Genomic DNA, 227,915 nt, shown 5'->3' with positions numbered 1-227,915 from the left:
AATCGCTTCCATCTCACGCCGTTTCTGCAACGCGCCGTAGCGGCGGGCGACACTGCGCCGGCCATTGCCGCACTGCGGCGCAGCATGGCCCTGGAGTTTGGCGCCGTGGTGCTGATACTCGGGTTGGTGGCCTGGCTGGGGACACTGTCACCTGTTTAGGGCGCGGCGCTCTTCAGGCATTTGAGTGCCTTGAAGTCGCTGCGTACGCCGTCGATTTTTTGCGTGAGCTTGCGGCGTTGCTGCGCAGTGCTTTGCGCCATCAGATCGACCAGCAGGCTGCGTGCGGCGGCTTCGGTCTGGGCATAGGCGGCGCGGTATTCGGGCGTCCACAGGCTTTCGCGGTCCACCAGCAGTTGCTGCATCTTTTGCGGGAAGTCGGCGTTGTGGCGTTGTCGCACGGCGTCGATAAATTGCGCCTGCCAGTTCGCACGGTTGCCTATCCACTGCGTATTCTGCTCACCCAGGGCGATGGACCAGGCCATGACGCGGTTCTGCTGGCCGGCACTGAGCGGGCCCATCCAGGTATCCAGGCGTTTGGTCATGCGCTCGGCGCGTTGCTTGATTTGCTCGGCCAGCGGCGGCTTGAGGTATTCGTCCTGGCGTTTGCGCAGGTCCTTGGCCAACGCCTCGTTCATATCCTGGACTTGTTGATCATCCAGACCCTGGAGCAACTCGATGGCTGACGGCGTGATTTCGCGGGCGACGTCGGCGATGGCCTGTTTGGCCTCGAGGGTACGGCTTTGCAGCGCGGCGTCGTTGACCTGGTTGTCATCGACCATCCGTTGCAGGCGGTCGAGCCAGTCCAGGTAACCGGGCAATTGCGTGGTGCAATGCCAGGCCAGGTGTTCCTTGAGCGTGTCGTTGAACCAGCTCTTTTGCCCGGCGTTCATGTCCAGGTAGTCGTTGAGGGTCCAGGGGATGATCACATCCAGGTTGCGATAGGCCAGGCCTACGCGATTGCAGCCGGCGAGCGCCAGGCTCAGGGTAAGCAGTATCACCAGCAGTTTGAGCCGACGCAGCATGGGTAGGTCCTGGCGCAGAGTGGGTTAATGCATGTGAACCCACGCCGAGGGCGACAGTTCAGCCCATCAATAAAACGGCCGCACGGCCTTCAAGGTCAACAGGCCGTCGCATTGCGAATTGTGCCCTGAATAGGCTGAGCAATCGCCGCCGCTGAGGCTGGAGTCGCTGTAGATCAGGTTCAGGTCAACGCCCTTCCACGCGCGGGAGAACTGCACCGACCAGTCGCTGAAACTGCTGATGGTGCCGCCCTCCACCGAGGCCGGGGTGCCCAATTGATGGGTGGTGTACTTCATGCTCACGCCGATGCCGAAGGGCTGGGTGCCGCCCAGGTCGGCGAACAGGGTGCTGTCCTGGCGGTCCGGATCGTTGCTGAACGAGGCGCCGAAACGATTGCCCAGCAGGTTCAGGCCGCCGTAGAACTCCTGACTGTCGAGTGGGCTGAGCTTGGGATAGCTGTAGTGAATCAACCCCACTTCGTAGCCCAGTGTCTGGTCGAAGGGATGTTTGAAACCCATATAGGAGTCGACTTCGAGGGTATTGGCCGAAGAAAACCCCATGTTGGGTGAAAATTGACCGAAGTACAGCCCACTGTCGTGGCTCAGGTCCAGACCGCCATGGAACGAATCGCTGCCCGGTGAGGTGGGCTTGACCAGGCCCTGGGCCATGCTGCGGCTGGGCGTGGTGCCTAATTTGAGGTCGAAGTCGCCCAACTCGCGCTGGAAAATCTGCGCTTCGGCGAGGGGGCAAGCCACTAAGGCACAGACCAGGAAAATGCAGGGTTTAAGCATGCTTCACTCCATGAAAAGCGAGGAGCAGTAACGGGAAAATCGGGCAGATGCCCGTGCTAGACGTGTGCAAGGATACCGACGTATGCCAGGCGGTGAGGCCCGTTCGTCGATTAGCACGATATTGAATGGGTGGGCGAGGTATTGCGGACTCTAGTCCTAGCGCCTTGAGAACAAGACGCTTAGGGACCAGGCGTGTTGCGAGGCTTTACTTTTTACCCAGGCTGATCTGCTTGGATGGGCCGAAAGTCTGGCCGCTGACGCCCTTGGCAATTTGTTGGATTTCGCCACCGGACTTGAGGAAAGCCGCGATTTGGTTGTTGATCGATTCGCTGGTTTCAACGGCGGGAGCTGGCTTTGCTTTGCTGTTGGATGCTTTTACGCGCATGGCGGCCACTAACCTGTAGAAAATTAACTTGGCCAGGCATCGTACAGGAAATACTTGACAATTGCTTGGTAAATATCCCCCCAGGAATAAGCGTTGCGTCGAATCATCGGCAAACTTGCTGTTGGAAATTAGCCGCTAACTTACTGTTTTAACTCGAAACCACGCGGCGAATCGGCGCTGGCGGGGGTAACGAAATTCAGCCGATTGATCGGACGAGCGGGGCGGTGCCACTGGAAGGCCACGCCAGGCCGCGATTTTTCAGGTGCGCGCGCGTGGCGGGCGCAACTCGGGTAGAATGCCGCCCACGCAATGAGGGTATTGGAAATGGCTTTAGTCGGGCGCTACAACAGCTTGCAAGTGGTTAAACACACTCACTTTGGTTTGTACCTCGATGGTGCGCAAGATGGCGAAATCCTCTTGCCTAATCGGTATATCCCCAAAGATATTCCCAGTGAAGATGAAGACTGGCTTAACGTTTTCATTTATCTGGACAGCGATGACAAACTTATCGCGACCACCGAAAAACCCAAAGTTCAAGTTGGCGAATTCGCCAGTTTGAAAGTAGTGGAAGTCAACAGTATTGGTGTATTCCTCGATTGGGGTTTGCCAAAGGACCTGTTGCTGCCGTATTCGGAAGAAAAGCGTCAGCTGACCGCCGGTGAATATTGCGTCGTGCACGTCTACCTCGACAAGCACACCAAGCGTATTACCGCGACCGCACGTCTTGACCGCTACCTGGACAAAACCCCGGCCAACTACCAGGTCGGCCAGGAAGTCGACCTGCTGGTGGCCGAAGCCACTGACATGGGCTTCAAGGCGATCATCAACAACAAGCACTGGGGCCTGATCCACAAGAACGAAGTGTTCAAGTTCCTGCGCCCAGGCAAGGAAGAGAAAGGTTTTATCAAAGAGATCCGCGCCGATGGCAACATCAGCCTGAGCCTGCAGCCGGTTGGCCAGGAAGCGGCCTCCAGCCTGAACTCGAAGATCCTCGCCAAGTTGCGCGAAAACAACGGCACCCTGCCGGTCAGCGATAAGAGCGATCCGGTGCTGATCAGCAACTTGTTCGGCGTGAGCAAAGGCAACTTCAAGAAAGCCATTGGTGCGCTCTACAAACAGGGCCAGATTGTGATTCATGCCGATCGCATTGAACTAAGCTGAATGCGCTTTGCTCTTTTGTAGGCGCCAATCGGCGCCTACAGAGGCTGCGTCCATGTCCAAGAAAATACTGTTTGCCTACCTCGGCACTTTGCTCGCCTTTCTGATCCTGGACGGGCTCTGGCTCGGCGTCCTCATGGGCCCTACCTACAAATCCCTGCTGGGCCCGCTGATGCTCGATCAGCCACGGCTGTTGCCCGCTGTACTCTTCTATCTCTTATACGTTCTTGGTTGCGTGGTGTTCGTGGTCTTGCCCAGCGTCAGTTGGCAGCGTTCTGCGCGCCTGGGGGCGCTGCTTGGCCTGGTTGCCTACGGCACGTATGACCTGAGCAATTGGGCCACGCTGCGAGGCTGGTCCGCCGGGTTGGCGCTGATGGACATGGTCTGGGGAACCTTCCTGAGCGCCGCTTGCTGCACGGTTGGCTACTTGTGTGCACAACGGGTGCACCGATGATTGTGTACAGGATCCCTATGCACCGTTGCTGAGCGTAGCCCTTACGACTAAACCCCCGTCAGTGTCTTTGGTGTCCCGTGTTAGAGGGATTGTGTGCTATTGGCACGTATTCTGCTGACTGCCTCGTATACAAACCATGCCGCCTCCCGTATGCACCACCGCAACGGAAGCGCAGGCCGGTATTTCGAGGAGCCAGCGATGACCGAACAATTGCCCAAAGGCTACAGCCCGCGTCTGTACAACCAAGACCTGGGCCCACTGCCGCAAAAATGGACTTGGTACAACATCTTCGCCTTCTGGATGAGCGACGTGCACAGCGTCGGGGGTTATGTATTTGCCGCCAGCCTGTTCGCCTTGGGCCTGGCCAGTTGGCAGGTGCTGATCGCCTTGCTCGCCGGCATCTGCATCGTGCAGTTGGTCGCCAACCTGGTGGCCAAACCCAGCCAACAGGCGGCGGTGCCTTATCCGGTGATTTGCCGACTGGCGTTTGGTGTATTTGGCGCGAACATTCCTGCGGTGATTCGTGGTTTGATTGCGGTTGCCTGGTACGGCATTCAGACCTACCTTGCCTCCAGCGCCTTGATCATTGTGGTGCTGCGTTTTTTCCCACAGATGGCGGTGTATGCAGAGCCGCATTTCGCCGGTCTGTCTTACCTGGGCTGGTTTGGTTTCCTAAGCCTGTGGGTGCTGCAGGCTGCAGTGTTCTGGGCCGGCATGGAATCCATTCGGCGCTTTATCGACTGGGCCGGGCCGGTGGTGTATGCGGTGATGTTTGCCCTGGCCGGTTGGATTGTGTGGAAGGCCGGTTGGGCGAATATCAGTTTTACGCTGTCGGAAAAGGCCCTGTCGGGCTGGCAAGCGGTTGGTCAAGTGATCGTGGCCACCGCGTTGGTGGTGTCGTATTTTTCCGGGCCCACCCTGAATTTCGGCGATTTCAGCCGTTACTGCCGCAGCATGCAAGACGTGCGGCGCGGCAACTTCTGGGGCTTGCCGGTGAATTTCCTGGCGTTCTCCCTGGTCACCGTGGTGATCGTCTCGGGCACCTTGCCGGTGTTTGGTGAAATGCTTCATGACCCGATCGCCACCGTTTCGCGCATCGACAACAGCATGGCCGTGCTGCTGGGCGCCTTTGCCTTTGTGACGGCGACCATCGGCATCAACATTGTCGCCAACTTCGTTTCGCCGGCCTTCGATTTCGCCAACGTGGCGCCAAGCAAAATCAGCTGGCGCGCCGGCGGGATGATCGCCGCCGTGGCCTCGATCTTCATCACCCCGTGGAACCTGTTCAACAACCCGCTGATGATCCATTACACCCTGGACATCCTCGCGGCGTTCATCGGGCCGCTGTTCGGGATTTTGCTGGTGGATTTTTACCTGATCAAAAAACAGCAGATCGACGTGGATGCGCTGTTCGACGACAGCCCGAATGGGCGTTACTACTTTGACGGCGGCGTGAACTGGACGGCGATCAAGGCGCTGGTGCCCGCGACGCTGACGGGCGTCGCGATCACCTTCACGCCGGCGCTGCAAGGTTTGGCCAACTTCGCCTGGTTTACCGGGTGCTTGCTGGGTGGGTTGTTTTTCCTGGTGCTGTCACGGCGTGAACAGATTCGCGCGCCTGCACCGTTGGTTGCCAGCTGACCAACACGCCTCCCGCCAGTAACAGGCCTGCACCGGCGACCACCAACGCCGGTTGCAGGCCGCCGCTCAGGTGACTGCTCACCGAGGCCAGCAATGGCCCGCCCAATTGGCCGATGGCGAAGCTGGCGGTGAGCAACCCGGTGCTGCGCTGGTAGCCGTGTGGCGCGACATCGCGCAGACGGGCCATCACCAATTGCATGCACGCCAGAAATGGCCCGCCGCACAGCAACACGCCCAGTGCCAACCCCCAGCCATTGCCCAGCAAGCAGGCGAACACCCCGGCCGCTTGCAGCCATAACGTGGTCATCAGCCAGCGACGTGTAGTGGTCGGGTCCTTGCGGCGCAGGCTTGCGACTCCCACGCCAATCGCGGCGATCAGGCCAAAACATGGCCAGAACAGGTCGGCCTGCCAGGCACCGTTGAACTGCGCGCTGGCCATTTGTGACAGAAAGGTCGCCGGAATGATGTAGCCCAGCCCGAATAGCACATAAACCCAGCACAGGTGCGTGATGCTGCCGGCGTTGCCCGAAGCGCTGTGGTGCGGGGACGGGGCGCTGGCGCAGGGTTTGGGTAAAAACGGCAGGATCGCCAGCAACATCGCCAGCGCTACGGCGCCATACAGCAGCCACAACGTGGCGGAATTTTGCCCCAGCAGGTTTGAGCCCAGCGCCAGCAAACCGGTCAACAAAATCCCTAGTCCCGGCCCGGCAAATACCAGGGCACCCAGGTGCGGGCGTCCGGCAGCGATCGCCAACGGCTGGCTCAGGCTGGTGATCATCACCAATACCCAGGCACTCGCCACGCCGGTACCAAAGCGCAATAACAGGTGCGGCAAGAAGCCATGGGCCCAGTACGACACGAACGTGAGCAGCACACATAGCCACAGCCCCGCGTACAGCCGGCTCCTGACATGGTGATGGCTGCGGGCGAAAATCGAATCCACCGCGCCCACCAAATAGCCGAGGTAATTCGCGGCGGCGATCAGGCCGGCGTCGGTCAGGTCGATCTGCCCTTCACTCAGCATATGGGGCATTTGGGGGGTGAGGGCGAAGCGGCCAATGCCCATGGCCATCATCAGGGCAATACAACTGGCGAGTAAGCGAGTGAGGGGTGACATGGTCAGTGTCCTGCTGAGAAAACGAATGACCTTCAGCCTAAGGTGGATTGACTTTCTGTAAAATTGAATAATAGTGAGCAACTTGTTTAGTTTTGGAGAAAGGTATGGAGTTCAGTCAATTGCGCATTTTCCAGGCCGTGGCGCAAGAAGGCTCTATTACCCGGGCGGCCGAGCGCCTGCACCGTGTGCCGTCGAACCTGTCGACCCGACTTAAACAGATGGAAGAGCAGCTCGGTGTTGACCTGTTCATACGCGAACGCCAGCGTTTGCAGCTTTCTCCTGCGGGCAAAGTGTTACTGGACTACAGTGCTCGCCTGCTGGCGCTGCACGACGAAGCCCACGGTGCCGTGCAAGGAGGGCAGCCGGTCGGCGACTTCGTGTTGGGCAGCATGTACAGCACCGGCGCAGTGCATTTACCCGGGCTGCTGGCGCGTTATCACAAGGCTTACCCGATGGTGAATTTGCAGGTGCAGTCCGCGCCCAGCGGTGAGCTGCTGGAAGGGCTGATCACCGGGCGGCTGGATGCAGCCTTTGTGGACGGCCCAGTGACCATCGCCACCTTGGACGGCGTGCAATTGTGCGAGGAAAAACTGGTGCTGATCTGCGAAGCCGATCACCCACCCGTACAGGGTCCTCAGGATGTGATCGGGCGCTCGGTATTCACGTTCCGACGCAGCTGCGCCTATCGCACGCGTCTGGAAAACTGGTTCTCCAACGAACACGTGCCCATGGGGCGGGCCATTGAGATTGAGTCGTACCAAGGCATGCTCGCCTGTGTGATCGCCGGTTCAGGTGTGGCGTTGATGTCCCAGTCCATGCTCGACAGCCTGCCCGGCAAGGACAGCGTGTCCGTTCATCCGCTGACTGGGCATTTTGCCACTGCGACAACCTGGCTGATGTGGCGAAAGGGTATGCTCGGCGCTAACCTCAATGCATGGATCGACCTGCAGCAAGAAGGCACGGCCGCGTTGGCGAACGACACGCGCGCCATTGCTTGACCGGTCCGTCAGCATTTGGATGAATCCAGTAATAGTTCGTTGTGGTTTCGTACAAGCAATACGTAGGACTTAGGGCTACTATCTATGTAGGAAAAGGCGACAAAACTGCGCCGAACCGTACTACCCTCAAAGGGGGCAATCATGAAAGAGAAAATCCAGAACTGGCTCCATGACCTCGGCGTGGCCCTGGGCTTGATCGAGCCGCCGCTGCAGCCCGTGCCAATTCGTACGGATGACGAGCAGCGTCGTCCTCGGCGCAGGTAAGATCCGATTTTTTACGTTGTAGGTGCGCTCGTTGTGGCGAGGGAGCTTGCTCCCGCTGGGCTGCGAAGCGGCCCTTCGGGGCCATACACCGCAGCCGGTTCCGGAAACAGGCGCAGCAACGTCAGGTACACCACCGACGCCAACCCCAGGCTCACCGGCAAACTGATATCAATGCCGTCGGCCAAATTGCCCAGCGGCCCGACAAACTGCCCCGGCAGATTCACGAAACACAGGCCCACCAGCGCACTTGGGACCCACGCCCCCAGCCCACGCCAGTTCCAGCCATGGCTGAACCAGTAGCGCCCGCCGGTTTCACCGCGGGTGAACACTTGCAGGTCATCCGGGCAGTAGAAACCGCGACGTGCGATCAGGCCGATGATCATCATCACCATCCACGGCGTGGTGCAGGTGATGATCAGCACGGCGAAGGTCGACACGCTTTGCACCAGGTTGGCGGCGAAACGTCCGATAAAGATGAAGGCAATCGACATCACCCCAATCAGCAACGTGGCCTTGACCCGTGACAGCAGGCGCGGAAACACACTGGACATGTCCAACCCGGTGCCATACAACGCGGTGGTGCCGGTAGACATGCCGCCAATCACCGCGATCAGGCACACCGGCAGGAAAAACCACGTGGGTGCCACCGCCAGCAGACCGCCGACGTAGTTGTTGGCCGCGATGTAGTCCGGGGCCTTGATCGCCACGATGGTCGCGGTGGCGAGGCCGAACAGGAACGGAATCAACGTGGCGATCTGTGCCGCAATCACGGCAAGAAGGATGCGCGCTTTCGGCGTTTCACGCGCAATGTAGCGCGACCAGTCACCGAGGAACGCGCCGAAGGAAATCGGGTTGCTCATGGCCACCAGCGCCGCACCGATAAACGCCGCCCAGAACCCGGGCTGGCCCATGGCGACGCTGCCGGCGAAGTGGCTGTCGAAAGCCTTCGCGAACGCGAATATCCCCAACAGGAACAGCAGGCTCGCCGCCCACACCGCGATGCGGTTGACCCACAGCATGAAGCGAAACCCGTAGATGCACACGGTGAGCACCAGCACGGCGAACAGGCCATAGGCCAAGCCCAGGGTCAGGTCGGTTTCCGGCAGGCCAACCAGACGTTTCGCACCGCCGACCAGCGCATCGCCTGAACTCCACACCGACAGTGAGAAGAAGGCAATTGCCGTCAGCAGCGACAGGAACGAGCCGACAATCCGCCCATGCACACCAAAGTGCGCACCGGAAGACACCGCGTTATTGGTGCCAGTGATTGGCCCGAACAGACCCATGGGCGCCAGGATCAGCGCGCCCACCAGCACGCCCAGCACAATCGCCCAGGCACCGGCCTGGAACGACAGGCCGAACAGCACCGGGAACGCGCCCAGTACGGCGGTGGCAAAGGTATTGGCACCGCCGAAGATCAGACGAAACAGATCCGTGGGGCTGGCGGTACGTTCGTGGTCCGGGATCTGTTCGACCCCGTTGGTTTCTATTTTGCGAATACTGTTGTCGTTGTTTTTATTATTCATGATCAGCTCCGATCACATTGGCTAAGGGGGCGGCAGCCCTTCCGGCATAGCGGACAAATGTTCGTGACAGGCCAGCCACAGGCCTTGTTTTTGTTGTGCGCGCAGCCTTTGCCGTTTGAAGACAATGGTCTCGCGTTCCTGGCTAGAGAATTGCTCCCCGTTCATGCGCAGCTCGGTGGCCACGTCATGCACAAATATCGCCACGTCCTCACCTTGTAGGCTGACGAACGCATTGCTTGAAGTGCATGACAACACTTCAAAGCCCTCGTCCCGACGCCAGCCGTCCCACAACGCCTGGTAGGCCTCGCGACTGAGCAGCGGCCGGGGGAGGGTATAAAACACGAAGCTGGCATCGGCCGTGAACGCGCCGAAGTAGGCGTCGCGGTCATTGCGAGCGAAGGCCGCCACCAGCACGGCGGCGGCGTGCAGTACCTCGCGCGTGCTCATCAGCGATGCGCCACGCCGGGCAGTACGCAGAGCATCTCGTACAGCAGGTTGGCGCCGAGCAACGAGGTGTTGCCGGTGGTGTCGTAGGGCGGCGAAACTTCGACCAGGTCGCAACCAATCAGGTCGAGGCCCTGGCAGCCACGGATGATCTCGATCGCCTGGATGGTGGTCAGCCCGCCGATTTCCGGGGTGCCTGTACCGGGTGCCCAGGCCGGGTCGATACCGTCGATGTCGAAGCTCAGGTACACCGGGCCGCCGCCGACTTTTTCGCGTACTTCGGCCATCAGCGGTGCGAGGGAGCGATGCCAGCACTCTTCGGCCTGCACCACACGAAACCCCTGTTTGCGGCTCCAGTTGAAGTCTTCGGCGGTGTAGCCCTGGGCACGCAGGCCTATCTGCACCACGCGGTCGCAATCGAGCAGGCCTTCTTCCACGGCGCGGCGGAAGGTGGTGCCGTGGGCGATTTTCTCGCCGAACATATGGTCATTGACGTCGGCGTGGGCATCGATGTGCACCAGCCCGACCTTGCCGTGTTTTTTGTGGATCGCCCGCAGGATCGGCAGGGTGATGGTGTGGTCACCGCCGAGGGTCATGGGGATCACGTTGTGTTCGAGGATCTCGTCGTAGGCCTCTTCGATGATGCGCACGGCGTCGAGTAGGTTGAAGGTGTTGATCGCCACGTCGCCGACATCGGCCACCGACAGCGAGTCGAAGGGTGCGGCGCCGGTGGCCATGTTGTACGGACGGATCATCACCGATTCGGCGCGAATCTCGCGTGGCCCGAAACGGGTGCCGGCGCGCAGCGAAGTGCCGATGTCCAGCGGCACGCCTATAAAGGCGGCATCCAGGCCCTTGGCCGTTTGCAGGTGGGGAAGACGCATCATGGTGGCGATGCCGGCAAAGCGCGGCATTTCATTGCCGCCCAGTGGTTGATGGTAAGTCTTGTCCACGGGAGTGCCTCAGCGTTGTTGTGTTTGTCTTGGGCCGATTCTGCGAAAAGCTGAGGCGGGGAAGAATCGGCTGGGGCAAATACTTAGTTCAGATTTTTCTAAACTAACGCCTGGGGTAAACTCGCCACAAAATGTGTTCCTGGAGCCTTCATGGCCAACGCCTTGCCCGACCTGAAACTGCTGCGCATCTTCGTCAGCGTCGTGCGGCACCAGGGGTTCGCCAATGCCCAGCACGAACTCAACCTGTCGACGTCGGCCATCAGCACTTATATGAGCCAACTGGAATCGGCACTCGGGCTGGTGCTGTGCCATCGCGGCCGGGGCGGCTTCAGCCTGACCAGCAAGGGCGAGTTGTTCCATCAGGAAACCCTGCGCCTGCTCGCTGAGCTCGAAGGCTTCGAGCAGTACGCCGCCGCGTTGAAAGGCGAGTTGCGCGGCACCCTGAAGCTTGGCGTGCTCGACTCAACCGTCAGCGACAAGGCTCTGCCGTTCGCCGAAGTGATCGGCGCCTACAGCCTGGAACACCCGGCGGTGCACCTGAATTTATCGGTGATGAGCCCTTACGAATTGCAACTGGGCGTGCAGGACAACCGTCTGGACCTGGCCATCGGCGCTTTCTCCAACCGCATGAGCGGGCTGATCTACATGCCGCTGTACCGCGAGCAGCACTGGTTGTATTGCAGCACGCGGCATCCGCTATTCAATGAGCGGCGCATTCCCGAGCCAGTGATCACTCAGCAGCGCATGGTCGGGCGCGGCTACTGGAGCCAGGCGGAGCTGGCGCGCCACGGCTTCAAGCACAGCGCCGCCACGGTGGAAAGCATGGAGGCGCAACTGATCCTGGTCCTGTCCGGTGCCTACATCGGGTACCTGCCGGAGCACTACGCCCAGGCCTGGGCGGATAAAGGCGATTTGCGCGTGCTGCTGCCTGCGACCTTCGGTTACCAGGCGCCGTTCTCAATGATCATGCGCCGTGGCCGCAGCCGCGAGCCGCTGATCCAAACGTTTCGCGATCTACTCAAAGCACAGCTCAACCAGGCCTGAAAAACCATGTCCAGACCCCAGTGTTCCCGTTGCCTCAGGCCAATCAGCCACTGCTTGTGCGCGCTGATCCCCAGCCTCGACAGTCGCACCCGCGTATTGCTGTTGCAGCACCCGAGTGAGGTCGGCCACGCGCTCAATACTGCGCGGTTGGCGGCGTTGGGCTTGAGCAATGCGCAATTGGTGGTGGGGGAGGTGTTCGATGATTTGGCTACGTTGTTGAGTCCGCCCGGTTATCAGGCTCGGCTGTTGTTTCCCGCCGACGACGCCCAGCCGCTGCAAACCTATGCGCCTGATGAGCAACCGCTGTTGCTGGTGGTGCCCGACGGCACCTGGCGCAAGGCGCGCAAACTGCTGCATCTGAATCCGCTGCTGGCGGCGTTGCCTCGGGTGACCTTGGCCGAGGGCGGCGTGTCGCGTTATCGACTGCGCAAGGCGCCGGGGCCGGGAGCGCTGTCGACGGTAGAAGCCATCGTGCGGGCGTTGCAGGTGCTGGAGGCGCCGCTTTCGTTCGAGCCGTTGCTCAAACCTTTCGAAGCTTTGATTGAGGGGCAGATTGCGGCGATGGGGGAGGAGGTTTTCCAGAGAAATCATGGCGACGGGCATTTGGGGTAGGAGGATGCCTGCCCAGCCACTCCACTCCGCGCTTATTCCTTTAAGCCATAAGCACCACACTTTGCGTGATATGGCCCGCCGGCCTTTCCCGGTATGATGTGCGCCCCGCAGTCTGGATTGCGAATACGCCATGACCTTGCAGTACCCAACAATCGCCGATTGCGTCGGCAACACGCCCCTGGTCCGCTTGCAACGCATGGCGGGTGAAACCAGCAATACCCTGTTGCTCAAGCTCGAAGGCAACAACCCGGCCGGCTCGGTAAAAGACCGCCCGGCGCTGTCGATGATCACCCGTGCCGAGTTGCGCGGGCAGATCAAGCCCGGCGACACCCTCATCGAAGCCACCTCGGGCAATACCGGAATCGCCCTGGCCATGGCTGCGGCGATCAAGGGTTACAAGATGGTGCTGATCATGCCCGACAACGGCAGCGCCGAGCGCAAGGCGGCGATGACCGCTTATGGCGCCGAGCTGGTGCTGGTGACCCAGGAAGAGGGCATGGAAGGCGCCCGCGACCTCGCCGAGCGTATGGCCGCCGAAGGCCGTGGCCAAGTGCTGGACCAGTTCGCCAACGGCGATAACCCCGAGGCGCACTACACCAGCACCGGCCCGGAGATCTGGCGCCAGACCCAGGGCACCATCACGCATTTCGTCAGCTCCATGGGCACCACCGGCACCATCATGGGCAACTCGCGCTACCTCAAGGAGCAGAACCCGGCGATCCAGATCGTTGGCCTGCAGCCGATGGAAGGCGCGGCCATCCCGGGTATTCGCCGCTGGCCCGAAGAATATCTGCCGAAGATCTACAACGCTGCGCGGGTGGATCGCATCATCGACATGGCCCAGCGTGAGGCTGAAGACACCACTCGCCGTCTGGCTCGTGAAGAAGGTATTTTCTGCGGCGTGTCGTCCGGCGGTGCCGTGGCCGGTATGTTGCGCCTCTCCAAAGAAGTGGAAAACGCGGTGATCGTCGCGATCATCTGTGACCGAGGCGACCGTTACCTGTCGACCGGCATCTTCGACGAACCCAACTGATGGCCAAGCACGAGAGAGGCCTGCGCTTCCAACCGACGGGCGGCAGCCGCGCCCCGCAGGTTCCAGTGGGCAAGAAGCAACGCCTGACCATCGAGCGGCTGGCCAACGACGGCCGTGGCATCGTGTTCTTTGAAGGCCGCACCTGGTTCGTCAATGGCGCGCTGGCCGGCGAAGATGTCGAAGCGCGCGTGTTGGGGGCCCATGGCAAAGTGGTCGAGGCCCGCACGGAGCGGGTGTTCAAGCCCAGCGAACTGCGTCGTCCGGCGCCGTGCGCGCATGTTGGCCGCTGTGGCGGTTGCAGCGTGCAGCACTTGCCCCACCACGAACAACTCGCCCTGAAACAGCGCATGCTCGCCGAACAACTGTCCCGAGTGGCCGGTGTCGAGCCGCAAGAGTGGGCGCCACCTTTGAGTGGTCCGGAGTTTGGCTACCGACGCCGCGCCCGCGTGGCTGTGCGCTGGGATGCCAAGGCGAAAAAACTCGAGGTGGGTTTTCGCGCCGTGGCCAGCCAGGATATCGTCGCCATCGATGATTGCCCGGTGCTGGTACAGGCCTTGCAACCGATCATGCAGCGTTTGCCGAACATGCTGCGCCGCCTGAGCAAACCTCAGGCGCTGGGGCATGTGGAGCTGTTCAGCGGTTCGTCCATCGCCGTGTTGCTGCGGCATATGGCGCCGCTGTCCGAAGCGGACCTGCACGTCTTGAAAGAATTTTGCAGCTTTCATGAGGCTCAATTATGGCTGCATGGCGAAGGCCGGCCGGAACCCGTCGAGCCCGATCAGGCCCTCGGTTTTCGCTTGGACGCATGGGATCTGGATCTGGCTTACCGGCCAGGAGATTTCGTGCAGGTCAATGCCGGGGTCAACGAGGCGATGGTTGCCCAGGCTCTGGAATGGCTGGCACCGCAGCCTGATGAGCGGGTTCTGGACCTGTTCTGCGGCCTGGGCAACTTTGCCTTGCCGCTGGCCAAGCAGGCGCGGGAAGTGGTGGCGGTGGAGGGTGTGCAGACCATGGTGGACCGGGCGGCACACAATGCCCTCAGCAACAATTTGCATAATGCGCAGTTTTTTCAGGCCGATTTGTCCCAGCCTTTGACTGACGCGGAATGGGCCAAACAGGGCTTTTCTGCGGTACTCTTGGACCCACCCCGCGATGGTGCCCATGAGGTTGTGCGCAAGCTCGCCACTCTGGGGGCCAAGCGCCTGGTGTATGTGTCCTGCAACCCCGCCACGCTGGCGCGGGACACAGTTGAGTTGGTCAAGCAAGGCTACCGGCTAAAACGTGCCGGGATCCTCGACATGTTTCCGCAGACAGCGCATGTCGAGGCCATGGCGTTATTTGAAGCGGGCTAGGATGCCCGTTTAATCCGACTGGCCTGCGTTCTCCAAGGCCTGTGAACTGCCACGGAGCTCGCAGTAAAAGGTCGGCGATGATTCTGGCGCATCGAAGATGCGTCATAGGGAAGGTAAGCAAGATGGTACAGGTGAGAGCACACCAGCCGATCAACACTGACGGCAGTATCAATCTCGAGGCATGGTTGGATCATGCCGTCAGTGTCGATCCGGCACTGGACCGTGAAGCCTTGAAAGCAGCCTGCGAGTTCGCTCGTGAGTCTGAACAGCAAGACAATGCGGCCAAGAACCTGTGGGCCGAGGGCACTTCCAGCTTTCGCACCGGCCTTGAGATCGCCGAGATCCTCGCCGACCTCAAGCTGGACCAGGATTCGCTGATCGCCGCCGTGCTCTATCGCGGCGTGCGCGAAGGGCACATCCCGTTGGCCACCGTGGGCCAGCGTTTCGGCTCCGTGGTGGCCAAGCTGATCGACGGCGTGCTGCGCATGGCTGCCATCAGCGCCAGCCTCAGCCCGCGCCAGTCCCTGGTGTTGGGCACCCAGGGCCAGGTCGAGAACCTGCGCAAGATGCTGGTGGCGATGGTCGACGACGTACGCGTCGCGCTGATCAAGCTGGCCGAACGCACCTGCGCGATTCGTGCGGTGAAGACCGCCGACGACGAAAAGCGCAACCGCGTCGCCCGCGAAGTCTTCGACATCTACGCGCCGTTGGCGCACCGCCTGGGTATTGGCCATATCAAATGGGAGCTGGAGGATTTGTCCTTCCGCTACCTGGAGCCCGATCAATACAAGCAGATCGCCACGTTGCTGCATGAGCGGCGGCTCGACCGCGAACGCTTCATTACCGACGTGATGGGCCAACTGCGTGCCGAATTGCAGGCCACCGGCGTCGATGCCGACATCAGCGGCCGCGCCAAGCACATCTATTCCATCTGGCGCAAAATGCAGCGCAAGGGCCTGGCCTTCAGCCAGATCTACGACGTGCGTGCCGTGCGCGTGTTGGTGCCGGAAATGCGCGACTGCTACACCGCGCTGGGCATCGTGCACACCCTGTGGCGGCACATCCCCAAGGAGTTCGACGACTACATCGCCAACCCCAAGGAAAACGGCTATCGCTCGTTGCACACGGCGGTGATCGGCCCCGAGGGCAAGGTGCTCGAGGTGCAGATCCGCACCCACGCCATGCACGAAGAGGCAGAGCTGGGCGTATGCGCGCACTGGCGCTACAAGGGTACCGACGTCAAGGCCGGCTCCAATCAATACGAAGAAAAAATCTCCTGGCTGCGCCAAGTGCTCGAATGGCATGAAGAGCTGGGTGACATCGGCGGCCTGGCCGAACAGCTGCGGGTGGATATCGAGCCGGACCGGGTCTATATCTTCACCCCCGACGGCCACGCCATCGACCTGCCCAAGGGGGCCACGCCGCTGGACTTCGCCTACCGCGTACACACCGAAATCGGCCACAACTGCCGGGGCGCGAAGATCAACGGGCGCATCGTGCCGCTCAACTACAGCCTGCAGACCGGTGAGCAGGTCGAGATCATCACCAGCAAACACGGCACGCCAAGCCGCGACTGGCTGAACCCGAACCTGGGTTACATCACCACCTCGCGGGCGCGGGCCAAGATCGTGCACTGGTTCAAGCTGCAGGCGCGCGACCAGAACGTCGCCGCCGGCAAGACCTTGCTCGAACGCGAACTGGCGCGCCTGGGCCTGCCTCAGGTGGACTTCGACAAGCTGGCCGAAAAGGCCAACATGAAGATCGCCGAAGACATGTTCGCCGCCCTTGGCGCCGGCGACCTGCGCCTGGCGCAACTGGTCAACCTGGCCCAGCAACTGGTCGAGCCCGAACGCGGTAACGAACAGTTGGAACTGATCCCACGCAAAGCCACCGGCTACAAGCCCGGCAAGCGCGGCGATATCCAGATCCAGGGCGTGGGCAACCTGTTGACGCAAATCGCCGGTTGCTGCCAGCCGCTGCCGGGCGACGCCATCGTCGGTTACATCACACAGGGCCGTGGCGTGAGCATTCACCGCCAGGACTGTGCCTCGGTGCTGCAACTGGGCGGGCGCGAGCCGGAGCGGATTATCCAGGTCAGTTGGGGCCCGGTGCCGGTGCTCACCTACCCGGTAGACATCATCATCCGTGCCTACGACCGTTCCGGTTTGCTGCGTGACGTGTCGCAAGTGCTGCTCAATGAGCGGATCAACGTACTGGCGGTCAATACCCGCTCGAATAAAGAGGACAACACGGCGTTGATGTCCTTGACCATCGAGATCCCGGGGTTGGACGCGTTGGGGCGGTTGCTGGGGCGTATTTCCCAGTTGCCGAACATCATCGAGACCCGGCGCAACCGCACACCCTCATGAATAGCTGGATGAACACGGTTCCAACGTGTGGGAGGGGGTTTGCTCCCGATAGCGGTGGGTCAGTCGATATAGGTACTGACTGATCCACCCTCATCGGGAGCAAGCCCCCTCCCACAGATGATCGGCAGTGTTCGTACCTGATCGGAAAGAGACTGATGTATTCACTGGATGACCTGCTGCACTTGATGAATCGCCTGCGGGACCCGCAATACGGGTGCCCGTGGGACATCAAGCAAACCTACGCGAGCATCGTGCCGCACACCTTGGAAGAGGCTTACGAAGTCGCCGATGCCATCGAGCGCGGTGACTTCGACCATCTGCAAGGTGAACTGGGCGACCTGCTGTTCCAGGTGGTGTATTACAGCCAGCTGGCGCGGGAAGAAGGGCGTTTCGAATTTGCCGGGGTGATCGACGGCATCACTCGCAAGCTGATCCGTCGCCACCCGCACGTGTTCCCCACGGGCGACCTGTATGCGCCGCTGGATATCCCGCAATTGAGCGAAGAGCAGGTCAAGCTGCGCTGGGAGCAGATCAAGGCCGAGGAGCGTGCACAAAAGTCTGACGCGCCGGAGCAGCTCTCCCTGCTGGATGATGTGCCTGGCGCATTGCCGTCGTTATCCCGTGCCGCCAAATTGCAAAAACGCGCCAGCCAGGTCGGCTTCGACTGGCCATCCGCCTTGCCGGTGGTGGATAACGTGCGCGAAGAGCTGGATGAAGTGCTCGAAGCCATGGCCGATAACGACTCGGTGGCCATTGCCGATGAGGTCGGTGACCTGCTGTTTGCGGCGGTCAACCTGGCCCGGCACCTGAAGGTCGACCCGGAAACCGCGCTGCGTGGCGCCAATGCCAAGTTCGAACGACGTTTCCGATTTATCGAACAGGCATTGCGCGATACCCAGCGTCCCATAGAAGATTGCACCCTTGAAGAATTGGACGCCCTCTGGGGCGAAGCCAAACGTCAGGAAAAGAACGTGTCCAGCTGCGGTTGAGCAGTTGCCTAAGTGAGTAAGCACCATGAGCCTTTCCCTTCGCGACCAGTTGCTCAAAGCAGGTCTGGTCAACCAAAAGCAGGCCAAGCAGGTCGGCAAAGAGAAACAGAAGCAGCAGCGCCTGGTTCACAAAGGTCAGGCCGAGGTTGATGACACCCAGGCGCGCCTGGCCCAGGAAGCGCAGGCCGAGAAGGTCAAGCGCGATCAGGAGCTGAACCGCCAGCAGCAGGAAAAAGCCGAGGCCAAGGCGCGCACGGCGCAGGTCAAGCAACTGATCGAGACCTCGCGCCTGCCCAAGCTGACCACCGAGGACTACTACAACTTCGTGGATGACAAGAAGGTCAAGCGCCTGTCGGTCAATACGCTGATGCGCAACAAGCTGAGCAACGGCTCACTGGCGATCGTGCACCACGGTGGCGGTTACGAGGTGATCCCCCGTGAAGCGGCGCTGAAGATCCAGGAACGGGCACCGGAGCGTATTGTGCAGCTCAATATCCTGACCGAAAGCCAGGTGCCGGATGAGGATGACCCGTATGCGGCCTACCAGATCCCGGATGATCTGATGTGGTAAGGCGCTAACCCCGTAAACCACAAACCCCGCTCAACAGGCGGGGTTTGTGGTTTCTACGCGGCGTATGGCCGACCGCGGGCTACATCAAGCAATCACCAATCCACCGCATAGCTCAGGCTGAACGTGCGCCCTTGAGCATTCGGGTAAGGCGCGCGTGCGTTGGCCTGGGCGAACATGTTCTGGTAGTTGCGGTCGCTGAGGTTGTAGATCGCCCCTTCCAGGCGCCCGACCGGCAACCGCACTGAGCCCAGCAGGTCGACCAACGTATAGCCTTTTATATCGCGACCATTGTTGTCTTTGAACGCAGCGTCATAGTCCGCCAGTTGCATGCCTTGCAGGCGCAGGCTGTAGTCATCGTGGTCATAACCGACGAAGACGGTGGTCTTGGCCGGCGAGATACGCGTGGCGGGCAGGTCGATCCATTTGCCGTTTTGCTTGGTTTCACCTTTGGCGTAAGCGTAGGTGCCGCCAACCGACCATTGCTCGGTCACGTTGTAGGTGAGGCTGGTTTCGATGCCGCGCACGCGCTCTTTCTGGTTGACCAGGCGCAGCACACGATCGTTTGCGTCGTAGAACTGGGTGACATCCGAGGTGTTCTCATAGGCCGTTACGTTGGCCAGCCACTTGTCCCAATTGCCACGCCAGCCCAACTCGTAGCTATCGACCTTGAGCGCTTGTGCGTTGAGTTTCTGAATGTCATAGGTGCTGCTGACGTCGCGCAGGAAGCGCTGGATATCCGGCAGCGAAAAGCCCTGGCTGAAGTTGGCGAACACGTCCTGGTTTTCACTCAGGTGATACACCGCGCCGAGGTTGTAGAGCGTGTCATCGTATTTAAGGGTGCCGCCGGGCAGGGTTGCACGGTTGCCGGTCTGAACGATTTCCCCGTAGGCGATGCTGTCGGCAACGTCGCTTTCGATCCACTCGCGACGCACACCGCCACGCAGGGTCCAGTCACCGATGTCGTAGGACAGCTGACCAAAAATGGCTTTGGTGGTGGTCTCGATGTCCGGGCCCAGTTCGAAGGTAGTGCCGGTCTTGGTGTAGGTCAGGCCATTGACGCGGTATTGGTCGCCGCGCTGGCGTGAGGTTTCATGGTCATAGTCCGCGCCCCACACCAGGTTGCCGGTTGCCGGGCCGATGTCTGGCATCTGGCTGTCAATCGCCGCGCGCAGCCCATACACATCTTGCACACTGTTGTTGTCGGCCACGCCGGCGCGGCCGCGCGACAGGTCCGGGAAGAACAGCGCGTCGGCGCGCCGCCAGTAGCTTTCGATCTGTAAGCCCTGACCGTAGAAATCCTTATCGGTGTAGTTGAGATTGACCGCCTGGTTGTGGGTATAAGGCTGGTCATCCAGGTCCAGGCCTTTTACCGCGACGGCATTGCTGGTGATGCGTGGGTTCTTGGTGTAGCGGGTGTCTTGTTCGTCTTTGTAGTCTTGCAGTGACAGGCTGATCTTCTTGTCGTCATCCAACTCATAGCCGAAACGACCTTGCAGGTCGTAGGTGTCGGTGTCCATGTTGCTGCCCTGGGACGTGTCCTGGGGAATGCGCTTGCCGTTGCCGTCAAACTGGTCGTTGCGTTGTACGGTGTTGGCCGATAAGTACCAGTCCACGGGGCCTTGACGGCCCGTTGCGCTCTGAAAGGCCTCGTAGGCGAAGCCCTTGTGGCTGAGGTTGTTGCCGGAGGTCATGCCGAGCTTGCTGCTGAACGCCAGGTCTTCACCTTTGTTGCGCTTGGTGATGATGTTGATGATGCCGCCCGATGCGCCTGCGCCATAGACACTGCTGGCGCCGGATATCACTTCGATACGTTCAATGCTTTCCGGCGCCACGCTGTTGAGCTGACGGAAGTTATCGCGCGTTGCGTTCTGGGACACGCCGTCGATCAGGATCAGCGTACTGCGCCCGCGCAGTGTCTGGCCGAAGTTGCTCATACCGCCGCTGGAAGGCGAAATGCCCGGTACCAACTGGCCGAGGATGTCGGCGACCCGGCGCCCCGCGCCTGCCTGCTGGCGAATCTGATTTTCGTCGATGACCTGCACGGAGCCTGGGATCGCTGCAATGCTGGTTTCACTGCGTGTGGCGGAAACCACTGTGGCCTGTAGCTGCAGGTTGGTGGGGGCTGCCTGCGTTTGCTCGGATTGATCGGCCCAGGCCGGCGCGCTGATCGATCCGAGGAGGGGCAGCAAAACCGCCCATTGCGATTTGTTCATGACCTTGCCTTTCAGTTATTAGAAGTATTGACAGAAAAACGCGATGTTTCGGGCGTTCGGGTGAACGAACGGATTGCGCGGATACCCAGGGCGGCCAGGGCATACGTGAGTGCTACCAGCCAGAAGCTATGAGCCAGACCGACTAGGCCCATGCCGATACCGCCGATCAGGACGCCGCACAGCGCGCCGGCTTTGGCGGCGCTGTTGCCCAGGCCGAGCGCGAAACCTTGTTGGCTGGGCGCCACGGTATTGGCGATGAGGGTGTACGCGACCGGCAACAAAGCGCCTTGCCACACGCCCCATATCAACCGGCTGGCGAGGAACCCCAGCCATTCGCTTGCGATCGCCGTCAAGGCCAACGTCAGGGCGCAGGACCACGTGACCCATTCGATGATGCGTAGCGTCTGCGCCGGCTGATGACGGTCGAACAGGCGCCCCCACAACGGAGCGGACACTGCCAGGGTGAGCGCACTGGCGGCATAGCTGGCACCGATCAGCCACGCCGGGGCGTGTAATACGTCGGCGACGTATAGGGCATAAAACGGTTGCGGCATCATCTTGGCGGCTTGAATCAGCACGATGATTCCCAGCATTGCGCCCAGCCAGCCCTTGGGCAGCGCGCTGGCGGGCGTGGTACGCGCCGGCCGCACGTGCTGCGTATCGCCCGGCAAGAACAGGCTGATCACCGCGCACAACAAGCAGACCGCGGTAGCGCTGTAGCACAGCAGGGCGAAGCCCGAGATATCCATCAGCCAGCCGCCCAGCACTGGCCCGGCCAGCGAGCCCACGGCGGTGGCCGATTGCAGGCGCGCCAAAATGTGGCCGCGCCCGCCATCGCCGCAGCAGGCCAGCGCATAGGCTTGGGCCGCGGCAATGAAGCCGGCCAGTGCACCTTGTGCCACTCTGATGGCCACCAGTAGCCACGGGTCGGTGGTGAAGGCAGCCAACGCCTGGCACACCGCCAGCGCCAGCAATGCCCGGATGATCATCGGCTTATGGCCGGTACGATCACCCAGGCGCCCCCACATCGGCGTGAGCAGCATCGCCGCCATCATCGGCCCGGCATATACCAGGGACGACAGCAGGCCGGTGTAGTGGGCGTCGGCAACTCCCAGCAGCTTCTGGATTTGCAGCGGCCAGAACGGCCCGCTCATTTCCATGGCCCCCATGGACACCAACTGAATCACCACCAGCAGGCGTAGCGCAGTGTGGTTAGCCTGCACGGGCGAGGCTGCTCAGCGGGTTCGGCAGGCGACCCACAATGTCGGCATGGCTTTCAAGCAAGCGCATGCGCATAAACGACTTGGCCGGCCAGTCCTGCTCCAGCAGCGCTTTGCGTTCAGTCTCCCAGCGCTGCGGTTCGACTTGGCTGCGCAAATCATCAAAACACTGGCTGACCTGCGCCGACAGTTCATCCCATAGCAACGCCTGGGGAATATCGAAGTAGCGGGCGCTGAGCAACACCAGCTCTCCCAGATGGCACATGAAGACCGTGTGCAAGAGCTTGTCACGCACGAAGCTCGCGTCGTCGTACAGGGTCATCTTGGGATCGTGCAGTTCGATGTCAAGACCTTGGGCGTGCAAGGTCTTGCGGTCGATCCGGATATCACCGAAGTCACGCAACAACAGGCGGTTCGGTTGCCCATCCGCCGCCATGACCATAAAGGCATTTTGTTGATGGGCCTCGAAAGCCACACCGTAGCGCAGGTACATACCCAGCAGCGCCGGCACCGTGATCGCGGCGTAGTCCCGAAAGAAGGCGAGCATCGCATCCGCGTCGTCAATGCCTTTGCTCAGGCGTACCCATTGCCTCAGCAGGGGTTGCCCATGCTGGTCGATGGCAAACAGGCTGCCCACGGGCACGGCCATTTCGCCGGGCGCGAGCAGGCTCAGCGGGTTGTCGCGGTAGAGCACGGCCAAGTGGCGGGAGCTTTCGTCATTGGCGGGCTGAGGCTTGAAGTGCACGCCGATGCGCTCGGGAACGATGCTGAGCATTTTCTGAATCGCAGGCTCGCGCTTCAAAATGGTCTGCAACAGATGGCTGATGCGCGGGCCCATACGGGCCGAACGGGGTGAAACAGTGCGCTGCACACTGGTCAGTCGCAGTGAAACCGGCAGTTTGACCATCGGCGCGTCGCGCCGGCCCTCGGGCAGCACGGTCCGGAAGGACATGGTGGGGTGGGCGTTGAACGCGACGATGTCGGTCAGCACCAGCAGGCGGTCGCCAATTTCGTTGGCGAACAGTTGCGGCAATTCCTGGCGTGCCTGCCAAGGGTGGGCCGGCAATGGAAGATAGTCGCTGGCCTCAAGCCCCTGGGATGCCAACTGCGCGGTCAGTTGTTGGGCGGCCTGTGGGAAGTGGTGTTGCCACCACGGCCAATAATCCGCCGTACCGGCCAATGTCTCGACATGCGCGAACTGGCGGTGCAGCGCACACAGGAGCACGGGGAAACGAGCTTCGAATTCCGGCGAAAAGTCGATGACCTGGTGCGTGCTCAAACCCAGTTTGGTTTTGTAGTTGGGATGCCACGGATGGCCCAGCGTGCCCCACTGTTCAAGCACCGAGGTAGGGTTGCTGACGCTAGGGTCGTGCTTGAGATGGCTGAGCAGGTTGTGTTGATGCGCAGGGGCCATGGCGGCGTGCAGCTTGAGTGTCCACTGCTCATGGAAGGCGAGGCACAGGGTGTCGTTGACGAAGCTGTCGTCGATCTCTGTGTTGAGCCGGGCCAGTCCCTCTGAGGTGGCGGGCGATTCAAGGCAACCGTTGAGCAGCGTCAACAGCTGCGAAGGGAACTGAATTTTTTGTGCAGGCTGATCTGCGCGGCAGAGGGTGACGTGACCGCGCAGGTCCCAACTGCCCATGCGTCCGGGAACAAGGTGATCGAAACGCAGGTGGCTGTGGTCCGGGAGTGCCAGCGAGCATTGACCGCGCTCGTTGTAAGCAAGGGCGTCGCAGGCCAATAGGCCTTCACGAAACAGTGCCTGGACCAAGCGTTGAAAGCTGCGCTCGGCGGCGGGGGCCAGCGTGCAGACCAATGAGTCGAGGGAGATGCGATCGGTTTGAAACTGTGGGGTAGCAAGTGCCTGCGTCCAACGTTCCAGCAATGAAATCTCCGGCGTCCTGCAGTTTCCGTGCGTCACAATCGAATTCCTTATTCGCGGGGCTAGGTAAAACGCGCCGGGATGTTATCGAGAACCATTACCAATTGTCTATTTGTTGTTACATATATTTGTTGGAAACATTTCCCCTGGGCCGTGTTTTAGAGCGGTTGCAGCGCTCATGCGGGGGAGCAGGGGGCTTGGAAAAGCAAAAAACCCGTTCAAAGACGGGTTTTTTGGTTGCAGTGCCCAGGCTGCGTGGGGCCTGGGCATTGGCGCGATTTCAGCGTTTCAGGAGCTTTGCGGCTGACGTTGCATCTCAAGGGCTTCGAGCTCGTTTTTATAATTATGAGCGTCGCTCTCGTTATGGAACATGCCGACCAGCAGGTCTTGTTGGTGTACATCCCAGATGTGAATCCCATGGCCCAAGGCTTCGTGGGACATATGTTCGTCGTCGCGTTCAGTTACTTTTACAGTCATCTGCTTGCTCCAATCTCTGGTGGACCTGCGGCAAGTCGTCGCAGGCCTTTGTTATATGATTTGTTAGCTTGCTAAGTAAACGGCTTTGACGGTTTATGACAGAAGTTTCATGTTGTATGGCAGCTTGATAGGGCTGGGTGGGTCATGCCGCCGCTATCGGGAGCAAGCCCCTCCCACATTTAAAAGTGTTCGCAGTCCAAAACTGGGAGGGGCTCGCTCCCGATGGCGGTAGAAGCTTCAACACAAAATATCCAGGCGAAAAAAAGCCCCGCATTCAGCGAGGCTCCGGTTCAGCTCATCTGCGCAATCAGCTGCCTTTGACGGCCTTACCGTCAACGGTACCGTCCTGCAGCATGATGTTGTATTCCTTGCCGTCGGTTTCCACCTGACGCAATGCAACCAGAATGCCGCCCTGGTCCTTGGCAAACCACATCTGGGTGATGCGCTTGCTTTGCGTCGGGTCGCGCACGCGCTCGACCTTGATCGCATCAATGGAACCGACCTTGGTCTGGACCTTTTCCGGGCCGATCACACGGAAGTCGTAGGTGTCGACGTCGGTGCCTTCCACCACGTTGTAGCTCATGCTCTTTTTGCCGGCCGCCACATCGCGCTGCAGCGCCAGTTGGTAGGTCGACTTGTCGAGCATGCCGCTTTGCAGGGGCACGTTGACCGGGTCTTTGTTTTCAAAGCCGGTGACTTTCTTAGCGGTCTGGTCGAAGTCCAGGTTGATCTTCTTGGCCTTGCCCAGGCCGCCGCGCTCGAAGCTGTAGCTCTTGGGTTGCAGGGCGTCCTTGTCAAACTGGATGACGCTGGTTTCGGTCAGGCTGGCGATCATCATCGAGGCCTTGAAATTCAAGGTCCACGTACCGTCGCCATTCTTGGTCAGGCTGCGTTCAGCCGAACCACTCATGGGCAGCTGTTTCCAGTCGGCGGTGTAGCTGGCGGAGAAAGGGTGAAGGTCTGCCGCTTGCACGGCAGGCAAGGCAAACAGAGCGAAAGCGAAGAGCAAGGCGCGACGCATAAAATCTCCTAGGTTCGAATCAAGTGGCCGCTGGCCGCGAGTAGCTGACCGTCCAATAATGCACCCTGGTCACCAAGAATCAATCGCCCCTCGGCAAACCAGCGTACCGCCAGCGGGTAAATCCTGTGTTCCTGGGTATGGACCCGTTGCGCAAGCGTCTGCGCCGAGTCGTCAGACTCTACCGGAACCACTGCCTGTACGACCAGAGGCCCGCCATCGAGTTCCTCGGTGACAAAATGCACGCTGCAGCCATGTTCGCTGTCACCGGCATCGAGTGCGCGCTGGTGGGTGTGCATGCCTTTGTATTTGGGCAGCAGGGAAGGGTGGATATTGAGCAGGCGCCCTTCATAGTGCCGAACGAAATCAGCGCTGAGGATGCGCATGAAACCGGCCAGTACCACGAGTTTTGGATTGAAGGCGTCGATCAGTTCGATCAAGGCGGCATCGAAGGCCTCGCGGCCTTCGAAAGCCTTGTGATCCAGCGAGCGGGTTTCGATACCCGCGTCTCTGGCGCGTTGCAGGCCATAGGCGTCGCTGCGGTTGGAGATCACCGCAGCGATGCGCACCGGGCTGTCGCCGGTGCGCGTGCTGTCGATCAGGGCCTGCAAGTTACTGCCGGTGCCGGAAAGCAGCACCACGACATCACAGGTCTGAGACATTAATGAGCCTTGAGGTTCTTCAGTTCAACCTGAGCCGCGCCTTCGGCAGCGGTGGCGATCTGGCCGATGACCCAAGGCTGCTCGCCGGCTTCACGCAATACGTTCAACGCGGTTTCGACGTGCTCCTGGGCCACGCAGATCACCATGCCCACGCCGCAGTTCAGCACGCGGTGCATTTCGGTTTCGTTGACGTTGCCTTTTTCCTGCAGCCAGTCGAAGACCGCAGGACGCTGCCAGCTGGCTACGTCGACAATCGCCTGGGCGCCTTTTGGCAGCACGCGCGGGATGTTGTCCAGCAGGCCGCCTCCAGTGATGTGGGCCATGGCCTTGACCGCGCCGGTGTCCTTGATCAGCTTGAGCAGTGGCTTGACGTAGATGCGGGTCGGGGCCATCAGCAGGTCGGTCAGCGGCTTGCCGTCGAGCTGGATATTCTCGATGTCGGCACCGGACACTTCGATGATCTTGCGGATCAGCGAGTAACCGTTGGAGTGCGGACCGGACGATGGCAGGGCGAGCAGGGCGTCGCCGGCCGTCACTTTGGAGCCGTCGATGATTTCGGCTTTCTCTACCACGCCGACGCAGAAGCCAGCCAGGTCGTAGTCTTCGCCTTCGTACATGCCGGGCATTTCGGCGGTTTCGCCACCGACCAGCGAGCAACCCGACAGTTCGCAACCCGCGCCAATGCCGGTCACTACCTGGGTAGCGGTCTCGACGTTGAGCTTGCCGGTGGCGTAATAGTCAAGGAAGAACAACGGCTCGGCGCCGCACACCACCAGGTCGTTGACGCACATGGCCACCAGGTCGATGCCGATGCTGTCGTGCTTGTTCAGGTTCAGTGCCAGGCGCAGCTTGGTGCCCACGCCGTCGGTGCCGGACACCAATACAGGCTGTTTGTAGCCGGCCGGGATTTCGCAGAGGGCGCCAAAACCGCCCAGGCCGCCCATGACTTCGGGGCGCGCAGTGCGCTTGGCGACGCTCTTGATGCGTTCGACCAATGCTTCACCGGCGTCGATGTCTACACCGGCGTCCTTGTAGCTCAGGGAGGGTTGCTTGCTCATGATCCAGGCCTTTAGGGGGGATTTCTGGGTAACGACCGAGCGGGCAGGCGCTTTTGGTAAAAGGCCCAGCCGTTGACGGTCTGCGAAGGCGCGCGATTTTATCAGGCTTGAGGGGCAGCGGCCATCCTCGGGCCGACGGGCAGGGCTATATAGCTGAAAAAAGCGCGTTAAAAAAATGCTAATCGGCTCTGCTTCGGGCCGTATTAAGGTATAGCCTTGAACCCGCTATCGTTATGACGGCGCGAAAACTTACCGAGGCCCTGTGAATGTTTTGTCGGTCGCCATGGTCACAGCCATGGCAAACCGAGATCATGCGGTCTGTTCCAGCCGCTAAATTTGTCGTTCGGGAATCTTCCATGCGTCTGTGTAAATTCTTCTTTGTGGGCTGCTTGTCGTTGGTCAGCCTGGCGAGTCATGCCGAAACCCTCAATGGCCTGTATCAAGTACTTGAACCGGTTAGCAGCCAATCGCCGCAAGAGCGCGATCAGGCCACCCAGCGTGCGGTGCAGACGATGGTGATCCGCCTGACCGGCGACGCCAAAGCCGCCGAAGGCCCGGGCCTGGCGGCGATTCGCAAGGACCCGCAGCAAATCATCACCCAATATGGCTATGACGCCGGGCCGCCCGAGAGCCTGCAAGTGGACTTCGATCCGGTCAGCACCGACCGCGCCCTGCGTGACGCGGGCCTGTCGATCTGGGGCAGCAATCGGCCGTCGATCCTCGGCTGGTGGCTCAACGATTCCACCGAAGGCAGCAGCCTGGTAGGCGATGGCCAGAGCGTTGCCCAGGCCCTGCGCCGCGCGGCACAACATCGCGGTTTGCCGCTGCGCCTGCCCCTGGGGGATCTGGACGAGCAGGTCGTGGCCACCGCGCCGAACCTGGAAAGCGCCGATGCCACCCCCTTGCGCGCCGCTTCCGAACGTTACGGTGCCGACGCCTTGCTGGCGGTACATGCGCGCCAGGAAGGCAACCAATGGCAAGCCAAATGGCGCCTGTGGCTGGGTGACAAGAGCGAGCAGGGCACCGCCCAAGGTGCCGATACCGGCGCCGTGGCCGACGCGGTGATGCTGGCGATCAGCCAAAAGCTGGCGCCGCGTTTTGCGGTCAAGCCGGGCGTGAGCACCGAACAATTGCTGCAAGTGCAGGGCATGACCCTGGAACGCTATGCGGCGCTGGGGCATTTGCTTGAGCCGTTTGGTGGCCAGCCGCTGCGTGTGGAGGGCGATCGCATCGTGTATCGCGTCAATGGCAGCGCCGATCAGTTGCGCACCCAGTTGAGCCTGGCCAAGTTGCAGGAAATTCCCGCGGGCGAGCCTGCGCCGCAACCGTTAGCGCCAGGCGCGCAACCGCCCGCCGCACCTGAGCCTCAGGCGCAACTGCGGTTTCGTTGGTAAACAGTTCTTCCTTATATAGATAGAAGCATGGAGTGGTGTATGGCGGATACGCGTCGTTGGGTGTGGCTTGGCGGGATTGTCCTGCTGTGCGTTTTTGTGTTCTTGCTGCATTCGATCCTGACGCCGTTCCTGGTTGCGTTGTTGCTCGCCTATCTGTTCGATCCCGTGGTGGATCGCCTGGAGAAGGCCGGGCTGTCGCGGACCTTGGGGGTTGTCGCGGTGTTCGCGCTGTTTACCCTGATCATCACCGCGTTGGTATTGGTGCTGGTGCCGATGTTGGCCAAGCAATTGTTCCGCCTCTATGAACTGGCGCCACAGATGCTCGACTGGTTGCAACACACGGCGATGCCGTGGGCCCAGGCCAAGCTCGGGCTGTCGGACGGCTTCTGGAAGTTCGACAAGGTCAAGGCGGCGATCAGCGAACATATGGGCCAGACCACCGATATCGTGGGTGTGATCCTCAGCCAGGCCACCGCCTCCAGCCTGGCATTGATCGGCTGGCTGACCAACCTGGTGCTGATCCCGGTGGTAGCGTTCTATTTGCTGCGCGATTGGGATGTGATGATGGCCAAGATCCGCAGCCTGCTGCCGCGCAACCGCGAGGAGCGCATCGTCGCCCTGGCCGGTGAGTGTCATGAAGTGCTCGGGGCGTTCGTGCGCGGGCAGTTGCTGGTGATGCTGGCACTGGGAATCATCTACGCCGCCGGCTTGATGGCGATAGGCTTGGAGCTGGGCCTGTTGATCGGCCTGATCGCTGGCTTGGCCGCCATCGTGCCGTACATGGGGTTTGTGATTGGTATCGGTGCGGCGCTGGTGGCCGGGCTGTTCCAGTTTGGCGGTGACCTTTACCCGATGCTGGGCATTGTTGCGGTATTCATGGTCGGCCAGGCCCTGGAAGGCATGGTGCTCACCCCATTGCTGGTGGGCGATCGAATCGGCCTGCACCCCGTGGCGGTGATCTTTGCGATCCTGGCGGGCGGCGAGCTGTTTGGCTTTACGGGCATCCTCCTGGCGCTGCCGGTGGCGGCGGTGATTATGGTGCTGGTGCGCCATGTACATGATTTGTACAAGGATTCCGAGGTGTACACGGGCGTCGAAGACCCCGAGTTGTAATCGCGGCGTCACAAACCCGGCTTCGGCCGGGTTTGGCGTTTATGGCCCTGTGCCGTCAAACAAACCGCAAAAAACCGGCAAGTTAACGCAAACCTTTGATTTTGCTTGTGGTCTGCTGCATTGTGCGCCCGGCTTCACGGGTATAAACTTTGCAAACTTTACACAGAGGCCACTAACGGTTCGATGGGAGCCGTTCAGTCAGCATGAAACCGATTCAGCTGCCCTTAGGTGTGCGTCTGCGTGATGACGCCACCTTTATCAATTACTACCCAGGCGCCAATGCCGCTGCACTCGGCTATGTCGAGCGGCTCTGCGAAGCCGACGCCGGGTGGACTGAAAGCCTGATCTATCTGTGGGGCAAGCATGGCGTGGGGCGTACCCACCTGTTGCAGGCCGCCTGCCTGCGCTTCGAGCAAATGGGTGAGCCGGCGGTATACCTGCCGTTGGCTGAGCTGATGGATCGCGGCATCGGCATCTTCGACAACCTTGAACAGTACGAACTGGTGTGCCTGGATGACCTGCAGGTGATCGCCGGCAAGGCGGATTGGGAAGAGGCGCTGTTCCATTTATTCAATCGCTTGCGTGACAGCGGCCGGCGCTTGCTGATTGCCGCCGCCACGTCGCCTCGGGAATTGCCGGTCAAGTTGGCCGACCTCAAGTCACGCCTGACCCTGGCGCTGATCTTCCAGATGCGCCCCCTGTCCGACGAAGACAAGCTGCGCGCCCTGCAATTGCGTGCATCCCGTCGTGGCCTGCACCTCACCGACGAAGTGGGGCACTTTATCCTCACCCGCGGTACCCGCAGCATGAGCGCCTTGTTCGATTTGCTTGAGCAGCTCGATCAGGCCTCTTTGCAGGCGCAACGAAAATTGACGATCCCTTTTCTCAAAGAGACGTTGGGTTGGTAACACGTTGATTTGTCACGATTCGGCACTTTTCAGGCGCCAGAAAACCTACGTCTGAGCCCGGCGGGCTACGCATTTACGTCATTAATTGGAATCAGGGCTTAGATGTCACGGTCCAATCGCGAAGTCACATAGCGCACGATTGAATTTGCAAATCGATGTGATAGAGGGCATAGTCTCGGCTTCTTTACACATCAGCCACGGTCGTGCCCATGCTAAATCGCTTCGCACCCCTCGTGCCTCTCGCACTCGTTACCCTGTTGTTTGGTTGCGCCTCCCACCCTCAACAAGTGGCAGAGCAGCAGAAGCCTCAACAACAGTCCCAGGCAAAATTCGTCGCTGCGCAGTCTGCTTCCGTTTATGAAGAAGAGCTGGCAACCGAGAAAGAACTGGCCGATTTCTCCGGCAACAAGCCTTACCAGCTTCCAGTTCTGGCCGACAGTATCCTAGAACGCGGCATGTCCCTGATCGGTACCCGTTACCGTTTCGGAGGTACCTCCGAAGCCGGTTTCGATTGCAGCGGTTTTATCGGCTATCTGTTTCGCGAAGAAGCCGGCATGAACCTGCCACGCTCCACGCGCGAAATGATCAACGTGAAAGCACCGTTGGTCGCACGCAACAACCTCAAGCCCGGTGATCTGCTTTTCTTCAGTACGGCAGGCCGTGGTCGTGTCAGTCACGCCGGTATCTACTTGGGTGACAACCAGTTTATCCACTCCAGCAGCCGTCGCAGTGGCGGTGTGCGAGTCGACAGCCTGGGTGACAGCTACTGGAGCAAAACCTTCATCGAAGCCAAGCGCGCACTCGCCATGGCCCCGACTACGGTTACCGCCAGTAAGTAAACTTAAAGTGATACTTGAAGTTTGACGCGTAAGCGCTAGAATCCCTGGATATTGTTGTAACCCGTTCGCGCGAGCTTTGCTTGCGCGTTCTGGTTTTCAGCGTTCGGCAGCGAAAGCCGCATCCAGACCAGGATTGTTCTGCACATGTCGACCTCGGCCCGCCTGATTCTAATTGTTTGCGCCGCGCTTCTCAGCGCCTGCGCCAGCCGCACACCGCCGCCCGCGCCCATCGCGGTCAAGCCCAAGCCGGTGTTCAATTATTCCACCCAGAACTTTTCGCCTGCTGCCGAAGACGTGCTCTTTCGTGCGCTGGGCCTGGTCGGCACGCCTTATCGCTGGGGCGGTAACACGCCAGACTCCGGTTTTGATTGCAGCGGCCTGATCGGCTTTGTCTACCGCGACGCCGCCGGCATTTCCCTGCCACGCACCACGCGCGAGCTGATCGTGATGCGCGCCCAGGATGTGAGCGAGCAGAACCTGCAAACCGGCGACCTATTGTTCTTCGCCACCGGTGGTGGCTCGCAGGTCAGCCATGCTGGGATCTACGTGGGTGAAGGTCGCTTTGTCCATGCGCCGCAAACCGGTGGCACGGTGAAACTGGACACCCTGTCCAAAGCGTATTGGCAGAATGCTTACCTGAGTGCCAAGCGCGTATTGCCGGGCAATCTGGCGCGTAATCCTTAGAATCAATGCCACGTTGCACGCTTAAAGCTGCAAGACGGCGCAATGCCTGCTTGTAGCTTTAGGCTTGACGCTTGCAGCTAGCCCTCCAACCCACTAACCTTCGCCGCTTGTTCCAGGTGCTCTGTGACCCGTGGGTCGACAGAGTGAAACAGGGAAGCCGGTGAGTGAGCGCGCTTATACACAGCGCCGCCGCAATTCCGGCGCTGCCCCCGCAACGGTAAATGAGTCAAGACCCTGCATTGAGCCACTGTATCGCTCGCGATATGGGAAGGCGCAGCGTCGGCCTGTTCGCTTCAGAACGCCACTCATGAGCCCGGAGACCGGCCAGGATCATCCAACAGCATCACGGTGGGCGATGCTTGGCTGTCTGTTTTTTCTTTTCCCTGCCCGCCGTTTTTGTTCAGCCCCAACGGAGAGCTGCCATGACCGATACCCCCGACCGCGATGAACGCCACCTGGCACGCATGCTGCGCAAAAAAGCCGTGATCGACGAGCGCATCGCCAATTCACCCAATGAATGCGGCTTGCTATTGGTGCTCACCGGTAATGGCAAAGGCAAGAGCAGCTCGGCATTCGGCATGCTCGCCCGCGCCATGGGCCATGGCATGCAGTGCGGCGTGGTGCAGTTCATCAAGGGGCGTAACAGTACCGGCGAAGAATTGTTTTTCCGCCGTTTCCCCGAGCAAGTGCGCTTTCACGTGATGGGCGAAGGCTTCACTTGGGAAACCCAGGACCGGCAGCGCGATATTGCCGCCGCCGAAGCCGCCTGGGCCGTGTCGCGCCAATTACTGCAAGACCCGTCCATTGGCCTGGTGGTGCTGGATGAGCTCAATATTGCCCTCAAGCATGGCTACCTCGACCTCGATCATGTTCTGAGCGACCTGCAAGCCCGCCCACCGATGCAACACGTGGTCGTCACCGGCCGTGGCGCCAAGCCCGAGTTGATCGAAATGGGCGACACCGTCACTGAAATGGGCATGCTCAAGCATGCGTTCCAGGCCGGTATCAAGGCACAGAAGGGCGTCGAACTGTGAACCCGCCCCGTCATTGCCCGGCTGTATTGATCGCCGCTCCGGCGTCCGGCCAGGGCAAAACCACCGTCACCGCCGCGCTCGCCCGTTTGCATCGTAACCTGGGGCGCAACGTGCGCGTGTTCAAATGCGGCCCGGACTTTCTGGACCCGATGATCCATGAGCGCGCCAGCGGTGCGCCGGTTTATCAATTGGACATGTGGATGGTGGGCGAGCAGGAAAGTCGCCGCTTGTTGTGGGAAGCGGCGGGGGAGGCGGACCTGATCCTGATCGAGGGCGTGATGGGCCTGTTCGACGGCACGCCGTCCAGCGCCGACCTGGCGCGGCACTTCGGCGTGCCGGTGTTGGGCGTGATCGACGGCACCGCCATGGCCCAGACCTTTGGCGCGCTGGCATTGGGCCTGGCGCGCTATCAGCCGGACCTGCCGTTTGCCGGGGTACTGGCCAACCGCGTCGGCACGCTGCGCCATGCGCAGTTGCTCGAAGGCAGCCTCACCGAAGGCCTGCGCTGGTACGGCGCGTTGTCACGTGAGACCGGTATCGAGCTGCCCAGTCGTCACCTGGGGCTGGTGCAGGCCAGCGAATTGAATGATCTCGATATGCGCCTGGACGCCGCCGCCCAAGCCCTGGGCGGTAGTTGCGAAGTCGCGCTGCCGCCGCCGGTGGCCTTCGCCGCACCGCAGGTGATCGAGGCGGAGCCATTGCTCAAGGGCGTGCGCATCGCCGTCGCCCGTGACGAAGCCTTCGCGTTCACCTACGGCGCCAGCCTCGACCTGCTGCGAGCGATGGGGGCTCAGTTGAGCTTCTTTTCGCCGATCCATGATCACGCACTGCCCGACGCCGACAGCCTCTATCTGCCCGGTGGTTACCCGGAACTGCACCACCAGGCGCTGTCGGAAAATACCCCGATGCTCGCTGCCATCCGCGCCCACCACGCCGCCGGCAAGCCGTTGCTCGCCGAATGCGGCGGCATGCTCTACCTGCTGGACTCGCTCACCGACGTCGACGGCAACCGTGCCGAACTGCTCGGCCTTTTACCGGGCGATGCGGTGATGCAAAAGAAACTCGCGGCCCTGGCCCTGCAAAGCGTCGAACTGCCGGAAGGCGTGTTGCGTGGGCACACGTATCACCATTCCCTGACCAGCACCGAGTGCCAGCCGATTGCCCGTGGCCTGAGCCCTAACGGTGGGCGCGGTGCCGAGGCGGTTTACCGACAGGGGCGGATGACAGCCTCTTATGTGCACTTTTATTTCCCGTCGAACCCATCAGCGGTCGCCGCCTTGTTTGCACCCAATGTGGGAGGGGGCTTGCCCTCGATAGGGCCATGACCGACAACGCATTTGCCCCGGCCGACCGCGACGCCGTCTACCGCGCCATCGCCGAGCGCCGCGACATGCGCCACTTCAGCGGCGGTACGGTGGCTCCCGAATTGCTTCATCGCCTGCTCCAGGCCGCGCATCAGGCACCCAGTGTGGGTTTGATGCAGCCGTGGCGTTTTATCCGCATCAGCGACCGCCACCTGCGTGGGCAAATCCAGCAAGTGGTCGAAGAAGAGCGCGTGCGCACCGCCCAAGCCCTGGGCGAACGTTCCGATGAATTCATGAAGCTCAAGGTCGAAGGCATTCACGACTGCGCTGAAGTACTGGTGGCGGCGTTGATGGATGATCGCGAGCGGCACATTTTCGGCCGCCGTACCTTGCCGGAAATGGACATGGCTTCGCTGTCCTGTGCGATCCAGAATCTATGGCTGGCTGCCCGTGTCGAAGGGCTGGGCATGGGCTGGGTATCGTTGTTCGACCCCCAGGCCCTGGCCGATCTGCTGGGCCTGCCGCCCGGCGCCAAACCCCTGGCCGTGCTGTGCCTGGGGCCGGTGGCCGAATTCTATCCGGCACCGATGTTGCAGCTCGAAGGCTGGGCCGAACCGCGGCCGCTGAAAGACATGTTGTATGAGAATACGTGGGGAGCGAGTCAATGAGTGTGGCCTTGCTGTGTGTCGCCGGGGTGGCGTTGGATGCGCTGCTGGGTGAACCCAGGCGTCGGCATCCGCTGGTGGCGTTCGGCAATTTTGCCGGGCGCATCGAGCAACGCTTCAATAGCGGTGGCCGTGGCTGGCGCAGCCATGGCGTGACGGCATGGTTTATCGCCGTGGTGCCGTTGACGCTGCTGGCCACCGCGCTGTCGTGGGCGCCCTATATCGGGTGGGCGCTGGAGATTCTGGCGCTGTACTGTGCCCTCGGCATGCGCAGCCTGGGTGAACATGTACTGCCTGTCGCCCAGGCGTTGCGCAGCGATGACCTGGATGAAGCGCGCACGCGGGTGAGTTACCTGGTGAGCCGCCAGACCAGCGAGCTGGACAGCACCGAAGTAGCCCGTGCCGCCACCGAATCGGTGCTCGAAAACGGCAGTGATGCGGTGTTTGCCGCGTTGTTCTGGTTCGTGGTCGCTGGCGTACCGGGGGTGGTGCTCTACCGTTTGAGCAATACCCTCGACGCCATGTGGGGCTATCGCAATGAGCGCTTCGAACGCTTTGGCTGGGCGGCGGCGAAAATCGACGACGTACTGAACTACATTCCTGCGCGCCTGGTGGCCTTGACCTACGCGGTGCTGGGCAAAACCGCCCTGGCGCTCAAATGCTGGCGTACCCAGGGGCCGACATGGGACAGCCCCAACGCGGGGCCGGTGATGGCGTCCGGGGCCGGCGCACTGGGCGTCGAATTGGGCGGTGCGGCGATTTATCACGGCGAGCTGCACCAGCGCCCGCCATTGGGCGAAGGCCCGGCGGCGGATGCCGATTCAATCGAACGAGGCTGGCAACTGGTGCAGCGCGGCGTTTGGCTGTGGCTGCTGATCCTATGCGCGGGGGCGCAATTCTATGCTTGAACACGGTGGTCGGCTGCGCAAAGCGTCGGTTCAATACGGGATTGCCGAGGCCAACTGGCTGGATCTCTCCAGCGGCCTTGCGCCCTGGCCCTGGCCGATCCCCGAGATACCGCTACGCGCTTGGGCGCGCCTGCCGGAAACCGACGACGGCCTGGAGCAGGCCGCCGGCGAGTATTACGGCGCGGCGCACGTGTTGCCGGTGCCCGGTTCCCAGGCGGCGATCCAGTTGCTGCCACGCCTGCGCCGTGCGGGCAAGGTCGGCGTGTTATCGCCGTGCTACGCCGAACACGCCGAAGCTTGGCGCCGCGCGGGTTACGTGGTGCGTGAGGTGCAGGAGCAGGAAGTCGACTTTTTCCTCGATGGCCTCGATGTGCTGGTGGTGGTCAACCCCAACAACCCCACCGGTCTGAGCCTCAGCCCGCAGCGCCTGCTGGATTGGCACACGCGGCTGGCCCAGCGCGGCGGCTGGCTGGTGGTGGACGAAGCGTTTATGGACGTGACCCCGCAATTGAGCCTGGCGAGCCAGGCCCATCAGGTTGGCCTGATTGTACTGCGCTCGTTCGGCAAGTTTTTCGGCCTGGCGGGTGTACGGCTGGGCTTTGTGCTGGCCGAGCGCCGGCTGCTCAAGTTGCTCGCCGAGCAGGTCGGGCCGTGGGCGGTCAGTGGGCCGACGCGGGTGCTTGGCCAAGCGTGCCTGCGCGACACCGCCGGCCACGCGCACCAGCGCGCCCGGTGCCTGGAGGCCGGCCGGCGCTTGTTCGAGTTGCTGCAACGCCATGGCTTTGAACCGCAGGGCGGCTGCGCCTTGTTCCAATGGTTGATCACTCCGCATGCCGAACGCATGCACGAATTCATGGCCCAGCGCGGCATTCTGCTGCGCCTGTTTGTGCACGACAGCAGCCTGCGCTTCGGCCTGCCCGACACCGAGGTCGATTGGCTGCGCCTCGACGCGGCGCTGGCTGCCTATAAGGACGCTGCATGAGTACGCTGATGGTGCAAGGCACCACCTCCGATGCGGGTAAAAGCACCCTGGTGACTGCGCTGTGCCGTTGGCTGGTGCGCCAAGGCATTGCAGTGGCACCGTTCAAACCGCAGAACATGGCGCTCAACAGTGCGGTGACCGCCGAAGGCGGCGAAATAGGCCGCGCCCAGGCGGTGCAGGCCCAGGCGGCCAACCTGGCGCCGCATACCGATATGAACCCGGTGCTGCTCAAACCCAACAGCGACACCGGCTCCCAAGTGATCATCCATGGCCGTGCGGTCACCAGCATGAACGCGGTGGCCTATCACGACTACAAAGCCATCGCGATGCAAGCGGTGCTGGCTTCCCACTCGCGCTTGAGCCAGGCCTACCCGGTGGTGATGGTGGAAGGGGCGGGGTCGCCGGCAGAGATCAACCTGCGCGCCAACGACATCGCCAATATGGGCTTCGCCGAGGCGGTGGATTGCCCGGTGTTGTTGATCGCCGATATCAATCGGGGCGGGGTGTTCGCCCATTTGGTCGGCACGCTGGAGTTGCTCTCACCCAGCGAACAGGCGCGGGTCAAAGGCTTCATCATCAACCGTTTTCGCGGTGATATCGCGCTGCTGCAGCCTGGCCTCGATTGGCTGCAAGCGCGTACCGGCAAACCGGTAGTGGGCGTATTGCCGTACGTGATGGACCTGCACCTGGAAGCCGAAGACGGCATTGACCATCGCCAGATCGACAAGGCCGCGCAGGTACTCAAGGTGGTGGTCCCGGTGTTGCCGCGCATCAGCAACCATACGGATTTCGACCCGCTGCGCCTGCATCCCCAAGTGGATCTGCAGTTCGTCGGGCCGGGCCAACCTATACCCGCCGCCGACCTGATTATCCTGCCGGGCTCGAAAAGCGTGCGCAGCGATCTGGCGTATCTGCGCGCCAATGGCTGGCACACCGCCGTGGCGCGGCACCTGCGTTATGGCGGCAAGGTGCTCGGTATTTGCGGCGGCTTGCAGATGCTTGGCGAGCAGGTGCACGACCCGTTGGGCCTGGAAGGGCCGGCGGGTTCCAGCGATGGCCTGGGCCTGCTGGCGTTCAGCACCACGCTGGAGCACGAAAAACAGCTGCGCAACGTTCGCGGTCGCTTGTTGCTGGAAGATGCCGAGGTCAGCGGCTATGAGATCCATGCCGGCGTAACATCGGGCGAAGCCTTGTCGAGCGCTGCCGTGCACTTGGATGACGGCCGTACCGATGGCGCCCTGAGTGCCGACGGGCAGATCCTCGGCACCTACCTGCACGGGCTGTTCGAAACCCCGGCCGCGTGCAGCGCCTTGCTGCGCTGGGCGGGGTTGGCCAACGTGCAGGCGGTGGATTACCACGCCCTGCGCGAGCGCGACATCGAGCGGTTGGCGGACCTGGTGGAGCGCCACCTGGATACGGATTTGTTGCGCACCTTGTGTGGAGTCGCCTCATGCACCAACTGATCCTGGGCGGCGCCCGTTCCGGTAAAAGTCGCCTCGCCGAAAAACTCGCCAGCGACAGCGCGTTGCCTGTCATTTATATCGCTACCAGCCAACCGCTGGACGGCGAGATGAACACCCGCGTGGCCTTGCATCGCAAGCGTCGCCCCGAGCAGTGGGGCTTGATCGAAGAACCGATCGAGTTGGCGCGGGTGCTGCGCGAAAACGCCGCCCCCGGCCGCTGCCTGCTAGTGGATTGCCTGACGTTGTGGTTGACCAACCTGCTCATGCTCGAAGACCCGGAGCGCCTGGCGTTCGAGCGCGAGCAATTGTTGGAAAGCCTGGGCACGCTGGCGGGTGAAATCATTTTTGTCAGCAACGAGACCGGTCTGGGTGTCGTGCCGCTGGGCGAATTGACTCGCCGCTATGTGGATGAAGCCGGTTGGCTGCATCAAGCCTTGGCCGAACGGTGTCAGCGCGTGGTCCTGACCGTTGCCGGCCTGCCCCTGACTTTGAAAGGTACTGCGTTATGACTGACACTTGGTGGCTCAACCCGTGTAAGGCGATTGACGCCTCTGCGTACGAGCAGGCGCTGGCGCGCCAACAGCAATTGACCAAACCTGCCGGCTCCCTCGGCCAGTTGGAAGCGCTGGCCGTGCAATTGGCCGGCTTGCAGGGCCAGGTCAAACCGTCGATGGACCGGCTGTGGATCGCTATTTTTGCCGGTGACCACGGCGTGGTCGCCGAGGGCGTGTCGGCCTATCCCCAGGAAGTCACCGGGCAAATGCTGCATAACTTTGTCACCGGCGGTGCGGCCATCAGCGTGTTGGCGCGTCAGTTGGGCGCGCAGCTGGAAGTGGTGGACCTCGGCACGGTGAACCCTTCGCTGAACTTGCCCGGCGTGCATCACCTGAACATAGGCGTCGGCACCGCCAATTTCGTCAAGGGCCCGGCAATGACCGCTGCCCAGGGCAGATTGGCGCTGCAAGCGGGTCGCGATAGCGTGCTGCGTGCCCGTGAAAACGTTGCGCAATTGTTTATCGGCGGCGAAATGGGCATCGGCAACACCACCGCCGCCAGTGCGCTGGCGTGTGCGTTGCTCAAGTGCCAGGCCAGTGACCTGACCGGCCCTGGCACGGGCTTGAACGCCGACGGTGTCAGCCACAAGGTGGCCGTGATTGAACGCGCGTTGGCGCTGCACGCCGGGCAGCGCGATGATGCCCTGCACACCCTGTTCAATCTTGGCGGTTTTGAGATTGCCGCATTGGTGGGGGCCTACCTGGCGTGCGCCCAGGAAGGCATCGTCGTGCTGGTGGACGGGTTTATCTGCACCGTCGCTGCGCTGGTCGCCACGCGGTTGAACCCGGCGTGCCGCGACTGGTTGCTGTTCGGCCATCGCGGGGCGGAGCCCGGCCATCGGCACGTGTTGCACAGCCTTGATGCGCAACCGTTGCTCGACCTGGGCCTGCGCCTGGGTGAGGGCAGTGGCGCCGCGTTGGCCGTGCCGCTGCTGCGCCTGGCCTGTGCGTTGCACGGGCAAATGGCGACCTTTGCCGAAGCGGCCGTAGCGGACCGCCCGGCATGACCTTGCACCTGGACCTGCTGCGTCACGGCGAAACCGAACTGGGCGGCGGCCTGCGTGGCAGCCTGGACGACGCATTGACCGTCAGGGGCTGGGAGCAGATGCGCGCCGCAGTGGCGCAGCGAGGACCTTGGGACCGGGTGGTCAGTTCGCCATTGCAGCGCTGCGCGCGGTTCGCCGATGAATTGGGTGCGCGGTTCAACCTGCCGGTGAGCCTGGAGAACGATCTGCAAGAACTGCATTTCGGCGCTTGGGAAGGGCAGAGCGCGGCGGCGTTGATGAACACCGATGCCGAAGGCCTGGGGCTGTTCTGGGCCGATCCCTACAGCTTTACGCCGCCCGATGGCGAGCCGGTGGGCGAATTTTCTGAGCGGGTTCTGGGCGCTGTCTCACGCTTGTATCAGGCCTATGCCGGTAAGCGGGTGTTGTTGATCAGCCATGGCGGCGTGATGCGCTTGCTGCTGGCGCGTGCGCGGGGGTTGCCCCGTGAGCAACTGCTGAATGTGGAGGTCGGCCATGGCGGCTTGTTCAGTCTGCGGGTGGCCGCCGATGGTGGGTTGAAGGAAGGAATCTGACGATGCTGCCGTTCTGGATCGCTCTGCAATTTCTCAGCAGTTTGCCGATTCGCCTGCCGGGGATGCCGCAGCCCCTGGAATTGGGGCGTTCATTGCTGTTTTATCCGTTGGTCGGGTTGCTGTTCGGGTTGCTGCTGTGGAGTTTGAATGCGGCCCTGCTGGGCGCGCCGCTGTTGCTGCATGCCGCGCTGCTGTTGACCGCCTGGGTGTTGCTCAGCGGCGGCCTGCACCTGGATGGCCTGGCGGACAGCGCCGATGCCTGGCTGGGTGGCTTCGGCGACCGCGAACGCACCCTTACCATCATGAAAGACCCACGCAGCGGGCCGATTGCCGTGGTCACGCTGAGTTTGGTGCTGCTGCTCAAATTCACCGCGTTGGTGGCCTTGATCGAACAGCACAACGGTGCGGCATTGATCCTGGCGCCGCTGATCGGGCGGGCCTCGATGCTGGCGTTGTTCCTCACCACGCGCTATGTGCGGGCAGGCGGATTGGGTCAGGCACTGTCGGATCATTTACCCAGGACCGTCGGCCAGCAGGTGCTGGTTCTCAGCGGCCTGGCGTGCGTCCTCATCGGCGGTTTCAACGGCGGGGTGGCCGTGTTGCTCGCCACGCTGTGCTTTATGGGGCTGCGCCAATTGATGATCAAGCGTCTCGGCGGCACCACGGGCGACACCGCTGGGGCCTTGCTGGAGTTGCTTGAGGTCGCGGTAGTGGTCGGCCTGGCGCTGTAACACTTTCTTGCATTCCCTTAATCGCGGGTATATACACGTTCCATGCTTGCCTCCCAATGTTTATGCACCAACCTGCGACGTGCCGCCCGTGGCGTCAGCAGGCACTATGACGGCGCTCTCGACGGCTTCGGGATCAACGTCGCCCAGTATTCCTTGCTGTGTAATCTGCAGCGCCTCGATCAACCGAGCATTTCCAGCCTGGCCGAGGCCATGGGCCTGGATCGCAGCACCCTGGGGCGAAACCTGCGGGTGCTGGAATGCGAAGGCTTGGTGCAATTGGTCGAGGGCAATGACCTGCGCAACCGCCTGGTGTTGCTCACCGAAGCGGGTGCGCAGCGCCTGGCCGACGCCTTGCCGGCCTGGGAAGCGGCACAACAGAAATTGATCGATCGACTCGGCGCGCAAAAACGCGAAACCTTGTTGGCCTTGCTGGATGAACTCGCCTGAGCGCGGGTTTGTTCGAACACAAGCGGGTATATACCCGTGAGCGGAGAATAAGAAATGACCTCGATGTGGCGCACCAGCGGTTGGATCCTTGTGGGGAGTGCGCTGATCCTGGCGCTGTCTTTGGGCGTGCGGCATGGTTTCGGCCTGTTTCTGGCGCCGATGAGCAGCGAATTCGGCTGGGGCCGTGAGACCTTTGCCTTCGCCATCGCCTTGCAGAACCTGATCTGGGGTCTGGCGCAGCCATTTACCGGTGCGTTGGCCGACCGTTTCGGCGCCACCAAGGCCGTCTTTGTCGGTGGGGTGTTGTACGCCGCCGGCCTGGTGCTGATGGGCATGTCCGATTCGGCCTGGACGTTGTCGTTGAGTGCGGGCCTGCTCATCGGCATTGGCCTGTCCGGCACCTCGTTCTCGGTGATTCTGGGGGTGGTCGGCCGCGCGGTGGCGCCGGAAAAACGCAGCATGGCCATGGGCATTGCCAGCGCCGCCGGTTCTTTTGGCCAATTCGCCATGGTGCCGGGCACGTTGGGCTTGATCAGTTGGTTGGGGTGGTCGGCCGCGCTGCTGGCGCTGGGCTTGATGGTGGCGCTGATCCTGCCGCTGGTGACAATGCTCAAGGACCGGCCGCTGCCGGTGCTGGCCGGCCAGCAAACCCTGCGCGAGGCTTTGAAGGAAGCCTGCTCGCACTCCGGGTTCTGGCTGCTGGCCTTTGGCTTTTTCGTCTGCGGTTTCCAGGTGGTGTTTATCGGCGTGCATCTGCCGGCATACCTGGTGGACCAACACTTGCCGGCCACCGTCGGCACGACCGTATTGGCGCTGATCGGCCTGTTCAACATCTTCGGTACCTACACCGCCGGCTGGCTCGGTGGGCGCATGTCCAAACCACGCTTGTTGACGGGTTTGTACCTGTTGCGCGCGGTGGTGATCGTGTTGTTCCTGTGGGCGCCGGTCACCGAAATCAGCGCTTATCTGTTCGGCATGGCCATGGGCTTTCTGTGGCTGTCCACGGTGCCGCTGACCAACGGCACGGTCGCCACGCTGTTTGGTGTGCGAAACCTGTCCATGCTCGGTGGGATCGTGTTCCTGTTCCATCAACTGGGTTCATTCCTGGGCGGTTGGTTAGGCGGAGTGGTCTATGATCGAACCGGCAACTACGATTTGATCTGGCAAATGGCGATCCTGCTTAGCCTGCTCGCTGCGGCCCTGAATTGGCCGGTGCGTGAGCGGCCGGTCGCGCGATTGCAGGCACAGATGGAGGCAGCATGAATTCGATGGGGTACCTGTTCGGCGGGGTTGGCGCGATAGCGCTGCTGCTGGTGTTGGCATGGTGGGGCTGGCAGCGGGGTGGGCTGGCATTGATGCAACTGGGTATGTCGATCTGTTAAGTTCGATGTCCGGATTCTTTAAAGGACTTTTTGACATGCAGATGCGCTGGCTGGCTGTACCTGTGCTGATGGCGACCTTTGGCGGCGTGGCGTTGGCCGCCGAGTGCCCTTCCTTGCTTGAGGGCCAATTGCCCAAGCTGCGCGCCAAGGAGTCCATCGACCTGTGCCAGCGCTTTGCCGGCAAGCCACTGGTCATCGTCAACACCGCAAGCTTTTGTGGGTTCGCGCCGCAGTTCAAAGGCCTCGAAGCCTTGTATCAGCGCTACAAGGACCAAGGGCTGGAAGTGATCGGCGTGCCGTCCGATGACTTCAAGCAGGAAGCCAAGACGGGCGAGGAAACCGCCAAGGTCTGCTACGTGAATTATGGCGTGACCTTCACCATGACCGAGCCGCAGAAGGTCAAGGGGCCGGACGCGGTACACCTGTTCAAGGTGCTGGCGCAGCAGAGCAATGCGCCGAAGTGGAATTTCTACAAGTACGTGGTGGACCGTCAGGGCAAGGTGGTCGCCGATTTCTCCAGCCTGACCAAGCCGGACAGCCCGGAGCTGATCGAGGCGGTGGAGAAGGCCATCGCCTCCAAACCCTGAGCAACCCCGACTAAAAAGCCCCGCCTCCTTTGCAGGAGAGCGGGGCTTTTTTACACCACTGTGAATCAGAAGCGGTAGGTCATGCCCAGGCCGAAGCCGTTGGCGCTGTTTTCATACTTGGCGTTGTAGCTGGCCAGTTGGTTGGAGCGCGTGACCTTGACGTCTTCTTCCTTCAGGTAGGAGTAGGCGACGTCGATGGTCATGTTCGGCATGACCTCGTAGCCCAGGCCCAGGCTGAAGATGGTGCGGTCGCCGGTAGGAATGCGTGGCGAACGATCAGTGTTGTTGGTTGGCGACTGGTCGAATGTCAGGCCGGTACGCAGCACGACCTGTTTGGTCAACTGGTACGAAGTACCCACGGCGTAAGCCCAGGTATCGTGCCAGTTCTGATCTTCCTTGATGGTGCCGACCAGACTAGGCGCGAGCGCGCCGCCGCTGGCACCGCCAACGACACCTTCGTTCTTGACGGTGATGTCTTTCAGGCGGCTCCAGCGGGTCCAGGTGGCGCCTGCGTAGAGTTTCCAGGCGTCGGTCAGGTCTTGAGTCACCGAAAGGTCATAGGACTCAGGCGTGTCGATTTTCAGAGACGCGTCATAACGGTTGCTGCGCAAGAGGCCGGACGTTGCAGCGGGCGCGCTGACTTCGGTGTGACCGTCCAGCTTGTAGCTGACCTTGGAGTGATAGGTCAGGCCCACGCGAGTGGTGTCGGTGGCTTGCACCAGTACGCCGACGTTGAAGCCGAGCGCCGTGTCGTCGCCCTTGATCTTGATATTGGTGTCGGGTAACGCTTGGTTGAACGACAGATCCGATTCCAGCGTGCCGGAGATGCGGTTGATGGTCGGGCCAAAACCAACGGAAACGCGATCATTGAAGGCGTAGCTGACGGTCGGTTGAAAAGTCATGACTTTAACTTCGCTGTTGCTGCCGAAACTGCGGCCCTGGAAGTTTTTTTCGTAATCGGTCACCAGGCCGAACGGCGCATAGACGCCGAAGCCGACAGCCCACTGATCATTGAGTTTATTGGTGTAGAAACCGAAAGGAACCGCAGTGAAAGGCACCATGTCGCCTTTGTTGCTGCCACGCGAACGGCCGCTGGTATCGCTGATATTGGTGGAGGCGTCAATCGCCGCGACACCACCGGTAATCTGCTGGCCATTGAGGCGGGCCATACCGGCAGGGTTACCGTAGACAGTGCTTGCATCATCGGCAGAAGAAGAGCGACCTGCGAAACCCGTACCCATCCCGCTGACGCTCTGTTCGTTCAGTGCGAAACCGCTCGCGAACAGTTGGGAGGATGCCATGGCAACGGCGAGGCTAAGTGTGGTCTTGAGCATTACTTTTTTCATTATTAGAACTCCGGGGTGATCACCGCTGCGGAAAGTAACAATAAAATTAACATCGCGCTATAGGCTGTAATGTAGGAGATAGAGCGGTTTTGTAGGACAATCCGACCAAAATTCAGCGTTTTTGGCGAATCTTGCAAATTGCCCGGTCAGCAAACCACGTGATTCAAGGGTGAAACACAGGTTTTCCAGGTTTGGCTGAAATCACGCAGCCTTCCTTGCGGATGAAATATTTCTTTCCAGATACGCGCCATGGCTAAAACATCACCGGGTGGTGGCAGGGCGGGGCTGTGTTGTTCCACCAGGAGCCAGGCGATGGCCGTGGCGTAACGCAGGTTTACCGTGAGTTCCAACTGGGGGGCGCTGAGAAAGGCATGTTGACTGGCCAGCCCGCGCACCAGGCTGGCACGTTCTGGATCGAGCGCCAGGTAGGTGTCCCACAAGGCGCGATGCCGGGGTTCGGTGATGCTGTACAGGCCGTGGCCGCGCCGGTCGTGCAGTGCCGAGCCCAGTTCCGACTGGCTGGCCGCAATGCCCAGCAGCAGAGCCTCGGCCGTCGGGCTCTGCCGGCCGAGGTACGACAATGTCGGTCGGATCACATAACAACACAATTCACTGGCTGCGATACCCATACATACCTCAATCCGTGAAAGTGGTTGGCGAGGCCTGAGAGGGGGGGGCTTGGCAGCAGTGAATCGGATCTCAGGCTCGCCGGAAGCGGATCACGCCGCTTGAGTTGAAGTGTAGTGTCATATTCATGATGTAAAGGACTGTTTTTAAAACATCTTCGTTATTCAGTTATAACGTTTATATCTATTTGAACTTAGTGCAAAAGCTCAATACGTAAATATCAGGCAATAAAAAACCCTGTGTTTTAAACAGGGTTTTTTGGGTTTCAGCAACTCGGGTCGATCAGGCAACCAGTGCCTGACGGGTACGCTCGATCACGGCCTGCAGCGGTTCTGCGCTGGAGTATTGATCGGGGTACAGGCGTTCGCTGTGACGAGCGATACCGTGTTCGTTGACCAGGGTAAAACTGAAGCAGCCTTTGCGAGCGGCCATGATCAGGCAGTTCATCGGGGCAAAAGCATTGGTGAGGGTGCGAATGGCATCCTGAGTATGGATTTGAGTGGACATATTATTGGTGTTCCTACAAATGACACGGATAAGAACCGTGCAACGTTAAAACGTTCCAGTAACGTTGATCACCATTGATCAAACGAAGAACCCGACTGGAACAAAGCAGCCAGTTTAAAGCGCTGTTAATGGGCGCGCTTGGGCTGGCAGGTAGGTACTTAGGAGGGCAGGCATCACAACAGGGGCAAAGGTTCTGGGCCCGAGGTGAAGATCCTGATCAATTTGCAGGTTGGTTCGGTCAGAGTATGAAAACTTCGCGCCACCCTTTGCTTATTCAAAGGCAGTGTCGTCGCAAGTGATACCTGGAAACCATCGAGGTGGTCGATCCCGTGTTGTTCAGGGGAGTTATTCGACCAGAATTGACTTTCAGCTTGGTACTAACGCCGCGGATAGTAACGGATTGATACAGGGAAAGGAAGCGCACTGACCAAAAAACTTCAATCAGCCCCCCAACACGCCGCGATAGACCAGCACCGTGACGGCCGCGGCTAGTGAACAGCCCAGTGCGTAAGCGGCCAGGGTCAGGCGCAGGGATTGGCCGGTCTCGACCACCTTCATCACATCGCCCATGTCATTGATGCGGCCTTCACCCAGTTCGATACACAGGCTCACGGCTGTGAAAGCGGCCGACAGCAAGATTGCAATGGCAAACAAGGCCCCGTCCGGCGACGGCAGTGCGGCGTTGATCCCCAGGGAAGTGGCGCAAATCACCAGCAATAACCCGGCGAATATCAGAATTCCTTTCATCGCGCCTCCCACCGTTGCGCTGTCGGTCGGGCAGTGTGGCGAGCCTTTGAGGGTTTGAAAAGTGCCTGTTATGTCCTGCCGGTAACATTTTTGAGGCTGGCAGCTCCAAAAAAAGCCGGTGATATAACCATCGGGTGGGTACTTGTGCACATTAGTTGCGGCGTGTGTAGCCAGGCTGTCAAGGGTAAGGCAGGGTCGCCATTTGCCTGTAATGGAAATTTAAGTCAATGAAAAATCTGGCTTTTTTTAATTGGTGAAAAAATCGTCAGTTTGACTGCGAGGCCCGCTCCATGGGCGTTTGCGCGAGTTAGAGGGAGGTTGTCCACTGAGTTATCCACAGCTTCTGTGGATTGTCCCAAGCGCTTGCTCTAGGACGGGCGTGCACGGTTTTTTCAGCTTTACCTGTACGAAAAAAAGAGTAGAGTTGCGCGCCTTCCGTTCTGTCCCACAGTGCTTTATGAAGTTTCGCTCAGTATCACCTTCTGTTACCGACGCCCCGCAAGCTGTTACCGCACCCAGGCGCTTCTCCTTGAAAGTCGCCCTGTGGTTGCTCGACAGCCCGCGCCTGGGCCACAGCACCAACGTCAAGCACTTTGCCGGGCGCTTGCTCAAGCAGTCGGCCCGTGAAGGCGTAGTCGCCGCGCAAAGCCGCCTGGGCCAATTGATGTGCCGTGAGTGCGGCAACGCGCGCGACCGCCGCATTGGCCATGAGCTGCTGCGTTCAGCTGCGCGCGCCGGTGACCGCCGCGCCCAACGTGAACTGGGTCAGGTCGAAGACTGAGCTGTCCTCCCGCTCTATGCTTGGTTAACCTTGCTCTTTTTCGGTGATGGCAGAGATGGCTATGGCTTTTGACTGGACCAGTATTGCCTTGGGCCTGGCGGGTGCCGCAGTGCCTTTATTGGCGGTGTGCTGGCAGCTTCAACGGCGGCTGACTGCGCGCACCACCGGCTGGGAATTGCTGGAAGAACGCCTGGCCACGGCGCAATTGGCCCAGGAAGGCCTCGCTGCGCAGTTGGATGCCAGCCGCGATGAAATCAGCGACCTGAGCCACGCCAATGCCGCCAAGCAAGCCGACCTGGCCGCGCTGCGCCGCGAAGTCGAGTTGCTCCACATCGACCGCGACAACGCACGCGACGCCGCCCACGCCTGGAGCCTCGACCGCAGCGCCAAGGAAACCGAATTGCGGCGCCTCGATGCGTTGTCGGCCGCCCTGCGCGCCGAACTGCGCGAGCAACAGGAAAGCCAGCAACAGCGCCTCAATGACCTGCAAGGTTCGCGGGATGAACTGCGTGCACAGTTCGCCGAGCTGGCCGGCAAGATCTTCGATGAGCGTGAACAGCGCTTTGCGCAAACCAGCCAGGAACGCCTCGGGCAGTTGCTCGACCCGCTGAAGGAGCGCATTCAGTCCTTCGAAAAACGCGTGGAAGAGAGCTACCAGAACGAAGCGCGCGAGCGTTTTTCCCTGGCCAAGGAGCTTGAGCGCCTACAGCAATTGAACCTGCGTCTGTCGGATGAAGCCACCAACCTGACCCGCGCGCTCAAGGGCCAGAAAACCCAGGGCAACTGGGGTGAACTGATCCTAGAGCGGGTGCTGGAACATGCAGGTCTTGAGAAGGGTCGCGAGTACCAGACCCAGGTCAGCCTCAAGGGGCCGGATGGTGAGCGCTTCCAACCGGATGTGCTGATCATGTTGCCCGGCGACAAGCAGGTGGTGGTGGATTCCAAGGTCAGCCTGACGGCCTATCAACAATACGTCGCCGCCGATGATGAACTGATCGGCCAGGCGGCGTTGAAACAGCATGTGCTGTCATTGCGTAATCACGTCAAAGGTTTGGCCGGCAAGGACTACAAGCGCCTGGAAGGCTTGCACAGCCTGGATTTCGTGTTGTTGTTCGTGCCGATCGAAGCGGCGTTTTCCGCCGCGTTGCAGGCTGAGCCGAACCTGTTTCAGGAAGCCTTCGACCGCCACATCGTGATCGTCAGCCCCACCACCTTGCTGGCCACCTTGCGGGTGATCGACAGCCTGTGGAAGCAGGAACGCCAAAGCCAGAACGCCCGTGAAATCGCCGAGCGCGCCGGCTGGCTGTATGACAAGTTTGTGCTGTTTATCGAAGACCTGGATGAGGTGGGCAACCGTCTGCTGCAGTTGGACAAGGCTTACAGCGCTGCGAGAAACAAGCTGACGGATGGACGTGGAAATCTGGTCAGCCGCACCGAGCAATTAAAATTGCTCGGCGCCCGCGCGAGTAAAAGCCTGTCGGCGGATTTGCTGGAACGGGCCATGACCGACTCAGACGGCGTGGCGCACCTTCCCGAGTAAACGCAGTGCTAAATGTGGGGGCTTGCTCCCGATAGCGCAGTGCCAGTCGGTATTTATTGACTGGCATCCCGCTGGCGGAGCAAGCCGCTCCCACAGGTTGATCTGCTTGCCTACAGCGGTAAGTGCCGGCTGATCAACGCACGCAACGCCGCCGGCTTCACCGGTTTGGCCAGGTAGTCCAGCCCCGCTGCATGCACTTCGGCGACCATCTCGGGGCGGCCGTCGGCACTGATGACCACGCCGGGAATCGGCTCCGCCAATTGCGCGCGCAGCCAGCCCATCAATTCGGTGCCGGTCTCGCCGTGGTCCAGGTGGTAATCCACCAGCGCCAGTTGTGGCCGCACACCCTCTGCCAGCAACGCCGCGCACTGCGCCTGGTCGGTGGCGGTCCACACTTCGCAACCCCAGCGTGTCAGCAAACTGCGCATGCCGATCAGGATGCTCTCCTCGTTATCCACGCACAGTACTTGCGCGCCGCTCAGTGGCAGGCCATTTTCCTGCGGGGCCTTGACCGGTGCAGCGGTTTGGTTGCGCGCCAATGGCACGCGCACGCTGAACACGCTGCCTTGGCCCGGCCATGAGCGCACGCTGAGGCGATGGCCCAGCACGCGACATAGGCCATCGGCAATCGCCAGGCCCAGGCCCAGGCCTTTTTCAGCGCGAGTCTGATGGCTGTCCAGGCGCTTGAACTCTTCGAAGATCACCTTCTGTTTGTCCTGCGGAATACCGGGGCCACGATCCCAGACTTCCAGGCACAGTTCGCCCTTGCGTCGACGTACGCCAAGCAGCACCGGGCCGTCGGCATAGCGGAAGGCGTTGGTCAGGAAATTCTGCAAAATCCGCCGTAGCAGCTTGATGTCACTGTCGACGCGCAAACGGCTGCCGCGCAAGCGAAAGCGCAGGCCTTGTTCGTGGGCGAGTGCCTTGAATTCGGCACCCAGGGTATCGAACAGCTCGTTGAGGACAAAGGGCTGACGTTGCGGGTTGATCTTGCCGTTTTCCAGTCGTGAGATATCCAGCAAGTCACTGATCAGGTCTTCGGCGGAGCGCAGCGAACTGTCCAGGTGCTGCACCAGTTGCCGGGCTTCGCTGGACAGCCCGTCGTTCTGGTGGGAGAGGGCGGCGGAGAATAGGCGTGCGGCGTTCAACGGCTGCATCAAGTCATGGCTGACGGCCGCGAGGAAGCGTGTCTTCGACTGGCTGGCGGATTCGGCCACGCCTTTGGCATCGGTCAGCGCCACATTGAGCTGCGACAGTTCATGGGTACGCTCGGTCACCCGTTGTTCAAGGCCTTCGTTGGCCTCGGTGAGGGCCTGTTCGGCTTCGCGGAACGCGGTGATGTCGGTGAAACTCATGACAAAACCGCCGCCCGGCATTGGGTTGCCGATCAGCTCGATCACTCGCCCATTGGGGAACAAGCGCTCAGAGGTATGCGCGCGGCCCTGGCGCATCCAGTGCAGGCGTCGCGCCACATGCACTTCGGCCTCGCCGGGGCCACACAGGCCGCGCTCGGCGTTGTAGCGGATGATATCGGCAATCGGTCGGCCCACGCTGATCAAACCGTCCGGGTAATTGAACAGCTCCAGGTAGCGCCGGTTCCAGGCCACCAGCTTGAGGGACTGGTCCACCACGCTGATGCCCTGGGTGATGTTCTCGATGGCGCCTTGTAACAGCGCGCGGTTGAATTGCAGCACTTCAGACGCTTCGTCGGCAATGCGTACCACGTCCTCCAGCTGCATTTCCCGCCCTTCAATCGCAGCTTTTACTACGGCGCGTGTCGAAGAAGCGCCGAGTACACCGGCCAGCAGGCGCTCGGTGTGAGCAATCCAGTCGTTGTCGGCATTCTGGTTGGGGTTGAAGCCTTTGCCCTGGCGGTAAGCGAAGCGGATAAAGCTCTGTTGGGCGCGTTCTTCACCGACAAAGCGCGCCGCCAGGCTGAGCAGGTCGCTGATCTGTACCGACAACATCGAGCGGGCGCTGGCACGCTGGCTGATTTCCTGGCCGATGAAACGCCCGGCTTGCCAGTGTTCGGACACCCGCGTGCGCGACAACATCGACACCCACACAAATAAGGTGAAATTCCCCGCCAGGGAAAACACCGTGCCCAGTGTAAGAGAGGTCACCGACAAGCCGAGCGGGTGGGAATGCATCCACGTCAGGCCAGGGAAAAGGCTGAGTGACCAACCCAGGCTTTTCGCCGTTACCGGTAGGACCAACGTGTAGAACCACAGGAACGTACCTGCCGCCAACCCGGCAAACACGCCCCGTCGGTTAGCCTGCTTCCAGTACAGCGCGCCGAGCATGGCGGGGGCGAGCTGCGTCACGGCGGCAAACGCGATCTGGCCGATGGTGGCCAGGCTCGCGGTAGACCCCAGCAAGCGGTAGCTGACATACGCCAGCAACAGAATGATCACGATGCTGACCCGGCGTACCGAGAGCATCCAGTGGCGGAACACTTCGAATGGCCGCTCGGCGCTGGAGCGGCGCAACAGCCATGGCAGCAGCATGTCGTTGGAGACCATGGTCGATAAGGCGATGCTGGCCACAATCACCATGCCCGTGGCTGCCGAGGCGCCGCCGATAAAGGCCAGCACGGCGAGTGCCGGGTGAGCTTCGGCCATGGGCAGGCTGATCACGTAGGAGTCCGGCAATACCGACGTGGGTAACATCATTTTGCCGCCGAGGGCGATGGGTACCACAAACAGCGCGGCGAGGATCAGGTAGGCAGGGAAGACCCATTTGGCCAGGCGCAGATCCTGAGGGTCGATGTTCTCCACCACCGTCACGTGGAACTGGCGCGGCAGGCAAATGATCGCCATCATCGCCACGCCGGTCTGTACCACCATCGACGGCCAGTTGATGGTTTCTTTCCAGTACTCTTCCAGCCGTGGCGCAAGCATCGCCTGGCTGAACAGGTCGCCGAAACCGTCGTACAGGCCGTAGGTCACAAACGCGCCGACGGCAAGAAAAGCCAGCAGCTTGACCAGAGATTCAAATGCAATCGCCAACACCATGCCACGGTGGTGTTCGGTGGCGTCGAGGTTGCGCGTACCAAACACAATGGTGAACAACGCCAGCACCAGCGACACGATCAATGCCGTGTCCTGGGCGCGGGTGCCGGTGGTGTCGGCACCCGCGCCAATCAGCAGGTTCACCCCCAGCACGATGCCTTTGAGTTGCAGGGCGATATAAGGCAATACGCCGACGAGGCAGATCAGTGCGACCACGACCGCCAGGGCTTGGGATTTACCGTAGCGCGCGGCGATAAAGTCGGCGATTGAGGTGATGTTTTCCTGCTTGCTGATCAGGATCATCTTCTGCAGAACCCAGGGCGCTAACACCAGCAGCAGCACCGGCCCCAGGTATATCGGTAAGAACGCCCACAACTGTTCGGCGGCCTGGCCTACAGCGCCGAAGAAAGTCCAACTGGTGCAGTAAACCGCCAGCGACAGGCTGTACACCCAGGCGCGCACACGCGGCGGCAAGGGCGCGTGGCGACGGTCACCGTAGAAGGCGATGGCAAACATAATGGCCATATAGGCCAGGGCAACGGCGGCAATCAGCCCGCTGGACAGCGTCATGGTAACTCCGAGCACAAGAACGCCCGGGCATTCCAGGCCCGGTTGGACAGTCTCGCATGATGCTTGGGGTTAGTCAGTGTCGACCATGGTCTGAGCGCGACGTGATGTCGCGGCCTATCGAGGCGGCAGGGTTTTCTGGCGCAGGATGTAGACAGTCACCAGCACGGCACTGGTCAGCATGAACCCACGTGCCCACGGCAGCGGCACCAGGTAGCAGGAGAGGCCGATACTCAGCCACATCAGGCCGATGGCGTAGACCTTGCCCTTGAGCGGGATGCCGTTGCCCTCCAAATAGTCACGGATCCAGGGGCCCAGGCGTGGGTGTTCGACCAGCCACTGGTAGAAGCGCGGTGAGCTTCGAGCAAAGCAGGCGGCAGCGAGCAGGAGGAAGGGCGTCGTCGGCAGCACCGGGAGGAAAATGCCGATCACTCCCAGCGCAACGCTCAACCAGCCGATGGCCAGCAGTGCGTAACGCAGGAGCAGCGAGCGGTTGCCCATGGGTGTCACGGGCAAGCGACTCAGTGGTGACGAGGCTTGAGGATCGCCGGTTTTTCGTCAGGCGCGTTGCACAGCAGGTACAGCGCGGTCAGGGCTTCCGGGATCTGGACGATCATGTCGTCCATCAGGTTGGCATCGCTGGCGATGTCGGCGAATTCCGGCTGGTCGTCGAACAGGCCCGAACCGACCATGATCGGCAGGAGCATTTCGCTGACTTCTTCCTCGGCGGTTTCGAACCAGGCGGCTTCGCGCAGGAACACGCCTTCCATGAAACCGATGCACCAGCCGCGCAGGTCGGAGTCATCCGGGTCTTCACCCAGGTCCAGCTCGCATGGCAGCTCGAACTCCTCGTCGGAGGCCAGTTGACGACCGATGTGGGCCTTGAGGGCGAGCAGGGTGGCTTCGATTTCTTCGCGCTGGGCGTCGTTGGCGTAATGCGGCTCTTCGGCGAACAGTGCGTCGATCCATTCACGATCAGGCACTTCTTCGGCGCAGATCGACAGGGCGGTCAGGTAGCCGTGGGCGGCCACATAGTCCAGCGCCTCGTCATGCAGCTCATCGGCGTCGAGGAAGGCTTGCAGGCGGGTTAGTTGCTCAGCGAAGGACATTGAAGGACTACCTTGGGAATAAACGATGCTGAATTCTAGGCGTTCTTGCGCGCCCAAGCCAGTCGCCATGCAGATTTGCCAGGTTTTAGAGACGGGCTGCAATTCGTCAGTGGTGCCCTTCGGTGGATGACGCTCGGGTATACTGCCGCGTTTTGTGATGCCCTTACAGGTTAGGCGCCAGTCCGCGAAAACTTCGCTTACGGATTATTTCCCGTAAAGCCGTATTTTTTCGGCCAGCCTGTACAGAGGGTTTTCGGGACTATTTTTGGAGTTTTACATGCTCGAGCAGGCTCAACGCGTCCTCAAGGACATCTTCGGCTACGACAGTTTTCGTGGCCGCCAGGGTGCGATCATTGAGCGCGTGGCCAGTGGTGGAGACGCCCTGGTATTGATGCCTACCGGCGGCGGCAAATCCTTGTGCTTCCAGGTGCCGGCCTTGCTGCGCAATGGGTTGGCCGTGGTGGTGTCGCCGTTGATCGCGTTGATGGACGATCAGGTCGCTACCCTGGAAGAACTCGGCGTCGCGGCTGCGTCCTTGAACTCCACCCTCAGCGCCGAGCAGCAGCGCGATCTGGCTGCGCGCATCAAGCGTGGCGAAGTGAAAATGCTGTACCTGGCCCCTGAGCGCCTGGTGCAGCCGCGCATGCTGGCCTTTTTGCAAAGCCTGGAAATCGCCTTGTTCGCCATCGATGAAGCGCACTGCGTCTCGCAGTGGGGCCACGATTTCCGTCGCGAATACCTGCAACTGGGTCAGTTGGCCGAACTGTTCCCCGATGTGCCGCGTATCGCCCTGACCGCCACTGCCGACAAGCGCACCCGCGAAGAAATCGTCGAGCGCCTGCACCTGCAGAATGCCGAGCGTTTCCTGTCGAGCTTCGACCGTCCGAATATCTTCTACCGCATTGTGCCCAAGGAGCAGCCGCGCAAGCAGTTGCTGGCGTTCCTCTCCGAACGGCGCAGCGATGCGGGCATCGTTTATTGCCTGTCGCGCAAGAAGGTCGACGAAGTGGCCGCGTTCCTCTGCGAGCAGGGCTACCCGGCACTGCCGTACCACGCAGGGTTGCCGAATGAAACGCGCTCTGCGCACCAGAAGCGCTTCCTTAACGAGGAAGGCCTGATCATGGTGGCCACCATCGCGTTCGGCATGGGTATCGACAAATCCAACGTACGTTTCGTGGCTCATATGGACCTTCCCAAGTCCCTTGAGGCGTACTACCAGGAAACCGGTCGTGCCGGCCGTGATGGCCTGCCGGCGGATGCCTGGATGGTCTACGGCCTGCAAGACGTGGTGATGCTCAAGCAGATGTTGCAGAACTCCGAAGGCGACGAACGCCACAAGCGACTGGAGCAGCACAAGCTCGACGCCATGCTCTCCCTGTGTGAAGAGACCCGCTGCCGGCGCCAGACCTTGCTGGCGTACTTCGACGAAGACATGCCACAGCCGTGTGGCCACTGCGATAACTGCATGGACGGCGTGCAGACCTGGGACGCCACTGAGCCTGCGCGTCAGGCCTTGTCCACGATCTATCGCACCGGCCAGCGTTATGGCGTGGGGCATCTGGTGGATGTACTGCTGGGCAAGGACAACGAAAAGGTGCGCAGCTTCGGTCACGAAAAGCTGTCGGTCTATGGGGTCGGCAAGGCCCGCGCCGAAGGTGAGTGGCGTTCGCTGTTCCGGCAGATGGTCGCGCGCGGCCTGGTGGACATCGACATTGAGGGCTATGGCGGCCTGCGCCTGAACGACAGTTGCCGGCCGCTGCTCAAGGGCGAGGTGAGCCTGGAGCTGCGCCGCGACCTCAAGCCGCAGACCACGGCCAAGAGCAGCACCAGCCAGGCCAGCCAGTTGGTGCGCTTGGAGGAACGCGAACAGTGGGAAGCCCTGCGTACCCTTCGACGCAAACTGGCGCAGGAACACAGCGTGCCGCCTTACGTTATTTTCCCCGACTCCACCTTGCTGGAGATGCTGCGCGAGCAGCCGACCACGATGGCGCAAATGGGGCGGGTCAGTGGTGTGGGGGCGCGCAAGCTTGAGCGCTACGGCCAGGCGTTCCTCGAAGTGCTCGGCGGCCAGGCCGAAGCGCCGAAGGAAATCGCGGATATTCGCCACGAGCTGATCAGCCTGGCACGTGCCGGCATGACGCCGATCCAGATCGCCGGCCAGTTGCAATGCTCGGAAAAGAACGTCTACACCTTGCTGGCCGAAGCCATCGGCAAACAACAGCTGTCGCTGGAGCAGGCGCTTGATTTGCCGGAAGATTTGCTCGGCGAGATCCAGGACGCGTTTCTTGATGGCGAGGGCGAACTGCCACCGGTGGCCGAGATCGCGCCGCTGTTTTCAGGGCGCGTTCCAGACGGTGTGTTGTACTGCGTGCGGGCCGCTTTGCAGTCTGAATTCGAAATTTAGTGTGCCAATTACGACAATGTAACGAATCAGTACATAGCGACTCTTGCCTACGGGCATGGCGCATGCTTAGCTGACTAATAATTAGCCACAATTTGTTTTTAGTCTAAATCATGAGTTTTTTATGCCGTTAACCGATCAACACCGTTTTGGCATGCAGCTGGCGCAAATGTCCCGAGGTTGGCGCGCTGAGCTGGACCGCCGTTTGGCGGGGCTGGGTTTGTCCCAGGCGCGCTGGCTGGTGCTGTTGCACCTGGCCCGTTTCGAAGAAGCACCGACACAGCGTGAGCTGGCGCAAAGCGTCGGTGTAGAAGGGCCGACCCTGGCCCGTTTGCTCGACAGCCTCGAAGGCCAAGGCCTGGTGCAACGCCAGGCCGTGGTGGAAGACCGTCGCGCCAAACGCATCCTGCTGTGTGACACCGCCCGGCCGTTGATCGAGCAGATTGAAACCATTGCCACCGCTTTGCGCCACGAGCTCTTTGTGGGCGTGGACGAGGCGGATCTGCGCGTGTGCATGCGCGTGCATGGGCACATCCTGGCGAATCTGGAAAAGTCCTGACCTGAACGCTGATGTATGCCGGCCGGACTTGTTGTGGTGAGCGGGCCCGCTCACCTCATTAAGTCCCGCTCATCACCACCCCCCCCACACATTTGATTTGCGTAGGGCTCTAGAACGTCTGCCCGAGGTTCAGGTACACCGCCTTCTGATTATCATCATTGAAGCCATAGCTGAAATTCAGCGGCCCCAGCGGTGTATCAAACCCCAGGAAAATACTCGCGGCGTTGATATAACCGCTATCGAATTCATTGTCGTTGTTCCACGCCCGACCGCGTTCCAGCGACGCGCCGAGGTACAGCGGGAAATCCAGCGGCAGGTACGAACGCGGCGTCAGCCGGCGGTAGTACACCGCGCGCATCAGGCTGATGTTCTGCCCTGAAATCGCATCCTGGCGAAAGCCCGACAATTGCCGCGCACCGCCCAGCAGGAAGCTGGAAATCACCACGTCCGAATCATCCAGGGTGCGCCCGTAGCGACCGCCCAGCACCAACGTGTCCGGGCCGTGGCTCATGGCTTTGTCGAGCTTGAATTCCCACTGCCGGTAACGCTGGTCCGAGCCCAGGCCGGGCTCGAACTCACGGAAGGCCAGGCCAATGTCCTCGCCGGTGTGCGGGAAGTACACGTTGTCCAGGGAGTCGAAGGAATACTTCAACTCATAGAAACCCTCGTTGAAGCTCAAACTCGGTAGGTCGCGGTCGCCAATGCGCACATCGGCTTTGCCCCAGGCCTCGCCGACGCCGAAGCGGATCTCGCCGCTGTTGCCGATCTGGCGCCCCACGTTCAAACCGAAACCATAGCGTTCCAGGCGGTATTCGGAGATGGGGTCGTTGTCCAGGATCAACTCGACGTTCTGCGCCTGGGCGCTGAGATAGGGCGCGATAAAGTAGCGTGAACCGGCGTCCATCGGTTGGTAGAACTCGCTGTACAGTTCTTGCCGATCACCGATCTGCACGCGCGTCAGCCATTCGGCGCCGAGGCGGTTGATGCCATTGATGCGGTAGCTGGCGCCGAGGTTGAAGGCGCTGTCGCCGCGCATGTCGTCCGACAGGTTCAAGCCCAGGCGCAGGTAATCGGTGCCGCTGCGTTTGCCGCGTGCGCTGATGACCAGCGTATTGTCCTGGCCTTTTTTCACGACGCGGTATTGCACCTGATCGAAGTAGTCCAGGCCATACAGGGTGCCCATGTCGGTTTGCAAACGGCCGAGGTTCAGCGGTTCACCCAGCGGTTGACGGATGTAGTAGCGGATCACGTCGTCGCTGACTTTCGAGTCGTTCTCCAGCTTGATTGCAGTGATCACCGGGGTGCGTTCGCCCGGTGTACGCGCGGCCACCAGTGTGGGGTCGATGGGTTCGGCGGGGCGCAAGTGGGCCAGGCGCAAGTCCAGGGCGCGGGTGGCACGGTAGCCGGCGTCGATCATGTCTTTGGCGCGGCCGAAGTCGGTCACGCCATAGGCGGCCAGGGGCGGCTGGATCAGCACGTCCTTGGGGTTCAGCGCCTTGAGCTGCTCTTCGGAATTGCGCCGGGTCATCAGGGTAATGGACTGGTTGAGCACGTCCACCACCGTTGCCAGTTGTTTGCGCGAGCGCAGCGGGGTGCCGATATCGACGACGATGGCGATATCGACCCCCATCTCCCGTGCCACATCCAGGGGGATGTTGTCGGTCATGCCGCCATCCACCAGCAGGCGGCCGTCCAGCTCCACCGGGGCGAACACCGCCGGGATCGACATGCTGGCGCGGATTACCTGGGGCAGGTGGCCCTTGCTGAACACCACCTTTTCGCCGGTGGTGATATCGGTGGCCACGGCGCGGAAGGGGATCGGCAGCTTGTCGAAATTACGCGTGTTGCTGCTGTGGGCGAACATGCTTTCCAGCAGCAGCGCCAGGTTCTGGCCCTGGATCACTCCGAGCGGCAGGCCGAGGCTGCCGTCATCACGAAAGCTCAGCTTTTGCTTGACCAGGAAATCACGGTCGTCCTGCTTGCGCCGAAACGGCACGTCTTCGCGCGGCGGCGCATCGGACAAGGCCTGCTGCCAGTCGATACTCAGCGCGAGTTTTTCCAGCTCATCGATCTTGTAGCCCGAGGCGTACAGCCCGCCGATCACCGCGCCCATGCTGGTGCCGGCGATGGCGTCGATGTGGATACCTTGTTCCTCCAGCGCCTTGAGCACACCGATATGCGCCAGCCCACGGGCGGCGCCACCAGACAGCACCAGGCCGATTTTAGGGCGTGGGGCTTCGACGGCATCGGCAAACAGAGGGATGAGGCACAGAAACAGGTAGGGCAACAGGCGGCGCATCGTGAATCTCGAGGCTGGGCGATAAAGGCCGCTATTATAGCCGCCTGACCCTCATCCCTCGTTACGCCAGGAATTTCTGAATTATGTCCGCGAGCAAACCCGAGATCGTCATCACCTATTGCACCCAGTGTCAGTGGCTGTTGCGTGCGGCCTGGCTGGCCCAGGAGCTGTTGAGCACTTTCAGCGATGACCTGGCCAAGGTGTCGCTGGAGCCTGCCAGCGGTGGGGCGTTCCGCATCACCTGTGATGGCGTGCAGATCTGGGAGCGCAAGGCGGACGGTGGTTTCCCCGAAGCCAAGGTGCTCAAGCAGCGCGTGCGCGATCGGATCGACCCGCAGCGCGACCTGGGGCACAACGACCGTACGCAGTAAAAGTCACCGCCGCTGTTGGGCGGTGACCCGGTGGTGCGCCGTTATTTCTCGGCCATCTTGCTTTTGATCAAGCCTACCACCCAGGTGAGCACCAGGCCGCCGACGCCACCGCCGACAATATTGCTGCCGACCGCCGCCACATCCAGTGCTTCGCCACCGGAGGTGCCGGTCAGCGCCGAAACAACCTGGCCCAGGATCAGGCCGCCGACGCCACCGAGAGTGGTATTGAGCCCGGTGCCCAGGCTTTGTTTGGTCATGCCGGCGAGGTTACCGCCGACGGCGCCGCTGATCACCTGAACCAGCAAGCTGATGAGCATTTCCATGGTTAAAGCTCCTGCATCGCGTTGAGGGATGACCACCCACGTGCAGCAACTTCAGAAAACGCCGTGGCTGTCGTCGAGCGGTCTTTATCCGTTGAACGACTACAGACTGTTGCGGATGTTTAAAGTATAGATCAGGCCGTTGCAGCCGGTTGTTTAGCCTGGCTGGCGCTGCCCAGCAGCCCCGAAAGCACGATGGCGACGATGATCAGCACGCCGCCCAGCAGCATGCGCAGCGTCGGCGTTTCGGCGAACAACAGCCAGGCCGCCGTGATGCCGTAGACCGGTTCCATGGCAAACACCACCGAGGCGGTACGGGCCTTGATCACCGCGAGGCTGGCCACAAACAGGCTGTGGGCCAGGCCAGTGCAGAACACGCCGAGCAGGCCGATCCACAACCAGTCCAGCGCGCTTACTTGCATCAGGCCCGGCGCGGCCACGGGCAGCAGGCATACCGCGACCACCACGTTCTGGCACAACGCCGCCTGCACCGCCGGTATACGCCCGGAGCTGGCGCGATTGTTCAGCGAAAGCAGGGAGAACAGCAGCCCCGAGGCGATGCCCCACAGCAAGCCACCGGTGGCTTCGCTGGCCAGGTTGAAGTCCGGGGTGACCAGCACCAGCCCAACGCTCACCAGTACCACCAGCACGATTTCATTGGCGCGGATGCGTTCGCGGAAAATCAGCCCCTCAAGGATCACGGTAAACGCCGGGAACGCCGTGAACCCCAGCGTGGCGACGGCCACACCGGCCACCTTGACCGCGATGAAGAACGTCACCCAATGTGCCGCCAGCAACACGCCGCTGACCAACAGGCGGCGCCAATCGCGCCGCTCCAGGGTTTTCCACGCGGTGTTGCTGGCAAATCGGGCGAATACCGCCAGCGCCAGCACGGCAAACAGGGCGCGCCCAAATACGATGATCGACGGCGAGGCGGCCGCCAGCTTGCCGAAGACGCCGGTGAGGCCAAACATCAATGCGCCGATATGCAGGGCGCCGAGGGCTGAGCGGGGAGTCATTGCGATCCTTGAGCAGACGAGCTAACAGCCTCGCAGTCTAATGGGTTGGTCATGCCGATGTCTGTGGGTTGCAGCGCGTTTGGCCAAACCCGGGCGAACAGGCTCGTCGCTGTCATCAGACTGACGCACAGCTGTCATGGGCTATTAATCGCCAGGGCGCAAGCTCGCCAAAACAGCGTCGAGGGATGCCCATGACCAGTGCCGAGCTCACCCAGCCCAGCCGTAAACAGCGCGTACGTACCTTGTGGATTTCCGATGTGCACCTGGGCACCCGGGATTGCCAGGCCGAACACTTGTCGCAGTTCCTCAAGGGCTACCACGCCGACAAAGTGTACTTGGTGGGTGACATCATCGACGGCTGGAAAATGCGCGGGGGCATGTATTGGCCACAAGCGCACACCAACGTCATCCGCCGCCTGCTGACCATGGCCAAGCGCGGCACCGAGGTGATCTACGTCACCGGTAACCATGACGAGTTCCTGCGCCGCTATTCCAAGTTGATCCTGGGCAATATCCAATTGGTCGATGAGGCGGTGCACGTGACTGCCGATGGCCGTCATCTGTTGGTGATCCATGGCGATCAGTTCGATGTGATCACCCGTTATCACCGTTGGCTGGCGTTTCTCGGCGACTCGGCCTACGAGTTCACCCTCACCTTGAACCGCTGGCTGAACCATTGGCGCGCACGGTACGGCTATGGCTATTGGTCACTCTCGGCGTATTTGAAGCACAAGGTCAAAACCGCCGTGAGTTTTATCAGCGATTTCGAAGAAGCCATCGCCCACGAAGTGACCAAGCGCGAATTGCATGGCGTGGTGTGCGGGCATATCCACCATGCGGAGATCCGCAAAGTGGGCGAGGTGGACTACCTCAACTGTGGGGATTGGGTGGAGTCGTGCACGGCGCTGATCGAGCACTGGGATGGGCATATCGAGTTGTATCGGCTGGCGGATGCGCAGGCCAGAGAGGCACTGCTCAAGGCTGAGATGGTCGCAAGCTGAAGGCCAACCACAGTCCAAATGAGGGAGGTGGAAAACCCCTCCCTCATTTGAACCGGTTTGTTCAGTTGCAGACGTCGGCGATCGCTTCGGCCAATAGCGCCAACCGCGTTGCATCCGCCCCGGCCACGTTGGCCCGGCCCGAACTGACCATATACACACTGTGCTTCTCGCGCAGTTGCTTGACCTGCTCGGCGTTCAAACCGGTGTAGGAAAACATCCCGCGTTGCGCGCCAATATGCGCAAACCGCTCGGCCAGCCCATGGGGCGCGAGCGCCTCCACCAGCCCGGAACGCAACTGCGCGATCCGTGAACGCATGGCTTCGACCTCGTCGCTCCACTGCTTTTTCAACTGGGCATCACCGAGGATGGTCGCGACCACGGCCGCGCCATGATCCGGCGGCGTCGACCACAGGTTGCGCGCGATATTCGCCAGTTGGCTGCGTACATCCGTCAGCTTCTCGGCATCCGCGGCGCACACGATCAGCGCGCCGACCCGGTCGCGGTACAGGCCGAAGTTCTTCGAGCAAGAACTGGTGACCAGCACTTCCGGCAGTTCGGCGGCAAACAATCGCACGGCCCAGGCGTCTTGCTCCAGGCCATCGCCGAAACCCTGGTAGGCAAAGTCGATCAGCGGCAGCAACTGGCGCTCGCGCACGATCTGCAGCACTTGGCGCCAGTCATCCCGGGACAGGTCGAAACCGGTGGGGTTGTGGCAACAGGCATGCAGCAGCACCACATCACCCTCGGGTACGCGGGCCAATGTTGCCAGCATCGCGGCTACATCCAGGCGGTTGTCCGCGCCTACGTAGGGGTAGTGGCTGACCTTGAGGCCGGCCTTGGCGAAGATGGTTTCGTGGATCGGCCAGGTCGGGTTGCTCAGCCACACGCCCCGGCCGGGCAGGCTGTGGGCGATAAAGTCGGCGCTCAGGCGCAGGGCGCCGGTGCCGCCAGGCGTCTGGGTGGCGCCGGCACGGCGGTCGCGAATCAGCGCGCAATCGGCACCGAGCACCAGTTCGCTGATCAACGCGCCGAAGGCTGCATCGCCGTGGCCGCCGATGTAGGTCTTGGTGGTTTGCCGCTCCACCAGGCGCTGCTCCGCCAGCTTCACCGAAGGGGGAATCGGCGTCAGGCCCTGGTCGTCCTTGTACACGCCCACGCCCAGATCGAACTTGTTCGGGTTGGGATCCTGGGCGTACAGGTCCATCAGCCCCAGGATCGGGTCGCCGGGTACGCGGCCAATGGCATCGAAATGCATTACTTGCGGCCCTCGGCGGTCTTGGCCACTTCGTCGGTGCGCGCGGCCATGATGAAGTCGTTGCGGTGCAGGCCCTTGATCGAGTGGCTCCACCAGGTCACGGTGACTTTGCCCCACTCGGTGAGCAGGCCTGGGTGATGGCCTTCGGCTTCGGAGATTTCACCCATGGCGTTGGTAAAGGCCAGGGCAAACTTGAAGTTCTTGAACAGGAAGACTTTTTCCAGCTGCATCACACCGTCGCGTACTTCGATGTTCCAGTCGGGGATCTGCTTGATCAGTACCGGCAGTTCTTCATCGCTGACCTGTGGGGCATCGGCGCGGCAGGCTTCGCAGTGGGCTTGGTTCAAGGTGGTCATGTGCGGTGTCCTGAATTCGAATGATTGAAGATCAGTGAGCGTCACCCTAAAGCAACGCGGGGCCAGGGAAAAGGCTCACCTGGCCATAAAAATCGTGGTTCACGCGGCTTTGGGTTTGGGCGGGAACTTGGGGGCGTGCAGACCCAGCTGCATGCCGCGTTCGACCATGCCCATGATGTCTTCCTGGGCTACCTCGAACAGGCGCTTGAGCTCGGGCAGCACAAAATAGAGCGGTTGCAGGATGTCGATGCGATACGGCGTGCGCATCGCCTCCAGCGGGTCGAAGGCCTGGTGCTCGGGCTCGGAGGACAGGCTGTACACCGTCTCCTTGGGCGACGACAGGATCCCGCCGCCGTAGATGCGTCGACCCTGGGGAGTGTCCACCAGGCCGAACTCGATGGTCATCCAGTACAGGCGCGCCAGGTACACCCGCTGCTCCTTGGTGGCCGCCAGGCCGAGTTTGCCGTAGGTGTGGGTGAATTCAGCGAACCAGGGGTTGGTCAGCAGGGGGCAGTGGCCGAAGATCTCGTGGAAAATATCCGGCTCTTGCAGGTAGTCCAGTTCTTCACGGGTACGAATAAAGGTCGCCACCGGAAACTGCTTGCTGGCGAGCAATTCGAAAAAAGTCTGGAAGGGAATCAACGCCGGTACCCGTGCGACTTGCCAGCCGGTGGTTTCGGCCAGCACGGCGTTGATTTCGCCCAACTGGGGGATGCGGTCCAGCGGCAGGCCGAGCTTGTCGATGCCGTCCAGGTATTCCTGGCAGGCGCGACCCTCGATCACTTTCAACTGACGTGTGATCAGGGTGTTCCACACCGCGTGTTCTTCCGGCGGGTAGTGGATAAAACCTTGCGCATCGGGCTCGCGGGCCACGTAGTGCGTCTGCTTCATACGGTTCTCCTGCTAGGCATTCGTTCTTGTTATGTCCTGCGATGTACCTATTGATAACCCGTGAAGGGCAGGATTCCACCCGCCTGCGCGGTGTTCTTGTAGGAAAAGACGCGGCTTTTCGTAAAGTATTCGTTACGTTTCTGTAGCCCATCGCCGCGCCGGGCTGTGAAAAGCTCACAGGCTGTAACATAATCTTGACGACTATCTGCGCCCAGCGACAAAAAGACGCGGCGCCTACCCATTGTTCGGGCCTCTTCATGCGTATCAAAGTGCACTGCCAGAACCGCATCGGCATCCTGCGGGACATTCTCAACCTGCTGGTGGAGTACGGCGTCAACGTCGCCAAGGGCGAGGTCGGCGGGGAACATGGCAATGCCATCTATTTGTTTTGCCCGAACCTGGTGAACATGCAGTTCCAGGCACTGCGCCCGCAGTTCGAAGCGATTGCCGGGGTGTTTGGCGTGAAAAGGGTAGGGCTGATGCCCAGCGAGCGTCGACACATGGAACTCAACGCGTTGCTCGGCGCCCTGGAGTTCCCGGTGCTGTCCATCGATATGGGCGGCTCCATCGTCGCCGCCAACCGTGCGGCGGCGCAGTTGCTCGGTGTGCGGGTGGACGAGGTGCCGGGCATTCCGCTGTCGCGCTATGCCGAGGATTTCGACCTGCCGGAGTTGGTGCGTGCGAGCAAATCGCGGATCAACGGCCTGCGGGTCAAGGTCAAGGGCGACGTGTTCCTGGCGGATATCGCGCCGCTGCAATCGTCCGAGCACGATGACAGCGAAGCCATGGCCGGCGCCGTGCTGACCCTGCACCGCGCCGACCGTGTGGGGGAGCGCATCTACAACGTGCGCAAGCAGGAGCTGCGCGGCTTTGACAGCATTTTCCAAAGTTCCAGAGTCATGGCGGCGGTGGTGCGTGAAGCCCGGCGCATGGCACCGCTGGACGCGCCTCTATTAATAGAAGGCGAAACCGGCACCGGCAAAGAGCTGCTGGCGCGCGCCTGTCACCTGGCCAGCCCGCGTGGCCAATCGCCGCTGATGGCGTTGAACTGCGCCGGTTTGCCCGAATCGATGGCCGAGACCGAGCTGTTCGGCTATGGACCTGGCGCGTTTGAAGGCGCGCGGGCCGAGGGCAAGTTGGGGCTGTTGGAACTGACGGCGGGCGGTACGTTGTTTCTGGATGGCGTCGGGGAAATGAGCGCGCGCCTGCAGGTGAAATTGCTGCGCTTTCTGCAGGACGGCTGCTTCCGACGGGTCGGCAGCGATGAGGAGGTGTACCTGGATGTGCGGGTGATCTGCGCGACCCAGGTCGATTTGTCCGAACTGTGCGCCCGTGGCGAATTCCGCCAGGACCTCTATCACCGCCTCAACGTGCTGTCATTGCATATTCCGCCACTGCGCGAATGCCTCGATGGCCTGGCGCCGTTGGTCGAGCACTTTCTCGATCAGGCCAGTCGGCAGATCGGCTGCCCGCTGCCCAGGTTGGCGCCTGCCGCGATGGACAAGCTCAGCCACTACCACTGGCCGGGCAATGTGCGGCAGTTGGAAAACGTGCTGTTCCAGGCGGTGTCGTTGTGCGAGGGCGGGACGGTCAAGGCTGAGCATATTCGCCTGCCGGACTATGGCGTGCGTCAGCCGCTTGGCGATTTTTCCCTGGAGGGCGGCTTGGAGGCGATTGTCGGGCGCTTCGAGAAGGCGGTGCTGGAAAGTTTGTATGCCGAGCACCCCAGCAGTCGGCAATTGGGCAAGCGACTGGGCGTGTCGCATACCACCATCGCCAACAAACTGCGCGATTACGAGATTCTCAAGGCCGACAAATAACCCAAGGTGGGAGGGGGCTACACCCTCTCACATTGATCTGCGCCGTTGCCGTAAGCGGCAGTAGTCCGCCGTTTTTTCGACTATCCCTCCCTCCATATTTTTTAATGCCTTTGCGCAAGCCCCCGTGGTTGCTGGGCTTCGTCCTCTTTTGAAAAGTTGGTTCGCAAATTGCTTAAGCCTCCTCAGTACAGCGGTAGGCGGCAAGCCTGCGTCAGAAAGAGGAAAGAGTGTGGACAAGTACCTTTATGTGGCAATGACCGGCGCCAGCCAGAATGCACTGGCGCAGAAGGCCCATGCCAACAACTTGGCGAACATTTCCACCAACGGTTTTCAGCGTGACCTGGAACAGGCGCGTTCGATGCCGGTGTTCGGTGACAGCTTTCCGGCGCGGGCGTTTGCCATGACCGAACGCCCAGCCACCGATTTCAGCCCTGGCGCGATGATCGAAACCGGTCGTGACCTGGACGTGGCCGTCAATGGTGATGGCTGGATGGCCGTGCAAACCCCGGATGGCGGCGAAGCCTACGTGCGCAGCGCCAGCATGAACGTCGATGCATTGGGCGTGCTGCGTGCCGGTAACGGCATGCCGATCATGGGCAACGGTGGGCCGATTGCCGTACCGCCGCAGCAGAAGATTGAAGTGGGCGCCGACGGCACCATCAGCATTCGCGCCATGGGCGAAGGCCCGCGCGTGATGGCCGAGGTAGACCGCATCAAGCTGGTCCAGCCGGACCTCAAGAACATGAACAAGGGCCTCGATGGCACCATCCACACCAAGGATGGCCAGCCGGCCGTGGTCGATGCGAGCGTCAAGCTGACCTCGGGTTTCCTGCAGGCGAGCAACGTCAATGCTGTGGAAGAAATGACGGCGGTATTGGCGCTCTCCAAGCAATTCGAGCTGCACATCAAGATGATGAACAGCGCCAAGGAAGACGACCAGGCCATGACTCGCGTCATGCAGATGAGCTAAGTCATTCACTAATTTCGCAGCACGGCGCCAACAAACAGGCGCACAGAGGAGAACAGCATGCTTCCGGCTCTATGGGTTGCCAAAACAGGCCTGTCCGCCCAGGACACCAACCTGACCACCATTTCCAACAACCTGGCCAACGTGTCGACCACGGGTTTCAAACGTGACCGCGCCGAATTCCAGGACCTGCTCTATCAGATCAAGAAGCAGCCTGGCGCCCAGTCGACCCAGGACAGCGAACTGCCGTCGGGCCTGCAATTGGGTACAGGTGTGGCAATTGTCGGCACCCAGAAAAACTTCAGCGCCGGCAACCTGCAGCAGACCGGCCAGCCGCTGGACATGGCCATCAACGGCCGTGGTTTCTTCCAGATCCTGCAACCGGATGGCACCACGTCCTACACCCGTGACGGTACCTTCCACCTGGACTCCAATGGCCAGATCGTCACCGCCAACGGGTTCTCCCTGGAACCGGCCGTGATCGTGCCGGCCGATGCCAAGACCTTCACTGTCGGCAACGACGGCACCGTGTCGATCACCGTGGCCGGCAACCCGGCGTCGCAAGTGATCGGCAACCTGCAAACCGCCGACTTCATCAACCCGGCCGGCCTGCAGGCGATGGGCAACAACCTGTTCCTGGAAACCGCCTCCAGCGGCGCGCCGCAAATCGGCACCCCTGGCCTGAACGGTTTCGGTACCACGCTGCAAAGCACCCTGGAAACGTCCAACGTGAGCACCGTTGAAGAGATGGTCAACATGATCACCACTCAGCGCGCCTACGAGATGAACTCCAAGGTGATCTCCACCGCCGACCAGATGCTTTCGTTCGTAACGCAGAATCTGTAATCAAGTCTATGGGGCGCTCTTGAGGGCGCCTGCAACACCGTGAGGTAGGGTCATGAATCGCTATGTTTCCGTTCTGGCATTGAGTGGGATTGCCGTGCTCGCGGGCTGCGTCGCCCCGACGCCAAAACCCAATGACCCGTACTACGCGCCGGTGTTGCCGCGCACGCCGTTGCCGGCGGCGGCCAACAATGGCTCGATCTACCAGGCCGGTTTCGAACAGAACCTGTACAGCGACCGCAAGGCGTTCCGGGTCGGTGACATCATCACCATCACCCTCAACGAGCGCACCCAGGCGAGCAAGAACGCCAACTCCCAGGTGGGTAAAACCAGCAAGGCGGGCATTGGCCTGACCTCGTTGTTCGGCGCGGTGCCCAACGTCAATAACCCGTTGGGCGATGGCGACCTGAGCCTGAGCGCCGGCTACAGCGGCGACCGTGCCACCAACGGCAAGAGCGCGGCAGGGCAGGGCAACAGCCTGACCGGTTCGATCACCGTGACCGTGGCCGATGTATTGCCCAACGGCATCATCGCCGTGCGCGGTGAGAAGTGGATGACCCTCAACACCGGTGACGAGCTGGTACGCATCGCCGGCATGGTGCGCGCCGATGACATCTCCACCGACAACACCGTGCCGTCCACGCGGATTGCCGATGCACGCATTACCTATTCCGGCACCGGCGCGTTCGCTGATGCAAGCCAGCCGGGCTGGTTCGACCGTTTCTTCCTTAGCCCGCTGTTCCCTTTCTAGGTGGCCACTTTGAAACTCAAACAGCTGATGGCGGCCGCACTCCTGCTCTCGTTGAGCGCTGTCGCCCAGGCCGAGCGCCTGAAAGACATCGCCAGCATCTCCGGCGTGCGGTCCAACCAGTTGATCGGCTACGGCCTGGTGGTAGGGCTCAACGGTACGGGTGACCAGACCACTCAGACCCCGTTCACCCTGCAGACCTTCAACAACATGCTCTCGCAGTTCGGCATCAAGGTGCCGGCGGGCTCGGGCAACGTGCAACTCAAGAACGTCGCGGCAGTGTCCATCAGCGCCGAATTACCGGCGTTTTCAAAGCCGGGCCAGGCGGTGGACATTACCGTGTCGTCCATCGGTAACTCGAAAAGCCTGCGTGGTGGCACCTTGCTGATGACGCCGCTCAAAGGTATCGACGGCAACGTCTACGCCATCGCCCAGGGCAACCTGGTGGTGGGCGGGTTTGACGCCGAGGGCCGTGACGGTTCGAAGATCACCGTCAACGTGCCGTCGGCCGGTCGTATTCCCGGCGGCGCCACGGTGGAACGTACCGTGCCCAGCGGTTTCAACCAGGGCAATAGCCTGACCCTGAACCTCAACCGCTCCGACTTCACCACCGCCAAGCGCGTGGTCGACAAGATCAACGATATGCTCGGCCCTGGCGTGGCCCAGGCCATCGATGGCGGCTCGATCCGTGTAACCGCGCCGCTGGACCCAAGCCAGCGCGTGGATTACCTGTCGATCCTGGAAAACCTCGAAGTCGACCCGGGCCAGGCCGTGGCCAAAGTCATCATCAACTCGCGTACCGGCACCATCGTGATCGGCCAGAACGTCAAGGTGTCGCCGGCCGCGGTGACCCACGGCAGCCTGACCGTGACCATCACCGAAGACCCGATCGTCAGCCAGCCCGGGCCGCTGTCCAATGGCCAGACTGCCGTGGTGCCACGCTCGCGGGTCAATGCCCAGCAAGAAGCCAAGCCGATGTTCAAGTTCGGCCCCGGTACCACCCTGGATGAAATTGTCCGCGCGGTGAACCAGGTGGGCGCAGCCCCCGGCGACTTGATGGCGATCCTCGAAGCCTTGAAACAGGCCGGCGCCCTTCAAGCCGACCTGATCGTGATCTGAGGCCATGGTCATGGATATGCGCAAGAGCGGTCTTACCAGCACGGCGGACTCGGGGTCTTACTCCGACCTGAACCGGCTTAACCAGCTCAAGGTCGGTGACGACAAGAACAGCGAAGGCAACATGCGCAAGGTGGCGCAGGAGTTCGAGTCGCTGTTTCTCAACGAGATGCTCAAGTCGATGCGCTCGGCCACCGAGGTGTTGGGCAAGGACAACCCGATGAACACCCCGGCCGCCAAGCAGTATCAGGAGATGTACGACCAGCAATTGGCCGTGTCGATGTCCCGCGAAGGCGGCGGTATCGGCCTGGCCGACGTGCTGATGCGCCAGATGCAGAAGAACAAACCGGTGGACGCCCAGGCGGCCACCTTGCAGGGCCCGGCGGCTGCCGAGCCTGCGAAAAAAGCCGATGTGCCGACCGAAATTGCCGCCGGCACCCAGGCCACCGGGCCGCTGGGCCGCTCCAATGGTCAGCGCCCGCTGTGGGCTTACCGCGTAGCCGAGCCCCAGGCCGGTGCCGCTGCTGCCCACAGCAACGACATGGAGCTGATGAACCAGCGCCGTATCGCCTTGCCGAGCAAGCTGACCGATCGCCTGCTCGCCGGCATCGTGCCGACCACCCAGGCCGCCAGCGAGGCCAAGGCCGCGCCGCTGCGTAACAGCGCCTTGCAAGACAACGTGGTCAACAGCGCCGCGCGCAGCTTTGCCGTGCCCAGCGACCGCATGCAGATCTACAGCCGCGCCGTGGCCCAGCCGCCATTGGCGCCGGCGAAAAAGGCGTTCAGTTCACAGGATGAATTCGTCGCCACCATGTTGCCGATGGCCAAGGCGGCCGCTGCGCGCATCGGTGTCGATCCGAAGTACCTGGTGGCCCAGGCCGCCCTGGAGACCGGTTGGGGCAAATCGGTGATGCGCGCCGAGGACGGCAGCAGCAGCCACAACCTGTTCGGCATCAAGGCCGGCCAGAGCTGGCAGGGCGGCCAGGCACGTGCGATTACCAGCGAGTTTCGTGATGGGGCGATGGTCAAGGAAACGGCGCAGTTCCGCTCCTACGACTCCTACCAGGACAGCTTCCATGACCTGGTGACTTTGCTGCAAAGCAATGATCGCTATAAAGAAGTACTGAAGTCGGCCGACAACCCGGAACAGTTTGTGCGCGAGTTGCAAAAAGCCGGTTACGCCACCGACCCGGCCTACGCCAGCAAGATTTCGCAGATCGCAAAAACGATGAACAGTTACCAGAATTACGCTGCCGCTGGCGCGACCACTCATTTATAAGGTCTGAACCATGAGTTTGCTCAATATCGGGATGTCGGGTCTTAACGCCGCTCAAGGATCGTTGTCGGTCTTGAGTAACAACATCGCCAACGTTAATACGCCGGGCTATTCGCGCCAGCAGAGCAGTCAGACCGCCAATGCGTCGAACCAGTTCGGCGGTGTGTTTATCGGCAGCGGTACGACCCTGGCGGATGTGCGCCGGGTGTACAACGAGTACCTCGATGCCGCGTATCAGAACAGTACCTCGCTGAGTGCCGATGCCAATGCGTACCTGGGTCAGGTCAGCAGCGTGGACAAGCTGTTGTCGGATCGCACCACGGGCATGTCGTCGGTCCTCAGCACGTTTTTCGCAACGTTGCAGACGGCGTCTTCGAACCCCAATGATCTTTCGGCCCGGCAGTTGCTGGTTGCCAATGCCCAGACCCTGACCAATCGCTTCAACTCGCTGTCGACGCAACTGACCCAGCAAAAAGAAACCATCAATAGCCAGTTGAGCACGATGAGCGATCAGGTCAACCAACTGACGTCTTCGATCGCTTCGCTCAACAAGCAGATCAAACAGGCCCAGGGTTCGGCCAGCAGCCCACCGGCTAACCTGCTGGACTCGCGCAACGAGGCCGTGCGTGCGCTCAACGAGCTGATCGGCGTGACGGCGACGGAAAAGAACGGCCAGTTCAGCATTAACACCGGTACCGGGCAGTCGCTGGTGGAAGGCGGTATTTCCAACACTATTTCGGCGGTGCCGAGCAAAAGCGATAACAGCCAATACACCATTCAGTTGAATGTCAGCGGCACCACCCTGGACCTCGGTTCGGTCGTCACCGGCGGCAGCATTGGTGGCCTGTTGCGTTATCGCAGCGATGCGTTGATGCCCGCCATCAATGAGCTGGGCCGTCTGGCCGTGGCCACCGCGGACACCGTCAACAATCAGCTGGGCCAGGGCCTGGACCTGAACGGTGAATTCGGCACCTCGCTGTTCAAGGACATCAACAGTGCCACGGCCATCGCTTCACGCAGCCAGGGCGCGTCGGGTAACAGCGCGACGGCAAGCAACCTGAACGTGACGATCACCGACAGCAGTAAGCTCACGACATTCGACTACAAGGTCACCTTCAGCGACCAGGCCAACCCGAACATGGTGACGGTGCTGCGCTCCGACGGTAAGGCCATGGGCACCTTCGACATCACGGCCGCGAACCAGGTGCCGATGGACGGCTTCACTCTGGCGCTCGATGGTAAGGGCACCATGAGCTACCCGGACAGCTTCAAGGTCAGTCCAACCGCCACCGGGGCCAGCGCCATCGGAGTGGATATGGTCGATGCCAACAAGCTCGCGTTTGCCGGGCCGCTGATTGGCGAAAGTGGCAAGACCAACGCTGGCACGGGCACGTTTACCCAGCCGTCGTTGACCGTGCCGCTGGATATCCACGGGGGCGCTGCGACTGCGCAGTTGCGTACGGATATCAAAGCGCTGATGCCGGTAAAAATGGTCTTCGACAAGCCGGCGGCGGATGGCACGCAGTCGTACACGATCAGCAATGCCCAGGGCAAACCGCTGGGTACCGGCACCATCATTCCGGGGCAGGGCAACAAGATCACCGTGAATGTGCCCGAACTGGACGCCACTGGCGCCGTGATCCCGGGGTCCGGTTTCAAATTCGACACCACCATCAACGGTTCGCCGGCGGGTGGTGACAGCACGACCTTTTCGTTCAACAGTGGCGGCAAATCCGATGGCCGTAACGCTCAGCAGTTGCTCGATCTGCAGACCAAGGCCACGGTCGGCCTGGGCGACGGTAACGTGGGGGTGAGCCTGACCGGCGCCAACAGCCGCCTGGTTTCCCAGGTGGGTGCCAAGGCGAACCAGTCTGGCGTTGATGTTTCCGCGACAGGGGCGTTGCTGGCAGCCAACAAAGCCGCGCGTAACTCGGTGTCCGGGGTCAACCTGGATGACGAGGCGGGCGACATGATCAAGTTCCAGCAGTACTACACCGCATCGTCACAGATCATTAAGGCTGCGCAAGAAACCTTCACCACATTGATCAATAGCCTTTGAGGGAGCCTGGGAAGATGCGTATTTCTACACAGCAATATTTCGAAACCAGCTCCGCCAACTACCAGCAGAATTATTCCAGCGTGGTGAAGGCCCAGGATCAGGCCAGCAGCGGCGTGCGCGTGCAAACGGCGGCGGATGATCCGGTGGCGGCGGCGCGGTTGCTGATGCTGCAACAGCAGAAAGATATGCTGGCGCAGTTCAATGGCAATATCGACACGCTGAAAAATTCATTGAGTACCGAAGACAGCGTGCTGGAAAACATCAATATCGCTGTGCAGAAGGCCAGTGAGTTGGCCCTGAAGGCGGGTAACGTGGGTATCAGTGACGCCGACCGCAAGTCGATTGCAGCTGAGGTCGGTTCCCTTGAAGACCAGATCATGGGCCTGCTCAACACCAAGGACGCCAGCGGCAATTACCTGTTTTCCGGAAGCAAGACCGATACCCCGCCGTATTCGCGCAACAACGACGGCACCTACACGTATAAGGGCGACGACACTCCGCTGACCCTGAAAGTGGCAGAGAACTTGTCGATTTCGATGGGTGATACCGCCAAGAGCATGCTTGAGACGGCCGCCAACACCGGGCGTACGCAAGCCACGCGCGTGCTGCCGAACCCGCTTGTGGATGTGGATGACGGTAAAGTCACCGTGTCGGCGGGCCTGATCGCTTCAGGCACCACCAGCGTTAAATTTGCCGACGGCCAACCGTATAAGCTGACGTTTGTCAGCAGTACGCAGTACACCGTCCAGGACGCCGCCGGCCAGGACATCACCGCCGAGATCCCGGGCAATGGCACCTTCGATTCCACCAAGGAAGGGGCTTCCACCATCAACCTGCGTGGGGTCAAGTTCGATATCGGCTTGAACCTGGGCAAAGGCGTATTGCCGGGCGCGCCGTCGGACGCCGTGGTCGCGGGACGTGAGTTCAGCCTCTCGATCAAGCCAGACTCGTTCAGCGTATCCCGTACGCCGAGCAACCCGAGCACGGCGCAGTTGACGGGCGGCGCAGTGACCGATCCGGCGGCCTATTCGAGTACCTTTCCCAACTCCGGCATGGTGGTCAAGTTTGGCGCGGCGGGGGCTTACAGTGTCTATGCCCAGCCATACACTGCCGACAGCAAAGCGATTGCCAGCGATACACTCGCCGCCGGTGCCACCTCAATCACAGTGGCGGGCGTCACGCTGGGCGTGAGTGCCGACCCGCAAGACGGTGACCAGTTCCTGGTCGGTGCCACCAGCAACAAGAATGAAAATGTGCTCGATACCCTGGGGCGTCTGCGTAAAACCCTGGAGACACCGTCGGATGGCAACCCGGCAGCGCAAAAGGAACTCAAGGATGTGGTGGCCAGGTCCATCGGTAACCTGACCAATGCCTACAGTCAGGTCGACCAGATCCGCGGGGGCATCGGTGCGCGCCTCAATACCCTGGATATTCAGGTGCAGGAAAACACCAGCCTCAGCCTGGCCAACACCACCACCATGAATTCGTTGGGCAATGTCGACTTCGCCGAAGCCGCCATCAACCTCAGCCTGCAACAAACCATGCTGCAGGCGTCGCAGCTGGCGTTCGTGAAAATCTCGCAGTTGAGCCTGTTCAACAAGATGTGATCGGCGCTCTGTCATGCAATGGCCCAGCCTGGAAACAGGCTGGGCCATTGTCGTTTTCGCGGCTTAATTGTTTGAAGGTTTTGCATAAACCACACACAATTAGGTGACCTGTGAGTCATAAAGCGCATCTTCACTGTATCGTGTGAAAAGGATAAGTCGTCACAGGGTCCTTGCGGGGCGGCTTTCAGTGAGATTGTTACGGGGTTATCCCCTTTATTGTCAGCACTCCAGGCGTAGCCCGAGGGGTGTTCTCCAGCTATTTAGTATTGGGAAGCCACAATGATTGGCATAAAAAGCATCGCCAGTTACGTGCCGGTAGACGGGATCGATAACTACGCCCAGGGTGCCAAATTCGCCAAGGATGAAGAATTCATCATCGGCAAGATCGGTTCCGCGTTCCTGCCGCGCAAGGCAGCTGCGCAGGAAACCTCCGATCTGTGTGTCGAGGCGGTCAACGCTTTGTTTGCCAACAACCCGGATTTGAAGCGCGAATCGATTGACGCGCTGATCGTCGTCACCCAGAACGGTGATGAAGAGGGCTTGCCCCACACAGCGGCCATCGTCCAGGACAAACTGGGCCTGCCGACCCACGTTGCCGCGTTTGATATTTCCCTGGGCTGCTCCGGTTATGTCTACGGCATCTACGCGATGAAGGGCTTCATGGAAGCCGCCGGCCTGAAAAACGGCCTGCTGGTCACCGCCGACCCGTACTCCAAGATCGTCGACCCGGAAGACCGCAACACCACTATGCTGTTTGGCGATGCCGCCACCGCCACCTGGATGGGCGAAGACGCCTTCTGGCAGCTCGGCAAGGCCAAGTTCGGCACCGACGGTTCAGGCGCGCCGCACTTGAAGGTCAGCGACGGCGTGTTCTTCATGAACGGCCGCCAGGTCTTCAACTTCGCCTTGCTCAAGGTGCCGGCGCATCTGCACGAGCTGCTCAACGAGTCTGACCTCAAGGCCGATGAGATCGATGCGTTCTGTATTCACCAGGGCAGCGCGGCGATTGTCGACGCCGTGGCGCGCCGTTTCGAAGATGCACCGGTGGACAAGTTCATCAAGGACATGGTCGAGACCGGTAACACCGTGTCGTCGAGCATTCCGTTGCTGCTGGAAAAGCACGTGATGGATGCCACCTGGAAACGCGTGGCAGTCAGTGGTTTTGGTGTGGGGTTGTCGTGGGGGTCGGCGATTCTTTATCGTCCGTGAGGCTGCCGTAGACCGCGTTCACCGCAAAAGCAAACGCCGATGATCAAAAGATCATCGGCGTTTTTTATTTGGCGCCAAAAAAGCCCGTAAAAGTGGGTGTTTGCGGGGGTCTAAACCCTTGAATTACAAGGGGTGGCACCGCGCCAGTAAAAAAAATCAAAAAAACCCTCAAGCAACCGGCTACCACGACGATAACTATTACGTAGGTTCTCTAGGCCACACCCGGCGGTTGCCAGGGCCGGAAGCCGCAGCATCCAATCAACGAGGATTTCGTCATGGCATTATCAGTAAACACCAACATCACTTCCCTGGGTGTCCAGAAGAACCTGAACAAAGCTTCCGACGCTCTGAGCCAGTCGATGAACCGTCTGTCCTCCGGCCTGAAAATCAACAGCGCCAAAGACGACGCTGCCGGCATGCAGATCGCCAACCGTCTGAACAACCAGGTCAAAGGCCTGAACGTTGCAATCTCCAACGCCAACAACGGCGTGTCGATTGCCCAGACCGCTGAAGGCGCGATGCAAGAATCCACCAACACCCTGCAGCGTCTGCGTGAACTCGCCCTGCAAGCGGCGAACGGTGATAAAAGCGACGCTGACCGTGTTTCCCTGCAGCAAGAATTCACCGCTAAAGTGGGCGAGCTGAACCGTATCGCCAGCACCACCACCTTCGGTGGTCGTAACCTGCTGGACGGCTCGTTCAACAACGTAGCATTCCAGATCGGCGCCAACGCCAACGAGACTATCTCGTTCGGTATGACCGATATCAGCTCTACCGCTCTGAAAGGCAACTACAAAGAAGCTGCCGTAAACGGCGCTGCAATGACTGGCCTAGCTGCTACCGCTACTGGTTCGGTTGTTGGCGATAAGGCAACTGTTACAGGTTCCGCCGCTGCGACTGCACTTGCTGCTGGTGATGCAATTACCATTAACGGTACTTCAATCACTCTGGCCACTGGTGCAGTTGCTGCTGGTGCAGCTGCTGGTACCGCTGCTGTCGCCGCTATCAACGCACAAACAGCAACCACTGGCGTTACCGCAAGCACAACCGCTGCAGGCATTGTCTCTCTGTCTTCCAGCAGTGCAATCACCATTGGTGCCACCCCAGCTACCGGTCCTACCGCTCTGGGCATGACAGCTGGTACTACCGCTGCCGCTACCCCGACCACTCTGGCTGCTGCCGGTTCGGTTTCTGTAAATGGCAACAACGTGACTTGGGCTGCGAACGCTACCATCGCCAGCGTCGTAACAAGCCTGACAACCGCTGCCGGTACTGGTGGTACTGCATCGTTCACCAACGGTCGTTTCCAGGTGACCTCTGGTCAGGGCGCTGACATCAAGCTGGCCAACAACACCAGCGGTTCTCTGTCGCAGTTGGGTCTGTCCGCCGGTACTACTCAGGCCAAGTTGACCGCAGATACCTCGATCAGCCTCAACGGTGTTGAAGTCAAGTTCAAGAAAGGCGATACCGCTGACGCGATCGTTTCTTCGATCAACAGCGCCAGCACCGGTGTTCAAGCCAGCAAAAACGCTGACGGCACTCTGAACTTGTTCGCTGACAAAGACATTACCGTTAAAGACGGCAGCGCAGGTACTGGCCTGGCTGCACTGGGTCTGACCACTGTCGCTGCTGCCGGCACCAAGGCTGCTGTGACCATGGAAACCACCGTTTCCGACCTGAACATCCTGACTGCCGCTTCTTCGCAGCAGGCTATCCAGGCTCTGGACGACGCCATGCAGCAGATCGACAGCCAGCGTTCGCAGCTGGGTGCCGTACAAAACCGCTTCGCCAGCACCGTGGCCAACCTGCAGAGCATTTCGCAGAACTCCTCCGCTGCCAAAGGCCGCGTAGAAGACGCTGACTTTGCTTCTGAAGCTGCTGAACTGACCAAGCAACAAACCCTGCAACAGGCTTCCACTGCGATCCTGTCCCAGGCCAACCAACTGCCATCCTCTGTTCTGAAGCTGCTTCAGTAATAGGCGGTAGCGGTTAAATAACGGGAGGGTGCGTTTAACAACGTGCCCTTCCGTTTTTTCAGTTTGGAGGTGGTGACATGGACATGAGCATCAAGCTGAACACGCCTTACCTCTCTGGCACAGTCCAGCCCAGCGCCACACCCGTGGTCGCTCAGGCCAAGCCTGCAGCCAGCATTGAGCCAGTCCAAGGCGAAGAGCCACAGCGCGTTGCGCTGGAAAAAGCGGTAACCGATATACGTGAGTTTGTGCAGGCTTCACAGCGCAACCTGGATTTTTCCATCGATGACTCCACCGGCAAAGTGGTCGTCAAGGTGATCGCCACTGACAGTGGTGAAGTAATTCGACAGATTCCATCGGAAACTGCGCTGAAGTTGGCGCAGAACCTGAGCGATGCCAGCAGCCTGTTGTTTGACAGCAAGGCTTGAGTTGGCACGAAACATGTTTCTGATTGCGGTCAGGGCGCGCTCGCGCCAAAAAAACGGCCGCTGCAGAACAAGGAGAATGGCAAATGGCTAGTTCAACGATTTCCGGCCCAGGTTCGGGCTATGACACCCAGGCTATCGTCAAGGCATTGGTGGGGGCTGAACAGGCACCCAAGCAAGCTCAGATCACCAGCGAGCAGAAAAAGGCCACCGTGCAGCTGTCTGCGGTTGGTTCGGTCAAGACGGCGCTGGAAGCCTACCAGGCGGCGATCACCAAGTTGAACAATGCCTCGGCCTTCAACGGTCTGGCGGCGACTTCTTCGGAAGAGAAAAACGCTAAGGTCACCCTGACTGACGGTGCGTCCAGCGGCAAATACCGATTGGAAATTGCCAGCCTAGCCACGGCCTCGAAAGTCACTACAGCCGTCAATGCGGACGGCGCATCGGGCAAGGCCAACAGCACGGACGAAGACCAGACGCTGACCATCAACCAGTCGGGCAAGAGCTACGACGTGGTGATTCCGGGCGGCGCGACCTTGCAGCAGGTGCGCGAGTCCATCAATGCCCAGTTCTCGTCCCAGGGCATCAGCGCCAACGTGCTGAGTGACTCCAACGGCGCGCGCCTCGTGTTGACCTCGACCAATATGGGTGAAGGCACCGACATCACCCTGACAGGCGACTCGCAACTGGCTGTCGGTTATGACAAGGGTGCGGCGCCGACTAACGCCAAATACTCCATTGATGGCGTTGCCATGTCATCCACCAGCAACAAGATCACGAATGCCATCAGTGGCGTGACCCTGGATCTGTTGGACACATTCGACATCGCCAAGCCGACGACTATCACCGTGTCCAGTAACACCGACACGCTGAAAACCTCGGTACAGTCCTTCGTTACCGCGTACAACGCGCTGATGACGGCCGTCAACACCCAGACCAAAGTCACCGCGACCGGCGACGCCTCGACCACCACCGCAGGCGCGTTGACCGGCGATGCCTCGATGCGTCAATTGGTGAACAGCCTGCGTTCCGAACTGGTGAGCGGCTCCGGCGCGGGCACCATGACCAGCCTGGCGCAGATGGGGATCACCACTGACCAGAAAACCGGCCTGCTGAGCCTGGACGATACGGCGTGGAACAAGGCGGTGGTCAAGGGCGCTGGCGATATTGCCAAGCTGTTCACAGGCGACACTGGCTTGATCACGCGCATGAACAAGGCGACCAGCAGCTACGTGGGCACCACGGGCACCCTGGCGACCCGTGCCACTGATCTGAATAACAAGTTGACCGACTTGACCAAAGAGACGGACGACCTGACACGGCGTATGGATGCTTTGCAAAAATCCCTGACGGCCAAGTACACCGCCATGGACACCATGATCGCGCAGATCAACTCCAGCAGCTCCAGCATCATGACCACCCTCAACTCGCTGAATAATCCGAAGTCGAGCTGATGGGCGGTGCGCCGGCAGGCCCTGCTTCAGGGCCCTGGCGCGTGGTTCTGGATTAAAGTTTTAGCCGCCACGGTCGAAAAACTGGTTAAGCAAACCTATTCGATTGTCGCCAGTAACGAGGTAGCAACATGAACCCGATGAGAGCCCTTCGCCAGTACCAGAAGGTCAATTCCCATGCTCAGGTCTCCGAGGCCAGCCCGCATCGCCTGGTGCAGATGCTGATGGAAGGCGGTCTGGATCGTATGGCGCAGGCCAAGGGGGCGTTGAGTCGCGGTGATATTGCACAAAAAGGGCTGATGCTGGGCAAGGCAATTGAAATTATTTCCGGCCTGCGCGATGGGCTGGAGCCGGAGAAAGCTGAAGATCCGGCAGCCATACAGCGTCTGGATGCGCTGTATAACTACATGGGCAATCGTTTGGTAGAGGCTAATCAGGTCAATGATGCCGACATGATCGACGAAGTCGCCCGTCTGCTGATCACAGTCAAGACCGGCTGGGATGCCATCGCTCCACAATAAGGCGGATCGCCTTGAGGTACGCATCATGAGCCAAGCACTGCAACGCATCGACGAAACCCGCGAAGCCCTGATCGGCGCGCTGGCTGAGCGCAACTGGGAGGCCGTTGGCGAGTTGGACCTGGGATGCCGCGCAGCGATTGATGAGGTGCTCAGTGAGCCACCGGTGGACGAAGCTGCATTGCGCGAGAAGCTAGAGAGCCTGTTGGCGGTTTACCAGCAGTTGCTTGAGGTGACGACGGGCGAGCGCCAGGCGATTTTTGAAGAGATGTCGCAGATCAACCAAGCGAAGAATGCGTCAAAGGTCTACCATCTTTTCGGCTGAGCAGACGCAGTTAATCCAACCGGCGCGTCATAAATTTGACCGTGCCAGCTTTTTTGACTTAACTAGTGCTGTTTTCAGAGTTCAGACGTCTATAGAGTACGAAGTCCTACAGCCGTCTCGATTGCCCTTACACCGGGCAGGAAGTTTTACTAGGGAAGTTGCTATTGCATGTGGCGTGAAACCAAAATTCTGCTGATTGATGACGATAGCGTCCGTCGCCGCGACTTGGCGGTGATTTTAAATTTTCTTGGCGAAGAAAATTTGCCCTGCGGTAGCCATGATTGGCAGCAGGCTGCGAGCTCATTGTCATCGAGCCGTGAAGTCATTTGTGTACTGATCGGGACGGTAAATGCTCCTGGCGCTGTTTTGGGCTTGTTAAAGACACTGTCTACCTGGGATGAGTTCCTTCCGGTGTTGCTGATCGGCGATATTTCTTCTGTCGAGCTGCCGGAAGACCAGCGCCGCCGTGTGCTTTCCACCCTGGAAATGCCACCCAGCTACAGCAAATTGCTCGATTCCCTGCACCGTGCCCAGGTCTATCGCGAGATGTACGACCAGGCCCGCGAGCGCGGTCGCCACCGCGAACCCAACCTGTTCCGCAGCCTGGTCGGCACCAGCCGTGCCATCCAGCACGTGCGCCAGATGATGCAGCAAGTGGCCGATACCGACGCCAGCGTGCTGATCCTCGGCGAGTCGGGCACCGGCAAGGAAGTGGTCGCGCGCAACCTGCACTACCATTCCAAGCGTCGCGACGGGCCGTTTGTGCCGGTCAACTGCGGGGCGATCCCGGCAGAGTTGCTTGAAAGTGAGTTGTTCGGCCACGAGAAGGGCGCCTTTACCGGGGCGATCACCAGCCGTGCCGGGCGTTTCGAGCTGGCCAACGGCGGCACCCTGTTCCTTGACGAAATCGGCGACATGCCGCTGCCGATGCAGGTCAAGCTGCTGCGCGTGTTGCAGGAACGTACGTTCGAACGCGTGGGCAGCAACAAGACCCAGAGCGTCGACGTGCGCATCATTGCCGCGACCCACAAGAACCTCGAAAGCATGATCGAGGTCGGCAGCTTCCGCGAAGACCTTTACTACCGCCTCAACGTCTTCCCTATCGAGATGGCCCCGCTGCGTGAGCGCGTGGAAGACATCCCGCTGCTGATGAACGAATTGATCTCGCGCATGGAACACGAAAAACGCGGCTCGATTCGCTTCAATTCCGCCGCGATCATGTCCCTGTGCCGTCATGGCTGGCCGGGCAACGTCCGTGAACTGGCCAACCTGGTGGAGCGCATGGCGATCATGCACCCCTACGGTGTGATCGGCGTGGTCGAGTTGCCGAAGAAATTCCGCTATGTCGACGACGAAGACGAGCAAATGGTCGACAGCCTGCGCAGCGACATGGAAGAGCGAGTGGCCATCAACGGCCATGCGCCGGACTTCGCGTCCACCGCCATGCTGCCGCCGGAAGGCCTGGACCTCAAAGACTACCTCGGCAACCTGGAACAAGGCTTGATCCAGCAGGCCCTGGACGACGCCAACGGCATCGTCGCCCGTGCCGCCGAGCGCTTGCGCATCCGCCGAACCACCCTGGTGGAGAAGATGCGCAAGTACGGTATGAGCCGTCGCGAAGGTGATGAACAGGCGGATGATTGACGCCTGTTTTTCAACTGACTGATTTATAGCTGGTTTTTTTTAGGCACGGGTATTGCTACAGCCCTCGCAACGTTCCGTTTAACTGACGGTCAGCCAAGCGAGAGAGCATGATGCCCCACGCCGCCCAACTTCCTTCGGCCCCTGCCATCCAGGGGCTGGTTCCGCCTGTAGAACCGCTGGCCCGGCAGGGTCTTGAGCACGCGTTCTCGCAGTTCAGCCAGATGTCGAGCCAACTGAGCGATTCCTACAGCCTGCTGGAAGCCCGCGTATCCGAGCTCAAGGGCGAACTGGCGGTGGTCAGCGCCCAGCGCATGGAAGAGCTGGCCGAGAAAGAGCGCCTGGCCAACCGTTTGCAAAACCTGCTGGATTTGTTGCCCGGTGGCGTCATCGTCATCGACGACCAGGGCCGCGTGCGCGAAGCCAACCCGGCAGCCTGCGACCTGCTCGGCCTGCCGCTGGAAGGCGAGCTGTGGCGTCATGTCATCACCCGCTGCTTTGCGCCGCGTGAAGACGACGGCCACGAAATTTCCCTCAAGGACGGGCGCCGCCTGTCTATCGCCACGCGTTCTCTGGATGCCGAGCCCGGTCAGTTGGTGCTGCTCAATGACCTGACTGAAACCCGTCACCTGCAAGACCAACTGGCGCGCCACGAGCGTTTGTCGTCGTTGGGACGCATGGTTGCTTCGTTGGCCCATCAGATCCGCACGCCATTGTCGGCGGCGTTGATCTATGCCAGCCATTTGACCGACGAGCAGTTGCCCGCCGCCACCCACCAACGTTTTGCCGGGCGCCTCAAAGAGCGCCTGCACGAGTTGGAGCATCAGGTGCGCGATATGCTGGTGTTCGCCCGTGGCGAATTGCCGCTGACCGACCGCGTCACTCCCGGCCAGTTGATGCAGGCCCTGCAAGCGGCGGCCTCCACGCATATCCAGGATGCCCACGTGCGCTGGCAATGCGACAGCCACCTTGGTGAGTTGCTGTGCAACCGCGACACCCTGGTGGGCTCGCTGCTCAACCTGATCGAAAACGCCATCCAGGCCAGCGGCCCCGGCGTGCGGCTCAAGGTGCACCTGTACCACCGCGAGCAAACCCTGCGCCTGTGCATCAGCGACAACGGCAGCGGCATTGAGCCGACCGTGTTGCGACGCCTCGGCGAACCCTTTTTTACCACCAAGACCAACGGCACCGGGCTGGGCCTGACCGTGGTCAAGGCCGTGGCGCGTGCCCATCAGGGAGAATTGCAACTGCGTTCCCGTGTCGGGCGTGGCACTTGTGCATTGATGACCTTGCCGCTGTTTTCATGCGCGGCAAGCGCGGAGTAAAAGGAAATGGCTATCAAGGTTCTACTGGTCGAAGATGATCGCGCCCTGCGTGAAGCATTGGCTGACACGCTGCTGCTGGCGGGCCATGACTACCGTGCGGTCGGTTCCGCCGAGGACGCCTTGGAAGCGGTGGAACAAGAGGCCTTCAGCCTGGTGGTCAGCGACGTGAATATGCCCGGCATGGACGGCCATCAGTTGCTGGGCCTGCTGCGCGCGCGCCAGCCGCAACTGCCGGTGTTGCTGATGACCGCCCACGGTGCCGTGGAGCGGGCGGTGGACGCCATGCGCCAAGGCGCGGCGGATTATTTAGTCAAGCCGTTCGAGCCCAAGGCGCTGATCGAACTGGTGGCGCGGCATGCCCTGGGCGTGGTCGCGGCCGGCGAAGGCGAAGGCCCGATTGCGTTCGAGCCGGCCAGCGCGCAATTGCTCGACCTGGCGGCCCGTGTCGCACGCAGTGATTCCACGGTGCTGATTTCCGGCGAGTCGGGTACCGGTAAAGAGGTGCTGGCGCGGTATATCCACCAGCAATCGACCCGCGCCAAGCAACCGTTTATCGCCATCAACTGCGCGGCGATCCCCGACAACATGCTCGAAGCCACGTTGTTCGGTCACGAAAAGGGCTCGTTCACCGGTGCCATCGCGTCCCAGGCGGGCAAGTTCGAACAGGCCGACGGCGGCACCCTGCTGCTCGATGAAATCTCGGAAATGCCCCTGGGCCTGCAAGCCAAGCTGCTGCGGGTGTTGCAGGAGCGCGAAGTGGAGCGGGTGGGCGCGCGCAAGCCGATCCAATTGGATATCCGGGTGATCGCTACCACCAACCGCGACCTTGCCGGCGAAGTGGCGGCGGGGCGTTTCCGTGAAGACCTGTTCTACCGGCTCTCGGTATTTCCGCTGGCCTGGCGCCCGCTGCGCGAGCGTCCGGCGGACATCCTCCCGCTGGTCGAGCGCCTGCTGAATAACCACGTCAAAAAAATGAAGCACGCCCAGGCACGGCTGTCGGCCGAGGCCCAGGCGTGCCTGGTCGGTTACCCATGGCCCGGCAACGTGCGTGAACTGGACAACGCCATCCAGCGTGCGTTGATCCTGCAGCAGGGCGGCCTGATCCAGCCCCAGGATTTTTGCCTGGCCATGGGCAGCGGCGCCGCGCCGCTGCCCACGTTGGCCGCCGCGCCGGTGGTTGCCGAGGCGGAGTCTGTCGGTGCCCTGGGCGACGACCTGCGCCGTCGCGAGTTCCAGATGATCATCGACACCCTGCGCGCCGAGCGCGGCCGCCGCAAAGAGGCGGCTGAACGCCTGGGTATCAGCCCGCGCACCCTGCGCTACAAGCTGGCGCAAATGCGTGATGCCGGGATGGATGTGGAGGCGTATCTGTTTGCCACCTGACTTCGCCCTATAGCCATTGGTCTCTACACAACGTTGGCGTGGGTTTGAACCTGTGGCGGTTCGGGCGCAGACGACTATCTAACTGATGCCCCGCGACTAAAAATGTGGGAGGGGGCTTGCCCCCGATGGCGGCGTGTCAGGCGACTATTTTTTGGATCTGACCGAGTACATATCCGTTTCTGCGGTAACGGCGGCTATTGGTTCCGCTTTTACAGCGGGTCACTTTTGGAAAAGAGCCCCAAAAGTAACCAAAAGGGCTCTTGCCCCAACACTCGGCCCCTCGCTTAGGCTCGGTGTGCCCGAACCTGCGTTCGCCCAGCGTGTTTGACGGGGCGCCTTAGATCAAGATCAAAAGCCAGAGCAACAGCCTGCAGTCGTGTAGATACCCATGCCTATAGCCGGTAACAATTTGGACAAGCTTTGTCGCCTTTTCTTACGAGCTGATAGGAATCTGGCACCCTTGTTGCTACCTCCCCAGGTAAGTACGGCGTAGCGTCAAAAAAATACGGGTTGTCGGAGAGAGAAAGGTCATGAGCCAGGGTATTGAGTTCAATCGGTTGATGTTGGATATGCGCTCCATGCAGATGGATGCCATGGCTCAACCGAAATCCGTCGCGCCAGCGCCGGAATTGGGCCAAAGCAGCTTTGCCGACATGCTCGGCCAGGCGATCAACAAAGTCAGTGATACCCAGCAAGCCTCCAGCCAGTTGGCCAATGCGTTCGAGATCGGCAAAAGTGGCGTGGACCTTACCGATGTGATGGTTGCCTCGCAAAAGGCCAGCGTCTCCTTCCAGGCCCTGACCCAAGTGCGCAACAAGCTGGTTCAGGCCTATCAAGACATCATGCAGATGCCGGTTTAAGGGCGAGATTTAAATCATGGCAGAAGCAGTCTCCGACAACGTCCCCGCCAAGGCAGACGGCAAACCGCCGCTGTTTGGCCTGTCGTTCCTGGAAAACCTCTCGGAAATGACCATGTTGCGTCAGGTGGGCCTGTTGGTCGGCCTGGCTGCCAGCGTGGCGATTGGTTTTGCCGTGGTGTTGTGGTCGCAGCAACCCGATTACCGGCCGCTGTACGGCAGCCTGGCGGGCATGGATTCCAAGCAGATCATGGAAACCCTGGCCGCCGCCGACATCGCTTATACCGTGGAGCCCAACTCCGGCGCGCTGCTGGTCAAGGCCGATGACGTGGCCCGCGCGCGCATGAAGCTCGCCGCCGCCGGCGTGACCCCGTCCGACAGCAACATCGGTTTTGAGATCCTCGACAAGGACCAGGGCCTGGGTACCAGCCAGTTCATGGAAGCCACCCGCTACCGTCGTGGCCTGGAAGGCGAGTTGGCGCGCACCATTTCCAGCTTGAACAACGTCAAGGGTGCCCGCGTGCACCTGGCCATTCCAAAAAGCTCGGTGTTTGTGCGCGATGAACGCAAGCCAAGTGCTTCGGTATTGGTCGAGCTGTTTTCCGGCCGCTCCCTGGAGCCTGGCCAGGTCATGGCGATCATCAATCTTGTGGCCACCAGCGTTCCCGAGCTGAGCAAGTCGCAGATCACCGTGGTCGACCAGAAGGGCAACCTGCTGTCCGACCAGGCCGAGAACTCGGCATTGACCATGGCCGGCAAGCAGTTCGACTACAGCCGCCGTATGGAAAGCATGCTCACCCAGCGTGTGCATAACATCTTGCAGCCGGTGCTGGGCAACGACCGCTACAAGGCTGAAGTGTCCGCCGACGTGGACTTCAGCGCGGTCGAGTCGACCTCCGAGCAGTTCAACCCAGACCAGCCGGCCCTGCGCAGTGAGCAGTCCACCAGCGAACAACGTACCGCCAGCAATGGCCCGCAAGGTGTGCCGGGGGCCCTGAGCAACCAGCCACCATCGCCGGCCTCGGCACCGCAAACCACCGGCGGCGCCACAGCCGCTGCGGGCGCGATCCAGCCTGGGCAGCCACTGTTGGACGCCAACGGTCAGCAGATCATGGACCCGGCCACCGGCCAACCGATGCTCGCCCCGTACCCGGCGGACAAGCGGAACCAGTCCACCAAGAACTTCGAACTCGACCGCTCCATCAGCCACACCAAGCAACAACAAGGGCGCGTCAATCGCCTGTCGGTGTCGGTGGTGGTCGATGACCAGGTCAAGGTCAACCCCGCTGACGGCGTGGTCACCCGCGCTCCGTGGAGCGCCGACGAATTGGCGCGCTTCACACGCCTGGTGCAGGACGCCGTTGGTTTCGATGCCAGCCGGGGTGACAGCGTCAGCGTGATCAACATGCCGTTCTCCGCCGAGCGTGGCGAAACCATCGCCGAGCCTGCGTTCTACTCGCAGCCGTGGTTCTGGGACATCGTCAAGCAAGTGCTGGGTGTGTTGTTCATCCTGGTGCTGGTGTTCGGCGTGCTGCGTCCGGTGCTCAATAACATCACCGGCAACGGCAAGAAACAACAACTGGCGGCCTTTGGTGGCGGCGACGTGGAGCTGGGTGGCATGGGCGGCCTGGACGGCGAACTGGCCAACGACCGCGTCAGCCTCGGCGGCCCGCAAAGCATTCTGTTGCCAAGCCCGAGCGAAGGTTACGACGCTCAGTTGAACGCAATCAAAAGTCTGGTGGCAGAAGACCCGGGCCGTGTGGCCCAGGTCGTGAAAGAGTGGATTAACGCAGATGAGTGATCGAGCCGCAGTTGCCAAACTCTCCCGGGTCGACAAAGCCGCAGTACTGCTGCTGTCGCTGGGTGAAACCGACGCCGCCCAAGTGCTGCGCCACATGGGCCCCAAAGAGGTCCAGCGCGTGGGCGTGGCCATGGCGCAGATGCGCAATGTGCACCGTGAGCAAGTCGAACAGGTGATGAGCGAGTTCGTCGAGATCGTCGGCGACCAGACCAGCCTGGGCGTCGGTTCCGACAGCTACATCCGCAAGATGCTCACCTCGGCCCTGGGCGAAGACAAAGCCAACGGCCTGATCGACCGCATCCTGTTGGGCGGCAACACCAGCGGCCTGGACAGCCTCAAGTGGATGGAGCCGCGCGCCGTCGCCGACGTGATCCGCTACGAGCACCCGCAAATCCAGGCGATCGTGGTGGCGTACCTCGACCCCGACCAGGCCGGTGAAGTGCTCGGCCACTTCGACCATAAGGTGCGCCTGGACATCATCCTGCGCGTGTCATCGCTGAACACCGTACAGCCGGCGGCCTTGAAAGAATTGAACACGATTCTGGAAAAGCAGTTCTCCGGCAACTCGAACGCCTCGCGCACCACCCTGGGTGGTATCAAGCGCGCGGCCGACATCATGAACTTCCTCGACAGCTCGGTCGAAGGCCAGTTGATGGACTCGATCCGCGAGATCGACGACACCCTGTCCGGCCAGATCGAAGACCTGATGTTCGTGTTCAACAACCTCTCCGATGTCGACGACCGTGGCATCCAGGCGTTGCTGCGCGAAGTGTCCTCCGACGTGCTGGTATTGGCCCTCAAGGGGTCCGACGAAGGCGTCAAGGAGAAGATCTTCAAGAACATGTCCAAACGTGCTTCCGAGCTGCTGCGCGACGACCTCGAGGCCAAGGGGCCGGTGCGTGTCAGCGACGTGGAAACCGCGCAGAAAGAAATCCTCACCATTGCCCGCCGTATGGCCGAAGCCGGAGAAATCGTTCTCGGTGGGAAGGGCGGCGAAGAAATGATCTAAGGCGCCACGCATGTCGAACAAAGATGAGGCGCCCAGCGATCTGATTCGCGCACGGGATGTCGGTGGGTTCGACATCTGGTCGTTGCCCAGTTTCGACCCGCATGTGCCGGAGCCCGAGCCGGAACCGGTGGTCGAACTGCCGGTGGAAATGGAAGAAGTGCCGCTGGAAGAAGTCCAGCCACTGACCCTGGAAGAGTTGGAAAGCATCCGTCAGGAGGCCTACAACGAAGGCTTCGCCGCCGGTGAGAAAGACGGCTTTCGCAGCACCACCCTCAAAGTGCGCCAGGAAGCCGAGGCGGCGTTGAGCATCAAGCTGGGCAGCCTGGAGCGCTTGATGGGCGGGCTGTTCGAGCCCATCGCCGAGCAGGACTCGCAGATCGAAAAAGCCATGGTGCGCCTGGTGGAGCACATCGCCCGCCAAGTGATCCAGCGCGAACTGGTGCTGGACTCCAGCCATATTGAAAGCGTGATGCGCGAGGCCCTCAAGCTGCTGCCCCTGGGCGTCGGCAATGTGCGCTTGTACATCAACCCGCAGGATTTCGAGCAGGTCAAAGCCCTGCGCGAGCGCCATGAAGAAACCTGGCGCATCGTCGAAGATGCGGCCTTGCAGCCCGGTGGATGCCGGGTCGAGACCGAACACAGCCGCATCGATGCCACGGTGGAAACCCGCATCAGTCAGATCATGGCCAAGCTGTTGGACCAACAGCACGAGCAAGCGCTGAACCCGGCCGAACCCGACCTGAGCGTGGACCTGGACGCCGCCGATGCGCCTTGATCGCACCAGCTTCGCCAAGCGCCTGGGCGGCTACGTCGAGGCCACCGAGTTGCCCGGCCAGCCGATCCTCGAAGGGCGTCTGTTGCGCATGGTCGGCCTGACGCTCGAAGCCGAAGGCCTGCGTGCCGCCATGGGCAGCCGCTGCATGGTGATCAACGACGACAGCTACCACCCGGTGCAGGTGGAGGCTGAAGTGATGGGCTTCTCCGGCAACAAGATTTTCCTGATGCCGGTCGGCAGCCTGGCGGGCATCGCCCCCGGTGCGCGTGTAGTGCCACTGGCCGATACCGGCCGCCTGCCCATGGGCATGAGCATGCTCGGCCGTGTGCTCGACGGTGCCGGCCGCGCGCTGGACGGCAAGGGCGGCATGAAGGCCGAAGATTGGGTGCCGATGGACGGGCCGACCATCAACCCCCTCAACCGTAACCCCATCAGCGTGCCGCTGGACGTGGGTATTCGCAGCATCAACGGTTTATTGACGGTCGGCCGTGGCCAGCGTCTGGGCCTGTTCGCCGGTACCGGCGTGGGTAAGTCGGTGTTGCTGGGCATGATGACCCGCTTTACCGAGGCCGACATCATCGTGGTCGGGCTGATCGGCGAGCGGGGTAGGGAAGTCAAGGAGTTCATCGAGCACAGCCTCGGTGAAGAAGGCCTCAAGCGCTCGGTGGTGGTCGCCTCGCCTGCGGACGATGCGCCGCTGATGCGCTTGCGCGCTGCCATGTACTGCACGCGCATTGCCGAATATTTTCGCGACAAGGGCAAGAACGTCCTGTTGCTGATGGACTCGCTCACGCGTTTCGCCCAGGCCCAGCGGGAAATCGCCCTGGCCATCGGCGAGCCGCCCGCCACCAAAGGCTACCCGCCGTCGGTGTTCGCCAAGCTGCCCAAGCTGGTGGAGCGTGCCGGTAACGCCGAGGCCGGTGGCGGTTCGATCACCGCGTTCTATACCGTTTTGTCCGAAGGCGACGACCAGCAGGACCCGATTGCCGACTCGGCGCGGGGCGTGCTCGACGGCCACATCGTGCTGTCGCGGCGCCTGGCGGAGGAAGGGCACTACCCGGCCATTGATATCGAAGCGTCCATCAGCCGGGTGATGCCGGCGGTGGTCACGCCCGAGCATATGACCCGCGCGCAGCAGTTCAAGCAGCTGTGGTCGCGCTATCAACAGAGTCGTGACCTGATCAGCGTCGGTGCCTACGTGGCCGGTGGTGATCGCGACACCGACCTGGCGATCGCCCTGCAGCCGCAGTTGGTGACCTACCTGCGCCAGGGCCTCAATGACAAGATCAGCATGGGTGAAAGCGAAGCGCATTTGCAGTCCATTTTTGCCCCTGCGCCAGGCGGCTAAGCCATGGCCAACAGCCGCGCCGCGCGCCTGGCTCCCGTGGTGGAGATGGCCGAAAAGGCCGAGAAAACCGCGGTTCAGCGCCTGGGTTACTTCCAAGGCCAGGTACGCCTGGCCGAAAGCAAGCTGGGCGACCTGGAGCGCTTTCGCAGCGAGTACCAGCAGCAATGGATCGAACGCGGCACAAAGGGCGTGTCGGGCCAGTGGTTGATGGGCTACCAGGGCTTTCTCAACCAGTTGGAAACGGCGGTCGCCCAGCAGCGCCAGAGCCTGGCCTGGCATCAGAACAATCTCGATAAAGCCCGCGAAAGCTGGCAAGCGGCGTTTGCCAGGGTCGAGGGGCTGCGCAAGCTGGTGCAGCGCTATATCGACGAGGCGCGAGCGCTGGAAGACAAGCGCGAGCAAAAACTGCTCGACGAATTATCACAACGCCTTCCGCGCCAACAACAGTTCTAACTACGCCCGGCAGGAAAAAATGTGGGGGCTTGCTCCCACATTTGATTTGTTGTGTTGCCCACTTCCGGTTCACCTGCTAAACCTTGTGTGTATCTCAATGACAAGGAAGCTGTCGTATGTCAGTCGAGTCAGAAGTATCCCTGGATGGGAAGAAGTTGACGATTGCAATCAAGGGCCGGTTCGATTTCGGCAGTCACCGGGCGTTTCGAGATTCATATGAGCGTTTCTACAAGGTTCCCGAGACTTACATCGTCGACCTGAAAGAAACCACCTACATGGACAGCTCGGCCCTGGGCATGCTCCTGCTGTTGCGCGACCACGCGGGCGGTGACGACGCGGAAGTCAGGGTTATCAACACCCACTCCGACGTGCGCAAGATCCTCGCCATCTCCAACTTCGACAAGCTGTTCGATATCAATTGAGAGTCCTGGCCCCAGTTTCCGAGCCGCTGAGCATTCTGATCGCCGAAGACAGCGCGGCCGACCTGTTGCTGCTGTCGACTATCGTGCGGCGCCAGGGTCACCACGTGCTCACCGCCACCAACGGCGAGGAAGCCGTGGAAGTCTTTGCCCGCGCGCGTCCGCACTTGGTGCTGATGGACGCCATGATGCCGGTGATGGACGGTTTTATCGCCGCGCGATGGATCAAGCAGTTGGCGGGTGAAGCGCTGGTCCCGATTATTTTTCTGACCTCTCTGAGCGAAAGCGCCGACCTCGCCGAATGCCTGGATGCGGGTGGCGATGATTTCCTGCCCAAGCCCTACAACGCATTGATCCTGGCGGCCAAGATCAATGCCATGGACCGCCTGCGCCGCCTGCAAGCCACGGTGCTGGAGCAGCGCGACCTGATCGCCAAGCACAATGATTACCTGCTGCACGAGCAGCGGGTGGCCAAGGCGGTGTTCGACAAGGTCGCGCATTCGGGCTGTATCAACGCCGCGCCGAATATCCGCTATCTGCAATCGCCCTATGCGCTGTTCAACGGTGATTTATTGCTGGCGGCCTACACGCCGTCCGGCGATATGCACGTGCTGCTCGGCGACTTCACCGGGCACGGCCTGCCGGCGGCGGTGGGCGCCATGCCCCTGGCCGAAGTGTTCTATGGCATGACCGCCAAAGGCTATGGCCTGGCGCAAACCCTGCGGGAGATGAACGCCAAGCTCAAACGCATCCTGCCGGTGGACATGTTCTGCTGCGCCACGCTGCTGTGCCTGAGCACCCAGCGGCGCGTGGTCGAGGTGTGGAACGGCGGCATGCCCGACGGCTATGTGCATGAAGTGGCCAGCGGCAAACGCACGCCGCTGCAATCGCGGCATTTGCCCTTGGGGGTGCTGTCGCCGCAAGCGTTCGATGACCGCACCGAAGTCTGGCCGATGGCGCTTGGCGACCGGGTGTTCCTGCTCTCCGACGGCGTACTGGAGACGGCCGATGCCAATGAGCAACTGTTTGGCACGCAGCGTTTGCATCAGGTGTTCGCCGCCAACCGCGAGCCGGACCGCCTGTTCGAAGATATCGAACAGGCGCTGGCCGCGTTTCGTGGTGAGGCGCGCGATGATGTGAGCCTGCTGGAAATCACCCTGGAGCCCGGCCCGGCGGTGCGCGTGACGGGGCCGCTGTATGCCGACAGCGGCCAGTCGTGCCCGCTGGATTGGTCGGTGGATTTCGAGTTCAGGGCCGACACCCTCAAGCGCTACAACCCGTTGCCTTATCTGCTGCAGCTGTTGCTGGAGATCCATGGCCTGCGCGAGCAGAGCGGGGCGCTCTATAGCGTGATGGCCGAGTTGTATTCCAACGCCCTGGAGCATGGCGTGCTTGGCCTGGACTCGCGGCTCAAACGCGATGCCGAGGGTTTCGCCGAGTACTACCGCCAGCGCAATGACCGCCTGGCGCAGTTGAGCGATGGGTACGTGCGGGTGCGCATCCACGTGGTGCCGACCGCGACGGGCGGCAAAATGACCCTGTGCCTGGAGGACAGCGGCGCGGGGTTCGACGTGGAGCAGGTGCTGGCCCGACCGTTGGATACGGACCGCCTGTCCGGCCGGGGCTTGAGCCTGGTGCGCCAATTGAGCAGCGATGTAGGCTGGTCTGACGGTGGGCGCAGCGTCTGCGTAGAGTTTTGCTGGGAGGCTCTGGCATAATCCGCCGATTCTTGATCAAGGAGCGAGCAAGTGGCTGAGGTTCATTTGGACCCGCAGGTGTTGTCGGGTTTGCAGGAAGTCATGGAAAGTGAGTATCCCAAGCTGCTCGACACCTTTCTTGACGACTCCCAGAAACGCGTCGAAGCGCTGCGCAAGGCGCGTGACGATGCCAAGGCGCTGGGGCGGATCGCGCATAGCTTCAAGGGCAGCAGCAGCAACCTGGGGGCGGTGCGGCTGGCCGATCTTTGCCGGCGACTGGAAGACGGGTCGGCCGAACCTGCCCACATAGACTTGGGGAAGCTGGTGAACGAGATTGACCTTGAGTTCGCCCTGGTTCGGCCTTTGTATGAGCGCGAGCGGCAACGGTTTCAGCTGTGATGGCAGGTTAATCGCGAACCTGGCCCGACTCTTGCTCTACCTCCTGATACTGCATCCCCGATCCCCATGCAGTGGAGACCTTTACCTATGCCAGTCGCTCCCAATTCGCTGCTTCAGACTGCCGCCGCGGCCAAACCCCAGGCACCTGCCGCCAACCCGCCGGTGGTGGCCGCGGAGCCACGGGACAAGGGCCCAGGCTTCGCTCAAGTGTTTGCCAGCCAAGGCTCGAAACCGACGGTAAAGGGCGACGATACCCCGACCAAGCCGATGCGCGACAAGACCGCCGATGCCGCCGCCAAACCGGCAGCCGGCAGCGACAAGCCTGCCGCCAGCAAACCGGCGGTTGCCGATAGCGGCAATAGCTTGCCTGCCAAGCCGGCGGCCACCTCCGATGACAGCGCCAGTACGGATGAGGCGGCGCCGGTTGACCCGACCCTGGCGCAACAGCCTGCGGTTGACCCGGTGGTCGATCCGGCGTTGGTAGCCACCGTCACCCCGGTGGCGGTACCGGTTCCCGTCGAGACGCCGGCACCCGCCGCTGCGCCGACTGATCCCAAGGCGCAGGTTGCCGCGCCGATCACGGCCACCGATGAGATCAAGCCCGCCTTCGACCCTGCGGCCGACCCGCTGGATGCGATGCCGGCCGTGCGCCTGGCGATGGAGCAGGGCGGGCATGTGTCGGCCAGCAGTCAGGCCTCGGCCAAGACTGCGCCGCCGCCCGCCCAGGATCAGCCGACCGCCGCGCAGAATTTCGCCGCCGGCCTGGCCGGCATGGTCGACCAGCAGGCCACCAAGGACAGCACCGACCAGGGCGGCGACAAAGCTTTTACCGGGCTGATCGAAGAGGGCCTCAAGGACCTCAAGGGCGCCAGCAGCGACACCCGTGTCGACGACTTCGCCAATCGCCTGGCGGCACTGACCCAGGCGGCCACGCCGAAAACCGCCAACGCCTTGCCGCCGGTGGCCAACGCACCGTTGGCCATGCACCAGAGCGGCTGGACCGACGAAATCGTCAACCGTGTGATGTACCTGTCCAGCGCCAACCTCAAATCGGCGGAGATCCAATTACAGCCCGCCGAACTCGGACGCCTGGATATCAAAGTCAACATGACCGCCGATCAACAGGCCCAGGTCAACTTCATGAGCGCCCACCCGGTGGTGCGTGAAGCGCTGGAAAGCCAGTCCGGCCGCCTGCGGGAAATGTTCGCGCAGCAGGGCATGGGCCAGGTGGACGTCAACGTTTCCGACCAGTCCCGTGGCCAGGAGCAACAACAACAGCAGGCCCAGACCCGTGGTGTGAGCGGCAGCGGCGGGCGCGGTGGTGATAATGGCGATGGCGGCAACCCCATTGATGTGGCTGAGGCCGTGGCGCCCCTGACCTCAACCGTGATCGGCTCCAGCGCCGTGGACTACTACGCCTGACCTGAGCCTGGCGTAGGACAAAATGTGGGAGGGGGCTTGCCCCCTCCCACATTTGCTTTGGGGTGTGCTTTCGTCTGCGACTTGCCGGACAACTCTGGCATAACACTTGCTCTTGCCTTTGCGTAGATCTATGAATCCCCGAATAGTGACGGATTATTGGCATGGCGAAGAGCGACGACGCAGCAAAAGCACCCGCAGGCAAAGGTAAGCTCAAGCTTATCCTGTTGATAGTCGTGGGCCTGCTCCTGGCCATCGGCGCTTCGGTGGGTGGCACCTGGTACATCATGCACAGCAGTGCAAGCAAACCGGCGCCGGTTGCCGAAACCGCCAGTAACGCCAAGCAACCGGCTATCTTCGAACCGATGCTTCCGGCCTTTGTCGCCAACTTCAACCAGAACGGTCGCCAACGCTATTTGCAGGTGAGCATTACCTTGCTGGCGCGCAACCAGTCGGACCTGGACGCACTCAAGGTGCACATGCCGGTGATCCGCAACAACCTGGTCATGCTGTTCTCCGCCCAGAGCTTCGACACCCTGGCCACTCCGGTGGGCCAGGAAATGCTGCGTCAGAAGGTCACTGCCAGTGTGCAGGAAGTGGCCCAGAAGGAACTCGGCAAAGTCGTGATCGAGCAGGCGCTCTTCACTAACTTCGTATTGCAGTAGGATCACGACATGGCCGTGCAAGACCTGCTGTCCCAGGATGAAATCGACGCGCTGCTGCATGGTGTGGACGATGGTCTGGTACAGACCGAAATGGTTGCCGACCCCGGCAGCGTCAAAAGTTATGACCTCACCAGCCAGGATCGTATCGTCCGTGGGCGCATGCCGACCCTGGAGATGATCAACGAGCGTTTTGCCCGTTATACCCGCATCAGCATGTTCAACATGCTGCGCCGTTCGGCGGACGTGGCGGTGGGCGGCGTGCAGGTGATGAAGTTCGGCGAGTACGTGCACTCGCTGTACGTGCCCACCAGCCTCAACCTGGTCAAGATCAAGCCGCTGCGCGGCACCGCGTTGTTCATCCTCGACGCCAAACTGGTGTTCAAGCTGGTGGATAACTTCTTCGGCGGTGACGGCCGTCACGCCAAGATCGAAGGGCGCGAATTCACCCCAACCGAATTGCGCGTGGTGCGCATGGTGCTGGAGCAAGCCTTCATCGATTTGAAGGAAGCCTGGCAGGCGATCATGGAAGTCAATTTCGAGTACATCAACTCGGAAGTGAACCCGGCCATGGCCAACATCGTCGGCCCCAGCGAAGCGATTGTGGTGTCCACCTTCCACATCGAACTCGATGGCGGCGGCGGCGACCTGCACGTGACCATGCCGTACTCGATGATCGAGCCGGTGCGCGAGATGCTCGACGCCGGTTTCCAGTCCGACCTGGACGACCAGGACGAGCGTTGGGTCAAGGCCCTGCGCGAAGACCTGCTGGACGTCGACGTACCGCTGAGCGCCACCGTGGCCCGTCGCCAGTTGCGCCTGCGAGATATTTTGCACATGCAACCGGGGGACATCATTCCCGTCGAGTTGCCGGAAGAAATGATCATGCGCGCCAACGGCGTGCCGTCGTTCAAGGTCAAGCTTGGTTCCCACAAGGGCAACCTGGCGCTGCAGGTGGTGGAGTCGATCACTCGTCGTTGACGCCACCCGTTTGAAACATCCCTATTTATGAATGTTTGCTCCGCCGAGGACATGTAATGGCTACCGAACACGAAAACACTTCCGCCGAAGACCAGGCCCTGGCTGACGAATGGGCGGCTGCCCTGGAAGAAACCGGCGAAGTTGGCCAGGACGATATCGACGCACTGCTGGCCGCTGACGCCGCCACCGCGCCTGCCGGCAACCGCCTGCAAATGGAAGAATTCGGCAGCGTGCCCAAGAACAATGAGCCGGTGAGCCTGGACGGTCCGAACCTGGACGTGATTCTCGACATTCCGGTGTCGATTTCCATGGAAGTGGGCAGCACCGACATCAACATCCGCAACCTGCTGCAACTCAACCAGGGTTCGGTGATCGAGTTGGACCGCCTGGCCGGCGAGCCGTTGGACGTACTGGTCAACGGCACCCTGATTGCCCACGGTGAAGTGGTGGTGGTCAACGAGAAGTTCGGCATCCGCCTGACTGACGTGATCAGCCCAAGTGAACGCATCAAGAAGTTGCGCTGATATGAAACGGCTGATGGTGGGACTGTTGGTCGCGCTGCCACTGGATGCCTGGGCCGCCGAGCCGGTGGTGCAGGCCGTCGCCGCGCCGGTTACCGGCAGCGTTGCAGGGCAATTGACACAACTGGTGTTGGGCCTGCTGCTGGTGGTCGGTGTAATTTTCGTGCTGGCCTGGCTGATGCGCCGCGTGCAGAGCATCGGCCCGGGCAACGCCCAGGTGATTGAGCTGGTCGGCTCGCGTGCGCTTGGTCCGCGTGATCGGCTTGTGCTGGTGCAGGTGGGCGAGGAGCAGATCCTGCTGGGCATCACCCCTGGCCGCATCACCCCGCTGCACGTGCTCAAGACGCCGGTACAAACCACCCAATCCCAGCCCGCCACGCCCGAATTCGCTCAGCGCCTCATGGAGTTGCTGGGCAAGGATCAGAAGGATAAGAAGTAATGCGCGTTTTATTGACGCTCATGCTGTTGCTGGCTGCGCCGTTGGCGTTTGGCGCCGATCCGTTGTCGATCCCGGCCATTACGCTGGGTACCAACGCCGCCGGGGCCCAGGAATATTCGGTCAGCCTGCAGATCCTGCTGATCATGACCGCGCTGAGTTTTATTCCGGCGTTCGTCATGCTGATGACCAGTTTCACGCGGATCATCATTGTGTTCTCGATCCTGCGCCAGGCACTGGGCCTGCAACAGACGCCATCGAACCAGATCCTCACCGGCATGGCGCTGTTCTTGACGATGTTCATCATGGCGCCGGTGTTCGACAAGGTGAACCAGCAAGCCCTGCAACCGTACCTCGCGGAAAAAATGACGGCCCAGGATGCAATCGACAAGGCGCAGGGGCCGATCAAGGATTTCATGCTGTCGCAGACCCGTTCCAGCGACCTTGAGCTGTTTATGCGTCTATCCAAACGTACCGATATCGCCACCCCGGACCAGGCGCCGCTGACCATTCTGGTGCCGGCATTCGTGACCTCGGAACTCAAGACGGCGTTCCAGATCGGCTTCATGATTTTTATCCCGTTCCTGATTATCGACCTGGTGGTGGCGAGCGTGCTGATGGCCATGGGGATGATGATGCTCTCGCCGCTGATCATTTCGTTGCCGTTCAAGATCATGCTGTTTGTGCTGGTGGATGGCTGGGCGCTGATTATCGGCACCTTGGCCGGCAGCTTCGGCGGGGTATAGCGCGATGACTCCAGAAGTAGCCGTTGACCTGTTCCGTGAAGCGCTGTGGCTGACCACCATGATGGTCGCGGTGCTGGTGGTACCGAGCCTGTTGGTGGGCCTGCTGGTGGCGATGTTCCAGGCCGCGACGCAGATCAACGAACAGACCTTGAGCTTTTTGCCGCGCCTGCTGGTGATGCTGGTCACGCTGATTGTCGCCGGCCCGTGGCTGGTGCAGACCTTCATGGAATACATCCTGCAGTTGTACGGCAGTATTCCGCAGTTGATCGGCTGATCCGATGAACTCGCTGCTGGCGTTGACCGATACCCAGATCAGTACCTGGGTGGCTTCGTTCATCCTGCCGTTGTTCCGTGTGACGGCCATGTTGATGGCTATGCCGGTGTTCGGCACGACCTTGGTGCCACGGCGTATTCGCCTGTATTTCGCGGTGGCGATTACCGTGGTGATCGTGCCGGGGTTGCCGCCGATGCCGCCGGTCAATGCGCTGGACCTGAGCGCGTTGCTGCTGATCGCCGAGCAGGTGTTGATCGGTGCCATGCTGGGGTTTTCCCTGTCGCTGTTTTTTCAGGCGTTCGTGATTGCCGGGCAGATCATTTCGATCCAGATGGGCATGGGTTTCGCGTCCATGGTCGACCCCACCAACGGCGTGTCGGCGGCGGTGATCGGGCAATTTCTGACCATGCTGGTGACCTTGCTGTTCCTGGCCATGAACGGCCACTTGGTGGCGTTCGAGGTGCTGACCGAAAGCTTCACCACCCTGCCGGTGGGCTCGGGGCTGGTGGTCAATCACTTCTGGGAAGTGGTGGGGCGCCTGGGCTGGGTGTTGGGCGCGTCCCTGTTGTTGGTACTGCCGGCGATCACTGCGCTGCTGGTGGTCAATATCGCGTTCGGCGTAATGACCCGCGCCGCGCCGCAACTGAACATCTTCTCCATTGGTTTCCCATTGACCCTCGTATTGGGCATGTGGATTTTCTGGATCGGCATGGCCGACATTCTCAATCAGTATCAACCGCTGGCGACCGATGCCCTGCAGTTCTTACGTGACCTGGCACGGGCGCGCTGAGCCATGGCCGAGAGCGAGAGTGGTCAGGACAAGACAGAAGACCCCACGGAGAAACGTAAAAAGGACTCCCGGGAAAAAGGCGAGATTGCCCGTTCCAAAGAACTCAATACCGTTGCGACCATGATGGCCGGTGCCGGCGCCTTGCTGATCTACGGCGGTGGTCTGGCGCTGGACCTGCTGGAATTGATGAAGCACAACTTCAGCCTGCCCCGTGAAGTGTTGCTCAACCCGGACTCCATGGGGCAATACCTGCTGCACTCGGGGAAAATCGCGATCCTGGCGGTACAGCCGATTCTGATTACCTTGCTGCTGGCCGCGCTGATCGGCCCGGTCGCCCTTGGTGGCTGGTTGTTCGCGGCGGGCAGCATGGCGCCCAAATTCAGCCGCATGAACCCGGCCGCCGGGCTCAAACGCATGTTTTCCGCCAAGGCGCTGGTGGAACTGCTCAAGGCGTTGGCCAAATTCATCCTGATTCTGTTCGTGGCGCTGTCGGTGTTGTCGTCCGACGTCGACGATTTGCTGCGCATCGCCCACGAGCCGCTGGAGTCGGCGATCATCCACAGCGTGCAGGTGGTCGGCTGGAGCGCGCTGTGGATGTCGGCCGGTTTGATCATCATTGCGGCGGTGGATGCGCCGATCCAACTGTGGGAAAGCCACAAGAAATTGCTGATGACCAAGCAGGAAGTGCGTGACGAGCACAAGGACCAGGAAGGCCGGCCCGAGGTCAAGCAACGTATCCGCCAACTGCAGCGCGAAATGTCCCAGCGCAAGATGATGGCCGCAGTGCCTGACGCCGATGTGGTCATCACCAACCCGACCCATTATGCGGTGGCCCTCAAGTACGACCCGGAGAAGGGCGGCGCGCCGATGCTGCTGGCCAAGGGCAGTGACTTCACCGCCCTTAAAATCCGCGAAATCGCCGTGGCCAACGACATCCTGCTGTTGGAATCGCCGGAGCTGGCGCGTTCGATCTTCTACTCCACCGACCTCGACCAGGAAATCCCTGCCGGGTTGTACCTGGCCGTGGCGCAGGTGTTGGCGTATGTCTATCAAATCCGCCAATACCGCGCCGGCACGGGCAAACGCCCGGACCCGCTCAAGGACCTGCCGATTCCGCCGGAATTGCGCCGCGACTCTTAATTCGCATCTCACCTGGCCTTCAACGGTTGCCGCTACCACCTCTTCTCAATCGGTGTCTACCTGTCAACTCTGACAGTAGCCAGCCGCCGCTCGCCCGGGTTTCATTACAGCAGGCACGGCGCACAGGTCGTAGACGAGAGGCTGGGAGCGTGGCGGTGAATAGGTACAGAGGGCGTGTCGGATCGTATGACCCCGAGACCGGGTTGGGGTGGGTTGTGCCGCGCTCCGGGGAAGAGGGCGTGATGATTCGCCGGGACGATTGGGCTGGGACGGTGCTTTATGCAGGTAAAAAACTGACGTTTCGAATGATTCATCGGCCCGACGGCATTTATGCGTTGCGTGTTGATGCGAGCGCCGATATCTGAGTCGCGGCTCAGTCACGATTACGGAGAACGACAATGGCTAGGGGTACGGTGAAGTGGTTCAACGCGGAAAAGGGCTTTGGGTTTATTACTCAGGATGAGGGTGGAGCTGATCTCTTTGTTCACTTTTCCGCGATCCAGGGTGAAGGGTTCAGGACGCTCGAAGAAAATCAGAAGGTTGAGTTCGAGAGCGAGCAAGGAAAGAAAGGGCATCAGGCTATGAACGTACGACCCGTTGCGGGGTAGCGCTGGACGCACACACATCCAAATGTGGGAGGGGGCTTGCTCCCGATAGCGGTGGTTCAGCCAATTAATCTATTGCCTGATACACCGCCATCGGGAGCAAGCCCCCTCCCACATTTAACTGGGGCTAGGGCTTTAGAAACGCTCGCTTGTGAGGTTGTTCACGCCCCCAAACCAAAGTTGGACAGCTTCTTGCAATACCGCCACCAGGATGCCTCCCGGCGTCAAAAGTTTGCTTTACGTTACGAGGAATACCGGTGGTGGATCGCTCTCAAATGCTCGGCACGGCCCGTACGACCCTGACTGACCTCTCGCGGGGCAATCTGGGTGTGCCGTTGTTGTTGCTGGTGATGCTGGCAATGATGATGTTGCCGATGCCGCCGTTCCTGCTCGACGTGTTCTTCACTTTCAACATCGCCCTGTCGGTGGTGGTGCTGCTGGTGTGCGTGTATGCCCTGCGGCCCCTGGATTTTGCGGTGTTCCCGACGATTTTGCTGGTGGCGACCCTGCTGCGCCTGGCGTTGAACGTGGCCTCTACCCGCGTGGTGATGCTTCATGGCCAGGACGGCCACGCCGCGGCCGGTAAGGTGATCCAGGCCTTCGGTGAAGTGGTGATCGGTGGTAACTACGTGGTCGGTATCGTGGTGTTCGCGATCCTGATGATCATCAACTTCGTGGTGGTGACCAAAGGCGCCGGACGGATTTCCGAGGTGAGCGCGCGGTTTACCCTCGACGCCATGCCCGGCAAGCAGATGGCCATCGACGCCGACCTCAACGCCGGCCTGATCGACCAGAACCAGGCCAAATCGCGCCGCCTGGAAGTGGCCCAGGAAGCCGAGTTCTACGGCTCCATGGACGGCGCCAGCAAATTCGTGCGCGGTGACGCCATCGCCGGCCTGCTGATTCTGTTCATCAACCTGATCGGCGGCATTGCCGTGGGTATCTTCCAGCACGGTATGACCTTCGGCGACGCGGGCAAGGTCTACGCCTTGCTGACCATCGGTGACGGTTTAGTGGCGCAATTGCCATCACTGTTGTTATCAACAGCCGCTGCAATCATGGTGACCCGTGCGTCGGGCTCCGAAGACATGGGCAAGCAGATCAGCCGGCAGATGTTCGCCTCGCCCAAGGCCCTGGCCGTGGCGGCGGGCATTATGGCGATCATGGGTATCGTGCCGGGCATGCCTCATGTGTCGTTCCTGAGCATGGCCGCATTGGCCGGCGGCGGTGCCTACCTGTTTTGGAAAAAGCAAAACGCAGTCAAAGTGCAGGCGCTGCAGGAGGTCGCGCGCCAGCAGGAGCTGCTGCCATCCCCGGCCCGTGCCCAGGAAACCAAGGAGTTGGGCTGGGACGACGTGACGCCCATCGACATGATCGGCCTGGAAGTCGGCTACCGCCTGATTCCGCTGGTGGACCGCAACCAGGGCGGCCAATTGCTCGCGCGGATCAAGGGGGTGCGCAAGAAGTTGTCCCAGGACCTGGGCTTTTTGATGCCCACCGTGCACATCCGCGACAACCTCGACCTGGCGCCCAGTGCCTACCGCCTGACGCTGATGGGGGTGATCCTGGCCGAAGCCGAGATTTACCCGGACCGCGAGCTGGCGATCAACCCCGGCCAGGTGTTCGGCAGCCTCAACGGCATTACCGCCAAAGATCCGGCTTTTGGCCTGGAGGCGGTATGGATCGAAATCAGCCAGCGCAGCCAGGCGCAGTCCCTGGGCTATACCGTGGTGGACGCCAGCACCGTGGTCGCCACCCACCTCAACCAGATTTTGTACAAGCACTCCCACGAGTTGATCGGTCACGAAGAAGTCCAGCAATTGATGGGTTTGCTGGGCAAGGCCTCGCCAAAACTCGCCGAAGAGCTGGTGCCGGGCGTGCTGTCGCTGTCGCAACTGCTCAAAGTGCTGCAGGCGCTGCTGGCCGAACAGGTGCCGGTGCGCGACATTCGCAGCATTGCCGAGGCCATCGCCAACAATGCCGCCAAGAGTCAAGATACCGCCGCGCTGGTGGCGGCGGTGCGTGTCGGATTGTCGCGTGCAATCGTGCAAAGCATTGTAGGGCTTGACTCTGAGCTGCCTGTGATCACCTTGGAACCAAGGTTGGAACAAATATTGCTCAATAGTATTCAGAAGGCAGGACAAGGCCAGGAAGAGGGCGTTCTGTTGGAGCCAAGCATGGCTGAAAAACTGCAGCGTTCGTTGATCGACGCCGCGCAGCGCCAGGAAATGCAGGGCCAACCGGTGATTCTGCTGGTGGCAGGCCCGGTCCGGGCAATGTTGTCGCGGTTCGGGCGCCTGGCAGTACCGAATTTGCACGTTTTGGCTTATCAGGAAATTCCTGACAACAAGCAAGTGACTATCGTCGCGACAGTAGGGCCCAACGGCTGAGGGTAGTGGGTTATGCAAGTGAAGCGTTTTTTCGCCGCCGATATGCGTCAGGCCATGAAACTGGTCCGTGATGAGCTGGGCGCCGACGCCGCGATTATCGGTAACCGTCGTATTGCCGGCGGTGTCGAGCTGACGGCTGCCCTGGATTACACCCCCCAGGCCCTGGCGCCGCGCGTGCCGAACATGGAGCTTGAAGACGAGCTGCGCAAGACTGCCTCGCGCATCGTCTCGGCCCAGGCCGAACTGAGCATGCGCGGCGACAGCGATGCCACCACCAATCGCCAGTTGTTCGCCGGCCTGCCGCTGACGGCTGCCGAGCCGTTGGTCGAGCCCACTTTCATCGAACCGCCGCGTCCTGCCGCGCCCGCCCCGGCCGCCGCAGTCGACCAGCGCGCGTTCGACTCGATGCGCTTTGAACTCAATGGCCTGCGCGAGTTGCTCGAAGTGCAGCTCGGCTCGCTGGCCTGGACCCAACTGCAAGGCAGCAAACCGCAACAGGCCAACTTGTGGCGTCGCCTGCAACGCATCGGCCTGTCCGGCCCGTTGTCCCGCGACCTGTTGGCGCTGACCCACGAAATCGAAGAGCCTCGCCAGGCCTGGCGCATGTTGCTGGCCCACTTGGCGCGGATGATCACCACGCCACAGATCGAACCCTTGGAAGAGGGCGGAGTGATCGCCATGGTCGGCCCGGCCGGCATGGGCAAGACCACCACGCTGGCCAAGCTTGCCGCCCGTTATGTGCTTAAGTACGGCGCCCAGAATATCGCGCTGGTGAGCATGGACAGCTACCGTATCGGCGCCCAGGAACAGCTCAAGACCCTGGGCCGCATCCTCAATGTGCCGGTTACCCATGTCGACCCCGGTCAATCCCTGGCCAATGCCCTCGACCCGCTGCTGCGCAAGCGCGTGGTGCTGATCGACACCGCCGGCCTGCAAGCCAGCGACCCGGCGTTGCGTATGCAGCTCGAAAGCCTGGCCGGGCGTGGCATCAAGTCAAAAAATTACCTGGTGCTTGCAACCACCAGCCAGAAACAGGTTCTTACCGCTGCGTATCACAGCTACAAACGCTGCGGGCTGGCCGGTTGCATCCTGACTAAACTGGATGAAACCGCCAGCCTGGGTGAAGTGCTGAGCCTGGCTATCAGCCACGAACTGCCGGTGGCTTACCTGACCGATGGGCCGCGGATCCCGGATGATCTGCATCTGCCGCGCCGTCATCAGTTGGTCAGCCGCGCCGTCAGCGTACAAATGCAAGACGAGCCTAGCGAGGAAGCGATGGCCGACATGTTCGCCGATCTCTATCACAACCCGGCAAAACGGGTCGGTTGAGTCAGATGAACACCGTGAAAAGTATCTACATCGATGGTCTGCAAGCGATTCACGCGGCCAAGCCATGTAGCCTGCGTCTAAGCAAGACAAGGTAAAGAAATAAAATGGGCAGCATGCATCCCGTACAGGTGATCGCGGTGACCGGCGGCAAAGGTGGCGTCGGAAAAACTAACGTGTCAGTGAATTTGTCCCTGGCCCTGGCAGAACTTGGCCGTCGCGTCATGCTGCTGGATGCTGACCTGGGACTGGCGAACGTCGACGTTCTGCTGGGGTTGACGCCCAAACACACGCTTGCCGATGTGATCGAGGGGCGCTGTGAGCTGCGCGATGTGCTGCTTCAAGGCCCTGGCGGGATCCGCATCGTGCCGGCCGCCTCCGGCACCCAGAGCATGGTGCACCTGAGCCCGGCGCAGCATGCCGGCCTTATCCAGGCATTCAGCGATATCGGCGACAACCTCGACGTGCTGGTGATCGACACCGCCGCCGGGATCGGCGAATCCGTGGTCAGCTTCGTGCGCGCGGCGCAGGAAGTGTTGCTGGTGGTCTGCGATGAACCCACCTCGATCACCGACGCCTACGCCCTGATCAAATTACTTAACCGTGACTACGGCATGAACCGCTTCCGCGTACTGGCCAACATGGCCCAGAGCCCGCAGGAAGGGCGCAACCTGTTCGCCAAGTTGACCAAGGTCACGGATCGCTTCCTCGATGTCGCCTTACAATACGTCGGTGCAGTTCCCTACGACGAGTGTGTGCGCAAGGCTGTGCAAAAGCAGCGTGCGGTCTACGAAGCGTTCCCTCGTTCCAAATGCGCATTGGCGTTCAAGGCTATTGCCCAAAAGGTCGATACTTGGCCGTTGCCCGCCAACCCACGGGGGCATCTGGAGTTTTTCGTCGAGCGATTGGTACATCAGACGAGCGCAGGACCCGTGCTATGACAGCGAACGGCTATAACGCCTACAAGAAGTCCGCCCGTGACAGTCAGGGCGAGTTGATCGAGCGTTATGCGCCGCTGGTCAAGCGCATCGCCTATCACCTGCTGGCACGCCTGCCCGCCAGCGTCCAGGTAGAAGACCTGATCCAGGCCGGCATGATTGGCCTGCTCGAAGTGTCAACCAAATACGATGCCACCAAAGGCGCGAGTTTCGAGACGTATGCGGGTATCCGTATCCGGGGCGCCATGCTCGATGAAGTGCGCAAGGGTGATTGGGCGCCTCGTTCGGTACACCGCAATACGCGCATGGTCAGTGACGCAATTCGCGCAATTGAAGCAAAAACCGGTCGCGACGCTAAAGATCACGAAGTTGCGGCCGAACTCCAATTGAGTCTCGACGATTATTACGGGATTTTGAACGACACCTTGGGCAGCCGCCTGTTCAGTTTCGACGACCTGTTGCAGGACGGTGAACACGAAGGGCTGCACGAGGACGGCGCGAGTACTCATATGGAGCCGGCGCGAGACCTGGAAGATGAACGCTTTCAGGGTGCGTTGGCGGACGCGATTGCCAATTTGCCTGAGCGTGAGCGACTGGTATTGGCGCTGTACTACGACGAAGAGCTGAACCTCAAGGAAATCGGTGAGGTCCTGGGGGTCAGCGAATCGCGAGTCAGCCAGTTACACAGCCAGTGCGCCGCTCGCTTGCGGGGGCGTTTGGGAGAGTGGCGAGCGCGCTGACAGGCAGTGTGGGGACACTGCAAAGCGATACCGCGAAGGTGATGGATCTTCGCGGGTTCGGCCCGTGGTGCCCCCGGCAGTCCTTTTTGTGTAATGCCTGTTGATTGAAATGACGCGTCCAGGTGCTGGGCGCGTTTAAGACTGCTTGGAGGTCGAATTGGACAAGAACATGAAAATCCTCATCGTTGATGACTTCTCAACGATGCGGCGGATCATAAAAAACCTGTTGCGTGACCTTGGGTTCACAAACACGGTCGAGGCGGATGATGGCCTTACGGCGATTCCGATCCTCAACAGCGGGAGCATCGACTTTCTGGTAACCGACTGGAACATGCCGGGCATGACCGGTATCGACTTGCTGCGTCATGTGCGGGCCGACGAAAAGCTGCGCAGCCTTCCCGTGCTGATGGTCACCGCCGAAGCCAAGCGTGAGCAGATCATCGAAGCTGCCCAGGCGGGTGTTAACGGTTACGTGGTCAAGCCATTCACTGCACTGGCCTTGAAAGAGAAGATCGAAAAAATCTTCGAACGCATCCACGGCTGATGCCATCGCGGGGGAGCTATGGAGCATAACGAAACGTCACAGGGAGACTTTGAGTCGACCCTGAAAAAACATGCTCACCAGTTGGTCGACAGCCTTGAAAAAGGCCAGTTCGGCGACGCGGTGCAGTTGATCCATGAGCTCAACCAGACCCGTGACCGCGGCCTGTATCAGGAAGTGGGCAAGCTCACACGCGAGCTGCACAGTGCGATTGTCAATTTCCAGATTGACCCGCACATGCCCCAGGCCGAAGAAATCTCACAGATCACCGATGCCACCGAACGCCTGTCCTATGTGGTCAGGCTGACTGAGGCGGCGGCCAACCGCACCATGGACCTGGTGGAGAACGCCACGCCCCTGGTCAACGGCATGGCCACTGAAGCCCAGGCCCTGAGCGCCGATTGGGGCCGCTTCATGCGCCGGGAAGTCGGGGCTGAGGAGTTTCGTGAGCTGGCACGTCGGGTTGAAGGCTTCTTGTCGCGCAGCGAGCAGGAAAACCGCACGGTTTCCAGCAACCTCAACGATATTTTGCTGGCCCAGGATTACCAGGACCTCACCGGTCAGGTGATCAAGCGTGTGACCCAGTTGGTCACCGAAGTGGAAAGCAACTTGCTCAAATTGGTGCTTATGGCAGGCCAGGTTGACCGTTTTGCCGGCATTGAACATGACCGCGAAGCGATCCTCTCGGAAAAAGATCCACAAAAACATCTCGCCAAGGGTGAAGGTCCGCAGATTCATGCCGATAAACGTGAAGACGTTGTGTCAGGTCAGGATGACGTAGATGACCTGTTATCCAGTTTAGGCTTCTAAGGAGCACCCACATGAGCTTCGGCGCCGATGAAGAGATCCTTCAGGATTTCCTTGTAGAGGCCGGCGAAATTTTAGAGCAACTGTCCGAGCAACTGGTCGAGCTGGAAAGCCGCCCGGATGATGCGAACCTGCTCAATGCAATTTTTCGCGGTTTTCACACTGTAAAAGGGGGCGCCGGCTTCCTCCAGCTCCATGAGCTGGTGGAGTGCTGCCACATCGCCGAGAACGTGTTCGACATCCTGCGCAAGGGTGAGCGTCACGTTGATTCGGAGTTGATGGACGTGATTCTCGAAGCACTGGATGCGGTCAACGGCATGTTCAGCCAAGTGCGTGAACGTGCCCCGATCACGGCGGCCACGCCGGAACTGTTGGCGGCCCTGGCGCGCTATGCAGAGCCTGCGGACACTTGCGCGCCGGTGGTTGAAGCGGCGCCGGAGCCTGTGGCGGAGCCTGAAGCGGATGTCACGGACACTGAGTTCGAACAACTGCTCAACTCCCTCAGTGCCGTCAAGGCCGAAGCCGAAGCCCCGGCCGCCGAAGCACCGGCAGCGGCGCCGACCAGCGAAGACATTACCGACGCAGAATTCGAATCGCTGCTCGACCAGTTGCATGGCAAAGGCCAGTTCGCCGCTGATGCGGTGGCGCCTGCCGCTGCCGCTCCTGCACCTGCCGCAGCGGGCGGGCCGGTCAGCACCGACATCACCGACGACGAATTCGAAGCGTTGCTCGACCAACTGCACGGCAAAGGCACCTTTGCGGCCGACGCCTTGCCGGCAGTCGCCGCCACCGCCGCTGCGCCTGCCGCCCCTGCGCAGCCTGCCGCTGATGGCCTGATCACGGATAACGAATTCGAAGCCCTGCTTGACGATTTGCACGGCAAGGGCAAGTTCAGCGAGGTTGCACCTGCCGCCGCTACGGCAGCACCGGTTGCCGCCAAAGCGGCTGCACCCGCCAAAGCTGCCGCTCCAGCCGCTCCAGCCGCCAAACCGGCACCTGCCCCAGCGGCGGCGCCGGCTGCGGCCCCAGCGCGTGCCGCCGCCGCGGCGCCGCCTGCGGACAAACCCGCCAGTGAAGCCGAAACCACCGTGCGCGTGGACACCGCGCGGCTGGACGACATCATGAACATGGTCGGCGAGCTGGTGCTGGTACGTAACCGCCTGGTGCGCCTGGGCCTGAGCAGTGGCGATGAAGCCATGCAAAAGGCCGTGTCGAACCTCGACGTGGTGACCGCCGACCTGCAAACCGCCGTGATGAAAACGCGGATGCAGCCGATCAAGAAAGTCTTCGGCCGCTTCCCGCGCCTGGTGCGTGACTTGGCGCGCCAACTGAAGAAAGAGATCAACCTGGAACTGGTGGGTGAAGAAACCGACCTCGACAAAAACCTTGTCGAGGCCCTGGCCGACCCGCTGGTTCACTTGGTGCGCAACGCGGTCGACCACGGCGTCGAAACCCCGGAAGAACGCGAAGCCTCGGGCAAGTCTCGTGGCGGCAAAGTCATCCTGGCGGCGGAGCAGGAAGGCGACCACATCCTGCTGTCGATCACCGATGACGGCAAGGGCATGGACCCGACCATCCTGCGCAATATCGCGGTCAAGCGTGGCGTGATGGACAAGGACGCCGCCGACCGCCTGACCGACACCGAGTGCTACAACCTTATCTTCGCCCCTGGCTTCTCGACCAAGACCGAGATTTCCGATGTGTCGGGCCGTGGCGTCGGCATGGACGTGGTGAAGACCAAGATCAGCCAGCTCAATGGCTCGATCAATATCTACTCGACCAAGGGCCAGGGCTCGAAGATCGTGATCAAGGTGCCGTTGACCCTGGCGATCATGCCGACCCTGATGGTGATGCTGGGCAACCAGGCGTTCGCCTTCCCGCTGGTCAACGTCAACGAGATCTTCCACCTCGACCTGTCGCGCACCAACGTGGTGGACGGCCAGGAAGTGGTGATCGTGCGCGACAAGGCGCTGCCCCTGTTCTACCTCAAGCGCTGGCTGGTTGCATCGGCCGCCCATGAAGAGCAGCACGAAGGTCATGTGGTGATTCTCTCCGTGGGTACCCAGCGTATCGGCTTTGTCGTCGATCAACTGGTGGGCCAGGAAGAAGTGGTCATCAAGCCTTTGGGCAAAATGCTGCAGGGAACCCCGGGCATGTCGGGTGCGACCATCACCGGTGACGGTCGGATCGCGCTGATTCTCGATGTTCCGAGCATGCTCAAGCGTTACGCCGCTCGGCGTATTTGATTCTGGTGGGGCAGGGCGGTCTCGCCCGCCCCACCTAACGGAGTGTTTATGGCAGTCAAGGTCCTGGTGGTGGACGATTCGGGTTTCTTCCGCCGCCGCGTCTCGGAAATTCTTTCCGCCGATCCAAGCATCCAGGTGGTCGGCACGGCCACCAACGGCAAAGAGGCGATTGATCAAGCCATTGCGCTGAAGCCGGACGTGATCACCATGGACTACGAGATGCCGATGATGGATGGCATCACGGCAGTCCGGCACATCATGCAACGCTGCCCCACCCCGGTATTGATGTTCTCCTCGCTGACCCATGAAGGCGCCCGAGTGACCCTCGATGCGCTGGATGCCGGTGCGGTGGACTTTTTGCCGAAGAATTTCGAAGACATCTCGCGCAACCCCGAGAAGGTCAAGCAGATGCTGTGCGAGAAAGTCCACAGCATCTCGCGCAGTAACCGCCGCAGCCTGTTCAGCGCGCCGACACCGACACCGACGCCTGCCCCGGCAGCGGTGGCTCCGCCGGCTGCCTCCAGCCGTGCCTCGTTCGGTCGCCCGGCGCCGGCGCCGCTTGCACGGCCTGCACCGCCACCGGTACGCACGTCGGCCCCGGCCACTGCAACGGCGCATTCGCCGGCACCCAAGCGCAAAGCCTACAAGCTGGTCGCCATCGGCACCTCCACGGGTGGCCCGGTCGCCTTGCAGCGCGTGTTGACCCAGTTGCCGGCCAACTTTCCGGCGCCGATCGTGTTGATCCAGCACATGCCCGCCGCGTTCACCAAAGCCTTTGCCGAACGCCTGGACAAGCTGTGCCGCATCAGTGTCAAGGAAGCCGAGGATGGCGACATTCTGCGCCCTGGCCTGGCGCTGCTGGCCCCCGGCGGCAAGCAGATGATGGTCGACGGCCGTGGCGCGATCAAAATCCTGCCGGGCGATGAGCGCCTCAACTACAAGCCGTGCGTGGACATCACCTTCGGTTCGGCGGCCAAGTCCTACGGTGACAAAGTTCTGGCGGTGGTGCTCACCGGCATGGGCGCCGACGGCCGTGAAGGCGCGCGCCTGCTCAAGCAGGGCGGCAGTGCGATCTGGGCCCAGGACGAAGCCAGCTGTGTGATCTATGGCATGCCCATGGCCATCGTCAAGGCGGACCTGGCCGACGCCGTGTACAGCCTGGACGACATCGGCAAGCATTTGGTGGAGGCCTGCCTCTAATGGATGTGTTGAGCCTGATCGGCATCACCATGGCGTTTGTCGCAATCATTGGCGGCAACTACCTCGAAGGCGGCCACCTGGGCGCCTTGGCCAACGGGCCGGCGGCGCTGATCGTGATTGGCGGCACCGTGGGCGCCGCGTTGCTGCAGTCGCCGATGAGTTCGTTCAAGCGTGCAATGCAGATCGCGATCTGGATCATTTTCCCGCCACGCGTCGACTTGGCCGGTGGCATCGACCGCGTGGTCAACTGGAGCCTCACCGCCCGCAAGGAAGGCCTGCTGGGGCTGGAAGGCGTGGCCGATGCCGAGCCCGACAGCTACGCGCGCAAAGGCTTGCAGTTGCTGGTGGACGGCGCCGAGCCGGAAGCGATCCGCAGCATCCTTGAGGTGGATTTCTACACCCAGGAAAGCCGCGACATCAACGCGGCCAAAGTCTACGAAAGCATGGGCGGTTACGCGCCGACCATCGGCATCATCGGTGCGGTGATGGGCTTGATCCATGTGATGGGCAACCTCGCCGACCCTTCGCAACTGGGCAGCGGGATTGCCGTGGCGTTCGTTGCCACCATCTACGGTGTGGCCAGCGCCAACCTGGTGTTGTTGCCGGTAGCGAGCAAGCTCAAGTCGATTGCCATGCGCCAATCCCGTTACCGCGAAATGCTGCTCGAAGGCATCCTGTCGATTGCCGAGGGCGAGAACCCGCGCTCCATCGAATTGAAGCTCCAGGGCTTCATGGACTGATGGATATGAACAATGACGTGTGGCCAGCGAGCTTGCTCGCTCACCCCTGTGAGCGGGGCGGTTACATAAGTGGTGTACAGAGAGGTGCCTGCCTGTGAGCCGTCGCCGCCGCGAGCCTGAAGAACACGTCAACCACGAGCGCTGGCTGGTGTCCTACGCGGACTTCATCACCTTGCTGTTTGCGTTTTTCGTGGTGATGTATTCCATCTCGTCGATCAACGAAGGCAAGTACAAAGTCATTTCCCAGGCGCTGATCGGCGTGTTCAACGACGCCGACCGCGCGCTCAAGCCGATCCCCATCGGTGAAGAGCGACCCAAGACCGTGACGCCGGCCAAGCCGCTGGTCAACGACAGTGACGAAACAGCCGCCGGCGTGGGGGGCACCAGCGACCCGCTGAAAAGCATCGCCGATGACATCAGTGCCGCGTTCGGCGACTTGATCAGCTCCAACCAGATGACCGTGCGCGGCAACGAGTTGTGGGTAGAGATCGAACTCAACTCCAGCCTGTTGTTCGCCAGCGCCGATGCAATGCCCAGCGACCAGGCGTTCACCATCATCGACAAGGTGGCGGCGATCCTCAAACCGTTTGAGAACCCGGTGCACGTCGAGGGCTTTACCGACAACGTGCCGATCAGCACCGCGCAGTACCCGACCAACTGGGAACTGTCATCGGCGCGTGCCGCGAGCATCGTGCGCATGCTCGCGATGCAGGGCGTAAACCCCGGGCGCCTGGCCTCGGTGGGGTACGGCGAGTTTCAGCCGGTGGCCAATAACGCCACGCTGGAAGGCCGCGCGCGCAACCGGCGGGTGGTGTTGGTGGTCTCGCGAAACCTGGATGTGCGCCGCAGCCTGACCGGGACCGGCACCGCCAATGCAACACCGGACGCGGCCCTGAAGCGCGCTGGCACACAAACTGCACCGGCCCCGGTAAAACCGCTGGTTCGGCAGAGTGCCGTCAATTCTCCGTCACCGGCTCAATAACCTATGCAATGTCTCGGTCGCGCTTGTGCCCACCGGGAGGAACCATCCGAATGAGAGTCTGGGCAGTTGCCAATCAAAAAGGTGGAGTCGGCAAGACCACCACCTCCATCGCCTTAGCCGGCTTGCTGGCCGAAGCGGGCAAGCGCGTGGTCGTGGTTGACCTTGACCCCCACGGCTCGATGACCAGCTACTTCGGCTATGACCCGGATGCGCTGGAGCACAGCTGTTTCGACCTGTTCCTGCACAAGGGCAGTGTGCCTGGCGACTTGCCCGGCCAATTGCTGCTGCCAACCAGCAACGAGAGCATTTCCCTGTTGCCGTCCAGCACCGCGCTGGCCACCCTGGAGCGTCAGTCGCCGGGGCAGAGCGGCCTGGGCCTGGTGATCGCCAAGACCCTGGCGCAACTGTGGCAGGACTTCGACTACGCGATCATCGACAGCCCGCCGTTGCTCGGCGTGCTGATGGTCAATGCCTTGGCGGCGAGCCAGCAACTGGTGATCCCGGTGCAGACCGAACACCTGGCGGTCAAAGGCCTGGAGCGCATGGTCAGCACCTTGGCCATGATCAACCGCTCGCGCAAGCAGCCGCTGCCGTACAGCATCGTCCCCACCTTGTTCGACCGCCGCACCCAGGCCTCCCTCGGTACCTTGCGCGTATTGCGCGACGCCTACCCGCAGAGCATCTGGAACGGCTACATCCCGGTGGACACGCGCCTGCGCGATGCCAGCCGCGCCGGGCTCACGCCTTCGCAGTTCGACGCCAAGAGCCGTGGCGTCATGGCTTACCGTGCGTTGCTCAAGCATCTGCTGTCGCAGCAACTCGTGGCGCAGGTGGCTTGATGATGAACCGCCCCGTTGAACTCAAGACCAAGACCCGGCCGCAACTGGCGCTGGAGTCCTACCTGGACGCCCTGCTGCAAGACGCGACCGCAGAAGAATTACCGGAACCGATCCTGGTGCTGGAACCGGCGGTAGAAGTGCCGCCGTCGGACGCCCTGGATGAGTTCCAGTTGGCTGTATTGGAAGAGCAGGCCCGCGATGCACACGCCGCGCCGCTGACCGTGGCGCCCGAGGCGCCGGTTGTCGTGGAAGCGCTGACGCCGCCGGTGGTGGTCGAGCCGGTGGTGCAAGTGCACCTGCCGCCCAGCATCACACCGCCGCCGGTCACCGGCGACGGTCGTCCGTCGTGGGCCGCCGAGCCGTTCGAGTGCTTGCTGTTCGACGTCGCCGGGTTGACCTTGGCGGTGCCGCTGGTGTGCCTGGGCTCGATCTATTCCCTGGAAGGCCAGGAATTGACGCCGCTGTTCGGGCAACCGGAGTGGTTCCTCGGCATCCTGCCCAGCCAGGCCGGCAACCTCAAGGTGCTGGACACCGCGCGCTGGGTGATGCCCGACCGCTACCGCGATGACTTCCGCCAAGGCTTGCAATACGTGATTTCGGTGCAGGGCTACGAGTGGGGGTTGGCGGTGCATCAAGTCAGCCGCTCGCTGCGCCTGGATCCCAATGAAATCAAATGGCGCAGCCACCGGGGCCAGCGGCCTTGGCTGGCGGGCACCGTGATCGAACATATGTGCGCGTTGCTCGACGTTGCCGAACTGGCCGAATTGATCGCCAGCGGTGCCGTCAAGGCGATGCCTGCCAACAAACGCAGTTGATTGAACAATAAGGGCCGCGCGCAAGTGTGGTCAAAAGCAGTAAATACGCCGCCTACATCGGCATCTGAAGGGGTCAGAGATATGAACAAGTCAGCGTCCGCACAAGGTTTGGATGATCCGATCCTGCAATGGGTTACCTTCAAGCTGGACAACGAGACCTACGGCATTAACGTGATGCGCGTGCAGGAAGTGCTGCGCTACACCGAGATCGCTCCGGTTCCGGGTGCGCCGAGCTACGTACTGGGCATCATCAACCTGCGCGGCAACGTGGTGACGGTAATCGACACCCGCCAGCGCTTCGGTCTGGGTACCGTCGAAGTCAGCGACAACACCCGTATCGTCATCATCGAAGCCGACAAGCAAGTGGTCGGCATCATGGTCGACAGCGTGGCGGAAGTGGTTTACCTGCGCCAATCGGAAGTGGAAACCGCGCCGAACGTGGGCAACGAAGAATCGGCCAAGTTCATCCAGGGCGTGTGCAACAAGAACAACGAACTGCTGATTCTGGTTGAGCTGGACAAGATGATGAGCGAAGAAGAATGGTCGGAACTGGAGAGTATCTGATTGTTCTTTGAGGCTGCGGTGATTGTCCTGGCCCTGTTGTGGGCCGGGACCCTGGGTTTTTTGCTGCGCTACCTGCGCCAGCAACGGGAATTGGCGATGCAGCAGGCCGAGCGCGACGCTGTGCGCGACCGGCGTGTATTGGAGCTGGTCAAGCGGGTCGACCAGTACCAGCGCAGCGCGGTGAAGGTCGGGGATGAGGTGCATGAACTGCGCGCCATTCTCGCGCCGTTGCCGGACAAACTGGTGCAGCTCGAGCAGCGTGATCCCGCCAGCCTGTCGTTCGCTCAGGCCGCGAAATTGGTCGGCATGGGCGCGACGGTGGACGAGCTGACCCAGTCGTGCGGGCTGACCCAGGCTGAGGCGCAGTTGATGAGTAAGTTGCACAAGGGCTGAGTGCGACAAGCTTGTCACTTGCTGCCGCACTTTTGCTACGGGTTCAAGGTCCACATCCTTCAAGCACCTTTGAATCCAGGAGTACCTCGTCCATGACCAGCCCCAAGGCACTGTTGATCCTCCACGGCAAGCAAGCCCTCAACGAGGGCGTGCGCGCAGCCGTGCAGGCCCGGCGTGAGCAGGGCTGGGAGCTGGCGGTACGGGTGACCTGGGAGGGGGGCGACGCCCAGCGCTTGGTCAACGAAGCCCTGGACGACGGATACACCTGCCTGATCGCCGGTGGCGGCGACGGTACCTTGCGCGATGTGGCCGAAGCGATGGCCCTGGCCAAGACCGACGCCAGCCTGGTGCTGATGCCCCTGGGCACCGCCAATGATTTCGCCAAGGCCGCCGGTGTGCCGCTGGAGCCGGCCCTGGCGCTGGCGATGCTGGACGTGCCGCCGCGGGCGATCGACCTCGGCCAGGTCGGCGGGCAGATCTTTCTCAATATGGCCACCGGCGGCTTCGGCAGCCAGGTCACCGCCAACACCTCCGAAGACCTGAAAAAAGTCCTGGGCGGCGCCGCCTACCTGTTTACCGGCTTGACGCGTTTCAGCGAATTGACGGCGGCCTATGCCGAGCTGGACGGGCCGGATTTTCATTGGAAGGGCGAGCTGCTGGCGCTGGGCATCGGCAATGGTCGCCAGGCCGGCGGTGGGCATGAGCTGTGCCCGGGTGCCATGGCCGATGATGGCTTGCTCGACGTGAGTATTCTGCCGGCACCCCAGGAGGTGGTCGGCACGTTGCGTGAGCTGATGAGCAACGGGTGGGGCCTGGACACCATGTTTGTCCGCGCGCGCCTGCCGTGGGTCCGGATCCAGCAGGCTGAAGGGCTTTACATCAACCTCGACGGTGAGCCGCTGCAGGGTGACGATCTGCGTTTTGAAGCCTTGCCCAAGGCGCTTCGTGTGCACCTGCCGCTGGGTTCGCCGCTAGTCATCCAGGCTGATGATCTGCTCGCGCACCGCGAATAACACCAGGCCCGCGACGTCGAATATCTGCAGGCGCTTCATGATTTGCGAACGGTGCGCTTCCACGGTCTTGATGCTCAGGCCCAGGCCGTGGGCAATCTCCCGGGTGGATTTGCCACGCACGATCAGGCGCAGGATCTCCAATTGGCGCGCCGTAAGGTTATGGCTGTGGCCGGCAGGCGCGCTGGTCGCCTGGTTACGCACCAAGGCCTGGTTGATCACGGTGTGGGCGATGGCCGGGCTCAGGTAGCGCTCGTTGTTGGATAAGGCCGCCAGCGCGTGTTCCAGCTCATTGGCGGTGGTGTCCTTGAGCAGGTAGCCATGGGCGCCGGCCTCCAGCGCACACATGATCAACTGCGGGTCGGTGTGCATCGACAGGATCAGCACTTTGCTCCTGGGGTAGGCGCGCTTGAGTTGCTGCAAGGCATCCAGGCCGCTGGTGTGCTTCATCGACAGGTCCAACAGGACGATATCCGGCTGCAGCGCGCTGAACTGCTCCAGCAATTGCGCGCCATCGCTGGCTTCGCCGGCCACCGCATAGCCGGGAATGTCTTGGATCAGCGCGCGTACGCCGGCCCTGATCAGTGCGTGGTCATCCACCAGCAATAATGTACAGGTCACTCGAGAACCTTAGGGGAGCTGGCCCGTTCGAGGGCGCGCGGCGCCCAGGGGAAAAGTGCTTCGATGCGCGTGCCGGCGCCAGGCTGGCTGCTCACGGACAGGGTGCCTCCCAACTGATCGATCCGCTCGGCCATGCCGGCCATGCCCCGTTGGCCTTCGCTACCTGGGTCGATGGCGGGCGAAAAGCCCTGGCCGTCATCACAGATACTCAGGGACAGCCCTTCAGGCAGGCGTTGCAGGCGAACCAGCACGTTGCGCGCCTGGGCGTGGCGCAGCATGTTGGTCACCGCTTCCTGGGTAATGCGAAAGGCCGCCACGGCCATTTCTTCGGGGATGCCGGTCAGCCGTTGCTGGCATTCCAGGCTCCAGTGCACCGGGGTGTTTGCCAGCGTCTTGAGCAAGTGCGCGCGCAGGCTGGCTTCCAGGCCCAGGCTGGCGAGCTGTCGCGGGTTGAGGATGGCGGACACGTCGCGCACCTTGGCCAGGGTCTCATTCAAGGTGTTGCACAACACGCTGCACTGGCTTTGCAGTTCGTCCGGCAGACGCCGCTTGAGCCATTCGCTTTGCAGCTTGGCGGCGGTCAGCAGTTGGCCGATATCGTCATGCAATTCGCGGCTGAGGCGGTGGCGTTCGTTTTCTTGCACTTGCAACAGGCGCTTGGCCAGTTCGTGAGGCTGGAACTTGATGGACTTGCGCGAATACCACTGCTGCAGGCCCACCACCAGCAAGATAGCGAGGTTGAGCAGCAACACCATCAGCGGCAGCGGCGCGGATCGAACGTAGGCCCACAGGCTCAACAGCAGCGAGCCAAGGCACAGGGTGAGGATCAAACGGCGTGCATTGCTGCGGGACGCGGACCTGGCAATGAGTGTCTTGAGGCTGGCATTCATAGCGGATGGAGCCAATAAAGGTTCGCTGCGGGAAGACCGGTCACGGCGGCTGAGCGGTCTTGTTTGGAATACGTTATCGAGTCGTTTATTCGCATCATGAAGTTGGGTCACTTCGAGCGCAGGCATAGTACCACCACTCTTACCGTTGGTCGCCTGGTGCCATGACCGGCAGGCTTACTTGGCCGCGGTCTTGCCCCAGGCGGCATTCCCGGAGTGTAGGCAGTGAGAGGAAGTTGTCGTACTTGAGTGGGGGTGTGGTGATAAACATTAATAGCTAATTGATATCTATGCGCGCCGTTTTAACGGGTGAACAAGCTTCTGGGCTGTAAAGAACACGTGAGTTGAAGACGACCCATCAACTCGCGTGATGCAGGCGTTGCTGCGGCTTATAACTGAAGCTTTTTTGCGGAATCTGCAGGCTTACCGTGGCAATCAAGGTGGTTTGCTCGGTGTCGTCCATGCCCAGCTCACCCGTGCGGGTGTCGATCAATTCCAGTTGCCAGGCCAGCAGGCTCAAGCAGGCGTGCAACGCGTCCAGCGCCTGATCATGCAATTGCAGGGGGCTGGCGGCGTTGGCGATCAGATACTCGATATGCCGGGAGAATTCGCTGATAGCTTGCAGGGCCAGGCTGTCGGCTGTCTCGGCCAGTTTGGCCAAGCTGTTTTTCATGCACTCGATGGCATCGCTGTCGTCGCGGATCAAGTGCAGATGGCTCAAGCATTCTTCTGATTTTGCCAGCAGTTTTTCTGCTTCAATCAAGAACTCGGGGAAGGTGGTCTGCCATTCATTTGCGCTATTCATCATGCAAGCCTCCACAACATACGGTCGGGTGATGAGATGTCGCACTGGGTGGATGGCTTAAAAATAGCGCTGAAATTTGGCTTGGACCTGTAGGTCGCTTCTGATTTTTTAGTAAGACGTTTATTGGAATGACGGCAAGGGCCGTGCGTAGCCTTGGTGAGTGGGCTTTGTTGCACACCTTCACTTGCCGTGACATGGACGTCTGAAAGGCCTGTGGGCCGAGGGCTTGGCATGGCAAACAAAAGCCTGACTCCATTCATGCAATGAGAATGGCGTCACATTAATGGCTATTAGATACTGCGAATATCAGGTTTTGCCTGATTGTGCATAGGGGAACCCCTTACATAGCGGAACCTTGCGTCGATTTGAATGCCACGCAACGTCGCTGTACTGCCGTCTGGAGAGGCCCGCGCAGTAAAGCATGATGTCAGTGTGACATCAATCAATTTCCGTGGCACTTTACAGGGGGTCAAGGTCTGGCATTTGCCGCCGATAACTAGCTCAAGTGAACTGCATAATCCGTTCGCGCCACATTTCCAGCGCACATCAGGAGCATTTAATGGCCGGCATTCTCGACACCGTAGATCAACGTACGCAACTGGTGGGTGAGAATCGCCTGGAGATCCTCATGTTCCGCCTGTTCGGCCGGCAACTGTTTGCGATCAACGTGTTCAAGGTGCAGGAGGTCCTGCAACTGCCCAAGCTCACGCTGATGCCCCAGCGCCACCCTTTTGTGTGTGGCGTGGTCAACCTGCGTGGCCAGACCCTGCCGGTGATCGACCTGTCCCAGGCGATCGGCATGCGCCCACTGGTACCGGGCCCGAACAGCACCATCATCGTCACCGAGTACAACCGCTCGGTGCAGGCGTTCCTGGTCGGTGGCGTGGACCGCATCGTCAACATGAACTGGGAAGCCATCCTGCCGCCGCCGACCAGCGCCGGGCGCCAGCATTACCTCACCGCCATCAGTAAGGTCGATGACCAGTTGGTGGAAATCATCGACGTCGAAAAAGTCCTCGCCGAAATCGTGCCCTACAACGCCAAGGTCTCGCGTGAAAAACTCGAAGACCCGGTGCTGGAACGTGCCCGTGGGCGCGAAGTGCTGCTGGTGGACGACTCCAACGTTGCCCTCTCGCAACTGCGCGACACCCTGGGCCAACTGGGCGTGAAGATGCACATCGCCAGCGACGGCCTCAAGGCGTTGAACATGCTCAAGGCCTGGGCCGATGAGGGTCACGTGATGACCGACAAACTGCTGATGATCTTCACCGACGCCGAAATGCCCGAGATGGACGGCTACCGCCTCACCACCGAAATCCGCAACGACCCGCGCCTGCGCAAACTCTACGTGGTGCTGCACACCTCGCTGTCGGGCAGCTTCAACGAATCGATGGTGAAGAAGGTCGGCTGCGACAATTTCCTGTCCAAATTCCAGCCCGACAAACTGGTGGATGTGGTGCGTCAGCGACTGATGCTGGACGAAGCCTCGGCTTGACCTTAGGGTTGCACTCTTTGCCCCCCGAGGAATGCAGGCCCATGCTTCGTCTCAGCGCGTTGTACCGTTACCCCTTGAAGTCCGGCAAGGCCGAAACCTTGCAGGCTGTCGGCCTGGATAAACTCGGGCTGGAGGGCGATCGACGCTGGATGCTGGTGGACGAAGCCAGCGGGCGTTTCCTCACGCAGCGCGCCGTGGCGAAGATGAGCCAATTGTCGGCGTTGTGGAACGCTGCCGGCGGGCTCACCCTGAGTTCGCCGGGCTACCTGCCGTTGGACGTGGCGTTGCCCGGCAGCGCCAACGAACTGCGCGGCGTGACCATTTGGCGCGACACCCTGCGTGTGCCGGATGCCGGTGACGCCGCCGCTGCCTGGGTCAGCGATTTCATCGGCAAGCCGACGCGCCTGGTGCAGATGCCCGTGGAATATGCGCGCAGCACCCAGGCGGGTTATGGCCGCGATGATGACCAGGTGGCGTTCGCCGATGGTTACCCGTTGCTGCTCATCGGCCAGGGCTCCCTCGATGACCTCTGCGGAAAAATCGGCCGCCCCATGCCGATGCTGCGTTTTCGCCCCAACCTGGTGATCGAAGGCGCTGAAGCCTTTGCCGAGGACGGCTGGAAGCGCCTGCGCATCGGCGATATCGAATTTCGTGTGGTCAAGCCCTGCTCGCGCTGCATCCTCACCACCATCGACCCACAGACCGGCGAGCGCAGCGCCGACCGCGAACCCTTTGCCACGCTGCAAACCTACCGCAACACGCAAGAGGGCGCGATGTTCGGCCAAAACCTGGTCAACGACGGGGTAGGGCGCCTGGAAGTAGGCATGCCGGTGACTGTCCTGGAATAATTTTCAGTGCCCATAAAAAATGCCCGTCTCGCAGGAGACGGGCATTTTTTTTGTTCGGTTGAACCCTCAGCCGCGGTATTCGCACAGGTAAGCGGTATCGACGGCGACCTTCAGCTGGAACTTGCTGTTGGCTGGTACGTTGAACTGGCTGCCGGCGGCGAAGGTTTCCCACTCGGCGTCAGGCAGCTTGACGATAAGGGCGCCGGAGACCACATGCATGATTTCACGCTGGGCCGTGCCGAATTCGTATTCGCCCGGGGCCATGACGCCGATGGTCGCCGGACCTTCTGCGGTGCCGAAAGCGATCGACTTGACGGTGCCGTCGAAGTACTCGTTGACTTTAAACATGGGCGATTCCTCGGAAAAAGGGTCTGAAAAGGTCGGCCAGTATGCCCAAGGCCAACGGGGCTGCCTAGACCGGCAAAATCAGCGGCAGCAGGCGCGCGGTGTTGCGCGCATCTTCGAGTGCCCGATGTTGCTGGCCATGGAACTGCATCCCCGCCAATTGCAGGGCGCCATTGAGCCCCAGGGGCTTGTCCAGGCGCCGGGCCTTGGCGAAGCGCTGCTTGAGGTTCACATGGGGCTTTTCGGTGAGTGCGCTGGCCAGGCCATTGCGCTGCCATTCGAGCTCCAACTGCGCGCGATCATAGTCGCCCCAACTGGCCCAGCCCTCCAGGCGCGGTTGATGCTGGCCCAGCCAGCGTTCGAACAGCGGCCACACCTCGGTGATGGGCGCCGCGCTGTCGATGTTCGCCTGGGTGATGTGGGTGAGCTGGCGGCAAAAAGGCGTCAGCAAGGGGCGGCGCAGCGGCCGCACAAAGCGCTGGAAGTGGTCCAGTTCGCGGCCCTGGCGGTTGACCAGGCTCGCGCCGATCTCGATGACTTCCATTTCCGTCACGGGCCAGCCGCCTTCATCCGTTGTGGCTTCAAGGTCAATAATCAGCCAATGAGGCATCGTGCAGGTTCCCGTACTCGTCTCTTCCTGATGGGGATAGAGCGTAGCCCGGCCTTGTAGTTCCGCCCAGGGCCTATTCAATCTCCAGTAAAACCTGGCGATTGCGCACCTGATCGCCGGTTGCGACTTGCACGCCTTTGACGATGCCATCAATGCCCGCGGTCAGTGGATGCTCCATTTTCATGGCTTCCAGCACCAGCAGCAGTTGGCCTTTGCTCACACGCTCACCGGCATTGACGCGCACATCGACAATGGCGCCGTCCATCGGTGCCTTGAGCGTACCGCTGCCGGCGTCGGCCTGAGGGTTGGCGACGGGTTGGGTGCGGTTGGTCAGCGCCAGGCCCGGCAGCCACAGGCGGTCGCCGTCGAGGTGGTAGGCGATGCGACGGCGAATGCCGTTGAGCACAAACGTGGCGTGACGGCCGTCGGTGGTGAGCGGCAGGGCGGCGGCGGTGACGCTGTGGATCTGGTCGTTGACCTCAAGGCGGCAGGTCCAGGGCGTGCTGGCGTTGTTGCGCCATCCCGCCAAGCCTGGGGGATGCGGGCGGGCGCTGTGGTGATAAAACAGCGCGGCGGCCAGGGCGAGTTGTTCGTCGGTCGCAGGCTGTCGGGCAATGACGCTGAAGTGCTCGGCGATAAACCCGGTGGTGAAATCGCCGCCGATAAAGCCTGGATGCGTGAGCAGGTCGGCCAACAGGCGCTGGTTGGTGGTTACTCCGAGCAGTTGCGTGTCTTGCACCGCGCGCAACAACTTGCGCCGTGCCTCTTCGCGGGTGGCACCGTGGGCGATGATCTTGCCTTGCATGGCGTCGTAGAACGGGCCGATGGTATCGCCCTCGCACAGCCCGTGGTCGATTCGCACACCGGGCGCGGGTTCCCAGCGCAGCACCTCACCGGTCTGCGGCAGAAAGCCCTGGGCCGGGTCTTCGGCGTACAGGCGCGCTTCGATGGCGTGGCCGGTCAACGTCACGTCTTCTTGGGTCAAGGGCAGCGCCTGGCCGGCGGCGATCTGCAATTGCAACTGAACCAGGTCCAGGCCGGTAATCAACTCCGTGACCGGGTGCTCCACTTGCAGGCGGGTGTTCATTTCCAGGAAGTAAAACCGGCCGTTGCGGTCGAGCAGGAACTCCACGGTACCGGCGCCCACATACGTCACCGCGCGGCCGGCCCTGAGCGCGGCTGCGCCCATGGCCTGGCGCAGCTCGGGCGTCATCACCGGGCACGGCGCTTCTTCAATGACTTTTTGATGGCGGCGCTGGATCGAACAGTCGCGCTCACCGAGGTAGATGAGGTGGCCATGGGTGTCGCCGAACAGTTGGATTTCGACGTGGCGCGGCTCGATCAGCGCCTGTTCCAGAATCAGCTCATCACTGCCGAACGCGTTCTGCGCCTCGGAGCGCGCGGTGCGCACGTGTTCCAGCAAATGTTCGCGCTGATGCACCAGGCGCATGCCACGCCCGCCGCCACCGGCGCTGGCCTTGATCATCAACGGGTAGCCGATGCGCTCGGCTTCCCGTTGCAACGTGGTGTCGTCCTGGGCGCTGCCCTGGTAACCGGCGATGCAGGGCACACCGGCGTCGAGCATGGCCAGTTTGGACAGGCGCTTGCTGCCCATCAACTCGATGGCCTCGACGCTGGGGCCGATAAAGGTGAGGTTGGCCTGCCGGCAGGCGCGGGCAAAGTCGGGGTTTTCCGAAAGGAAGCCGTAGCCGGGGTGGATGGCGTCGGCACCTGTGCGTCGGGCTGCGTCGAGGATGGCCGGGATGTTGAGGTACGACTGCTGCACCGGCGCCGCGCCGATATTCACCGCTTCGTCCGCCATTTGCACATGCAGGGCCTGGCTGTCGGCCTCGCTGTACACCGCCACGGTGCGGTAGCCCAGGGCTTGGGCAGTGCGCTGGATGCGGCAGGCGATTTCGCCGCGGTTGGCGATGAGGATTTTGTTGAATGCGGGCATTGGGTTATCCCTCGGGTTATACCGGTGTCTGTTCCGGCCTCATCGGGGGCAAGCCCCCTCCCACATTTGAAACGCGTTCCCCTGTGGGAGAAGCGTTGCGACGATTCGACTTGCCCCCGATGGCGTCATTTGCACCACCCAGGCTTGCGCTTCTGCACAAAAGCCTGGGTCCCCTCAATCCCTTCTTCACCGGTCACCGCCTCGGCAAACCACTGCGCCGCCTGATCCAGCAGCGGCCCCAACGGCTGTTGCGCGCTGGCCAGCAACAGCGCTTTGGTGCGCGCATTGGCCTTCGGCGCGCACTGCAACACCTGGCCCAGCAACGCGTCCAATCGCTGCGCCAATGCCTGTGGATCGCTTTCGGTAAAGTGCACCAGCCCCAACCGCTCGGCCTCGACCCCATCAAAGCGCGCTGCCGTCAGGGCCAGTCGTCGGGCCTGGGTGAGGCCGATGCGCTTGACCACGAACGGTGCGATCTGCGCCGGCAACAGGCCCAGGCTGGTTTCCGGCAAGCCGAACTGCGCCTTGTGGTCGGCAATGGCGATATCGCTGACGCATGCCAGGCCAAATCCACCGCCCAACACCGCACCTTGCAGCACCACGATCACCACCTGCGAAACGGCTTCGACCTCTTGCAACAAGGCGCCGAAAGCTCGGTTTAATGCGGCCAGCTGATCGCCCGCCGTAACCAGGTCCTTCACATCCGCCCCAGCGCAGAAGTGTCCGCCCGCGCCGCTGATCACCACGGCCCGCACCTGGCTGTCCAATTGCGCCAGGGCCGTGCGCAGTTCGTTGACCATCTGCAGGCTCATGGCGTTGCGGCATTCCGGCCGGTTGAGGGTAATGTGCAGCACGCCGTTGTGCGGTTCGAGCAGTAGAGTGTTCATGGTTTTTTCCCCGGCAGGGTGCCCATCAGTTTGCAGATGATGCCCAGCATGATTTCGTCGGCGCCGCCGCCGATCGACACCAGGCGCACGTCGCGATAGGCCCGCGCTACCGGGTTGTCCCACATAAAGCCCATGCCGCCCCAATATTGCAGGCAGCTGTCACTGACTTCGCGGCCCAGGCGCCCGGCCTTGAGTTTGGCCATGGACGCCAGGCGAGTCACGTCCTGGCCCTTGATGTATTGCTCGGTGGCCTGGTACACCAGCGCCCGCAGGCATTCGATTTCGGTGCTCAGTTCGGCCAGGCGAAAGTGGATCACCTGGTTGTCGATCAGCGCCTTGCCGAAGGTCTGGCGCTCCTTGCAATAGTCGATGGTGCTGTCGATGCAGTGCTCCAGGCCCTTGATCATGTTGGCCGCGCCGAACAGGCGTTCTTCCTGGAATTGCAGCATCTGCATCATGAAACCCGCGCCTTCATGGCCGATGCGGTTGCGTTGTGGCACGCGCACGCCATCGAAGAACACCTGGGCGGTTTCGGAGCTGTGCATGCCGAGCTTTTCCAGGGGCGGGCTGACGCTGACACCGGGGGTGTTCATGGGCACCATGATCAGTGATTTGTTGATGTGCGGCTTGTCGTCGGAGGTGTTGGCCAGCAGGCAAATGAAGTCGGCGCTGGGCGAGTTGGTGATCCACATTTTGCTGCCGTTGATCACGTAGTCATCGCCATCCTTGCGCGCGTGGGTCTTGAGCCCGGCCACGTCGGAGCCGGCGCCGGTTTCCGAGACCCCGATGCAACCGACCTGCTCGCCACTGATGGCCGGGCGCAGGAATTGCTCGCGCAGCTCATCGGAGCCGAAGCGGGCGAGGGCGGGGGTGCACATGTCGGTCTGCACGCCGATGGACATGGGAATGCCGCCGCAATGGATGGTGCCGAACTCTTCGGCGGCGACAATCGAGTAGCTGTAGTCCAGGCCCATGCCGCCGAACTTTTGCGGCTTGCAAATGCCCAGCAGGCCGAGGTCGCCGGCCTTGCGGAAGATCTCGTGGATGGGAAAACGCCCGGCCTTTTCCCATTCGTCCACATGGGGGTTGATCTCGCGGTCAACGAAGGCGCGCACGCTGCGGCGCAGTTCCTGGTGTTCCTGGGTGAAGATCATGGTTTTTGTTCTCCTGTTAGAAACGCGCCACGCCGAAGCTGTTCGGTTGCAATTGCCGTACTTCGGCCTCGTGGCAGATATCCAGCAAAAAACCGAGCAGCGTTCGCGTATCCCGAGGATCGATCAGCCCGTCGTCCCAAAGGTTCGCGCTGCCATACAGCGCAGTGGACTGGCTGTCGAGTTTCTGCGCGGTGACCTGCTCCAGCATGTCTAGCATCTTGGGGTCGGGCACCAGGCCGTCCTTGAGTTGCTTGGCCTCGGTGACGATACGCAGCACCTTGCCTGCCTGCGCCCCGCCCATCACCGCCGTGCGGCTGTTGGGCCAGGCGAAGATAAAGCGCGGGTCGAGGCCGCGGCCGCACATCGCGTAATTGCCGGCGCCGTAGGAGCCGCCCACCACAATCGTGAGTTTAGGCACCCGTGCATTGGCCACCGCCTGGATCATCTTCGCGCCGTGCTTGATCACCCCTTGCTGCTCCGATTCGGTGCCGACCATGAAGCCGGTGGTGTTATGCAGGAACAGCAGCGGCGTGCGGCTCTGGTCGCACAGCTGGATAAACTGCGCGGCCTTGCTGGCGCCCTTGGGCGTGATGGGGCCGTTGTTACCGATCACGCCGACGGCGCGACCCTGGATGTGCAAATGGCCGCAGACGGTGTGGGCGTCGAACTCACCCTTGAATTCGAGGAAGCGCGAGCCGTCGCCCAGGCGCGCGAGGATCTCGCGCACGTCGTAGGGCTTTTTCGGGTCATCGGGGATCAATCCCAGCAGTTCGTCGACGGGGTACAGCGGTTCTGTGTAGGTGCGTTGTGGCGCTGCCGGCAGGCGATCATTCCACGGCAGCAGGCCGACGATCTCCCGTACGATGCGCACGCCGTCGGCGTCGTTTTGCGCCAGGTATTCTGCGGTGCCGGCGGTTTGCGCGTGCATCTGGGCGCCGCCCAGTTCTTCATCGGTGGCCACTTCACCCGTCGCGGCCTTGAGCAGGGGCGGCCCGGCGAGGAACAGTTTGGCCTTGCCGCGCACCACCACCACGTAATCCGACAACCCCGGCTGATACGCCCCGCCGGCCGTGGCCGAGCCATGCACCACGGTGATCTGCGGCAAGCCCATGGCCGACATGCGCGCCTGGTTGGCAAAGCTGCGCGCGCCTTCGACGAAGATCTCGGCGGCGTAGTTGAGGTTGGCGCCGCCGCTTTCGGCCAGGGTCACCACCGGCAGTTTGTTTTCCAGGGCGATCTGTTGCAGGCGCAGGGATTTTTTCAGGCCGGTAGGGGAGATGGTGCCGCCCTTGATCGCGCTGTTGTTGGCCACCACCAGCGTGCGCACCCCGCTGACATAGCCGATACCGGCGATCAACCCGCCACCGGCGGCGCTGCCGTCCTTGTCGTCATGCAGCTTGTAGCCGGCCAGGCTGGCCAGTTCCAGGAACGGCGCCCCAGGGTCCAGCAGCAGGTCCAGACGCTCGCGGGGCAGCAATTGGCCGCGTGTGTCGAACTTGGGCTTGGCTTCCTGGGCTTTGCTCAGCAGGTTCTGCTCCAGTTGGCGCAGGTGCTGGAGGCTTTCCAGCAGGGCCTGGCGGTTCTGCGCGAACTGCGGGCTGTGCGGGTCGATCAGGCTTTCAATCACCGGCATGCGCTATTGCTCCGTCTTGAGCACATCGGGTAGATACGCCCGATGAAAACCATTGAAGGGCTCGCTTGGCGGCTGCGCCTTGTGCAGCGGCCAGGCGCGGCTGCCCAGGCTGGCGGCGCCGTCGATGCGCAGGGTGCTGCCGCTGATGAACGCGGCGGCGGGGCTGAGCAGGAACACAATGGCGGCGCTGACTTCCGATTCGGTGCCGATGCGTTTGAGTGGCACATGTTCGCGCAAGGTCGGGATCACTGCCTTGAATGCGCCTTCGTAGGTGTCCATGCCGCTGGATGCGATCCAGCCTGGCGCTACGGCGTTGACCCGCACGCCGGCGCAGGCCCATTCGACGGCGGCGGTCTTGGTGAAGTTGTCCATGCCCGCGCGCGCCGCGCCCGAGTGGCCCATGCCAGGCATGCCGCCCCACATGTCGGCGAGCATATTGACGATGGCGCCGCCGTGCGTGCTCATCGACTGGTTGAACACTTCCCGCGCCATCAGGAAGCCGCCCACCAGGTTGGTGCGCAGTACGGTTTCAAAGCCCTTTTGATTGATCGAGGCAAGCGGCGAGGGGTACTGGCCCCCGGCATTGTTGACCAACCCGTGCACGGGGCCGTGCTCGTTGATGATCTGCGTGACCAGCGCCGTCACCGCCTCTTCGTCGCGAATATCACAGGCGTGCCAATGGGCGCTGCCACCGTCCTCGGTGATTTCCTGCGCGACCTGTTGCAGCTTTGGCGCCTTGCGCCCCACCAGAACCACGCGGGCGCCCAGGGCTGCCAGCTCGTGGGCGGTGCACCGGCCAATACCGCTGCCGCCACCGGTGACGATCAGGGTGTGCCCCTGGAAAAGGTCGGCTTTGAAGATCGAGTCGAAAGCCACGGCAGCGCTCCTTATTTGAATTGATCGGCGATGTGTTGCGGCACCGCGATGGGGATTTCCAGCAACTGCTGGGCGAAGGCCTTGCCTTGCGGGTCGATGCGCAAGCTGGCGATACCGCCGCCGCCCAGGGCGTTTTCCAGCAGGAAATTCAGGCTGTGGCTGCCGGGCAGGTACCAGCGCTCGACGCGGCCATACACGGGGTCGAGGACGTGGCTCATCCAGTCGACGACGACTTGTGGGGTCAGCGTTTCGGCGATCCACGGCAGGTACTCGGGCTGGCGGGCGATCACGCCGATATTGCTGTGGTTGCCCTTGTCGCCGGAGCGCGCCACCGCGAGTTTCACCAGCGGCACGCTGGCGTCGGCGCAGCCTTGCGCGGTTGGCGGATCAAGTGGCGCTGCGGGAGTGGCCAATACGGTAGCGGCAGGCAAGGTGCAGGGGTGGCGCTTGCCTTCGAACTCGATCAGCGGCTCACACAGGGTTTTGTCGACCAGGAACGAAAACAGCCGAATCAACGGATACACCGTGGGCCGCCCGCCGATGATGCCGGTCAGCCCCGGCGCCATGCCCGTGGCGGCCTGGGCGATTTCGCGGGCGAACAGCACCAGTGCCTGCTTGCTCGGGTGCCGCACCGCCAGTTTCATCACCACCTCGCGGCAGTCGTGGCGCCGGGCGTGGGCGCCATAGGTCGCTTCGCTGCCCAGCAGTTCTATATTCACGTCGGTGTAAGGCGCCCAGCCGCGTTGGCTGAACAGCTGCGAGGTCTTGTGGATGATCGCCTGGCTGACGCGCTCGGCCTTGGCCACCGCGTCGATCCCGGCGATCAGGCAACTGGCGGTGCAGCGGAATCCGTCGGGGTAGGTGGCGCTGACCTTGTACTGGTCGGTCGGCGGCAGCCCTTTGGCGCCGCGCAGGTGAACGCGGTTCTCCCCTTGTTGCTGCAAGGTGACCTGGCTGAAATCGCAGATCACGTCGGGCAACAGATACGCGCGCGGGTCGCCGATCTCATACAGCAGTTGTTCGGCCACGCTGAGTTCGCTGATCAGCCCGCCACTGCCGTCGACTTTAGCGACGGTGAACGAGCCGTCGGCGCTGACCTCGACGATGGGAAAACCGATGTGCTCGTAGTCGGGCACCTCGCGCCAATCGGTGAAGTTGCCGCCGGTGCATTGGGCGCCGCATTCGATGATATGGCCGGCGAGCGCGGCCTGGGCGAGCTGGTCATAGTCATGCCATGCCCACTTGAATTCATGCACCAACGCCGCGCTGACGACCGCACTGTCGACGACCCGGCCGGTGATGACGATGTCGGCGCCCAGCGTCAAAGCCTGTGCGATGCCCGGAGCACCGAGGTAGGCATTGGCCGATACGCACACCGGCGGCAATGGCGCGCCGCTGAACATGTCGCGGATATTGGGCAATTGCTTGAGTCGGGGGTGCAGGTCATCCCCGAGCAATACCGCGATTTTCAACGCGATGCCGGCCTTGTCGCAGGCCGCTTGCAGGGCGGTGGCGCAGGCCTGGGGGTGGATGCCGCCGGCATTGCTGATCACGCGGATGCCCTGGCGCTGGATCTCGGCCAGCAGCGGCGTGAGCACTTCGACGAAATCCGTGGCGTAACCGGCCTGTGGGTCTTTCATCCGCGCACCGGCGAGGATCGACAGGGTGACTTCCGCCAGGTAATCGAACACCAGGTAATCCAGCGCGCCGCCGTGTACCAACTGCGCGGCGGCGGTGCAGGTGTCGCCCCAAAAGGCACTGGCGCAGCCGATACGAACCGTCTTGCTCATGAGAAATCCTTCCTCGAGTGGCTGGCGATGAGACTACCAAGCAAGCGCTTGGTTTGTAAACATTGGATACAAGTTTCACCCAAGCGCTTGCTTGGTTGGCCGGCACCGCCTAAATTGCCGGCCAAGACGTCAGTAGAAGTAAAGGAGAGCAGCATGGATGAGCAAACAGCCCTGCGGGTGATGCGCACCATGGTCGACGGCGGGCAATTGACCGACCCCGACAGCGCCCGGGGCAAGTTGCTGCAAACCGCGGCTCACCTGTTTCGCCACAAAGGCTTTGAACGCACCACCGTGCGCGACCTGGCAGGCGCGGTGGGCATTCAGAGCGGCAGCATCTTTCATCACTTCAAGAGCAAGGATGAGATCCTGCGTGCGGTGATGGAGGAAACCATCCATTACAACACCGCGCTGATGCGGGCTTCGCTGGAAGAGGCCGGCACCGTGCGCGAGCGTGTGCTGGCGCTGATTCGCTGCGAATTGCAGTCGATCATGGGCGGCAGCGGCGAGGCCATGGCGGTGCTGGTGTACGAATGGCGCTCACTGTCGGCCGAGGGCCAGGCCCAGGTCCTGGCCCTGCGCGACGTGTATGAAGAGCTCTGGTTGCAGGTACTGGGGGAGGCCAAGGCGGCCGGCTACATCAAAGGCGATGTGTTTATCGTCCGACGTTTCCTCACCGGCGCGTTGTCCTGGACCACCACCTGGTTTCGCGCCGAGGGCAGCCTGACCCTTGAGCAATTGGCCCAAGAGGCGCTGTTGATGGTGCTCAAACCTGACTGAGGCGCAAGCTATTAATTTGCCGACGGAAAGTTGTTTCGCCAGGCAAAAACGCCTAGCTTATCGCCATCAATGTGTTGAACGGTGTGTGCCTTGATGTTATCGCCATGGCGGTTGGCTGCAGGACTTACTTTATGGGCACTGGGCACCGCGTGGTGGATGCCGGCTTCGGCTGCGCAACTGGTACGCATCGGCGCGGCGCATTTTCCGCCCTACACCGTGCGCCCGGAGCAGGGCGCCGACACCGGTTTGCTGCCGCAATTGGTCGAGGCCCTGAATGCCTCGCAAAGCGACTACCAGTTTGTGCTGGTGCCCACCTCCATCCCCCGACGTTTTCGCGATTTCGAACAAGGCCGGGTCGACATGGCGATTTTCGAGAACCCCGATTGGGGCTGGAAAAACATTCAACACACAGCCGTCGACATGGGCCTGGAAGATGCGGAAGTGTTTGTCGCGCAGCGCAAGCCAGGTCGTGAGCAGCGCTATTTCGCTGACCTCGATGGCAAACGCCTGGCAGTGTTCAGTGGTTATCACTATGCCTTCGCTCACTTCAACCCCGACCCCAAGTACATGGCCGAGCACTTCAACGCCACGTTGACCTACTCCCATGACAGCAACCTGCAAATGGTCGCCCGTGACCGTGCTGATATCGCCTTGGTGACCCGTTCTTACTTGAGCGACTTCATGGTGCGCAACGCCGCCATAGCCGGCACGTTCCTGGTCTCGCAGCGCATCGACCAGGTGTATCACCATTACGCCTTGCTACGGCCCGGGGCGCCGATTACCGGCGAAGCGTTCAGCGCCATGCTCAAGCGTTTGCGCGACAGCGGCCAGATGCTGAAAATTTTCGAGCCGTACCGCATCGATGTGATGGCAGTACCCTGATCGGCTAAATTTGTGCACGCGGCTCACGTCACTTCTTTATCCAGTCGACGCTACCGTGAGCCCTCTCCATGTCCAATCCGAATGACCCGTCGGTCTTGCCCTTGCCGGCCGGGCCGGCCCTGAATGCCGATGAAACCGAAAACCACCTGAGCCTGACCCTGGAAGGCCAGCCACTGGCCCGCTTGCGCCTGGAGCGCGGCGACGAACTGCATGTGCATTGGCAGCAACCCGGCGAGGTGCCGTCCGCAAAGGCGTTGTGGGCCGCCTGCTATTGGTTGTTCGCCAAAGAGCCGACCCGCCAGCGCCTGGCCTGGCACCTTGAACATGTGCCGGAGGATGCGTTGCGCAGCGGTTTGCTGCGGACCACCGAGATTGCCGGGCAGTATCACTGTAAGCGCACCCTGTTTTGGCAACTGCCCCAGCCGTGGCTCGGGCATTCCCCTGCTGGCAGTTACCCGCAACAGATGGTTATCAGTGCCGGCAAGCGCCACCCTGCGCGCCCGCCGAAACCACGGGGTGAGGTTTATCGCCGTTTCGACGCGCGCCTGGGTGCCTGGATTTCCCTGCGAACCGTGGAGATTGACGTCGACCTGGCGCGCTTCAATCGCTGGCAGAACAGCCCGCGCGTGGCGAGTTTCTGGCAGGAAAGCGGCAGCCTGCAACAGCATCGCGAGTACCTGGACAAGCTTGAGGCCGACCCGCACACCCTCACCTTGATCGGCTGCTTCGATGACGAACCCTTTGCCTATTTTGAAGCGTACTGGGCCAAGGAAGATCGCATCGCACCGTTCTACGACGCCGCTGACTACGATCGCGGCATCCACATGCTGGTAGGCGAGGAGCATCATCGCGGCCCGCACAAGGTCGCCAGTTGGCTATCGGCGCTGGTGCACTACTTGTTACTGGATGACCCGCGCACCCAGCGTGTGGTGGCGGAGCCGCGTGCCGACAACGCGAAGATGATCGGCCATATGCACAACCAGTGTTTCCACTGCGAAAAGGAGTTCGACTTCCCGCATAAGCGCGCGGCGCTGATGCTGCTGGGGCGCGAGCGGTTTTTTGAGCGGTGTGGGTTAGCGTGAAGGGGCGCTGATCGTTCCCGTCGTGGGAACGATCAGCGGGCGGTCATACCCGCCGCGCGAAGGTGTCGCTGTGGTTGCCCGAAACCTTGCGGCAGTGCACCAGCGCATCGCGAATCATGAAGTTCACCAGTGTGGGCGAAACCCCCAGCTCCTTGGCGATGTCCTTTTGCGGCACGCCATGCAGGCGGTACATCTCGAACGCGTAGCGGGTGCGCTGGGGCAACTCGGTCAGCGCGTCGGCGATGTTTTCCAGGGTGTTGAAGTTGATGTGCGAGGTTTCCGGCGAGGCGCCGTGAATCACCACATTCAAGCCTTCCTCCTCCGGCCCCGAATATTTGAGCTCCAGGGCCTGCTTGCGGTAGTGGTCGATCGCCAGGTTGCGCACGATCTGGAACAGGTAACTCAACTGGGCCTTGAACGATGAGGTGATCGTAGGCGCCGATTGCAGTCGAAAGTAGGCGTCCTGCACAACGTCTTCGGCACGGGAGCGGCAACCGGTAATGCGTGCCGCGATCTTCACCAGAATCAGCCGATTGTCGACGAATGCCTGGAGAAGGGGTGAGTCGCACCTGCCTGTGGATACTTGTTCCGTCATGGAAATCACCTTGTCGCAAAAGAGGTTGGGAGAGGGCGTCCTTGCTGAGGCCTCCTACACATCGGGCAACAAATTATGCTTAATGATAATTATTGTCAAATGAGAAGACGAACTAATCTTATGCCTTCCGGTTCGATGTGAACCACCTCTCGCTCGGCGCCTGCGACTAATTATTTGCCGGTGCCGTCCGTTCTTCTGGGTGACAGGTCCGTTAGTCAAGCGGCCAAGGATCAGCCACCCGCAGGAGGACGAAATGGGTTTTTACCGTGCACACAGCGTGTTTCAGTGGGGAGTGCTCAAGCGATGAGTGCACCGACCAGACTGCGCCTGTTCTGCCTGCCCTATTCCGGCGCCAGTGCCATGGTTTATGCGCGTTGGCGGCGAAGCCTGCCGGACTGGTTGCACGTGTGCCCGCTGGAATTGCCCGGTCGTGGCATGCGCATGGACGAGCCCTTGCAGCGCGATATCAAGGCGTTGGCCGCGCAACTCGCCGAGGAGATCAGCCATGACCTGAGGGGCCCTTATGCCGTGTTCGGTCACAGCCTTGGCGGGCTGCTGGCCTTCGAGCTGGTCCATGCGCTGGCCGCACGCAACCTGCCGGCGCCACTGGCCCTGTTCGCCTCCGGCACCGCAGGCCCCGCGCGCCGCGATGTCAGCGAATACGCCATCGAAAAGACCGATGCACAACTGATCGACCGCCTGCGCGAGTTGCAGGGCACTGCCGAAGAAGCCTTGGCCAACCCCGAATTGATGCAACTGATGCTGCCGATCCTGCGCGCCGACTTCCTGCTTTGCGGCAGTTTCACCTACGGCCGGCGCGCGCCGCTGGGCATGCCGATTCACGTGTTCGGCGGCAAGCAGGACAGCGTGCGTGCCGACCAATTGCTCGACTGGCAACTCGATGCCGCCAGCGGCTTCTCCCTCGACCTGTTCGACGGCCACCACTTCTTCCTCGTGCAGCACGAAAGCGCCGTGCTGCGCTGCCTGCGGCGCTACGCCGAAGAACATCTGGCCCGCTGGCGCAATGGCGCGGCGCGGCAACGGGTTGCCGGCTGAAGCCCCCCCAATTTCATAATTTCCCGTAAGCCGATTTCAGGCAGGAACCCCATGATGGACGCCTTCGAACTTCCCTCTACTCTGGTCCAGTCCCTTCAACGCCGTGCCGCGCAGACCCCGGACCAGGTGGCCCTGCGCTTCCTCGCCGAGTCCGCCGAGCACAGCGTGGTGCTCAGTTACCGCGACCTCGACCAGCGTGCCCGCACCATCGCCGCCGCGCTGCAAGCCAACGCCGAGCCGGGCGACCGCGCGGTACTGTTGTTTCCCAGCGGCCCGGATTACGTCGCGGCGTTCTTTGGCTGCCTGTACGCCGGCGTGATCGCGGTGCCGGCCTACCCGCCGGAATCCGCCCGCCGTCATCACCAGGAGCGTTTGCTGTCGATCATCAGCGACGCCGAGCCGCGCCTGCTGCTGACCATCGCCAGCCTCGCCGATGGCCTGGCGCAGATCGAGCATGCGCCGCCGCTGCTGAGCGTCGACACCCTCGATGCGCCACTGGCCGACCATTGGATTGCCCCCGACCTGCAACCCGGCGACATTGCCTTCCTGCAATACACCTCCGGCTCCACCGCGCTGCCCAAGGGCGTGCAAGTCAGCCACGGCAACCTGGTGGCCAACGAAGTGCTGATCCGGCGTGGTTTCGGCATTGATCTGAACCCGGATGACGTGATCGTCAGCTGGCTGCCGCTGTACCACGACATGGGCTTGATCGGCGGCCTGCTGCAGCCGATCTTCAGCGGCGTGCCGTGCGTGCTCATGTCGCCGGCGTATTTCCTCGCTCGGCCGTTGCGCTGGCTGGAGGCGATCAGCGAATACGGCGGCACCATCAGCGGCGGCCCGGACTTCGCCTACCGCCTGTGCAGCGAGCGGGTCAGCGAGTCGGCTCTGGATCGCTTGGACTTGAGCCAGTGGCGCGTGGCCTATTCCGGTTCCGAGCCGATTCGCCTCGACACCCTGGAACGCTTCGCCGAGAAGTTCGCCGCCTGTGGCTTCAGCTCGAAGCAATTCTTCGCCTCCTATGGCCTGGCGGAAGCGACGCTGTTTGTCGCCGGTGGCCGCCGTGGCCACGGTATCCCGACGCTGCGCGTCGACGAGCAGGCCTTGGCCGCCAATCGCGCCGAGCCCGGGCAGGGCAGCGCGATCATGAGCTGCGGCACCCCCCAGCCCGAACACGCGGTACTGATCGTCGACCCGCACACCTTGAGTGAACTGGCCGACAACCGCGTCGGCGAACTCTGGGCCACCGGCCCGAGCATCGCCCACGGCTACTGGCGCAACCCCGAAGCCACCGCCAAGACCTTCGTGCAGCACGCCGGGCGCACCTGGCTGCGCACCGGTGACCTGGGCTTTATCCGTGAAGGCGAGGTGTACATCACGGGGCGCCTGAAAGACCTGCTGATCGTGCGTGGCCATAACCTGTACCCGCAAGACATCGAACAGACCATCGAGCGCGAAGTGGAAGTGGTGCGCAAGGGCCGCGTCGCGGCGTTCGCGGTGAATGACCAGGGCCTGGAAGGCATCGGCATTGCCGCCGAAATCAGCCGCAGCGTGCAGAAGATTCTGCCGCCCGAAGCCCTCATCAAAGCCATCCGCCAGGCCGTGGCCGAGGCCTGTCAAGAAGCGCCAAGCGTGGTGGTGCTGCTCAACCCCGGCGCGTTGCCGAAGACCTCCAGCGGCAAGCTGCAGCGTGCCGCGTGCGCGCTGCGTCATGCCGACGGCAGCTTCGACAGCTATGCGCAGTTCCCCGGTGTGCAAGCGCCGGTCAGCGAGGCCGCGCCGGAGTCCGCACTGCACAACCGGATCGCCGCGATCTGGTGCGAGCAGTTGCAGGTGGCCCATGTCGCCGCCGACGATCACTTCTTCCTGCTCGGCGGCAACTCCATCATTGCCACCCAGGTGGTCGCACGCCTGCGTGAAACCCTGGGCCTGGAGCTGAACCTGCGCATGCTCTTCGAAGCGCCCACACTGGCCGCCTTTGCTACCCGCGTTGCGCAGTTGCAACAGGAGGGTGGCGTAGCCCAAGGTGCGATCCAGCCCCTCTCGCGCCAGCACGAACTACCGCAATCCCTGGCCCAGAATCGCCTGTGGATCACCTGGCAACTGGACCCGCAGAGCAGCGCCTACACCATCCCCGGCGCGCTGCGCCTGCGCGGCGAGCTGGACGAAGACGCCGTGCGCCTGAGCTTCCAGCAGTTGGTCCAGCGCCACGAAGCCCTGCGCACGCGTTTCTACGAGCGCGACGGCCGGGGCTTCCAGCGCATCGATGAACACGGGGCGTTCGAGCTGCACGTCATCGACCTCAGCGACGTGCCCGCCGTGGAACGCGAAGCCTGCGCGCAGCAGATCCGCGAGGATGAAGCGCGCACCCGGTTCGATCTGGAGAAAGGCCCGTTGCTGAGGGTGACCCTGGTGCGCCTGGATGATGAAGACCACCAGTTGCTGGTGACGCTGCATCACATCATTGCCGACGGCTGGTCGCTGAACATTCTGATCGATGAATTCTCGCGGTTGTACGCCGCCGCTTCACAGGGCCAGCCCCTGGAGCTGCCAGCACTGGCCCTGCAATACGCCGACTACGGCACCTGGCAGCGCCAATGGCTGGCCGAAGGTGAAGGCCAGCGCCAACTGGCGTACTGGAAAGCCCACCTGGGCGACGAGCAGCCGACGCTCAACCTGGTTGGCGATCACCCGCGTTCGGCGCGGCGCCTCAACAGTGCCGCGCGCCACACCACGCGCCTGAGCGTCAACCTCAGCCAAGCGATTCGCCAGACCGCCCAGGCCCATGAGTCCACGCCGTTCATGCTGTTGCTGGCGGCGTTCCAGACCTTGCTCTACCGCTACAGCGGCCAGCGCGATATCCGCATCGGCGTGCCCAACGCCAACCGCCCGCGCCAGGAAACCCAAGGCCTGGTCGGCTTCTTCATCAACACGCTGGTGTTTCGCGCCGAGCTGGACGGGCGCCTGCCGTTCGACCAACTGCTGGCGGCCACCCGCGAGACGGCGCTGGGCGCCCAGGCCCATCAGGACTTGCCGTTCGAGCAACTGCTCGAAGCCTTTGCGCAAGCGCGCGAGCAGGGCCTGTTCCAGGTCATGTTCAACCACCAGCAACGCGACCTCAGCGCCTTGCGCCGCCTGCCGGGCATACTGGCCGATGAACTGCCGTGGCACAGCCGCGAAGCCAAGTTCGACCTGCAACTGCACAGCGAAGAAGACCGTAACGGACGCCTGAGCCTGTCGTTCGACTACGCCGACGAACTGTTCGACCCTGGGACGATCCAGCGCCTGGCCGAACACTTCAGCCACCTGCTGCAGGCGGTCTGCGCACAACCGCGCCAAGCCCTCGGCGACCTGCCGTTGATGCCGGCGAACGAACCACAACCGTGGGCCCAGGCGCCGTGCGCGCCGGCCCGGCAGTGGTTGCCTGAACAGCTCAATCAAGCGGCTTCGGACGACACCGCACTGGTCTGGCAGGGCGGCAGCCTGAGCTTCGCCCACCTGCATACCCAGGCCAACCGCCTGGCCCATTACCTGCGCGACAAGGGCGTCGGCCCCGACGTCTGCGTGGCCATCGCCGCCGAGCGTTCGCCGCAACTGTTGATCGGCTTGCTGGCGATCATCAAGGCCGGTGGCGCCTATGTGCCGCTCGACCCGGACTACCCCGCCGAACGCCTGGCCTACATGCTGGAGGACAGCGGCGTACACCTGCTGCTGACCCAGACCTCATTGCTTGACCACCTGCCGACGCCCGCCGGTGTGTGCGTGATTGCCATGGACAGCCTGCATCTGGATCAATGGCCGACCCAGGCACCGGGCCTGCGCCTGCACGGCGACAACCTGGCGTACGTGATCTACACCTCCGGCTCCACCGGCCGCCCCAAAGGGGTGGGCAACACCCACGCGGCCCTGGCCGAGCGCTTGCAGTGGATGCAGGCCACCTATCAACTGGACACCACCGACGTGCTGCTGCAAAAGGCGCCGATCAGTTTTGACGTGTCGGTGTGGGAGTGCTTCTGGCCACTGATCACCGGTTGCCGATTGGTGCTGGCCGGCCCCGGTGAACATCGCGACCCGCACCGCATTGCGCAACTGGTGCAGGAACACGGCGTGACCACCCTGCATTTTGTGCCGCCGCTGTTGCAGCTGTTTATCGACGAACCGCTGGCGGCCGGGTGCACCAGCCTGCGTCGCCTGTTCTCCGGTGGCGAGGCCTTGCCTGCCGAGTTGCGCAACCGCGTCCTGGCGCAGTTGCCGGCGGTGCAATTGCACAACCGTTATGGCCCGACCGAGACCGCGATCAACGTCACGCACTGGCATTGCCAGGCCGAAGATGGCGAGCGCTCGCCGATTGGCCGACCCCTGGGCAATGTGATCTGTCGCGTGTTGGACGACCAGCTCAACCTGTTGCCGGCCGGTGTGCCGGGTGAACTGTGCATCGGCGGCATCGGCCTGGCGCGGGGTTACCTTGGCCGTGCCGGGTTGACCGCCGAACGCTTCGTGGCCGACCCGTTGGGCGAGCCGGGTGCGCGCCTGTACCGCACCGGTGACCGCGTGCGCTGGAGCAACGATGGCGTGCTCGAATACCTCGGCCGTCTCGATCAACAAATCAAGCTGCGCGGTGTGCGCCTGGAGCCGCAGGAAATCGAAGCACGCCTGCTGGCCCTGGACGGTATCGCCCAGGCCGTGGTGCTGGTGCGCAACGCCACGTTGATCGGCTACTACACCGCCCACACCGCATGGGTGGAGCAGGACGTGAAGGCCGCCCTGGCCGCCGAATTGCCGGAGTACATGGTGCCCGCGCTGCTGATGCGCCTGGACGCCATGCCCCTGAGCCCCAGCGGCAAACTCGACCACCGTGCGCTGCCGGAACCGGTGTGGCAGGTGCGTGAACACCTTGAACCCGAATCACCGTTGCAGCAACAAATTGCCGCCATCTGGCGCGAAGTTCTCGGCCTGCCGCGTATCGGCCTGCGCGACGACTTCTTCGCCCTCGGCGGCCATTCGTTGCTGGCCACGCAAATCATCTCGCGCACCCGCCAGGCCTGTGACGTCGAGTTGCCGCTGCGTACCTTGTTCGAAGCCAGTGAACTGGGGGCGTTCGTTGAGCAGATCAGCCTGATCCAGGCCTCGGGCCAGCGTAACCGGCAAACCGCAATCGCCAAGGTCGACCGCAGCCAACCGGTGCCGCTGTCCTATTCCCAGCAGCGCATGTGGTTCCTCTGGCAAATGGAACCGGACAGCCCGGCCTACAACGTCGGCGGCATGGCGCGCCTGCGCGGCGTGCTCGACGTGGGGCGTTTCGAGGCCGCGTTGCAAGCGTTGATCATGCGCCACGAAACCCTGCGCACCACCTTCCCGAATGTCGATGGCGTGGCCTGTCAAAAGGTCTCGCCGCAGACCGGCCTGCGCATGGCCTGGCAGGATATTTCGGCGCTGGATGAAGCCGCGCGCGCGCAGCGTTTGCAGGAGTTGGCCGAGCATGAAGCCCACACGCCGTTCAACCTGGAAACCGGGCCATTGCTGCGTGCGTGCCTGGTCAAGGCCGGCGAGCAGGAACACTACCTGGTGCTGACCCTGCACCATATCGTCACCGAAGGCTGGGCCATGGACATCTTTGCCCGTGAACTCAGCGCGCTGTACGAAGCCTTTATCGACGAGCGCGAGTCGCCGCTGGCGCCGTTGCCGGTGCAATACCTCGACTACAGCGTGTGGCAACGCCAGTGGATGGAAGCCGGGGAGCGCCAACGCCAGCTCGATTACTGGACGGCACAACTGGGCAATGAACATCCACTGCTCGAACTGCCTGCCGACCGGCCACGGCCACCGGTGCAAAGCCACCAGGGCGAGCTGTACCGTTTCGATCTCAGCGACGAATTGGCCGCCCGCGTGCGCGCCTTCAACGCCGAACGCGGCCTCACGCTGTTCATGACCATGACCGCGACCCTCGCCGTGTTGCTCTACCGCTACAGCGGCCAGACCGACCTGCGCATCGGCGCGCCGGTGGCCAACCGTATTCGCCCTGAAAGCGAAGGGCTGATCGGTGCGTTCCTCAACACCCAAGTGCTGCGTTGCCGGCTCAATGGGCAGATGCAGGTCGGCGAACTGTTTGAGCAGGTGCGCCACACCGTGATCGAAGGCCAGTCCCATCAGGACTTGCCGTTCGACCACTTGGTGGAAGCCCTGCAACCGCCGCGTAGTGCTGCGTATAACCCGTTGTTCCAGGTGATGTGCAACGTGCAGCGCTGGGAGTTCCAGCAGAGTCGCCAACTGGCTGGCATGACCGTCGAGTACCTGGCCAACGATGCCCGCGCGACCAAGTTTGACCTCAACCTGGAGGTCACCGACCTCGACCATCGACTGGGCTGCTGCCTGACGTACAGCACTGACCTCTTCGACGAACCGCGCATCGCGCGCATGGCCGCGCATTGGCGCAACCTGTTGGAAGCGCTGATTGCAGGTCCCGAACAACGCCTCAGTGAACTGCCGTTGCTCAATGCCGACGAGCAACGGGCGTTGCGCGGCAGCCTCGGTGTGGAGGCCGGTGAACATCGTCTCGACCAGTGCATCCACGCGCTGTTCAGCCGGCAGGCGGTCAGTCGCCCGGATGCACCGGCCCTGACCTTTGCCGGCGTGACCCTGACTTACGCCGAACTCGACGCCCGCGCCAATCGCCTGGCCTGGATGTTGCGCGAGCGCGGCGTGGGCCCGCAGGTGCGGGTCGGCCTGGCGCTGCCGCGATCGCTGGAAATGGTCGTCGGCCTGCTGGCGATCCTCAAGGCCGGCGGTGCCTATGTGCCGCTGGACCCGGAATACCCGCTGGACCGCCTGCACTACATGATCGAAGACAGCGGTATCGGCCTGTTGCTTAGCGATGCGGCGATGTTCCAAGCCCTCGGTGAACTGCCGGCCACGCTGGCGTGCTGGTGCCTGGAAGACGACTCGCCAAGGCTTGCCGATTACCCGGCGGATGAGCTGCCGTTTATCAGCCTGGCGCAACACCAGGCGTACCTGATCTACACCTCCGGCTCCACCGGCAAGCCAAAAGGCGTGGTGGTCTCTCACGGCGAAATCGCTATGCATTGCCAGGCGGTGATCGAACGCTTCGGCATGCGCCCGGATGATTGCGAGCTGCATTTCTATTCGATCAACTTCGACGCCGCCACCGAGCGTTTGCTGGTGCCGTTGCTCAGCGGCGCGCAGGTAGTGTTGCGTGCCCAGGGGCAGTGGGATGCCGAAGAAATCTGCGGGCTGATCCGTGCCCATCGCATCAATGTCCTTGGCTTTACCCCCAGCTATGGCAGCCAGTTGGCGCAATGGCTGGCGACCCAGCAACAAACCCTGCCGGTGCGCATGTGCATCACCGGTGGCGAGGCGCTGACCGGCGAGCATTTGCAGCGCATCCGTGCGGCATTCCAGCCCCAGGTGTTTTTCAACGCCTATGGCCCGACCGAAACCGTGGTGATGCCGCTGGCCTGCCTGGCGCCGCAGCAGTTGGAGGAGGGCGCCGGCAGCGTGCCGATCGGCAGCATTATCGGTGACCGCGTGGCGTATATTTTCGACGCCGACCTGGCGTTGGTACCGCAAGGCGCGACCGGCGAGCTGTACGTCGGCGGTGCCGGCCTGGCCCAGGGTTACCACCAGCGTCCGGGCATGACGGCGGAACGCTTTGTGGCCGATCCGTTCAGCACCCGGGGCGGCCGTCTGTACCGCACCGGTGACCTGGTGCGCCAACGCGCCGATGGTCTGGTGGAATACCTGGGGCGGATCGACCATCAGGTGAAGATTCGCGGCTTCCGTATCGAGTTGGGCGAGATCGAAACCCGCCTGCTGGAACATCCGGCCGTGCGCGAAGCCGTGGTGCTGGCGCTCGACTCGCCAAGCGGCAAGCAGCTCGTGGCGTACCTGGTCAGCGACCAGGCGCCGGTCACGCTGCGCGATGCGTTGAAGGCCCACCTCAAGGCGCAACTGCCGGACTACATGGTCCCTGCGCACCTGATCGTGCTGGATGCCATGCCGCTGACCGCCAACGGCAAACTCGACCGCCGCGCCTTGCCGCAACCGGACGCCGAGGCCAATCGTCAGCAGTACGTGGCGCCACGCAGCGAGTTGGAGCAAACCCTGGCCGCGATCTGGTGCGCGGTGTTGAACGTGCGGCAAGTCGGCCTGGACGATAACTTTTTCGAGCTGGGTGGCGACTCGATCCTGTCGATCCAAGTGGTCAGCCGCGCGCGCCAGGCCGGGGTTCATTTCAGCCCGCGCGACCTGTTCCAGCACCAGACGGTGCGCACCCTGGCCGCCGTCGCCACGCGCTCCGAGCGCGTCACGGCTGAGCAAGGCGTGCTCACCGGCAGCTCGGGCCTGACGCCCATCCAGCATTGGTTCTTCGACACCGATATTCCTGATCGCCAGCACTGGAACCAGGCCCTGCTGCTCAAGCCGCTGCAACTGCTCGACCCCCAGCGCCTGGAGCAAGCGCTGCTGGCCGTGCTCGAACACCACGATGCCCTGCGCCTGAGCTTCACGCAGCGGGACGCCCAGTGGCACGCCGAACACTTGGCCGTGCCCCAGGGCGGCGTGCTGATGCAGGCGCATGTGCGCGATATGGATCAATGCGCCGCGCTGTTCACCGACACCCAGCGCAGCCTCGACCTGGCACACGGCCCGCTGCTGCGCGCCTTGCTGGTGGATGGCCCCGACGGCCAGCAACGCCTGCTGATCGCGATCCATCACCTGGTGGTGGACGGTGTGTCGTGGCGTGTGTTGCTCGAAGACCTGCAGAACGTCTATCGCCAATTGAGCGACGGCCAGTCGGTGAACCTGCCGGCCAAGACCAGCGCCCTGCGTGACTGGGCCGCGCGCTTGCAGGCGTATGCGGGCAGCGAATCCCTGCGCGAAGAACTGACGGTGTGGCAGCAGCAATTGGCCGGGCCCGCTGTGGCGTTACCGGTGGACCGTGCGCACGGTACGTTGCGTAATCGCGATGCCGAGACCGTCAGCGTGCGCCTGGGCGCCGAACACACCCGCCAATTGCTGCAACAAGCGCCGAGCGCCTACCGCACCCAGGTCAACGACCTGCTGCTGACCGCCTTGGCCCGCGTGCTGTGCCGCTGGAGCGGGCATGCATCGGCTCTGATCCAACTGGAGGGCCACGGCCGTGAACCCCTGTTCGATGAGATCGACCTGACCCGCAGCGTCGGCTGGTTCACCAGCGCCTATCCATTGCGCCTGACCCCGCAAGCGGAGCAGGGCGCCTCGATCAAGGCGATCAAGGAACAACTGCGCGGCGTGCCGCACAAGGGCCTCGGCTATGGCGTGCTGCGTTACCTGGCGGACGACCTGTGCAGGCGGACCCTGGCGGCGTTGCCAACCGCCGACATCACCTTCAACTACCTCGGCCAGTTCGACCAGAGCTTCGGCGGCGATGCGCTGTTCCATCCGCTGGAGGAGCCTGCCGGCCTGGCCCATGACCCGGACGCGCCGCTGCCCAATCAACTGAGCGTCGACAGCCAGGTGTACGGCGGGGAACTGGTGCTGCGCTGGACCTTCAGCCGCGAACGCCACGACGCCCACACCGTCCGCGAATTGGCCGGGGCGTACCTGGCTGAGCTGCAAAGCCTGATTGCCCACTGCCTTCAGGACGATGCCGGCGGCCTCACCCCGTCCGACTTCCCCCTGGCGCACCTGACCCAGCCGCAACTGGATGCGTTGCCGGTACCGGCCAATGCCATCGAAGACGTCTACCCGCTGACCCCGATGCAGGAAGGCCTGCTGCTGCACACCTTGCTGGAACCGGGTACCGGCCTGTATTACATGCAGGACCGCTACCGTATCAACAGCGCGTTGGACCCTGAGCGTTTCGCCCAGGCCTGGCACGCGGTGATCGCCCGTCACGAAGCCCTGCGCGCCTCGTTCTGCTGGAACGTCGGCGAAGACATGCTGCAAGTGATCCACACACCGGGCAGCACGCCCATTGAATATCTCGATTGGAGCGCCGCGCCTGAGGCCGAGCAGGAGCCGCGCCTGCAAGCGCTGCTCAAAGCCGAGCGCGAAGCCGGTTTCGATCTGCTCAACCAGGCGCCGTTCCACCTGCGCCTGATCCGCGTCGGCGAAGCGCGCTACTGGTTCATGATGAGCAACCACCACATTCTGATCGATGCCTGGTGCCGTTCGCTGCTGATGAATGACTTCTTCGAAATCTACCTGGCGCTCGGTGAAGGCCGCGACGCGCAACTGGCCACGCCGCCGCGCTACCGCGACTACATCGCCTGGCTGCAACGCCAGAACCTGAATGAGGCCCGCCAGTGGTGGCAACACAACCTACAGGGTTTCGAGCGCACCACGTCGATCCCGAGTGACCGGCCGTTCCTGCGTGAACACGCCGGCCACAGCGGTGGCATGGTAGTGGGCGATTGTTACACCCGCCTCGACGCCGCTGATGGCGTGCAACTGCGCGAATTGGCCCAGGCCCATCAGCTCACCGTAAACACCTTCGCCCAAGCGGCCTGGGCCTTGGTATTGCGGCGCTTGAGCGGGGAGCGTGACGTGCTGTTCGGCGTCACCGTGGCCGGTCGCCCGGTAGACATGCCAGAGATGCAACGCACCGTCGGCCTGTTCATCAACAGCGTCGCGCTGCGCGTGAAACTGCCCGAGGATGACCAGCGGTGCAGCGTGCGCCAGTGGCTGAGCGACCTGCTCGACAGCAATATGCAGCTGCGCGAGTACGAATACCTGCCGCTGGTGACGATCCAGGAACACAGCGAACTGCCCAAGGGCCAACCGTTGTTCGACAGCCTGTTCGTGTTCGAAAACGCCCCTGTGGAAACCTCGGTGCTGGACCGTGCGCAAAGCCTGAACGCCACCTCGGACTCCGGCCGCACCCACACCAACTTCCCGTTGACCGCCGTGTGCTACCCCGGTGATGACCTCGGCCTGCACTTGTCGTATGACCAGCGTTATTTTGACGAAACCACCGTGCAAGGCATGCTCGGCGAGTTCAAGCGCTTGCTGCTGGCGCTGGTGCAAGGCTTCCATGGCGACATGGCCGACCTGCCGCTGATCGGCGAGCAGGAACGCGAGTTCCTGGTGGAAGGCTGCAACCAGAGTGAGCACGACTACCCGTTGGCGCGTAGTTATGTCGAGCTGTTCGAAGCGCAAGTGGCCGCGCATCCGCAGCGGATCGCGGCCAGTTGCCTGGGCCGGCACTGGAGCTTTGACGAACTCAACCGTCGCAGTAACGGCTTGGGTCATGCGCTGGTCGCGGCGGGCGTCGGCCTGGATCAGCCGGTGGCGTTGCTGGCCGAGCGCAACCTGGACCTGCTGGGCATGATCATCGGCAGCTTCAAGGCCGGTGCCGGTTACTTGCCGCTGGACCCCGGCCTGCCAAGCCAGCGTCTGAGCCGCATTATCGATTTGAGCCGCACGCCGTTGCTGGTATGCACCGAGGCGTGCCACGAGCAGGCACTGGAACTGCTGGCGCAATTGGGCTGTGCGATTCGGCCGACGTTGCTGGTATGGGAAACGCTGGCGGCATCAGAGCAGAACCCGGGTATCTACAGTGGCCCGGACAACCTCGCCTATGTGATCTACACCTCGGGTTCCACCGGCCTGCCCAAAGGCGTGATGGTTGAACAGCGCGGCATGCTCAATAACCAGTTGAGCAAACTGCCCTACCTGGACCTGAGCGCGGCGGATGTGATCGCTCAGACGGCCTCGCAAAGTTTCGATATTTCCGTGTGGCAATTCCTTGCCGCGCCGCTGTTCGGCGCGCGGGTGGACATTGTGCCGAACAGCATCGCCCATGACCCCCAGGGCTTGCTCGCACATGTGCAGGCCCAGGGCATCACTGTGCTGGAGAGCGTGCCGTCGCTGATCCAGGGCATGCTCGCCCAGGACCGCATCAGCCTCGACGGCCTGCGCTGGATGCTGCCCACCGGCGAAGCCATGCCACCGGAGCTGGCGCACCAATGGTTGCTGCGTTACCCGCAGATCGGCCTGGTGAATGCGTATGGCCCGGCGGAATGCTCGGATGACGTGGCGTTCTTCCGCGTCGACCTGGCGTCGACCCGAGGCACCTACTTGCCGATCGGCACGCCCACTGACAACAACCGTTTGTACCTGCTCGATGGCGCGCTGGAGTTGGTGCCTCAAGGGGCGGTGGGCGAGTTGTGCGTGGCCGGTACCGGGGTAGGGCGCGGTTATGTCAGCGACCCGCTGCGCACCGCCCAGGTGTTTGTGCCGAACCCGTTCGGTGCGCCGGGGGAACGTGTGTACCGCACGGGGGACCTGGCCCGCCGCCGCAGCGACGGTGTGCTGGAATACGTCGGGCGGATCGACCATCAGGTGAAGATTCGCGGCTACCGCATCGAACTGGGCGAAATCGAAGCGCGCCTGCACGAGCAACCCGAAGTGCGTGACGCGGCGGTCGGCGTCCAGGACGGCGCCAATGGCAGGCATCTGGTGGGTTATCTGGTGCCAACTGATGAAACGCTGAGTTCAGGCGAACGCCTGGACCGTATCAAGCAACGCCTGCGTGCCGAACTGCCGGAATACATGGTGCCGCTGCACTGGCTGTGGCTGGAGCGCCTGCCGCTCAACGCCAACGGCAAACTCGACCGCAAGGCCCTGCCGGCGCTGGAGATCGGCCAGTTGCAGGGCCAGGATTACCTGGCGCCACGCAACGAACTGGAAACCACGTTGGCCGCCATCTGGGCCGAAGTGCTGAAAGTCGAAAAAGTCGGTGTGCAGGACAACTTTTTCGAACTGGGCGGGCACTCGTTGCTGGCCACGCAGATCGCCTCGCGGGTACAGAAGACGCTACAGCGCGATGTGCCGTTGCGGGCAATGTTCGAGTGCAGCACGGTGGCGCAGTTGGCCGAATACATTGATGGGCTGGCGGCCAACGAGATCAGCGCGCAGAAGGCGGATCGGTTGAGTGACCTGATGGCGGAGTTGGAAGGGCTGTAGATTTGGTTGCCTGTCAGGGCCTCATCGGGGGCATGCCCTCTTCCACAGTTTGAGTGTATTCACAGTCAACCTGTGGAAGAGGGCTTGCCCCCGATAGCGCCCGCCCAGGCACGGCCTATTTGGGCCCGAGTATCTTCACCAGCTTATCCGGCGACGGCGCCCCTTGCTGTTGCTGCAACCCGCCCTTGTCATCCAGGTAGAAAATCGCCGGCGTCGCCGACAGTTCCAGCTCGTCCATCAACTTCATGTTGGCTTCGAGCTTGGCTTCGATATTCGCCGGGATCTTGGTCAGCGCCTGCAATGTGCTGCCTTTGCCGGCGGCTTCGTGTTCTTCCAGGGCTTTTTGCGGGTCTTTGGCGGCGAACAGTGCGGCGGATTTACCGGGGCTGTCTTCGCGAATGATCCCTACCATGATGTGGCGCAACTGCACCTTGCCGGCTTTGACCCACGGCCGCGCCTGTTCCCAGAACATGTTGCAGTACGGGCAGTTGGGGTCGCTGAACAAGTAAACGGTGCGTGGGGCGTTCTTGTCGCCGTCCTGGATCCAGCTGCTTTTTTCCATCTTGGCCCACACTTCCTTGGCCATCGGGGCGTACACCAGTTGTTCCAGGGGCGCGCTGCTCAGGTCATTGCCCTGGGCATCGTACAGGCTGCCGGCGATCACGCTTTTGCCGTCGGCGGTCAGGTACAGGGCCATGCCGCGGTTCTGGTATTGCGCGGCGTAGCCAGTGAGGCCGCTGGGGGCGTCGAATTTGCCGATGATCTTGGCGCCCTTGGCTTCGATCTGTTTGATGGGCGCCGGCCAGTCTTCGGCTTGCACCAGAGTGGCCGCCGCCATCAGCGGCAGCAGGGTCAGCAGGTGGCGGAGGCTTGGCATGAGGGTTTCCTTTCAGGGGCGGTGTCGAAGGGTTCCATGGCATGGGCCAGGCTGGCCTGGGACAACTCGCCCAGGTGACTGTTGATCAGGCGTCCGTCGGCTGAGTAGAACAGCGTGGTCGGCAATGCCATGGAACCCACGGCCTGGCCGAGGCGGCCGCTGGCGTCGAACAGCACGTTGTCCAGGGTCAGGCCTTGCGTGGCCAGGTAGGTGCTGACGCTTTGCATGCTTTCGGCCTGGTTGACGAACAGGAAGGTCACGTCGGGGCGTTGGTGCTGCGCGCGTTCCAGTACCGGCATTTCGCGGCGGCACGGCGGGCACCAGGTGGCCCACAGGTTGATCACCAGCGGGCCCCCCTTGTAGTCGGTCAGTTGCACCTCTTGGCCATCGGCCGTGCGCAAGGTGATGTGCGGTAGCTGCGTGCCCTTGTCGTAGAGGCTCAGGGCCAGGCTGGTCATGCCCCAGAACAGCAGGCCGGTGACCACCCCGGCGCTCAGCGGCTTGCGCAGCGCCGGGCGCCGCCAGCCGTAGGCCAGCGCGCCCAGGACCAGGGCGATCACGCCGGGCCAGGCGAGAAAACCACCGTCGCGCAGGTCGACCATCTGCAACCAGTCGCTGCTGTAATAATTCCAGTACATCAACACAAAGCTCACGCGCGCTGCGAGCATGCCCAGCAGGAACAGGCTGAACAGCACCGACTCCGGGTTCTCACCGCCACGCTTTGCCACGCGCCAGCCCACCAGGGTGGCGAGAATCAGTGCGCTGATCAGCAGGATGTGATTCAGCGCAATGGCGAAGGTGCCGATGGTCAGGGTCAGCATCAGAGGGCGTCCCGGGCTTGGGTCCAGCGTTGCAGGAAGGCATCGGCATTCACTTCGCCGGTGATGCGCTGGGCGCGGCGTTCTTCACCGTTGGGGCCGATCCACACAAAGCTGGGCGGCCCCGGCACCTTGTAGCGGCTCAGCAGCTCGCGGCTGGCCGCGTTGTCGGCGGTCACGTCCAGGCGCAGCAGGCGTACGTCTTTCAACGCGTCGAGCACGTCGGGTTTACCGAACACCTGTTTTTCCATGATCTTGCACGACACGCACCAGTCGGCGTAGTAGTCCAGCAGTACCCATTGGCCCTGGGCCTTGGCGCTGTCGAGCTGGCTTTGCAGCACGGCCGGGTCGTTAATCGTCATGAAGGCTTGATGGGCGCTCGGCGCCTCGGCAACCCGCGAGCCGCTGTACACCTTCAACGGTTGCCACAGGTCGTCGCTGCCACCGGCGGCGCCCACCACCAGCACGCAACCCCATACACCCAGTACCACGGCGCCGGCGCCGAACAGCATGGCCACGCGGCCGAAATCCTGGGCCAGGCGCCAGCCGCAATAAGCCATCGCCAGCGCCAGCGCGCCCCACAGGCCGAGCCACAGGCTGTCGCCGATGATCGGGCGAAGCATCAGCACGGCGGTGCCCAGGAACAGGAAGCCGAAGACGCCCTTGAGCACGTTCATCCAGGTGCCAGGCTTGGGCAGGAAGCGGTTACCCACGGTCACCAGCAGCAACAGCGGAATACCGATGCCGATACCCATGGCGAACAACACCAGGCCACCGTGCAGCGCATTGCCGCTTTGTGCGATATACAACAGCGCGCCAGCCAGGGGCGCGGTCATGCACGGGCCCACCAGCAGGCCGGACAAGGCGCCGAGAATACCCGCACCCACCAGGCTGCCGCCGCTTTGCTGGCGGCTGACGGTGTCCAGGCGATCGCGCAGGAAGGCCGGCAATTGCAGTTCAAAGAAGCCGAACATCGGCAGCGCGAGGAGTACAAACAGCGCGGCGAAACTGCCCAGGATCCAGGGGGTTTGCAGCCATGCGGCGAGGTTGGCGCCAAGCAGGGCGGCCAGCACGCCCAGCGCCGCATACACCAGCGCCATGCACACCACGTAGCTGCCGGCCAAGGCAAAGCCGCGACGCGCACTGGCGCCACTGCCTACCACCAGGCCGGCGAGGATCGGCAACATCGGCAGCGAACACGGGGCAAACGCCAGCAACAGGCCCAGCCCGAAGAACACCAGCAAGCTCCAACCCAGGCTGCGCTGTTGCAGGCCGCTGGCCAGGCTCTGGTCCTGAGCCTGGGTGGTGGCCGCAACTGCCGGGTTGCCGCCCAGGTCCACGGTGATCGACTGCGGCGGGTAGCACAGCCCCGCATCGGCGCAGCCCTGCCAGCCCAGCTTGACCTGGCCGGTGACGCCGGCCGGGATCTTCACTTCCAGGCCCTGGCGATACACTTGCTGCTCGCCAAAGAACTCGTCGCTGTGGGCTTCGCCCTGGGGCAGCAGGGGCTTTTCGGCCAGGCCATCGAACTTCATGCGCTGCTGGTACAGGTAATATCCGTCGGCAATCTGCCAATACAGCTGGGTCTCGCCGCTTTCAAGACGTTCGGAGGTAAAGGTGAATGCCTTGTCCACCGGCAGGAAATCGGGTTTGGTCTCAAACGGGTTGCCCGGCGCGGCCTGGGCGAACCCTGCGAACAACACCAGCAGAAAGGTAAACAGATGCCGCATGGTCAAGCCTTAGTTCGATGCAAGTGAGGCACACAATGTGTGGCGTTGATTAACCGATGATTAACCGGTCGCTATTCTAGAGTGTAGGGATTGCCGGGTGTTGTGAACTTTGACGGCATAATGCGCGCTTAATCCACGGCTTCTCTAATCGCCCCATCTTTTATGAAGGGTTCAGCATGCACGTACTGGTCTGTGAAGACGACGAACTGATCGCCAGCGGCATCGTGGCCGGCCTCGGTGCCCAGGGCTTTACCGTCGAGCGCGTGGCGACGGCCGCTGCCGCGCGGGCGATGCTCAAGGCCGCGACCTTCGACATCATGGTGCTGGACCTGGGCCTGCCCGACGAAGATGGCCTCAAGCTGCTGCAACAACTGCGCAGCCAGGGCCTGGAGATTCCAGTGCTGATCCTCACCGCGCGCGATTCGGTGACCAACCGCGTCGACGGCCTGCAAGCCGGCGCAGACGACTACCTGCTCAAACCCTTCGACCTGCGCGAATTGGCCGCCCGCCTGCAAACCTTGCTGCGTCGCATGGCGGGGCGCAGTGTCAATTTGATCGAGCATGGCCGGTTGAGCTACGACCCGAGCAGCCGCGAAACCTTGCTCGGCGGCCAGCCGGTTGATTTGTCGCGCCGCGAGCAGGCGCTGTTGCAGGCCCTGCTGCACAACAAGGGGCGAGTGCTCTCCAGCGAACAACTCAAAGACAGCGTCTACGGTTTTAACGACGAACTGGAAAGCAACGCGCTCAATGTGCATATCCATCACCTGCGCCGAAAACTGGGGAATGGCATCGTCGAAACCGTGCGCGGCCTCGGTTACCGCCTGGGCCCGGCGGACGACGGCGAGAGTGCGTCGTGAAGAGCCTGCGCCTGCGCCTGACCTTCAAGCTCGGCGCTGCCTTTGTAGTGATCTGGGCCCTGGCGGCGGCCTGGATGCTCAACGATCTGCGTAACCAGATGATGTTTTCCCTCGACCAGCGCCTGGTGGCGTCGGCGCGCATGGTGGCGGGGCTGACCGAACAGATGCCGGGCCTGGCCAGTATCAGCGGCGGCGCGCACTTGCGTACCGAACAGCTGCATGTGCCGGGCGGCATGGCCTGTCAGGTCAGCTCGTTGCGCGGGGAAATCCTCGCGCGCAGCCACACCACGCCGGATCAGGGCCTTGAGTCGCAACGCAGTGGCTTTCGCGACCAGACGATCGACGGCGTAGGCTGGCGCAGCTTTACCCTGTCCCGTGGCGACCTGTTGATTACCACCGCCGACCGCCAGGTGGAGCGTGAAGCGCTGAACATGTCGATCCTGCTGGCGGCGTCGGTGCCGGTGGGCGTGGCCATGCTGGGCTGCCTGTGCCTGCTGTGGCTGGGCATCGGCCAAAGCCTGCTGCCGCTCAACCGCATGCGTGACGCGCTGATGCGGCGCAGTGCCGACTCCCTTGAGCCGCTGCAGATCCACCCGTTGCCCAGTGAGCTCAAGCCGCTGCTCGACACCCAGAACCAACTGTTGCAACGCATCGCCAAGACCATCGAGCGCGAACGCCGCCTGACCGGCGACGCCGCCCACGAACTGCGCAGCCCGTTGACCGCGATCAAGACCCACCTGCAAGTGGCGCGCATGACCGACGGCGCGGCCCGCGACCAGTCGCTGGCACATGCCGAGGAGGGCGCCGACCGCCTGCATCGCACCCTGGAACAATTGCTGCTGCTGGCGCGGGTGGAAGGCAGCCTGTCGTTTGACGATGGCTTGCAGTCCAGCGCCGAAGAGGTCGCGCGGCTGGCGATTGAGGATGCCAATGCGGGGGATAACGCACGTATCGACCTGATCCTGGCGCAAAACCTCACCGGCGCGCCGGTGGAAATGCCCGTTGGCCTGGCGGTTGCGGCCCTGCGCAACCTGCTGGATAACGCCTTGCGCCACACCCCGGCGGACACTCGGGTCGAACTCAGTGTGTTCACTGCCAAGGATCACGTGGTGTTCCGCGTGCGTGACCATGGCCAGCAGATTTCCAGCGAAGACCTGCAATACCTGACCCAGCGCTTCTGGCGCAACGGCAACAGCGAAGGTTGCGGGCTGGGCCTGGCAATCGTGCAAGCGATCGTGCAGCGCTGTTCGTGCTCGCTGAAATTTGACAGTCAGGTCGATGGGTTGCGTGTCGACCTGGGCATGCCACTGCGACGCTGATCCTTTTTCCAAGTGCCAAATAGTTACCGCCCGCCTGGGGTTCAAGCCTTCAGGATGGCGGTAATTTTTTTGTGCTTGAACGGGCCGAAAGACTCGGCCTGTATTGAAAAGGACGGTTCTTATGTTGGTCATCGACACCAGTTTCCCCGCCACCGGTTTCAACGATCGCAACGGCGAGCCCGTTGGGCAGCTGCTTGTGCATTACACCGCGGCGCCTTTTGCGTCGTCCCTGCGCACCCTGACCCGGGACGGCGTCAGCGCTCACTACTTGCTGCCCGACCCGCATGAACCCAGCTATCGCGCCGCCGGTTACGACGAGTTGCGCGCGTTTCGCCTGGTCGACGAAGACAAGCGCGCCTGGCATGCCGGCGTAAGCCAGTGGGGCGGGCGGGATAACCTCAATAGCCGCTCGATTGGCATCGAGATCGTCAACCTGGCAAGGGATGACGGTGGCGTGTTCACCTTTCCTGCGTATGGCGAGGAACAGATCGAGGTGTTGATAGCGCTGCTGCGCGACATTCTTGGCCGCTACCCACGGGTTGGGCCGACGGACATCCTCGGACATTCGGACGTGGCCTTTTGGCGCAAGAGCGATCCCGGACCTCGTCTGCCCTGGCGGCGTTTGTTCGAGGCGGGCGTCGGCGCCTGGTTTGATGAGGCGACGCGTGCCATGTACCAGCGCCGGTTTTGCCTCGGGCTGCCGCCGGAGGTGGAAGTGGAGCGGGCGTTCCAGCGCTATGGCTATGCACCGGCCAAAAATCGCCAGGGCTTTGAGCTCCGGACGCGGGCGTTTCAGATGCATTTTCGGGCGCGGGATTATTGTGGGTTTCTGGATGCCGAGACCTGCGCGATTTTGTACGCGCTGAACGAAAAATACCGCGGCCTGTAACGCTGATCGCTTTCACATTTCAGGCTTGATCCACCCATAACGATTACCGGCCCTAAATCCCTGCGGCGCTGATGCGTTTCCAGAACAGGAAATCCGTGCGCATGCCCTTGGGCCAGACGCCAACGGATCGGCAGTTTGGTCACCATCATCAGCGTATTGAGGGATCGAGAAATGTCAGTCGCTACCAGTCGTATCGAAGACGCCCAGGTGCATGAAACGCTCTACCAGTTCGACGAGACGCCGCTGCTGGCCCGTCAGCGTCAGCAGGAGTCCAACGCCCGCAGCTACCCACGGCGCATCCCCCTGGCGCTCAAACGTGCCAAGGGCATTTACGTGGAAGACGTGGAAGGTCGCCAGTTCATCGACTGCCTGGCCGGTGCGGGTACCCTGGCGCTGGGGCACAACCACCCGGTGGTGATCCAGGCCATCCAGCAGGTGCTGAGCGACGAATTGCCGTTGCACACCCTCGACCTGACCACGCCGGTCAAAGACCAATTCGTACAGGACCTGTTCGGCCTGTTGCCTGAAGCGCTGGCGCGGCAAGCCAAGATCCAGTTCTGTGGCCCCACCGGCACCGATGCGGTGGAAGCCGCGTTGAAACTGGTGCGCACTGCCACCGGGCGCAGCACCGTGCTTTCGTTCCAGGGCGGTTATCACGGCATGAGCCAGGGCGCGTTGAGCTTGATGGGCAGCCTGGGGCCGAAGAAACCCTTGGGTGCATTGCTGGGCAATGGCGTGCAGTTTTTGCCGTACCCCTATGACTATCGCTGCCCGTTCGGCCTGGGCGGCGCGCAAGGCGTGCGTGTCAACCTGCATTACCTGGAAAACCTGCTCAACGACCCGGAGGCCGGGGTGCTGCTGCCGGCGGCGGTGATTGTTGAAGTGGTACAGGGCGAAGGCGGTGTGATCCCGGCGGACCTCGACTGGCTGCGTGGCCTGCGGCGCATCACCGAGCAGGCCGGTGTGGCGTTGATCGTCGATGAGATCCAGAGCGGTTTTGCGCGCACCGGCAAGATGTTTGCCTTTGAACACGCCGGGATCATCCCGGATGTGGTGGTGCTGTCCAAGGCCATCGGCGGTAGCTTGCCGCTGGCGGTGGTGGTGTATCGCGACTGGCTGGACACCTGGCTGCCGGGCGCGCATGCCGGGACGTTCCGTGGCAATCAGATGGCCATGGCGGCGGGCTCGGCGGTGATGCGCTACCTCAAGGAACACGACCTGGCCGGCCATGCCGCGGCCATGGGCGAACGCCTTGGCGAGCATCTGCGCATCCTGCAACGGGATTTCCCGCAACTGGGGGATATTCGTGGTCGTGGGCTGATGCTCGGCGTGGAACTGGTAGACCCGCACGGTACGCCGGATATCCAGGGCCATCCGCCCGTGGACCGCCAATTGGCGCCGCGTGTGCAGCGCGAATGCCTCAAGCGCGGGCTGATCCTGGAGCTGGGCGGCCGACACGGTAGCGTGGTGCGCTTCCTGCCGCCGCTGGTGATTACCGCCGCCGAAGTCGACCGTGTGGCCGAGATTTTCGGGCGAGCCCTGGCGGCCGCGGTCGCCAGCCTCTAATTTTTCGACGACTTGGTACGTTTCTACAGATATCAGCGCTGCGCGTGGTGCGCAGCCAGCCTTTGAGCAACGGAGAACAGCAATGACCTCAGTATTTGACCGCGACGACATCCTGTTTCAGGTAGTGGTCAACCATGAAGAACAATATTCCATCTGGCCCGACTACAAGGCCGTGCCGGAAGGTTGGCGCACCGTGGGCAAGAGCGGTCTGAAAAAAGAATGCCTGGCCTACATTGAAGAAACCTGGACCGACATGCGCCCGTTAAGCCTGCGCCAGAAAATGGACGGCGCTGCGCTGGCCTGACTCACCCCGTGTGGCGAGCAAGCACGCTTTCTCGCCACCACCGGACGGCTTCTGCGGGTTCACGCGGTCTTGTCTTTTTCCAGCCCGCCCGTAGCGCCCGTCACCACCTGCACACTCAAACGCGGCGTGGCCAGGTCCAGCCCTGCTTCGTCGAGTTGCCGCTTGAGCGCCAGGTTGAATGCCCGCGACACTTCCCATTGCTTGATCGGCGCCGTCTTGAAGCGTGCACGCAGGATCGCGCTGCCTGATTCGAAACTCTCCACCCCCTGGATCTCCAGCGGCGACCAGATATTGCGGCGCTGTAGCGGGTCGTTGCGGATTTTCTGGCCCACGTCGCGGATCAACTTGATCGCGGCATCGATCTGCATGTTGTAGGGGATCGCCACCCGGAAGATCGCATAGCCGAACTCACGGGAGTAGTTCTTGATGCTCTTGATTTCGCTGAACGGGATGGTGTGCACGATGCCGTCGATGTCGCGCAGGCGCACGGTGCGGATGGTCAGGCCCTCGACAGTACCGAGGTGGCCGCCCACATCCACGTAGTCGTCGATGGCCAGGGAGTCTTCGATGATGATGAACAGGCCGGTGATCAAATCCGCCACCAGCGACTGCGCACCAAAACCGATGGCCAGCCCGATCACACCGGCACCGGCCAGCAGTGGAGTGACGTTCATGCCCATGTTCGCCAGGGCCACGATGGCGGCGATGATAAAGATGGTTACGAACAGCACGTTGCGGATCAACGGCATCATGGTCTGCGCCCGCGCATTCGCCAGGCCTTTGCGCGAACGGGTGAGCGCGTGGTGGATCGCGGTGTCGCTGAGGATCCAGATCAGCCAGGCAAACAGCAGCGTGCCGGCCAGGCCAAACAGCTTGACCGCGATTTCATGGCCCTCGCCTTCGGCAAAGCCAATCAGCGACAGGCCCCACACCCGTAGGCCCAGCTCGATAAACACCAGCCACACCGCCAAGTGGGCCAGGGTGTAGATGAAGCTTTTCAGGCGCTCGGAATACAGCGCATGACGTTTGTGCCGTTGGGGTTTCAGGGCATGGCGCCGCACCAGGCCATTGATCACCATGCACAACACCAGCAACACCGTGCATAACAACGATTGGCGCAGGGCGGTGCTGGTGTCGCCGGCCGACAGGAAGGTGGCAAACAGCGAAATACCCACCAATAACATCGCCGGCAGGTACCAGAAGGTGCCGATGATCGACAGCGTGTCGGTGAGCGCGCGTCGGGTGAGGCGGCGCGACAGCGGCTGGTTGCGGATCAGGTGCGCAATCGGCCGGCGGAAACGCAGGATAAACACGCCGGTGGAGAGCGCCGCCATTACATTGGCCACGGTCGCAGCGGTATGGGCCAGGTGCTGGCCCAGGGCGGTCACCAGGCGCGGGTCGCTCAACGCTTCGCCAAAGGCGGCAAAGCTGCCGATCAGCCACAGTGGGCGAAATGCCTGGTGGCGCAGGATATACAGCGCGCGGTGACGGTGCGGGCCGTCGAGCAGGGAAAAGGCAATCACGCAGATCGCCGAAAAACAGGTACCCACCACCAGCGCGTAGGCCAGCACCATCGCCAGGGATTTGCCCAGGGACGAGGGCAGGGCATAGCTCAGGTAAACCGTGATCACCAATGCGATCAGCCAAGGCCCCAGTTTGCGCAGGGCAAAGCGCAGCATGTCCCAGGTGCGCGGGTGTTGGGGAAGTTCTTCCGGCAGGCCGAAGCGCTCGCGCACACGGTGGCTGAGCCAGATCAGCGCGGCCGCCAACAGGCTCCACACCGCCAGGATCAGCGCAAAACCGAAGATGATCGGCAGCCACTCACTGGCCGGCAGCATCAAGGCGTCGAGTTCCTCCTTGGCCTGGTCGACTTCATTGGACCAGCGTCCCAGCGGGCTGTCGTTACCCGAAAATTGCTGTTCAAAACCGGACAGCGTGCTGCCGATCAGCCCGAGCACACCTTGCTCGGCCACGGGCTGGGCCTTTTGCGTGGCGGCACGCAGCTTTTTCAGGTCGCTGAGCAGTTGGCTGCGCTGCTGGTCGTTTTCCAGGGTCTTGATCACCTCATCCAGCGACTGCCCCAGAGGTACCTCGGCCTGAGGTTGAGCCTTGGCGGTGCCCCCCAACAGTCCGGGCAAACCCACGGCGTGGGCAGGCGAAGTGGGAAGCAGGATGAGCAGGGCGATCAACAGGTAGCAGGGCAGGGCGAACAGACGGGAAAGCACGAGGCGGTCAACCTTGGAGACGGCAGGTTGACCGAGTGTACGAGGGCAGGCGTCATTCGGCCAGTTTGGCGAGGATCTTGTACACCACGGTACCCAGGATCAGCAGCATACCGACCCACATGCCGAACACGCCGACGGGCTTGTCCCGAAAATTGAACCCCACGGCAAGCAAGAACATGCCGATCAGGATAGGGATAAGCATGGCGTGGAAGGCGGACATGGAGATCATGGGGCGACGGCCTTGTCGGAGTGGGAATACTGACAAGTCTAGGTCGGATTATGGAAAGTGCAGATGATGCAGATCAGTTTGGCCTGGGTCATATTTCCAGAAACACACAGAACCCAATGTGGGGGCTTGCTCCCGATAGCAGAGTTTCAGTCACCAGATTCATTGACTGATACACCGCTATCGGGAGCAAGTCGAATCGTCGCACCGCCCCTCCCACATTTTTTGACCGCATTCAGCCCTTGAGATCAGGGCAGGTCGTGGCTCGCGTAGAACGCACCCAACACTTTCACCAAGTGCGCCAGGTCATGGCTGCCGCACAGTTCACGGATAGAGTGCATGGCGAACGTCGGCAGGCCGATATCGACGGTGCGCACGCCCAGGTGGCTGGCGGTGATCGGGCCGATGGTCGAGCCGCAACCCATGTCGCTGCGCACCACGAAGCTCTGTACGGGCACTTCTTCGGCCATGCACAAGTGGCGGAAGAACCCGGCGGTTTCGCTGTTGGTGGCGTAGCGCTGGTTGCTGTTGACCTTGATCACCGGGCCGGCATTGAGCTTGGGGCCGTGGTTGGCGTCGTGCTTGTCGGCATAGTTGGGGTGCACGCCATGCGCATTGTCGGCAGACACCAGCAGGGATTTCTGGATGGTGCGTACGAACTCGTCACCTTCGGGCAACAGGCGACGCAGGGTCTGTTCCAGCATCGGGCCGTCGGCACCGCACGCCGAGCAGGAACCGACTTCTTCGTGGTCGTTGCACACCAGCACGCAGGTTTCATCACTGTCGCTGGTGAGCAAGGCTTGCAGGCCGGCGTAGCACGACAGCAGGTTGTCCAGGCGCGCACCGGCGATAAAGTCGCCGTTCAGGCCAATCACCGCAGCACTTTGCGTGTCGTAGAAGCTCAGCTCGTAATCGAGCACCACATCGGCGTTCAACCCATGTTCGCGTGCCAATTGCTCGGTGAGTACGGCGCGGAAGTCCACGCGCTCGTCACCGGCAAACTGCGCGAGGATCGGCGGCAGTTCGGTCTGGGCATTGATCGCCCAACCCTGGTTGGCCTCACGGTTCAGGTGAATGGCCAGGTTGGGGATGATGGCAATGGGCAGCTTGAAGTCGATCAACTGGCTCTCGACCTTGCCGTCGCGGCGGAAAGTCACGCGGCCGGCCAGGGACAGGTCACGGTCGAACCACGGTGCCAGCAGTGCGCCGCCATAGACTTCAACGCCCAGTTGCCAGAAACCCTGGCGTTGCAGCTCCGGCTGGGGCTTGACCCGCAGGCACGGGCTGTCGGTATGGGCGCCGACCAGGCGGATACCGCCCAGCAGCGGCGAGTGACGGCCGAGCTTGAAGGCGATGATCGAGGAGTCGTTGCGGGTCACGTAGTAGCGACCGTTGGCTTCGGTGGTCCAGGTCTCGCGTTCGTCGAGACGCTGGTAACCGGCCGCTTCGAGGCGCTGGGCCAGGGCGGCAGTGGCATGAAAAGGAGTAGGGGAGGCCTTGAGGAAGTCAATCAGGCCTTGATTCAACGCTTCGCGCATAAATAGCTCCAGACAGCAGTGCCGCAAGTTTACCGTTCGATAGCGGCAAGTGCACAGAACAAATGTGGGAGGGGCTTGCTCCCGATGGCGGTGGGTCAGCCCATACCTCTGGAGCTGATACACCGCCATCGGGAGCAAGTCGAATCGTCGCACCGCCCCTCCCACCTTTGACGGTGTTCACAGCTTAAAAAGGAGCTGGGCACTCGAAGCGCAAGCGCTCACCGCTTTGCGGGTGCGTGAAGCTCAACATGCTGGCATGCAGGCACAGGCGCGGCCAGGCGGCCAGGGCTTGTTCGTGGGCGTACAGGCCATCACCCAGCAACGGGTGGCCGATGGACAGCATATGCACACGCAACTGGTGCGAACGCCCGGTGATCGGCGTCAGTTCTACCCGGCACCACTCGCCACAACGCTCCAGCACTTTCCAGAAGGTCAGCGCGTGCTTGCCGAACTCATGATCCACCACGTGGCGGGGCTTGGTCGGGGGGTCGTAGCGCAGGGGCAGGTCGATGCTGCCGCTGTCCAGTGCCGGTTGGCCCCAGGCCAGGGCGGTGTAGGCCTTCTCGGTTTCACGGTCGTGAAATTGGCGGGACAGTTCGCGATGGGTATCGGCGTCCCTGGCCAGCAGAATGATCCCCGAGGTTTCCCAGTCCAGTCGATGGACGATGCGGGCTTCGGGGTAGCCGTTTTCCTGCAGGCGGGTGATCAGGCAGTCTTTGTTGTCGTCGGCGCGACCAGGCACCGAGAGCAGCAGGGTCGGCTTGTTCACCACCAGGACGGCGGCGTCCTGATGAAGGATATGGATGTTGGACAACGGCATTAAACAGCCTCGTAACAAACGCCAACGGCGGCTCGACCACCCCGCTCTCGCACAGAGATCAAGGTGATCGAGCCGCCGTGGCGGCCGCCTGTTCGATCAACGATCAGGCAGGGTGATATTGAGTTCCAGAATCGAGCAGCTGCCGTCGTTTTCCAGGGCGACATGCACGTCATCGTTGCCGATATTGACGTACTTGCGGATCACCTCGACCAGTTCCTTTTGCAAGGCGGGCAGGTAGTCCGGGGTACTGCGTTGGCCGCGTTCGTGCGCCACGATGATCTGTAGACGCTCTTTCGCGACCGACGCGGTGCTTGGCTTTTTGTTGGCGCGAAAGAAGTCGAGAAATTTCATTGTTTAGTTGCCTCCAAAGATACGCTCGAAGAATCCCTTCTTCTTTACATCGAGGAAGCGATGTTCCACGGTCTTGCCCAGCAAACGATCGACGGCATCGCTGTACGCCTGGCCGGCGTCGCTCTGGTCGTCAAGAATCACCGGCACGCCCTGGTTGGAAGCCTTCAGCACGGCCTGGGATTCCGGGATCACGCCCAGCAGGGTCACCGCGAGGATTTCCTTCACGTCTTCAACACCGAGCATCTCGCCGTTGCTGACGCGCTCAGGGTTGTAGCGGGTGAGCAGCAAGTGCTCCTTGATCGGCGATTCGCCTTTCTCGGCGCGCTGGGATTTGCTCGCCAACAGGCCCAGCATGCGGTCCGAGTCACGTACCGACGAAACTTCCGGGTTGGTCACCACGATGGCTTCATCGGCGAAGTACATCGCCAGGTGAGCACCGGTTTCGATGCCGGCCGGGGAGTCGCACACCACGTATTCGAAGGTTTCCTTCAGCTCGGCCAGGACCTTGCCCACGCCTTCTTTGGTCAGCGCGTCTTTGTCACGGGTCTGGCTGGCGGCCAGTACGTACAGGTTCTCAAGGCGCTTGTCCTTGATCAGGGCCTGTTGCAGGTTGGCTTCGCCGTTTACCACGTTGACGAAGTCGTACACCACGCGGCGTTCGCAGCCCATGATCAGGTCGAGGTTACGCAAACCGACGTCGAAGTCGACGATGACTGTCTTGTGGCCGCGCAGAGCGAGGCCGGTACCGATAGCGGCGCTGGTGGTGGTCTTACCCACACCACCCTTGCCGGATGTAACCACGAGAATCTTGGCCAAGGTGTTTCACCCCTAAGGAAAAAGGACTTTTCAGCCCCTGAAAAACATCTCTTGAAACTCGCTGCAGGCGGACAGCCCTTGTAGGAAAAAGATGTCGTTTGCGTAAAGGAAACGCCAACTTCAGAAGATTCCTACACAAGTATTGCCGGTTTCGCTGTGCTATCAGAGTCTAGAGATGCTTGGAAAATGCGGCAGTATCCGTTAAAGCCGGGTGATGTTCAACACATCGCCCGCCAGGCTGACCTGCACCCCGGCCCCCCATAGCGGATCACGGCGCAAATCTTCGGAAACCTTGTACCGGCCTGCAATGGAGACCAGCTCAGCGGTCAACTGCTGACAGAAAATACGCGCCTTGGTATCACCCTTGATGCCGGCGAGTGCACGTCCGCGCATCGGGCCGTATACATGGATGTTGCCATCGGCGAGAAGTTCCGCGCCGGGGCTGACCGAAGCGATCACCACCAGGTCGCTTCCTTCGGCGTAAATTTGCTGCCCGCCGCGTACGGGCGAGGTGATGATCTTTGTAGGCTTGATCGTCGGCTCGGGTGGTTTTTCCGGTTTTTTCTTCACTTCACCTTCGCTCGGGTCCAGCGGACGCTCGCGAGCGCCGGACGGCGGCAATACTGGCAGTTCAATGGCGATGGCGGCGGCAATGTCTTCGATACGGCTGGCGCGAATGGCCAGAGTGCGCAGGCCATGGGAGCGGCACACGCGCATCAGGCCGGGCAAGTCGATCACGCCCTGGCCGGCGGGCAGTTTGTCCAGGGCCAGTACCAGCGGGGCATTATTGAAAAAGTTCGGCGCCAGCGCGACCTTGGCGGCGAGCTGGCGGTCCAGGGCGTCGAGGTCGTTGCGGGCCAGTTCCAGCACGGTAATGGCGAGCATGCTGCCTTTCAGCTGGAACACGGGATCTTGGTCTAGCGGTTCGGTTTGGCTCATGGTCGGCATAAAGCGGCTTGTCACGAAAAGTGTCGAGACTTATAACGAGAACACTCACCCGCCGCAAGCCGGGTCGAACCGTTGTAGAATGCGCGGCCCTGTCTTTACCGGAATCTGTAATGGATCGCCCGCGTTTTCGAGCTGCATTTTTTCACCCGCGTTTCTGGCTGTTATGGCTGGGGCTAGGCCTGCTGTGGCTGGTCACCCAGTTGCCCTACCGCACGCTGCTGACCATTGGTCGGTTGCTTGGCGCCGGCATGTACCACGTGGCGGGCGAACGTCGCCGCATCGCCGCGCGTAACCTGCAATTGTGCTTCCCGGAAAAAACCGCCAAAGAGCGCAAGCAACTGCTCAAGCAAAACTTTGCGTCCACCGGCATCGCCTTCTTTGAAATGGCCATGAGCTGGTGGTGGTCGCGCCAGCGCCTGGCGCGGCTGGCCCACGTCGAAGGCCTGGAGCATCTCAAACAAGCGCAGTTGGATGGCAAGGGCGTGATCCTCATGGCCCTGCACTTCACCACCCTGGAAATCGGCGCGGCGCTGCTTGGCCAGAAGCACACCATCGATGGCATGTACCGTGAGCACGGCAACCCCTTGTTCGACTTTATCCAGCGCCGTGGCCGCGAACGCCATAACCTCGACTCCCTGGCCATCGAGCGCGAAGACGTGCGCGGCATGCTCAAGCTGCTGCGTGCCGGCCGTGCCATCTGGTACGCGCCGGACCAGGACTACGGCGCCAAGCAAAGCATCTTTGTGCCATTGTTCGGCATCCAGGCCGCCACCGTCACCGCCACCAGCAAGTTCGCGCGCCTGGGCAAGGCGTTGGTGGTGCCGTTCACCCAGGAGCGCCTGGCCGACGGCAGCGGTTACCGCTTGGTGATCCACCCACCGGTGACCGACTTCCCCGGCGAGACCGACGAAATCGATTGCCTGCGCATCAATCAATGGGTCGAAGCCGCGGTGCGTGAGTGCCCCGAGCAATACCTGTGGACCCACCGGCGTTTCAAGAGCCGGCCACCGGGTGAACCCAAACTGTACGAAAAACGCCGTCGATAAGACCGACTTTTCCCCACATGGAGTGACGCAATGCCCCCATCTGAACCGGTTACAGGTTTGATTCTTTCCGGCGGCGGTGCGCGCGCGGCGTATCAGGTGGGGGTGTTGGCGGCAATTGCCGAACTGCTGCCGCCGGGGGCACCCAACCCATTTCCGGTGATCGTCGGCACCTCGGCCGGCGCGATCAATGCGGTGAGCCTGGCCAGCGGTGCGATGGACTTCAGGGCGGCGGTGCAACGCCTTACCGCGTTCTGGCAGGGCTTTCGCAGCCATCTGGTGTTGCGCAGCGATTGGCCTGGCGTGGTCCGCCAGGCGAGTCGCTTCCTGATCCACAGCCTGTTCGGCCTGGGCCGGCAATTTCCTGTGGCATTGCTCAACAGTTCACCGCTGCGCGACTTGCTGCAGGACAAGCTGCACCTGGCGGGGATCGACGAAGCCATCCGGCAACAGCACCTGCATGCGGTAGCGGTGACCGCGTTCGGCTACGAGTCCGGGCAAGCGGTGACCTTCTACCAAGGCGGCGGCACCATCGACGCATGGCTGCGGCACCGCCGTATCGGCATACCCACCCAACTGACGGTTGAACACCTGCTGGCCAGTTCGGCGATCCCGTTGTTATTTGCCCCGGTCAAACTCGACGAGGAGTACTTCGGCGACGGTGCCGTGCGCCAATCCGCACCCATCAGCCCGGCCCTGCACCTGGGCGCCAGTCGCGTACTGGTGGTGGGCGTCAGCGGCAACCCACGGGGCAACGAGCCGGCGATACAACGCACGTACACCGGCCAGCAACCGACGCTGGCGCAGATCGGTGGGCATATGCTCAACAGCACGTTCATTGACAGCCTGGAAAGCGACATCGAACTGCTGGAGCGCCTGAACCAGTTCAGCCATTTGCAACCGGCCGACAGCACGGCCCGTGGCCTGGCGCCTGTAGACGTGTTGGTGATCGCACCCAGCCAGCCGATCGATGAAATCGCGGCACGGCATCGCCAGGAGCTGCCGGCGGCGTTGCGTTTGTTCTTGCGTGGCCCAGGGGCGACCAAGACGAGCGGGGCGGGGGTGTTGAGTTATTTGCTGTTCGAGGCGGGGTATTGCAGCGAGTTGATCGAGTTGGGGCGCAGCGATGCGTTGGCCAAGCGCGAAGAAATCACGCGGTTCCTGGGCATAAACCCAATCTGAATGTGTGAGGGGGCAAGCCCCCTCACACATGGGTTTGCAGTGCTCTTTAGAAGTGGTACTTGACCAGGAAACTCGCCGTGTCCTGCGTCGTCTTGAACGCGCCCGAATCTTCGATCCCGTACTTGTTCTTCCAATAGTCGTATTCAAAGCCGACATACAGCTGCTTGTCGCCCCAATGCAACGCCTTGCCCAAGTCATATTTGACCTGCGGGTTGAAGTGCAGGTTGGCGTGATAGGTGCCACGGGCGTTCTTGTCGTTGTCCACCACCCAATCCATAAAGCCGTCGATCAGGATATTGGAGTTGCCCACCGGCAGGGTGTACGACCACACCGGGGTGATCTGCCACACGCCATCACCCGGGCGATTGCCTTCGGTCTGGCGCTGGTAGAAGTTCAGCTGGAAATAATCGAAACCGGGGATGTTCAAGTCAAAGCCCGGGCCGACCAGGTACGACTCGTTGTCGCCTTCGCCGAACTCATAAGTCATGGCCAGCAGCACATCTTTGATCGGGCCGAAGGACAGGTCTTTGTCGAGAATCTTGCCGAATGACAACCGTGGGCTGAACTCGCCGTAGTAAGTATTCGGGCCGACGTTGCCGTCTTCCTTGCCGTTGTAAAAGAGGCGGTCGAGGAAGAAGAAGTTGTCGCCGTACTTCCACGCGTCGGCGTGTTCGAAGGTGACGGTCTGCTGGATCTGCGGGTTGATGGTAAAGCTCTTGCCCCACAGGTAGGTCAGGCTGTTGTTCTGCCACTGCAACAAGTCACCCGCCACGGCCTGGCCGCCGGCCAGCAGGGATCCTGCCAACACCAGGCCTTTGAACAGAGGTTTCATTCGGTTGCTCCCGAGTTAAGGTTTTATGGTTTTTCTCATGTGGCGCTCTGATGTGGCGCCTTTGGTTTCGCTGAAAAACTCGTCTGATTGGTCAGCTTTATGGCTACAGCAAAAGCCGCGCCAAGGCGGTAAAACCACCGTCGATACAAGCGGGCGCGGAGAATACTGGCTCCCACGTCTGGGCTCAAGTGCGCCGTTACAGCGCGCACAGGGCGACAATGGGGCATGTTTCAGGTATGGGCGTGCTCAACCGCAACGCGTTCAGCGCCGCCAAGGATGTTAAACAGTATGTTCAGCGACAACGCGCTGAGGGTGGCCATGGCGATGCCGCTATGGGTAATCGGGCTCATCCACAGCGGCAGTTGTGCAAAGAATTCCGGGCGCACCACCGGGATCAGGCCCATGCCGATGCTCACCGCCACCAGCAACTGGTTGCGACGGTCAGCGATGTCGGATTCCTGGAGGATCTTGATACCGGTGGCCGCAACCATGCCGAACATGGCAATGGCCGCGCCGCCGAGCACTGCCGGCGGTATCGACGCCACCAGATAGGCGGCCTTGGGTAGCAGGCTGAGCACGATCAGGAACGCGCCGGCCATGATCGTCACCGAGCGGCAGCGCACGCCGGTCATCTGCACCAGGCCGATATTCTGCGCGAAGGAGGAATGGGTAAACGTGTTGAAAAAACCGGCGAAGAACGATGCGCCGGCGTCACACAGCAAACCGCGGCGCAGCATCTTCGGCGTGACCTCCTGGTCGGTGATCTTGCCCAGGGCGAGGAACATGCCGGTGGATTCGACAAAGATGATCACCACCACCAGGCACATCGACAGGATCGGCGCCAGCTCGAACGTCGGCATACCGAAGTGCAGCGGTGTCACCACCTGCACCCAGGGCGCCTGGGCCAGGCCACTGAGGTCGACCATGCCGATCATGCCGCACAGGCCGTAGCCCAGGCCCATGCCGATCAACACGGAGATATTCACCCAGAAACCCCGCATGAAGCGGTTGATCAGCAGGATGGTGGCCAGTACCAGGGCGGCAATCGCCAGGTAAATCGGCGAACCGAAGGTAGCGGCGGCGCTGCCGCCACCGGCCCAGTTCACGGCTACGGGAAACAGCGACAGGCCGATGGCGGTGATCACCGTGCCGGTCACCAGGGGTGGAAAGAAGCGCACCACCTTGGACATGAACGGCGCGATCAACATGCCGAAGAACCCGGCGGCGATGGTTGCGCCGAAGATGCCTTGCAAGCCGATACCGGGCATGCCGGCCATGGCGACCATGCTGCCGACGGCGGCGAAACTGGCGCCCATCATCACCGGCATGCGAATGCCCACCGGGCCGATGCCGAACGACTGCACCATGGTGGCAATACCGGCCACCAGCAGGTCGGCGTTGATCAGGAAGGCGATTTCTTCACGGCTCAGGCCCGCGGCCTGGCCGATGATCAAAGGCACGGCGACGGCGCCGCCGTACATCAGCAAGACGTGTTGCAGGCCTACCAGGATCAGTTGCAAGAGGGGCAGCCGCGCCATTGCGGGCGCGGCAGGAGTCTGCGGTTCTAACTGGGACATGCAACACCTCGAATCTTTTTATTGTTGTGTTGTGTGGAACGCACTCTTCAAAACACTGCTGATCCCCTGTGGGAGGGGGCTTGCTCCCGATGGCGGTGTGTCATTCAAAGCATCAGTGACTCAAACACCGCCCTCTGGAGCAATCCTGTATGTATCAGATCAGTTGGTTCGCGCCCCCTGATTGATCCAGGCACCAATCAAATCCCGCTCCTGCTGGGTCATCTGCGTGATGTTGCCCAGTGGCATGATCTGGCTCGCCACGGCTTGCGCCTGGATGCGCGCGGCCTGCTGCTGGATCTGCTGCGGGGTGTCGAACATCACGCCGGCCGGTGCGGTGCTGAACAACGGGCTGGTGGGTTTGGCCGAGTGGCACACCGTGCAGCGTTGCTCGATCACATGGTGCACCTGGCCGAAGTCGGTGCCGGCCTGGGCCGGTGCCGGTTCAGCGGCCGGCGCGGCGGGCGCTGCGGGTTTCAAGCCGCCGCCCAACGCCGTTTCCGGCAGTGGCTGGTATTCGATGGCCGCGGGTGCCTTGGCAATCGGCTCCGCCGGCTTGGGCCCGGTGACGTACGCCAGGCTGATCATCGCCAACGCGCCCACCGGCAGGGTCCACGCGTACTTCTGGCTGTTGTGACGGGTGTTGAAGTAATGCCGCACCAACACCGCCGCCACCGCGATACCCGCCAGGATCAGCCAGTTGTATTGGCTGCCGTAGGTGCTCGGGAAGTGGTTGCTGATCATGATGAACAGCACCGGCAAGGTGAAGTAGTTGTTGTGGCGTGAACGCAGCAAGCCCTTGGCCGGCAGGGCCGGGTCGGGTGTGCGGTTCTCGGCGATGGCGGCCACCAGCGCGCGCTGCGCCGGCATGATGATGCGGAACACGTTGCCCACCATGATGGTGCCGATCACCGCACCCACGTGCAGGTAGGCGCCACGGCCGCTGAACACTTTGCTGAAGCCATAGGCGGCCGCAATCAACAGCACGAACAGGATAAAACCGAGCAGGGCAGGGCGCTTGCCCAGGGCCGAGTCGCACAGGAAGGAATAGATAAACCAGCCGGCGAACAGTGAGCCGATGCCCAGCAACACGCCTTCGGTGCCGCTGAGTGTGCTGCCGGGGGCGAGCAGGTACAGCGTGGGGTTCCAGTAGAACACCACGCACAGCAGCGCGACGCCCGACATCCAGGTGAAATAGGCTTCCCATTTGAACCAGTGCAGGTTGTCCGGCATGGTCGGTGGGGCCAGTTTGTATTTTTCCAGGTGGTAGATACCGCCACCGTGGATCGCCCACAAGTCACCGGCCAGGCCGCTCTTGGGATTGACGCGATTAAGGTTGTTTTCCAGCCAGACAAAGTAGAAAGAAGCGCCGATCCAGGCGACGCCAGTGATCATGTGAACCCAGCGCACGCTCAGGTTCAGCCATTCCAACAGATGTGCTTCCACAGTCTTTACCTCTCGCCTGTCACCCTTGTTGTCGGGTGATCCGGCCTTCTCTTATTGGTGGGGGGCGAGGATCAACCGCTCATCCTCTTCAAAAAAATGCTCATCGCAGTTATTGCCTGTGCCACTGCGATCAACCACCAGGAAGTCATCCCGCTTTTCGATCGTCAGCACCGGGTGGTGCCAGACGCCGCGATGGTAATTAATGCCCTGCCTGCCGTTGGTAACGAAGGCGCGGACCAAGCCCGATACAGGTGCATCGCCAAGTGGCGCGACCACGATCAGAAAGGGGTTGCCGAGCAGCGGAATGAAAGCCTGGCTGCCCAGCGGGTGTCGCTCCAGCATGCACACGGTCAACGGCATATCAAGCGCGTCGGCGCGGAAGATGCTGATGATGGCGCGGTCTTCAGGCTGTGCTGTTTCGACCGTCGCCAGTTTGTGAAAGCGCATGGTCGACCCGTTGTTGATCATGAAGTGATCGCTGCCGTCGGTTTCGATAACGTCTCCGAAAGGGGCGAAGGCTTCTTTGGTCAGGGGTTCGATCATCAGTGTGCGCATGGCTGTCTTCTTAAGTTTTCGAATTTGATGTTGTCTGGTCTACCGCGATTGGGTCGACCCTTATTTGGCTACCTTGCCCAACACACGCAGGCGACTCACACCACCGTCCGGGAACACATTCAAGCGGATGTGGGTAATCGGCCCCAGCGCCTTGATCTGCTCGGCGAAGGTGTGTTCGGCGTGCATTTCCAGCTTCTGCGCCGGCAGCAGTTCGCGCCAGAACAACGATTGGGTTTCGATCTGGCTGTCGGTGCCGCCTTTTACGAAGGCACCCTGGATCGAGCAGGTGTCCGGGTAGTTGCCCTTGAAGTGCAGGGTATCGACGATGATTTTTTCGATCTCGCCCGGGTGGCCCAGCGCGACGATCACCCAGTCATTGCCCGGTGTACGACGCCGTGCGGTTTCCCAGCCGTCGCCCATGTTGATGCCGCGGCCGGGGTTGAGGATGTTGCTCATGCGGCCGAAGTGTTCATCGGAACAGGCCAGGGCACGGCCACCATTGAGCGCGGCGGCCAGGTCGACCTGTTCGTTGTCGCCTACAGACGACCAGTCGCGGTACGGCACGCCGTACACCCGCAGGCGGGCCACGCCGCCATCCGGGTAAATGTTGAAGCGCAGGTGGCTGAACGCCTGTTCGTGGTTGATCTCGTGGTAGTGGTGGCTGTTGCCTTGCAGCTCGACGGCCGACAGCACTTCGGTCCACTGGGTGTTTTCGTCCGGCTCGCCCGAAGCCAGGAAGCAGGCTTCCAGGGAGGCCGACGGCGGGAAGTTGCCGGTGAAGAATGAAGTGTCGATGTCCACGCCCTTGATTCGGCCCGGTACGCCGAGTTGGATCACCGCGCTGTCGTAGCCTTCGAAGCGCTTGCGGCGCGATTCCCAGCCGTCCATCCACTTGCCGTTGTCATCGAAAACGCCCTCCTTCCACACGGCCGGGGTCGGCTGGAACAGGCGGTTGGCGTCAGCGAACCAGTCATCGGTCACCGAGAGAATCTTGGTGCCCAGGCGGGCGTCGGCCAGGTTGACGAACTTCTCGAAAGGTACGGGTTGCGCTTTCATTCTTCTTGTCTGCCTTAGATAGAGTGGCTGGGGATGGACTGCTTAGAGGGTCAGTAAGCGGAACAACGCGATCTTGTTGATCTCGTCCAGCGCGCATTTGAACTCGGCGTCCGCAGAGTTGTGGATGCGCGTTTCGAACGCGGCAAGGATCTGGTGCCGGTTGCTGCCTTTTACCGCCATGATGAAGGGAAACTTGAACTTGGCCTTGTAGGCATCGTTCAGCTCGGTGAAGCGTGAGAACTCTTCGGCCGTGCATTGGTGAATCCCCGCGCCAGCCTGTTCATCGGTGCTGGCTTGGGTGAGTTGGCCCTGGACGGCCGCTTTGCCGGCCAGGTCCGGGTGAGCATTGATCAACGCCAGTTGGCTGGCATGATCGGCGCTCAACAGGATGTCGCTCATGCGCTGGTGCAGGGTTTCGATCTGGTCGATCGACGCGTCCTGGCCCAGGTCGTAGGCCTTTTCGGCCACCCATGGCGAATGTTCGTAGATATCGGCGAAGGCGGCGACAAAGGCGTCACGGCTCAAGGTCGACGGTTTCAGGCTGTGAAACGCAGTCATTTCACCGCTCCCGTGCAGGGGTGGGTTTCGTGCCAGTGGCGGGCAATATCGACGCGACGGGTGAACCACACCTGTTCGTGGCTTTTGGCGTACTCGATAAAGCGCTTCAACGACGCCAAGCGGGCAGGGCGGCCGATCAGGCGGCAATGCAGGCCGATGGAGAGCATCTTCGGCGCCTCGGCCCCTTCGGCGTAAAGCACGTCGAAAGCGTCTTTGAGGTACTCGAAAAAATCATCGCCCTTGTTGAAACCCTGCACCTGAGTGAAGCGCATGTCGTTGGTGTCCAGCGTATAAGGGATCACCAGGTGCGGCTTGCCGGTGGGGGTGTTCGGCTCCCAGTAGGGCAGGTCGTCGTCGTAGGTGTCGCAGTCGTAGAGGAAACCGCCTTCTTCCATTACCAGCCGCCGCGTATTGGGGCCGGTGCGGCCGGTGTACCAGCCCAGCGGGCGTTCGCCGGTCAGCTCGGTGAGGATGCGGATGGCTTCGAGCATGTGCTCGCGTTCCTGGGCCTCGTCCATGTACTGATAGTCGATCCAGCGGTAACCGTGGCTGCAGATCTCGTGGCCGGCCTGGACCATGGCACGGATCACATCCGGATGGCGCTGGGCGGCCATGGCCACGGCGAAGATGGTCAACGGAATATCGAATGCCTTGAACAGCTTGAGGATGCGCCACACGCCGGCACGGCTGCCGTATTCGTACAGCGACTCCATGCTCATGTTGCGCTCGCCCTGAAGCGGTTGGGCCGAGACCATTTCCGAGAGGAAGGCTTCGGACTCTTTGTCGCCGTGCAAGATGTTGCGCTCGCCGCCTTCTTCGTAGTTGAGTACGAAAGACAACGCGATGCGCGCCTTGCCCGGCCAGTGGGGGTGAGGAGGGTTACTGCCGTAACCGATCAGGTCGCGTGGGTAGTCAGCGCTCACTGCAGTCTTCCTTCTTGTGCGTGGTAGCAAGTATGTGGCGGCCGGCGGAAAAGATCGGGTGGCGTCACAGCGATGGGCTGATTGTATACAACTTGATGATCACTTTGTAAGCCTGTATTTCTGCATTTTTTCCAGCCTGCCCTCACCGCTTAGCCTTGCAATAAACTTGCCCGCTTGGTCAGTAAATGGATAAAAGGTCGTTTAAAAGCAAGGCCTCTTGAGAATTCGCGGCCAAGACCACGCTGGGAAGCCGCAGCAAAACTTTGTAATTTTTATTGTGTACAATTTTTGTTTAAAGTGTCTTAATCAGCCCGTCGCCCGCTTTTTCATGCCCTGTAAAGGGGCGGCCCGTTTTCACTCGACTTAAGGGAGCCCGATCCATGGGACGACTGACCACACACGTACTGGATGCTGCCCACGGCTGCCCCGGCAGCGCCATCCAGGTTCAACTGTACCGCGTCGAAGGCACGCAGCTTGAGTGGGTCGCCAGCGCGGTCACCAACAGCGACGGTCGTTGCGACGCACCGCTGCTGCAAGGCGACGACTACCGCAGTGGCGTCTACCAGTTGCAGTTCAGCGCCGGCGATTACTACCGTGCCCGTGGCGTGCAATTGCCCGAACCTGCCTTCCTCGACGTGGTGGTGCTGCGCTTTGGCATCAGTGCCGAGCAAGACCACTACCACGTGCCGCTGCTGATTTCGCCTTACAGCTACTCGACCTACCGAGGCAGCTGAGTCGTCACCGCGCTTCACACCCCCAAAGCGACTCAAAGACTTTGCCCTTGCACACTGCGGGCTTTCAGGTGAGTCTCGCCGATAGATCGAGAGGCCCAGGGAACTGTGGGCGGGCACTGCGCGCCTGGGAGGGATCCGTGAAGACTTGCTGGAGTGGGACCGACAGCGCCGACACGAAGAAATCATCTTTGCCAGTACCTCGCCTGACCTGGCCCTGCGAACCGTCGAGCACCAGGTCAAGCGTTATGGGAAAAGCCTGCTGGCGTTGTTGGACCTGGCCGAGCCGGGTCAGGACACGCCGGCCTATCAGGCGCTTTTGGCGTTGGACACTCAGTGCCAGGCTCATGCGGCCACGATACGCACCTTGATAAACGACGCCGGTAAACGCGTGTTCGAGTTCGCGTTCTGCCTTCGAGCCTGTCGTTGAGGAGGGGCGTCTGCCTGCACTCATGAACCGCACGTTGGAAGACCGTGGGCGATTGCAGCTTTTTTCAGCGGCGCGACAGGGGCTGAGTGTGACCGCCCAAAGCCTGTTCACCCTGGCGATGGCCGCGCGAACGCCGCAAGATCTGCGGAAAAACCAGCACGTGTTGCAGCTGTGCGTGGTGCATCTGGTAGGGCACACCATGCAGCACGATCGCTATATCGCGGGCATCGTGGTCATTCATGGCCAAAGCAGCGGGCACTGCGTGGTGTATTGGCCGGCCGCGCCGCACGCCTTGGTCCTTAGCGAATATGCCAGCCTGCAATTGGCCCATGCCGAACTCAACCGTATCGGTGCATTGGCCGCAAACGTTAAGCGGCTGGCGCGCCAAGTCGCGCCGGACTGGGCGTTTGAGGCGATCACCCATCACCCCGACGCAGCCCGCAAAGCCGGCGTTCTCGATCAACTCATACAGACACCCTTGGGTTTTTACATTCGCGGCGCGTGGGTCGTGGCTGAGTTCATCCGCTCGTTCAAGGTCAAGCACCTTGCACCGACAGCCCTCGCCGACGAAATCGAGCAAGTGGTTCATGAGCAAATCGCCTCGGACCCGCTCAATTGGCTGGCGATTGTCGCTACGTCACAAAGCGATGCGTCGGCGCTGTTATACCGCGCCCCTGTGCAGGATCTGCAAAGGCAGACTCAAGCGGCCTGCAATTCCGCCAAGACATTGGATAAATATCGCGTGCGCCGCCTGGATCAGGGCAGCTCGGTCTGGCGGGGTGCGTGGTCTTTTTTCTCACCGTTATCTGGGTTTATTAACCAAGCCTATGAGCTGCTGCTCGCGGCGCGGCGTTATCACCTGAGTGGCGATGCCCGTGATGCGGTGGATGTGGGGTTTATGGCGGCGTTTTTCATCATTGACCTGTTGATGAACTTTCTGCCGGGGCCGAAGGTGAAAAAGCCCGGCGTTCCCGTTGGCTTTTCTGTGGCCAGGTTGCATGCCGCTTTCAGTCGTATGCCCCGCCTGCGCTTAGCCAGGCCTGGCTCACTCCACCGCTTGACGTCGCCGTCGCCCATCGTTCGCTTCAAGGCTCTGGAACGATTCCGGAGCGGATGATCCGCAATTCTGCGGCTGCTACCGACGAATGGCGTGGCTGGAGCACTGAGATAATCGCCGACCTGCCGGCGGTAGAATCGGCGCCTGGGGTCTTTCTGGTGCAGGTTGAGCCGGTGGTGCCTTTGTCGAGTGCTCCCTTTGCCGCGACCTCGGCTCTCTCCGGGGCCGGAGGGTTGCCGTTGGAACGCAATTACTACGTGCTTAAACAGCAGGGCAAGTATTACCGGTTGCTTGAGACGGGTACGGATGCGCCGCTGAACCGAACGGTCTTCGTCATGAAAGATCAGCGGTTGATCAGCGCTGCGGCACCCGCCCCGCCAAACAACCCCGCACTCACCCGATTGAACCAACTCTGCCCCTTGCCGCTGCGCAAATACCGCGCCGCGCCATGGGCGCCGAGGCCGTAAGCCAGCTTGCACAGCAGGTCGAGCACGGTCCAAGTGGCGATCATGACCAGCAACTGCGCCAGGAAAGGGTGTTCACTGCTGAGAAACTGCGGCAGGAACGCGGCAAAAAACAGGATGTCCTTGGGGTTGCTGGCGCCCAGCACAAACGCGCGGCCAAACAACGCGCGAAAGCGCGGCACCGCAGCGGCCTGTGGAACCACCGCGCCCTGGGACGGCAGGCGCGATTGCTGCCAGCTCTGCCAGGCGAGGTAGAACAGGTACAGCGCGCCGACGATCTTCAGGGCGCTGAACAACTGTTCCGATGCCAGCAACAGCGCGCCCAGGCCCAAGGCCGACGCGCTCAACAGACAGATCGACGCAAATACCCCGCCGAGGAACGCCGGGTAGGAGCGGCGCAGGCCATAGTTGAGGCTGTTGCTGATCATCAGCAGCGACAGCGGGCCGGGGATCAGGATCACGATCAATGCAGCGCCGCTGAACAGCAGCCAGGTTTCCACGCTCATTACAGTCCTCCATTCATGTAAAAGCCCCGCCCGAAGGCGAGGCAGTATTCGCCACTTCCGCGGTTACAGGAAGACAAACTTGGCAATGAAAATCGCACACAACGCCCACAGGCTCACGGAAATTTCCTTGTGCTTGCCGGTGCCGGCCTTGAGCGCCACGTAGGTGATAAAGCCCAGGGCGATACCGTCGGCGACCGAAAAGGTCAGCGGCATCATGATCATGGTGACAATCGCCGGAATGCTGTCGGTGGCGTCGTCCCACTCGATTTGCGCCATGCCGCTCATCATCAGCATCGCCACGTAGATCAACGCACCCGCTGTGGCATACGCCGGAATCATGCCGGCCAGCGGCGCGAAAAACATCGCGGCGACAAACAAAACGCCCACGGTGACGGCGGTCAACCCGGTGCGCCCACCCGCGGCCACGCCGGCGGCGCTTTCCACATAACTGGTCACCGGTGGCACGCCGACCATGGCGCCGAACACGCTGGACGCACTGTCGGCCTTCAAGGCACGGGACAGGTTTTCGATCCGGCCGTCGGCGTTCACCAGGCCCGCGCGCTGGGCCACGCCCATCAAGGTGCCGGCGGTGTCGAACATGTGCACGAACAGGAACGCAAACACCACGCTGATCATGCTGACGTTGAACACGCCCATCACGTCCATGGCCATCCAGGTCGGCGCCAGGCTCGGCGGGCTGGCGACGATGCCTTGGTACTGCACCAGGCCCAGGCGCCAACCCGCCAGGGTCACGGCGATGATGCTGAGCAGGATCGCGCCGAACACGCGGTGATAGCTGAGGATCGCGATTAACAGAAAACAGATGGCCGCCAGCAGCGGCGCGGGCTCATGCAGCGAGCCCAGCTTGATCAGAGTGGCTGGGCTGTCGACGATGATGCCGGCGGTTTTCAGGCCGATCACCCCCAGGAACAAACCGACGCCCGCGCCCATGGCGTGGCGCAGGCTCACGGGAATGCTGTTGAGCAGCCATTCACGAATGCGCGACAGGGTCAGGATCATGAACAGCACCCCTGAGATAAACACCGCACCCAGCGCGGTCTCCCAGTTGTAGCCCATGGTGCCGACCACGGTGTAGGTAAAAAACGCATTCAGCCCCATCCCTGGTGCCAGGCCTACAGGCCAGTTGGCATACAGGCCCATCAGCAGGCAGCCCAGCGCAGCGGCGATGCAGGTGGCGACAAAGGCCGCGCCGTGATCGATGCCGGCGTCGGCCATGATGTTGGGGTTGACGAAGATGATGTAGGCCATGGTGATGAAGGTGGTGAGGCCGGCGATCAGCTCGGTCTTCACTGTGGTGCCATGCAAGCGCAGTTTAAACAGGCGTTCCAGCCAGCCGCTGTGCGGTATGGCGTGGTCGAGCGTTGGGGCTTCGGATTTGCGGCTATCCACAGCGAGTACTCCTCAAGCATTTTATTGTTATGGCCAGCGCGCGGGCGCTGTGAGGTACTGGCGGGTTTGTTGACTAATAGGTCAGGAACTCGCACGAAGCGAATTATGCTTTTGTATACAAATAAAGCAAATAATGTTTTTGATTATGTACTCAGAATTGGATGAAAGGCTAATTCACCCACTCAGGGCCTGATTGACCGCCAACCATCCGGCCACCGCCTCTTCCCCGGTTTCACTGAACGCACGCTGCAACAGCTTTACCTGTTCACGGCGCAACGACTGCTCGAAACGCCGGCCTTCGTCGGTCAACTCCAGCAAGCGTTTGCGCTTGTCGGTCTCGGACGCAATGCTCTGCACCAGGTGCATTTCCTGCAATTGGCGCAGCGGCATGTTCAGCGCCTGCTTGCTCACGCCGAGTAATTCCAACAGCTCTTTGACGCTCAACGCCGGGTAGCGCGCGATAAAAAACACAATGCGCTGGTGCACCCGGCTCAGGCCGCGCCGCTCGAGCATTTCGTCAGCCTTGGCGGTAAAGGCCTGGTAGCCGAAGAAGAACGCTTCCATGGCGAGTTGCTGACTGGTCTGGTTTTTAAGGTCAAGCATATTGACGTATCCACTCAAGTCGTCGTAGTTTCGGTCAACCAGTTTGACGTATTTCCCACAGCCTCCGCCAGCGGTGACCTCCATGCCCTTCTCTGAACGTGTTACCCGCCTTAAAAGCTCCTTGATCCGTGAAATCCTCGCGGCAGCCCAGCGCCCGGAAGTGATGTCATTTGCCGCAGGCCTGCCGGCCGAAGCCATGTTGCCCGCGCTGAACTGGGACGACATGCCGCTGAACATCGGCCAATACGGCATGAGCGAAGGCGAGCCGCAGCTGCGCGAGTTGCTCGCCGCCCAAGCCCGCGCCCTGGGCGTGCCGTGCCAGGCCAGCCAGGTGCTGGTGGTCAGCGGTTCCCAGCAAACCCTGGACCTGGCGGCCAAGCTGTATATCGATAAAGGCACGCAGATCCTGCTGGAAGGCCCGACCTACCTGGCCGCATTGCAGATCTTCCAGCTGTTCGGCGCCGAATGCCTCACCGTGCCGCTGGAAGCCGACGGCCCGGACCTGGCCGCGTTGCGCGCCAATCTCGAACGCCATCATCCGGCCTTCATCTACCTGATCCCGACCTTCCAGAACCCGTCGGCCGTGCGCTACAGCGAAGCCAAGCGTGACGCCGTGGCGGCCCTGCTCGATGAGTTCGGCGTGACCCTGATCGAAGACGAACCCTACCGCGAACTGTCCTTCGACGGTGGCAGCGCGCGACCGATCGTCAGCCGCCTGCACAAGGCCAGCTGGATCTACACCGGCACCGTGTCCAAAACCCTGTTGCCCGGCTTGCGTGTCGGCTACCTGATCGCCAGCCCGGACCTGTTCCCGCACCTGCTCAAGCTCAAGCAATCGGCAGACCTGCATACCAACCGTGTGGGCCAGTGGCAGGCGATGCAGTGGGTCGGCAGCGAAAAATATCAGCAACACCTGCTGCAATTGCGCAGCTTTTACCGTGAGCGCCGCGATGCGTTCCAGACCGCGCTCGAGCATCACTTTGGCGATTTGGCCGACTGGCAGGTGCCTCAGGGCGGATTATTCTTCTGGCTGACCTTGAAACGGCCGCTGGACACCCGCACCTTATTGCCCCAAGCGTTGCAGCAGAATGTGGCGTTCATGCCCGGTGAACCGTTCTTCTCCGAGCCGGACCAGCACCTGGGCTCGTTGCGCCTCAATTTCAGCCATATCGACCCGGCCCGCCTGGATGAAGGCCTCAAGCGCCTGGCCAGCGTGATCCGTCAAGCACAGCACGCGCAAGCGGCATAAGGGGAGCCCCATGTACAAGGTTTATGGCGATTACCGTTCGGGCAACTGCTACAAGGTCAAGTTGATGCTGAACCTGTTGGGCATCCGGTACGAATGGGTGAATGTCGACATCCTCAACGGCGACACCCAGACCGCAGAGTTCCTGGCCAAGAACCCCAACGGCAAGATCCCGGTGCTGGAACTGGAAGACGGCACCTGCCTGTGGGAGTCCAACGCGATTCTCAACTTCCTCGCCGACGGCAGCGAATTTTTGCCGAGCGAGCCGCGCTTGCGCACGCAAGTGCTGCAATGGCAGTTCTTCGAGCAGTACAGCCACGAGCCGTACATTGCAGTGGCGCGGTTTATCCAGTTTTACCTGAACATGCCGGAGGATCGTCTTGAGGAATACAAGACGACCCACAAGGGCGGTTACAAAGCCCTGCGCGTGATGGAACGGCAACTGCAGGCCACGCCCTACCTGGTGGGCGAGCAGTATTCGATTGCCGACATCGCGTTGTATGCCTACACCCATGTGGCGCATGAAGGTGGTTTCGACCTGGCGCCTTACCCGGCTGTGCAGGCATGGTTGCAACGAGTGGCCAGCCACCCCAAGCATGTCTCGATGCTGGACTAAACACAGATTAAATGTGGGGTGGTTTGTCAGATAGTTCGTCGCTCAATAGGTCAAAACACTGCCGCGCCGCCGGGCTCAGCCCCATCCCGCTGCGACTGATCAGCCCGATCTCCCGGTTTACGCCGGGATGGTCGATGTTGATGCGCTTCAACCCCTCCAGGCTGTCCGCCGCCGATTCCGGCAGCACGCTGATCCCCAAGCCCTGGCGCACCAACGCCAGCACCGTCGACATGTAGTTGGCCTCCATGCCTGCGGTCATCGTCAGCCGCATCTGATCGAACAAGGCGTCCACCTGCTCGCGCACACTGCTGTCGCGCCCGGTCAGGATGATCGGCTGGTCCGCCAATTGCTCCAGCGTCAACCGGCGGTGACGGGCGAGGGGATGACCCAGCGGCACGAACGCACACAGCCGGTCATTCAGCACCGGTACAAAATCCAGCCCGTGGCTCAGCCGTGCGCGTACGCCGATGCCGAAGTCCACCAGGCCTTCACGCACCTGGGCATGGATGCGGTGCGCGACCAGGTCATGCAAGCGCACGTCGATCCCGGCAAAGCGTTCGCGAAACAGGCGCAAGGCCGGCGGCAGGGCTCCTGCGCACACCGAGGGCAGGGCGGCAATGCTGACCACGCCGCGGCGCAAGGCGGCGAGGTCGCGTGAGCCCGTGACGATGTTGTCCAGGTCCAGCAGCAGCTTTTCCATGGGGCCGCGCGCTTCCTGGCCGGCGGCGGTGATGCTCACATGGCGCGGGCTGCGATCGAGCAGGGGGACGCCGAGCCAGTCTTCCAACTGTTGCACTTGCACGGTGAGGGCCGAAGGTGACAGATGCAATTCGTTGGCAGCCTTGGTGAAGCTGCCCGTCCGCGCTACCGCGAGAAAGGCTTGTATGTGCTGGATAGAGTTCTTCATAGCGATCGCTTCATTTTGTTTTTCCGAACATACCAGGCCGAATATTCCAATTTACAAAGACTAACCCGCTTCCAATACTCCTGGGAAAACAATAACCGGCCGCAAAGGCCGCTCTGGAGTAACCCATGCTCGCTACCCTGGGTGTCATCACCATCCTGTGCCTGCTCGCTGCCGTCATGAGCAAACGCCTCTCGCCATTGGTGGCCCTGATCGCCTTGCCGATCATCGCCGCGCTGCTTGGCGGGTTCGGCCTGCAAACCAGTGCCTTCATCATTACCGGGATCAAGAACGTCGCCCCCGTGGTGGGCATGTTTGTCTTTGCGATTCTGTTTTTCGGGATCATGACCGATGCCGGCATGCTCGACCCCATCATTGATCGCATCCTGCGCACGGTCGGCACGCGGCCCACGCGCATTGTGGTCGGCACCGCGACCCTGGCGCTGTTGGTACACCTGGACGGTTCCGGCGCGGTGACATTCCTGGTGACGGTGCCGGCGATGCTGCCGCTGTACACGCGGCTGGGCATCGACAAGCGCATCCTCGCCTGTGTATGCGCCATGGCCGCCGGGGTCAATTTCCTGCCTTGGACCGGGCCGGTGCTGCGCTCGTCGGCGGCGCTGCATGTGCCGGTCGCGGACCTGTTCCAGCCGCTGATCCCGGTGCAGATCGTCGGGCTTATCTTTGTTTTCGCCTGTGCCTGGTGGCTGGGCCACCGTGAAGAAAAACGCCTGGGCCTGGGGGCCGGTTCCAGCGTGGAGGCGGTGCCACAACGGGTGCTCAGCGACGACGACATCAAGCTGCGTCGCCCAGGGCTGTTTTGGCTCAACCTGATGCTCACCGTGCTGGTGATGGTGGTGATGATCGCCGGCTGGGTCGACCCGGTGGTGATGTTCATGCTCGGCACCGTGGTGGCGTTGTGCATCAACTACCCCAATGTCGACGCCCAGCGCGCACGTATCGACGCCCATGCCAAAACCGCGTTGACCATGGCCAGCATTCTGCTCGCCGCCGGCGTGTTTACCGGCATCATGCAAGGCACCGGCATGCTCAAGGCGATTGCCGAAGTGGCGGTGGCGCAGATTCCCGCCGGCCACGGCAAGCTGATCCCCGCAGTGGTGGGCTTTATGTCCATGCCGCTGAGCATGCTGTTTGACCCCGACTCCTATTATTTTGGCGTGATGCCGGTGATCGCCGAAGTGGGCAAAGCCCTGGGGGTCGACCCGTTGCAAGTGGCCCAGGCTTCGCTGTTGGGCGTGCATACCACCGGATTCCCGGTCAGCCCGCTGACCCCCGCGACCTTCCTGCTGGTGGGCCTGTGCAAGATCGAATTAGCCGATCACCAGCGCTTCACCATTCCATTTCTGTTCGCCGCGTCGGTGTTGATGACCCTGACGGCGCTGCTCCTGGGAGTGATTTAAATGAAAACCTTGCGCATCGGTTCCGGCGCCGGCTATTCCGGCGACCGTATCGAACCTGCCGTGGAACTGGCCGAACAGGGCGACCTGGATTACCTAGTGTTCGAATGCCTGGCCGAACGCACCATCGCCCTGGCGCAACAGGCGCGTATCAGCGACCCACAGGGCGGCTATGACCCGCTGCTGAGTGAGCGTATGCGGCGTGTTTTGCCGTGTGTAGGCGCGCAGGCCGGGCGCCGTCGCCTGCGGGTGATCACCAACATGGGCGCGGCCAACCCGGTGGCGGCGGCGATTGAAGTGCGGCGGATAGCCGGGGAGCTGGGCTTGAACCTCAAGGTCGTCGCCGTGGTGGGCGATGACGTGCTCAGCGTCTTGAACCCCGAGCAGTTGTTGGATAACGGCCAGACGGTTGGCGCGCTGGGTAAACGGCTGATTTCCGCGAATGCCTACCTGGGCGTCGACGGCATCCTAGAGGCCCTGCGCGCCGAGGCCGATGTGGTGATCACCGGGCGCGTGGCTGACCCTTCGCTGTTCCTGGCGCCGCAGATGTTTGAGTTCGGCTGGGCGGCGGACGATTGGCAACGGCTGGGGCGCGGCACGTTGGTGGGGCATTTGCTGGAATGTGCGGGGCAGGTCAGCGGCGGTTATTTTGCCGACCCTGGTTTCAAGGATGTTGACGACTTGGCGCGCCTGGGTTTCCCGCTGGCTGAAGTCGACGCCGAAGGTGAAGCCGTGATCACCAAGGTCGCAGGCTCCGGTGGACGGGTGAGCCGGGCAACCTGCATCGAGCAATTGATCTACGAAGTGCACGATCCGGCGGCGTACCTGACGCCCGATGTGACCGCCGACTTTTCCCAGGTGGGTTTTGTCGAGGATAGCCTTGATCGGGTACGTGCCCAAGGCGCGGCGGGGCGGGCACGGCCGGAGCAATTGAAGGTCAGCGTCGGTTATCTGGACGGTTGGATCGGTGAAGGGCAGATGTCCTACGGCGGCCCCGGCGCAGTCGCACGGGCGCAGTTGGCGCGGGATGTCGTACTCAAACGCCTGGAATTGATGGGTGTAAAGATGCACGACGTGCGCGCCGAGTTGATCGGTATGGACGCGCTGCACGGCCCGCGCAGCAGTGTCGAACCCTGGGAAGTGCGCCTGCGCATCGCCGCGCGTTGTGAGGAGCGCAGCGACGCGGTGCGCGTGGGCAACGAGGTGGAAACCCTCTACACCAACGGCCCGTCCGGCGGCGGCGGGGCCAGTAAAAGCCTACGGCAGGTGGTGGCGGTGGCGTCGCTGCTGCTGACGCGTGGTGCGGTCAACCCGAGGATCGAAGCATGAAACTGCATAACCTGGCCCATTCCCGTACCGGGGACAAGGGCGATACCTCGAACATTTCGATCATTGCCTATCGCAAGGAAGACTACCCGTTACTGTGCGAGCAGCTCACGGCTGCGCGGGTGGCCGAGTTTTTTGCCGGGCTGCTGGAGCCGGGCGCGGCGCCGGTGCGACGCTATGAGTTGCCGAATGTGCAGGCGCTGAACTTCGTGTTGCCGGGGATATTGCGCGGCGGCGTGACCCGCTCGCTGGCGCTGGATGCTCATGGCAAGTGCCTGGGCTCGGCACTGTTGAGCATGGATCTGCCAATACCGAACTAATGTGGGAGGGATGCAAGCCCCCACATTAGATGGCACACGCCTCTCAGATGGCGGCGAAGCGTTTGTCCAGGTAGTCGATGATCACCTTGGAATCGTACATCCAGGTGGTCTGGCCATTTTCTTCGATACGCAGGCACGGCACCTTGATCTTGCCGCCTTGCTCCAGCAGGGTCTGGCGGTCCTGTTCGTTGTTCTTCGCGTCCTTGAGCGCCACCGGCACATTCAGGCGGTGCAGGGTACGGCGGGTCTTCACGCAGAACGGGCAGGCGTGGAATTGATACAGGGTCAAGCCCTTGGCGGCATCGTTGACCTGCGCCTGTTGCTCGGCGGTGCGCTGCTTTTTGCGCGGGCGGGTCAGGAAGTCGCCCGCGATGATGATTTGGCCGAGACCGACTCGAAGTGCTTTGACGAACATGGCTGAAAGCCTCTTGCCCATGAAGAAGGGGTCGCAGCTTACCTGAATTTTGCGGGCGAAAAAAAACCGGCGATGAACGCCGGTTGCTTTCTACGCAGCCTTTACTTGATCAGGCTGAGGAATTCGCTGCGGGTGGCCGCGTTTTCGCGGAACTCACCCAGCATCACCGAGGTGATCATCGACGAATTCTGCTTCTCCACACCGCGCATCATCATGCACATGTGCTTGGCCTCGATCACTACCGCCACGCCCAGGGCGCCGGTCACTTGCAGTACCGCATCGGCGATCTGGCGGCTGAGGTTTTCCTGGATCTGCAGACGACGCGCATACATGTCGACAATCCGCGCGACCTTCGACAGGCCCAGCACTTTGCCGCTCGGGATATACGCGACGTGAGCCTTGCCGATAAACGGCAGCAGGTGATGTTCGCACAGCGAGTACAGCTCGATGTCCTTGACCAGCACCATTTCGCTGTTATCGGAGCTGAACAAGGCACCGTTGGTGACTTCTTCGAGCGTCTGCTCATAACCGCGGCAGAGATACTGCATCGCCTTGGCGGCACGCTTTGGCGTGTCGAGCAGGCCCTCGCGGGAGACGTCCTCGCCGAGTTGGCCGAGGATCTCTGTGTAATTGTGTTCCAGGGACATGAAACTACCTGTGGGATTTTCGCAAAGCGCAAGGTTACGGTGGTGGACACATCGCTGCAAGCCTGACGGTGGCACTTGTTACTCGTCCCGCCCTTCCATCATCGTGCGCTTGAGCATCACATACACCGCGCCCGCGCCGCCGTGACGGGCCTGGCAGGAGGTAAAGCCGAGTACCTGGGCATGCTGGCGCAGCCAGGTATTGACGTGGCTCTTGATCATCGGCCGCTTGCCGTCCAGTCGCACGGCCTTGCCGTGGGTGACGCGCACGCAGCGGATTTCGAATTTGGTGGCTTCGGCGAGGAAGGCCCACAGGGTTTCCCGGGCTTTTTCCACGGTCATGCCGTGCAGGTCCAGGCTGCCTTCGAATGGGATCTGGCCAGCCTTGAGCTTGCGCATCTGGCTTTCCTGCACGCCGTCGCGGGCCCACATCAGCTCGTCTTCGGGCCCGACATCAATCACGAACTGATCCGACAGGCCATCCACGGTGGTGGCGTGGGTACGCACGGTAGCGGCCTGGCGCAGCGTGGCGATCTGCGCGCGATCAGCTTTGGGTTTACCGGTGTCGGCGCGGTCGTGCTTGATCGGCTTGACGCCGCGCAGCTCGTTTTTGAACAGGGAAAAATCGTCGTCTTGCATGGTGGCCTCCGCGAAGGGCGGGCAGTTTACCTAATCGCGGCGGCCAGGGCGCAGGAAACGCTATCCAAGCGCCACTAGTCGTGCTTTTTCATCAGGTGCGAAGCGATGTTAAGCGACAGTGGCTGGCGCATTTTGCGCCGGCTGCGGCGCCACAACCACACGCCCAGCCACAGCACCAGTAGGCCGATCCCCGCTAGGAGGGCCGAACCACCAGGGCTGGCATTCAGTTCGCCAAGGGCCGGTGAATGCCCCAACAAACCGGCGCCACCTGCGCCGGCCAGCAACAGACCAACAATCGCCAGCAGCGCCGCAATGCACGCCAACAGGCGCAGACGCCAATTGCTCGGGCCCTTGGGGCGCAAGCGACGAGCGTCAAAACCATCGGATATCTTCATTCCGACCTTTCCTCCAGGGTATCGGCCCTTCGACCGGAAGATACACAGGTTGTTCCTGTACCGAAGGTAAATGCGCCAAATGAGGAGGCTTTGCGGATGAGCGGGCCGTACCCGGCACCGCTCATCGAGGGGCAGTCAGATCAGATCCTTGGTCAGCGCGAGGGTGGCGAAGTTGTCCGCCATGATCGCCATTTCAGTCTGCTGCACGTGCTCGGCGCTCAGGATGCCGCCTTTATAGGGCAGGTCGCGGGTGGCGCAGGCGTCTTCCACCAGCGTGCAGCGAAAACCCAGGTTCTTGGCGGCGCGCACCGTGGTGCTGACGCTGGAGTGGCTCATGAAACCGCACACGATCAGGTCCAGGGAGCCGAGGTCCTGCAGGTGTTTTTCCAGGCCAGTGCCGTGGAAGGCGCTCGGCAGCAACTTGCCGATGATGGTTTCGTCGCCTTCGGGCTCAAGGCCGGGAATGAATTCCCCGCGCTCGCCTTGCGGGTCAAACAGGCCGCCGACGGTGCCCAGGTGGCGCACATGCACGATCGGGCGCCCGGCGTTGCGTGCCGCGTCAACCAATTGTTTGATGTTGCCGACGGCGGCGTCCATGCCCGAAAGGGCGAGCGGGCCGCTGAGGTATTCCTTCTGGGCGTCGATGATCACGAGGGTCGCATGGTTGAGGTTGGCTGCTGCATAACCGCGACCGCTGAGTTGAAACATCGTCTTTGGAACGGACATTCTGGGGGCTCCTGTGAGGGGGGCTTTTGCGACATTGTCCACTGGCTGAGCGGTTCTGTGAATCGCTACTATCGTAAGGTACGCCGTTGCTGGCGTGCAGCCTTGTCAAGTAGGCGGCTTGTTTATCGCAATAGTGGCAAATTGGATGAAATCCGACATACGGTGCCGAGGGTTTCGTACATCGTCGGTACAGGCGAAGGCTGTTAGAATCGCCAGTCGTTTTTTCAGGAGTCTGCCCCCGTGATCACTTCCCGCCTGCGCACCTTGCGCGACCATATCCGTTGGGCTGTCAGCCGTTTCCATGGGGAAGACCTGTTTTTTGGACACGGTACCGACAATGCCTGGGACGAAGCCCGGCAATTGGTGCTCGGCGCCGTGCATTTGCCGTGGGAAATTGCCGACAGCTACCTGGACTGCAACCTGGAAGAAGAGGAAATCTCTCACGTTCAGCGCTTGCTGCATCGCCGTATCCACGAGCGCGTGCCCACCGCCTACCTGCTGGGTGAGGCCTGGTTCTGCGGCATGTCGTTTATCGTCGACAAGCGGGTGCTGATCCCGCGCTCTCCCATTGGAGAGTTGATCGAAAACCGCTTCGAACCCTGGCTGGCGCAGCCGCCGGCCCGCATTCTCGATTTGTGTACCGGCTCCGGCTGCATCGGCATTGCCTGCGCCTACGAGTTCCCGGACGCCGAAGTGGTGCTGGGCGACTTGTCCTTCGAAGCCTTGGAAGTGGCTAACCAGAACATTGAGCGCCATGGCGCCGACGAGCGCGTGTACACCGTGCAGGGCGATGGCTTCGACGGCCTGCCGGGCCAGCGCTTTGACCTGATTGTGTCGAACCCGCCGTATGTGGATGCCGAAGACTTCGCCGACATGCCCGACGAATACCAGCACGAGCCGGAACTGGGCCTGGCCTGTGGTGACGACGGCTTGAACCTGGTGCGACGGATGCTCGCCGAAGCGGCGGACCACCTGACCGAGAAAGGTTTGCTGATTGTCGAAGTGGGCAACAGCCAAGTGCACGTCGAGGCGCTGTACCCGGAAGTGGACTTTGCCTGGCTGGAGTTCCAGCGCGGTGGGCACGGCGTGTTTATGCTCACTGCCGAGCAGTGCCGCCAGCACCAGGCGGTGTTTGCGGCGCGTATCTAACTGTAAACAGAGCCAATGTGAGAGGGGGCTTGCTCCCGATAGCGGTCTGTCAGGCACTGCATTGAGTGACTGACACCCCCCTCATGCATGTTTGATTGCATGCCGGTCCATTACCGGTGCGTGGCAATCCAGATCAGCAACCCCGCCTGAAACACCGTAAATGCCACCAAACAGGTGATGGTAAACCGTAGCCCGCTGTCCTCACGCTTGAACTTGGTGACCTTTTCTTCCTCCTTGCGCAGCTTCACTTCCTGCTCCAGCAGGTTGTGCTCGGCCTGTTGCAACATCTGCGCGGCTTCGAGGATCTCCACGAACTGCACTTTCTCGGTGTTCCAGCTGTCCAGCACGTCGCTGACCTTGCCGGGCTGCACGTTGCCTTTCAAATGCTGCACATCGGCGTAGGCCACATCAAAGCCCTGGATACGCAGGAAGTGATCGCGACGCAGGCGCGTGGCTTCGTTGAGCGCGTCTTTGTTGGACAGGTCGACACCGTCGACGCGGTAATGCGACCACTTCTTTTTCGCCCACGCCGCCGCTTGGGCCACGAGGAAACGGCCGATGCCGCGGTTGGCCGGTTCGATTTCCAGGCTGTTGCCCGGGCCGAAGTGCACGCGATGGGTATCGTGGTCGACCCAGATATCCAGATGGTTCTGCTCGCGGCGCACACGTTGCCCCGGAAGTTGGATGACCATGCGCAACAGGCTGTGGTGTTTGTCATGGCGCTCGGCATAGCCGAACTGCACGAACCGCAACGGCCGCGCACCGGTGGCACGGTCCGTGGCCAGTGGGGCCAGGCGCAGCATCTTGAAATGCTCGGCCTGAACGTCTGCCCACGGCAGCGACGCCATGTCGACGGCCGCGGTTTTTTCAGCCGTGGTGTCGGCGGTCGGTTCGGGTGTTGCTTCTGTGGTAGTCATGCGACGCGATCCTGTCCAAGCCTTGCGAGCCGACAGTCTTTTGACTGCCGACTGTGGGCTTATCGGCCGCTTTTCCCAAGACTGGAGGCCAATTGCCGCTTAATTGGGTTGAAGTTCATCGATAAAGCGCACCACCCGTTCACCCAGTTCGGCGGCGAGGGGCAGCTTCGGGTCGTTATAGGAGGCCAGTTGTTGCTTCACCTCGTTGGGCACGATGCGCATCACATGATTCATGCCTTCAATCACCGTCAACTGCGCGTCCGGCTTGGCCCGTTTCAGTTGCTGGGCATCGCCGACGCCTACCTGGATATCATGCGTGCCCTGGATGATCAGCGCAGGCATGCGCAGTTTGGCAAAGGCCGCGCGAGGGTCGGCGCGAAACAGGCTGATCAGGTAAGGCTGGACGCTGGGCCGGAAAATGCCTTCCAGCGGGCCGGGCACGTCGGTATCCACTTGGCCGGCCTTCAGGTGATCAAGGATTTCATTACTGCGCAGCAGCAGGGCTGGGGGCAGGTGATCGGCCAGTTGCTGGCGGATCACCTGGTCTACCGGGCGCGCGCTGCCGGACAGCGAGATGACGCCCGCCGGGTCTAATTGCGGCGCAGCCAGGGCTGCCACCAGCGCACCTTCACTATGGCCCAGCACAATCAACGGGCCCATGCGTTTGTCGGTCTTGAGCAATTGGCCCCAGGCCACCGCATCGGCGACGTAGGCATCAAGGGTCAGGTTGCGTTCATCCGGGGTGGCGGCGAGGCTGGCGGCCACGCCGCGCTTGTCATAGCGCACGCTGGCGATGTTATGCCGGGCCAGTACCCAGGCCAGGCGCTTGAGGCTGTCGTTGCGCGCGCCGTCGGCGCTGTTGCCGTTGCGGTCGGTGGGGCCGGAACCGGCGATGATCAGCACCACCGGCACCGGCTTGTCGGACTGTGGCAACAGCAGTGAGCCGAACAGCTCGCCGCTGCCGGTGTCCAGGCTGATAGGGCGTTGCAGTACGACGGGGGAGGCGGCGTGGGCCACGGCGGTAAACAAGGTCAGGGTAAGAAGCAGGACTCGAAGCATCATCGCGCCATCATGAGGAGGTGCCGGTTGGACCAACGTCCACCGGTAAGGTTTCGAGGATGAACTAGTCGGTTAGCCTGCGTATACTGGCCGCCTTAAGTTATTACGGTTGACTCGATTCAACTGATTTCACGGAGCGCCCCGCATGTCCGGCAATACCTTCGGCAAGCTGTTCACTGTCACCACCGCGGGCGAAAGCCATGGCCCGGCGTTGGTCGCCATTGTCGACGGCTGCCCGCCCGGCCTCGAGCTGTCTCTGGAAGACCTGCAGCGTGATCTCGACCGCCGCAAGCCCGGCACCAGCCGCCACACCACCCAGCGCCAGGAGCCCGACGAAGTCGAGATCCTCTCCGGCGTGTTCGAAGGCCGCACCACCGGCTGCGCCATCGGCCTCTTGATCCGCAACACGGATCAGAAGTCCAAGGATTATTCCGCGATCAAGGACCTGTTCCGGCCAGCCCACGCCGACTATACCTACCACCACAAATACGGCGAACGCGACTACCGTGGCGGCGGCCGCAGCTCGGCGCGTGAAACCGCCATGCGCGTGGCCGCCGGCGCCATCGCCAAGAAATACCTGGCCACCCAGGGCATCGTGATCCGTGGCTACATGAGCCAGCTGGGCCCGATTGAAATCCCGTTCAAGACCTGGGACAGCGTTGACGACAACGCTTTTTTCAGCCCGGACCCGGACAAAGTGCCGGAACTGGAAGCCTACATGGACCAGCTGCGCCGCGATCAGGACTCCGTTGGCGCCAAGATCACCGTGGTCGCTGAAGGGGTGAAGCCTGGCCTGGGCGAACCGATCTTCGACCGTCTCGACGCTGAGCTGGCCCATGCATTGATGAGCATCAACGCGGTCAAGGGCGTGGAAATCGGTGCGGGTTTCGCCTGCGTCTCCCAACGCGGCACCGAGCATCGCGATGAGCTGACCCCGCAAGGTTTCCTCAGCAATAATGCCGGCGGCATCCTCGGCGGTATTTCTTCCGGCCAGCCGATTGTGGCGCACCTGGCGCTCAAGGCCACGTCGAGCATCACCACTGCGGGCCGTTCGATCGATGTGCACGGCAATCCGGTGGACGTCATCACCAAGGGCCGCCACGACCCGTGTGTGGGCATCCGCGCCACGCCGATTGCCGAAGCGATGATGGCTATCGTGTTGATGGACCACCTGCTGCGCAACCGCGGGCAGAACGCCGATGTGCGCGTCAGTACCCCGGTGCTCGGCCAGCTGTGACGGGCTGGTTGTGACAGCCCTTCCTTATTGGCGCCTCTCCAGTTTCTACCTGTTCTATTTCGCCCTGCTGGGGGCGACGGCGCCATTCCTGGCGCTGTATTTCGATCACCTGGGGTTCTCCAGCGCGCGCATCGGCGAGCTGGTGGCCATTCCCATGTTGATGCGCTGCGTGGCGCCTAACCTGTGGGGCTGGCTGGGCGATTACACCGGCCGGCGCCTGGCCATCGTGCGGTTTGGCGCGGTGTGCACCCTGGTGAGTTTTTCGCTGATTTTCGTCAGCCAAACCTACGCCTGGCTGGCGCTGGTGATGGCCCTGCATGCGTTCTTCTGGCATGCGGTGCTGCCGCAGTTTGAAGTGATCACCCTGGCTCACCTGCAAAAACAAACCTCGCGCTATAGCCAGATCCGCCTGTGGGGCTCCATCGGTTTCATCCTTGCGGTGGTGATCATGGGCCGCCTGTTCGACCGGTTGAGCCTGGATATCTACCCGGTCGTGATCGTGGTGATCATGGCCGGCATCGTCGGCGCCAGCCTGTGGGTGCCGAACGCGCAGCCCGCCACCCACGGCAGTCGCGTCGCAGGCGACGGGTTCCTCAAGCAACTGCGCAGCCCTGGGGTATTGGCGTTTTACGCTTGCGTGGCGTTGATGCAAATGAGCCATGGCCCGTATTACACCTTCCTCACCCTGCATCTGGAACACCTGGGCTACAGCCGTGGCGTGATCGGCATGCTGTGGGCGCTGGGGGTGGTGGCCGAAGTGCTGATGTTCCTGGGCATGAGCCGTATCCTCACACGCTTTTCGGTACGCCGGGTGCTGCTGGCCAGCTTCCTGTTGGCGGCGTTGCGCTGGCTGCTGCTGGGGTCGTTTGCCGAGTTCTTCTGGGTGCTGTTGCTGGCGCAGGTGATGCATGCCGCGACTTTCGGCAGCTTCCATGCGGCGGCGATCGCCTTTGTGCAACGCAGTTTCGACGCTAAACAACAAGGCCAGGGCCAGGCGCTGTACGCCGCCCTGGCCGGCACCGGCGGCGCATTGGGCGCATTGTATTGCGGCTATAGCTGGAACCTGCTGGGGCCGACCTTCACCTTTAGTATTGCGAGCATCGCCGCCCTGGCCGCGGCCGTTATCATTGGCCTTCGATTGCACGAGCAGAACCAAGGAACCCTTCAATGAGTTATGTCGCCGTCTACCCCGTTGCTACACCGGATACCCCGAACAAGGTATTGACCCATTTCGACGACATCGCCGCCATCCTGGCCGAACACGGCGTACGGTTCGAGCGCTGGCAGCCCAGTCCGATCGAGAAGGGGGCCAGCGATGCGGCAATGATCTCGGCGTACCAGATGCAGATCGACCGCCTCGGCTACGCTCAGGTGCAAGTGCTCAGCATCACCAGCGACCACCCGCACAAAGCCGAGCTGCGCGAGCAGGCTCGCAAGGAGCGCCGCGGCGAGAAAGATGAGGTGCGTTTTTTCATCGCAGGCCTTGGTCTGTTTTGCCTGCACATCGGCGACTACGTGTATGCCGTGCGCTGTGAGAAAAACGACCTGCTGATGATTCCGGCGGGTATGGCGCATTGGTTTGACATGGGCGAGAACCCGCACTTCGTGGCCTTGCGGTTATTCCACGCGGGCGGTGAGCCGGAGTTGACCGGTGACTCAATTGCCAGTCGCTTCCCGGGTCTGGACGACTGAGCCCCCCAGCCATTGGAATGTTCAACCCCAGTGGGTTTGAAACTGCTGTGGGAAGACGCCTAAATATATGTAGGGCAGCGCTGTTTGTCACGAGCCCTGCGCACTGGCTCCATTCATTGTGTAACTCTCTGCGGCCTCAACGTTTATATATCGCCTGTCAACAGGAGGAATCCGAGGGGTGATTAAGGCATCAGCCAAATAAAAAGGAGAGAACGTGATGAATGGCCCAGAGGAGTTGTGTTCGCCGCCGTATTTCGTACCCACTGCCGTCAGGAGGCGGCTTGGCTTGTCCGGCAAGCCCCTGACCCCGGCGGAGTTGGAGATTCTGCGCTGGGCTTCGGAAGGCAAGACCGTCTGGGAGATCAGCCAGATCCGTGCCACGTCCGAGGCCACGGTTAAATTTCACCTGCGCAATATCTACGGCAAATTGCAAGTGACCAACCGCGTGCAGGCCATGAATGAAGCGGCCCGCCAAGGCCTATGGTAGGCCCATGAAAAAAAGGCCGGGACGCTCAACGGCGTCCCGGCCTTTTGTTCGGGGTGTGGCGTTAAGCCGAATGGTAGGTCGGCAGAGCAAAGCGGTTCTGGCTTTGCAACATCGAAATTTGCGGCAGTTCGCTGGCTTGTTCAGCCAAATCACGGCGAATGGCGCTGATCACCCACGTCAGTTGATCGGCGGTGTGCAATTGCTGGTAGGAAATCGACCGCTTGACCTGTTTGCCTTCACTGTTACGCAGGGTCAACAGGATGCCGCCGTCTGGACGTGGTTGGGTGGTGACGTCGTAGTTGGAGAATACTGAAGCGAATTTATCTTGGATCAGGCTCATGTCTATCAGCTCCGTTGGCTCAAGTGGGCAAGCATGGAGTGATAGGTGCAGTGATTGTGCCAGCTAGTGATTTTGTTAAATATCTTTATAAATCAGTCACTTATAAAAATCGTGATTTTTCGATTTCGTGCAATTTGCATGAATGGCCATCATGCACACTGCATTTTGCTCTACTCGCGGAGGCGGCTGGGGGCGCGCTTATTCATAAAGACCGCCGTGGCGTAGGTAAATTCCCTTTTGCAAGGGCATGGGCTGGGATACAAAACTTTTCAAATCGCGCGTGTACAGCCGAAGAATGGCTGGCGTATTTTCCTGCATGGCATTGGGCCTCTCGCCTACGAAGCTTGCGTGGAAAATGCCGTTGTTGCCGGATCATACGAAGAATAAGAAAAAGGACGTTCCCATGAGGCATCCGCAGAGCGACATGATCACCTGGGCCAAGCTGCTGCGTAAGGTGCCCGCCATTGTGCGTGCCTTACCTCGGGTGGTTCGCGGCATGCGTGCCGCCAACGTAACCGACCCCGCGCAGCCGTGCGGGTTGGGCTGGCACTTTGAGCAAGCCACCCTGAGCAACCCCGACGGCCAGGCATTGTTGTATGGCGACCGGGTCCTCAGCTATCGCGAAGCCAATCAATATGCCAACCGCATCGCCTACCACCTGCAGGCCCAGGGCATCGGCAAGGGCGACGTGGTGGCACTGTTTATCGAAAACCGTCCCGAATTACTCCTCAGCGTATTGGCCGTGGCCAAGCTCGGTGGCATCTGCGCCATGCTCAATACCGCGCAAACTCAAGCTGCGCTGGTGCACAGCCTGAACCTGGTGAGCCCGGTGGCGATTGTGGTGGGCACGGAACTCGTGGCTGCCTACGGGGCAGTGCGCGATCAGGTGCAGATCCCGGCGGCGCGAACCTGGTTCGTCGCCGATCAGCTATCCGGCGAAATGCCCGAGGGGTACATCGACCTGCTGGCGGCCAGCGCCGAGTGCCCGGTGGACAACCCCGCCAGCACCGCGCAGATCTTCTTCAACGACCCCTGCTTTTATATCTACACCTCCGGTACCACGGGCCTGCCCAAAGCGGGCATCATGAAACACGGCCGCTGGACCAAAACCGCCGTCAGCTTTGGCCGCATTGCGCTGGACATGGGCCGGGACGACGTTCTGTATTGCACCTTGCCGCTCTACCACGCCACCGGTCTGTGTGTGTGCTGGGGCTCGGCGATTGTCGGGGCTTCGGGGTTTGCCATCCGCCGCAAGTTCAGCGCGAGCCAGTTCTGGGACGATGCGCGCAAATTCAAGGCGACCACCCTTGGCTATGTCGGTGAGCTGTGCCGTTACCTGCTGGACCAGCCGCCCAGTGCAAGCGACCGCGATAACCGCGTGACCAAAATGGTCGGCAATGGTTTGCGCCCCGGCGTATGGGCGCAGTTCAAGGCGCGGTATGGCGTCGAACACATCTGTGAGTTGTACGCGGCCAGCGACGGCAATATCGGGTTTACCAACGTGCTGAATTTCGACAACACCATCGGCTTCTGCCTGCAGCATTGGGCCCTGGTGGACTACGTTCACGACAACGGCGAGCCGCTGCGTGGCAGCGATGGCTATATGCGCAAGGTGCCCACCGGCGGGCAAGGCCTGTTGCTGGCCAGGATTGACGAAAAATCACCCTTCGACGGTTACACCGACCCGCAAAAGAACGGCAAGGTGGTGCTCACCGACGTGTTTGAAAAGGGCGATCGCTACTTTAATACCGGTGATTTGTTGCGCAGCATCGGCTTTGGCCACGCGCAATTCGTCGATCGACTGGGGGACACCTACCGCTGGAAAGGCGAAAACGTCTCCACCACCGAAGTCGAGAACGTCCTGCTGCAACACCCACAGATCGCCGAAGTGGTGGCCTATGGCGTTGAGATCGACAACACCAACGGTCGCGCAGGCATGGTCGCCATCACGCCGAGCGAATCCCTGGCGGCATTGGACATGCGCGAATTGCTGCAATTTGCCCATGGCCAGTTGCCGGCCTATGCGGTGCCGTTGTTCCTGCGAATCAAGGTCAAGATGGAAACCACCGGTACGTTCAAGTACCAGAAGGTCAAGCTCAAGGAGGAGGCGTTTGATCCGGACAAGGCCGGCAATGACCCGGTGTACGCGTGGCTGCCGGGGTCCGACTGCTACGTACCGGTGACGGGTCAATTGCTGGCGCAGATTCAGGGCGGCCAGTTCCGTTATTGATTGTGCCTATGGCGGCTTTTGACAAAAAAGCCATGACAGGTGGGAACTCCATCGCGACACTGGGCGCCTCTATTGAATACCCGACGTCGCCACACCAGGAGCCCCGCATGTCCGACCAGCCAAAACAAATGACCGAAGACGAAGCCGCCGAATTTGCCGAGCAGGTCTTCGACGTGGCCCGCCGAGGCGATGCCGCGATGCTCGCCGCCTTGCTGGCCAAGGGCTTGCCGGCCAATTTTCGCAACCACAACGGCGATACCTTGTTGATGCTCGCGGCCTACCACGGCCACGCCGAGGCGGTAAAAGTACTGCTCGAATTCAAGGCGGACCCGCTGATCGCCAATGACAAGAACCAACTGCCGATTGCCGGCGCGGCGTTCAAGGGCCATTTGCCTGTGGTCCAGGCGCTCATCGAAGGCGGTACGCCGGTGGCAGCGGCTTCATCCGACGGGCGCACGGCCTTGATGATGGCGGCCATGTTCAACCGCGTCGAAATGCTCGACTACCTGCTCGACCAGGGCGCTGACCCCAAGGCCACCGATGCGCAGGGCGCGACCGCGCTGGCGGCGGCCCAAACCATGGGCGCGGTGGATACGGCGGCGCGGTTGCAGAAACTGGTGTAGGCTACGCGCCCTCCAAAACCCGCCCGTCACAGGATTGCCCCATGAAAACCGCCCTCGTCGAACTCATCAGCAAAATCAGCGCCGGGGTCATGGGCGAGGACGAAGTGGCGCGCATCGCCGAGGAAGCCGCCCAGGCCTACGCCGATCCCGCGGCATTCCTGGCGGCCAACCCGGACATCAACTACGACGACAGCTTTCCGATCCCGCTGGGAGAGTGGGTGGTGGTCGGTAGCCTGCCGGACACCGCGCTGTTCCAGGCCGATACCTATGCCGACCTGTTTGCACAAATCGTCGCGTCGTTTGGTCCGGGTGTGGCGTTCAACCTCAAGCCCAAGCAATTGGCCAAGACCGAGGACCTCACTGCACTGAACCGCATCCAGATCCAGATGAGTGCGCTTAGCCCCGAAGAGGGTGGCTATGTGCTGCTCAACTTCAGCCAACTGTTGGATGACGAGATCCAGGCCGTGCTGGTGTTCGGTAACGACCTGCCGCGTGTGCTGCAACTGTGTGCCGAAGTGGGTATCAAGGCCGAGCCGTCCCTGGAAGCGCTGAAGATCGCCGTGCACATCTGAAATAAAACGGAACCCCTGCCAGGGCTGACTATCCTACAAGTGCATGCCCTCACTTAGGAGCGACACCATGGGTTCCACTTTTAACGGCTTGATCGGGCTGATCATCCTGGCGCTGGATATCTGGGCGATCATCAACGTATTCAAAAGCGGCGCGAGCACCGGCGCCAAGGTGCTGTGGATCCTGCTGATCCTGCTGCTGCCGGTACTTGGCCTGATCATCTGGGCGATTGCCGGGCCGCGGGGTAACGTGCGGATCTGATCGCTTCACTCCTGCTGGAGTGGGCACAGTCAATATGGAAGGGGGCTTGCTGCCGATGACGGTTTATCAGTCACAGCTGTTCTGACTGATCCACCGCTATCGGGAGCAAGCCCCCTTCCACATTTGCTTTGGGCGTGCTCCATAGATTTATGTATCGAAATATTCGCTGCACATAATTTTCACACCCCGTCCAAGACAATTCCCCGGCTTTACCTGCCTGCTATTAAAGGTGGCGCAGCGGTGCTCGTTCACTAATTAATAGCCTTGCTGTGATTGATCGGGCACCATTCGCGCCACCGCGATATTTCGTCACATAAACTTCCAATGGGTCCTGAAACGACATGGCAAACCCGGACGCCCTGAGTCAGCAGCGAGCTTCTAATCGCCTGCTGCAACCGACCGTCAAATCCCATCTGGCGTACACGCTGCTCTGCGCACTGGTCATGATGGTGATGCTCTCCCTGCTGCGCCTGGCGCTGCTGGTATACAACCGCGAGATGATCCTCGACACGCCGGCCTCGACCTTCCTTGAAGCGTTCGCCAACGGCCTGCGCCTGGATATCCGCCTGGTGGTGTACCTGCTTATCCCGTTGCTGCTGGCATTGTTCAGCGTACGCGCCATGGCCGCGCGGGGGTTCTTCCGTTTCTGGCTGACTATTGCATCCAGCATCGCCCTGTTCCTGGGCTTGATGGAGATGGACTTCTACCGCGAGTTCCACCAGCGCCTCAACGGGCTGGTCTTCCAGTACGTAAAGGAAGACCCGAAAACCGTCATGAGCATGCTCTGGTACGGTTTCCCAGTGGTGCGCTACCTGCTGGCCTGGGCCGTGGGCACGCTGATCCTGAGCATGGCGTTCAAAGGCGCCGACCGCGCCACGCGCCCACGCGGGCCGTTCAGCGGCGGCAGCATCGGCACCCGCCAGGTGGCCCCGTGGTACTCGCGCATCGCGGTATTCGTGGTCTGCCTGCTGATCGCCGTGGTCGCCGCCCGTGGCACCCTGCGCCAAGGCCCGCCGCTGCGTTGGGGCGATGTGTACACCACCGATTCGAACTTCGCCAACCAGTTGGGCCTCAATGGCACCTTGTCGCTGATCGCGGCGGCCAAGGCGCGGTTCGGTGAAGACCGTTCCAACATCTGGAAGGCTACCCTGGACCAGCCGCTGGCCACCCAGACCGTGCGTGACATGCTGGTGCTGCCGCAAGAAAAGCTGGTAGACACCGATACCGCCGCCGTGCGCCGTGACTACATGCCACCGGCCGAGAAGACCCTGCCGATCAAGAACGTGGTCGTGATCCTGATGGAAAGCTTCGCCGGTCACTCGGTGGGCGCCTTGGGCCGGCCGGGCAACATCACGCCGTATTTCGACAAACTGTCCAAGGAGGGCCTGCTGTTCGACCGCTTCTTCTCCAACGGTACCCACACCCACCAGGGCATGTTCGCCACCATGGCCTGCTTCCCGAACCTGCCGGGCTTCGAATACCTGATGCAGACCCCGGAAGGCAGCCACAAGCTGTCGGGCCTGCCGCAGTTGCTCAGTGCCCGCAAGTTTGACGACGTGTATGTCTACAACGGCGATTTCGCCTGGGACAACCAGTCGGGTTTCTTCAGCAACCAGGGCATGACCAACTTCATTGGTCGCAACGACTTCGTCAACCCGGTGTTCTCCGACCCGACGTGGGGCGTGTCCGACCAGGACATGTTCAACCGCGGCCTGGAAGAGTTGAAGGCGCGTGAGGGCGGCAAGCCGTTCTACGCACTGCTGCAAACCCTGTCCAACCATACGCCGTACGCATTGCCGACGCCGTTGCCGGTCGAGAAAGTCACAGACCGTGGCAGCCTCAACGAGCATTTGACGGCCATGCGCTACTCCGATTGGGCCCTGGGCCAGTTCTTTGAAAAGGCCCGCAAAGAGCCGTACTTCAAGGAAACCCTGTTTGTGATCGTGGGCGACCACGGCTTCGGCAACGAACAGCAGATCACCGAGATGGACCTGGGCCGCTTCAACGTGCCGATGCTGATGATCGCACCCGGCATGCAGGAGAAGTTCGGCGAGCGCGACCACACCGTGGGCACCCAGATCGACATCGTGCCGACCATCATGGGCCGCCTCGGTGGCGACACGCTGCACCAGTGCTGGGGTCGCGACCTGCTGAACCTGCCGGAAGGCGACAAGGGCTTCGGCGTGATCAAGCCATCGGGCAGCGATCAGACGGTGGCGCTGGTCACCGCCGAGCGCATTCTGGTACTGCCCAAGGAGATGCCGCCGAAGTTGTGGGAATACGAATTGGGCGCCAACCCGAGCGGTAAAGTGATCCCCGACTCGCCGGACGAGGCGGCACTCAAGCAGAAACTTGAATCGTTCCTGCAAACGGCCACCAAGAGCCTGTTGAACAACACCGCCGGTGTGGTTGACGGCAAGCCGGACTAACTAACCGGCAATAAAAAAGAGGCCTGTGAAGGCCTCTTTTTTTATCCGGCGTTTATATCCGACCGAGCAACAACAGCACCAGCAGTACCACCAGCACAACCCCGAGGATGCCCGACGGGCCATAACCCCAGTTACGCGAGTGAGGGAACACTGGCAGGCCACCGACCAGCAGCAGGATCAAGATAATGATCAGAATCAGGCTCATGTTTTTTTTCCTTATTGGCTTTCTGCAAAGACCGGTTATTAACGATAGGCCCGGCACTTAATGACGGACGCCTTAATAACTCCGACTCTGTCACTTCAAAGAAAATTCCAAGTTTTTTTAAAGCATTTCGATCGCTCGCTTATTTCTTTTAACGCACGCGTCCGTACGCCTCGTTAGTCAAAAAAGATTGAACTTAGGCCTCGCGCGGGCATCCGACCCGGCCTTCGGTTTGCCTGGGGCATTCATCATTCTGATGGTGCGTGGGTACGGGAAAAACCTTCGCTACACTGCCGATCACTTCTTCTGTGAACCACAAGGCTACTTCCTATGCAAAATCGCATGATGATCACTGGCGCCGGGTCCGGCCTGGGTCGCGAAATCGCTCTGCGCTGGGCTCGCGAGGGTTGGCAATTGGCCTTGTCGGATGTCAGTGAGCCCGGCTTGCAGGAAACCCTGAAGCGGGTGCGTGAGGCCGGTGGCGACGGGTTTATCCAGCGCTGCGACGTACGTGACTACAGCCAGCTCACCGCGTTTGCCCAGGCCTGCGAGGTCAAGCTCGGGGGTATCGATGTGATCGTCAACAATGCCGGCGTGGCCTCGGGGGGCTTTTTCGCCGAGTTGTCCCTGGAAGATTGGGATTGGCAGATCGCAATCAACCTGATGGGCGTGGTCAAGGGCTGCAAGGCATTCCTGCCGCTGCTGGAAAAGAGCAAGGGCCGTATCATCAACATCGCCTCCATGGCGGCGCTGATGCAAGGGCCGGCCATGAGCAACTACAACGTGGCCAAGGCTGGCGTCGTGGCGTTGTCGGAGAGTTTGCTGGTGGAGCTCAAGCAGCAGGAGGTCGGCGTGCATGTGGTGTGCCCGTCGTTCTTCCAGACCAACCTGCTGGACTCGTTCCGTGGGCCGACCCCCGCCATGAAAGCCCAAGTGGGCAAACTGCTGGAAAGTTCGCCGATCTCGGCGGCGGATATTGCCGATTACATTTATCAGCGCGTGGCACAGGGCGAATTCATGATCCTGCCCCACGAGCAGGGCCGGATGGCGTGGGCGTTGAAGCAGAAGAACCCGCAGTTGCTGTACGACGAAATGACCACCATGGCCGACAAAATGCGCGCCAAGGCGCAGGCAGTTAAGGGCTGATTCGGCAGCGGTCTGTCAGGCAAATTACCTGCATCCGTAGGTGTTGCCTGATTTCGCCGCGAGCCATTGAAGCCTCCATCCTCAGCGCGCATGGTCGGGGTCCTGTCACTCCAAAAGGTCCACCGCCATGCTGGTTTTAAGCCGCGCCGTAGGCGAAATCATCTCCATCGGTGATGACATCACCGTGCATATCCTCGAACTGAAGGGCAACCAAGTGAAACTCGGCATCCAAGCGCCGCCTGGCGTGCACGTACATCGTGCCGAGGTCTACCGCAAGATCCTAGAACGCCAGACGCCGTCTGCCCAACCCGTCATCCAACTCTAGAACGCCCTCAGTCGAACAGATGCTTGGGCACGTCATGCTTGAGCATCAATTGGCATTGTTCGCTTTCGGGGTCGAACACGATCAGCGCCTGGCCTTTGGTCAGCGCCTGGCGCACACGCAGTACACGGGTTTCCAAGGGCGTGTCGTCGCCGTTGTCGGTGCCGTCGCGGGTGACGAAGTCCTCGATCAGGCGGGTCAGGGTGTCGACTTCAAGTGCGTCGTAGGGAATCAGCATACAAGCCTCAGGTGTCAGGTCCCGGCGATGCTACTGCGCCGGGGCCTTGCTGACCAGCGTCAGGACTTGTGGCCGACCAGGCTGTCCACCGGCGGCACACGCGTGTCGCTCTCCATCTGCGTCTCATGTTCCAACTGGTGACTGAAGCGGTCCAGTGAGCCCTGGGCCGGCTGCGCGTCGCTGGCAAACACCGGCGGGCTGAGGATATACGCGCCCAACAGGCGGCTCAGCGCGGCCAGGCTGTCGATATGGGTGCGCTCGTAACCGTGGGTCGCGTCGCAACCGAACGCCAGCAGCGCGGTGCGAATGTCGTGGCCGGCGGTCACGGCGGAATGCGCATCGCTGAAGTAATAGCGGAACAGGTCGCGGCGCACCGGTAGGTCATTGTCCGCGGCCAGGCGCAGTAAATGACGCGACAGGTGATAGTCGTAGGGCCCGCCGGAATCCTGCATCGCCACGCTCACCGCATGCTCACTGGAGTGCTGGCCGGGCGCGACCGGGGCGATATCGATGCCGACGAACTCACTCACATCCCACGGCAGCGCGGCTGCGGCACCGCTGCCGGTTTCCTCGGTAATGGTGAACAGCGGGTGACAGTCGATCAGCAGGGGTTCGCCACTGTCGACAATCGCCTTGAGCGCAGCGAGCAGGGCAGCGACGCCGGCTTTGTCGTCCAGGTGGCGTGCGCTGATATGCCCACTCTCGGTGAACTCGGGCAAGGGGTCGAAGGCCACGTAGTCGCCGACGCTGATGCCCAGCGAGTCGCAATCGGCGCGGGTGGCGCAGTAGGCGTCCAGGCGCAGTTCCACATGGTCCCAACTCACCGGCATTTCATCCACGGCGGTGTTGAACGCATGCCCGGAGGCCATCAGCGGCAGTACGCTGCCACGGATCACGCCGTTGTCGGTGAACAGGCTGACGCGGCTGCCTTCGGCAAAGCGGCTCGACCAGCAGCCTACGGGGGCAAGTGTCAGGCGGCCGTTGTCCTTGATTGCGCGCACGGCGGCACCGATGGTGTCCAGGTGCGCGGAGACGGCGCGGTCCGGGCTGTTTTTCTGGCCCTTGAGCGTCGCGCGGATGGTGCCGCGCCGGGTCATTTCAAACGGGATGCCGAGTTCTTCCAAACGCTCGGCGACGTAGCGCACGATGGTATCGGTGAACCCGGTAGGGCTGGGAATGGCGAGCATTTCCAGCAGGACTTTTTGCAGGTAGTTGAGATCAGGTTCGGGAATGGTTCGAGTCATAAAAATTCCTGATGAGATAAGCGTGCTCAGGTCATTGGGCGGCCGGTTGGCTGTGTGGAAACAGCAGGTCCACAAACTTTTGCGCGGTGGGCTGCGGTTCATGGTTGGCCAGGCCGGCCCGTTCGTTGGCCTCGATAAATACGTACTCTGGTTGATCGGCGGCGGGCACCAGCAGGTCCAGGCCCACCATGGGGATGTCCAGGGCGCGGGCGGCGCGCACGGCGGCGTCCTTGAGCGTGGGATGCAGGATCGCGGTGACATCTTCCAGGCAACCGCCGGTGTGCAGGTTGGCGGTACGGCGTACCGCCAGGGTTAGGCCACGGGGCAGGACGCTGCTGTAGTCGTAGCCTGCGGCGGCAAGGGTGCGTTCGGTTTCGGCGTCCAGGGGGATTTTGCTTTCGCCGTCGGTGGCGGCCTGACGGCGACGGCTTTGGGCCTCGATCAGGGCGCGGATGGAGTGCTGGCCGTCACCGGTCACCTCGGCGGGGCGGCGAATCGCGGCGGCAACCACCTCGAAGCCGATCACCAGGATGCGCAAGTCTAGGCCTTCATGAAAGCTCTCCAGCAGTACGCGGCTGTCGAACTGGCGCGCGTTTTCGATTGCCTGCTGCACCTCTTCGATGGTCTGCAGGTCCACCGCCACGCCTTGGCCCTGCTCGCCATCCAGCGGCTTGACCACCACGCGCTGGTGCTCGTCGAGGAACTCCAGGTTCTCGTCGGCACTGCCCGCCAATTGCTGCGACGGCAACTGCAAACCGGCGGCCTTGAGCACCTTGTGGGTCAGGCTCTTGTCCTGGCACAGGGTCATGCTGATGGCGCTGGTCAGGTCGCTCAGTGACTCACGGCAGCGCACGCGGCGCCCGCCATGGCTGAGGGTGAACAAACCGGCATCGGCATCATCCACCTGCACATCGATACCGCGTCGGTGGGCTTCTTCAACGATGATCCGCGCATACGGGTTGAACCCCGCCTGCGGCCCAGGGCCGAGAAACAGCGGCTGGTTGATGCCGTTCTTGTGCTTGATCGCAAACGTGGTCAGCGCACGGAAACCGAGCTTGGCATAAAGCCCCTTGGCCTGACGGTTATCGTGCAGCACCGACAGGTCCAGGTAGCTCAAGCCACGGCTCATAAAGTGCTCCACCAAGTGACGCACCAGCACTTCGCCGACGCCGGGGCGCGCGCATAGCGGGTCGACGGCCAGGCACCACAGGCTGCAACCGTTTTCCGGGTCGTGAAAGGCTTTCTGGTGGTTGAGCCCCATCACGCTGCCGATCACCGCGCCGCTGTCTTCGTCCTCCGCCAGCCAATACACCGGGCCACCCTGATGACGCGGCGTGAGGCGTTCGGCGTCGACCGGCAACATGCCGCGCCCTTGATACAACTGGTTCACCGCCTGCCAGTCGGCTTCGCTCTGTACCCGGCGGATACGAAAGCCGCGAAACACACGGGTGGCCGGGCGATAGTCGCTGAACCACAGGCGCAAGGTGTCGGAGGGGTCGAGAAACAATTGCTGCGGGTCAATCCCGAGGATCTGCTGGGGCGCGGCCACGTACAGTGCGATGTCGCGTTCGCCGGGCTGTTCATTCAGCAGTTCCCCCGCCAGGCTGGCCGGGTCGGGGAAGGTATGGCCGATCAACAACCGGCCCCAGCCGCAATGCACGGCAATCGGTTCGGCGGCCAACGCGCTGCCGTCTTCGGCCAGGCGCGCCTGCAGGCGTTCGTAAGTGGGGGCCTGGCCTTTGAGCAAGCGTTGGCTATACGCCGCGGCGTTAGGTTTCATGGATCAAATTCCTTGTTCGCTGAGCCACAGGTTCAGCGCTGCCAGTTGCCACAGCTTGGAGCCGCGCAGCGGGGTCAATTGGCCCTGGGGGTCGGTGAGCAAGCGGTCGAGCATGGCGGGGTTGAAGAGGCCGCGGTCCTGGCTCGGGTCCAGCAGCAGGTCGCGCACCCAGTTCAGGGTGTCGCCTTGCAAATGCTTGAGGCCCGGTACCGGGAAGTAACCTTTTTTGCGGTCGATAACCTCGCTCGGGATCACCCGGCGCGCCGCTTCCTTGAGCACGTGTTTGCCGCCGTCGGGCAGCTTGAACCGGCCCGGCACACGGGCCGAAAGTTCTACCAGGCGGTAGTCGAGGAACGGTGTGCGCGCTTCCAGGCCCCAGGCCATGGTCATGTTGTCGACACGTTTGACCGGGTCGTCCACCAGCATCACCGTGCTGTCCAGGCGCAGGGCCTTGTCCACGGCGGCATCGGCGCCCGGCATCGCAAAATGCTCGCGCACGAAGTCGCCGGCGGCGTCATGGGCGGTCAGCCATTTTGGTGCGACGGTGGCGGCATAGTCGTCATAGCTGCGGTCGAAAAACGCCTCACGGTAGGCAGCATACGGGTCGCTTGCGCCGTCCACTTGCGGGTACCAGTGGTAACCGGCGAACAACTCATCGGCACCCTGGCCGCTCTGCACAACCTTGCAATGCTTGGCCACTTCCCGCGACAACAGGTAGAAGGCGATGCAGTCATGGCTGACCATCGGCTCGCTCATGGCGCGGAACGCCGCCGGCAGTTGCTCGATGATTTCGCTTTCGGCGATACGCAGTTGGTGGTGACGGGTGCCGTAGTGCTTGGCGATCAGGTCCGAATACTGGAACTCGTCACCGCGCTCGCCGCCGGCATCTTCAAAACCGATGGAGAAGGTCGACAGATCCTGCACGCCAACCTCACGCAACAGGCCCACGAGCATGCTCGAATCGACGCCGCCGGAGAGCAACACGCCCACATCCACCGCCGCCCGTTGGCGAATCGCCACGGCTTCGCGGGTGCTGTCGAGCACACGGTCGGTCCAGTCTTCCAGGCTCAGGTACTTCTCATCTTCACGCGGGCCGTAGGGCAGGGTCCACCAGGTTTTCTGCTCGGTGTTGCCGTTGGCCTCGATACGCATCCAGCTGGCCGGCGGCAGTTTTTCAATGCCCGCCAGCAACGTGCGCGGCGCAGGCACCACCGCGTGGAAGTTCAGGTAATGGTTCAGCGCCACCGGATCGAGGATCGGGTTGATGTCGCCACCCTTGAGCAGCGCAGGCAGCGCGGAGGCAAAGCGCAGGCGCTGGCCGGTGCGCGACAGGTACAGCGGCTTCACACCCAGGCGGTCACGCGCGATGAACAAGCGCTGGGCATCGCGCTCCCAAATGGCGAAGGCGAACATGCCGTTGAGCTTGGGCAGCAGCGCTTCGCCCCAAGCGTGATAGCCCTTGAGCAGCACTTCGGTGTCGCCACCGGAATAGAACGCATAGCCCAGCGCTTCAAGCTCCTGGCGCAATTCGGGGAAGTTGTAGATCGCGCCGTTGAACGCCAGGGAAAGCCCCAGTTGAGCGTCGACCATCGGTTGGGCGGAGCCGTCCGACAAGTCCATGATCTTCAGGCGGCGATGGCCCAGGGCAATCGGCCCTTGGGCATGAAAACCCCAGGCATCGGGGCCTCGGGGGGCGAGGTGATGGGTGATGCGTTCTACGTCTGCAAGGCTTGCAGGTTGATGATCAAAGCGTAACTCGCCAGCTAATCCACACATAAGTTCCTTACCGGTTTTTCCGTTGGGGAGGTTTGGGGGTACCCGAAAACTGACCCACCTGTGTTGCGGTAGTTTTAGATCAATCGGTTATAAGCAGGCTGGCGGGCGCGTCGTTGTATTAATTATTACGGCCTTGATTGCGGCGTGAGGTGCCTAAGCTGACGCCTCATTTTTTCAAGGAGCACCCCCCATGGATCAGGACGTCAGTGTGTCGCAGGGTCTTCAGCCGATGACGACGCGTGAGTTATCGATGGCGTTATTGGAGCTCACCGGCGAGCTGGAAAAGGCCGAGGTACTGCAACAGAACGTGCCCGACTGGTTGATGAACGCCGGTGGCACATTCCTGGAACAACTCAATGAGGCCGCAGACGAGGCGCTGTCCCTTCAGGAAGCCGTAAAAGTGCGCTTGAGTACCTTGGACGATGTCCAGGCTTTTTGCCGCAAACACCTGAAAGCCGCGCTGTCCAGCGAGTTTGGCGACGGCTTCGACGTGGATGAAGACCGTCTGTGGCTGCCACAGCGCGAGTGGTTCAACCTGGGGCCGCCGCTGTATCGGGATGTGCCCACGCCGGCGCGGTGGGTCAGCCACAGCTTGTTGGAAGCCGCGATGCAGAACTTCACCCAAGCGCAGGAAGGTGTCGGTGAGGACGGCATGCCGGCGGTGGCGATGTTGGCCACCCAGGCACCGGCAAAGCCCTCGCCGGCGGCTTTTGCCAAGTGCTGTCGCCGCTTGGACCTGGGTAAGCGCTATCAAGAACACCTGCTGCACGTGCTCACCCAGGGGCGGTCCGCCAACGATGACCAGGCGTTGTTCACACCGGTCGCGCGATCGATAAAACAGCTGAGAGTCGCCGTGTTGAAAATGGAGGTGCTGATTGCCTATCAGAAGCAGCACCTGTCCAAAGACGGCTACGACACGCTGCAGCTGTTCCTCGAAAAAGGCGCGACGCTGGCGTCAGGTGATGTGCTTTATAACGCTAAGCCGGTGAGCCTGCAGGGCCTGGAAATCCACGGCGCCTGCCTCTGGGGCGTGGTGGTGTTTTCCGCACGCTCGGTTGAACAATTCCCTACCGAAAAATGCATGGTTTACATGCCCGGCGAACCTTTTCGCCCGGTGTACGAGTACGCGGCATTCAGCCAATTCCAGCAGTACCTCAGCCTCAAATTGAAAACGAAGGCCTACCGGCAGACCTTCACCCGTTATATCGATGAGGCCAATCGGCTGGATTTTTTCAAGGCGCTGACGGACCAGGCCGAGTTGGGGGTTATCAAACAACGCCCGATGACCCATGACCTCAACAGGTTTTTCTTCGAGAGCCTGCTGGGCAAACTGCAAGTGGACAGTCGGACCCTGGCGGTGCCGACCGCCGATGTGGATGCCGAGCAACGGCAAAAACGTCTTGAGGGCTACTGGGAGGCCGGGCTCACCCTGGCCAACATCTGCGCGATGTTCATCCCCGTCATGGGCGAACTGATGATGGGGGTGACCCTGGGGCAGTTGCTCGGCGAGATCTTTTACGGTTATGAGGATTGGCAGGCCGGGGATAAGCGCAAAGCGTTTTCGCACCTGACCAATGTGCTGGCCAATGTCGCGCTGATGGCCGCGTTCGCAAAGGCCAGCTCCGCGCTCAAACTGCACCCGCAGCAAGACACGGCTGATTGGTTCGATGGCTTCGAAGCGGTCACCCGAGGGGGGTGGCGTCGGCTGTGGAAGCGCAACCTGCGTCGTTATCGCCAGCCGATAGACCTGTCTGACACGCCGGACAGCAACGGCCTCTACCAAATAGGCGACAAGACATTTGTGCGGTTGCAGGGGCATGCGCTGGAGGTGCGTTTCGATGAGCTGTCCGGGGGCTGGCGCTTGCAACCCCAGGCGGGTCACGACCTGTTTGCCCCGCCTGTGGAGCTCAACGGCGAAGGCGGCTGGCGTTACCGCGGCGAACGGCCGGCCGAATGGGATAACAGCCTGTATGTGCTGCGGCGTATAGCGCCTGATCTCAAAGCGCTCAGTGCGCTGCGGCTGGAAGCAGTCCAGGACATCACCCAGGCGCCGCTGCCGCGATTGCAAGCGTGGGCGCGGCAGAACCAACCCGTGTCCAGGCGCTTCAGGGACCAGGCCGAACGGTTCATCCTGGAGCAGCGCATTCGTGACTGTATCTGGCACCTGGTGAATGAGGGCCAGCCCACCGCCGAGAATCAACGGCTGTTGCTGCATGCGTTACCCATGCTGCCGGCATGGCCCAAGCACGTCTATTTCGAATTGTTCAACGACAACGGCGTGCATATCGCGAACTACCCGCAGGGGCTGCGCCTCACGCCCGAGCACACCGGTATTCGTCTGACCGAGCACTCATTGCGTGAAGACGGAGTACTGGGCTTGGCCCTCGATAAGCTGGATGAGCAAGCCACGGCACAGTTGCTCAAGGAGGCGCCCGCTAGTGGCACGCCCGCGCGTCGCCTGGCCCGGGCGGTAGCGGACTGGATGGAGAAAAACGCAGCGCTGTTTTTCGGCAAGCTGTATGAGGCCTATGACCGGCCCAACGGGCCTTCGCAAACCCTGTTCAAGCAGCGATTTGCCCAATTGCCGGTGCGCGTCGCTCAGCGTCTGATTGATCGGGCCAGCAGCGTTGAGCGCCTGCGGGTTGTCAATGACCAGCGTATCCCCATGCGCCTGGCCCAGGAGGCTCGAGAAATGATGGAACAGGTAGCGGCGGACCGGGCCTGTGCCGAATTATTCCTGCCCGCGCGGGGGTTATCCGAGAGCCGGCTCCAGGTGCTCCAGTTGCTCAAACGCATGCCCGGCTGGCCGGCGGATTTTGCCCTGGAAGTTCGCGACGGCAGTATCGGGGGGCCGTTGCTGGAGCGGGTGGGGCCGTCGGATGCCAAGGTCCGCCGGATTATCGCCAAGCAGGGCGAGCTGCATGAAGTCTACGACGTCTCGGGGCGAATCTTGGGGCTTCCCACCTCCGGGCGCCAGAGTCTGTACGACGCGGCGCTGCGTGCGCTGCCCGCGGAACAATTGAACGCGCTGGGGTTGTCTGAGCGCGAGCGCTCCCATGGGTTCAAGCTACGCAACGAACTCTTTGAGCATGCCGTCAATGATCGTCCGGCGGTCATGGCGTTGTTGCGCGGCGAGTCTCTGGATAAAACTGAACCGCTTCCCGCGTGCGTCCAGGCCAGCCCGCCGGCCCCCCCAGTGCCTGCCGCTCACTCGCGGGCGTTGGTGCGTCGCACGCGCAGACTGTTTCCATTGTTTACCGAGATCCAGATCAACCATTTCCTGGATGAGCGAGGCGCCGACCACCTGGAGCGTGCCGAATCGATCAAGGCGCATGAGCAGCAGCTACAGGTGTTGCGCGCCAGTTTGAAAAGCTGGACCCGCGCCACCCAAGGCATTACCGGCGAGCTGCACACCAGCCGCCTGCAAGTGGCCGGCCTGATCGAAGACGCCTGGCGCCGTCTGACCTTCGTCCCGGGGGAGGGGCGTGAAAGCGTCGCGGGCCTCAAGCTCGACGGCATGCGCGTCGGCGATCTGCCGTCGCTGCCTGGCGCGGTCAAGTTCGATCACCTGCGGCTGGTGTCACTCAACGATATGCAACTCGACGACAGCGTGGCGTACTTTCTCAAGGCATTTACCCACGTCGAATCATTGAGCCTTGAGCGCAACAACATTACCCGGCTGCCGGAAATCCTGGCGCACATGCCCGGGCTCAAACGTTTGCTGATGTCGTCCAACGCCCTGACGCTGTCCGAGTACACGCTGAAAAAACTCGCCGATATGCGCAACCTGATTGCCCTGGACTTGAGTGAAAACCGCCTCGGCGCAACGCCGGAGGTGGGCAAAATGCTGGATATGGTGCATCTCAAACTGCGTAATTGTGACCTTCGCGAACTCCCGGTGGGCTTGGGGCGGTTGCCCTTCCTGGACTTTGTGGATCTGCGCAACAACGCCATTCGACAACTGCCTGATTGGGTGTTTGCCGCACCACGGCGTATCGCCCAAACCATTAACCTGCGTTTCAACCCCTTGTCGTCGACCACGGTCGCGAGCCTCGACGCTTACCGTAGGCGAACCGGTATCGGCATGGGCTACCTGCACGACGATATCGCGGCGATGAATGAGTCGACCGCACGCGGTATCTGGATGCCGGAGTCCCCTGCCGCCCACAAAGCGATCTGGACCGATCTGAAAGACGACCAGCGTTCAGAGAGCCTGTTCGCGTTGTTATCCGAACTGGGTAACAGTGCTGACAGCGAATTTGTCAGAGAAGACATGCACAAGCGCGTATGGGAGGTGCTGGAAGCGGCGCATGACAACACCGAGCTGCGTAACGAGGTATTCAACCTGGCGGCCAACCCCTTCAACTGTACGGACTCGGCGGCCATCAACTTCAGCCATCTGGAAGTGGCGGTGCGGGTGCACAAGGCCGGCGTGGCGAGTGAGCGGGGCACTTCGACGGCGGCATTGCTGCGCGAGGGGCGTGGCCTGTTTCGGCTTGATGAGCTGGAAAAACTGGCCCATGAACACAGCCAGGCCGACCCCTCGGCGGATCCGGCGGAAGTCAGCCTGGCCTATCGCACCGGCCTTGTGGAATCGCTGGACTTGCCTGGGCAGCCGACGCATATGCGTTTTGCCGGGTTAAGCGGAGTAACGCGCGAGGACCTGGAAAAGGCTTCCATGCGAGTGCGCACGGCCGAACTTTCGCCGGCCTTCATGGACTCCCTCACCGGGCGCAAGTTCTGGCGTACCCATTTGCGTAAACGCTATCCCGGCCGGTTTGACTTGATGAACACGCCGTTTCACGAGGAGCAGGATGCGATCATGGAACGCGCTCACTCCATGGACGATGCGCAATTTCGGCGTGAGTTTGAAGCCATTGGCGATCGCAGGGAGGCCGCCGAACGCACGTTGTTCAGGGAGCTGACCCACGAGGAAATGAAAACCGTGGACATGGGCTGCCAAGCGCTCGTGGACTGAGCGACGCCGTTACTTTTGATTGCGCATCAGGCCGCGCACGGCAAACCGATTGGGGTGGCAGGCCTGTGCGACGCCGACGGGCACCGGCAGCGGTTCGTCGTTGAGCCACGCCGCGAGCAGCTCGCCGCACAGTGGCGCGGTGATCAGGCCGCGTGAGCCGTGGCCGCTGTTGATGTACAGGCCTTCGAGCCAGGGGCAGGGCGTTTGCGGGACCTGGCGTGCGTCCTTGCGCAATACGGCGTAGGCCTGGGCGAAGTCTTCGCTGTGGGCCAACGGGCCGACAATCGGCAAGTAATCCGGGCTGGTGCAGCGAAACGCGGCGCGCCCCTGGAGCTGCGTGGGGTCTGCCTGGTCGGCGGCCAGGCGTTCGAGCAAGTCGACCGAGATGTCGCGCAGCATCTGCAGGTTGCCGCTGTGCTCGCCGGCCGTGGGCGTCAGGTCATCGCTGGCGAAGTCAAAACTGGCGCCGAGGGTATGTTCGCCCAACCGTGCCGGCGCGATATAACCCTCGCCGCAGACCACTGTGGCCAGTGCCTGGCTGTCGGCGGTTTGCGGCAACCGGGTGATCTGGCCGCGAATGCGCTTGAGCGGCAACTGGGCGCTGAACGGGAAGCGCTTGATCTCGGCGGCGCCGGCCAACACCACCACCGGCGCGCTGGCCAGCAGAGTCTCGCCGTCGCGTGCCTGCCATTGCCCGTCGACCTGCTGCAAGGTGAGGGCCTCTTGATGCAGCAGCAACTGCACCCCCGGCTGCTGCGCTTGCCACTGGCACAGCGCGGGCGGATGCACCCAGCCACCCTGCGGAAAAAACAGCCCGCCGTGCGCCAGTTGCACACCGGCGCGGGCCTGGGCCTCGGCGCGGTCCAGGGTATGCAGCAGGTCAGGGGCAAAGGCCTGGGCCAATTGCGCCTGGCGCTCGCCTTCCTTGGCATTGAACGCCAGTTGCAGCACGCCGCAGGCCTGCCAGTCGACGTCTTGCTGCAAATGCTCGAGCAGGCGGCGTGTGTAGCCGAACCCGCTGACAATCAGTTGCGACAGTGCCGTGCCGTGGGCCGACAGCTTGAGGTACAACACCCCCTGCGGATTGCCCGAGGCTTCCTGGGCCAACGCCCCATGGCGTTCCAGCAGGCTGACGCGCCAGCCCCTGGCGGCCAGGCTGGCAGCGGTGGCGCAACCGGCCAGGCCGGCGCCGATGACCAGCGCGTGGCGCTCGCCCGTGTGCCGCGCCGGGCGGGCGAACCACGGCGCGCCGGCCGCTGGCGCAGGCAGTTGTTCGGGCCAGCCGATGAACTCACCGCGCAAAATTTCCCATTTATGGCCGATCCCCGGCGTGCGCTTCATTTTGAAGCCGGCGGCGTTGATCAGCCGCCTTACCCAACCCGTGCTGGTAAAGGTGCTGATGGTTGCGCCGGGCGCGGCCAACCGCGCCAGTTCGGCGAACAACTCGGCGGTCCACATGTCGGGGTTTTTCGCCGGCGCAAAGCCGTCGAGAAACCACGCGTCGACCTGGGCATCCAGCTGCGGCAGTTGCTCCAGGGCATCGCCGATCAACAGCGTCAGGGTCACGCGACCGCCGTCCAGCACTAAACGCTGGAAGCCTTGGTGGATGGCGACGTACTGGGCCAGCAACTGTTCGGCGAAGGGCTGCAGTTCCGGCCACAGGGCCAGTGCCCGTTGCAGATCGGCGTAACTCAGCGGGTACTTTTCCACGCTGACGAAATGCAGGTGCGCCCCGGCCACCGCCTGTTGCGCGAACAACTGCCAGGTACACAGGAAATTCAAGCCGGTGCCGAAGCCGGTCTCGCCAATCACCAACCGCCCGCCCACCGGCAGGGCGGCAAAGCGTTCCTGCAAACGGTTCTGTTCAAGGAACACATAGCGGGTTTCTTCAAGGCCCGACTTGTCGGAGAAGTACACGTCGTCGAACACCCGCGAGCGCGGGCGACCTTGGTCATCCCAGTCGAGCTGGGCGTGGGGCAATACGGGGTTCATGGGCGGCTCGGCAAAGGCAAGGCCGCCATTCTAGCTGATCAACAGGCAATCAATTGACCCATGGCAAGCATGCGTGGAATTTCCTCCCGCGTGTTGCTGCCCAATCCGCTAGTCTTGAGCCATCTTGAAACGGAGCTGCCCATGTTCGAATCCGCCGAAATCGGTCACGCCATCGACAAAGACACCTACGACGCCGAAGTGCCGGCCTTGCGCGAGGCCCTGCTGGAGGCGCAGTACGAGCTGCAACAGCAAAAGCGCTTCCCGGTGATCATCTTGATCAATGGCATCGAAGGCGCCGGCAAGGGCGAGACGGTCAAGCTGCTCAATGAATGGATGGACCCGCGCCTGATCGAAGTGCGCACCTTCGACCAGCAGACCGACGAAGAACTGGCCCGGCCACCCGCCTGGCGCTACTGGCGCCAGTTGCCTGCCAAAGGCCGCATGGGCATCTTTTTCGGCAACTGGTACAGCCAGATGCTGCAAGGCCGGGTGCATGGGCAAATCAAGGACGCGCGGCTCGACCAGGCCATCGCCGGCGCCGAGCGCCTGGAAAAAATGTTTTGCGATGAAGGCGCGCTGATCTTCAAATTCTGGTTCCACCTTTCCAAGAAGCAAATGAAGGCGCGACTCAAAGCCCTGGCCGACGACCCGCTGCACAGTTGGCGCATCAGCCCATTGGATTGGCAACAATCGCAGACCTACGACAAGTTCGTGCACTTCGGCGAGCGCGTGCTGCGCCGCACCAGCCGTGATTACGCGCCGTGGCATGTGATCGAAGGGGTGGACAGCAATTATCGCGGGCTCACCGTGGGCAAACTGCTGCTGGAAGGCATGCAGAATGCCCTGAAGCAGCCCAAGGGCAAGGCCAGCGGCATGAACCCGGCGCCGCTGATCGCCGCCGTGGACAAGAAGGGCCTGCTCGACAGCCTCGACATGACCCTGCGCCTGGACAAGGACGACTACGAAGAACAGCTGATCACCGAGCAGGCGCGGCTCTCTGGCCTGATGCGCGACAAGCGCATGCGCAAACACGCGTTGATTACGGTGTTCGAAGGTAACGATGCGGCCGGCAAGGGCGGCGCGATCCGTCGCGTGGCGGCGGCGCTGGACCCGCGCCAGTACCACATCGTACCGATTGCCGCGCCGAGCGAAGACGAGCGCGCCCAACCCTACCTGTGGCGGTTCTGGCAGAAAATCCCGGCGCGGGGCATGTTCACGGTGTTCGACCGCTCCTGGTACGGCCGCGTGCTGGTGGAGCGCATCGAAGGCTTTTGCACACCGGCGGACTGGATGCGCGCCTATGGCGAGATCAATGACTTTGAAGAGCAACTGCGCGATGCGGGCGTGATCGTGGTCAAGTTCTGGCTGGCCATCGATAAAGACACCCAACTGGAACGCTTCCAGGCCCGTGAAGAAATCCCCTTCAAACGCTTCAAGATCACCGAAGACGACTGGCGCAACCGCGACAAATGGGACGCCTACCGCACCGCCGTGGGCGACATGGTCGATCGCACCAGCACCGAAGTCTCGCCCTGGACCTTGGTGGAAGCCAACGACAAGCGCTGGGCGCGGGTCAAGGTGTTGCGCACCATCAACCAGGCGCTGGAGGAGGCGTTCGCCGAAACCGATAAGCGCGACAAGAAGAAAAAGAAATAACCTCACCGTCATGCTTTCGCATCCATGGGGTGAATGATCGTCGCGGTCGGGCAGGCCTGGATCTATCCTCGATCCATCTCCCAACAACCACAAGATCGAGGTAGCCCATGCGTGAAGTAGTGATCGTCGACAGTGTGCGAACCGGCCTGGCCAAGTCTTTTCGCGGCAAGTTCAACCAGACCCGTCCGGACGACATGGCGGCCCATTGCGTCAACGCGCTGCTGACCCGCAATGGCATCGACCCGGCCACGGTAGAAGACTGCATCGTCGGCGCCGGCTCCAATGAAGGCGCCCAGGGCTACAACATCGGGCGCAACGTGGCGGTGCTGTCGCAACTGGGCACCGGCACGGCAGGCATGACCCTCAACCGCTTTTGTTCCTCGGGCTTGCAGGCGATTGCGATTGCCGCCAACCAGATCGCCTCCGGCTGCAGCGATATCATCGTCGCCGGGGGCGTCGAGTCCATCAGCCTGACCATGAAAAGCGTCAACACCGACAACCTGATCAACCCACTGCTCAAGGCGCAGGTGCCGGGTATTTATTTCCCCATGGGCCAGACCGCCGAAATCGTCGCGCGCCGCTATAACGTCAGCCGCGAGGAACAGGATCTGTACGCCCTGCAGAGCCAGCAACGTACCGCCCAGGCCCAGGCGGACGGGTTGTTCAATGATGAAATCGTACCCATGAAGGTCACCTACAAGGTCGAGGACAAGGCCACCGGCGAGGTGCAGCTACTGGAAGGCGTGGTGGACCGCGACGACTGCAACCGACCCGACACCACCCTGGCCAGCCTGCAGGGCTTGAAACCGGTGTTCGCCGAAGATGGCTCGGTGACGGCGGGCAATTCCTCGCAGCTGTCCGACGGCGCTTCGATGACCCTGGTGATGAGCCTGGAAAAAGCCCTGGCGCTGGGGCTCAAGCCCAAGGCGTTCTTCCGCGGCTTTACCGTCGCGGGTTGCGAGCCGGACGAGATGGGCATCGGCCCGGTGTTCTCGGTGCCCAAGTTGCTCAAGGCGCGCGGCTTGCAGGTGGCGGACATCGATGTGTGGGAGCTCAACGAAGCGTTCGCCTCCCAATGCCTCTACGCCCGCAATCGCCTGGAAATCGATAACGCCAAGTACAACGTCAACGGTGGTTCGATCGCCATCGGCCATCCGTTCGGCATGACCGGCTCGCGGCAAGTCGGGCATCTGGTGCGCGAGTTGCAACGGCGCAACCTGCGTTACGGCATCGTCACCATGTGCGTGGGCGGTGGCATGGGCGCGACAGGGTTGTTCGAGGCGGTGCGCTAGCGCAGTGATGCCCTGCGGCATCCGATAACCATTGAAAGGGGGAGCTTGCTCCCCCTTTTCTTTACCTTCAAATAATCAATAAGCCATTAATGGGTCGATGTTTAACACGGTTGGACTTTCAAGTTTATCTCGTTTGGTTCTGACAGTTTTTGCTGGTGAGTAGGTGCGTTAACTAACGCCAATGTAGTCCGCTTCCTTCAGATCAACTTATTATTTATGTAGGACGCCATAAGTTTCCTATTTGTCGTGATGGACTTTGCCTACGCAATCATCTGATGTTGATGGGTTGTTTATCCAAGTGTGGAGTGGGAACTTGCATGCCGTTGATTGGCGGCCCGAAAGCACAATAAAAAGTTGCCAGGGCCAATACGGTCGCCCGATCAAACGCATTGTTTAAACCGCTGATTAGTAAGCGCCTTGCACGTCCGTGGCGGCGCTTTTTAATGACACTTGATAAGTAGGAAACTGTGAATGAAAACGATATTGAACGTTGCGCTGTTGTCTGCCGGTGTGTTGGCCGGTTCGTTGTCCGTTGCGCAAGCGTCTCAAGGGACGGTGACGTTTTTGGGCTCGGTTCATTCGGGGGCGTGTTCCATCAAGCCTGAATCCGTTGATCAAACCGTTAACTTGGGCGCCATTGCAAAGCACCAACTGCAAACCGGTGGCAAGTCCGAGGCCCGGCCTGTGCTGATCGAACTGCAAGGGTGCGATTTGGCCGACCTGACCGATAACACGGTGACCACCACGTTCACCGGGGCACCGTCGGCCGTAGTACCGGGCGCTATCGGCACCGTGGGGGGCGCCGGCGGCATCGGCATCATGATGACCCACGGCGGCAGCGCGGTGAAATTGGGGGTGCCTACTGCCCCGCAGCCAATCAGCGCCGGTGATAACACCCTGCAGTTCGGTGCCTATGTGCAAGGCGTCGCCACGGGGGACATCGTTCCCGGTGACTTCAGCGCGGTGGCCAATTTCACCTTGGCCTATCAGTAAGTTGCGCCCCCGCCACTGCAGGTGGCGGGGGCACGCTGGCGGGAGGTCCACGTGAATATATCCATACATATCCCTATCGCCTTTTCAGTGACGTTGCTCCTTGGCCCTTGCGTTTTTGCGCAGTCATCTTCCCAGGGCGAGGGGGTCGTCACGTTAGGCGGCGAGGTGGTTGATTCGGCCTGCGGGCTGGAGCTGAGCAGCCTCGATCAAACCGTCGAGATGCCTGCGGAACCGGTGGGGCGGCTGCTGCGAAACACGCGGGGTGAAACGCATCCCTTCCAGTTGCGCCTGGTCAATTGCACGTTGAGTCGGCCGGACCCTTCGCGCCCCGGGGGAACCTTGCCGGATTGGCAGCACATGCGAGTGACGTTTGACGGCCCGACCGATCGAAGCGGGCGCTCATTCGCGGTCTTCGGCGGTTCACAGGGCGTTGCCCTGCATATCGTCGATTCCGCCGGCGAGGAAAGCGTGCCGGGTGAGCGCATGGCGCCCAGGCCATTGAGTGAAGGCAGCATGACTCTTGACTACACGCTCAGTTTGATCGGCAACGGATTGCCACTGATCGTTGGCCCCCACAGTGCCGCCGTGCGGTTCAAGTTGGAATACTTTTGAACAGTGATGGATTGCTTGCATGTTGAATACATTGAAAGTCAGACACACGTTCGCCCCAAGTGTGTTGGGTGGGCTGATGTCGTTGGCCGGAACGGCATTGGGTGCTGGGGATATCGAGTTCAATACTGACGTGCTTGACCTGAGTGATCGCAGCAATATTGATTTGTCCCGGTTTGCGCACAGCGGGTTTATTCTGCCGGGCACTTACTCAATGGTGGTGCAGGTCAATGCCCAGCCTGTTTCAGAACAATCAGTCACGTTCTATCCGCCTGACGATGATCCAAAGGGCAGTCAGGCGTGTTTGTCGCCGGCCTTGGTTGGGCAACTGGGCCTCAAGGCCACGCAGGCCGCCGGCCTTGCGTCGTGGCGCGGTGGCGAATGCCTTGATCTGAAGGGCTTGCCCGGCACGCAGGTCAGTGCCGACCTGGCCACGTCCAGGCTGAACATCAGCCTGCCCCAGGCGTACCTTCAATACAGCGCTATCAATTGGGACCCGCCCTCACGCTGGGATGAAGGCGTGCCGGGGTTGCTGGTTGACTACAACCTGACGGCGCAGTCGATCTTCCAGCGCAACGACGGCCAGCGCAAGAACCTGAGTGGCAACGGAACGGTGGGGGCCAATGCCGGGGCCTGGCGCCTGAGGGCGGATTGGCAGGGGCGTGTCGAAAATGGTCGCGAGTCGGCGGCCGGGCCCCAGAAGCTGGAATGGAGCCGCTATTACGCGTATCGCGCGGTGCCCTCGCTGAGCGCCCGTTTGCTGGTGGGTGAGAACTACCTGTATTCGGACCTGTTTGACAGCTTCCGTTTTACCGGTGCTGCGCTCAACTCGGACGAAAGCCAGTTGCCCCCCAACCTGCGTGGATACGCACCGGAGGTGGTCGGGGTGGCTAAAACCAATGCCAAGGTGATCGTCAGCCAGCAGGGCCGTGTGCTGTATGAAACCCTGGTGGCGGCGGGACCTTTTCGTATCCAGGACCTCAATGACGCAGTGTCGGGCACCCTGGATGTGCGGGTCGAGGAGCAGGACGGTTCGGTCCACACCTTCAAGATCGATACGGCAGGCGTTCCCTACCTGACCCGCCCCGGCCAAGTTCGTTACAAGTTGGCGAGTGGGCGACCGACCCGGCTTCAACACGGCGCCGAGGGTAAGACGTTTGCCACCGGCGAATTCTCCTGGGGCATCAGCAATGGTTGGTCCTTGTTTGGCGGCGGCATCACCGATAGCAACTACCGGGCAATGTCGGTGGGGGCGGGGCGCGACCTGCTGGCGTTCGGCGCCGTCTCGCTGGACGTGACGCAATCGCGCGCCAGGGTCTGGAATGAAAGCCTCTCGGGTAAGTCGTTGCGCCTTCAATACTCGAAGAACTTTGAAGCCTACGACAGTCAGGTGACGTTTGCCGGTTACCGGTTCTCCCAGGAGAACTTCTTGAGCATGAGTGAATACCTGGACGCGCGTTATTACGGCCTCAATGGCGAACGCGGCAGTCGCGATGAGTACGTTGAAGGGCGCGACAGCTGGAAACCGCTTGGTGCCAGCAAGGCCCTTTATACCGTGACCCTCAATAAGCAGTTTCGCGACCTGGGTGCCACCGTCTATGCCAGTTACAACAAACAGACGTATTGGAACCGTTCGGACACCCAGCGCTGGAACCTGGCGGTGTCGCGCTACTTCAACGTGGGCACCATAAAAAACATGAGCCTGTCGCTGAACATGTACCGCAGCGAGGATTACAACTACAAGGGCAACGGCATGTCGCTGATGGTCAGCCTGCCATTGGGGCGCACCGGTACCTTGTCGCTGGATGCCAACAGCGGTTCGGGTAAAAACCCATTGGCGGCGCGCTACAGCGATCGCCTGGATGAACGCAACAGTTACCAGATCGGTGCGAGCAACCAATCGGCCAGTGGTTATCTGAGCCACATGGGAGATGCAGCCGACATTGATCTGAGCGCCAGTACGCAGAAAGGCAGTTACAGCAGCCTCGGCGTGTCGGCGCGTGGCGGTGGCACGCTCACGCCCTACGGTGCGGCCCTGCATCGCACCCAAAGCACCGGCGGTACCCGGTTGATGATCGATACCGCGGGTGTGCCCGATGTGCCAGTGCGCGGTTATGGCTCGCCCACCCGCAGCAACGCGTTCGGCAAGGCGGTCATTGCCGACATCGGCAGCTACCAGCGCACCTCTGCCAGTGTCGATCTGGAGCGCTTGCCAGCCAATGTCGAAGCCACCCAATCGGTGACACAACTGACGCTCACCGAAGGGGCTATCGGCTATCGCTCGTTGGAAGTGATTTCCGGTGAGAAGGCGATGGCGGTACTTCGCCTGCCGGACAGCAGCGCACCGCCCTTCGGCGCGACGGTGAAAAACCTCAGGCAGCAGGACACCGGCATTGTGAATGACGACGGCCATGTCTACCTCAGCGGGATTCAGGCCGGCGAACGGATGATCGTCAGTTGGGGCGGTGCCGAGCGCTGCACCGTCACGCTGCCGACCATTTTGCCCATGGACGGCCTGACCGATGCCCTGAACCTGCGCTGCCAACTGTTGGCCGCTGATCAATCTTCAACCGACCCGGCAGCATTGACCGGGACGCCTATCGATACGGAGAACACATCCTCATGATGCCGAACATGCGCCTCATCACCCTGGCCTTCGCGCTGCTGGGGCCTGGCTTGATTCACAGTGCCAGCGCCGCTGTCGGCCTGGACCGCACCCGCGTAATTTTCGACGGGGGCAAACAGGCCACCAGTGTGAACATCACCAATAACAACACCCAACTACCGTACCTGGCCCAGGGCTGGATCGAGGATGAAGCCGGCCAGAAAATCACCACGCCGTTGATCGTCCTGCCGCCGGTGCAACGCCTGGAGCCCGGCACGCAAAGCCAGGTCAAGGTGCAGGCGTTGCCGGCGGCCAGGTTGCTGCCCCAGGACCGGGAAACGGTGTACTACTTCAACCTGCGGGAGATTCCGCCGCGCAGCGACAAATCCAACACCCTGCAAATTGCCCTGCAGACCCGCATCAAGTTGTTCTACCGGCCGCAGGCGATCGAGCCGAGCCAGCAAGACCTGTCCAACCCTTGGCAGGAAAAGCTCACCCTGACCCGTGCGGGCGATCACTACATCGTCAACAACCCCACGCCTTACTACGTGACCCTGGTGGATGCACGCAGCACCAAGGACGGCAAAACCGTGGCGGGTTTCGAGCCCATGATGGTGGCGCCCAAAGACTCGCTGAAGTTGAAACCCACGGCGACGGCATTGGGGACGGCCCCCTATTTGAGTTATGTGAACGACTACGGCGGACGTCCGTTGCTGGCCTTCACCTGCCGTGGCGAAACGTGCCAGGTAGCGCCGTCCAATGAGTAACGCCTGGGGTTGGAGAACGTCATGAAGTCGAACACCGTGAAAGTCTTCGCCGGCCTGCTGCTGATGCTGATGGGGCGGGCGCACGCCCAGGACGTGGAAGGTATGAATGGACTGCTGAACGTGCTCGGGTCCCTGCATGAGAGCCCATGCAGCCTGGAGATGACCGCCGTCAACCAAACGATTGACCTGGGTGAGGTCTCGACCAGCCAACTGCAACGGCCCGGCGATCAGGCGAACCCGGTGGCCTTTCAATTGCGCTTCGATGATTGCCAGCGAACCGCCGGCAGCCTCCGCAATGAACGTACCGGGAACCTGACATGGAGTGCCTATCAGCCGGTGCTGTCGGTTGCGTTTATCGCACCCGCCGATGCCGATGACCCGCGGCTGGTCAGGGTGCAAGGCATCACCGGGATGGGCCTGCGCCTGACCGATGCGCTGGGGCGGGATGTGCAATTGGGGGCGCGGGGCGAACCGTTGTTCCTGGCTGTGGGCGCCACCACCCAGACCTGGAAGGTTCAACCCACGCGCACCGCCGCACCCTTGACCAGCGGGGCGTTCAGGGCCGTCGTGGATTTCAGGCTCAACTATGAGTGAGGGCAGAACAATGGCTTACACAAACAGGTCGCGCGCCATTCTGGTCGGGGGCGCCTTGCTGTGGGTGGCCTGCCGGATGGCGCAGGCCGATACTAACCTGACCATCCGCGCGGTGATCGTTGCGCCACCACCGTGCGTCATCAACAGCGGCGGTACGCTGAATGTACCGTTTGGAAATGACCTGCTGACGTCACGGATCGATGGGGTCAACTATCGTCGCGAGGTGCCTTATACCGTCACCTGTGATTCCCCCTTCAGTAACGCCTTGACCCTGGAACTCAGAGGCACGGGCGCCGCGTTCGACCGGCGCGTGCTCGCGACCCGCAAGGCGGACCTTGGGGTCAAGCTGTTCGTCAATGGCGCCGACTGGCCGTTGAATACCGCCGTGAACTTTACCTACCCCCAGTTCCCCGCGGTGCAGGCGGTGCCCGTCAAGCGTGCGGGCAGCCGACTGACCGGCGGGGCGTTCGATGCGACCGCCACCCTGGTGGTCGATTATCAATGACGGCGATAAAGAGGAACGACCCATGACATTCAGGCAGCAGCGAGCGCTGTTTTTCCTGTGCGCCGTCGGCCTGCATGGCGGCGCATCGGCCAACGTGACATTCAGCGGAACATTGAATGAACCACCGCCCTGCACGATTGAGGGGGGCAACACCATTGAAGTCGATTTTGGCGATGTGGGGGTCAAGCGCGTCGATGGCGTGAAGTACCGCAAGCACGTGGGTTACACCATCACCTGTGGCACCGACACGCTGCCTTGGGTGCTGAAGTTGAGCGTCAACGGCACACCCACGACGTTTGACGGCTCGGCGGTGCAGACCAGCGTGCCGGCGCTGGGGATACGGGTTTTCCAGGACAGCCAGCCGTTTCCACTCAATACCCCCCTGGACATAACCCTGTCGTCACCGCCGACACTGGAAGTGGTGCCCGTCCAACAACCCGGCGCAACCCTGAGCGCCGCCAGCTTCACGGCGGTGGCCACGCTGTTGGCCGAATACCAGTAGGAGTCGAGTCTATGCGACATGAAAGGGTTCAAAAGGGCGCACTGGCGCTGCTGCTCACCTGCGGCCTGGCCCCGCTGGGGCAGGCGGCGGACAACCTGCGTTTCAAGGGCAGTCTGGTGGAAGAAGCCTGCACCCTGCGCCCCGGTGACGAGGCCATCACCTTGGAGCTGTGGGACCTGACCAGCAAGTATCTCTATATCAACACGCGTTCGGTGGGCCGGCGTTTCCAGCTGCACCTGCAAGAGTGCGACACCACCATCAGCGACTCGGTGACCATCACCTTTGGCGGCACGGGAAACCCAGAGCTCCCCGGTCTACTCGCGCTGGACGCCGGCAGTGGTGCCTCGGGTATCGGGGTCGGGCTGGAAACCCTCGGCGACAAGCCGTTGCCCGTCAATAGCGTGAGCGACAGGCAGGTGCTCAGTGATGGCAGCAATGTGATCGAGCTCAAAGCCTATGTGCAGGGCGAGCCGGCGGCCATCCGCGATCAAACCATTGGGCACGGTGCTTACACGGTGACCTCGACTTTTACGTTGGACTACCCCTAGCAGCGTGCCGCCCTCAAGACGCGGGCTGTGAAGGCTCGTTGGGCAGTATCTGGATAGGCAAGAGCAAGAGAGATCAAAATGAAAGGATTTTTGGGAGCCTTCGCGCTTCTCGCCCTGACGGGTGTTGCAACGACCGCGCAAGCCGTTGATTGCCGTGTGAATGGCGGCGCTTGGCAAACGGGTAATCCTAACTTGCAGGTGCCGGTTACGGTTGCTCTGGCCGCCGATCGTACGAGAATCACGCTGGAAGGCGCGCGGCTTGAATGCAGGTTTTCCCCAGGGTCGCAGAGCCCGTCCTGGAGGGCGGACTACTGGGCCACCGGCAATGCGTCAGGGAGCGCCTGGACACCGGGACCGAGGTTCAGCGGTGAACGCACTGGCCTGCGTATCAACGGTGGGTTTTTCAATACGCCCATCCAAAATGGAGTGCGTGCAGCGACGATGCCGGACGACCTGAGAAGCTACCCGATCGATATCACGCCCTATATTTTGATGCGTAACTACCCGTCCAATCCGTTCGATGTGCGCATCGGCGACAACCTGGGGTTGTTGCGCCTTACCAGTTCGAACAACTACGACGGCAGCCGAGCGCAGCTCAGCGTCACCTATATCGCCGCGAATAACTTTACCGTCTCCCCCTCCAGCTGCACGATCAACAATAACAACCCGATCGAGATCAACTTCGGCACGGTGCACCAGCGCGCAATCGGCACTGACCCGTTGACCTCATCGATCGTCAGCAACCGCAGGCTCACTTACTCATGCCCGGATGGCGGCATTACCACGCCGATCACCATTACCTACAAAGGCACCCGAACAGGGTTCGACACGCGCCTGCTGATGATGAGCAATCCGGATGTGGGTACGGCCATGGTGCATGCCGGCACGGCGGTACCGGTAAATGGCTCGTTCCTCACCCGTATCACCAACAGCGTGGGCGGCGACGATGTGACGTTTTCGCTGGTACGGCGCAATGGCTCCTTCCCGGCGGCCGGGCCCATCAACGGCAGCGGTGTATTGGTGATGGGCGTGCCCTGACACACAATCATCGATACCCAAAGCACAGCGCATCACCCTAGAATGCCGGCTCCTCCACCTCCGGTTTTTGGGGCACTCATGCACATTTCTTCAGGCCGCTGGGTCTACGGTTTTTTCCTGACCCTGTTGACCGCGCTGCTCTGGGGCATTCTGCCGGTCAAACTCAAGCAGGTGTTGCAGGCAATGGACCCGATCACCGTGACCTGGTTTCGCCTGACGGTTGCCGGTGGTTGCCTGTTTGTCTACCTCGCGGCCACTCGACGTTTGCCGAGCCGCAAAGTGCTGGGGCCCAGGGGCGGTTGGCTGGTGGCGATGGCCGTGTGCGGCCTGGTGGGCAACTACGTGTTGTACCTGGTGGGCCTTAAAACCCTCAGCGCCGGCACCGCGCAGTTGGTGATCCAGATGGGGCCGATCTTTCTGATGGTCGCCAGCGTATTCGTGTTCAACGAGCGTTTCAGCCTGGGGCAGATGATCGGGCTGGTGGTACTGATCATCGGTTTTGGCCTGTTCTTCAATCAGCGCCTGGTCGAACTCTTGACCTCCTTCGGCGCCTACACCGCCGGCGTGCTCACAGTATTGCTCGCCACCTCTCTGTGGGTGTTCTACGCCCTGGGCCAGAAGCAATTGCTGACGGTATGGAACTCGCTGCAAGTGATGATGGTGATCTACCTGAGCTGCGCCTTGCTGCTCACGCCCTGGGCGCATCCGCTGGAGGCCCTGCAACTGAGCCCGCTGCAAGGCTGGCTGCTGCTGGCGTGCTGCCTGAACACCCTGGTGGCCTACGGTGCGTTTGCTGAAGCGCTGGCCCATTGGGAGGCGTCGCGGGTGAGTGCGACCCTGGCCCTCACGCCGCTGGTGACCTTTGTGGCGGTGGCCTTGGCGGCCTGGTTGTGGCCGGACTACGTGCAGGCCGAAGAGATCAATGCCTTGGGCTATTTCGGCGCATTCGTGGTGGTGCTCGGCTCGGCGGCCGTGGCGTTGGCGCCCTCGCTGCTCGCCGGGCTCAAGGCCCGACGGCTGCGTGTGACGGCTTAGCTGCCGAGCATGTCTTCGGGGCGTACCCACTGATCGAATTCTTGGTCAGTGAGGTAGCCCAGCGACAGCGCCGCTTCCCTTAGCGTCAACCCTTCGGCGTAGGCTTTCTTGGCGATTTGCGCCGCCTTGTCATAGCCGATATGCGGGTTGAGCGCCGTTACCAGCATCAGCCCACGCTCCAGATGCGCGGCCATTTGCTCGGCGTCTGGCTCAAGGCCGGCGATGCAATGTTCCTGGAAGTTATTGCAGCCATCGGCCAGCAGGCGGATCGACTCCAGCAGGTTGTGGATGATCACCGGCTTGTACACGTTCAACTGCAAGTGGCCTTGGCTGGCGGCCATGCCGATGGTCACATCGTTGCCCATGACCTGACAGGCCAGCATCGACAGCGCTTCGCACTGAGTGGGGTTGACCTTGCCCGGCATGATCGAACTGCCCGGCTCGTTGGCCGGCAGCTTCACCTCTGCCAGGCCGGCACGCGGGCCGGAGCCCAGCAGGCGCAGGTCGTTGGCGATTTTCATCAGGGCCACGGCCAGGGTTTTCAGCGCGCCATGCAAGGTCACCAACGGCTCGTGGCCGGAGAGGGCAGCGAATTTGTTCGGTGCGGTCACAAACGGCAGGCCGGAGAGGGCGGCCAGTTCAGAAGCAATCGCCTCGCCGAAGCCATGGGGCGCATTGAGGCCCGTGCCCACTGCGGTGCCGCCCTGGGCCAGTTCACACACGGCGGGCAGGGCGCTGCGAATGGCGCGTTCGGCGTAATCGAGTTGGGCGATGAACGCCGACAGTTCCTGGCCGAAGGTAATCGGTGTCGCATCCATCATGTGGGTGCGCCCGGTCTTCACCAGCTTCATGTGCCGCGCCGCCAGTTCCGCCAAACCGCCGGACAGCGTGGCGATCGCCGGTAGCAAGCGTTGATGCACGGCCTGCACGGCCGCGATGCTCATGGCCGTGGGGAAGCAGTCATTGGAGCTCTGGGAGCGGTTCACATGGTCGTTGGGGTGCACCGGGCTCTTGCCGCCCCGTTCGTTGCCCGCCAACTCATTGGCACGGCCGGCGATCACTTCGTTGGCGTTCATGTTGCTTTGGGTACCGCTGCCGGTCTGCCACACCACCAGCGGGAACTGGTCGTCGTGCTGGCCGTCGAGCACTTCATCGGCGGCCTGCTCGATCAAGCGGGCGGTGTCGGCGGGCAGGTCGCCATTGCGGTCGTTGACCCGGGCGGCGGCCTTCTTGACCAGGGCCAGCGCGTGCAGCACCGCCAGGGGCATGCGTTGCTCGCCGATGGCGAAATTCACCAGCGAACGTTGGGTCTGGGCGCCCCAGTAAGCAGCCTCCGGGACTTCCACTTCTCCCAGGCTGTCGGTTTCAATTCGGCTCATCGGGCACACTCCTTCAGGTTCGTTTGCGCAGTTTAGGCCGTGATCGGCCAGGTGGGTTCCCTAAAAGACGTTTCATCGGCCAATCCATGCCGGATAAGGCCCGGGGTTGAGCCGCGAGGTTTTTTAGGCGCAGAATGGGCGCCCTTGGGGTCTTACCTCGCCAGCTAGAAAGGAAACTCGATGACTCGTCTTCGTGCCATCTGTACCGCGGTTGCTCTGGTGTGCGCCAGCGGCCAGGTTTTTGCCGATACCGCCAGCCACAACGCCAGTGCCGAAGCCTTCCTGACCCTGGCCCATGCCGACAAGCTGGGTACCCCGGTGTACATGCAAGTGCAGCAAATGTTCGCCCAGCGCTTCGAACAGACCAAGGCGCCCGCCGCCAAGCAGTCCGTACTCGACAGCTACCAGGCCAAGGCCAACGCCGCGCTGGACCAGGCCATTGGCTGGCCCAAGCTGAAGCCGGACATGGTCAAGCTCTACACCACCAACTTCAGTGAATCCGAGCTCAAGGACCTGGTTGCGTTCTACCAGTCGCCACTGGGCAAGAAAGTCCTGGAAAAAATGCCGCAACTGACCCAGCAATCGGCCCAGATGACCCAGGCCAAGCTGGAAAGCGCCGTGCCGGTGGTCAACAAGCTGTTGGAAGACATGACCAACGAACTGTCGCCCAAAGCCGCCGCACCGGCCAAGAAGAAGTAAGCAGCGATGACTATGCAACAGCGTATCGAAACGGCCCTCGCCGCCCTGGGCCCGCAACACTTGAGCGTGCTGGATGAAAGCCACATGCACAGCCGGGGGGTGCAGACCCACTTCAAGGCCGTGCTGGTCAGCCAGCAGTTCGAGGGGCTCAACCGGGTCAAGCGCCACCAGAAGGTCTACGCCACCCTGGGCGACCTGATGGGCGAGTTCCATGCGCTGGCGCTGCACACCTACACGCCCGAGGAGTGGGCCACAATCGACGCGGCTCCGGCCTCGCCGACCTGCGCCGGCGGGCATTGAGACCGTATGCGGGGTTTGCACCGATGCTTATCGGCCAAGCCCCGCAACACGCGGTCCCCTAGAACACTGACGCCTGT

Annotated in this window: 213 protein-coding genes and 1 riboswitch (1 of these 214 running past the window's edge); of the genes, 138 read left to right on the top strand and 75 right to left on the bottom strand. The window is 61.7% G+C overall.

What is annotated here, in order from left to right; all coding sequences use genetic code 11:
• Positions 1-159, top strand: the 3' portion of a protein-coding gene (gene copD, locus KSS96_RS20920; protein WP_065878133.1) for a copper homeostasis membrane protein CopD. 723 nt of this gene lie to the left of the window's left edge; only the last 159 of its 882 coding nucleotides appear in the window; its start codon lies off the left edge, out of view; its stop codon occupies positions 157-159.
• Here copD and KSS96_RS20915 read toward each other — a convergent pair.
• The 3 genes from KSS96_RS20915 to KSS96_RS20905 form a co-directional block, all read right to left on the bottom strand.
• A complete protein-coding gene (locus KSS96_RS20915; protein WP_017527539.1) occupies positions 156-1,022 on the bottom strand; it encodes a DUF6279 family lipoprotein in 867 nt (288 codons plus the stop codon). The two genes, copD and KSS96_RS20915, sit on opposite strands and share 4 nt — an antisense overlap.
• Before the next feature lie 66 nt (positions 1,023-1,088).
• Complete coding sequence (locus KSS96_RS20910) at positions 1,089-1,811, bottom strand: TorF family putative porin (protein WP_065878130.1); 723 nt, start codon at positions 1,809-1,811, stop codon at positions 1,089-1,091.
• Between the two features lie 205 nt (positions 1,812-2,016).
• Complete coding sequence (locus tag KSS96_RS20905; RefSeq protein WP_017527541.1) at positions 2,017-2,196, bottom strand: PFL_1563 family small protein; 180 nt, start codon at positions 2,194-2,196, stop codon at positions 2,017-2,019.
• A gap of 324 nt (positions 2,197-2,520) precedes the next feature.
• Here KSS96_RS20905 and KSS96_RS20900 point away from each other — a divergent pair, with 324 nt between their 5' ends.
• The 3 genes from KSS96_RS20900 to KSS96_RS20890 all read left to right on the top strand — a co-directional run bounded on the left by KSS96_RS20900 (position 2,521) and on the right by KSS96_RS20890 (position 5,449).
• A complete protein-coding gene (locus KSS96_RS20900; protein ID WP_017527542.1) occupies positions 2,521-3,357 on the top strand; it encodes a CvfB family protein in 837 nt (278 codons plus the stop codon).
• A 52-nt stretch (positions 3,358-3,409) separates the two neighbouring features.
• Positions 3,410-3,808 (top strand): DUF2177 family protein, encoded by a 399-nt coding sequence (locus KSS96_RS20895; protein WP_135196181.1) that lies wholly within the window; start codon positions 3,410-3,412, stop codon positions 3,806-3,808.
• A gap of 198 nt (positions 3,809-4,006) precedes the next feature.
• Complete coding sequence (locus KSS96_RS20890; protein ID WP_065878129.1) at positions 4,007-5,449, top strand: NCS1 family nucleobase:cation symporter-1; 1,443 nt, start codon at positions 4,007-4,009, stop codon at positions 5,447-5,449.
• Here the strand turns inward: KSS96_RS20890 and KSS96_RS20885 are convergent.
• Entirely contained in the window at positions 5,361-6,566 is a 1,206-nt protein-coding gene (locus tag KSS96_RS20885) for an MFS transporter (protein ID WP_068938077.1), read from the bottom strand. The genes KSS96_RS20890 and KSS96_RS20885 overlap by 89 nt on opposite strands.
• A 104-nt stretch (positions 6,567-6,670) precedes the next feature.
• Here KSS96_RS20885 and ptrR point away from each other — a divergent pair, with 104 nt between their 5' ends.
• Entirely contained in the window at positions 6,671-7,564 is an 894-nt protein-coding gene (ptrR, locus tag KSS96_RS20880) for a putrescine utilization regulator PtrR (RefSeq protein WP_065878127.1), read from the top strand.
• Positions 7,565-7,705: 141 nt separating this feature from the next.
• The gene (locus KSS96_RS28125) at positions 7,706-7,828 is read left to right on the top strand and encodes a PA1414 family protein (RefSeq protein WP_003193089.1); all 123 of its coding nucleotides are present in this window, start codon (positions 7,706-7,708) and stop codon (positions 7,826-7,828) included.
• A gap of 11 nt (positions 7,829-7,839) precedes the next feature.
• Here the strand turns inward: KSS96_RS28125 and KSS96_RS20875 are convergent, their stop codons facing one another.
• The 3 genes from KSS96_RS20875 to speB are packed head-to-tail and all read right to left on the bottom strand — an operon-like array spanning position 7,840 to position 10,751.
• On the bottom strand, positions 7,840-9,354 hold the full coding sequence (locus KSS96_RS20875; RefSeq protein WP_068938078.1) for a purine-cytosine permease family protein: 1,515 nt from the start codon (positions 9,352-9,354) through the stop codon (positions 7,840-7,842).
• Positions 9,355-9,375: 21 nt separating this feature from the next.
• Complete coding sequence (locus tag KSS96_RS20870) at positions 9,376-9,801, bottom strand: YybH family protein (RefSeq protein WP_065878123.1); 426 nt, start codon at positions 9,799-9,801, stop codon at positions 9,376-9,378.
• Positions 9,801-10,751: an agmatinase gene (gene speB / locus KSS96_RS20865; RefSeq protein ID WP_017527549.1), complete on the bottom strand. Its 951-nt coding sequence runs from the start codon at positions 10,749-10,751 to the stop codon at positions 9,801-9,803. Before speB ends, KSS96_RS20870 begins: the two co-directional genes overlap by 1 nt.
• A 150-nt stretch (positions 10,752-10,901) precedes the next feature.
• Here speB and KSS96_RS20860 point away from each other — a divergent pair, with 150 nt between their 5' ends.
• The 7 genes from KSS96_RS20860 (at position 10,902) to KSS96_RS20830 (ending at position 18,721) form a co-directional block, all read left to right on the top strand.
• Positions 10,902-11,795 (top strand): LysR family transcriptional regulator, encoded by an 894-nt coding sequence (locus KSS96_RS20860; protein ID WP_017527550.1) that lies wholly within the window; start codon positions 10,902-10,904, stop codon positions 11,793-11,795.
• A gap of 6 nt (positions 11,796-11,801) precedes the next feature.
• Entirely contained in the window at positions 11,802-12,407 is a 606-nt protein-coding gene (locus KSS96_RS20855; protein ID WP_217855290.1) for a tRNA-uridine aminocarboxypropyltransferase, read from the top strand.
• 130 nt (positions 12,408-12,537) lie between these two features.
• The gene (cysM, locus tag KSS96_RS20850; protein ID WP_017527552.1) at positions 12,538-13,440 is read left to right on the top strand and encodes a cysteine synthase CysM; all 903 of its coding nucleotides are present in this window, start codon (positions 12,538-12,540) and stop codon (positions 13,438-13,440) included.
• Positions 13,440-14,792: a 23S rRNA (uracil(1939)-C(5))-methyltransferase RlmD gene (gene rlmD / locus KSS96_RS20845; protein ID WP_116079389.1), complete on the top strand. Its 1,353-nt coding sequence runs from the start codon at positions 13,440-13,442 to the stop codon at positions 14,790-14,792. The genes cysM and rlmD overlap by 1 nt, the downstream gene beginning before the upstream one ends.
• Positions 14,793-14,914: 122 nt before the next feature.
• Complete coding sequence (gene relA / locus KSS96_RS20840) at positions 14,915-17,161, top strand: GTP diphosphokinase (protein WP_017527554.1); 2,247 nt, start codon at positions 14,915-14,917, stop codon at positions 17,159-17,161.
• 155 nt (positions 17,162-17,316) lie between these two features.
• Positions 17,317-18,150, top strand: coding sequence for a nucleoside triphosphate pyrophosphohydrolase (mazG, locus tag KSS96_RS20835; protein WP_217855289.1), 834 nt, complete (start codon positions 17,317-17,319; stop codon positions 18,148-18,150).
• Positions 18,151-18,175: 25 nt separating this feature from the next.
• Positions 18,176-18,721 carry a DUF2058 domain-containing protein gene (locus tag KSS96_RS20830; RefSeq protein WP_017527556.1) on the top strand — a complete coding sequence of 182 codons (546 nt, stop codon included), beginning with the start codon at positions 18,176-18,178 and terminating at the stop codon, positions 18,719-18,721.
• 92 nt (positions 18,722-18,813) lie between these two features.
• On the opposite strand, the gene KSS96_RS20825 is transcribed toward KSS96_RS20830, so the two are convergent.
• The 7 genes from KSS96_RS20825 to purM form a co-directional block, all read right to left on the bottom strand.
• The gene (locus KSS96_RS20825) at positions 18,814-20,934 is read right to left on the bottom strand and encodes a TonB-dependent receptor (RefSeq protein ID WP_017527557.1); all 2,121 of its coding nucleotides are present in this window, start codon (positions 20,932-20,934) and stop codon (positions 18,814-18,816) included.
• 11 nt (positions 20,935-20,945) lie between these two features.
• A complete protein-coding gene (locus KSS96_RS20820) occupies positions 20,946-22,157 on the bottom strand; it encodes an MFS transporter (protein WP_017527558.1) in 1,212 nt (403 codons plus the stop codon).
• Complete coding sequence (locus KSS96_RS20815) at positions 22,147-24,075, bottom strand: IucA/IucC family protein (RefSeq protein ID WP_217855288.1); 1,929 nt, start codon at positions 24,073-24,075, stop codon at positions 22,147-22,149. Before KSS96_RS20815 ends, KSS96_RS20820 begins: the two co-directional genes overlap by 11 nt.
• A gap of 249 nt (positions 24,076-24,324) precedes the next feature.
• Positions 24,325-24,513: a hypothetical protein gene (locus KSS96_RS20810; protein WP_017527560.1), complete on the bottom strand. Its 189-nt coding sequence runs from the start codon at positions 24,511-24,513 to the stop codon at positions 24,325-24,327.
• Positions 24,514-24,820: 307 nt separating this feature from the next.
• On the bottom strand, positions 24,821-25,534 hold the full coding sequence (locus tag KSS96_RS20805; RefSeq protein ID WP_017527561.1) for a DUF3108 domain-containing protein: 714 nt from the start codon (positions 25,532-25,534) through the stop codon (positions 24,821-24,823).
• An 8-nt stretch (positions 25,535-25,542) separates the two neighbouring features.
• Positions 25,543-26,193, bottom strand: a complete 651-nt coding sequence (gene purN / locus KSS96_RS20800) for a phosphoribosylglycinamide formyltransferase (protein ID WP_017527562.1) — start codon at positions 26,191-26,193, stop codon at positions 25,543-25,545.
• A complete protein-coding gene (purM, locus tag KSS96_RS20795) occupies positions 26,193-27,251 on the bottom strand; it encodes a phosphoribosylformylglycinamidine cyclo-ligase (protein WP_065878114.1) in 1,059 nt (352 codons plus the stop codon). The genes purN and purM overlap by 1 nt, the downstream gene beginning before the upstream one ends.
• Positions 27,252-27,607: 356 nt before the next feature.
• Between purM and KSS96_RS20790 the strand changes: the two genes are divergently transcribed.
• From KSS96_RS20790 to KSS96_RS20705, 19 genes are all read left to right on the top strand, one after another.
• Positions 27,608-28,645: a DUF2066 domain-containing protein gene (locus KSS96_RS20790; RefSeq protein ID WP_068938079.1), complete on the top strand. Its 1,038-nt coding sequence runs from the start codon at positions 27,608-27,610 to the stop codon at positions 28,643-28,645.
• Positions 28,646-28,684: 39 nt separating this feature from the next.
• On the top strand, positions 28,685-29,758 hold the full coding sequence (locus tag KSS96_RS20785) for an AI-2E family transporter (protein ID WP_065878111.1): 1,074 nt from the start codon (positions 28,685-28,687) through the stop codon (positions 29,756-29,758).
• A gap of 203 nt (positions 29,759-29,961) precedes the next feature.
• On the top strand, positions 29,962-30,666 hold the full coding sequence (hda, locus tag KSS96_RS20780) for a DnaA regulatory inactivator Hda (RefSeq protein WP_017527566.1): 705 nt from the start codon (positions 29,962-29,964) through the stop codon (positions 30,664-30,666).
• Positions 30,667-30,875: 209 nt separating this feature from the next.
• Positions 30,876-31,505, top strand: a complete 630-nt coding sequence (locus KSS96_RS20775) for a C40 family peptidase (protein WP_065878108.1) — start codon at positions 30,876-30,878, stop codon at positions 31,503-31,505.
• 144 nt (positions 31,506-31,649) lie between these two features.
• The gene (locus tag KSS96_RS20770; protein ID WP_017527568.1) at positions 31,650-32,189 is read left to right on the top strand and encodes a C40 family peptidase; all 540 of its coding nucleotides are present in this window, start codon (positions 31,650-31,652) and stop codon (positions 32,187-32,189) included.
• A gap of 97 nt (positions 32,190-32,286) precedes the next feature.
• Positions 32,287-32,532, top strand: a riboswitch (cobalamin riboswitch).
• Between the two features lie 79 nt (positions 32,533-32,611).
• A complete protein-coding gene (gene cobO / locus KSS96_RS20765; RefSeq protein ID WP_065878106.1) occupies positions 32,612-33,223 on the top strand; it encodes a cob(I)yrinic acid a,c-diamide adenosyltransferase in 612 nt (203 codons plus the stop codon).
• Positions 33,220-34,548, top strand: coding sequence for a cobyrinic acid a,c-diamide synthase CobB (locus tag KSS96_RS20760; protein ID WP_217855287.1), 1,329 nt, complete (start codon positions 33,220-33,222; stop codon positions 34,546-34,548). The genes cobO and KSS96_RS20760 overlap by 4 nt, the downstream gene beginning before the upstream one ends.
• Positions 34,545-35,195 (top strand): 5,6-dimethylbenzimidazole synthase, encoded by a 651-nt coding sequence (gene bluB, locus KSS96_RS20755; RefSeq protein WP_017527571.1) that lies wholly within the window; start codon positions 34,545-34,547, stop codon positions 35,193-35,195. The genes KSS96_RS20760 and bluB overlap by 4 nt, the downstream gene beginning before the upstream one ends.
• Positions 35,192-36,100, top strand: coding sequence for an adenosylcobinamide-phosphate synthase CbiB (cbiB, locus tag KSS96_RS20750; RefSeq protein WP_017527572.1), 909 nt, complete (start codon positions 35,192-35,194; stop codon positions 36,098-36,100). Before bluB ends, cbiB begins: the two co-directional genes overlap by 4 nt.
• Positions 36,093-37,082: a threonine-phosphate decarboxylase CobD gene (cobD, locus tag KSS96_RS20745; RefSeq protein WP_065878102.1), complete on the top strand. Its 990-nt coding sequence runs from the start codon at positions 36,093-36,095 to the stop codon at positions 37,080-37,082. The genes cbiB and cobD overlap by 8 nt, the downstream gene beginning before the upstream one ends.
• Entirely contained in the window at positions 37,079-38,545 is a 1,467-nt protein-coding gene (locus tag KSS96_RS20740; protein ID WP_065878100.1) for a cobyric acid synthase, read from the top strand. The genes cobD and KSS96_RS20740 overlap by 4 nt, the downstream gene beginning before the upstream one ends.
• Positions 38,533-39,054, top strand: a complete 522-nt coding sequence (gene cobU, locus KSS96_RS20735) for a bifunctional adenosylcobinamide kinase/adenosylcobinamide-phosphate guanylyltransferase (RefSeq protein ID WP_017527575.1) — start codon at positions 38,533-38,535, stop codon at positions 39,052-39,054. Before KSS96_RS20740 ends, cobU begins: the two co-directional genes overlap by 13 nt.
• Positions 39,051-40,106: a nicotinate-nucleotide--dimethylbenzimidazole phosphoribosyltransferase gene (gene cobT, locus KSS96_RS20730; protein WP_017527576.1), complete on the top strand. Its 1,056-nt coding sequence runs from the start codon at positions 39,051-39,053 to the stop codon at positions 40,104-40,106. Before cobU ends, cobT begins: the two co-directional genes overlap by 4 nt.
• Positions 40,103-40,678, top strand: coding sequence for an alpha-ribazole phosphatase family protein (gene cobC, locus KSS96_RS20725; protein WP_065878096.1), 576 nt, complete (start codon positions 40,103-40,105; stop codon positions 40,676-40,678). The genes cobT and cobC overlap by 4 nt, the downstream gene beginning before the upstream one ends.
• Positions 40,679-40,680: 2 nt before the next feature.
• Positions 40,681-41,409 carry an adenosylcobinamide-GDP ribazoletransferase gene (locus tag KSS96_RS20720; protein WP_135196177.1) on the top strand — a complete coding sequence of 243 codons (729 nt, stop codon included), beginning with the start codon at positions 40,681-40,683 and terminating at the stop codon, positions 41,407-41,409.
• A gap of 42 nt (positions 41,410-41,451) precedes the next feature.
• Entirely contained in the window at positions 41,452-41,856 is a 405-nt protein-coding gene (locus KSS96_RS20715) for a MarR family winged helix-turn-helix transcriptional regulator (RefSeq protein ID WP_017527579.1), read from the top strand.
• Positions 41,857-41,919: 63 nt separating this feature from the next.
• Positions 41,920-43,119 carry an MFS transporter gene (locus KSS96_RS20710; protein ID WP_177412882.1) on the top strand — a complete coding sequence of 400 codons (1,200 nt, stop codon included), beginning with the start codon at positions 41,920-41,922 and terminating at the stop codon, positions 43,117-43,119.
• The gene (locus KSS96_RS28120; protein WP_017527581.1) at positions 43,116-43,238 is read left to right on the top strand and encodes a hypothetical protein; all 123 of its coding nucleotides are present in this window, start codon (positions 43,116-43,118) and stop codon (positions 43,236-43,238) included. Before KSS96_RS20710 ends, KSS96_RS28120 begins: the two co-directional genes overlap by 4 nt.
• Before the next feature lie 35 nt (positions 43,239-43,273).
• A complete protein-coding gene (locus tag KSS96_RS20705) occupies positions 43,274-43,825 on the top strand; it encodes a glutathione peroxidase (protein WP_017527582.1) in 552 nt (183 codons plus the stop codon).
• Between the two features lie 65 nt (positions 43,826-43,890).
• On the opposite strand, the gene KSS96_RS20700 is transcribed toward KSS96_RS20705, so the two are convergent.
• The 4 genes from KSS96_RS20700 to KSS96_RS20685 form a co-directional block, all read right to left on the bottom strand.
• On the bottom strand, positions 43,891-45,171 hold the full coding sequence (locus KSS96_RS20700; RefSeq protein ID WP_065878092.1) for an OmpP1/FadL family transporter: 1,281 nt from the start codon (positions 45,169-45,171) through the stop codon (positions 43,891-43,893).
• A gap of 146 nt (positions 45,172-45,317) precedes the next feature.
• A complete protein-coding gene (locus KSS96_RS20695; protein ID WP_065878090.1) occupies positions 45,318-45,800 on the bottom strand; it encodes a hypothetical protein in 483 nt (160 codons plus the stop codon).
• Positions 45,801-46,080: 280 nt separating this feature from the next.
• The gene (locus KSS96_RS20690) at positions 46,081-46,305 is read right to left on the bottom strand and encodes a hypothetical protein (protein WP_007898912.1); all 225 of its coding nucleotides are present in this window, start codon (positions 46,303-46,305) and stop codon (positions 46,081-46,083) included.
• A 441-nt stretch (positions 46,306-46,746) separates the two neighbouring features.
• On the bottom strand, positions 46,747-47,052 hold the full coding sequence (locus tag KSS96_RS20685; RefSeq protein WP_017527585.1) for a hypothetical protein: 306 nt from the start codon (positions 47,050-47,052) through the stop codon (positions 46,747-46,749).
• Between the two features lie 457 nt (positions 47,053-47,509).
• Between KSS96_RS20685 and KSS96_RS20680 the strand changes: the two genes are divergently transcribed.
• Both KSS96_RS20680 and KSS96_RS20675 read left to right on the top strand, forming a co-directional pair.
• Complete coding sequence (locus tag KSS96_RS20680; protein WP_065878088.1) at positions 47,510-47,833, top strand: SEL1-like repeat protein; 324 nt, start codon at positions 47,510-47,512, stop codon at positions 47,831-47,833.
• A gap of 175 nt (positions 47,834-48,008) precedes the next feature.
• The gene (locus KSS96_RS20675; protein ID WP_175404203.1) at positions 48,009-49,373 is read left to right on the top strand and encodes a DNA recombination protein RmuC; all 1,365 of its coding nucleotides are present in this window, start codon (positions 48,009-48,011) and stop codon (positions 49,371-49,373) included.
• 110 nt (positions 49,374-49,483) lie between these two features.
• Here KSS96_RS20675 and KSS96_RS20670 read toward each other — a convergent pair whose 3' ends face one another.
• From KSS96_RS20670 to KSS96_RS20660, 3 genes are all read right to left on the bottom strand, one after another.
• Positions 49,484-52,954, bottom strand: a complete 3,471-nt coding sequence (locus KSS96_RS20670; protein WP_017527588.1) for a hybrid sensor histidine kinase/response regulator — start codon at positions 52,952-52,954, stop codon at positions 49,484-49,486.
• Between the two features lie 114 nt (positions 52,955-53,068).
• Positions 53,069-53,452, bottom strand: coding sequence for a YbaN family protein (locus KSS96_RS20665; protein ID WP_026067239.1), 384 nt, complete (start codon positions 53,450-53,452; stop codon positions 53,069-53,071).
• A 20-nt stretch (positions 53,453-53,472) separates the two neighbouring features.
• Positions 53,473-54,060, bottom strand: a complete 588-nt coding sequence (locus tag KSS96_RS20660) for a UPF0149 family protein (RefSeq protein WP_065878086.1) — start codon at positions 54,058-54,060, stop codon at positions 53,473-53,475.
• A 277-nt stretch (positions 54,061-54,337) separates the two neighbouring features.
• Between KSS96_RS20660 and recQ the strand changes: the two genes are divergently transcribed.
• Positions 54,338-56,464 (top strand): DNA helicase RecQ, encoded by a 2,127-nt coding sequence (gene recQ, locus KSS96_RS20655; protein ID WP_017527591.1) that lies wholly within the window; start codon positions 54,338-54,340, stop codon positions 56,462-56,464.
• A gap of 121 nt (positions 56,465-56,585) precedes the next feature.
• Positions 56,586-57,020, top strand: coding sequence for a MarR family transcriptional regulator (locus tag KSS96_RS20650; protein ID WP_017527592.1), 435 nt, complete (start codon positions 56,586-56,588; stop codon positions 57,018-57,020).
• 109 nt (positions 57,021-57,129) lie between these two features.
• Here the strand turns inward: KSS96_RS20650 and KSS96_RS20645 are convergent, their stop codons facing one another.
• On the bottom strand, positions 57,130-59,319 hold the full coding sequence (locus KSS96_RS20645; protein ID WP_017527593.1) for a patatin-like phospholipase family protein: 2,190 nt from the start codon (positions 59,317-59,319) through the stop codon (positions 57,130-57,132).
• Between the two features lie 83 nt (positions 59,320-59,402).
• Between KSS96_RS20645 and KSS96_RS20640 the strand changes: the two genes are divergently transcribed.
• A complete protein-coding gene (locus KSS96_RS20640; RefSeq protein WP_017527594.1) occupies positions 59,403-59,690 on the top strand; it encodes an Rdx family protein in 288 nt (95 codons plus the stop codon).
• Between the two features lie 41 nt (positions 59,691-59,731).
• Here KSS96_RS20640 and KSS96_RS20635 read toward each other — a convergent pair whose 3' ends face one another.
• Both KSS96_RS20635 and KSS96_RS20630 read right to left on the bottom strand, forming a co-directional pair.
• Positions 59,732-60,013 carry a hypothetical protein gene (locus KSS96_RS20635; RefSeq protein WP_017527595.1) on the bottom strand — a complete coding sequence of 94 codons (282 nt, stop codon included), beginning with the start codon at positions 60,011-60,013 and terminating at the stop codon, positions 59,732-59,734.
• Positions 60,014-60,144: 131 nt separating this feature from the next.
• Positions 60,145-61,029, bottom strand: a complete 885-nt coding sequence (locus KSS96_RS20630; RefSeq protein ID WP_017527596.1) for a DMT family transporter — start codon at positions 61,027-61,029, stop codon at positions 60,145-60,147.
• Positions 61,030-61,220: 191 nt separating this feature from the next.
• Between KSS96_RS20630 and KSS96_RS20625 the strand changes: the two genes are divergently transcribed.
• Complete coding sequence (locus KSS96_RS20625) at positions 61,221-62,030, top strand: UDP-2,3-diacylglucosamine diphosphatase (protein WP_065878084.1); 810 nt, start codon at positions 61,221-61,223, stop codon at positions 62,028-62,030.
• A 61-nt stretch (positions 62,031-62,091) separates the two neighbouring features.
• Here KSS96_RS20625 and KSS96_RS20620 read toward each other — a convergent pair whose 3' ends face one another.
• From KSS96_RS20620 to phhA, 3 genes are all read right to left on the bottom strand, one after another.
• A complete protein-coding gene (locus KSS96_RS20620; RefSeq protein WP_017527598.1) occupies positions 62,092-63,285 on the bottom strand; it encodes an amino acid aminotransferase in 1,194 nt (397 codons plus the stop codon).
• Positions 63,285-63,641, bottom strand: coding sequence for a 4a-hydroxytetrahydrobiopterin dehydratase (locus KSS96_RS20615; RefSeq protein WP_003192995.1), 357 nt, complete (start codon positions 63,639-63,641; stop codon positions 63,285-63,287). The genes KSS96_RS20620 and KSS96_RS20615 overlap by 1 nt, the downstream gene beginning before the upstream one ends.
• Before the next feature lie 99 nt (positions 63,642-63,740).
• Positions 63,741-64,532 (bottom strand): phenylalanine 4-monooxygenase, encoded by a 792-nt coding sequence (phhA, locus tag KSS96_RS20610; RefSeq protein ID WP_217855286.1) that lies wholly within the window; start codon positions 64,530-64,532, stop codon positions 63,741-63,743.
• A gap of 257 nt (positions 64,533-64,789) precedes the next feature.
• Here phhA and KSS96_RS20605 point away from each other — a divergent pair, with 257 nt between their 5' ends.
• The 51 genes from KSS96_RS20605 (at position 64,790) to yegS (ending at position 117,084) form a co-directional block, all read left to right on the top strand.
• The gene (locus KSS96_RS20605) at positions 64,790-66,352 is read left to right on the top strand and encodes a sigma-54-dependent phenylalanine hydroxylase transcriptional regulator PhhR (protein WP_017527600.1); all 1,563 of its coding nucleotides are present in this window, start codon (positions 64,790-64,792) and stop codon (positions 66,350-66,352) included.
• Positions 66,353-66,581: 229 nt separating this feature from the next.
• A complete protein-coding gene (locus tag KSS96_RS20600) occupies positions 66,582-67,322 on the top strand; it encodes a flagellar basal body rod protein FlgF (protein ID WP_017527601.1) in 741 nt (246 codons plus the stop codon).
• A 57-nt stretch (positions 67,323-67,379) separates the two neighbouring features.
• Positions 67,380-68,165: a flagellar basal-body rod protein FlgG gene (gene flgG / locus KSS96_RS20595; RefSeq protein ID WP_017527602.1), complete on the top strand. Its 786-nt coding sequence runs from the start codon at positions 67,380-67,382 to the stop codon at positions 68,163-68,165.
• A 52-nt stretch (positions 68,166-68,217) separates the two neighbouring features.
• The gene (gene flgH, locus KSS96_RS20590) at positions 68,218-68,913 is read left to right on the top strand and encodes a flagellar basal body L-ring protein FlgH (RefSeq protein WP_010208725.1); all 696 of its coding nucleotides are present in this window, start codon (positions 68,218-68,220) and stop codon (positions 68,911-68,913) included.
• A gap of 27 nt (positions 68,914-68,940) precedes the next feature.
• Entirely contained in the window at positions 68,941-70,029 is a 1,089-nt protein-coding gene (locus KSS96_RS20585; RefSeq protein ID WP_032883431.1) for a flagellar basal body P-ring protein FlgI, read from the top strand.
• Between the two features lie 4 nt (positions 70,030-70,033).
• Complete coding sequence (flgJ, locus tag KSS96_RS20580; RefSeq protein WP_032883425.1) at positions 70,034-71,305, top strand: flagellar assembly peptidoglycan hydrolase FlgJ; 1,272 nt, start codon at positions 70,034-70,036, stop codon at positions 71,303-71,305.
• A 10-nt stretch (positions 71,306-71,315) separates the two neighbouring features.
• Positions 71,316-73,361 (top strand): flagellar hook-associated protein FlgK, encoded by a 2,046-nt coding sequence (gene flgK, locus KSS96_RS20575; RefSeq protein WP_068938085.1) that lies wholly within the window; start codon positions 71,316-71,318, stop codon positions 73,359-73,361.
• Positions 73,362-73,375: 14 nt separating this feature from the next.
• Entirely contained in the window at positions 73,376-74,968 is a 1,593-nt protein-coding gene (locus KSS96_RS20570; protein WP_017527606.1) for a flagellar hook-associated protein 3, read from the top strand.
• Positions 74,969-75,247: 279 nt separating this feature from the next.
• Positions 75,248-76,177 (top strand): ketoacyl-ACP synthase III, encoded by a 930-nt coding sequence (locus KSS96_RS20565; protein ID WP_065878075.1) that lies wholly within the window; start codon positions 75,248-75,250, stop codon positions 76,175-76,177.
• A 275-nt stretch (positions 76,178-76,452) separates the two neighbouring features.
• Positions 76,453-78,153 (top strand): flagellin N-terminal helical domain-containing protein, encoded by a 1,701-nt coding sequence (locus KSS96_RS20560; protein WP_135196173.1) that lies wholly within the window; start codon positions 76,453-76,455, stop codon positions 78,151-78,153.
• A 77-nt stretch (positions 78,154-78,230) separates the two neighbouring features.
• The gene (locus tag KSS96_RS20555; protein ID WP_017527609.1) at positions 78,231-78,578 is read left to right on the top strand and encodes a flagellar protein FlaG; all 348 of its coding nucleotides are present in this window, start codon (positions 78,231-78,233) and stop codon (positions 78,576-78,578) included.
• Between the two features lie 83 nt (positions 78,579-78,661).
• Entirely contained in the window at positions 78,662-80,029 is a 1,368-nt protein-coding gene (gene fliD / locus KSS96_RS20550) for a flagellar filament capping protein FliD (protein WP_017527610.1), read from the top strand.
• Between the two features lie 128 nt (positions 80,030-80,157).
• Positions 80,158-80,547, top strand: a complete 390-nt coding sequence (fliS, locus tag KSS96_RS20545) for a flagellar export chaperone FliS (protein ID WP_017527611.1) — start codon at positions 80,158-80,160, stop codon at positions 80,545-80,547.
• Positions 80,548-80,572: 25 nt separating this feature from the next.
• The gene (gene fliT, locus KSS96_RS20540) at positions 80,573-80,869 is read left to right on the top strand and encodes a flagellar protein FliT (RefSeq protein WP_017527612.1); all 297 of its coding nucleotides are present in this window, start codon (positions 80,573-80,575) and stop codon (positions 80,867-80,869) included.
• 168 nt (positions 80,870-81,037) lie between these two features.
• Complete coding sequence (locus tag KSS96_RS20535; protein ID WP_017527613.1) at positions 81,038-82,513, top strand: sigma-54 dependent transcriptional regulator; 1,476 nt, start codon at positions 81,038-81,040, stop codon at positions 82,511-82,513.
• Between the two features lie 110 nt (positions 82,514-82,623).
• Entirely contained in the window at positions 82,624-83,835 is a 1,212-nt protein-coding gene (locus KSS96_RS20530) for a sensor histidine kinase (RefSeq protein ID WP_068938087.1), read from the top strand.
• A 6-nt stretch (positions 83,836-83,841) separates the two neighbouring features.
• Positions 83,842-85,218 carry a sigma-54-dependent transcriptional regulator gene (locus tag KSS96_RS20525; protein WP_217855285.1) on the top strand — a complete coding sequence of 459 codons (1,377 nt, stop codon included), beginning with the start codon at positions 83,842-83,844 and terminating at the stop codon, positions 85,216-85,218.
• Between the two features lie 530 nt (positions 85,219-85,748).
• The gene (fliE, locus tag KSS96_RS20520; protein WP_015885194.1) at positions 85,749-86,078 is read left to right on the top strand and encodes a flagellar hook-basal body complex protein FliE; all 330 of its coding nucleotides are present in this window, start codon (positions 85,749-85,751) and stop codon (positions 86,076-86,078) included.
• 16 nt (positions 86,079-86,094) lie between these two features.
• Positions 86,095-87,876 (top strand): flagellar basal-body MS-ring/collar protein FliF, encoded by a 1,782-nt coding sequence (gene fliF / locus KSS96_RS20515; protein ID WP_017527616.1) that lies wholly within the window; start codon positions 86,095-86,097, stop codon positions 87,874-87,876.
• The gene (gene fliG, locus KSS96_RS20510) at positions 87,869-88,885 is read left to right on the top strand and encodes a flagellar motor switch protein FliG (RefSeq protein WP_017527617.1); all 1,017 of its coding nucleotides are present in this window, start codon (positions 87,869-87,871) and stop codon (positions 88,883-88,885) included. Before fliF ends, fliG begins: the two co-directional genes overlap by 8 nt.
• A 10-nt stretch (positions 88,886-88,895) precedes the next feature.
• Positions 88,896-89,660, top strand: coding sequence for a flagellar assembly protein FliH (gene fliH / locus KSS96_RS20505; protein ID WP_217855283.1), 765 nt, complete (start codon positions 88,896-88,898; stop codon positions 89,658-89,660).
• Positions 89,650-91,008, top strand: coding sequence for a flagellar protein export ATPase FliI (fliI, locus tag KSS96_RS20500; RefSeq protein WP_017527619.1), 1,359 nt, complete (start codon positions 89,650-89,652; stop codon positions 91,006-91,008). Before fliH ends, fliI begins: the two co-directional genes overlap by 11 nt.
• 3 nt (positions 91,009-91,011) lie before the next feature.
• Positions 91,012-91,461 carry a flagellar export protein FliJ gene (fliJ, locus tag KSS96_RS20495; protein ID WP_017527620.1) on the top strand — a complete coding sequence of 150 codons (450 nt, stop codon included), beginning with the start codon at positions 91,012-91,014 and terminating at the stop codon, positions 91,459-91,461.
• Between the two features lie 116 nt (positions 91,462-91,577).
• Positions 91,578-91,883, top strand: a complete 306-nt coding sequence (locus tag KSS96_RS20490; protein WP_017527621.1) for an STAS domain-containing protein — start codon at positions 91,578-91,580, stop codon at positions 91,881-91,883.
• Positions 91,880-93,598, top strand: a complete 1,719-nt coding sequence (locus tag KSS96_RS20485) for an ATP-binding SpoIIE family protein phosphatase (RefSeq protein WP_017527622.1) — start codon at positions 91,880-91,882, stop codon at positions 93,596-93,598. The genes KSS96_RS20490 and KSS96_RS20485 overlap by 4 nt, the downstream gene beginning before the upstream one ends.
• Positions 93,599-93,628: 30 nt before the next feature.
• Positions 93,629-93,976, top strand: coding sequence for an Hpt domain-containing protein (locus KSS96_RS20480; protein ID WP_065878068.1), 348 nt, complete (start codon positions 93,629-93,631; stop codon positions 93,974-93,976).
• A gap of 87 nt (positions 93,977-94,063) precedes the next feature.
• Entirely contained in the window at positions 94,064-95,398 is a 1,335-nt protein-coding gene (locus KSS96_RS20475; RefSeq protein ID WP_065878066.1) for a flagellar hook-length control protein FliK, read from the top strand.
• Positions 95,399-95,559: 161 nt separating this feature from the next.
• A complete protein-coding gene (gene fliL, locus KSS96_RS20470; RefSeq protein ID WP_017527625.1) occupies positions 95,560-96,060 on the top strand; it encodes a flagellar basal body-associated protein FliL in 501 nt (166 codons plus the stop codon).
• 9 nt (positions 96,061-96,069) lie between these two features.
• Entirely contained in the window at positions 96,070-97,038 is a 969-nt protein-coding gene (gene fliM / locus KSS96_RS20465; protein WP_017527626.1) for a flagellar motor switch protein FliM, read from the top strand.
• 56 nt (positions 97,039-97,094) lie between these two features.
• Positions 97,095-97,562, top strand: a complete 468-nt coding sequence (gene fliN, locus KSS96_RS20460; RefSeq protein WP_017527627.1) for a flagellar motor switch protein FliN — start codon at positions 97,095-97,097, stop codon at positions 97,560-97,562.
• A gap of 1 nt (position 97,563) precedes the next feature.
• A complete protein-coding gene (gene fliO / locus KSS96_RS20455) occupies positions 97,564-97,998 on the top strand; it encodes a flagellar biosynthetic protein FliO (protein ID WP_017527628.1) in 435 nt (144 codons plus the stop codon).
• Complete coding sequence (gene fliP / locus KSS96_RS20450) at positions 97,998-98,741, top strand: flagellar type III secretion system pore protein FliP (protein WP_017527629.1); 744 nt, start codon at positions 97,998-98,000, stop codon at positions 98,739-98,741. The genes fliO and fliP overlap by 1 nt, the downstream gene beginning before the upstream one ends.
• 4 nt (positions 98,742-98,745) lie before the next feature.
• Positions 98,746-99,015 carry a flagellar biosynthesis protein FliQ gene (gene fliQ, locus KSS96_RS20445; protein ID WP_003175300.1) on the top strand — a complete coding sequence of 90 codons (270 nt, stop codon included), beginning with the start codon at positions 98,746-98,748 and terminating at the stop codon, positions 99,013-99,015.
• A 4-nt stretch (positions 99,016-99,019) separates the two neighbouring features.
• The gene (fliR, locus tag KSS96_RS20440; RefSeq protein WP_017527630.1) at positions 99,020-99,805 is read left to right on the top strand and encodes a flagellar biosynthetic protein FliR; all 786 of its coding nucleotides are present in this window, start codon (positions 99,020-99,022) and stop codon (positions 99,803-99,805) included.
• Between the two features lie 3 nt (positions 99,806-99,808).
• On the top strand, positions 99,809-100,945 hold the full coding sequence (flhB, locus tag KSS96_RS20435) for a flagellar biosynthesis protein FlhB (protein ID WP_017527631.1): 1,137 nt from the start codon (positions 99,809-99,811) through the stop codon (positions 100,943-100,945).
• Positions 100,946-101,343: 398 nt separating this feature from the next.
• Positions 101,344-101,553, top strand: a complete 210-nt coding sequence (locus KSS96_RS20430) for a cold-shock protein (protein WP_217855281.1) — start codon at positions 101,344-101,346, stop codon at positions 101,551-101,553.
• Positions 101,554-101,825: 272 nt separating this feature from the next.
• Positions 101,826-103,940 carry a flagellar biosynthesis protein FlhA gene (gene flhA, locus KSS96_RS20425; protein WP_439653357.1) on the top strand — a complete coding sequence of 705 codons (2,115 nt, stop codon included), beginning with the start codon at positions 101,826-101,828 and terminating at the stop codon, positions 103,938-103,940.
• Between the two features lie 12 nt (positions 103,941-103,952).
• Positions 103,953-105,269 (top strand): flagellar biosynthesis GTPase FlhF, encoded by a 1,317-nt coding sequence (gene flhF / locus KSS96_RS20420; RefSeq protein WP_017527634.1) that lies wholly within the window; start codon positions 103,953-103,955, stop codon positions 105,267-105,269.
• A gap of 104 nt (positions 105,270-105,373) precedes the next feature.
• On the top strand, positions 105,374-106,207 hold the full coding sequence (gene fleN, locus KSS96_RS20415; protein WP_003192912.1) for a flagellar synthesis regulator FleN: 834 nt from the start codon (positions 105,374-105,376) through the stop codon (positions 106,205-106,207).
• Positions 106,204-106,944, top strand: coding sequence for an RNA polymerase sigma factor FliA (gene fliA / locus KSS96_RS20410; protein ID WP_017527635.1), 741 nt, complete (start codon positions 106,204-106,206; stop codon positions 106,942-106,944). Before fleN ends, fliA begins: the two co-directional genes overlap by 4 nt.
• Positions 106,945-107,113: 169 nt before the next feature.
• Entirely contained in the window at positions 107,114-107,488 is a 375-nt protein-coding gene (locus tag KSS96_RS20405) for a chemotaxis response regulator CheY (protein ID WP_003192908.1), read from the top strand.
• A gap of 18 nt (positions 107,489-107,506) precedes the next feature.
• The gene (locus KSS96_RS20400) at positions 107,507-108,295 is read left to right on the top strand and encodes a protein phosphatase CheZ (protein ID WP_017527636.1); all 789 of its coding nucleotides are present in this window, start codon (positions 107,507-107,509) and stop codon (positions 108,293-108,295) included.
• 11 nt (positions 108,296-108,306) lie between these two features.
• A complete protein-coding gene (locus tag KSS96_RS20395) occupies positions 108,307-110,538 on the top strand; it encodes a chemotaxis protein CheA (protein WP_135196172.1) in 2,232 nt (743 codons plus the stop codon).
• Positions 110,539-110,586: 48 nt separating this feature from the next.
• Positions 110,587-111,738: a protein-glutamate methylesterase/protein-glutamine glutaminase gene (locus tag KSS96_RS20390; protein ID WP_017527638.1), complete on the top strand. Its 1,152-nt coding sequence runs from the start codon at positions 110,587-110,589 to the stop codon at positions 111,736-111,738.
• On the top strand, positions 111,738-112,478 hold the full coding sequence (locus tag KSS96_RS20385; protein WP_017527639.1) for a flagellar motor protein: 741 nt from the start codon (positions 111,738-111,740) through the stop codon (positions 112,476-112,478). Before KSS96_RS20390 ends, KSS96_RS20385 begins: the two co-directional genes overlap by 1 nt.
• Before the next feature lie 94 nt (positions 112,479-112,572).
• Positions 112,573-113,460, top strand: a complete 888-nt coding sequence (motD, locus tag KSS96_RS20380) for a flagellar motor protein MotD (RefSeq protein WP_017527640.1) — start codon at positions 112,573-112,575, stop codon at positions 113,458-113,460.
• Between the two features lie 50 nt (positions 113,461-113,510).
• Entirely contained in the window at positions 113,511-114,299 is a 789-nt protein-coding gene (locus KSS96_RS20375) for a ParA family protein (RefSeq protein ID WP_017527641.1), read from the top strand.
• Between the two features lie 2 nt (positions 114,300-114,301).
• Positions 114,302-115,114 (top strand): CheW domain-containing protein, encoded by an 813-nt coding sequence (locus KSS96_RS20370; protein WP_026067243.1) that lies wholly within the window; start codon positions 114,302-114,304, stop codon positions 115,112-115,114.
• A gap of 81 nt (positions 115,115-115,195) precedes the next feature.
• On the top strand, positions 115,196-115,678 hold the full coding sequence (locus tag KSS96_RS20365) for a chemotaxis protein CheW (protein ID WP_010208785.1): 483 nt from the start codon (positions 115,196-115,198) through the stop codon (positions 115,676-115,678).
• Positions 115,679-116,071 (top strand): DUF2802 domain-containing protein, encoded by a 393-nt coding sequence (locus KSS96_RS20360; RefSeq protein ID WP_017527643.1) that lies wholly within the window; start codon positions 115,679-115,681, stop codon positions 116,069-116,071. It abuts the gene before it with no gap.
• A gap of 92 nt (positions 116,072-116,163) precedes the next feature.
• Entirely contained in the window at positions 116,164-117,084 is a 921-nt protein-coding gene (gene yegS, locus KSS96_RS20355; protein ID WP_135196171.1) for a lipid kinase YegS, read from the top strand.
• Here yegS and KSS96_RS20350 read toward each other — a convergent pair.
• The 3 genes from KSS96_RS20350 to KSS96_RS20340 all read right to left on the bottom strand — a co-directional run bounded on the left by KSS96_RS20350 (position 117,043) and on the right by KSS96_RS20340 (position 119,397).
• A complete protein-coding gene (locus KSS96_RS20350) occupies positions 117,043-117,702 on the bottom strand; it encodes a response regulator transcription factor (RefSeq protein WP_017527645.1) in 660 nt (219 codons plus the stop codon). The genes yegS and KSS96_RS20350 overlap by 42 nt on opposite strands.
• Positions 117,699-118,592 (bottom strand): sensor histidine kinase, encoded by an 894-nt coding sequence (locus KSS96_RS20345; protein ID WP_017527646.1) that lies wholly within the window; start codon positions 118,590-118,592, stop codon positions 117,699-117,701. The genes KSS96_RS20350 and KSS96_RS20345 overlap by 4 nt, the downstream gene beginning before the upstream one ends.
• A gap of 355 nt (positions 118,593-118,947) precedes the next feature.
• A complete protein-coding gene (locus KSS96_RS20340) occupies positions 118,948-119,397 on the bottom strand; it encodes a hypothetical protein (protein WP_017527647.1) in 450 nt (149 codons plus the stop codon).
• 556 nt (positions 119,398-119,953) lie between these two features.
• On the opposite strand from KSS96_RS20340, the gene KSS96_RS20335 reads away from it, so the two are divergent.
• Together KSS96_RS20335 and KSS96_RS20330 are read left to right on the top strand one after the other, a co-directional pair.
• Positions 119,954-120,889 carry a chemotaxis protein CheV gene (locus KSS96_RS20335; protein WP_017527648.1) on the top strand — a complete coding sequence of 312 codons (936 nt, stop codon included), beginning with the start codon at positions 119,954-119,956 and terminating at the stop codon, positions 120,887-120,889.
• Positions 120,890-120,930: 41 nt separating this feature from the next.
• The gene (locus KSS96_RS20330; RefSeq protein ID WP_017527649.1) at positions 120,931-121,737 is read left to right on the top strand and encodes an MOSC domain-containing protein; all 807 of its coding nucleotides are present in this window, start codon (positions 120,931-120,933) and stop codon (positions 121,735-121,737) included.
• 66 nt (positions 121,738-121,803) lie between these two features.
• Here the strand turns inward: KSS96_RS20330 and ppnP are convergent, their stop codons facing one another.
• The 8 genes from ppnP to KSS96_RS20290 form a co-directional block, all read right to left on the bottom strand.
• Complete coding sequence (ppnP, locus tag KSS96_RS20325; RefSeq protein WP_017527650.1) at positions 121,804-122,085, bottom strand: pyrimidine/purine nucleoside phosphorylase; 282 nt, start codon at positions 122,083-122,085, stop codon at positions 121,804-121,806.
• A 64-nt stretch (positions 122,086-122,149) separates the two neighbouring features.
• Complete coding sequence (locus KSS96_RS20320; RefSeq protein WP_017527651.1) at positions 122,150-122,692, bottom strand: 3'-5' exonuclease; 543 nt, start codon at positions 122,690-122,692, stop codon at positions 122,150-122,152.
• Positions 122,693-122,765: 73 nt separating this feature from the next.
• Complete coding sequence (locus KSS96_RS20315) at positions 122,766-124,649, bottom strand: acetyl/propionyl/methylcrotonyl-CoA carboxylase subunit alpha (RefSeq protein WP_065876514.1); 1,884 nt, start codon at positions 124,647-124,649, stop codon at positions 122,766-122,768.
• 125 nt (positions 124,650-124,774) lie between these two features.
• The gene (locus KSS96_RS20310; protein ID WP_017527653.1) at positions 124,775-125,536 is read right to left on the bottom strand and encodes an enoyl-CoA hydratase/isomerase family protein; all 762 of its coding nucleotides are present in this window, start codon (positions 125,534-125,536) and stop codon (positions 124,775-124,777) included.
• Complete coding sequence (gene atuD, locus KSS96_RS20305) at positions 125,533-126,690, bottom strand: citronellyl-CoA dehydrogenase (protein ID WP_017527654.1); 1,158 nt, start codon at positions 126,688-126,690, stop codon at positions 125,533-125,535. Before atuD ends, KSS96_RS20310 begins: the two co-directional genes overlap by 4 nt.
• A gap of 16 nt (positions 126,691-126,706) precedes the next feature.
• Positions 126,707-128,323, bottom strand: coding sequence for a geranyl-CoA carboxylase subunit beta (gene atuC, locus KSS96_RS20300; RefSeq protein WP_017527655.1), 1,617 nt, complete (start codon positions 128,321-128,323; stop codon positions 126,707-126,709).
• 3 nt (positions 128,324-128,326) lie between these two features.
• A complete protein-coding gene (locus KSS96_RS20295) occupies positions 128,327-129,199 on the bottom strand; it encodes an SDR family oxidoreductase (RefSeq protein ID WP_017527656.1) in 873 nt (290 codons plus the stop codon).
• 11 nt (positions 129,200-129,210) lie between these two features.
• Positions 129,211-130,989, bottom strand: a complete 1,779-nt coding sequence (locus tag KSS96_RS20290; protein ID WP_068937075.1) for an acyclic terpene utilization AtuA family protein — start codon at positions 130,987-130,989, stop codon at positions 129,211-129,213.
• A 153-nt stretch (positions 130,990-131,142) separates the two neighbouring features.
• Between KSS96_RS20290 and KSS96_RS20285 the strand changes: the two genes are divergently transcribed.
• The 3 genes from KSS96_RS20285 (at position 131,143) to KSS96_RS20275 (ending at position 133,730) form a co-directional block, all read left to right on the top strand.
• Positions 131,143-131,766: a TetR/AcrR family transcriptional regulator gene (locus KSS96_RS20285; RefSeq protein WP_017527658.1), complete on the top strand. Its 624-nt coding sequence runs from the start codon at positions 131,143-131,145 to the stop codon at positions 131,764-131,766.
• Between the two features lie 93 nt (positions 131,767-131,859).
• The gene (locus KSS96_RS20280; protein ID WP_083221583.1) at positions 131,860-132,648 is read left to right on the top strand and encodes a substrate-binding periplasmic protein; all 789 of its coding nucleotides are present in this window, start codon (positions 131,860-131,862) and stop codon (positions 132,646-132,648) included.
• Between the two features lie 68 nt (positions 132,649-132,716).
• Positions 132,717-133,730, top strand: coding sequence for a GNAT family N-acetyltransferase (locus KSS96_RS20275; protein ID WP_065876510.1), 1,014 nt, complete (start codon positions 132,717-132,719; stop codon positions 133,728-133,730).
• A gap of 43 nt (positions 133,731-133,773) precedes the next feature.
• Here the strand turns inward: KSS96_RS20275 and KSS96_RS20270 are convergent, their stop codons facing one another.
• Positions 133,774-134,325, bottom strand: a complete 552-nt coding sequence (locus KSS96_RS20270) for an RNA polymerase factor sigma-70 (RefSeq protein WP_017527661.1) — start codon at positions 134,323-134,325, stop codon at positions 133,774-133,776.
• 303 nt (positions 134,326-134,628) lie between these two features.
• Here KSS96_RS20270 and KSS96_RS20265 point away from each other — a divergent pair, with 303 nt between their 5' ends.
• Positions 134,629-135,381 carry a thioesterase II family protein gene (locus KSS96_RS20265; protein WP_217855279.1) on the top strand — a complete coding sequence of 251 codons (753 nt, stop codon included), beginning with the start codon at positions 134,629-134,631 and terminating at the stop codon, positions 135,379-135,381.
• 51 nt (positions 135,382-135,432) lie between these two features.
• Positions 135,433-148,341: a non-ribosomal peptide synthetase gene (locus KSS96_RS20260; RefSeq protein ID WP_217855277.1), complete on the top strand. Its 12,909-nt coding sequence runs from the start codon at positions 135,433-135,435 to the stop codon at positions 148,339-148,341.
• Between the two features lie 115 nt (positions 148,342-148,456).
• Here the strand turns inward: KSS96_RS20260 and dsbG are convergent, their stop codons facing one another.
• From dsbG to dsbD, 3 genes are read right to left on the bottom strand one after another with little or no spacing between them, the layout of a single operon-like run.
• A complete protein-coding gene (gene dsbG / locus KSS96_RS20255; protein WP_017527664.1) occupies positions 148,457-149,218 on the bottom strand; it encodes a thiol:disulfide interchange protein DsbG in 762 nt (253 codons plus the stop codon).
• On the bottom strand, positions 149,194-150,039 hold the full coding sequence (locus tag KSS96_RS20250; protein WP_017527665.1) for a TlpA disulfide reductase family protein: 846 nt from the start codon (positions 150,037-150,039) through the stop codon (positions 149,194-149,196). The genes dsbG and KSS96_RS20250 overlap by 25 nt, the downstream gene beginning before the upstream one ends.
• Positions 150,039-151,766, bottom strand: coding sequence for a protein-disulfide reductase DsbD (gene dsbD, locus KSS96_RS20245; RefSeq protein ID WP_116077616.1), 1,728 nt, complete (start codon positions 151,764-151,766; stop codon positions 150,039-150,041). The genes KSS96_RS20250 and dsbD overlap by 1 nt, the downstream gene beginning before the upstream one ends.
• A 176-nt stretch (positions 151,767-151,942) precedes the next feature.
• Here dsbD and KSS96_RS20240 point away from each other — a divergent pair, with 176 nt between their 5' ends.
• The 5 genes from KSS96_RS20240 (at position 151,943) to KSS96_RS20220 (ending at position 156,701) form a co-directional block, all read left to right on the top strand.
• On the top strand, positions 151,943-152,623 hold the full coding sequence (locus tag KSS96_RS20240) for a response regulator (protein ID WP_017527667.1): 681 nt from the start codon (positions 151,943-151,945) through the stop codon (positions 152,621-152,623).
• Positions 152,620-153,942: an ATP-binding protein gene (locus tag KSS96_RS20235; RefSeq protein WP_017527668.1), complete on the top strand. Its 1,323-nt coding sequence runs from the start codon at positions 152,620-152,622 to the stop codon at positions 153,940-153,942. Before KSS96_RS20240 ends, KSS96_RS20235 begins: the two co-directional genes overlap by 4 nt.
• A 121-nt stretch (positions 153,943-154,063) precedes the next feature.
• Positions 154,064-154,831: an N-acetylmuramoyl-L-alanine amidase gene (locus KSS96_RS20230; protein ID WP_017527669.1), complete on the top strand. Its 768-nt coding sequence runs from the start codon at positions 154,064-154,066 to the stop codon at positions 154,829-154,831.
• A gap of 171 nt (positions 154,832-155,002) precedes the next feature.
• Positions 155,003-156,397, top strand: a complete 1,395-nt coding sequence (locus KSS96_RS20225) for an aspartate aminotransferase family protein (RefSeq protein WP_017527670.1) — start codon at positions 155,003-155,005, stop codon at positions 156,395-156,397.
• 82 nt (positions 156,398-156,479) lie between these two features.
• Positions 156,480-156,701 (top strand): MbtH family protein, encoded by a 222-nt coding sequence (locus tag KSS96_RS20220; RefSeq protein ID WP_017527671.1) that lies wholly within the window; start codon positions 156,480-156,482, stop codon positions 156,699-156,701.
• Positions 156,702-156,760: 59 nt separating this feature from the next.
• Here KSS96_RS20220 and KSS96_RS20215 read toward each other — a convergent pair whose 3' ends face one another.
• From KSS96_RS20215 to minC, 7 genes are all read right to left on the bottom strand, one after another.
• A complete protein-coding gene (locus KSS96_RS20215) occupies positions 156,761-158,926 on the bottom strand; it encodes a mechanosensitive ion channel family protein (protein ID WP_065876504.1) in 2,166 nt (721 codons plus the stop codon).
• Between the two features lie 52 nt (positions 158,927-158,978).
• Positions 158,979-159,155 carry a hypothetical protein gene (locus tag KSS96_RS20210; protein WP_017527673.1) on the bottom strand — a complete coding sequence of 59 codons (177 nt, stop codon included), beginning with the start codon at positions 159,153-159,155 and terminating at the stop codon, positions 158,979-158,981.
• Positions 159,156-159,400: 245 nt separating this feature from the next.
• On the bottom strand, positions 159,401-160,690 hold the full coding sequence (locus tag KSS96_RS20205) for a M18 family aminopeptidase (protein WP_017527674.1): 1,290 nt from the start codon (positions 160,688-160,690) through the stop codon (positions 159,401-159,403).
• A gap of 184 nt (positions 160,691-160,874) precedes the next feature.
• Positions 160,875-161,510, bottom strand: a complete 636-nt coding sequence (locus tag KSS96_RS20200) for an RluA family pseudouridine synthase (protein ID WP_017527675.1) — start codon at positions 161,508-161,510, stop codon at positions 160,875-160,877.
• Between the two features lie 96 nt (positions 161,511-161,606).
• Positions 161,607-161,861, bottom strand: coding sequence for a cell division topological specificity factor MinE (gene minE, locus KSS96_RS20195; protein ID WP_003175252.1), 255 nt, complete (start codon positions 161,859-161,861; stop codon positions 161,607-161,609).
• A gap of 3 nt (positions 161,862-161,864) precedes the next feature.
• Positions 161,865-162,677 carry a septum site-determining protein MinD gene (gene minD, locus KSS96_RS20190; protein WP_065876503.1) on the bottom strand — a complete coding sequence of 271 codons (813 nt, stop codon included), beginning with the start codon at positions 162,675-162,677 and terminating at the stop codon, positions 161,865-161,867.
• A 201-nt stretch (positions 162,678-162,878) separates the two neighbouring features.
• Complete coding sequence (gene minC, locus KSS96_RS20185) at positions 162,879-163,616, bottom strand: septum site-determining protein MinC (RefSeq protein WP_026067245.1); 738 nt, start codon at positions 163,614-163,616, stop codon at positions 162,879-162,881.
• A 119-nt stretch (positions 163,617-163,735) separates the two neighbouring features.
• Here minC and KSS96_RS20180 point away from each other — a divergent pair, with 119 nt between their 5' ends.
• Positions 163,736-164,671 (top strand): lipid A biosynthesis lauroyl acyltransferase, encoded by a 936-nt coding sequence (locus tag KSS96_RS20180; RefSeq protein WP_217855275.1) that lies wholly within the window; start codon positions 163,736-163,738, stop codon positions 164,669-164,671.
• Positions 164,672-164,701: 30 nt separating this feature from the next.
• Positions 164,702-165,850, top strand: coding sequence for a patatin-like phospholipase family protein (locus tag KSS96_RS20175; protein WP_065876501.1), 1,149 nt, complete (start codon positions 164,702-164,704; stop codon positions 165,848-165,850).
• A gap of 46 nt (positions 165,851-165,896) precedes the next feature.
• Here the strand turns inward: KSS96_RS20175 and KSS96_RS20170 are convergent, their stop codons facing one another.
• From KSS96_RS20170 to puuE, 7 genes are all read right to left on the bottom strand, one after another.
• Complete coding sequence (locus KSS96_RS20170) at positions 165,897-166,682, bottom strand: outer membrane protein OmpK (RefSeq protein ID WP_217855273.1); 786 nt, start codon at positions 166,680-166,682, stop codon at positions 165,897-165,899.
• A 230-nt stretch (positions 166,683-166,912) separates the two neighbouring features.
• Positions 166,913-168,259, bottom strand: coding sequence for a nucleobase:cation symporter-2 family protein (locus KSS96_RS20165; protein ID WP_217855271.1), 1,347 nt, complete (start codon positions 168,257-168,259; stop codon positions 166,913-166,915).
• Positions 168,260-168,418: 159 nt separating this feature from the next.
• Complete coding sequence (locus tag KSS96_RS20160; RefSeq protein WP_017527682.1) at positions 168,419-169,702, bottom strand: urate hydroxylase PuuD; 1,284 nt, start codon at positions 169,700-169,702, stop codon at positions 168,419-168,421.
• Positions 169,703-169,753: 51 nt separating this feature from the next.
• Positions 169,754-170,257 carry an ureidoglycolate lyase gene (locus tag KSS96_RS20155; protein ID WP_017527683.1) on the bottom strand — a complete coding sequence of 168 codons (504 nt, stop codon included), beginning with the start codon at positions 170,255-170,257 and terminating at the stop codon, positions 169,754-169,756.
• A gap of 60 nt (positions 170,258-170,317) precedes the next feature.
• Positions 170,318-171,313, bottom strand: coding sequence for an allantoicase (alc, locus tag KSS96_RS20150; protein ID WP_017527684.1), 996 nt, complete (start codon positions 171,311-171,313; stop codon positions 170,318-170,320).
• 42 nt (positions 171,314-171,355) lie between these two features.
• Complete coding sequence (gene uraD, locus KSS96_RS20145) at positions 171,356-171,871, bottom strand: 2-oxo-4-hydroxy-4-carboxy-5-ureidoimidazoline decarboxylase (protein WP_065876486.1); 516 nt, start codon at positions 171,869-171,871, stop codon at positions 171,356-171,358.
• The gene (gene puuE, locus KSS96_RS20140) at positions 171,868-172,794 is read right to left on the bottom strand and encodes an allantoinase PuuE (RefSeq protein WP_017527686.1); all 927 of its coding nucleotides are present in this window, start codon (positions 172,792-172,794) and stop codon (positions 171,868-171,870) included. Before puuE ends, uraD begins: the two co-directional genes overlap by 4 nt.
• Before the next feature lie 380 nt (positions 172,795-173,174).
• Between puuE and uraH the strand changes: the two genes are divergently transcribed.
• The 3 genes from uraH to KSS96_RS20125 all read left to right on the top strand — a co-directional run bounded on the left by uraH (position 173,175) and on the right by KSS96_RS20125 (position 175,072).
• On the top strand, positions 173,175-173,528 hold the full coding sequence (gene uraH / locus KSS96_RS20135) for a hydroxyisourate hydrolase (RefSeq protein ID WP_017527687.1): 354 nt from the start codon (positions 173,175-173,177) through the stop codon (positions 173,526-173,528).
• 145 nt (positions 173,529-173,673) lie between these two features.
• On the top strand, positions 173,674-173,955 hold the full coding sequence (locus KSS96_RS20130) for a hypothetical protein (RefSeq protein ID WP_026067246.1): 282 nt from the start codon (positions 173,674-173,676) through the stop codon (positions 173,953-173,955).
• Between the two features lie 22 nt (positions 173,956-173,977).
• Complete coding sequence (locus KSS96_RS20125) at positions 173,978-175,072, top strand: dermonecrotic toxin domain-containing protein (protein ID WP_065876487.1); 1,095 nt, start codon at positions 173,978-173,980, stop codon at positions 175,070-175,072.
• Positions 175,073-175,355: 283 nt separating this feature from the next.
• Here the strand turns inward: KSS96_RS20125 and KSS96_RS20120 are convergent, their stop codons facing one another.
• The 3 genes from KSS96_RS20120 to KSS96_RS20110 all read right to left on the bottom strand — a co-directional run bounded on the left by KSS96_RS20120 (position 175,356) and on the right by KSS96_RS20110 (position 177,995).
• The gene (locus tag KSS96_RS20120; RefSeq protein ID WP_017527688.1) at positions 175,356-175,982 is read right to left on the bottom strand and encodes a LysE family translocator; all 627 of its coding nucleotides are present in this window, start codon (positions 175,980-175,982) and stop codon (positions 175,356-175,358) included.
• 63 nt (positions 175,983-176,045) lie between these two features.
• Entirely contained in the window at positions 176,046-177,392 is a 1,347-nt protein-coding gene (locus KSS96_RS20115) for an NCS2 family permease (RefSeq protein ID WP_217855269.1), read from the bottom strand.
• Positions 177,393-177,566: 174 nt separating this feature from the next.
• A complete protein-coding gene (locus KSS96_RS20110; protein ID WP_026067248.1) occupies positions 177,567-177,995 on the bottom strand; it encodes a MarR family winged helix-turn-helix transcriptional regulator in 429 nt (142 codons plus the stop codon).
• An 82-nt stretch (positions 177,996-178,077) separates the two neighbouring features.
• Between KSS96_RS20110 and KSS96_RS20105 the strand changes: the two genes are divergently transcribed.
• Together KSS96_RS20105 and KSS96_RS20100 are read left to right on the top strand one after the other, a co-directional pair.
• On the top strand, positions 178,078-179,244 hold the full coding sequence (locus tag KSS96_RS20105) for an aminotransferase-like domain-containing protein (protein WP_068937084.1): 1,167 nt from the start codon (positions 178,078-178,080) through the stop codon (positions 179,242-179,244).
• 10 nt (positions 179,245-179,254) lie between these two features.
• The gene (locus KSS96_RS20100) at positions 179,255-179,857 is read left to right on the top strand and encodes a glutathione S-transferase family protein (protein WP_217855267.1); all 603 of its coding nucleotides are present in this window, start codon (positions 179,255-179,257) and stop codon (positions 179,855-179,857) included.
• 7 nt (positions 179,858-179,864) lie between these two features.
• Here KSS96_RS20100 and KSS96_RS20095 read toward each other — a convergent pair whose 3' ends face one another.
• Entirely contained in the window at positions 179,865-180,764 is a 900-nt protein-coding gene (locus KSS96_RS20095; protein ID WP_065876490.1) for a LysR family transcriptional regulator, read from the bottom strand.
• 125 nt (positions 180,765-180,889) lie between these two features.
• Here KSS96_RS20095 and KSS96_RS20090 point away from each other — a divergent pair, with 125 nt between their 5' ends.
• From KSS96_RS20090 to KSS96_RS20080, 3 genes are read left to right on the top strand one after another with little or no spacing between them, the layout of a single operon-like run.
• Positions 180,890-182,182, top strand: a complete 1,293-nt coding sequence (locus KSS96_RS20090) for a CitMHS family transporter (protein WP_017527694.1) — start codon at positions 180,890-180,892, stop codon at positions 182,180-182,182.
• Positions 182,183-183,508 carry an acyclic terpene utilization AtuA family protein gene (locus tag KSS96_RS20085; protein ID WP_217855266.1) on the top strand — a complete coding sequence of 442 codons (1,326 nt, stop codon included), beginning with the start codon at positions 182,183-182,185 and terminating at the stop codon, positions 183,506-183,508.
• The gene (locus KSS96_RS20080) at positions 183,505-183,825 is read left to right on the top strand and encodes an AtuA-related protein (protein ID WP_017527696.1); all 321 of its coding nucleotides are present in this window, start codon (positions 183,505-183,507) and stop codon (positions 183,823-183,825) included. Before KSS96_RS20085 ends, KSS96_RS20080 begins: the two co-directional genes overlap by 4 nt.
• Positions 183,826-183,868: 43 nt before the next feature.
• Here KSS96_RS20080 and KSS96_RS20075 read toward each other — a convergent pair whose 3' ends face one another.
• The 5 genes from KSS96_RS20075 to KSS96_RS20055 form a co-directional block, all read right to left on the bottom strand.
• Positions 183,869-184,240: a glutathione S-transferase N-terminal domain-containing protein gene (locus KSS96_RS20075; RefSeq protein WP_065876492.1), complete on the bottom strand. Its 372-nt coding sequence runs from the start codon at positions 184,238-184,240 to the stop codon at positions 183,869-183,871.
• Positions 184,241-184,341: 101 nt separating this feature from the next.
• Positions 184,342-184,887, bottom strand: coding sequence for a GTP cyclohydrolase I FolE (gene folE / locus KSS96_RS20070; protein ID WP_017527698.1), 546 nt, complete (start codon positions 184,885-184,887; stop codon positions 184,342-184,344).
• Positions 184,888-184,965: 78 nt separating this feature from the next.
• The gene (locus tag KSS96_RS20065; RefSeq protein WP_017527699.1) at positions 184,966-185,523 is read right to left on the bottom strand and encodes a Smr/MutS family protein; all 558 of its coding nucleotides are present in this window, start codon (positions 185,521-185,523) and stop codon (positions 184,966-184,968) included.
• A gap of 74 nt (positions 185,524-185,597) precedes the next feature.
• Positions 185,598-185,918, bottom strand: a complete 321-nt coding sequence (locus KSS96_RS20060) for a hypothetical protein (protein ID WP_017527700.1) — start codon at positions 185,916-185,918, stop codon at positions 185,598-185,600.
• A gap of 135 nt (positions 185,919-186,053) precedes the next feature.
• Entirely contained in the window at positions 186,054-186,644 is a 591-nt protein-coding gene (locus KSS96_RS20055) for a cysteine hydrolase family protein (RefSeq protein WP_017527701.1), read from the bottom strand.
• Between the two features lie 240 nt (positions 186,645-186,884).
• Here KSS96_RS20055 and prmB point away from each other — a divergent pair, with 240 nt between their 5' ends.
• The gene (prmB, locus tag KSS96_RS20050; protein ID WP_065876493.1) at positions 186,885-187,793 is read left to right on the top strand and encodes a 50S ribosomal protein L3 N(5)-glutamine methyltransferase; all 909 of its coding nucleotides are present in this window, start codon (positions 186,885-186,887) and stop codon (positions 187,791-187,793) included.
• A gap of 110 nt (positions 187,794-187,903) precedes the next feature.
• Here prmB and KSS96_RS20045 read toward each other — a convergent pair whose 3' ends face one another.
• Positions 187,904-188,710, bottom strand: a complete 807-nt coding sequence (locus KSS96_RS20045; protein ID WP_065876494.1) for a hypothetical protein — start codon at positions 188,708-188,710, stop codon at positions 187,904-187,906.
• 99 nt (positions 188,711-188,809) lie between these two features.
• Positions 188,810-189,772, bottom strand: coding sequence for an alpha/beta hydrolase (locus KSS96_RS20040; RefSeq protein ID WP_017527704.1), 963 nt, complete (start codon positions 189,770-189,772; stop codon positions 188,810-188,812).
• A gap of 142 nt (positions 189,773-189,914) precedes the next feature.
• Between KSS96_RS20040 and aroC the strand changes: the two genes are divergently transcribed.
• The 4 genes from aroC to KSS96_RS20020 all read left to right on the top strand — a co-directional run bounded on the left by aroC (position 189,915) and on the right by KSS96_RS20020 (position 193,185).
• Positions 189,915-191,006: a chorismate synthase gene (gene aroC / locus KSS96_RS20035; protein WP_017527705.1), complete on the top strand. Its 1,092-nt coding sequence runs from the start codon at positions 189,915-189,917 to the stop codon at positions 191,004-191,006.
• Positions 190,969-192,177, top strand: a complete 1,209-nt coding sequence (locus tag KSS96_RS20030; RefSeq protein ID WP_135196163.1) for an MFS transporter — start codon at positions 190,969-190,971, stop codon at positions 192,175-192,177. Before aroC ends, KSS96_RS20030 begins: the two co-directional genes overlap by 38 nt.
• On the top strand, positions 192,174-192,698 hold the full coding sequence (locus tag KSS96_RS20025; protein WP_017527707.1) for an acireductone dioxygenase: 525 nt from the start codon (positions 192,174-192,176) through the stop codon (positions 192,696-192,698). Before KSS96_RS20030 ends, KSS96_RS20025 begins: the two co-directional genes overlap by 4 nt.
• Before the next feature lie 217 nt (positions 192,699-192,915).
• Positions 192,916-193,185 (top strand): response regulator transcription factor, encoded by a 270-nt coding sequence (locus KSS96_RS20020; protein WP_026067249.1) that lies wholly within the window; start codon positions 192,916-192,918, stop codon positions 193,183-193,185.
• Positions 193,186-193,246: 61 nt separating this feature from the next.
• On the opposite strand, the gene KSS96_RS20015 is transcribed toward KSS96_RS20020, so the two are convergent.
• A complete protein-coding gene (locus KSS96_RS20015; RefSeq protein ID WP_003172952.1) occupies positions 193,247-193,525 on the bottom strand; it encodes a DUF3509 domain-containing protein in 279 nt (92 codons plus the stop codon).
• Positions 193,526-193,928: 403 nt separating this feature from the next.
• Between KSS96_RS20015 and KSS96_RS20010 the strand changes: the two genes are divergently transcribed.
• From KSS96_RS20010 to KSS96_RS19990, 5 genes are all read left to right on the top strand, one after another.
• Positions 193,929-195,755: a long-chain-acyl-CoA synthetase gene (locus tag KSS96_RS20010; protein WP_017527709.1), complete on the top strand. Its 1,827-nt coding sequence runs from the start codon at positions 193,929-193,931 to the stop codon at positions 195,753-195,755.
• A gap of 107 nt (positions 195,756-195,862) precedes the next feature.
• Positions 195,863-196,378 carry an ankyrin repeat domain-containing protein gene (locus KSS96_RS20005; protein WP_017527710.1) on the top strand — a complete coding sequence of 172 codons (516 nt, stop codon included), beginning with the start codon at positions 195,863-195,865 and terminating at the stop codon, positions 196,376-196,378.
• A gap of 41 nt (positions 196,379-196,419) precedes the next feature.
• A complete protein-coding gene (locus tag KSS96_RS20000) occupies positions 196,420-196,950 on the top strand; it encodes a hypothetical protein (protein ID WP_017527711.1) in 531 nt (176 codons plus the stop codon).
• Positions 196,951-197,017: 67 nt separating this feature from the next.
• A complete protein-coding gene (locus KSS96_RS19995; protein WP_003172956.1) occupies positions 197,018-197,209 on the top strand; it encodes a PLDc N-terminal domain-containing protein in 192 nt (63 codons plus the stop codon).
• Between the two features lie 341 nt (positions 197,210-197,550).
• Positions 197,551-199,638, top strand: a complete 2,088-nt coding sequence (locus KSS96_RS19990; protein ID WP_017527712.1) for an LTA synthase family protein — start codon at positions 197,551-197,553, stop codon at positions 199,636-199,638.
• A 52-nt stretch (positions 199,639-199,690) separates the two neighbouring features.
• On the opposite strand, the gene KSS96_RS19985 is transcribed toward KSS96_RS19990, so the two are convergent.
• Complete coding sequence (locus KSS96_RS19985; protein ID WP_015885095.1) at positions 199,691-199,843, bottom strand: DUF3309 family protein; 153 nt, start codon at positions 199,841-199,843, stop codon at positions 199,691-199,693.
• Between the two features lie 327 nt (positions 199,844-200,170).
• Between KSS96_RS19985 and KSS96_RS19980 the strand changes: the two genes are divergently transcribed.
• Entirely contained in the window at positions 200,171-200,986 is an 816-nt protein-coding gene (locus tag KSS96_RS19980; protein ID WP_017527713.1) for an SDR family oxidoreductase, read from the top strand.
• Between the two features lie 127 nt (positions 200,987-201,113).
• The gene (csrA, locus tag KSS96_RS19975) at positions 201,114-201,311 is read left to right on the top strand and encodes a carbon storage regulator CsrA (RefSeq protein ID WP_017527714.1); all 198 of its coding nucleotides are present in this window, start codon (positions 201,114-201,116) and stop codon (positions 201,309-201,311) included.
• Positions 201,312-201,318: 7 nt separating this feature from the next.
• Here the strand turns inward: csrA and KSS96_RS19970 are convergent, their stop codons facing one another.
• Genes KSS96_RS19970 through KSS96_RS19955 form a run of 4 tightly spaced genes read right to left on the bottom strand, consistent with a single transcriptional unit; the run spans position 201,319 to position 206,346 of the window.
• Positions 201,319-201,546, bottom strand: a complete 228-nt coding sequence (locus KSS96_RS19970; protein WP_003192759.1) for a YheU family protein — start codon at positions 201,544-201,546, stop codon at positions 201,319-201,321.
• A gap of 59 nt (positions 201,547-201,605) precedes the next feature.
• The gene (locus KSS96_RS19965) at positions 201,606-202,790 is read right to left on the bottom strand and encodes an osmoprotectant NAGGN system M42 family peptidase (RefSeq protein WP_017527715.1); all 1,185 of its coding nucleotides are present in this window, start codon (positions 202,788-202,790) and stop codon (positions 201,606-201,608) included.
• A 31-nt stretch (positions 202,791-202,821) separates the two neighbouring features.
• On the bottom strand, positions 202,822-204,570 hold the full coding sequence (gene ngg / locus KSS96_RS19960) for an N-acetylglutaminylglutamine synthetase (RefSeq protein ID WP_068937087.1): 1,749 nt from the start codon (positions 204,568-204,570) through the stop codon (positions 202,822-202,824).
• A gap of 3 nt (positions 204,571-204,573) precedes the next feature.
• Positions 204,574-206,346, bottom strand: coding sequence for an N-acetylglutaminylglutamine amidotransferase (locus KSS96_RS19955; protein WP_017527717.1), 1,773 nt, complete (start codon positions 206,344-206,346; stop codon positions 204,574-204,576).
• A gap of 190 nt (positions 206,347-206,536) precedes the next feature.
• Between KSS96_RS19955 and KSS96_RS19950 the strand changes: the two genes are divergently transcribed.
• Entirely contained in the window at positions 206,537-211,324 is a 4,788-nt protein-coding gene (locus KSS96_RS19950; protein WP_065876498.1) for an NEL-type E3 ubiquitin ligase domain-containing protein, read from the top strand.
• 9 nt (positions 211,325-211,333) lie between these two features.
• Here KSS96_RS19950 and mnmC read toward each other — a convergent pair whose 3' ends face one another.
• Positions 211,334-213,316, bottom strand: a complete 1,983-nt coding sequence (gene mnmC, locus KSS96_RS19945) for a bifunctional tRNA (5-methylaminomethyl-2-thiouridine)(34)-methyltransferase MnmC2/FAD-dependent 5-carboxymethylaminomethyl-2-thiouridine(34) oxidoreductase MnmC1 (protein WP_017527719.1) — start codon at positions 213,314-213,316, stop codon at positions 211,334-211,336.
• A 141-nt stretch (positions 213,317-213,457) separates the two neighbouring features.
• On the opposite strand from mnmC, the gene pap reads away from it, so the two are divergent.
• The 12 genes from pap to KSS96_RS19885 all read left to right on the top strand — a co-directional run bounded on the left by pap (position 213,458) and on the right by KSS96_RS19885 (position 225,460).
• The gene (gene pap / locus KSS96_RS19940) at positions 213,458-214,972 is read left to right on the top strand and encodes a polyphosphate:AMP phosphotransferase (protein ID WP_017527720.1); all 1,515 of its coding nucleotides are present in this window, start codon (positions 213,458-213,460) and stop codon (positions 214,970-214,972) included.
• A 107-nt stretch (positions 214,973-215,079) separates the two neighbouring features.
• Positions 215,080-216,264, top strand: a complete 1,185-nt coding sequence (locus KSS96_RS19935; protein ID WP_017527721.1) for a thiolase family protein — start codon at positions 215,080-215,082, stop codon at positions 216,262-216,264.
• 471 nt (positions 216,265-216,735) lie between these two features.
• On the top strand, positions 216,736-217,257 hold the full coding sequence (locus KSS96_RS19930; RefSeq protein WP_065877765.1) for a fimbrial protein: 522 nt from the start codon (positions 216,736-216,738) through the stop codon (positions 217,255-217,257).
• A gap of 57 nt (positions 217,258-217,314) precedes the next feature.
• On the top strand, positions 217,315-217,869 hold the full coding sequence (locus KSS96_RS19925) for a fimbrial protein (RefSeq protein ID WP_080598137.1): 555 nt from the start codon (positions 217,315-217,317) through the stop codon (positions 217,867-217,869).
• A gap of 19 nt (positions 217,870-217,888) precedes the next feature.
• Positions 217,889-220,492, top strand: coding sequence for an outer membrane usher protein (locus KSS96_RS19920; RefSeq protein ID WP_148674701.1), 2,604 nt, complete (start codon positions 217,889-217,891; stop codon positions 220,490-220,492).
• Positions 220,489-221,238: a fimbria/pilus periplasmic chaperone gene (locus tag KSS96_RS19915; RefSeq protein ID WP_068935614.1), complete on the top strand. Its 750-nt coding sequence runs from the start codon at positions 220,489-220,491 to the stop codon at positions 221,236-221,238. Before KSS96_RS19920 ends, KSS96_RS19915 begins: the two co-directional genes overlap by 4 nt.
• A gap of 21 nt (positions 221,239-221,259) precedes the next feature.
• A complete protein-coding gene (locus KSS96_RS19910; RefSeq protein WP_017527726.1) occupies positions 221,260-221,832 on the top strand; it encodes a fimbrial protein in 573 nt (190 codons plus the stop codon).
• Positions 221,833-221,842: 10 nt separating this feature from the next.
• Positions 221,843-222,337 (top strand): fimbrial protein, encoded by a 495-nt coding sequence (locus KSS96_RS19905; protein WP_065877761.1) that lies wholly within the window; start codon positions 221,843-221,845, stop codon positions 222,335-222,337.
• Between the two features lie 22 nt (positions 222,338-222,359).
• Positions 222,360-222,839 carry a fimbrial protein gene (locus KSS96_RS19900; RefSeq protein ID WP_017527728.1) on the top strand — a complete coding sequence of 160 codons (480 nt, stop codon included), beginning with the start codon at positions 222,360-222,362 and terminating at the stop codon, positions 222,837-222,839.
• An 11-nt stretch (positions 222,840-222,850) separates the two neighbouring features.
• Positions 222,851-223,387, top strand: coding sequence for a fimbrial protein (locus tag KSS96_RS19895; protein WP_017527729.1), 537 nt, complete (start codon positions 222,851-222,853; stop codon positions 223,385-223,387).
• Positions 223,388-223,465: 78 nt separating this feature from the next.
• A complete protein-coding gene (locus KSS96_RS19890) occupies positions 223,466-224,425 on the top strand; it encodes a fimbrial protein (RefSeq protein ID WP_068935608.1) in 960 nt (319 codons plus the stop codon).
• A 78-nt stretch (positions 224,426-224,503) separates the two neighbouring features.
• Positions 224,504-225,460, top strand: coding sequence for a DMT family transporter (locus KSS96_RS19885; RefSeq protein ID WP_017527732.1), 957 nt, complete (start codon positions 224,504-224,506; stop codon positions 225,458-225,460).
• Here the strand turns inward: KSS96_RS19885 and KSS96_RS19880 are convergent.
• Positions 225,457-226,839, bottom strand: a complete 1,383-nt coding sequence (locus KSS96_RS19880) for a class II fumarate hydratase (protein ID WP_217855264.1) — start codon at positions 226,837-226,839, stop codon at positions 225,457-225,459. The genes KSS96_RS19885 and KSS96_RS19880 overlap by 4 nt on opposite strands.
• A gap of 180 nt (positions 226,840-227,019) precedes the next feature.
• On the opposite strand from KSS96_RS19880, the gene KSS96_RS19875 reads away from it, so the two are divergent.
• Both KSS96_RS19875 and KSS96_RS19870 read left to right on the top strand, forming a co-directional pair.
• Complete coding sequence (locus KSS96_RS19875; protein WP_017527734.1) at positions 227,020-227,538, top strand: DUF2059 domain-containing protein; 519 nt, start codon at positions 227,020-227,022, stop codon at positions 227,536-227,538.
• A 6-nt stretch (positions 227,539-227,544) separates the two neighbouring features.
• A complete protein-coding gene (locus KSS96_RS19870) occupies positions 227,545-227,838 on the top strand; it encodes a BolA family protein (RefSeq protein WP_065877759.1) in 294 nt (97 codons plus the stop codon).
• The last annotated feature ends 77 nt before the right edge of the window (positions 227,839-227,915 follow it).

It is taken from the genome of Pseudomonas asgharzadehiana (assembly GCF_019139815.1).
Classification (GTDB): domain Bacteria; phylum Pseudomonadota; class Gammaproteobacteria; order Pseudomonadales; family Pseudomonadaceae; genus Aquipseudomonas; species Aquipseudomonas asgharzadehiana.
The sequence above is the reverse complement of the archived record's forward strand: the minus strand, read 5'-3'. Positions and strand labels throughout refer to the sequence as shown.

Excerpts from the sequence above, each read along its gene's own strand:
- KSS96_RS20915 (WP_017527539.1), bottom strand. The coding sequence starts at position 1,022 with ATGCTGCGTCGGCTCAAACTGCTGGTGATACTGCTTACCCTGAGCCTG.
- KSS96_RS20910 (WP_065878130.1), bottom strand. The coding sequence starts at position 1,811 with ATGCTTAAACCCTGCATTTTCCTGGTCTGTGCCTTAGTGGCTTGCCCC.
- KSS96_RS20905 (WP_017527541.1), bottom strand. The coding sequence starts at position 2,196 with ATGCGCGTAAAAGCATCCAACAGCAAAGCAAAGCCAGCTCCCGCCGTT.
- KSS96_RS20900 (WP_017527542.1), top strand. The coding sequence starts at position 2,521 with ATGGCTTTAGTCGGGCGCTACAACAGCTTGCAAGTGGTTAAACACACT.
- KSS96_RS20895 (WP_135196181.1), top strand. The coding sequence starts at position 3,410 with ATGTCCAAGAAAATACTGTTTGCCTACCTCGGCACTTTGCTCGCCTTT.
- KSS96_RS20890 (WP_065878129.1), top strand. The coding sequence starts at position 4,007 with ATGACCGAACAATTGCCCAAAGGCTACAGCCCGCGTCTGTACAACCAA.
- KSS96_RS20885 (WP_068938077.1), bottom strand. The coding sequence starts at position 6,566 with ATGTCACCCCTCACTCGCTTACTCGCCAGTTGTATTGCCCTGATGATG.
- ptrR (WP_065878127.1), top strand. The coding sequence starts at position 6,671 with ATGGAGTTCAGTCAATTGCGCATTTTCCAGGCCGTGGCGCAAGAAGGC.
- KSS96_RS28125 (WP_003193089.1), top strand. The coding sequence starts at position 7,706 with ATGAAAGAGAAAATCCAGAACTGGCTCCATGACCTCGGCGTGGCCCTG.
- KSS96_RS20875 (WP_068938078.1), bottom strand. The coding sequence starts at position 9,354 with ATGAATAATAAAAACAACGACAACAGTATTCGCAAAATAGAAACCAAC.
- KSS96_RS20870 (WP_065878123.1), bottom strand. The coding sequence starts at position 9,801 with ATGAGCACGCGCGAGGTACTGCACGCCGCCGCCGTGCTGGTGGCGGCC.
- KSS96_RS20860 (WP_017527550.1), top strand. The coding sequence starts at position 10,902 with ATGGCCAACGCCTTGCCCGACCTGAAACTGCTGCGCATCTTCGTCAGC.
- KSS96_RS20855 (WP_217855290.1), top strand. The coding sequence starts at position 11,802 with ATGTCCAGACCCCAGTGTTCCCGTTGCCTCAGGCCAATCAGCCACTGC.
- cysM (WP_017527552.1), top strand. The coding sequence starts at position 12,538 with ATGACCTTGCAGTACCCAACAATCGCCGATTGCGTCGGCAACACGCCC.
- rlmD (WP_116079389.1), top strand. The coding sequence starts at position 13,440 with ATGGCCAAGCACGAGAGAGGCCTGCGCTTCCAACCGACGGGCGGCAGC.
- relA (WP_017527554.1), top strand. The coding sequence starts at position 14,915 with ATGGTACAGGTGAGAGCACACCAGCCGATCAACACTGACGGCAGTATC.
- mazG (WP_217855289.1), top strand. The coding sequence starts at position 17,317 with ATGTATTCACTGGATGACCTGCTGCACTTGATGAATCGCCTGCGGGAC.
- KSS96_RS20830 (WP_017527556.1), top strand. The coding sequence starts at position 18,176 with ATGAGCCTTTCCCTTCGCGACCAGTTGCTCAAAGCAGGTCTGGTCAAC.
- KSS96_RS20825 (WP_017527557.1), bottom strand. The coding sequence starts at position 20,934 with ATGAACAAATCGCAATGGGCGGTTTTGCTGCCCCTCCTCGGATCGATC.
- KSS96_RS20810 (WP_017527560.1), bottom strand. The coding sequence starts at position 24,513 with ATGACTGTAAAAGTAACTGAACGCGACGACGAACATATGTCCCACGAA.
- KSS96_RS20805 (WP_017527561.1), bottom strand. The coding sequence starts at position 25,534 with ATGCGTCGCGCCTTGCTCTTCGCTTTCGCTCTGTTTGCCTTGCCTGCC.
- purN (WP_017527562.1), bottom strand. The coding sequence starts at position 26,193 with ATGTCTCAGACCTGTGATGTCGTGGTGCTGCTTTCCGGCACCGGCAGT.
- purM (WP_065878114.1), bottom strand. The coding sequence starts at position 27,251 with ATGAGCAAGCAACCCTCCCTGAGCTACAAGGACGCCGGTGTAGACATC.
- KSS96_RS20790 (WP_068938079.1), top strand. The coding sequence starts at position 27,608 with ATGCGTCTGTGTAAATTCTTCTTTGTGGGCTGCTTGTCGTTGGTCAGC.
- KSS96_RS20785 (WP_065878111.1), top strand. The coding sequence starts at position 28,685 with ATGGCGGATACGCGTCGTTGGGTGTGGCTTGGCGGGATTGTCCTGCTG.
- hda (WP_017527566.1), top strand. The coding sequence starts at position 29,962 with ATGAAACCGATTCAGCTGCCCTTAGGTGTGCGTCTGCGTGATGACGCC.
- KSS96_RS20775 (WP_065878108.1), top strand. The coding sequence starts at position 30,876 with ATGCTAAATCGCTTCGCACCCCTCGTGCCTCTCGCACTCGTTACCCTG.
- KSS96_RS20770 (WP_017527568.1), top strand. The coding sequence starts at position 31,650 with ATGTCGACCTCGGCCCGCCTGATTCTAATTGTTTGCGCCGCGCTTCTC.
- cobO (WP_065878106.1), top strand. The coding sequence starts at position 32,612 with ATGACCGATACCCCCGACCGCGATGAACGCCACCTGGCACGCATGCTG.
- bluB (WP_017527571.1), top strand. The coding sequence starts at position 34,545 with ATGACCGACAACGCATTTGCCCCGGCCGACCGCGACGCCGTCTACCGC.
- cbiB (WP_017527572.1), top strand. The coding sequence starts at position 35,192 with ATGAGTGTGGCCTTGCTGTGTGTCGCCGGGGTGGCGTTGGATGCGCTG.
- cobD (WP_065878102.1), top strand. The coding sequence starts at position 36,093 with ATGCTTGAACACGGTGGTCGGCTGCGCAAAGCGTCGGTTCAATACGGG.
- KSS96_RS20740 (WP_065878100.1), top strand. The coding sequence starts at position 37,079 with ATGAGTACGCTGATGGTGCAAGGCACCACCTCCGATGCGGGTAAAAGC.
- cobU (WP_017527575.1), top strand. The coding sequence starts at position 38,533 with ATGCACCAACTGATCCTGGGCGGCGCCCGTTCCGGTAAAAGTCGCCTC.
- cobT (WP_017527576.1), top strand. The coding sequence starts at position 39,051 with ATGACTGACACTTGGTGGCTCAACCCGTGTAAGGCGATTGACGCCTCT.
- cobC (WP_065878096.1), top strand. The coding sequence starts at position 40,103 with ATGACCTTGCACCTGGACCTGCTGCGTCACGGCGAAACCGAACTGGGC.
- KSS96_RS20720 (WP_135196177.1), top strand. The coding sequence starts at position 40,681 with ATGCTGCCGTTCTGGATCGCTCTGCAATTTCTCAGCAGTTTGCCGATT.
- KSS96_RS20715 (WP_017527579.1), top strand. The coding sequence starts at position 41,452 with ATGCTTGCCTCCCAATGTTTATGCACCAACCTGCGACGTGCCGCCCGT.
- KSS96_RS20710 (WP_177412882.1), top strand. The coding sequence starts at position 41,920 with ATGTGGCGCACCAGCGGTTGGATCCTTGTGGGGAGTGCGCTGATCCTG.
- KSS96_RS28120 (WP_017527581.1), top strand. The coding sequence starts at position 43,116 with ATGAATTCGATGGGGTACCTGTTCGGCGGGGTTGGCGCGATAGCGCTG.
- KSS96_RS20705 (WP_017527582.1), top strand. The coding sequence starts at position 43,274 with ATGCAGATGCGCTGGCTGGCTGTACCTGTGCTGATGGCGACCTTTGGC.
- KSS96_RS20700 (WP_065878092.1), bottom strand. The coding sequence starts at position 45,171 with ATGAAAAAAGTAATGCTCAAGACCACACTTAGCCTCGCCGTTGCCATG.
- KSS96_RS20695 (WP_065878090.1), bottom strand. The coding sequence starts at position 45,800 with ATGGGTATCGCAGCCAGTGAATTGTGTTGTTATGTGATCCGACCGACA.
- KSS96_RS20690 (WP_007898912.1), bottom strand. The coding sequence starts at position 46,305 with ATGTCCACTCAAATCCATACTCAGGATGCCATTCGCACCCTCACCAAT.
- KSS96_RS20685 (WP_017527585.1), bottom strand. The coding sequence starts at position 47,052 with ATGAAAGGAATTCTGATATTCGCCGGGTTATTGCTGGTGATTTGCGCC.
- KSS96_RS20680 (WP_065878088.1), top strand. The coding sequence starts at position 47,510 with ATGAAGTTTCGCTCAGTATCACCTTCTGTTACCGACGCCCCGCAAGCT.
- KSS96_RS20670 (WP_017527588.1), bottom strand. The coding sequence starts at position 52,954 with ATGACGCTGTCCAGCGGGCTGATTGCCGCCGTTGCCCTGGCCTATATG.
- KSS96_RS20665 (WP_026067239.1), bottom strand. The coding sequence starts at position 53,452 with ATGGGCAACCGCTCGCTGCTCCTGCGTTACGCACTGCTGGCCATCGGC.
- KSS96_RS20660 (WP_065878086.1), bottom strand. The coding sequence starts at position 54,060 with ATGTCCTTCGCTGAGCAACTAACCCGCCTGCAAGCCTTCCTCGACGCC.
- recQ (WP_017527591.1), top strand. The coding sequence starts at position 54,338 with ATGCTCGAGCAGGCTCAACGCGTCCTCAAGGACATCTTCGGCTACGAC.
- KSS96_RS20650 (WP_017527592.1), top strand. The coding sequence starts at position 56,586 with ATGCCGTTAACCGATCAACACCGTTTTGGCATGCAGCTGGCGCAAATG.
- KSS96_RS20645 (WP_017527593.1), bottom strand. The coding sequence starts at position 59,319 with ATGCGCCGCCTGTTGCCCTACCTGTTTCTGTGCCTCATCCCTCTGTTT.
- KSS96_RS20640 (WP_017527594.1), top strand. The coding sequence starts at position 59,403 with ATGTCCGCGAGCAAACCCGAGATCGTCATCACCTATTGCACCCAGTGT.
- KSS96_RS20635 (WP_017527595.1), bottom strand. The coding sequence starts at position 60,013 with ATGGAAATGCTCATCAGCTTGCTGGTTCAGGTGATCAGCGGCGCCGTC.
- KSS96_RS20630 (WP_017527596.1), bottom strand. The coding sequence starts at position 61,029 with ATGACTCCCCGCTCAGCCCTCGGCGCCCTGCATATCGGCGCATTGATG.
- KSS96_RS20625 (WP_065878084.1), top strand. The coding sequence starts at position 61,221 with ATGACCAGTGCCGAGCTCACCCAGCCCAGCCGTAAACAGCGCGTACGT.
- KSS96_RS20620 (WP_017527598.1), bottom strand. The coding sequence starts at position 63,285 with ATGCATTTCGATGCCATTGGCCGCGTACCCGGCGACCCGATCCTGGGG.
- KSS96_RS20615 (WP_003192995.1), bottom strand. The coding sequence starts at position 63,641 with ATGACCACCTTGAACCAAGCCCACTGCGAAGCCTGCCGCGCCGATGCC.
- phhA (WP_217855286.1), bottom strand. The coding sequence starts at position 64,532 with ATGAAGCAGACGCACTACGTGGCCCGCGAGCCCGATGCGCAAGGTTTT.
- KSS96_RS20605 (WP_017527600.1), top strand. The coding sequence starts at position 64,790 with ATGCGTATCAAAGTGCACTGCCAGAACCGCATCGGCATCCTGCGGGAC.
- flgG (WP_017527602.1), top strand. The coding sequence starts at position 67,380 with ATGCTTCCGGCTCTATGGGTTGCCAAAACAGGCCTGTCCGCCCAGGAC.
- flgH (WP_010208725.1), top strand. The coding sequence starts at position 68,218 with ATGAATCGCTATGTTTCCGTTCTGGCATTGAGTGGGATTGCCGTGCTC.
- KSS96_RS20585 (WP_032883431.1), top strand. The coding sequence starts at position 68,941 with ATGGCGGCCGCACTCCTGCTCTCGTTGAGCGCTGTCGCCCAGGCCGAG.
- flgJ (WP_032883425.1), top strand. The coding sequence starts at position 70,034 with ATGGTCATGGATATGCGCAAGAGCGGTCTTACCAGCACGGCGGACTCG.
- flgK (WP_068938085.1), top strand. The coding sequence starts at position 71,316 with ATGAGTTTGCTCAATATCGGGATGTCGGGTCTTAACGCCGCTCAAGGA.
- KSS96_RS20570 (WP_017527606.1), top strand. The coding sequence starts at position 73,376 with ATGCGTATTTCTACACAGCAATATTTCGAAACCAGCTCCGCCAACTAC.
- KSS96_RS20565 (WP_065878075.1), top strand. The coding sequence starts at position 75,248 with ATGATTGGCATAAAAAGCATCGCCAGTTACGTGCCGGTAGACGGGATC.
- KSS96_RS20560 (WP_135196173.1), top strand. The coding sequence starts at position 76,453 with ATGGCATTATCAGTAAACACCAACATCACTTCCCTGGGTGTCCAGAAG.
- KSS96_RS20555 (WP_017527609.1), top strand. The coding sequence starts at position 78,231 with ATGGACATGAGCATCAAGCTGAACACGCCTTACCTCTCTGGCACAGTC.
- fliD (WP_017527610.1), top strand. The coding sequence starts at position 78,662 with ATGGCTAGTTCAACGATTTCCGGCCCAGGTTCGGGCTATGACACCCAG.
- fliS (WP_017527611.1), top strand. The coding sequence starts at position 80,158 with ATGAACCCGATGAGAGCCCTTCGCCAGTACCAGAAGGTCAATTCCCAT.
- fliT (WP_017527612.1), top strand. The coding sequence starts at position 80,573 with ATGAGCCAAGCACTGCAACGCATCGACGAAACCCGCGAAGCCCTGATC.
- KSS96_RS20535 (WP_017527613.1), top strand. The coding sequence starts at position 81,038 with ATGTGGCGTGAAACCAAAATTCTGCTGATTGATGACGATAGCGTCCGT.
- KSS96_RS20530 (WP_068938087.1), top strand. The coding sequence starts at position 82,624 with ATGCCCCACGCCGCCCAACTTCCTTCGGCCCCTGCCATCCAGGGGCTG.
- KSS96_RS20525 (WP_217855285.1), top strand. The coding sequence starts at position 83,842 with ATGGCTATCAAGGTTCTACTGGTCGAAGATGATCGCGCCCTGCGTGAA.
- fliE (WP_015885194.1), top strand. The coding sequence starts at position 85,749 with ATGAGCCAGGGTATTGAGTTCAATCGGTTGATGTTGGATATGCGCTCC.
- fliF (WP_017527616.1), top strand. The coding sequence starts at position 86,095 with ATGGCAGAAGCAGTCTCCGACAACGTCCCCGCCAAGGCAGACGGCAAA.
- fliG (WP_017527617.1), top strand. The coding sequence starts at position 87,869 with ATGAGTGATCGAGCCGCAGTTGCCAAACTCTCCCGGGTCGACAAAGCC.
- fliH (WP_217855283.1), top strand. The coding sequence starts at position 88,896 with ATGTCGAACAAAGATGAGGCGCCCAGCGATCTGATTCGCGCACGGGAT.
- fliI (WP_017527619.1), top strand. The coding sequence starts at position 89,650 with ATGCGCCTTGATCGCACCAGCTTCGCCAAGCGCCTGGGCGGCTACGTC.
- fliJ (WP_017527620.1), top strand. The coding sequence starts at position 91,012 with ATGGCCAACAGCCGCGCCGCGCGCCTGGCTCCCGTGGTGGAGATGGCC.
- KSS96_RS20490 (WP_017527621.1), top strand. The coding sequence starts at position 91,578 with ATGTCAGTCGAGTCAGAAGTATCCCTGGATGGGAAGAAGTTGACGATT.
- KSS96_RS20475 (WP_065878066.1), top strand. The coding sequence starts at position 94,064 with ATGCCAGTCGCTCCCAATTCGCTGCTTCAGACTGCCGCCGCGGCCAAA.
- fliL (WP_017527625.1), top strand. The coding sequence starts at position 95,560 with ATGGCGAAGAGCGACGACGCAGCAAAAGCACCCGCAGGCAAAGGTAAG.
- fliM (WP_017527626.1), top strand. The coding sequence starts at position 96,070 with ATGGCCGTGCAAGACCTGCTGTCCCAGGATGAAATCGACGCGCTGCTG.
- fliN (WP_017527627.1), top strand. The coding sequence starts at position 97,095 with ATGGCTACCGAACACGAAAACACTTCCGCCGAAGACCAGGCCCTGGCT.
- fliO (WP_017527628.1), top strand. The coding sequence starts at position 97,564 with ATGAAACGGCTGATGGTGGGACTGTTGGTCGCGCTGCCACTGGATGCC.
- fliP (WP_017527629.1), top strand. The coding sequence starts at position 97,998 with ATGCGCGTTTTATTGACGCTCATGCTGTTGCTGGCTGCGCCGTTGGCG.
- fliQ (WP_003175300.1), top strand. The coding sequence starts at position 98,746 with ATGACTCCAGAAGTAGCCGTTGACCTGTTCCGTGAAGCGCTGTGGCTG.
- fliR (WP_017527630.1), top strand. The coding sequence starts at position 99,020 with ATGAACTCGCTGCTGGCGTTGACCGATACCCAGATCAGTACCTGGGTG.
- flhB (WP_017527631.1), top strand. The coding sequence starts at position 99,809 with ATGGCCGAGAGCGAGAGTGGTCAGGACAAGACAGAAGACCCCACGGAG.
- KSS96_RS20430 (WP_217855281.1), top strand. The coding sequence starts at position 101,344 with ATGGCTAGGGGTACGGTGAAGTGGTTCAACGCGGAAAAGGGCTTTGGG.
- flhA (WP_439653357.1), top strand. The coding sequence starts at position 101,826 with ATGCTCGGCACGGCCCGTACGACCCTGACTGACCTCTCGCGGGGCAAT.
- flhF (WP_017527634.1), top strand. The coding sequence starts at position 103,953 with ATGCAAGTGAAGCGTTTTTTCGCCGCCGATATGCGTCAGGCCATGAAA.
- fleN (WP_003192912.1), top strand. The coding sequence starts at position 105,374 with ATGGGCAGCATGCATCCCGTACAGGTGATCGCGGTGACCGGCGGCAAA.
- fliA (WP_017527635.1), top strand. The coding sequence starts at position 106,204 with ATGACAGCGAACGGCTATAACGCCTACAAGAAGTCCGCCCGTGACAGT.
- KSS96_RS20405 (WP_003192908.1), top strand. The coding sequence starts at position 107,114 with ATGAAAATCCTCATCGTTGATGACTTCTCAACGATGCGGCGGATCATA.
- KSS96_RS20400 (WP_017527636.1), top strand. The coding sequence starts at position 107,507 with ATGGAGCATAACGAAACGTCACAGGGAGACTTTGAGTCGACCCTGAAA.
- KSS96_RS20395 (WP_135196172.1), top strand. The coding sequence starts at position 108,307 with ATGAGCTTCGGCGCCGATGAAGAGATCCTTCAGGATTTCCTTGTAGAG.
- KSS96_RS20390 (WP_017527638.1), top strand. The coding sequence starts at position 110,587 with ATGGCAGTCAAGGTCCTGGTGGTGGACGATTCGGGTTTCTTCCGCCGC.
- KSS96_RS20385 (WP_017527639.1), top strand. The coding sequence starts at position 111,738 with ATGGATGTGTTGAGCCTGATCGGCATCACCATGGCGTTTGTCGCAATC.
- KSS96_RS20375 (WP_017527641.1), top strand. The coding sequence starts at position 113,511 with ATGAGAGTCTGGGCAGTTGCCAATCAAAAAGGTGGAGTCGGCAAGACC.
- KSS96_RS20370 (WP_026067243.1), top strand. The coding sequence starts at position 114,302 with ATGAACCGCCCCGTTGAACTCAAGACCAAGACCCGGCCGCAACTGGCG.
- KSS96_RS20365 (WP_010208785.1), top strand. The coding sequence starts at position 115,196 with ATGAACAAGTCAGCGTCCGCACAAGGTTTGGATGATCCGATCCTGCAA.
- yegS (WP_135196171.1), top strand. The coding sequence starts at position 116,164 with ATGACCAGCCCCAAGGCACTGTTGATCCTCCACGGCAAGCAAGCCCTC.
- KSS96_RS20345 (WP_017527646.1), bottom strand. The coding sequence starts at position 118,592 with ATGAATGCCAGCCTCAAGACACTCATTGCCAGGTCCGCGTCCCGCAGC.
- KSS96_RS20340 (WP_017527647.1), bottom strand. The coding sequence starts at position 119,397 with ATGATGAATAGCGCAAATGAATGGCAGACCACCTTCCCCGAGTTCTTG.
- KSS96_RS20335 (WP_017527648.1), top strand. The coding sequence starts at position 119,954 with ATGGCCGGCATTCTCGACACCGTAGATCAACGTACGCAACTGGTGGGT.
- KSS96_RS20330 (WP_017527649.1), top strand. The coding sequence starts at position 120,931 with ATGCTTCGTCTCAGCGCGTTGTACCGTTACCCCTTGAAGTCCGGCAAG.
- ppnP (WP_017527650.1), bottom strand. The coding sequence starts at position 122,085 with ATGTTTAAAGTCAACGAGTACTTCGACGGCACCGTCAAGTCGATCGCT.
- KSS96_RS20320 (WP_017527651.1), bottom strand. The coding sequence starts at position 122,692 with ATGCCTCATTGGCTGATTATTGACCTTGAAGCCACAACGGATGAAGGC.
- KSS96_RS20315 (WP_065876514.1), bottom strand. The coding sequence starts at position 124,649 with ATGCCCGCATTCAACAAAATCCTCATCGCCAACCGCGGCGAAATCGCC.
- KSS96_RS20310 (WP_017527653.1), bottom strand. The coding sequence starts at position 125,536 with ATGAACACTCTACTGCTCGAACCGCACAACGGCGTGCTGCACATTACC.
- atuD (WP_017527654.1), bottom strand. The coding sequence starts at position 126,690 with ATGATCTTCACCCAGGAACACCAGGAACTGCGCCGCAGCGTGCGCGCC.
- atuC (WP_017527655.1), bottom strand. The coding sequence starts at position 128,323 with ATGCCGGTGATTGAAAGCCTGATCGACCCGCACAGCCCGCAGTTCGCG.
- KSS96_RS20290 (WP_068937075.1), bottom strand. The coding sequence starts at position 130,989 with ATGAGCAAGACGGTTCGTATCGGCTGCGCCAGTGCCTTTTGGGGCGAC.
- KSS96_RS20285 (WP_017527658.1), top strand. The coding sequence starts at position 131,143 with ATGGATGAGCAAACAGCCCTGCGGGTGATGCGCACCATGGTCGACGGC.
- KSS96_RS20280 (WP_083221583.1), top strand. The coding sequence starts at position 131,860 with ATGTTATCGCCATGGCGGTTGGCTGCAGGACTTACTTTATGGGCACTG.
- KSS96_RS20275 (WP_065876510.1), top strand. The coding sequence starts at position 132,717 with ATGTCCAATCCGAATGACCCGTCGGTCTTGCCCTTGCCGGCCGGGCCG.
- KSS96_RS20270 (WP_017527661.1), bottom strand. The coding sequence starts at position 134,325 with ATGACGGAACAAGTATCCACAGGCAGGTGCGACTCACCCCTTCTCCAG.
- KSS96_RS20265 (WP_217855279.1), top strand. The coding sequence starts at position 134,629 with ATGAGTGCACCGACCAGACTGCGCCTGTTCTGCCTGCCCTATTCCGGC.
- KSS96_RS20260 (WP_217855277.1), top strand. The coding sequence starts at position 135,433 with ATGATGGACGCCTTCGAACTTCCCTCTACTCTGGTCCAGTCCCTTCAA.
- dsbG (WP_017527664.1), bottom strand. The coding sequence starts at position 149,218 with ATGCCAAGCCTCCGCCACCTGCTGACCCTGCTGCCGCTGATGGCGGCG.
- KSS96_RS20250 (WP_017527665.1), bottom strand. The coding sequence starts at position 150,039 with ATGCTGACCCTGACCATCGGCACCTTCGCCATTGCGCTGAATCACATC.
- dsbD (WP_116077616.1), bottom strand. The coding sequence starts at position 151,766 with ATGCGGCATCTGTTTACCTTTCTGCTGGTGTTGTTCGCAGGGTTCGCC.
- KSS96_RS20240 (WP_017527667.1), top strand. The coding sequence starts at position 151,943 with ATGCACGTACTGGTCTGTGAAGACGACGAACTGATCGCCAGCGGCATC.
- KSS96_RS20230 (WP_017527669.1), top strand. The coding sequence starts at position 154,064 with ATGTTGGTCATCGACACCAGTTTCCCCGCCACCGGTTTCAACGATCGC.
- KSS96_RS20225 (WP_017527670.1), top strand. The coding sequence starts at position 155,003 with ATGTCAGTCGCTACCAGTCGTATCGAAGACGCCCAGGTGCATGAAACG.
- KSS96_RS20220 (WP_017527671.1), top strand. The coding sequence starts at position 156,480 with ATGACCTCAGTATTTGACCGCGACGACATCCTGTTTCAGGTAGTGGTC.
- KSS96_RS20210 (WP_017527673.1), bottom strand. The coding sequence starts at position 159,155 with ATGATCTCCATGTCCGCCTTCCACGCCATGCTTATCCCTATCCTGATC.
- KSS96_RS20205 (WP_017527674.1), bottom strand. The coding sequence starts at position 160,690 with ATGCGCGAAGCGTTGAATCAAGGCCTGATTGACTTCCTCAAGGCCTCC.
- KSS96_RS20200 (WP_017527675.1), bottom strand. The coding sequence starts at position 161,510 with ATGCCGTTGTCCAACATCCATATCCTTCATCAGGACGCCGCCGTCCTG.
- minE (WP_003175252.1), bottom strand. The coding sequence starts at position 161,861 with ATGAAATTTCTCGACTTCTTTCGCGCCAACAAAAAGCCAAGCACCGCG.
- minC (WP_026067245.1), bottom strand. The coding sequence starts at position 163,616 with ATGAGCCAAACCGAACCGCTAGACCAAGATCCCGTGTTCCAGCTGAAA.
- KSS96_RS20180 (WP_217855275.1), top strand. The coding sequence starts at position 163,736 with ATGGATCGCCCGCGTTTTCGAGCTGCATTTTTTCACCCGCGTTTCTGG.
- KSS96_RS20175 (WP_065876501.1), top strand. The coding sequence starts at position 164,702 with ATGCCCCCATCTGAACCGGTTACAGGTTTGATTCTTTCCGGCGGCGGT.
- KSS96_RS20170 (WP_217855273.1), bottom strand. The coding sequence starts at position 166,682 with ATGAAACCTCTGTTCAAAGGCCTGGTGTTGGCAGGATCCCTGCTGGCC.
- KSS96_RS20165 (WP_217855271.1), bottom strand. The coding sequence starts at position 168,259 with ATGTCCCAGTTAGAACCGCAGACTCCTGCCGCGCCCGCAATGGCGCGG.
- KSS96_RS20155 (WP_017527683.1), bottom strand. The coding sequence starts at position 170,257 with ATGCGCACACTGATGATCGAACCCCTGACCAAAGAAGCCTTCGCCCCT.
- alc (WP_017527684.1), bottom strand. The coding sequence starts at position 171,313 with ATGAAAGCGCAACCCGTACCTTTCGAGAAGTTCGTCAACCTGGCCGAC.
- uraD (WP_065876486.1), bottom strand. The coding sequence starts at position 171,871 with ATGACTGCGTTTCACAGCCTGAAACCGTCGACCTTGAGCCGTGACGCC.
- uraH (WP_017527687.1), top strand. The coding sequence starts at position 173,175 with ATGGGACGACTGACCACACACGTACTGGATGCTGCCCACGGCTGCCCC.
- KSS96_RS20125 (WP_065876487.1), top strand. The coding sequence starts at position 173,978 with ATGAACCGCACGTTGGAAGACCGTGGGCGATTGCAGCTTTTTTCAGCG.
- KSS96_RS20120 (WP_017527688.1), bottom strand. The coding sequence starts at position 175,982 with ATGAGCGTGGAAACCTGGCTGCTGTTCAGCGGCGCTGCATTGATCGTG.
- KSS96_RS20110 (WP_026067248.1), bottom strand. The coding sequence starts at position 177,995 with ATGCTTGACCTTAAAAACCAGACCAGTCAGCAACTCGCCATGGAAGCG.
- KSS96_RS20105 (WP_068937084.1), top strand. The coding sequence starts at position 178,078 with ATGCCCTTCTCTGAACGTGTTACCCGCCTTAAAAGCTCCTTGATCCGT.
- KSS96_RS20100 (WP_217855267.1), top strand. The coding sequence starts at position 179,255 with ATGTACAAGGTTTATGGCGATTACCGTTCGGGCAACTGCTACAAGGTC.
- KSS96_RS20095 (WP_065876490.1), bottom strand. The coding sequence starts at position 180,764 with ATGAAGAACTCTATCCAGCACATACAAGCCTTTCTCGCGGTAGCGCGG.
- KSS96_RS20090 (WP_017527694.1), top strand. The coding sequence starts at position 180,890 with ATGCTCGCTACCCTGGGTGTCATCACCATCCTGTGCCTGCTCGCTGCC.
- KSS96_RS20085 (WP_217855266.1), top strand. The coding sequence starts at position 182,183 with ATGAAAACCTTGCGCATCGGTTCCGGCGCCGGCTATTCCGGCGACCGT.
- KSS96_RS20080 (WP_017527696.1), top strand. The coding sequence starts at position 183,505 with ATGAAACTGCATAACCTGGCCCATTCCCGTACCGGGGACAAGGGCGAT.
- KSS96_RS20075 (WP_065876492.1), bottom strand. The coding sequence starts at position 184,240 with ATGTTCGTCAAAGCACTTCGAGTCGGTCTCGGCCAAATCATCATCGCG.
- folE (WP_017527698.1), bottom strand. The coding sequence starts at position 184,887 with ATGTCCCTGGAACACAATTACACAGAGATCCTCGGCCAACTCGGCGAG.
- KSS96_RS20065 (WP_017527699.1), bottom strand. The coding sequence starts at position 185,523 with ATGCAAGACGACGATTTTTCCCTGTTCAAAAACGAGCTGCGCGGCGTC.
- KSS96_RS20060 (WP_017527700.1), bottom strand. The coding sequence starts at position 185,918 with ATGAAGATATCCGATGGTTTTGACGCTCGTCGCTTGCGCCCCAAGGGC.
- KSS96_RS20055 (WP_017527701.1), bottom strand. The coding sequence starts at position 186,644 with ATGTCCGTTCCAAAGACGATGTTTCAACTCAGCGGTCGCGGTTATGCA.
- KSS96_RS20045 (WP_065876494.1), bottom strand. The coding sequence starts at position 188,710 with ATGACTACCACAGAAGCAACACCCGAACCGACCGCCGACACCACGGCT.
- KSS96_RS20040 (WP_017527704.1), bottom strand. The coding sequence starts at position 189,772 with ATGATGCTTCGAGTCCTGCTTCTTACCCTGACCTTGTTTACCGCCGTG.
- aroC (WP_017527705.1), top strand. The coding sequence starts at position 189,915 with ATGTCCGGCAATACCTTCGGCAAGCTGTTCACTGTCACCACCGCGGGC.
- KSS96_RS20030 (WP_135196163.1), top strand. The coding sequence starts at position 190,969 with ATGTGCGCGTCAGTACCCCGGTGCTCGGCCAGCTGTGACGGGCTGGTT.
- KSS96_RS20025 (WP_017527707.1), top strand. The coding sequence starts at position 192,174 with ATGAGTTATGTCGCCGTCTACCCCGTTGCTACACCGGATACCCCGAAC.
- KSS96_RS20020 (WP_026067249.1), top strand. The coding sequence starts at position 192,916 with ATGAATGGCCCAGAGGAGTTGTGTTCGCCGCCGTATTTCGTACCCACT.
- KSS96_RS20015 (WP_003172952.1), bottom strand. The coding sequence starts at position 193,525 with ATGAGCCTGATCCAAGATAAATTCGCTTCAGTATTCTCCAACTACGAC.
- KSS96_RS20010 (WP_017527709.1), top strand. The coding sequence starts at position 193,929 with ATGAGGCATCCGCAGAGCGACATGATCACCTGGGCCAAGCTGCTGCGT.
- KSS96_RS20005 (WP_017527710.1), top strand. The coding sequence starts at position 195,863 with ATGTCCGACCAGCCAAAACAAATGACCGAAGACGAAGCCGCCGAATTT.
- KSS96_RS20000 (WP_017527711.1), top strand. The coding sequence starts at position 196,420 with ATGAAAACCGCCCTCGTCGAACTCATCAGCAAAATCAGCGCCGGGGTC.
- KSS96_RS19995 (WP_003172956.1), top strand. The coding sequence starts at position 197,018 with ATGGGTTCCACTTTTAACGGCTTGATCGGGCTGATCATCCTGGCGCTG.
- KSS96_RS19990 (WP_017527712.1), top strand. The coding sequence starts at position 197,551 with ATGGCAAACCCGGACGCCCTGAGTCAGCAGCGAGCTTCTAATCGCCTG.
- KSS96_RS19985 (WP_015885095.1), bottom strand. The coding sequence starts at position 199,843 with ATGAGCCTGATTCTGATCATTATCTTGATCCTGCTGCTGGTCGGTGGC.
- KSS96_RS19980 (WP_017527713.1), top strand. The coding sequence starts at position 200,171 with ATGCAAAATCGCATGATGATCACTGGCGCCGGGTCCGGCCTGGGTCGC.
- csrA (WP_017527714.1), top strand. The coding sequence starts at position 201,114 with ATGCTGGTTTTAAGCCGCGCCGTAGGCGAAATCATCTCCATCGGTGAT.
- KSS96_RS19970 (WP_003192759.1), bottom strand. The coding sequence starts at position 201,546 with ATGCTGATTCCCTACGACGCACTTGAAGTCGACACCCTGACCCGCCTG.
- KSS96_RS19965 (WP_017527715.1), bottom strand. The coding sequence starts at position 202,790 with ATGACTCGAACCATTCCCGAACCTGATCTCAACTACCTGCAAAAAGTC.
- ngg (WP_068937087.1), bottom strand. The coding sequence starts at position 204,570 with ATGAAACCTAACGCCGCGGCGTATAGCCAACGCTTGCTCAAAGGCCAG.
- KSS96_RS19955 (WP_017527717.1), bottom strand. The coding sequence starts at position 206,346 with ATGTGTGGATTAGCTGGCGAGTTACGCTTTGATCATCAACCTGCAAGC.
- KSS96_RS19950 (WP_065876498.1), top strand. The coding sequence starts at position 206,537 with ATGGATCAGGACGTCAGTGTGTCGCAGGGTCTTCAGCCGATGACGACG.
- mnmC (WP_017527719.1), bottom strand. The coding sequence starts at position 213,316 with ATGAACCCCGTATTGCCCCACGCCCAGCTCGACTGGGATGACCAAGGT.
- pap (WP_017527720.1), top strand. The coding sequence starts at position 213,458 with ATGTTCGAATCCGCCGAAATCGGTCACGCCATCGACAAAGACACCTAC.
- KSS96_RS19935 (WP_017527721.1), top strand. The coding sequence starts at position 215,080 with ATGCGTGAAGTAGTGATCGTCGACAGTGTGCGAACCGGCCTGGCCAAG.
- KSS96_RS19930 (WP_065877765.1), top strand. The coding sequence starts at position 216,736 with ATGAAAACGATATTGAACGTTGCGCTGTTGTCTGCCGGTGTGTTGGCC.
- KSS96_RS19920 (WP_148674701.1), top strand. The coding sequence starts at position 217,889 with ATGTTGAATACATTGAAAGTCAGACACACGTTCGCCCCAAGTGTGTTG.
- KSS96_RS19915 (WP_068935614.1), top strand. The coding sequence starts at position 220,489 with ATGATGCCGAACATGCGCCTCATCACCCTGGCCTTCGCGCTGCTGGGG.
- KSS96_RS19910 (WP_017527726.1), top strand. The coding sequence starts at position 221,260 with ATGAAGTCGAACACCGTGAAAGTCTTCGCCGGCCTGCTGCTGATGCTG.
- KSS96_RS19905 (WP_065877761.1), top strand. The coding sequence starts at position 221,843 with ATGGCTTACACAAACAGGTCGCGCGCCATTCTGGTCGGGGGCGCCTTG.
- KSS96_RS19900 (WP_017527728.1), top strand. The coding sequence starts at position 222,360 with ATGACATTCAGGCAGCAGCGAGCGCTGTTTTTCCTGTGCGCCGTCGGC.
- KSS96_RS19895 (WP_017527729.1), top strand. The coding sequence starts at position 222,851 with ATGCGACATGAAAGGGTTCAAAAGGGCGCACTGGCGCTGCTGCTCACC.
- KSS96_RS19890 (WP_068935608.1), top strand. The coding sequence starts at position 223,466 with ATGAAAGGATTTTTGGGAGCCTTCGCGCTTCTCGCCCTGACGGGTGTT.
- KSS96_RS19885 (WP_017527732.1), top strand. The coding sequence starts at position 224,504 with ATGCACATTTCTTCAGGCCGCTGGGTCTACGGTTTTTTCCTGACCCTG.
- KSS96_RS19880 (WP_217855264.1), bottom strand. The coding sequence starts at position 226,839 with ATGAGCCGAATTGAAACCGACAGCCTGGGAGAAGTGGAAGTCCCGGAG.
- KSS96_RS19875 (WP_017527734.1), top strand. The coding sequence starts at position 227,020 with ATGACTCGTCTTCGTGCCATCTGTACCGCGGTTGCTCTGGTGTGCGCC.
- KSS96_RS19870 (WP_065877759.1), top strand. The coding sequence starts at position 227,545 with ATGACTATGCAACAGCGTATCGAAACGGCCCTCGCCGCCCTGGGCCCG.